Genomic DNA, 230,686 nt, shown 5'->3' with positions numbered 1-230,686 from the left:
ACCCTGCGGCTCGTTGTAAATGCGGCTGTTGTACAAAGCCACGATGTCACCGAACGTATCGAAATGGTTCAGATAATGAAAGCGGGAATCGATGGCGGGAATGCCCGATTGCGCTTTCCCCCGATAACTCCACAACTGAGTCATGTCTATCTCACCCGGCTTGTAGCGCCAACCCGGATTCCACGAGATGACTTTCTTTCCTTTCGAGCGGACGTAGGCCACCATTTCAGGAACAAACTGCGGATTGGTGAACTGCACCTCATCCGTACCGATGTGCAGCCAAGGCACATCGAAGGTCTCGCATACCTCGTCTATCAGAAGCTTCAGTATCCTCATGCCTTCGGGGCTTTGCATGTCGTGACCGAAGGTGCGCACGAAAGCCGCGCTATGCCCCGGCATGTCTATCTCGGGAATGAGCGTCATGTGGTGCGCCTTGCAGAAGCGCACCAGCTCCTTTGCCTCCTCCAGCGTGTAGTAGCGCCCCGGCATGCGGGTGGTATGGGCAGTGTCGTTCAGTGCCGGAAAGAGCTTGCTCTCCAGCCTCCATGCCTGATTCTCGGTGAGATGCCAATGAAACGTGTTGATTTTGAACTTGGAGAGCACGGCGATTTCACGCTTCAGCTCTTCCATCGAGATGTAGCTGCGCCCGGTGTCGTGCATCCAACCGCGTATGCGGAAAGCCGGCCAGTCAAGTATCTCGCAGCAGGGTATTCGCACGCCTTCCGCTATCTTCCCCGCCAACTGACGCAACGTCTGAACGGCCCGATATACGCCGCACTCGGTGACGGCCTCCACCCAGATGCCACGCTCGTCCACCCGCAGGCGATAGGCTTCGTCCTGATTCAAGGGCACTCCCTCCAACTCAGGCACCAACACAACGGAAACGGCAGAAGCGGCATGTTCACTCACCTTACCTCCCAGCTCGACGATCAGTGCCTCCCAATCATTCAAAAGCACATTTGTGGAAAGTTTCACCCTATCCAGTGCCAACGAAGACGAATGCCACTCCACACGCCGGGGGCGAGGCAACAAACGTGCTCCGGCATCATCCGCATTCCGAGCCGGAAAAACAACACTCAAAGCAGGAGAAACCGCCTGCAACATCAGGAAGAGCAGAAGCACACAGCCCCGCACACACATCATATTCATAGGTAAATGAAAGTTTAGATATCGGTCATTCAACAGACGAGGACAGATGAAAATCCTCAAAAACAAGTCTCCGGCGAGGTTATACCCAAGTTCGGGATAAGAAGCGGGTCGACGGTCTCACCCGATGGCTTGTCTTTAAAGCATATAGCGTTGGCTATCAGATATTTACTTCCGCCTTGTCAGACACTTGTCTCTGACGGCTCAAACACTTGTGTCTGTCGGCTTGGACACTTGCCTCTGTCACGACAAAGGTTTGCAGCTGTCAAACTTAGCAAAAGCAACCGTCTATCCCGAACTCAGGCAGGTTATCTCTTCTTGATAATGTCTGTCAGCTTCACGCTTTGGAAAGCCATGTGCGCCACACTGCTCTCGTACAATATGCCCACCGTTTCTTTGTCAATCATCGTCAGGCAGGAGTAACCCCAGCTGTCACCCTCATCGAGCAGCAGCTGATTCTCGGGCAACCACGTAAGTCCACCGTCCAGACTGGCCTTGATGGTGATATGATGACGTCCTTTCGTGGTATTAGGGTTGGAGAAGAGCAGCAGGTCTTTGCCCAGCGCATTGTCCTTGGCCTTCACGCTGATGAGGCTGGCCATACATACCGATTCCTGCAAAGCCTTGCGCGAAGAAAGGTGCTCCGTCCAGGTGCGACCCAAATCCTCGGTCACGGACACGGCACGGCTTCCACCTCTGTTGTCGCGCATGTTCAGCATCAGCACGCCCGGAGCCACTTCGGCCACCTGCGCTTCGGTGGTGTTGGTGCGGGCATGGTTATGGATGGTCCACGTGTTGCCACGGTCTTTGCTGTACATGATTCCGGCATTGGGCACGCGCGTGGAGTCGATATACTGAATGGGGAATACCAGCGTACCGTCTTGCATGGTGATGCCCCGTCCCGGCCCTTGCAGCAGGAAGTACCACGAAGGATCTTTCACCTGCTCCGTGATGTTGATGGGTTCCGACCAAGTTTTACCGTCGTCCGTGCTCTTGGCCATGACGAGCTGCGCCGTACGGCTTCTGTCCATACCCGGATGCGAGCTCCACCACGCGCGTTGGTTGCCCATGCCGTGCGTCCAGGCAGCCACCACCCATACCGTATTTGTGCGGGTATCTACCAAAATGGAAGGATCGCCCACCCCATTCTGAGCGGCGGGCAATCCGCCGGTTTCTCCAAATGCCAACGGCAGACGCATCTTCTCCCATGTGCGGCCGCCATCCGTGCTACGGCTGAGCCCCACATCTACATGTTCCTGCAAGTCGGCACTGTTGTTATAGCGCACATCGTAAACGCCAAGCAGCATTCCGTTGTTCGTGGTGGCCAGTCCCGGAATGCGGAAAGCCGCCGAGCCGTCGTCGCCCGCATGGCGCACGCCTACTCCCATCCTGTGAACGATGCCTTCAGGAGTCGCCATCTGTATCGGAGCTTGTTTTCCGTCCACCTTTACCGAAGCCACAGTCGCCGTCACCTTGCTGAAGAGGGTTGCCTCCGGCTTCATCTGCAAGCTCACCCAGAAGTAATTGATTCCGGGAAAGAGTTCCTGATTGGCCGTCAGCACCACCTTGCCGCGCGGCCCGTCCACCTGCGCCTTGCAAATGGAATAAGACGGGTTAGCCGCCAACGTGCGGCCCACCGTGAAGGCAGAAACATAATCCACCGGTGCGAAAGGCTTCTTGGCATAGTTCTGAAGAGCTTCCGTACCGCTGTAATAGAGTTTCACCGAACGCACCTCGGAGAGTTTCACCTCCTTGCCGAAGTTCAGCACCACCTCGTTCAGCCTCTTGGCGGAAGTTGCCTCCAGCCGCATCCTGAACAGCACATTGTCCTGACGCTCTATCAACACGGGTATTTGGGTTTCATGCACGAAAACAGTGTCCGCAGCCTGCGCATAGGCCGCCTTTCCCGCCAACAGCAGGAATACAAATAACAGGATTTTCTTCATTTCTTTCTTCTTTTTCAGTGTTATAACTTCAAAGATAGGAGTTTATTTCAAAACCCACCCTCTTGGCTTCCTTTAAAATTAAAAGAGTCCGCTCAAGAAGATTCGTATTCTCTCCTCAAGCGAACTCTTCACGTCGTTTTCAAATGAAATTTCTTGTTAATCTAAGAAACTGTTTTGAATTTATTCAAATAGTTATCTATGAGCATTTACTAATACTCTTTTTGGTCTTTTTCTCCTTTCACATCCGTCACATAGCTCGCTATGCTCCTCATGAGAAAGAAGAAAAATCCGCAAAAACAACCCTTAGTAAATAGCGCAAATAAATTCAAAACAGTTTCTTATATCTGGTCGTTTTAATGTTTCAAAAATTACTTCTTTGCTTCAGCTTCTTTATATCCCCATGTCTGTTTCAACTCAGGGTCACCTGTCTGCATCCCTACACTGATGGGCCACAACAGCTTATGCATTTCCGTTGCTCTATCCAGAACCGGAACAGCCGCAGCATCTTTCTTCTTATAAGCAGCCTCAACAGAGAATACTAATGGATTGCCTGAAGCATCGTGCATGCGAACCACGTCGAACCAGCGGCTGCCTTCTGCCACCAACTCCTTGTCACGCTCTTTCAAGATAGCCAATTCGTTTTCGGCGAATGTTCCATCCTTATAAGCTTCGTTTTCGGTATAGTTGGCACCGTATGCACGTTCGCGAACTCGGTTCAGATAGGCAGCACATTTGCCCGTAAGAGCATTTTCTACTTCAGCTCTCATCAGTAACACGTCTGCAAAGCGGAACAGAACAATATCAGAATCGAAGTAGCGTGTTCCTCCATCCATATGACCAATGTATTTTATCATAGATGAACCGAAGTCGGTCAACTCCTTGTTTGAGTAATATTCAAGGAATGTTGCCGCACGGCGTGTATCTGTCTCGTCCATAGACTTCACAAAAGACTCTTTCCACTCATAGCGCACGATACCTACCGTACCGAGCTCAAGTACATCTTTCATCACTTCTCCTTGCTTGTCAAAATAAGAGCCAACCACGATAGAGGGCGTATAGAGAAAGGCACTACCCGAATTCGTGATTTCATTACGTTCAAAAGGGAACGACAGGATAATCTCTTTATTCTTCTTTTTTGTATGGGCAAAAATATCGCTGAAGTTTTTCTCCAATTCAAACTGTCCGCTGCCAATGAGGTCATCCAAAGCTTTCTTTGCAACTTCAATGTCGGCAGAACCCGTTTTCTGATGTGCTTGCTTATAATCGTTAGTAGTAACTTTACCCGACCAAAGATAAACCTGAGCTTTCAAGAACAGCGTAGCATAACGCGACCACTTATACCGATTCAGCGTTGTACTTGCGCCAAATGCTTGTTCTGATGCTGCAATTTCATCTTTAATGAACTTCAACACATCTTCAGCCGATGAACGTGCCATATAGAGGGCAACAAGGTCAATACTGCCTTCCATCAATTTCACGTCTTTCTCCAATGGTACAGCACCATATGTACGATACAGCATAAAATAATAGTAAGCGCGCATGCCATAAGCTTGTGCCAAGAATGAATTACGTTCTTCACTACTCAAAAACTTACACTCATTGGTCACTTTATCAATAAAGTGATTCAATTGCAGTATATTGCTATAATAACCATTCCAGTTATTTACCCCTGTACTGCTTATACGAAGTGCATTATCAATGACGCTTGAATAATTAAGTGAGGTATTGATGGAAGATGTTCCACTCATCATTGTTCCTCCACGTAATTCGCCCAATATGATAGGAGAAAAATAATCATTTCTAAGCTGCGAATGCAAGCCGTTCATGTAAGTTTCTACCTCCGATGCATTCTTCCAATAGTTACCGGTAGCCGCATAATCTATCGGTGACAAATCCAAACTATCACAACTACCCAATCCGAGGAGTAATGATGCTACAATGCTATATATAATTTTTTTCATACTAATGCTCTATTGTAATGTTAGAATGTAATGTTTAAACCAAATATCAGCGTACGAGGCAAAGGATAGCCACCCCATCCATCTGAACCATACTCAGGAGAAGCCACATACTTGGCATCCGTGATATAACCTAAATTCTGGGCAGTAACATTCAGCTCCAGCTTTTCCATCTTCACTTTCTGAATCCAAGCTTTCGGCAAGCTATAGCCCAAACTGATTTCACGAACAGCCAGATAGCTGGCATCATACACAAACATGCTGGTGTTGTGGCGAGCTACGTTACGTTTTCCAAGTTGGTCAGCCCATACATACGTAGGATACTTGGCGTTTGGATTCTTTTCCGTCCAACTGTCAAACACCAAATCGATCGTATTGTAAGTACCTTGCATGTTACCCATGATCCACGGTGTCTTCGTATCTACGATTTTATGACCCAACGCATAGTCGAAACGAGCATTCAATGTCAAGCCTTTCCAAGATACATTAGTTGACAGACCACCTGTCCACTTAGGTACAGCACTACCCAACTTCACCTTATCATAATCATCGATAACACCATCACCGTTCACATCTTTCCATTTCACATCACCCGGCTGAATGGGGAGTGCTTTCGCTTTTTCATCATCACTCATTTTGGCCCATATTTCCGGTCCATACAGGATTTTATTGTTAGCACCGTTATTACCGCTACTTCTGTCTATCAGCTGTCCCGGAATTTCATCATAACTCTTATAAATGCCTTCGGCCTTGAACCCATAGATATCACCGGGTGTTTGTCCTTCCTGGTAACCACCTACCCATATTTTTTGGTCACCTTTCCCAGTATAAACCTGCATAGCTCCCTGCATATTATTTTTCAATCCGTTATTGGGCAATGAAATAACTTTATTCTTATTATAGGCAACATTGAAGTTCACATTCCATTTCCAATCCTTATTGTCAATCAGACGAGCACTTGCCTCTAATTCAAGACCCTGATTCTGGATTTCACCGTTATTAGTGAGGTATTCTTCAACACCCGAGTGAGAGGGCAATTTGATGTAAGCTAATTTATCTTTTGTACGACGGTTGTAAAAGGTCAGATTCAGGTTATACTTATTATTCAAGAAACTGACATCAGCACCGACCTCGAACGTGTATGATTTTTCCCAACGAAGCCCGGGATTGGGCAGTTGAGTCATCAACGTAGCACCGCTACCATCATAGTTGGTGGTCGTTCCATACGAACCCTGCACAGTATAATAACCGATATAGTTTGTATCCAAGTTACCGTTGGCACCGTAGCTTGCACGCAACTTAGCGAATGAAATGACATCCTTCCATGATTCCATGAACTCTTCCTTACCGATAATCCAACCGGCAGAAATGCCCGGGAAGAAGCCCCAGCGGTTATCTTTGGCCAAACGTGAATAGCCGTCCTGACGCACTACGGCCGAGAGCAGATATTTGCCTGCATAATCATAGTCTACCTTACCAAAGAAAGACATGATACGATCTTGTGAGTGCCAAGAGTCCATGTTGCGCTTTTCGGGGTCGGTCAACGAAAGGTCTTGGAACGAATCGGTCGGAGCACCTTCTCCGGAAGCTTCAAAACCCTTTCTTTCCTGATAGTAATATTCAAAGCCACCCATAGCATTCACGCTGTGCTTCTTGAATGTATTGTTGTAAGTGGCCACTGCGTTATAAGTTTGATTTAATGTACGGTTATAGTGGTCGTAAGTCCAACGGTTGCGATACCAACGGTTAACGCCCGTCATATAATCCCGATTAAAGAACTCGTGTTTGGTGTCTTCGTAATACCAGCTACCGCTCAGTTTCAGGTCCAGACCTTTCATCAGAGCAATGGTAAATGCCTGGGTCATGGTGAACTTATCGGTATTATTATCACGCTGCTGAGCATCCATGTAGGTCTGCACGTTCGCATCTCCCGTACCACGTACACCAATCAGCCACTCGCCATCAGGGTTCTTGCCACGGAATGTAGGTGGAACAGAAAATACACGGCTGAAATAATGTTGCACTGCAACATTACCCACCAAACCGAACCATGTGTTGTGAGAATAATTAAAAGAAGAGTTTGAAGTCAGCCACGGCTTGATTTTGTAGTCGCCATTAAAAGTAAAGGTGAAGCGTTTGTACCAGTTCTTCGTGGCATTACCCTCCGAGTCATTGAAACCTAAGCTGGCATAATAAGCGCCTTTGTCATTACCTCCCGTAAAGTCAACGGTATAATCTTGACTGAAAGCTGGTGTATTGATATTCACATCCTGCATCATAAACTCTTTGAAAATCAGTTTATCGCCATACACAGGGTCTTCCATAGTCTGCCATCCTTCTTTAAGCAAAAAAGCCAGATTATCGGAATACTTCATAACGCTCCAGTTGGCGTTATTCACCTTATTTCCATCGGCAGGCGTCCCATCGGCGTTAAAATAAATATTACCGGTTCCGAAAGGTTGTGCTTGTGTCAACGCATTCATGTTTGTCCAACCTTTTGCGGTGCCATTGGAGTCCGTATAAGCATTGGATGCATTTTTATATGCCATACGCATCCAATAAATATAATCTTTTGCACCCAAGAAATTATATGCATTGTGGAAATAATTTAAGCCATACTTGGCACGGACATTAATGTTACCTGTTCCGGCCTTACCGCGTTTAGTAGTCACCAAAATCACACCATTAGCAGCCCGAGCACCATAAATAGCAGTTGCACCGGCATCTTTCATTACCTCCATTGACTCAATATCCGAAGGGTTGATGTCGCTCAAGGAACGTTGTGCACCGTCAATAATCACCAACGGAGAGCCTGAACCGTCCAGGCTTGTACCACCACGCAGAATCAGCGTAGGAGTGGCACCCGGGTCACCACTGGTCTGTCTTACCTGAAGACCAGCCACCGCACCCGACAAGGCTTGCGCCGGATTAGAATGCATACCGGAAGTCAACGTCCCTTTATCTACTTTCGCAATAGAGTTTGTTAATTTTGAACGAATCTGTCTTCCACCATAAGCGGTAACAACTACCTCATCAATAGCTAAAGAGCTGTCTTTCAACACAATACAGAGGGGGGGGGTAGAATTTCCATTCCAAACCACCTCTTGCGTTTCATATCCCACGAAAGAAACCTGAATCACATCTCCTTTCTTTACACCTGTCAACGAGAAGTCACCGTCCAATCCGGTAATTGTACCATTGGTCGTTCCTTTCACCACCACCGACGCTCCAATCACTGTCTCGCCGGTTGCATCAACTACCACACCCTTGCAAGTACCGCTCTGTTGCACCACCTGCACATGGGCATTTTCGCTTTCTGTCGCTGCATAAGCTACGCTCGACGACACCGTCAACGCCAACAACAGCACACAAACTGATTTCACTTGTTTCACCATAGTATTTACATTATTATTAAAAAAGGAATTAATATAAATCGTGATTGTATAATAAAACTATTAACATAAAAAGTTGCATTAACAGCGCAAAGATAATCAAAATATTCAAATAATCAAAGAATAAATAAAAAAATACATAAATCACGCTACTCTTATTAAAAAAATAACGTAAGTCCAGCATATCTTAAAATATAATATAAACTGCTTGCAAAATCATATAAGCAGATACCGACAAACAACGTGCACGCATCTTAATATTCGAACACAAGAGGCTTAACAAGCACAATATGTGTATCTCGCACTGCACAAGATGCAAATCTCATACATGGAACGACACCGTTATAGGTAAGTATATAGACCCAAAGCTTTATTTATTGTCTGCTTTGTTGCTTCTCACGAATTAAAATCATATCTTTGTACATAAACCTTTAATCATCAATTATATGAAAATGAAAAAAATACTCTTTTATCTGCTACTTGCGGCTTTCTGCCTAAGCAATGCAGGATGCTCCAAAGAAGATTTCTACATTGACAACAACGTGAGTAATGAATGGAACGGAGAAGGAACACCGACATGGCTGGAAGATAAGCAAATTGAAATCATAATGCCTTGGGCGCATGAGTCTTTCCACCCCAACATTCTTTGGAAAGTCTACAAATTTACTCACGAAGACAACCTACTGGTGGCCATCAGCTACGAAAAAGTAGCGCTTGATTATATTTCCGGTATCGCATGCTATGCCAGCAACGGGCGGCAAGTGAACTTCGATAAAGTAGAGGGTAGTTTTAAGAAAAATGCCAAACTCATCTGCACCAACTTCATCGGAGAGCAAGGCATCATTCCCCAAGTATGCCAATACGAGTTGAACGATTGCGAAAAACTGCAATGGCTGCAAGAAGACATAAATCTGCTCTGCAAAGAGATAGATGCAACAGACAACCGCTTCACCCTGCGGATTTCATGCGGATATTGCTCCGATGATGTGAATAAGTATATCGTCCTTGAACATTTGTGTTTCGACCGGACTAAAAAGCAAAGTATAAAGACTGCATGGTTTTATACACCGGCAGGGCAGAAGCTTGACACAACTCCAAGCATAAAGAGCAGGAATTTGAAGTTCATAGAGTTGGGATTGGGCTTCTTTCGCTAACGCGAGGCGCACGCCTTTACCCAATCCACATACACACCGGGATTCTCCGGCGCAGGCGAAGCAATGAAATGCACGTAGCTGATGCCGTGGCACGTCTTATTCTTCAAAGGAATGAGACACCTGTTTCTCTTTCCGTCAACAAAGAGCCGCGCATGAGAATCGCCTTGCGACAAATCCCAGCGCAGGGAGAGTTCGTGCCATCCATCGTCACGTATACATAGCTCCTTGCGATTCAACTTGAGTTCATACATGCACTCATACCGTGCCACCGTGTCCGAGGGATTCATCCAGCGATCGTTGAGAAGCAGAGAGACTTGCTCGCTCCTTTCAGGGATGCGGATGCGGGCAGTAAATTCGCCTTGCTTCATTGCAGGGAAGTTCCAGACCGCACCGCGACTGTCGGCCACCAAGGAAGTATCTGCTTCATATTTTATATGCAGCACCTGTCCGGCCTCTTTATCCGAATGGGCTTCAAGTTTGCAACCCGGCATACGGTCGTAGGCGCAATGCCCCTTGATGCCTTTGATATAGTTGAAAACGCACCAATCATCAAGCCCATTTGAGAAGTCGTCCGAGCGTTCCCGCTCATACAGCCAGTTTACGTCGAACAGATACATGGCACGCAGCGAGGGGTGTTGCCCTGTGGCAACCAATATCTTGCCGGGAGCCACTTCTATGAATTGCGATTGATGCACACTGCGGTCTACTCCGGTAGAATGACTGGCATAATAACGGTCGTTACGATACGGATTGAGACGCAATTCGCGAAAGCCTTTCCACGTTTTTCCGTCATCCTCCGAAATGGCCACGTGGGCTGCGTCACGATTGGTGAACACGTCATCCCAAATTCCGGTGGCCGTTGCCAGTTCGGGCAGCGAGGTGGTATTGCACCAAAAGAGGAGCAGACGCCCATCGGCAAGCCGACCGATGGTGGGCATGGTGATAGTACCGTAGAACGCAGAGGGAGAGGATTCTCCCCACGTCAGACCTCCATCTTCAGAAAAAGCCTCGTAGTGACGATCTTGGGCAGTACGCATCAACATCCATAGCCTCCCGTCTTTCAGTTCCACAACCGTAGGCTCCACTGCCCCGTGGTTCCATCGCGTGCCTTTGTGGAATCCGCCGGGACGATGATCGGGGGCTGTCACGATGTTAGAACGCCGCCAAGTGCGTCCGTCATCGTCCGACACGTACGTATAGCACCCTTTGGGCGAGACGTCGCCATGCGCAGCCACCACCACGCGCTTACCCCCGCGTATAAAAACGGGAGGTTTCAGCATGATGGATTGTGTATTCGCCACCTTTGTCAACGTACGGTCTCCTTCTATCCCCCCGTCCGTACGTATGCAATACACACCCATGCTTCCCGCATGAAACAACCGGATGTACTCCTCGCTAAGAGGGCTTCTCACATCACCGAAAAGCATGTCGGGGGTGTATCGAACCTTCTTCCACGTCAAACCCTTATCCATACTTGAGAGATAAAAAGTGCCGGGATCGGCTTGTTCACCATAGTTGTAATGTCTGATTTCTCCGTTTTTGAGCATCGACAAACCGATGTACGCATCCGAGGGAACGGAAGAGACACGCACGGGGGCATATACAGAGTCTATGGAACTCGGACTGTTCTTTTCTTGTCCGCGAGCAGAAAACAAACACACCGCAAGAAAAAGAATGGTGGAAGCGTGAATCTTACCCATCATGAGGAATTCCTCCTTATTATTGCTCCTGCGAGCCTGTTTCGTAAAAATCTTCAGGGAAACGTGTGCGAGACAACTGGGCAAACAGCTCGGCATATTTATCGGCAACGGCTTGTGTAAATCTCCTCCCTTTCTCTGCAGTGGAGAGCGACGGATTGCCGATACCCGTATCTTCGGTTGCCCGGCTCCAGTCGCGCGGCATCCAAGCCACCTTTTCACGCAAGGCAGGCAAAGAAAACGGTTTATAATTGCCGGAACCTGCCGCAGACAAATCCACTGATTCGGGATGATAATGCATCATGGCGGAAGTTTCCATTTCGTCGGCATGGTCGCCGGGATTATCAAAATAGTCTTTGGCAGGAAGCACAGCAAACCAGTCACTCACTGCAATCAGAAAATCGGGATAGTCCACCGCCAAGTCGCGAATCATGTTCTTGAAATTGTTGCCACCGTGCCCGTTGATGATGACAAGCTTGCGGAAGCCCTGTGCATGAAGCGAGGCCACCGTATCGGCGAGCACAGCCTTTTGCGTTCCATAGCGGGCATGGATGCAGAACTTGAGGTTTCGCTGTCCCGGATTCTGAGAGCCCAACGTGACGGGAGGCAACACCATGCAACGCACTCCGTACTGCTGCAAAGCCTTCTCGGCGGCATCCACCGCCACGGCATGCGACAAGATGGCATCGGTCAGATAAGGCAGATGGAGATTGTGAGGCTCGGTGGCTCCCCAAGGCAGCACGACCAAATCGTAAGTCAAGTCCCTGACTTCGCCATAGGAAGCCAGGGACAGGTTCAAGTGATTTTTATTTTTCATGGTAAATATCGTTACAGATGTCATTACACAACGAATAACTGCGAATCATCATGCGGGGAATGTGGAAAGGCCCTTTAAAGATATTGCCTTTGGCAGGTTGTGCCACCGTGCCGTCGCGATGCAGATAGCCGTACCACTCTCCGTGCTCCCGGTCGGGGAAGTGCGCATAGGTCCAGTCGCTGATTTGCTTGTGCATGGCCAGATACTTCTCGTCCTTCGTGGCCTGATAAGCATAGAGCGTGGCTATGATGGCTTCGGTCTGCGGCCACCAGAATTTCATGTCTTGCGAATAGTCCTGCACCGGCAGGTTGCGGCAGTCGCGGAAATTGATGATACCACCGTATTGCTCGTCCCAACCCCACTGCCACGACCAGTCGAGTATTTGCAGGGCCATGTCGGTCAGGCTCTTGTCCCAGTTGCGGTGGCGAGCCTCTTCGAGGATGAACCAAGCGGTCTCGATGCAGTGGCCGGGATTGATAAGGCGGCCGTTGCAGGTGTCGATGAATTCTCCTTCAGGGCCTACCATTTCGAGCAATGCCTTGAATTCGGGATGAATGAAGTAGCGGCGGATGGCGTCGAGCGATTCGTCTATCTGTGTGTTAAGTACAGGGTCGTCAATGGCTGCCCGGATGCGGGAAGCGGTGTTGATGAGAATCATGGTGATGGAGTGTCCGCGTGCTTGCAAAGCAGGCAGATACTTGGGTTCCAGAAAGCCGGGGGTAGCAAGGAACCTCTGAATCCGTTTGAACAGCTCAAGTGCCTTTTCGGCATAGCGTTTGTCGCCCGACGCAATGGCATACTCGGACATGGCTATCGCCGCAAAGCACTCGGAGAACACATAACGACGCTTGCGCAACGGAGTGCCGTCGGCAGCCACTTCGAAATACATGTGTCCGTCGGCATCGGCGCAATAAGCCTCGATGAAGTCGATGCAACTCTTCGACGCTTCCAGCCACTCAGGGTTGCGTTCCACCTGATTATAGGCATAAGCAGCCACAAAACCGAAGCGACCTTGAAACCACACCGACTTGGTGCTGTCCATCAACCGTCCTTCGCGGTCGAGGCAGGTGTACACACCGCCATGCTTGCGGTCGAGACCGTTGGCCAACCAAAAAGGCAGGATATCGGCCGTCAGGTCGTGCTTGTAGGAGTCTGCCCAGACCTTTAAATATTCAGTCACATTCATATCATCCATACTTTAGAATTTATTGCAACGGTCAAAGAAACCGATGGCTTCCAGCTCGGCTTTCATCTGCGTTTCTTCCTCGTCGGTCATGTTCTGGAAAGGCGTGCGGTTTTTACCCAAATCCAAGCCGATGAGTTTCATGATGCGCTTACCGCCGACAATGTTGCCGCGATAACGGCAGATGACGTTAATCACCTCCTGCGAGAAGTTCTGGCGTTCGCGCGCCGTCTCCAAATCACCGGCTTTCCATGCTTCGATGATGCCTACCAGTTCGCGGCCGTTGTAATTGGTGGTACCGCCTATGCCGCCCTGTGCACCGCCCATGGCAAGGCTGGGCAGGATGGTTTCGTCCTGTCCGTGCAACATATCGAACTTACCGCCCTTGTACATGCGGCATTGATTGTATTCGTAGATGCTCTCGAACGTATATTTGATGCCCGCAAAGTTGGGCACGCGGCCGTCTACGGCCTCCAGCAGCTTCACCATCGGCAGGAAAGCACCGTTGAATGCCGGGATATGATAGTAGTAGAACGGCAGTTGGGGAGCGCCCGAAGCAATCTCTTCGATGTACTTCACCAACTCTTCGATGCGGCCTATCTTAGGGAAAGGAGGAGCCATGGCTCCGATGCCCCATGCACCGATTTTAGCGGCATGTTCGGCCAAGGCACGGCTCGACTTCACGCAGCAGCTGCCCACATGCACAATCACTTTGAAGCCTTCGGGGGCTTCGGCCACCCAACGCTCGGCCAAGCGCATGCGCTCTTCGTCGGTCAGCATATAGCCCTCGCCTGAAGAACCGTTGATAAATACACCCTGCAACCCATTCTTGTGCAGCATCTTGGCATAAGCCGCAATGGGTTCGTAGTTCACCTCACCATTCTCGTAAAAAGGAGTAAACGGCGCATCAATCAATCCAATGATTTTTTCCATATTCTTTTATTTATAAAGTTAGCTATTAAAATTCACCTCTCTGTCTTATTCCATATTATCCGTCGTGGGGCGTAAGAAAAGCACCTGAAGCGCCAAGGCCACCAGCACCACGCCACCCAGCATGGCAAAGCCTTGTCCCAAGCTTCCTCCGTCGGTCCACTTGCCCAGCAACTGCGTCACGGCAGCACCGGCAAAGACCCCCGTCATGTTCATGATGCCATAGGCCGTGCCACGAAGCCGGGCAGGCACAAACTGGCAAAGAATGGGCATGTTGTTGGCATCGAAAATGCCATAGCCCACACCGAACAGCAATCCGGCGCCAACCACAGCCACGAAGCTGTGTCCGAATCCCAGCAGAACAAGTGCGGGGATGGTCATTCCCAAACCGATGGCGCCCGTATATACGCGTCCGCGGATATTCTTCTGCACCCAACGGTCGGACAGAATGCCGCCCACGATGACACCGACGAAGGACGACACCGCTATGGTAATGGTGGAAATAGGTCCGGCTTCGGACATCGGAATGCCCAGACTATCGGCAAACAGTGTAGGCAGCCAATTCTTGGTAGCCCAGCCCGGCAGACTGGGAACTGCGAAGTAGAACAAGATAATCCAAAACGCCCACATGGAAAACAGCATGCCCAGTCCGCCCAACAACGAAGGTTTCGCGACTACCGGCGCATCCGTCGGCTTCTTCTCGACGTGCACAGGGTTTTCGCGCAACGCCAGCATCAGCACTAACGAATAGCCCATGCCGATGAAACCGAACCAATGAAACGTGGTATGCCACGAGAACAGCGCCGCAATCGTTGCGCCAAAACCTCCGATGGCCTGCCCTACGTACAATCCCGTCATGTGTATGCCGATGGCCAGCGAACGAGACTTGCCCTGATGCCAATCGGCAATCAACGAAAGTGCCGCAGGTATATAAAGCGCCTCGCTGACGCCCATCAGCGCACGCAGCCAGTAGAGTTCCCCGAAGCTGTCGGCATATCCCATCAGCGAAGTGACAGCCGACCATACGAACAAGCTGCCCACCACCAACCACTTGCGATTTACGCGGTCGGCAATCATACCTGCCACGGGACTTAAAAAGCCATAAATCCAGAGGAAAATCGCCATCAGCGCTCCAAAAGCCTCTGCTTTGTTCAACTCCGCAATATCTGCCTTCATAGCTTCCTGCATGGTGGAAAGCATTTGCCGATCCATGTAGTTGAGCAACGCCACTACCCACAACAAACCGACTACCACCCACGGATATACATTTTTATTCTTCATGTGTAGATGTTTTATATTCGCATAGATTATATCAACGGGACAAATATATAAATATTTTCAATAACAACCGCAGGGTTTGATAAAATATTTAATTAAATAGCTCGACCTTTTCTAAACAACCAAGAGACAGCATTCCAACAGACGCGAAAGTCCATGCCGTTTTTAGCTTCGAGACAGAACGGATGCTTGAAAAATTTATTACAATAAAAACCCTTTCGGACACAGTCCTATACTTAAGGGGCATCAGTCGTATACTGAAGCACCTTAAGTATACGACTGATGGTACTTCAGTATACGACTGATACATCCTCCCGATAACCTTTTGATTACAAGGCTGTTACGAAATCAGAAGATATATTGAAAAATCAGGACAAACCGAATATGAAAAAGACTTTTAAAAAACGTTTCCGCCAAGATCAGAGCTTCACCTTCGCAATGAGCTTGCGAATCTTCCCTGTTCCAATCAGGGGGGCATGCGGGTCTTCGGGATAGACAATAAGAAACTCGCCGGGTTTGAGGTCGACAAAGGCGGAAGGCACGTCGCCATAGAGTGCACAGTCGCCCTCCTCTGCATACGGCTGCTTTTCGTCGGCCACATCCTCCAAAGCCTTCCAACCAATCCGTTCGGCACCTTCCAGCAATATATGCACGTCGATATAAACACGATGGGCCTCAAGCGGTTGTTGCTCCTGAGACACACATGCGGGATTCACATTATTGATAAACAGATTGTCGCCGTCTATCTCAATCCTACCCAAAGGGGCATGAAGCAAGTCGTGTGTTTTCACATACTCGAAAAGTCGGGGGAACAACGGATGAAGTCCTTCTATCCGACTGCTGTTTTGCAAATTAGAAACAATCATTCGTCTTTCTTAATTTAGAGAATTTATAATGTGGCACAAATATATAAAATATTTAATCGCAGACCTCTTCTTTAATAAAACAATACAGAAAGTTTTTAGAATTGACGGAAAAATAGTATTTTTGCAATATTCCAGTAATCAAACAGAAAAAAGAAGAATTATGCATCAACAGCTTTTAAAGGAGATAGAATTGGGCAGTAAAAACGCGCTCATCAAGAAGAAGTTCGTCAAATACTATATTTATAACGGGAGCGCGACGATTACCGACCTTTCAAAAGAGTTGGGACTCAGTGTGCCTACCGTCACGAAGTTCATCAGCGAAATGTGCGAGGAAGGCTACATCAACGATTACGGCAAACTGGAAACAAGCGGCGGACGCCACCCCAGCCTCTACGGACTGAATCCCGCATCGGGCTACTTCATCGGGGTAGACATCAAAAAATTCTCCGTCAACATCGGTATCATCAATTTCAAGGGAGATATGGTGGAACAAAAGATGGGCATCCCCTATCGTTTTGAGAACACGCCCGAAGCATTGGAAGAGTTGTGCCGCCTCATCAGCAAATTCATTTCCAAAACAAGCATCGATACCGGAAAGATTCTGAATATCAACATCAACATATCAGGGCGTGTCAATCCCGAATCGGGCTACAGCTTCAGCCAATTCAACTTCTCCGAACGCCCGTTAGCCGAAATCCTGACCGAGAAGCTCGGCTTCCAAGTATGCATCGACAACGACACGCGCGCCATGACCTACGGCGAATTTCTGCAAGGATGCGTGAAGGGCGAGAAAAACGTCATCTTCGTCAACGTCAGTTGGGGACTGGGCATCGGCATCATCATCGACGGAAAGATTTATAACGGAAAGTCGGGTTTCTCCGGAGAGTTCGGCCACATACACGCCTTCGACAACGAGATTCTGTGTCATTGCGGCAAAAAAGGCTGTCTGGAAACACAAGCCTCCGGGGTGGCCATGCACCGCATACTGCTTGAACGTATCGGGAAAAACGAGAAGTCCATCCTGTCCAGCCGCGTCGCTTCCAAAGAATTGCCATTGACGCTCGACGAGATTATCGAGGCGGTGAACAAGGAAGATATGCTCTGCATCGAAATCATCGAAGAGATAGGGCAAGAGCTTGGCAAACACATCGCCGGACTGATTAATCTGTTCAATCCGGAGATGGTTATCATAGGCGGAACCTTGTCGCTGGCCGACGACTACCTCATACAGCCCATCAAAACCGCCATCAAGAAATACTCGCTGAATCTGGTGAACAAAGACTCCATCGTGACCGCCTCCAAACTGAGAGAACGGGCGGGAGTAGTGGGCGCCTGCCTGTTGGCACGCAGCCGCATGTTCGAGGATTGAACGCAAAGGGGCACCTATTCTTCCCAAACCAAATAGGCCGAAACCAGCCAATGGTTCAATTCATCGCCCTTGGCGGGTTGTGCGTGCGGAATGCTGAAAGTGAAGGTATGGATGCCCGGCTTCAGATGCTTCAGGCATACCGTTGCCGGCCACACGTCCGAACCGGGACACCAGTTGGAACGCGACAGGTCGGACGAGGCAAGCGGTTCTTCTATCTCTTTCATCTCATACCCCTTCTCGCCTATATAGGCCGCCTTGCGCTTCACCAGCCAAACGCCCGACGTGGGATTGAAACGACGGAAGGAAGCGCAATCCGTGCGCCAAGGCACAAAATGGATGACGGTATCCCCGTCTGCCTTCACGATATTGAGTTGCTGCGTAAACTCATCGCCGCCCGAATGTCCGCCATGCCCGGTGGTGATGTATTGCAGACGCAGGTTCTTCGCCTTTGCAGGCACCTCGGCATCTACCGTCACGCCGCGACGGGCAAACAGGTCGGGCAACGACTGCCCCACGTATGGCACGGTATTGATGAGCGGCAACACCCGTGTACGGAGCAAAGCATCCTCCGGAACGGCCGACTCTTTCACTTCCAGCGTCAAAGAAGCCACATACCCCTCGGCAGTCCATGTGTCGATGAGGATTCCCACATATACATCGCCTTCCAAACAGGAGTAACGATCCGTAATATCCTGCGTCCACTCCACCTTGGGTGCCCATCCGTCTATATAGACCGGCCTGCGCAATGATGCCTTTTCATCGTCGCCACCACTGTAAAAGCCTACGCCGAAAGGTGTCATGAAGCGCATCAGTTCTACGGCAGGACGATAACCGTCAGCAGAGACTATGCCTTTGAACGACTCCACACGGGCGGTATCCGTCTCCGGATAACGTTGTTCGTCGCGCGCTATACCCAACATGTTGATGACCGACTCCTTGGGCAATACGAAGCACGAACCGGTCTTGTCCCAACGGTCACCGTTGGACTCCACGCTCACGGTTGCCGTCAGCCTGACGTTGCGCCGATAAGAGGGCAAATGGATTTTCTTCAGGATGATGCGCCCGTTCACCAGACGTATCACTCCGTCGGCATCCGGTTCGTTATAGCCTTTCAAGCTATCGGGACGGAAACAAACGGGTGTCTTATCAAATACACGAAGTGTCAGATCGCCCATAGCCGGATGCTTCTTGGCCGAAACAGACAAGACGGACGACAATAAAAAAAGAGACAGCAGGAAATAGGACGTTTTGTTCATAAATGATAGTTTTATAAGGTAATGCCGCGAAAATAAGGAAAAAAGAGGACAAATAATAATAAGTCCAAGATTTAGGAGCAAAAAACCGTAAAAAACTTTTTCCAGACGTACTACTTGAACCTATTTGCTTTTATATGGAGCATAATCTTCCGGGTAGTTTATTCTATGGATGACCTTACCATCGTGCAGGCGAATCCATGTAGTAAAACTCCGCACGCCTTCCGTCAGTTCGATGACCCGTGCGCCGTTGCCTCCGGGAATGTTGCAATAGACGGTATCGCCTCCCGTGAAACGTCCGTAGCACAGCAGTATGTTTTTCCAGTTCGCCGCATAGTCGTTGATATGGTCGTGTCCTACGAATGTGGCCATCACGTCGCCACACTGAAGCATGGAAGCAAACAAACCGTAGTTCAATGAAGAGGAACAAGCCCGTTCTTTGCGTGTACCCGTCAGGCTTGTATTTTCGTTCTGTGCAGCTTCATTGTATTCCGGAAAGGGAATGTGGAAAAACGCCATAGCCGGATAGGGAGTACCCCCATTGGCTTTTGTATACGCCTTGCTCCTCTCGATATACCACTGCACCTGATCCGGTTGTATACCTGCATAACCTTTGGCATTGGGCAACTGGGTATATGCATTGCTGTCAAAGACATACAAGAGGAAAGAAGTGGTGTTACCGGCTGACGATTTCAACGGTAAAATATAATTGGTTATCCCTGTCAAGCCCTCCGTCCGGGCGGTACAGTTGCCGGGCAGGTCTTTTATTTCATCAAAAAGCGCCTGTCGGTTCAAGTCCTGCTCGTCGTCATGGTTTCCCCAAGTCACGGCAAACGGTATTTTACGGTCTACGGCAGGCTTTAAGCATCTTTGCAGGGCTTCTGCGGCAGGTTTGCCATAGACCAGATCGCCCGTATAAACAACCAAATTGGGTTTCTCGGTATCCAATACGGCATTCATGCACGCATACGCATCTTCCGAAGCAGGATTGCCAGGCACCCAGTGTATATCAGTGAACTGCACAATCTTGAATTTCTTGTCCGAGCGGAAACGCAAATCGGGTTGTTGGGCAAGCATCGTGATGCTATTTGCCATTGCACAACACAAAAAGAAGAGTTCGATAATTTTTTTCATACTGCATATTCTTTAAGATTATTGAATCATAGGCCGTTCATTCAACATTCCGGCTTCATTGTATCGCTGGTTATTGGGCAATCCTTTCCGGTTCACCCCTTTTTGCATGAGCGCTTTCAGCTCTTCGAGATGATGCCAATAAATGCCGCGCGGACCCACATTGTATTTCTTGCATAGCGAAGCCGCCATCCCTACTACTTCGCCCATCATGCCCGTGGTGCGCATCACCCGAACCGAGCCCAAAGCCACATGCGTAACGCTGATATTCCTCCCTGCCATAAACAGATTCGCTACATTGCGCGAGTAGAGACAACGGTATGGCACTTCGTAAGGGTAGATAAGCGTATGCTCGGTGACTGCCTTGAACTCGTTTCCCGGAAAGTTCCTGCCATTCTCCGGATCGGGCGAATGCAGGTCAATGCTCCACGATGCGGTGAACGAAGCGTCTTCATGGACCACATGCTTCGTCATGTCTCCCTCTTTCAGGATGTAGTCGCCCAACAGCCGGCGCGACTCTCTTTTCCCGGCCACATAGGCCACCCACCCCAGACGCCTGTTGCGAAAGGGGGCATTATCCTTCAGCCGGTTTTTCAAATAACTCCAATTGGCATAAATCACCAACATGCCGTAATCGCGGATCTGCTCGAAATCGTAGATCTGATGTTTGTTCATACCGGTCTCCCATGTCCACTCGCCGAGAGTTACCTTTTCGCAAGTCCAGTCGTCGAAGGTTACTCCGTAATTAAAATCCGGAAAAGCAGCAGGTTTATCGGTTTCAGTCGAATACCATTGTACGGATGCCCCCATCGTGAGCAGATCCGATTTATCGGGAGCTCTGCTCTCTCCAAACTCATCTTTTCCTTCGCGCCCCATCCGGTAATGTGCCCCTACCAGATAACCGACCGTACCATCGCCTGTGCAATCGACGAACAGAGGGGCAACGAACTTCATCTCTTTTCCTGTCTCTATGTGCCTGCCGATGACGGAAACAATCCGGTCACCTTCTTTCTCCACAGCAACAACACGGCAGTTGATAAACAAGGCCAGATTGTCCTCTCCCGACAACCACTCCATTTTCTTTGCGTCTTCATAAATTTCGGCAGGTTGGGCATTCCCTCCTCTTGACGGGCCGAATTCTTTTTGTAAACCTCCCAATTCCTTGTATTTGCCTATTTCGATATTCCCTCCTAAATGCACGCGTATCTCGGAGCTATTGTTGCCTCCCACAACAGGACGATCGTTAATCAATGCCACCTTGCATCCCAAACGGGCTGCCGACACAGCAGCCGACATCCCGGCTATTCCGGCTCCTACCACAACAAGGTCATACTGCCCTGCCACAGGCACTTCGGAAGGAAGATGCAGTTTGCTACGCCTGAAGGCAGCCAACTCTTCCGCAGTTTCAGGAAGCACCGGTTCTTTCTCGGTAGTGAGGTAGATAGCATCGCACCGTCCGTCAAACCCGCTCAAATCGTGTATGGCAAGCTTTGTCTTTCCCGCACGGAGTTTGACACTGCCGGCAGATTGCCACATCCACGCCGTTCCTTTCGTGCCCAGCACGGTGTTCAGTTTTTTGTTCCCGATTCTCAGCACGAACTTTCCCGGCCCTTCGCCACGATGCCACGGAGATGTCCAGTTGTAGGTACGCACATAGACATGGTATGTGCCCGCTTCCGGGATTGTTATCTCGGTGACAGCATCTGCAACGGGAGTTCCCATTCCATGAGCTATCAGATAGGGAGACCCCATCAGATCCATAAATTGCTGGTCGACTGCCCATCCTCCTTTCTGCTCGAAGCTTTCCGCTTCAACCAGTATGTCTTTGGCAAGGAGAGGACTGAAGGTGATGATGGCAACCAACAATAAGATATATCTGTGTTTCATTGTCTTTATTATTATTTTATTGTTTTTGAACAGAGGATTCTTTCAATATGATTTCCCGGATAGACAAACGAGCCATATGAGTAGCGGTAAGCACTATTTTCACCGCTTTCACCGGTGAGGGTTCCATCTTCACTTCCGCTTTACCTTCTTTAGTAAAGCTTCCCACTTTCCTGAATTCCTGCCCGTCGGCACTGATGAGTATGTCGGCATTGGTCGGATATTCTTTAGACATGTCGCACAAAATCCGAATATCCTCGATGAGTCGCAGTTGCTCTGTAACGACCATAAAATAATCACCTTTTATCAAGGAATAAGGAGTGGCAAAGAAAGAGAGCGTATCGCCATCGAAAGCATATTCGGGTGGATATTGTTTAATGGAAGCCATGCTCGTCTCGATTTTAGCCGGCACAGCCAATGGCGGAAGCGTGTCTCCCGGAACGAACCATCGTTTCTGCTCCGATTCACCCGCATAGTAATCGATATGAAGTGTCTTGAAAATGTTATCAAAAGACTTGATTCGTTGAATCATGGAAGCCCAATCTTTCTTTTCCTGCCGAACCCACAATACTTCCGCAAGGGCGCAGAGCCTCGGATAGAGCATATGCTCCACCTCGCTTTGAGTAGTGACAAATTCAGTCCACAAGCATGCCTGCCCACCTTTAACAAGATGTGTTCTGTCGGGAGCGATGTCAGGGCTGACAGGTTCCCAAGCATATACCTTGGCTGTGGGATTTCTGGCATATCCATAGTCGAAATAGCACGGATCGTTAGGACAGATGATGACCGACAGGCTATCTTCCACCGCTTTTCGCTGCCGCTTATGGCCATTGCCTTGCCAAACGGTGAGCATATCGCTTTTGTCCGCTGCGCCTCTGTCGTTTATTTCATCCCAGCCTATCATTCTACGTCCTCTTTTCCGCACCATCAGGCTGACCTTCCGCGTAAAGTAATCCTGCAACTCGGAAAGTTCCTTCATACCTTCCTTGCGAAAGAGAGTCTTACATTTAGGGCATTGCGCCCAATTCATTGTGGCCACTTCATCACCTCCCATGTGAATGTAGGGCGAAGCGAATATGTTGCATAATTCGCCAATGATATCATCCGCCACGGCATAGACCTTCTCATTGCCGATGCACAGCATATTCTGCCATGTGCGCTTGCGCTTGTCTTGCTCCCGTTCGTCCGGATAAGGTTCAAAAGGGCCGTCGAGGCACGAAAGTTCGGGCATGGCAGCCAACAACGAAAGGCAATGACCGGGCATATCCACTTCGGGAATAATCTCAACACCGCGAAGTGCCGCATAAGCTACCAGCTCTTTCAGGTCTTTCTTGGAATAATGGTTGCCCGACAAAGATGGGAAATCAGGATAATGAGTTCCTTTAACCACCAAATCAGGATATTTATCGACAGCCAGTCGCCATGCTTGGTTATCGGTAAGATGAAGATGAAGTACATTCAGCTTGAAAAAAGAGAGTTGGTCGATGGTTTCTTTCAATTCAGCCACTGTCCAGAAATGGCGGCTGCAATCCAACATCACCCCTCTGTATTCAAATCTCGGTTTATCTTGTATGGTAAGCAACGGAATGCGCCCGTTATCTGCCTGCATCATCAGCTGCTGCAAAGTAACAAAGGCATGTATCACTCCCCTTTCATTGCTGGCGGAGATGACGATCTTCCCTTTCCGGACTTCCAGCAGATAAGCCTCTTCTGCCATATCCCTCCGGTATGAAATCTGTATATCGGCACCGGAATGAGTAAAGTCCAGCTTCTTCCCAAGCCGGCTGTCCACATCCTTGATGAACAATGAAGACACGGCTTCCCACTGTTCGGGAGCGCTGACTGTGTGCAGCGAATTCAAATCCAGACTACCCCCCGGAACAGAGACGGAGTCCGCAGCCGGTATCAGCCGAACGGTTGCGCAAGTTTCACGTTTCGCACAGGAAGCCAAAAGCAGGGCAGTAAACAGCGTTGCCAATAAGATTTGTTTTTTCATGAGTATTTCTTTTATTCAAGCAAAAAAGGATGGGACTTCTCTGTATATCGGACGAGAGGTCCCATCATATATAAAACTACCTATTGAAGAATCCACATATTCTTGTTACAGTCGTCAGTCCCGTTGAATTGACGCTGCAAAGCCTCTTGCAGGTTTGCTTTGTTATACTGCGATTCGCTTTCGGGATACATCCAGCGCAGCGGAAGTTGGTCCTTGATTTCATTCAAGGAAGTTTCAGGATTAATCGGCAGCTTAGGATAGCCCGTACGACGATATTCGTAGTAGCTATTCCACGGGGCATGCATGAATCCCGTCAAGTAGCGCTGTGTAAGAATCATCTCTATTCCACCTTCCGCTCCTTGGTTCAACTGAATATCCGGATTTTGCAGAAAGTCGGCAATCACCTCATCGGTAATCACACGCCCATGAGCATATTTGGCATCCGTGCAACCGGCAATAAAACGCATACCGGCTTCGATACCTTTCTTATAATAAGCATCGGCACTGCCCGAAATCCAACCACGAACGGCTGCCTCGGCCAAGATGAAACATTGATCGGCATAACCTATCGTGATGAACGGTTCTCCGGCCGGATTGTCCTTGTATCGAAGATTCAAATTACAATATGCTCCGGTGCTGTATGACTTGGTTATCAAGTCGAACGTCAAAGACGGATTAACGCCCAAATACGCCTCCCAATCAGCCGGGGAAAGGCCTTCTTTGATTTTGGCTTCGGCAGGTTCGGCGATATAGAACAAGCGATAATCCCGGTTCTTCTTCATGACATCGACAATCGTTGTGGACAATATGGGATACATATACCAGTTGAAATCGTCTTTAAATATGGGATAACGCTGCCCCTTCTTGTCGGAGAACACCAACTGGTAGTTATCTTCGTTCGAAGCAAGTATCTTCTTTCCCGAAACGACACGCGCAAAACGTTCCTTTACTTTCAGATCGGCATCTCCGGCCACTCTCGAAAGGCTCATCAACACCTTTAACTCGAAAGAGGCTACCACTTTCTGCCATTTCTCCGTATTTCCCTTTAAGATAGGGTCGCCCGTGAAGTTATCGGCTTGGCCGAACAGATCATACGCCTCTTCCAAATCGTCCAAGACCTGCATCATTACTTGCTTCTGGGTGTCGTAGCGCGGCGTAACGTTTCCCGCTTCTCCCTGCAACGCATCGCTATAAGGAACATCACCCATCTCCATGGAGATGTAGTAGATGGTAAAAGCCTTTACGAATTTATTCAGAGCCTGATATGCCTTTACATTCTGTCCCTGCGCCAACTCCACCATCTTAACACCATTGATTAACCTCGTGTAGCCTGAAAAGGAAGAACGCCCCATCTTATTGTAGTGATAGTCGCTGGGACCTTCGCCCCATGCCAGTTCCTTCATCAAGAAACTGCTGTGGAAGAAAGCCTTGCTATAAGAGGGAGTAGCCGTAGCGAGAATCAACTTCGTGGCCAACATCGTAGGCGTTACGGTGGTGGGTGAGTCGGGATTAGTATTCAATTCATCAAAGTTGCTGCAAGAAGAGAGTAGTCCGCTTGCCAGCACAATGCCAATTAATGCTTTATATATCGTTTTCATTGTTATCATTGGTTTAGAAGTTCAACTTGACATTAAATCCTATGTAGCGAATGGAAGGAGAGTTCAGATTCTCGCTTGCCTGATCGGGGTCGGAGAACTTAAAGTCTTTCGTCCAAATCAACAAGTTCTGCCCCACAAGACCCAGCTGCATACCCGTCAGTCTGAATTTGTCGCAAATGCTCTTAGGCATTTCGTACGTAATGGAGAGGTCGCGGAGCTTAATAAAAGTCTGATCCTGAACTGTCTGATAAACCGGATAATACGCATTCGGATAAAAACGTCCTATATAAGTTTCATAAGAAACGGGAACGTCATTGGGAGCAAAAGTCCGGCTATCCTTCACGATATTTCCGTCCACATCATATTCCACCGTTCCGGAAACCACCTTGACACCCTTGCCGATAAAAGTTTTTTTCCCATTCACCACCTCCTCATAACGCCACTGATTGTCGCTGTCGGGATGCGCACCGGTATTCCACAGAGCCTGTTCCATCATATTGTAAGCAACGCCTCCCACACGTCCGTCGATGGAGAAGTTCAAGGTAAACGCTTTATATTTGATTGTGTTGATGATTCCCCATATCCAGTCGGGAGACTTATAGCCGACTACGGATTGGTATTCGCTCTTCTTCGGCAAGCCATTTACGTGAACGATATTTCCCTCCGGGTCACGTTCCCAGTCTTTCAACGTAAAGGCGTCATAACGGTTTCCTGCTGCTACCCACGGTCTTTGTTCGGAATAGGTTTCGTCTACCTTCGCATAGTAATAGCGGTCGCGTGCCCAGTTGAAGGTTGCACTCCATTCCCAGTCGGAGGTTTTGATGATGTCACCGGTGAGAGTGAGTTCCACACCACGGCGTTCTTGCTCTTCACCATAATTAATCATCGTGCCCGAGAAGCCGGAAGCCTCGCTGACAGTAGCACTGCGGGTAAGGTTATACTTCAACGTATTGTAATAGGCAAAATCTACACGCAGCCTGTTATTCAAGAAGTTAAGAGCCGTACCTACTTCCCATGAGCGGGTTGCGGTAGGACGTATCAGAGTGCCACGGATGGAAGTGGGATAAGTTGCTGCGGAGAGATTGTCCCAAGCATCGGTTGTAATGCTATACACATTGTTTATTTCATAGATATCCACATCCTTCTTGGTTTGCGTCCACGAACCACGCACTTTCCAGAAAGACATCCATTGGGGCAGATGGATGAATTCGGACAAGATGGCGCTTCCCGAAAGAGAAGGATAGAAGTAAGAACGTGTCTCGGAAGGCAAGGTAGACGACCAGTCGTTACGAGCCGTTACATCAAGGTACAAGGTACTCTTCCATGAAGCAGAGAAACGTCCGTACAAACTGTTCACCTGCTTGCGCTTATAGTTGCTTGAGGTCGTGGCCTTATTCACGGAAGCCTTCAACGAGTAATAGCCCGGGATGGTCAATCCGCCGGCCGTCTGGCTTTGCAGCATGTCGTCCTGATAATAGTACAATGTTCCGCCGGCAATACCTTCTACGCTGAAATCACCGAATTTATGGTTGGCCGTCAGCATCAGGTCGTGGTTCATACTCAAACCGCCGTCGCACTCTATTTCAAAGTAACCGTTCTTGTCCCAACCCGAATTGGCCGACTTGGGATTGCGCCATGTTTTTCTTTCGCTATACACATCTATACCCGAACGCAAGTTTGCCCGCAACCAAGGGGTGAACTCATATCCTACGTTCATATAGCCGTTTGTGATGGAATAGTCGCTGGAACGAAGCACCTCGTTTGCCACAAAGTAAGGATTGTCATACCAGCCGGAATACATCCAGTTCTGTTGTTCGTCTTTCTTGGCCCAATAATCCTTGAATTCGCGCAAGTCATAGTCGGGTCCGGTCCACACCAGCAGGTTATACAGATATCCTCCCTTACCATATCCCGTACCGTAATTCTGCGGGAAGAAACGCTTGTTGAAGCTGATTCCGCCATCGAGCGAGAACTTGTTCCATTTCATGTCTCCCGATACAGAGTAGGTAATCTTATTCAATTTCGTATTTGGATATTGCCCTTTGTTGTAGACATGGGTCAACGAAGCTCTCACACTGCCATATTTTCCTTTTTGGCTGATGCTTACGTTGTTGTTCGTGATAAATCCGGTCTCCAAAAAGTTCTTGAAGTTATTCTTTCCTCTGGACGTTAGCGGCATCACTTCGAACTGATGGGTCTGCGGATTCCACTGCTCGGCCGTGCGGCCAATGTCGAGCTTATCGCCCCAGACAAAGTCATAGTGATTGTATTTCCCACCTTCTCCGGAGCTATAACCCGATTGCACCTCAGGCAACTTCAAGTATCCTGCCTGAAACATGGTGCTGCTGTTGATGCTTACATGCAGTCCTTCTTCTTTACTTTTCTTGGTCGTGATCATAATTACTCCTACTCCACCACGCTCTCCATACAGTGCGGCGGCCGTTGCTCCTTTCAGCACGTCGACGGTCTCGATGTCATCCGCCGGAACATCGCGCAAGCTCATGTTCTTATAAGGCACTCCGTCAATGACCAGCAACGGGGTCTCGCCACGCAACAGCAAGGTGGGTGCCTGATTGAACTCGGTGCTGTTCTGCACATTCAAACCCGCGATTTTTCCAGTAAGCGATGTGCCTACATCCACCACCTTCACCGTAGCCAGTTTGTCGCCTTGTACTTTCTGAACCGCATATCCGAGGGCTTTTTCCTCACGCTTGATACCCAAAGCGGTCACCACCACTTCATTCAGCAGTTTCGTGTCTTCTTGCATCTGAACCTTCAGTGCGGAACCGTCGTTCACTCTGATTTCCTGATTCCGGAATCCGATGTAGCTGACTTGCAGCACTTCTCCTGTATGCACCACCAATTCAAATTCTCCATTCGCATTGGTTATCGTGCCCTGAGCAGGATTACCTTTCACCGTGACATTGGCACCGATCACAGGTTCTCCGGAAGAGTCCACCACTTTACCGGAGACCTTCACTTGTCTGCCCGATTCTTTGCCGCTCTTGCCGGCAGCTTTCTTATGCAGTGTAATGTAATTATCGGAAAAACTGTAAGAAAGTCCGTGGGCGCTTAGCAGATTCAGCAAGTCTGTGATTTCCTGCTTTTCTTTTTTCACCGTCACGACACCGTCGACGTTCACTTCGGATTCGCTATATACAAACAGATAATCTGTTTGCTTTTCCACCTCGGACATGATTTGCTTTACGGTGGTCTGCCCTACCTTCAAGCGCACTTGGCTGTTCTGTGCTTGCACCGAAACGAACCGGATCTGCATGAACAGGCAAACGATAAATAAAAAGATGATTTTTGTTTTCTGAAAGTTTATGTTTGATTTAGTTTGTTTACACACTAAATCAGAATGAAGTCTATTTTTTTTCATACCTTTGTGTTTAAGGTTCACTACTTTAGTTGATTTCCCAACAGAATAAGGTTTTGAGCCTCTATCCCGAGGGAAGCAATGTTGGCGCATTGTTTCCCTCTCTTTTTTATATTCTTCTTTATTCAATCATAGGCAAATATAGATTTAAGGGTTAACGATAGATTCTTATATGTTTCTCATCAATGATTTCATAGTGGAACCTGACGACGGACTGCAAGGCTCTCAATATACTTTCCAGAGAGTCGCTTTGCCTGATTTTTCCGGTCACCGGATAGTTTACATCCACTTCGCTGTCGATGGTGAGTCCGACACCTTGCCAGAGAGAGACTTTTTTCAAGACCTCGCCCAGCAGGCAACGTTTGAAATGTACCACCCCATTCTTCAGGTACTCTTCATTATCGAAGTTGGATATTTTCTTATATAGACGATTGTTCTTGATGATGGCTTGTTCCAGCGGCTTCAGCACCAACCGGTCTGTGTCATCCGACAGGTTGTCTATTTGAACCGAACCCTCTATCAAATCCACCTCAAAGTGTTCGTTCTCCGGATAGGCCATCGCATTGAAGCGCGTGCCCAGAACGGTAATCATATAGCGACCGGTAGATACTCTGAACGGTTTGTCCGGATTGTGGGCGACATCAAAATAAGTAGAGCCGCTCAACTCCACGTTACGGGTTTCACGGTTGAAGGAGTTGGCATAGCGCAGCGTGCTGCAAGGGCCTATCCAAGCGGTTGTTCCATCGGGCAAGGTCACCTTTACACGCTGTCCGCTCGGTGCGGATATTTCGGTGAATTGCAGGTTTCGCTCTTTGTTCACCCAGTGCAGGGTCAGGAAATAGGCCGAAGCGGCCACCAGGCAGACAACGGCCGCATAACGCCACGCATGCAGGAAAAGCTGTTTCATTCTCCGCTTTTTCAGTCGGGCGGCAAAGCTTCTGTAACTGTCGGCTCCCGCGGATTCATCATTCTCTTCGGGCAGAGCCTCTGCCAAAGCCAATATGTTCTGCATGGCGCAGAAGTCTTTCTTCAGCTCATCGTCACGGCCCAACTCACGGAAAAGTGTTTTTTTTTCTTCTTCGGTGATGTCTCCTGTAAAGTATTTGGTCAGCAAATCTCTCATTTCCATTTTCTGTTCTTTACAGAGAAGACGAAGAAACGGGCAAAAAGTACCAAAAGGAAAAGATTTTTTTTATAGAGGAAAGAGAAACACAAATTGTTACCGGACAACGCAAAGTATAAAAAGAAAAGCTATATATAAGGAAAAAATTTTACCTCCTGAAAGATTCTCCTCTCCTCCCCGACTCACTATACAGATGCTCTTTACTGGAAATATAGATGCAACGCACTCCGCATATACATCCAGCACGGTGGAGATATATCTCCACTAAAGCCCGTCTACAGATATCTCTCGCAAGGGGTACCCTTCAAAAAACATATCGTATTAATTCTTAACAAAACAGGATTATGACGAAACAGGACACCGAAAGATAGATGGCAGCATGTTATTTCTCGGAAAGGAAATCCGCCATTGATGTGAACAGCCCAAACAGCAGGCAGACTATGATAAGCCAACTTTTATAGCAAGCTCACATTATTTCAGGAACACAGGCACTTACCAAAAACGAATGTCAGAAAAGGCAGAAGTTTCCTCAATTCCGTTTGCAGTTTGCCAATCGCTATTGTCATCTGGTTTTTAATGGTCTGTATGGAGAGTCCGGTCTCGTCCGCTATTTCCCGGTACTTCTTATGATTGATTTTGGCTTGGATAAAAATGTAACGGCATTTCTCGGGCAACTGTCCAATGGCTTTATGCAGCATACGTTGCATTTCTTCATCGGTAACATTGTCTTCATCAAGAGTCTCTAAAGAATATAACTTGTACTCCAGCTCGCGATTCTCTATTTCGCCGAGAGAACCGATAGAAGCCAGACTGTTTATTTTTAAACGCAGGAAATCGATGCAACGCCGTTTCACCAGCATGAACAGGAAAGCCTGCAACTGCCTGACTTCTTTAAGCAACGAGCGATTTCCCCATAAATAGGTAAAAATGTCCTGAACGATGTTTTCCGCATCTTCCTTATTAATCAAATACACAGAGGCAAAGCGCAACATACGTGAATAGTAGTTGACGTATATCTCCGAAAAGATTTGTTCATCCATATCTTTTTTCCCCGGTTTCACTTCGCTATATCTTAATGATTAAAGCCCTTCTGATTTTTCTCTTTCAATGCATATTATAGGCTCCTTAACAAGCCACTTTCGATGTCTCTTTCTGCAAATGTAGGAAAACTTCGGTTATCGGCAATATGATGGAAGCAGATAACCACTCTTTTTCATACGTTTGTAATATGGCATTGAATATCAGGGAAAGGCAACCGCATTATCCGGATTTTATGATTACATAAGTAGCTCGGAAGAATAGCTTTTATTACTCGCATCGCTTGCATACGAGGATCCTAAAAAGTGAGAAGTTTTTAAAATATCCAGCCTGTTCTTTGCCAACTGAGAAAAAAAACTTATTTTTCACTCCTGAATTACTAAATCCATACTGATTACATGAAAAAAACAAAGAAATGGGTAGCTGCCCTCCTCCTCTTGTGCATCGGAAGCGGCTTATCGGCACAACCCCTGCCGACGGAAGAGAGAAATGAAACGTATGACCACCGCATGGAATGGTTCGGCAAAGCCAAACTGGGGATATTCATCCATTGGGGCATCTATGCCGTCAGGGGGGTGTCCGAAAGCTGGTCGTTCTACAACGACTACCTGCCATACGAAGAGTACATGAAACAACAGAGCGGCTTCAAAGCCGAAAAATACAAACCCGAAGAGTGGGTGAAACTCATCAAAGAGAGCGGAGCGAAATATACAGTCATCACCACCAAACATCACGACGGCTTCGCCCTGTGGGACACGAAAGCAGGGCAACTGAGTGCCAAGAAGACATCCGCTGCCAAACGCGACCTGCTTACCCCTTTCACCGATGAAGTGCGCCGCCAAGGGCTTCGCCTCGGACTTTACTACTCGCTACTTGACTGGAGCCGCGACGACTACCCCAACAAGACCAAGACCACGAAGCGTTACGACATCAAGGACGACCCGGCACGGTGGCAATCGTTCTGCACATTCAACTTCGCGCAACTGAAAGAATTGAACAGTGCCTATAAGCCCGACCTGTACTGGTTCGACGGCGATTGGGAACAATCTGCCGAAGACTGGAACTCCAAAGGCATCGTAGAGTTGCTGAGAACGCCCAACCCGGATGTCATCATCAATTCGCGCATACAAGGCTACGGCGACTATGCCACCCCCGAACAGGGCGTACCCGTAGTTCGCCCTAAAGAAAAATATTGGGAATTGTGCTATACCATGAACGACTCTTGGGGCTTCCAACCCACCGACACCAACTACAAGACACCGCAAATGCTCCTGCGCTCTTTCGTGGACTGCCTCAGCATGGGAGGCAACATGCTGTTGGATATCGGCCCTAAAGCCGACGGGAGCATTCCGCCCCAACAAGTAGCGATACTGAAAGAATTCGGCCGTTGGACATCCAAGCACAAAGAGGCCATCTACGAAACCCGTGCGGGCATCCCGGCCGAGCATTTCCACGGAGGATATACCACACTGAACCGCGAAGGAAACATCCTTTACCTTTATCTGCCCAATCGTCCCAACGGCCCCATCGAGCTGAAAGGCATCGCCAACACCGTGCACCGTGCATGGGTGGTGGGCAACGGCAGCATGCTGAACCATAAGGTGTACAACAAGCTGTATTGGAGTTCCGTTCCCGGCATCGTCTACATCGACGTGCCCGAAGAGTGCTTGGACGAGCAAATTACCGTCATTGCCGTATTGCTCGACGGCCCTGTCAAACTCTATCGAGGCGAAGGGCAGGTGATTTCGGTGAACTGATTTCTCAGATGCAGATGAAACGGATGACGCGGATTTATCCTTATTCTTAACCAAACTCTTTTTTCATAATGAAAAAACTCTTCTTATCATGCTGCCTTTTATTGACAGCCACAATAATCTCTGTCACGGCACAACCGCTGACCGAGCGATACGGCAGATTCCTGACACAACCCGAAGGCTACGTATGCCTGCGCACCGCCGATACGATCTGCATCGACGGCATCCCCGATGAAGCGGTATGGCAGCATGCCCCTCTCATCACCCGTTTTACGGACATCAGCGGAGAGGGATATCCCACCCCACGGTTCCGCACGCAGGCAAGGATGCTTTGGGACGACCGCTACCTATACATCGCCGCCGAGCTGCAAGAACCCGAAGTATGGGCCAACCTGAGGCAGCGCGACACCATCGTCTACTACAACAACGATTTCGAGGTATTCATCGACCCCGATGGCGACGGACACCACTATTACGAAATCGAGGTGAATGCCCTCTGCACCGTGTTCGACCTCTTTCTGGAGAAACCTTATCGTGCGCCACGCCGTCCCCACGTGCAGTTTCAGTGGAACTGTCCGGGCTTACGGATAGCCACGCACGTGGACGGCACCCTCAACCTTCCGGGCGACACCGACCGGGGCTGGAGCGTGGAGATGGCCATCCCTCGCGAAGCCATCGCCGCAGAGTTCGACAACTACCTGCAAGCAGGCAACTACCTGCGCATCGGCTTCTCGCGCGTGCAGTGGCAGCACAGCACGGACAAGGACGGACGCTATCACCGTAAGCAAAGAGCAGACGGCACATTCCTGCCCGAAGACAACTGGACGTGGGGAGCTACGGGTCAAGTGGCCATGCACATGCCCGAACGATGGGGATACGTGTATCTCTCTGCCCTCACCGCAGGCAGCGCCGCTCCGGAAGCATTCCGCTATCCGGACTCATATCCCGTAGAACGTTTCCTGTGGATGCTCTTTTACGCACAAGAAGCACAATATGCCGCACACGGACGCTATCACGCCACCATCGAAGCTTTCGGTCTGACAAAAGAGGAACTAAACGCACTGCCTTCGGGCAGCCACGTCAGCGTAGAAGCCATCAGCCATAAGTATGAGATCACAGTCACCCTACCCGATGGCAAGCGGATGAGTATTGACGAGATGGGATGCCTCGCCGGTGAAACAAAGTGAGACTACTTGAACCCTATGACACAAAAAGCGGAGGGTGTGGTTCTTTTTCTCGAACCACACCCTCCGCGTTATTTACGCTTGGCATTACGATATACGCCAGCTACTTACCTTCTTATTTGTTCGGCGTTTCCCATTTCTTGGTGTCCGTGCAAACCACATTCAGGATGCGGTCGCCTGCCTGTATGCGAAAATCGCCTTTCTCCAAGATCCACTTGCCGTCATAACCCACAAAGGCAAGGTCGGAGGCTTTCACTTTCAAGGTCACGGTCTTTGTCTCGCCCGGCTTCAGCTCCACCTTCTCGAAAGCGCGCAGACGGCGGATGTCGGGGGTGAGTGAAGCTACAAGGTCGCTGCTGAACAGCAGAACACTTTCCTTGCCAATGCGGTTACCGGTATTCTTCACATCGACGGTGAAGGTCAGTACGTCGTCGGCCGTGAAGTTTGGCTTGTCCACTTTCAAGTTGCTGTATGCAAAAGTGGTGTAGCTCAACCCGTAGCCAAATGCCCATTGTACAGAAACCTGCGCATCGTAGTTATAAGCACCTTCCATCTGCTGACCGATATGTTCGCACGGCTTGTAATCATACGTAATCAGCGAGTTAATCTCCTTGGGATACGTGAAAGGCAGCTTTCCGCTGAAGTTGGAATCGCCTGCCACGAGATTGGCCAACGCATCGCCACCGTAGTTGCCCGGAAGCATGATGTTGACAACTGCTTTAGCCAGAGGCTCGATGTCGGCTATCAGACGGGGACGTCCCTCGTTCAGAATCAGAATGATGGGTTTACCGGTTTTTGCAAGCGCCTTCACCAAATCGAGCTGATTTTGAGAGAGCGTGAGGTTCGTCAGGTTGCCCGGTGTTTCGCAATAAGAGTTCTCGCCGATGCAAGCCACGATGTAGTCGGCATTGGCAGCGGCAGCCACCGCTTTATCAATTTCGGGAGCATTCTCATCCCACCAGTTGCCGCCTTTCTTGTAGGTGACACCGGCTTCGTAGATGATATTATCGGCACCGAATTTATGGGTGAAAGCTTCGAGAATCGTGTTGTAGGCAACGGCATGTTCATCGGCCTTATCGCCCTGCCAAGAGTAAGACCAGCCACCGTTGAGGGTACGCATGGAGTTGGCATTTGGGCCTGTAATCAGCAATTTCTTGCCTTTGGCCAACGGCAGGATGCCGTCCGTATTCTTAAGCAGCACCAACGATTCTTCGGCAGCCTGCAATGCGGCTGCGGCATGTTGTGCGCTACCAAAGAGCGGGAAGTCTTTTGAATCATAGTAGGGTTTCTCGAACAGATTGAGACGATACTTCAGACGCAGCACGCGGCTCACGGCATCATCAATGCGGCTCATGGGCACTTCGCCCTCTTGCACCAGTTCCTTGAGGAGAGTACAGAATTTCCAGTCGTAGGGATCCATGGACATGTCGATGCCGGCGTTGATGGCAAGTTTAATGGCCTCTTTCTTGTCTTTGGCAATGTGGTCGCGTTTCCAGAGATTGTCGATGTCTGCCCAGTCGGTGACGATCATACCGTCCCAGTTGAGGTCTTCCTTCAGCCACTTAGTCAGCAACTCGTAGTTGGCATGGAAGGGCAATCCGTTGTTCATGGCAGAGTTCACCATGACAGAGAGCGCACCGTTTCTTACCATTTCGAGGTAAGGAGCAAAATGTTTCTCGCGCATGTCCTGCACGGTGATGGAAGACGGCGTGCGGTCTTTGCCCGAAACCGGCACACCGTAGCCCATGAAGTGCTTCATGCAGGCTGCCACACGGTCTGCTCCAATCAGATTGGGATTCTCTCCCTGAAATCCGAGAACGGACTCGCGTCCCATTTCGGCATTCAGGTAGGCGTCTTCGCCATAGTTCTCCCACATGCGCGGCCAGCGAGGATCACGTCCGAGGTCGGTCACCGGAGCATACGTCCAAGGAATGCTTCCTGCCTTTGTCTCGTATGCCGAGATGCGCGAGCCTTCGCGCGTCAGCTCGCGGTTGAAGGCAGCTCCCATGTTGACGCCTTGCGGAAAGAGAGTTCCGCCCAGCGTATAGGTGGTTCCGTGTATCTGGTCCACACCGTATATGCAAGGAATGCCCATCACCTGCATGGACTTCTCCTGAATGCGCTTGATGATTTCCTGCCACTTCTCCACACTCTGCGCCACGCCGGCGGGTACATTCAGGATGGAACCGACTTTGTATTTCCCAATCACAGAGTCGAGCTTCGCTTCATCCAACCGGAAGCCTTTGACGCCTTCTATTTCTTGGATACGCATGTAAAGTTTCATCACTACATCCTGCGCAGGCAGTTCCTTACTTATCTTGAACTCCTTTTCCAGCTTATATTGGCGGACAATTTTCTTCAGTAGGTCGGGCGTGATGTCTTTCGGATTGATGCCGGCAAAAGGGTTGGCACGCTTCTGCAGGACGTCGATGGCAAGTTCGCACATCTGGCCCACTTTCTCGTCCAGCGTCATCTTCTTCAGCAGCGTCTCGATCTGCCTTTCTATCTTCTCGTCTCTTGGGATGGCAGGCGCAACGGATGTCTGCGCCGTAGAAGCCAGTACTAACCCGGATAGGGCTAAAGATAAGATTAACTTTTTATTCATGGTCATAATATTGGTTTGATGTTGGCAAATATAGCAACATCCTGCCATACCGAAGGGTATAACAGGATGCTTTTTAGGGTAGGTTTTGTTATCTTTTCAAGGTGGTGATGGATTCTCGCAACTTCAACACATTGTTTGTTTTCTGTGTCAAGGCGGCCACATCGGCACTCAGCTCCGCTTTGATGTCGCGCGAAGAAGCACCTATCAGGAGTTTATAAGTTCCACCGTCTACTACCCACGAAGCAGACGCCTCGTCGTAAGAAGCCAAATCGGCTGCTTTCACCTGCAAAGTGACGACTGCCGTTTCTCCCGGTTTCAGTTCTCTTGTCTTGGCAAAGGCTTTCAGTTCCTTTTCCGGCTTATTCATCTTGGCACTGTTGGGGGCAGCTGCATAAAGCTGAACCACCTCTTTGCCGGCAAACTTGCCCGTGTTCTTCACCTCTACGGTAACAGTGAGCAGTCCGTCGTCCTGTTTCACCGTCGGATTGGCATACTCGAACGTGGTATAAGAAAGGCCATAGCCGAACGGATAGGAAACCTGCTTGCCGAAACTGTCGAAATAGCGATAACCCACGTAGATGTCTTCCTCGTAACGGGTGTAATCCACATCTTTTAAATCGTACTTCTTTTCGCCTTGATTGGCTGTGACAATATCTATATTAGAAGTTAAATTGATGGGAAAATTACTCGTAGAAGCATGGTCTTCAAACCGTATGGGAAATGTCATGGCCAGTTTTCCACAGGGCGAAACCTTACCGCTCAATACATCCATCACACTATTGCCACCTTCTTGTCCACCTTGCCAAGCACAAAGAATAGCATCCGGCCAAGCTTTCCACGAAGCAGTTTCGATGGCACCACCTATATTAAGGATAACAACCACTTTCTTTCCGGCAGCATGGAAAACCCTACAAACATCTTGTATGAGCTGCTGATTCTCTTTACTCAAATAAAAGTTCGATGACTCCCGGTCAAGAAATTCACCGGAACCACGGCCTATGGTAATGAAAGCAATATCCATCTGTGCCGCTAAGTCCTTTAGGCGTGAAGTTTCAAACACTTTTTCGACCGGCAGTATCACCGGCATGAAAGCGGAATATTTCTCTTTTTTCGGTGTCAACCGAATCTTTTCGGCAGCTATATGCATTTCATACTCTTTCTTTAACTGCTCATCAGTTTCATATCCTGCATTCTTCAACCCTTCAAATAAAGATGCCGTATAGGCACGATTCACGTTACCTGAACCGGTACCTCCCGCTATATAATCGTAAGAAGCACAACCGAAGAGAGCAACACGCCTTATTTGAGCAGATAACGGCAGAGTGGCATTCTCGTTTTTCAGCAGAACCATACCTTCCGTAGCACTTTGGCGCGTAATGGCGGCATTTGTTTTCAAATCAGGTTTGTTAGAGAATTTATATCCCTTAAAACGAGGGGTTTGCAGAATCATTTCAAGAATGCGTTTAACATTCCGATCGAGTATAGCTTCATCTAGATTACCGGTCTTGACACCTTCTACAATGGCTTGATACTGTTTATCATAACCCGGTTGCAACATGTCGTTGCCCGCTTTCATCTGCGCCACAGCATCCTTACCGCCAAACCAGTCGGTCATCACCATGCCTGCAAATCCCCATTCATCACGTAGAATTGTGGTCTGCAACTCCGCGTTCTCAGAAGTATAAACACCGTTCAGATAGTTATAAGAAGACATCACCGTCCACGGCTGCGACTCTTTCACGGCTATTTCAAATCCTTTCAGGTAGATTTCGCGCAAAGCACGGGGAGATACTTGCGCATCGTTTCCCATGCGATTTGTTTCTTGATTGTTTACCGCAAAGTGTTTAACAGAAGTTCCCACTCCGTTGCTTTGCACGCCACGCACGTATGCTGCAGCAATCTTTCCAGAAATCAACGGGTCTTCCGAATAATACTCGAAGTTACGCCCGCAAAGCGGGTTGCGCTGAATGTTCAAAGCCGGAGCAAGCAGCACATCCACACCATATTCCAGCACCTCGTTTCCGATAGCTTTGCCCACGTTCTCTACCAAATCCTGATTCCAAGTAGCTGCCAACAACGTTCCGATAGGGAAGTGAGTACAATAGTAAGTAGCCGAATCCCCATCCCGCTTCGGATTGATGCGTAATCCGGCAGGCCCGTCCGCCAACACCACGGCAGGAATACCGAGACGTTCTATCGGATAAGTCGTACCCGCAGCGCCGGGAACCAAACTGTGAGTCTCGCCTACTACAGCACTGTCACCACCATCAAAGCCCGCCATACCAGTTCCTATAACCAGATGCGCCTTTTCTTCCAAGGTCATGGCAGCAATTACATCATCGAGGGATGATTTTCCGAGTTGCGGCACTTTCGGACCGCAAGCCGACAACACAGTGATGGCACACGCCATTGATAATAAATGTTTCTTCATGATATACGTTTATTGAATAAGGTTTATTTGAATAACTGCGGTGCAAACTCCGTCAGGTAGATACGCCAGTTCTTCCAGATATGCCCCTCTCCGGTCTCATAATAGGAATATTTATAGCCTTTCTCATCCAGCATCTTGCGGTAGTCTTCATTGGCCTTGTACAGGAAGTCGGTCTTGCCGATGGCAATCCAGTAGAGAGCCGGTTTCTTGGAGAACTGCACCTTCAGCTTGCCCTCTATGTCTTCGTACACCGGAGACTTAGCATCCTTATTGGGCATGATGGCGGCAGAGAACAGACCTACATAGTCGAACATGTCGGGATATTGCTTGGATATGTGCATGGAATGGAAACCACCCATCGACAATCCGGCAATGGCACGGTTCTTCTTGTTGGCAACAGTACGGAAATTCTTGTCGATGAACTTCACCACATCCGGGAAAGCGGCCTCGAAAGAGCCTTCCATCGTTTTAGGCAACTGCATGTTGGGGGCAGCGAAGCCCAGAGACGATTCGCCCGGTGCAGCTTCCTGTGCGGCATTGCCGTTGGTCATCACAACGATCATCGGCTTGGCCTTGCCCTGAGCAATCAGGTTGTCAAGGATCTGTGAGGTACGTCCAAGAGCAATCCAAGCTTCTTCATCTCCACCCATGCCGTGAAGCAGGTAGAATACAGGATAACGCTTGCCGCTCGTCTCATAGCCGGCAGGAGTGTAGACTGTGAGGCGGCGATTGATGCCCAGCGTAGGACTGTCATACCACATGCGTCTCACTGTTCCGTGGGGCACTTTATTCACCTTATACAGGTCGGCACGGTCGCCACCGATGATGAACACGTTGGTCACGGAAGCAACGTCACGAATCATGTAGACATTACTCGGATCCATTATCTTCAAATCATTCACGATAAAAGAGTAGCTGTAAAGCTCCGGCTTCAAAGGTTCGGGAGTGGTAAACTCCCACACACCGTCCTTGCCTTCCTTCAGGTCGGCCACACCCGGTCCGTCGAACTCACCGAACGGAGTCTTGATCTTCTGCGTAGGCAGGAAATCGCCGGTAACCTGTACTTTCACCGCTTTCGGCGCTTTCAGGCGGAACGTTACGGTGTTGTTATCATGAATCTCCGGCGAAACGACCGGAGCGCCTCCCCAGAGGGCTTGCTGTGCAAAAGTCATTGCACACATCAGCAACAAGGCTGACAAAAGAGAGATTCTTTTCATTGTGTAATATTTAATCTTTAGATTCTTGATATTATGGGTTTATAAAGTGTCATCGTATCAGCCAGTCAGGCAAACAGCCCGTTCCTCCTATCTTCCAAAACTGCGGGAGACAAAAGGCAGGCAAGTGTAGAGCGCCGAATGCCAGTACTCGGATGTATGTCCGCCATCACGCACACGGAATTGGCACGGTATCTGCGCCTTGCGCATGGCTTGGAAGAACTCAATGTTGCGGTCGAGCAGGAAATCATCGTCACCACAATCCACAAACCACTGCACGGAGCGTAATTGCTCTTTATGTGCATCGTCAGCTTCTTCTACATACTTCACGCAACTATGCTCCATCACCGACTTCGTCAACAGGCTCATTTTATCGTCCGGATTCGGTGACGGATTCTCCGAACCTGCCGGGATATTCATCAAGGCACTCATCGCATAAGCGGCGCAATACATATCCGAATAACGTTGTGCATAGCTCGTTGTTCCGCCTCCACCCATGGAAAGCCCAGCAATGGCACGGTGTTGTTTATCGCCAACCACCCGGTAATTCTTTTCAATATACGGAAGGAACTCTTTGTAGAAGAAGTCTTCATACGCCCACCCCGGCATGTTGAAATAGCCGTTCCATACACCTATATAGATATTGCCTCCGGCGTTGGGAGAGACGATGATCATTTCACAAGCTTCACCGGAAGCCACCAACCGGTCCATTACATCTTTCACCCGTTGATCAGTAAACCAGCTGGTATTGACTCCCATCATGCCATGCAACAGATAAAGTATAGGATACTTTCTTGTAGCATCTGTTTCATAACTCTTAGGAAGATAAATGGTGAACTGCCGGTTTGCACCCAATATCTCACTATAGATACTGTCGGTCACGACCTTACTTTGCGCCCCCCAACCGGGGAATTGCGCCTTTGCCCCCCATAACATACAAAGGGCCAAAATGGAAAGGATTAATCTTTTCATGATATAGTTATAAGAAATATACTACAAAGTAGTTAACTTCCTTGCTAAAACCAATTGATTTATATCAATTTCTTGTATAAATTCATATTGTGGCATCACCAGCCTTCGTTCTGTTTCATCTTAGGATTCAAACGCATTTCTGTTGCCGGAATAGGTAACAAGTAGTGCTTGCTCTTAAATCCATAACGATTATGGTCGGTATTGTACTGTTTATATTCTACTACTACGTTGTCCGGACCGTCCCCCATGCCTTTATTTATCAATAGAGGCGTCTTAGAACCTTGATCTCTCAATAAAGCCTCAGCATCTTTCCAACGGATAATATCTTGGTAACGAGTGTACTCACAGCAAAGTTCCAAACGCTTCTCCAACTTGATGGCTGTCATGTCGGCTGTTTTGGCGGGCAGTTTGGCACGGGTGCGCACTTCGTTCAAGCAAGCATCCGCCTCAGCCTGCTTCCCTGCTTTCAGGTTTGCCTCAGCGGCAAGCAACAACACTTCGGCATAACGCATCCAGCGGTAATTGTTGTAGGAGCACCAGAAAGTAATGGGTGCTTCCGATGAAGAGTAACGACGTTTCCACAAGAAATATCCCTCGTTAATAATGCTATTTCCTTTGGGAAGCCTTACTCCTAATTTAGTCATTTGTTCGTATGTCTTCATCGTCTGATTCAGGCGATAACCATCTACCCCCTCTTCAGCCACAAAAGCATCATACAGTGATTTCTGAGGAACCATGAATCCCCAACCGGTATCTTTATAATCAGCAAAAGCCGGTGACGATGCCGCCAATTTGTCCATACGCCAATGATTCATCACTTCATAGAAGCTGAATTCATCCCAAGCATTGCTTGGATCAAAGATACGGTTACTTTCCAGCATGCTCTCGCTATTACCTTCGGCTAGATAGGTCAAAATATTCTGATAATCGCCTTTATAAAGAGCATATTTCCCACTGCTGCGAACCTCATTCAAGACTTTAGCAGCATCTTCATACTTCTCTTGCCACAAGTAAGCCTTTCCTAAAATTGTTTGAGCCACTTGCTTGGTGATACGCCACGTAGTGTTGTCGTTGACTTCTTTCTTTTCTTCCAAATAACCCGAAGAAATTGCTTCTGTCAAATCCGTCTCTACCAAGTTCCACAAATCGGTCTTAGATGATTTGGCAATCTGATATTCGCTGGACGTCAATTCATGATCGACCAATGGCACCTCACCCCACATGGAAATCAAGTCGAAGTAGGCAAAAGCACGGAAGAAATGAGCTTCCGCACACGCTTTCTTCTTAATGTCTGAGTCCGGCTTAACATGACCTAAAATGACATTCGCTTTATAGATCAGTCTATAATAGCTCTCCCACACACCGCGGATAAAGTCTTGATCTGACCCGAACGAATACTCATTACAGCCTTCCAACTGGGCATTATCGTTGCGGCCTCCGCCACCTGCCCATACATCATCGGACAAAGAGGATTTCAACATGGTATAATTATAGTATGTACTCTTCAGCTGGATATAGAGTGCATCGGCAGCCGTCTGTGCCTGCACATCCGTCCGGTAGTAGGAAGAATAGTCCAACACCCCCTTTTGAGGAATATTCAGTTTGTCTTCACACGAAGTTGTGCCCAGCGTAAACAAAGAGGCAAGTATCAATATATAATGTTTTGCTTTCATATTTTAGATTGCTTTTAGGATTAGAAACGATTAGAATGTCACACTCAAGCCAAGTACCACTTTCTTTGAATTGGGATAACTTCCCTTATCCAATCCAAGTGCATTGCCCACTCCCGTTACTTCAGGGTCAAAGCCGGGATAGTTGGTGAAGGTGAAGAAATCTTCCAACGAACCGTAGATGCGGAGATTATCGATCGCCGCCTTTTTGGTCAGAGCCTTCGGGAAAGTATAGCCCAGCTGCATCTGCTTTATTTTGAAGAACGAGCCATCGAATACAGAACCGGAAGAAGTCATGAACTTGGTATAGTCGGTAGCATTAGCTCTCGGCAAAGTACCGCCTTTGTTCTTATCGGACCAGCAATCGTTCGTAAAGTAAGTAAGCTTATTCAGGTTATAATCTACACGGTTCAAACCGCAATAAACGTCGTTCCCTTTCGAGCCTGTACCGAAGAGGATGAAGTCGAAGCCTTTCCATCCGGCTGTCAATGTGATACCGTAAGTGAAATCGGCAATACCTTTACCTATCTCTGTTTTATCATTGTCGGTGATCACTCCGTCACCATCCTGATCTTCGAACATCGGTTCACCCGTAGCTTTATCCACGCCCGTGTACTTGTATCCATAGAAGTACCAAGCCGGCTTGCCTATCTCAAAACGAGTAACGGCACCATAGGTTATCAAGGTCGCTCCATCAATGGCGGCCAACGATTCGTGGATATAAGTCACCTTATTCTTCAAAGTGGCTATATTACCACGAATACCATAATTCAAATTGCCAATCCTGTCTTGCCATCCAAGTTCCAATTCAATACCTTTGTTGGTGATATTACCGGCATTGACCGGAGAGAATGTGTTACCAACCACGGTAGATGCTTTTGTTCCGGACACGATCAAGTCCTTGGTCTCTTTATTGAAATAGTCGGCAGATAATGACAGGCGTCCGTTGAGGAAACGTGCATCAATACCGATATTGGTCTGTTCGGATGTCTCCCATTTAAGCTGGTCGTTACCGGTAGCGGTAGGAGCATAACCGTTGATGTAATGGAAGCTGTTATTGTTGCCAACGGCCAAATGACCGGTGCTGTTCACTGATACATTCCAAAGATAGCCTCCCAAAGAAGCGGTCGAACCGTTCTGTCCCCAGCTTGCACGGAATTTCAATTGTGACAGCCAGTCCTCCGTACCTTTCATGAACTCTTCCTGAGAAACCACCCAGCCCAACGATAAGGCAGGGAAATATCCCCAACGCTTGCCTTTAGGCAGCACGGAAAGGTCGGCAGCATCGGCACGCAGAGAGAACTGAGCCATATACTTGCCTCCATAGTCATAATTGAAACGACCGAAATAGGCCAACTTACGGATATAGGAAGGTTCGCCTCCTTCAATTTCCTTAGATGCGTCCGAAGTGGCATATGCAAAATAGTAGAAGAGAGGATCGTCCTGCAGGAAGCCCAGATTCTTGTCATCGCCTTTCTTGTTACCATTGACACCGAATGCGCGGCTTTGGCTATAAGAAGTACCCAACATCACCGTTCCATGATGCTTGCCAAAAGTACGTGAATAGTTCAGGAAGTTCTCCCACTGCCAATATACGGCATTGTTGTCGGCGGCATTCACCTGAATATAGTCTTGTTTGGCCGTACCGTGGTAATAATAATCCTGTGCCACTCCATAAGAAGAGGTGGAAGCCAGACGATAGCCTAAGCGAGAAGTAACGGTCAGCCCTTCGAAAGGCATAAAGTTCAAGTAAGTAGAACCATTGATGTTGAAACCTCTGTTCTTTGTGTAAGAGCGGTCGCGCATCACAAAAGGATTGATGGCCTCTGCATTGCCAGTAAAGGCTGAAATGCCATACAGATTTCCTTTTCCGTCGCCCATCATATTGCGGTGAAGAGCGTAGACGGTAGCCATGTGCTCCGGCAATTGGTCAATGGCATAAACCGGTTTTGTCAACGGGTCGAGTTGCAATACAGAGAGCAACAGACTGCCATATTCGTTGCCTTCGGCCACAGACTGGCTCTTATAATGCTCAATCTGATTGTTTGTACCTACTTCCAGCCAAGGCTTGATTTTCCAATCGGCATTCACCATACCTGTCAGACGTTCATACATATCGGAATTGCCCACTACCATACCGTCATTGTTCAAATGTGACATGGACAGATAGAACGAACCCTTTTCGCTACCACCTTGGAAAGTGACATTGTGACGCATCATAGAGCTTTTCTCAAAAGCCACGTCCGCCCAGTCCGTATCGGTCTTTCCATCCCAATGCAAGTCGAACGCACTTTCAGCAATCTTGCCCGATGCGAGGAAGTGTTCTTTATATTGTTGCGCATTCATCACCTCGGGCACTTTTCCAAGGCTCTGCGAAGTATATTGGAAATCATACGTGATCTTACCGTTACCTTTTCCTTTTTTGGTAGAGATCAGGATGACACCGTTACCGGCTGCCGCACCGTAAATAGCTGCCGATGCACCGTCCTTCAGTACTTCCATAGACTCGATGTCGTTAGGATCGATACCTCCTATGTCCGAAGCGATACGTCCGTCAACAACATACAATGGGTCACTGGCGCCATTGGAGCTTACACCACGGATACGAACCGAAGGCGAAGCACCGGGTTTGGCCGAAGCACTGAGCACCTGCACACCCGCAGTCTTTCCTTGAAGAGCCTGTTCGGCGCGAGTGATGGTACGCGCTTCCATATCTTCTGCCTTAACGGAAGATACCGCACCTGTCAGCGAGCTTTTCTTCTGCACACCGTAACCTACTACCACCACTTCTTCCAATGTCTTGGAATCTTCTTTCAATGTGATATCCATCACTCCGGCCACCGCTTTTTTCTCTTGCGTGATATAGCCGATGTATGAATAAATAATGATAGCACCCTCGCGCACCGATAACGCATAGTTACCGTCCATATCGGTGATCACACCGTTGGCTGTTCCTTTCTCAAGGACACTCACGCCAATCATTGGTTCGTTCAGCTCATCAGTAATCCTACCAGTCACCTTTATATGCCCCTGAGCCAGCATAAAAGGTATGCACATCAAAAGAAAAGCTACTGATACCACCAGCCTTTTCACTGCATTGTTTTTCATAAATTTTCTCATTGTTTCTAATTAGATTGGTTAATAAAAGATGTTGCCCCTTATCAAAAGCCACGTGTAGGAAATGCCCTTACCACTTCCAGCAATTCCTTGTCGTGGTTGTATTTTATTTCGGAGGTATTATTAAAGAACATGGTAGCACCTTTCTCTGCAGTAAAAGGTTCCCATGCAGGCAGTCCATCGGCATTCGGGTTGCCCGTTTTAGCAAAGTTAATCCATGCGCTACTTATCTTCTCGCCCAAGGCTTGCGCCTCGGCACCGCCACCGGTCATGCCTGCATGGCGCACCACATTGTTGAAGACAAAAGGTATTTCCATGCAGTGGGTACTGCGAAACATGCCATCCAATACGGGCGATTCCCAAGCGAACAGGTACATATAGACAGGTGCACCCTGCTGAGCGGCTTTCAGCTTGGCTTGCTCCACGGCACCCGGACGGAAAACGAAATCCACGTCTATCAGATCTTTGGGCTGATAAGAAGGATAGGCTTTCTCAAAAGCTTTCAGGAAGTCATCGGTGCGGCCGGCGTATTTCTTCTTCAGGTATTCCACAGCTTCTTCCTTGCCGATGGAACGGAAAGAAGGTACATAGGTGCTCATCGTAAACTCGTGCAGCGTAGTACCTATCATCATGGAGATGTTCTGCGACTGCGCCGGTGCCTGCGGGTCGAAAGGCTGTGCGGGAAGCACGCTGCCATCCACCGTCGGTGCCCAACCGAAGATAAAGGAAGATACTCCTTCCTTCTCGGCTTCGGCACGTACTTTGGCAATGGCTTTCTCTCCGGCTGCAAGAAGGGTCTCATAAGGAATCTTCTGTATCTCGTCAATCCGTGAAGCTTCCAATCCCAATGCCTCGACCGTGGCCGTGCCTATGCGACGCGAATATTTGGCCTCCATTGTGCGCAACATGGAACCACTCTGCACAATAGCCTTATGGAACAGGCCGGCAGCCGAGGGAGTGGCCAATAAGGTAGACACCTTTCCTCCACCGCCCGACTGGCCGAAGATGGTCACATTAGAGGCATCTCCACCAAAAGCGGCAATGTTTTTATTGACCCATTGAAGCGCAGCTACCAAATCGAGCAGACCGACATTGCCCGACTTTAAATATTTCTCGCCATAGGCCGACAAGTCCAGAAAGCCCAACGCATTTAAACGATGGTTCAGCGTCACCACCACAACGTCGCCTTTTTTTGCCAGGTTCGTCCCATCGTATGAAGGCAGTTCCTGACCGGAACCGGCCGCATAGCCTCCTCCGTGCAGCCATACCATGACGGGGCGCTTCTTGCCGTCGTTCACGCCCGGCGTCCAGATATTCACACGCAGGCAGTTCTCGTCGGGATAGCCGTCATCCCAGTTGAAGGCAAACGCCTGCTCATCGCTATACCACCCCATACGCTTGCCTTGCGGACAAGTAGGCCCGTAAGCACGGCTGCTGCGGATACCCTCCCACTTGTCGGCTGCCACGGGTGGCATGAAACGTTCGGCCTTGGCATAGGGAACACCTTTATATATATAGATACCGTTTTCCACATATCCGCCCACTTTGCCCGATTCGGTTTCGGCAACAGCTATCGTCGAAGAGGCTGTTATCTCTCCGCCTTGCATGCAAGCGTCTGGTTTCTCTATCTTGGATGTTCCTCCGCACGAGGAAAGAAGAACGGCAGAAAATGCCAATGCTGATAAGAAATGCTTTTTCATATTATGTATTAGTTTGTTGTTGTTTTACGATTGCAATATTAGCGCATTCTTTCCGAGCCGACTTGCTATTGTATTCAAACGGCTTTCCTCGATGTTCAAAACTACTTTCCTTTGTGTTCAAATGTTTACAGATTTGTTCAAAACATGCTGTCCGACAATATCTGTCTCGTTTTTTATGGTTATTTTCGCACTCCACATCAAAGTGCATCACCGAAAAACTACGGGATGCTTTACCTTGATAGCTTTAGATAGATATGAAACACATTCAGTACTTGTTTTTATTGTGTTTGATTGCTGCTTGTCGCCCGTCGAGCACGAAGACCGCTCCTGATAGCGGAATAGAAAGTCCTGTCATTACCAACGACCTCTCCAACCAGAAAGTCACCGCCTTTGCCGAAGATGCGCAAGGACATATATGGATGGGAACGTTCAGGGGACTGAACAAATACAACGTACATGAGTATCACCAATATTACTGTACGGACGACTCGCTGGACCTGCCCGACAATCAAATAAACGACCTCTTCCGCGACTCGAAAGGAAGGTTGTGGGTAGTGACCGTAAACGGTACCAGCCTATATACCGACAAAGACAATTTCCGCCGCATCCCGATCAACATCACCAACAAGAACGGACTGCAAATACTCGAAAATAAGGAAGGACGGATTTTCTTGAACATGATGCACCACCTAGCCGTGTACAACCCCGAAACGGAAGAGTTCGACATACCCATCACAAACTTCGACCACCATCACACCTACAACCAGTTCTGCTTCATAGACCAAAGCAACAAGCTTTGGGCAGTGAACCCGATAGCGATGCGTTGCTACAACTCGTCCACATTGGCTCAGGAAGACTCCATCCCGTTAAACAATACCCCCGCTTATTTCTTCATGAGAGACAATGGAGAACTGTGGTTGGCAGGAAACCATCAACTGACCCTGTTTGATACGCACACGCGCAAATTCATCGAAACCCCTAAAGCCATCCGCGAACACCGGCTGCTGGCACACGCCAACATCAACTACATACATCCTTACGGCAGCAACAGCCTTTTGCTGAATACCGCCAAACAAGGGATGTTTCTCTACAACCATCAGGAGGGCCGAGTGATACATCAGGATGAAAACGGATTTCCTTTCGAGGCACCTCGCTTCAACATAAGCAAGATGTTCACCGACTCGCAGAAGAACCTCTGGATAGGTTCCGTAGATCAGGGTTACACCGTGTGCTACAACTACAAGGAGCGTTTCAACACCAACAACTACCTTAAATCGTGCTTGGAGAACAAGTCGGTGAAATCCGTGGCTGTGGACAAGGAACGGAACCTCTGGATAGCCACCCTGTCGGACGGAATGTATATGTACAACATGGACAGCAAGGAGGTGAAACGGATAGACATGCGGCAGCTCTTCAAACAGGACTATTCGGAGAAAACAGATGTGACGCACATCTTCGTTGACAACGATAACAACATCTGGTTGGGCGCACTCCTTGCAAGCAAGGTGCTGAAGTGCCGCTACCTGAACGGCGTGTTGCAAGCCGAAAGCACCTACGACGTTTTTATGCCGATGTCTTTTGCCCAAGACAGCCGGGGCACGCTCTGGGTGGGGACATTGAGCTATCTGTTCTATGCTATGAGGCAGAATGAGAAAACGTTCACACCGGTGCAGACGTTCCCGCAGATGGGCACGTTCATCCCCGGCATACTGCCACTGAGCAACGGGAAGATATGGGTGGCCTCTTTCATGAATCCTATAAAGCAGATAAACCCGGACACTTGGAGGAATGAAGACAATCCCTTCGGCGAAGAAGAGTGGAAGGCTTGCATACGGCGTTCGGTCTTCATCCCGACGGCTCTCGTCAAAGACAGCCGGGAGGATATTTGGATAGGTACCGTCAGCAACGGATTACTGCATTACTCTCCAGCCACCGGCAAACTGCGGACGGTGGAGGGAACGCCTTGTCTGGACATATCGAGCATTGAGGAAGACGCACAAGGCAATATCTGGGTTGGCACACAATACGGATTGGGCAAGTATGACCGCACGGTAGAGAAATTCACCAATTACTATGCTGCTGACGGCATAGGCGGCAACCAATTCTACGACCGTTGTTCGTGCCGACTGCCCGACGGGACACTGGTATTCGGCGGTACGCACGGCCTGACTTTCTTCAATCCCATCGACGTGAGCAGCAAGCGAAGCATACCGCTGCTCTTCGAGGATCTGAAGATTCACAACCGAACAGCACACCCGCAAGACGGCAAAAACATCGACAAGCACCTTTCGTACAGGCCCGACATACGGCTGAATCACAACGAAAACGGGTTCAGTATCTCCTTTGCGGCATTGGACTACTGCGAGCATGAACGCGTGCACTATTATTACTGTATGGAGGGTTTCGACAAATACTGGATAGACGCCCGCAACAACCGCGAGGCCTATTATGCCAATCTTCCCGCAGGAACTTACACCTTCAAAGTAAAGATTACCAACAACGACAAAAGCATCGTGGAAACGGAAAACTCCATACGCGTCATCGTGAAACCTGCCCCATGGATGACGTGGTGGGCATGGTGCATCTATCTGCTCATGGCAGCCACCATCATCGGCTTCTTCATCCGCTTCGGGTTGCGCATCAAACAAGAAAAAGAAGCTGCCCGGCGCGCCCAATTGGAGAAGGAACAGGAACAACGGGTGAACAAGATGAACATGAGTTTCTTTGCCAACATCTCGCACGAATTCCGCACACCGCTCACCATGATTTCGGGCCCGGTGACGCAATTATGCGAAAATCCCAAGATAGAGGACGAAAACAAGCAGTTGCTCTACATCGTTCAACGCAGCGTGAGGCGCATGCTGAGACTCGTAAACCAACTGATGGACTTCAACAAGTTAGAGAACGATACCCTGAAACTACAAGTGAGGCGGACGGATATAATCTCGCAATTGCAACATTTCGTGGACATTTTCCGCATCAATGCCAACGAGAAGGGTATCACCTTGAATACTTACGGGTTAGAGGACAGCTTCCTAATGTGGTTGGATGTGGATAAGCTGGATAAGATTGTGGGCAATCTCCTTTCCAATGCCTTAAAGTTCACTCCTAACGGAGGAAAGGTGGAGCTTTGCTTCGACGTCGTGACGCGTGAAGAGGCCGGACGCATCTTCTCTCTGACGGAAAAGGACGTCGATACGCAATACGTCAAGATATCCGTGGCAGACAGTGGCAACGGCATTCCTCAAGAGCAGTTGGAGAAGGTATTTGAGCGTTACTACCAACTGAACAACCAAACCGGCGGAACCTACAACTGGGGCACCGGCATAGGCTTGTACTACGCCCGCAGCCTGGCTCTGCTTCACCACGGCTACCTGAAGGCCGGCAACCGCAGTGAAGGAGGTGGAGCCGTCTTCACCCTGCTGCTGCCGGTGAACGACCTTGCATATAGTCCCGAAGAGCGCACCCCCTCCGAAGAAGAGCAGAGCATGGCATTCCCGCTGCAAACCCAAGAGCAATTCCGATTGGAAGATACGGAAGATGGCAAGAAGCAGACCTTGTTAGTGGTGGACGACGACACCGAAGTGGCTCATTACCTGAAAGCCTTGCTGTCGCCCTTCTATAAGATTGTCTGCCGCTTCGATGCCGACAGCGCTTTCAAGGCCATGAGCGAAGAAGCCCCCGACCTTGTGCTGAGCGACGTGGTGATGCCCGGACGAACCGGTTACGACCTCTGCCGCCAGATAAAGGAAGACTTGCAGCTCTGCCATATCCCCGTGATATTGGTGACAGCCAAAGCCACGGTAGAGAACCAAGTGGAAGGGCTGGACACCGGAGCGGACGCATACGTGACGAAACCCTTTGAGCCTAACTACTTGCTGGCACTCATCAAGTCGCAACTAAAGAACCGGGAAAAAGTGCGCAACCTCCTGAGCCGATATACCCAAACGGACAAGATAGAGGAGAACGTGCTGTCGCCCCAAGACAACTCGTTCATGACGGAGCTTTACCACCTGATGGAGAACGAGCTGTCGAACCCGGAACTGGATGTGGCACGTATGACCGAACTGCTGAAAATCTCGCGCACCAAGTTCTACTACAAGGTAAAAGGACTGACGGGCGAGAATCCCAGCGTCTTCTTCAAGACCTACAAGCTGAACCGCGCCGCCGAGCTGATAAAAGAGGGTAGATATACCGTTTCGGAAATAGCCGACATGACGGGATTCAGCACACTGCCGCACTTCTCGACCAGCTTCAAGAGACAGTTCGGGATAGCACCGAGCGAATATGGCAAATAAACAAAAAAAGCGAGAAGCGGGAGGCAACAGGAATCACAAATCATCTTCCAATGCCGTGCTTTTGGCATAGGCCGTGCTTTTAGCTTCAAAGAAGTCGGTCTTCACCATATTGGCATTGGAGTATTGCGACACCCAGCGCATGCTCTCAGGCTCCTTGCGATGGTCTTCGTACAAGAAGCCGAAGCCCAAGCTGTGCCAACGCAAGTTGCCGAGATAAAAGATATATTCCTCCAGCATCTGCTTGTTGAGTCCCTGTATGTCGTCGCCTATGACGTATTGCCCCCACTCTATCTCCTGCCTCACGCCTTCGCGCATCATGCTTTCGTACACGCCTATCTTATCGGGAGTGAAGAGTTCGGGTTCTTCTTTCTTCAGTTCCAAGATGATGTTGCGGAACAGCCACAGATGGGTGTTCTCGTCGCGGTTGATATAGCGTATCTCTTGGGCCGAGCCCGACATCTTGCCGTTGCGGCTCAGGTTATAGAAGAACATGAAGCCGCTATAAAAGTAAATGCCTTCGAGGATGTAGTTGGCAATCAGCGTCTTCATCAGCGTGAAACCGTCCTGACTATTCTGAAAATCATTGTAACAATTGCCGATAAACGTGTTTCGCTTCAGCAGATGTTCATCCGTTTTCCATTGATAGAGGATGTCGTTACGTTCTTCCGGACTGCAAATAGAGTCGAGCATATAGCTGTAGCTCTGGCTGTGTACGCACTCCTGAAAGGCTTGTATGTGCAGACAGAGATTCACTTCGTTTGCCGTGATGTATTCGCTTATGGTAGGCAGGTTGTTGCTTTGAAGCGAGTCGAGGAAAACAAGGAAACTCAGAATCTTGTCGTAGGCCGTGCGTTCGGCTTTCTCCAGATGGGGATAATCCTTTATGTCTTGAGTGAGATTGATTTCTTCGGGTATCCAGAAGTTGTTCATGGCCTGCCGGTACCAGTCGCTCACCCACTTGTAGCGCATGTTGTTGAAGTCGTTCAGATTGGTCGTATTGCCGCCAATCATTTTCCGGAAGCGGAGTTCGATATCGCCTTCGGGATTAAAAAGAGCATTCTTTTTCAGTTTTTTTATTTCCATAATCGTTCGTTTTGGTTAAGATGCACAACTTTCACATTCTTCTACTTCCAAGGACTTGCTGCGGACGTAATATACGGTCTTCACTCCGCACTCCCAAGCCAGCAGATAGAGATTCAAAAGTTGGCGCATGGTGAATTCGTTGGTGATGTAGAGGTTCATGCTTTGCGCCTGGTCTATATGCCGTTGGCGGATGCCCGCAGCACGCACGCTCCACGATTGTTCCAGCAGATAGGCGTCTTTGTAGAGCCAATAGGTTTTGTCGGAGAGGCCGGGCGCCACCCGCGGAAGCATGGCTCCTTTTTTCTCTTCGAGGAAGAAACGTTTCATCACCGGGTCGATGCCCGCCGTGGTTCCGGCAATGATGCCGGTGCTGCTGGTGGGGGCAACGGCCAGAAGATAAGCGTTCCGCATCCCCTCTGTGGCAACGGACGCCGCCAGTTGCCTCCATTGGGGCGAATCGTATCCGCGCTTGACGAAGTAGCTGCCCGTCTGCCAGTCGCTTCCTTCAAAACAGGCGTACTTTCCTTTCTCCTTGGCCAGCTCCATGCTGGCACGGATGGCGGCATAGTTGATGCGCTCGAACACCTTATCCACGAAGCGGAGGTGTTCTTCGCTCTCCCAACGGATGCCGCGCAGGGCGAGCGCATGGTGATAGCCGCTGACGCCCAGACCGATGCTGCGATAGCGATGGTTCGTGATTTGCGCGAAAGGCAACGGGTAGAAGTTCAAGTCGATGACGTTGTCCAATGCCCGGACCACGGTTGCCACCTTTTCCTGCATGCGCTCCTCATCCTCCAAAGGCAAGTGTCCCAACGAGAGGCTGGCAAGGTTGCAGACCACAAAGTCGCCGGGGCGGACCGTCTTCACCACCACCGTATCGCCATCCGTCGTCCGGATATCGGTAGAGACGGATTCGATGGCCGACATGTTCTGCGCTATCTCCGTGCAGAGGTTGGAGCAGTAGATGATGCCTTTATGGGGATTGGGGTTGGCCCGGTTCACCGTATCACGGTTAAAAGTAAAGGGTGTGCCTGTTTCCACGGCGGAACGGAGTATCAGCCTCACGATGTCTTTCAGGCTCATGCTGCGGCGGGATAGGCGCGGGTCGTTCACGCAGTCCCGATACCTCCGCTCCCACTCTTCTCCGTAATAATCTTCGAGGCAATAGCCTTTCACGGTCATGATTTCATTGGGGCAGAACAGGTGCCATTGGTTGTTCAGGTCTTCTTTCGCCATCTGCCAGAAGAGGTCGGGATAGCACACGGCGGGAAAAATGTCGTGCGCCTTCATGCGGTCGTCTCCGTTGTTGGTGCGGAGCTGCAAGAATTCGGGCAGGTCTTTGTGCCAAACATCGAGGTAGACGGCCACGGCACCCTGCCGCATTCCCAATTGGTCGACGGCCACGGCAGTGTCGTTCACCAGCTTCATCCAGCGGATGACACCTCCGGCCACGCCTTTGAAACCCCGGATGTTTCCACCCGTGGCGCGCACCTTGCCGAAGTACATGCCCATGCCGCCGCCGAACTTGCTTACGGTGGCAAAGTTGTCGATGCTGCGGTATATGCCTTCGAGGCTGTCGGGCACGGTATCGATGAAACAACTGGAGAGCTGATGGTAGGGCTTCCGGGCATTGGAAAGGGTGGGCGTTGCCATGGTCACTTCCAGCAGGCTCAGCATATCGTAGAATTTCCTCACCCACTCCAGCCGGTCGTGCTTTTCGGGCAGGGCCAGATGCAAGGCGATGCCCAGAAACATCTCCTGCACCGACTCCATCAGCTCCGCCGAGCGTGTGCGGATGAGGTATCGCTTATAGAGCAAGTCCAGCCCCGAATAGTTGAAGAGCTTGTCGCGTTCGGGACGGATAAACCCGGAAGCCGTTTCTATCTCCTGCCGCGAGTAGGAGGCGAGAATGTAACTGCCGTACAAAGCCGCGTCCGTGAGGAAACTCAGTTTATCGTAATAAGATTGAATGCCGGTTCTCTCCGCCTGCGCTTTCAGCTCTTTCGCCATACGGAAGCCGAGCAGCCGGGCGGCGATAAACTCCCAGTCGGGGGCTTCCTGCGTGGTGAGTTCCACGGCTGCCTTAATGAGCATCGCCAGCCGTTCTTCGGCCGCCATGTCGGGCTTGCAGAAACCTGCGAACTTCTCGGCCAAGACGTTCAGGCTGTATTCACTGCCCGTAAAGTCGTTTTGTATCTCTTTCAGCACATGGGCCACGGTCTCGTCTTTCGCTCCGTCAACAATCTGTGTGAGGGCTTTCCTCCGCTCGGTGCGTTGCCAGCGATAAAGTATGTAGCTTTTGGCCTCGGCATAGAAGCCGTGTTCCATCAAACTGCGCTCTACCTCGTCCTGAATGCACTCCACCGCACGTTTGTCTTCGTTCCGGTTCAGGAACTGCTCCACTTCATCGGTAATGGCGCAGAGGGCTTCGTCAGTAATGTCCTTGCCCGTGCCGACAAAACTTTTGCGTATGGCAATGGCTATTTTTTCTCTGTTATAGGACTCCACAGTCCCATTCCTTTTAACTATCTGCATGTGATGTTTTTGGATTTGAATAAAAAATACTCGTACACTTTTGCCGCCGTTCCCTAATCCCACGAGCGGAAGCGGCTTTTCGAGAATGGCAGGTCTTCTGACTGGCTCCTCGTTTCCGGCGCCTTCCCGCAATCTCAAACGCAGTTTTCAAGAATGCAGTGGCAACAGGTTGTGCCGGAAATTTAGACGGAGTTTCACAGCAGCGGGACTGTTCGGGATTTCCACCCGATTCCCTTTTAATCCGGACGGAGGGAAAATCCGCCCGAAACCATTTCAGGGACAAAGATAGCACAAATTGGAATTATTACATTATTAAAACTGCTTAAAAAAGCATCATCTGCCGGTTACTTGAAAATGAGCGGGAGGCTTCCCGAAGCACATCTTTCTTTTCAAAAAATCATACCAAAACAGATTCCGGTGCAACCATAAAAAATCAAAAAAAGAAGGTTAGGCAAGCTCAGTCCCATATCGAGGCTACATGAGTCGTATACTGATGTATGATCAGTCGTATACTGAAGCCACATCAGTCGTATACTGATCCTACCCCCTCTCAGAAGTACTTCTGGGCGGTCTTTTTCCCACTCTCCCGACTCGTTGCCGGAGACAGAAACCAAACGGTAAACGATTGTTACAGACACAGCGTTCTTGCAATCGCGTCGCCCGTCTTTTTCCATCCGCTATTCTCCGGCAAAAAAGCGGCCGGTACGAATTTATTCGCTACATTTGCAGCATTCTCTAAACACACTCCAACTATGGCACACCGTCTGAACACCAACAAGCAGTTTATGGTAGGTAACGGCATCCTTGCTTTCGCCGTGATTTTTGTAGTCGTCATCTTCGTTTACATGAGCATGAGGTTGCAACAACAGAAAAACGAAGAACGGAACTTCACAGAGACATACACCATCACACTGACCAAAGGATTTGCCGGAGATTCGCTCTCACTGCTCGTCAACGACAGCCTGCTGGCAAGGCTGAAAATCACCGAAGAACCGTTTGAAATGGAAGTGAAACGCTTTGCCGAACAGAGCGCGCTGATGATTGTGGACAACCTCACCGACCGGCTCTCCCTGTTTGAATTGAGCGAGAAGGGAGGCAACTACCGGTTCGAGAAAGAGAACGGAGAGGTGAAACAACTGTCGCAGACGCAGCATTAACAGCCTGAGGCACGCACACGTCAAAACTCCGTGCGGTATTGCTTCAATTCCATGCGCAAGGCTTCCGCTTTGCCCTCCGTCAGCTTGTCCAATAAAGCCCAAAAGCGTTCGCCGTGGTTCATTTCGCGGGTATGCGCCAACTCATGAAGCAATACATAATCTATCAGATGCTTGGGAAGAAGAACCAAATAATAGGAAAGATTGATGTTGCCACGCATGGAACAACTGCCCCAACGCCCGCTGCTGGAGTTAATCTTCACACTCTTATAAGGCAGGTTGTGCTTCACGGAAAGCATATACAGACGTGGAGGAAGAATAATCTTCGCATTACGGCGCAGGGCCTCCTCAATCACCTTGCGCAACCAAGATTGCAGGTTCCTGTCCGAGAAATCCGCATCCGGCGGACAGATAATCTGCATCTCGCCTAACTCCGAACGAGACAGGAAACGCGCCCTCTGCCCTGCCACCAAAGCCAGCTTAAAGAACTCCGTATCGATACGGTAATCCAAATCTATCAACTTGCGGTTCTGTTTCTCTCCGGCGGCAGCCCTCAGGCGCGGACGAAGCTCCTCCAAAGCTCTCTTTACCTCGGCAAGAGACGTTCCGGGAGGCACCGTGACGTGGACACCGTCTTCCCTCGTCCGAAAGATGAGACGACGCGCACGGACATTGACACGAATAAGCATAGGCCCGAACTCCTTGTCTTCCAATATGTGTTCCTTATGTTCCATAATGACAAGGCAAAAGAACGAAGATTTGACCGGAAAAACAAGTATTCGCCCGCTAAAAGCGAACAGAATGTCCGATAACGGACACATCCTCAAAAAAGTATCACACTAATACACAACACTTTAGTATCATGGCATGAAAATTGAATCAAGTATGCCGACGAAGTTCCATTCAAAAAAAACGCATCTGCATGCAACTTTTACGAAACGAGCCGCGTCTAACAAATAAAGACGAATACCAAATCAAAAAAAGAACGAATATGAAGAGCTTAACAACAATCATTACAATCGCTTTCTTGGCTTTCTGCACCACCGCCTGTTCGCAACAGCACAGTTATTATTCGAAAGGTTTCTTCAAAGGGAAAACCGTAAAAGCCAGCAAAAACTACGTGACGAAAGAAATCAAGATGGAAAACTTCACCAAGTTGAGCGTAGCCGGCAGCCCGGATGTCACCTATACGCAAAAAGCCGGCAAACCGGAAGTGAAGATATACACCTCGGACAACATCGTAGACCTGCTGGACATCCATGTGAAGGACAATACGCTTCACATCGGTTTTAAGAAGAATGTAAGCGTAACCTACGACAAGCTGGAGATTAGCGTTTCAGCAGAGAAATTGAACGGAATTGCCGTGGCAGGTTCGGGAGATGTGGAGCTGGCCAACGGACTGAAAACAGATGAACTCAAAATCTCCGTGGCAGGTTCGGGCAACATCAGCGGAGATAACATTTCCTGCACAGACCTCAGCATCTCCATCGCCGGTTCGGGCGACATCAACAGCAGCAACATCACTTGCAATAACCTCAAAACCTCCATTGCCGGCTCAGGCGACATGAAACTGAACAATGTGACGGCTGTATCGGCCGGCGTATCCGTAGCAGGTTCGGGCACCGTCATTCTGAACGGAAGCACCCCGGAGGCCGCATACAGCGTGACTGGTTCGGGTGACTTATTCGCATCCGATTTTGTTGCCAAGAGGGTTTCCGCCAATGTAACCGGTTCGGGCAGCATCAAATGCCATGCCACCGACTTCCTGAAAGTGCGCACCAGTGGCAGTGGAAGCGTAGGCTATAAAGGCAATCCGGAATTGGACTACCCGAAAAAAGGATTGTACAAGCTTTGATTAAGAGGATAACGGTCATGAAATCAGCGCCTGATAATAGCAGTGCAGGTGGCTTTTCTGCGACACATTCTCTTAAAAGGAACAGGCTTCTAAACAAAAATCTCTCTTAAATTACCTATATATTAACCTGAATTCGGTATAAAACAAGATGTTATATGCCTGTTAAATACTTGTATATATCTTGCCGTTTTCCTCGCATATATGAGGTGCTGAACGTCGCATATACGAGACCACACACGTCGCATATACGAGACTACACACGTCGCATATTCGAGACCACACACGTCGCATATACGAGACTTGGCACCACTGATTGACCCCTCCGGGAATGCCTCCGGGAGCGTTTTTTGTATAGGCGGAGTCTCTTTTTACATCGAACTCAGGTATATATTAAGAAACAGCATCTAATATGGAGAATGGCAAAAGGTTTCCGTGAGGAAGCCTTTTGTTTTTTCATCCCAATGGAGAGAAAGTGCATGAAAACATAAAAGGGACACCGCATCTCGCGGTATCCCGTCTATCTTAGTTAGTTACTATAAATGTTTTGAGAGAATTGAAACTTCACAGCCTCAACTTGTTTTAATAAAGCACACTAACTATATTATGTTTAAAGCAAATGAAAATATTATTTTATAATTGCAAAGAAAAATATCTACTCTTTGATTTCCTTCTCCTTATCCACAAGGCGCAGGCTGTCTATCACCTGACTTTCCTTAGCAACGGTCGTCTCTCCGGAAAGAGCCACCGAGGGAGCGGAAATCTGTTTACCTATGGTATCGGCCGAGGCCACTTCCTTCACATCGGAAAAGAATGAATGTTGCATCACATTGCCCAGTGAAAGAATCGCCGCCACTACCGCAGCAGCCTTGAACAAGGGTATGAAGCGTGCCGCCAGCGTCAAACGCTTTGCTTTGACCACCGGGACTTCTATTTCGGCCAATACCCGCGCATCGAAATCTTCGCCCAAGTGCACCTCCTGCTGAAGTTGCTCGTATACGAACAATTCTTTATATCGAAGCAGATGTGCGGGAACATCGCTTCCGCTGAAGAAAGCGCGCAGTTGCGCTTCCTCTTCGAGGGAGGTTTCGCACTGCCAGTAGCGCTTCAAGAGTTGTTCTATATATTTAGAGTCCATAACCTTCTGTATCTATAAACTTTTGTTTTACTTTTTGCCGTGCCCTGAAGAGGTTCACTTTTACCTGCTCCTCGGTCAAGTTCAGGACAACCGCTATTTCTTTATAACTCTTGCCTTCGACATCCCTGAGCTGCATAATCAGCCGTTGTTTTTCGGGAAGCTCGTTCATCAACCGGTGTATCAATGCCATCCGTTCTTTATTCACCAGCTTGTCGTAAGGGTTCGATGCATCGGCGAGCTGCTCCATGTCAGGGGTGAGTTCCACGGTGCGGGCATCCTTTCGCTCGCTCCGGTCTATCGCCAGATTCTTTGCCACTGTCAGGCAGTAAGCCTCGACCGAACCGAACTGCGCCCATTCATCACGCTTGTTCCAAACCCTTATCAGCGTTTCTTGCACAATATCCTCTGCTTCTGCCCTATCGAACGTGATTCGCAGAGCCAGCCGGAAGAGCTTGTCTTTCAGCGGAAGAATATCATTACGAAAGCTGAGTTCTTGCATCTCTAATAAGTTGACGGTTAAGTATCCAGAAAGTTACAGGCAAATACTATTTTTTTTTGCTTCTGATGTACTTTTTCTTTTGCTTGCCCAAAAGAAAGTACATTAACGCACCATCCTCGTCCCTCCCTCTTCTCCGATAGCCGCAACCGAAGTGATGATTACTTCGGAAACCCCGGAGGTAATTGCCTCGAAAGCATTTTCAAGCTTCGGAATCATGCCGCCTTGAATCACTCCCTCGGCCACATATTGTTTGAACTCGTCGGGAGTTATGTGTGGAATCACGCTGTCATCATCGTTCTCATTGCGGAGCACGCCTTTCTTTTCAAAGCAGAACACTAAGGTGACATCGAACAGCGAAGCAAGGGCTTTGGCGATTTCTCCGGCAATGGTGTCGGCATTCGTGTTCAGCATGTTGCCTTCGCCGTCGTGCGTCAGCGGAGCCATCACCGGAATGATGCCTTTGCAAATAAGGTCGGCCAGCAAAACGGCGTTGACTTGCTTCACATCGCCCACAAAGCCGTAGTCCACCTCTTTCACCGGTCGCTTCACGGAACGGATGGCATCCATGTCGGCTCCCGTGAGTCCCAATGCGTTGACGCCGCGTGCCTGCAAACCGGCCACGATATTCTTGTTCACCAATCCGCCATACACCATCGTCACTACTTTCAGGGTTTCGGCATCGGTGATGCGGCGGCCGTTCACCATACGGCTTTCGATACCCAGACTTTCAGCCAGCTTGGTGGCCGAACGTCCGCCTCCGTGCACCAATAGCTTATGCCCCCCGATAGCCGCAAAATCATCCAACAACTTACGGAGGGTGGCTTCCTCCTCCACTATTTTGCCGCCTACCTTGATAACAGTCAGTTTCTCTTTCATTGCTTCCATATAATTCGATTATCCGCAAGATGTCCTTGTGCCGGCTTCCGGCAGACAGTCGCAGACACGATGCGGATAATCAGTTCTCATATATAATAAGGTGTATACGCTCCGGTTTCTTGAAGAAAAAAAACGTATGCATCAGCGATTAACGATTAGGGGTTAGTGACTGGTAAGTGAAGGTATTCTTTGGAAACAGGTTCGCTTTGCAGATGCCCCACTCACCAACCGCTAACCACCATACGCTAACCGTTCTATTCCAAATACGTGTATCCGTATAGTCCGGAGCGGTAGTTGGACAAGAATTCCTTGCCCTCCTCTACCGAGATGCGGCCTTCCTTGACGGACTGCGTAACCCACGTTTCCAGTGTGCGCACCAGTTTCTTGGGGTTATATTGCACGTAGTCCAGCACTTCGGCCACAGTTTCGCCGTCAATCAGCTGGTCGATGGTGTAGCCCTTGGAGTTGACAGACACGTGTACGGCGTTCGTATCGCCGAAGAGGTTGTGCATATCGCCCAGAATCTCCTGATAGGCTCCTACGAGGAACACGGCCAGATAGTAGTTTTCCTTGTCGCGGAGCGAGTGCAAAGGCAGCGTGGTGGTATCGGAACGCGAAGTGACGAAGTTGGCAATCTTACCGTCCGAATCGCAAGTCATGTCCTGCAAGGTGGCTTCGCGGTCGGGACGTTCGTCCAGCCGTTGGATGGGCATGATGGGGAACATCTGGTCGATGGCCCAAGAGTCGGGCAATGATTGGAACAGTGAGAAGTTGCAGAAGTATTTGTCGGCAAGCAGCTTGTTGAGTTTGCGAAACTCTTCGGGCACGTGCTTCATGTTTCCGGCAATGGTGTTGATTTCGCGGCAGATGCTCCAATAGAGCTTTTCTATTTGCGCACGCGTGTTCAGGTCGACAATGCCGTGGCTGAAGAGGTCGAGGGCCTCTTCGCGAATCTGTTGCGCATCGTGCCAAGGTTCGAGCATGCTGCGCTGGCTCAGGTTGTCCCAGATGTGATACAGTTCCTTCACCAGTTCGTGGGCATCTTCACCCGGTTCCCAATCATCGTCCATTTCGGGCAGGGAGGCCGTCTCCAGCACTTCGAAGATAAGCACGGAGTGGTGAGCGGTGAGGCTGCGGCCGGTTTCGGTGATGATGTTGGGATGCGGAAAGCCGTGTTTGTCGGCAGCGTCGACAAAGGTAGACACCACGTCGTTGACGTACTCCTGAATGGAATAGTTGACGGAGCTTTCGCTGTTAGACGAGCGTGTGCCGTCGTAGTCCACCCCCATGCCTCCGCCGGTATCCACAAACTCGATGTTGAAGCCCGATTTGTTGAGCTGCACAAAGAATTGCGAAGCCTCGCGCAAGGCATTCTTGATGCGGCGTATCTTGGTTATCTGACTGCCGATGTGGAAGTGTATCAGCTTCAGGCAGTCTTTCATTTCTTTCTTCTCCAGAAAGTCGAGCGCTTCGAGCAGCTCGCTTGAGGTAAGGCCAAACTTGCTGGCATCGCCTCCGCTTTCTTCCCACTTGCCGCTTCCGCTGGAGGCCAACTTAATGCGAATACCGATGTTAGGTCTCACTTTGAGCTGCTTCGCCATCTTGGCGATAAGATTCAGTTCGTTGAGCTTCTCCACTACAAGAAAGATGCGTTTGCCCATCTTCTGCGCCAGCAGTGCCATTTCGATGAAACTCTCGTCCTTATATCCGTTGCAGACAACCAACGAGCCGGGGTCGGTATTGACACCGATTACGGCATGCAGCTCCGGTTTGGAACCTGCTTCCAACCCCAGATTGAACTTCTTGCCGTGCGTAATCATCTCTTCCACGACGGGACGCATCTGGTTCACCTTAATGGGATAGATAATAAAGTTCTCGCCTTTATACCCATATTCATCGGCGGCCTGCTTGAAACAGCAGGACACCTTCTCAATGCGGTTGTCCAGAATGTCGGGAAAACGAACCAGCACGGGCGCCGCCACGTCGCGTAGCTGCAACTCGTCCACCAGTTCTTTCAAATCGACGGCAACGCCGTCTTTGCGCGGTGTCACCACTACATGACCTTTGTCATTGATACCAAAGTACGAAGTGCCCCAACCTGTTATATTGTACAGCTCTTCTGAATCTTCAATACGCCATTTTCTCATCTACTTCACCAATATGTTTACTATTTGACATTTTACTATTTGCTATTGGGGACAAAAATACACATTAATCCAATATCTTCAGCCTTTTCAGCCGAGAAATGCACATTTACAGGGAATTAAAGTTTCAGGAGGTTGCGCAGCCGTTGCACAGAATCGGATATCTGCCTGCGGCTTTCCAGACGGCCGGCATCGAACAGGTATTGGGCCTGCGAGTAAAAGGGGGCACGCTTCTCCAGTGCCTCCAGAATAAAGGCACGCAGTTCTTCGTCCGTCTTGCCTTGCAGAATGGGGCGTTGCTGCGTGGCCACCCGGAGGCGGCGGAACAGGATGTCGGGATGCACATCGAGAAACACCGTCTGCCCGCAGGCATTCATGTAGTCCATGTTGTCGAAGAAGCAGGGCGTGCCGCCGCCGGTGGAGATGACGACGTCTTCAAACTCTCCCACCTCGTGCAGCATGTTCCGCTCCAGCTGACGGAAAGCATCTTCTCCACGACTGACAAACAGTTCGCGGACGGATTTGTGGAAACGCTCTTCAATGTACCAGTCCAAGTCGATGAACGGCACATGCATTTCGCGGGCAAAAGCCTTTCCTAAAGTAGTTTTTCCGGCCCCCATGTAGCCGGTCAAGAAAATACGTATCATATCTGCTTCCCTTATGCGCACAAAGGTAAACAATTTATTTAATCTCCCAGCCCACGGTGAAGGAAGATTGACGGACACAAGTGTCTGTTTTCACAAGGACTTGTGTTTGTCGTGACAGAGGCTTGTGTCTGTTGCGACAAAGGCTTGCGTCTGTCAGCTCAGAGACTTGTGTCTGTCAAACCCCCGAACAGCCACCGCCCGGACTCGTGCAGCGAGGGGACGCTCCGACCGGCAGAAGCCGTGCCACCTGCATACGGAACACCTCTGCGCAAGCCCTTAGCCATCAACACCCGGATGAAAAAAAGCGCAGGTGGCACGGCTCTCTAAACCAAAGAACCATACCATCTGCGTTGTGCGCGTCCGGAAAAAGCCTCCCGCACACCGTCCTTTCATCTTCCGGACCAATCCGCCGGAAGAGTGCGATCAAGAACGGAACACCTTGAAACGCTTGTCCATGTCTTCAAAGCTCTTCTCGCCCGGCTCGCCCGTAGGTGTGCCGAAAGGCATCTGAGCCACAAGCTGCCACTCTTCGGGCAGATTCCAGGTGCGGCGCACTTCCTCGTCAATCAACGGGTTGTAATGTTGCAGAGAGGCACCCAGACCGAGGTCTTCGAGCATCGTCCAAACGGCAAACTGATGCATGGCAGAAGTATGGTGCGACCAGATGGGGAAGTTATCCTTGTAAGAAGGGAACGCTTCCTGCAATTTCTTTACCACAGAGGTGTCTTCAAAATAGAGCACCGTACCGTGTCCGGCGGCAAAACAGCCGTCTATTTTGGCTTCCGTCCTGTCAAAGTCCTCGGCAGAGACGAGTTCCTTCAACGTGCTCTTCACGATGTTCCACAACTTCTTATGCCCATCGCCCAACAGCAATACCACTCTCGCCGACTGCGAGTTGAAAGCCGACGGCACGTGCTTCAGGGCTTCGCGAACCACGCGTTCTATCTCGCTGTCCGATACCGGCGAACCGCTGCCGATGGAATAATACGTACGGCGGTGCTTCATGGCTTCAGCAAATGTTCTTCCCATTTTTCTTTTCCTTTCTTTGTTTATATTTGAATAATCCTTTCGCAGCGCCTGTTCCGAACTTACCGCCCGCCTGCCAAACTTTCTTCCCTGCATGTTCCATGTTCATCCTTGCAGGCTTTGGTCAGGGTGCAAATTCATCAGTGCGCGAGAAAGAAACAACCTGAAGAGGGATTTTGTTCGGATTTTCTTCTTTACCTTTGTCCTCAGTTATGAAGAAAGAGAAATTTTACGTTGTATGGTCGGGTGTCACGCCGGGCATTTACAGCTCCTGGACCGACTGCCAACTGCAAACCAAAGGCTACGAAGGGGCGAAATTCAAATCGTTCGACACGCGTGAAGAAGCCGAAAAAGCCTTTGCCTCTTCGCCCTACCACTACATCGGGCGAGGAGGTTCGCCCACCCGTGCGGCCGCCCGAAAGCCGCAGGACGCCCCCCTTCCGGCAGCCGTCGTGGCAAACAGCCTTGCCGTAGACGCCGCTTGCAGCGGAAACCCCGGCGCCATGGAGTACAGGGGAGTGCACGTGGGCAGCCGCCGGCAGGTGTTCCACTTCGGACCCATGTATGGCACAAACAACATCGGCGAATTCCTTGCCATCGTACACGGCCTTGCCCTCCTGAAACAGAAAGGAATAGACATGCCCATCTACAGCGACAGTGTGAATGCCATCAGCTGGGTGAAGCAGAAGAAATGCAAGACGAAACTGCCGCGCAACGCCCGGAGCGAAGCCCTCTTCGAGTTGATAGAACGTGCCGAGAAATGGCTGCGCGAAAACACCTACACCACCCCCATCCTGAAATGGGAAACCAAACAATGGGGCGAAGTACCCGCCGACTTCGGAAGGAAATGACGGAACAGGCAACGGCTCTCAAAGATACCCCTTTCCGTTTCTTCCGGCATATACCTCACCTGAGTTCGGAATAAGTGATTACTTTGCTAAAGATGCGGGGCTTCACCCTGTCGGGCGGATATTTCCCGGATGCACCGGTTTACGGTGATTGGGCAGAAGAGAAGAGAGCCTTTCAGGCCGGCCGCCCCCGCCCTGTCTGACAGCTGCAAGCCTTTGTCGTGACAGAGGCAAGTGTCCGAGCCGGCAGACACAAGTCTCTGACGTGACAGACACAGGTGCTTGAGCCGTCAGAGGCAAGTGTCTGACAAATCAATATTAAATATCTGATAAGCAATGGAATTCGACTTTGGAGCACAAGCCTCCGTGTGAGGCTGTCGACCTGCTTCTTATCCCGAACTCAGGCAGAGTTCACACTCAGGTTCTTTATCTTTCTCGCCAACGCATTCGATATTCGATATAAGGCTTTGGATATGGGTTTCGTCCGTGCAAGAAAGAGTTTTCATCAGCGGATAAAACCTCTCTTTGCCTTGTCTGAAACAGGAAGAGATTAGGAGGGGAGTTCTATCTTAGCGCTTGCGATGTATATCGCAGGCGCTAAGATATATATCGCAAGGCGCAAGATATATAACGCAAGCGCTAAGATAGAGTTTTCTCCCGTTGGCGGCGAATGTTTTCAGGCAGGTCTCATCATCTTTCGGACGGCATCCCGTTTACTTCTCATCTTCGCGACAATATTGCATCTGCCGGTGTTACGGACTCTGTTTTTTTCCGACAGGCATAGATGAAGTCCGGTTTTCTTTTCCTATTTTTGCATATCACAACCATCAAGAAACCATGAACAACCGGAAAACCTTTTTATGGGGATGTATGGCGCTTGCGGCAACCGGCGTCAACGCCCGGCAGGCGGAAAAGCCCAATATTCTTTTTATTTTGTGCGACGACATGGGCTACGGCGACTTGGGTTGCTACGGGCAACGCTATATCCGGACTCCGCACATCGACCGGATGGCCTCGGAAGGAATGCGCTTCACACAGGCCTATGCAGGCAGTCCCGTCAGTGCGCCGTCGCGCGCGTCGCTCATGACCGGACAACACACAGGACATACCGAAGTACGGGGCAATAAGGAGTATTGGAAAGATGCGCCTCGCATCATGTATGGCGACAACGAAGATTACAGCATAGCAGGGCAGCATCCCTACGCCCCCGGACACATCATCCTGCCCGAAGTGATGAAGAACAACGGCTATACCACCGGACTTTTCGGAAAATGGGCGGGAGGCTACGAAGGTTCCGCCTCCACACCCGACAAGCGCGGCGTGGACGAGTTCTACGGGTATATCTGCCAGTTCCAAGCCCATCTTTACTACCCCAACTTCCTCAACCGTTACAGCCGTGCGTCGGGCGATACGGGCGTGGTGCGTGTCGTGATGGAAGAAAACATCAAACACCCCATGTATGGCAAAGGTTATGAACAGCGCACACAATATTCTGCCGATTTGATTCACCGCAAGGCATTGGAATGGATCGACAGGCAAGACGGCCGGCAACCTTTCTTCGGACTGCTGACCTATACGCTTCCGCATGCCGAACTGGCACAGCCCGACGATTCACTGTTGCAGGCCTACCGCAAGCAGTTCTTTCACGACCGCACATGGGGCGGAAGCGAAGGCTCGCGCTACAATCCGTCCGTCCATACACATGCACAGTTTGCTGCCATGATTACAAGGTTGGACGCTTATGTGGGCGAGATTCTGCAAAAGCTGAAAGAGAAGGGGCTGGACGAGAACACACTGGTGGTATTCAGCAGCGACAACGGCCCTCACGAAGAGGGAGGAGCCGACCCTGCTTTTTTCGGACGCGACGGGAAATTGCGCGGACTGAAGCGCGAGTGTCACGAAGGGGGCATCCGCGTGCCTTTCATCGTGCGGTGGCCCGGACGTGTTCCGGCGGGGACAACAAGCAGTCATCAACTGGCTTTCTACGATGTGATGCCCACTTTCTGCGAACTGACGGGCGACCGCCGTTTTCCCAAAAAATATCTGAACAAACAACTGGCGGACGACTGCTTCGACGGCATCTCGTTTGCCGCAGCCATGACGGGCGACAGCCTTCGCCAGCAACGTCACGATCATCTGTATTGGGAGTTTCACGAAACCGACCAGATAGCCGTGCGCCGTGAAGACTGGAAGATGGTAGTGAAGAAAGGAGTGCCCCACCTTTACAATCTGACTGAAGACATACACGAAGACCATGACGTCGCCGCCTCGTATCCTGACGTAGTGGAACAGCTGGTAAGCATCATACGGAAGGAGCACCGTCCCAGCAGGTTCTTCAAAGTGACACTGCCCGAAGCGGCGAAACAGCCGTTGCCTTGACATGCGACATTTATGTATAATCCCAAGCTTGGGCGAAGGCTCTTTTGAAACGCCATCGCCCGGCTCTTAAAAACACTATCCCTGATGAAAAAGACACTACTCCTTGCCTGCCTGCACCTATGCCTGTTGCAGGCGGCAGCCCAAGAAAAAGAACATTACCATGTGAAGCAGGTGGAGTTTCCGCAAAATGCCCCGATGGAACAAAAAACGGAAATGGCAGCCCGGCTTGTGCCCACTACGCAACAATACGAGTGGCAGAAGCTGGAACTCACGGCCTTTCTGCATTTCGGCATCAACACCTTTACCAACCGCGAATGGGGCGACGGGAAAGAAGACCCCGCCCTGTTCAATCCCACCGGTTTCGATGCCGAACAATGGGTGAAGAGCCTGAAGGAGGGAGGATTCAAGATGGCCATCATCACCGCCAAGCATCACGACGGCTTCTGCCTGTGGCCCACCGCCACCACTGCCCATTCCGTAGCCTCCTCGCCATGGAAAGAGGGCAAGGGCGACGTGGTGAAGGAACTGCGCGCGGCATGCGACAAGTACGGCATGAAGTTCGGCGTCTACCTTTCGCCGTGGGACAGGAACGCTCCATGCTACGGCGATTCGCCACGCTATAACGAGTTCTTCATCCGCCAACTGACCGAGCTCCTCACCAACTACGGCGAGGTGCACGAGGTGTGGTTCGACGGAGCTTGCGCCGAAGGCCCTAACGGCAAAAAACAAGAGTACGACTGGGAAGCCTACATGAAAGTAATCAACACGCTGCAACCCAAAGCCGTGGCCGCCATCATGGGTGACGACATCCGCTGGGTGGGCAACGAGGCAGGCGTGGGACGCGAAACGGAGTGGAGCTCCACGGTGCTTCCCCCATCTACGGCAACCGACTCGGAGAAGGTACTTGCACAGCTCGGCATAAACAACATGTCGAAAGACTTGGGCAGCCGCGACATGTTGCAAAAGGTGGACAGGCTCTTCTGGTATCCTTCGGAGGTAGACGTGTCCATCCGTCCGGGATGGTTCTACCATACGGCGGAAGACGACAAGGTGAAGCCGCTCGCCCACCTCGTGGATATTTACTTCAAATCGGTGGGCTACAATTCCGTGCTGCTGCTCAACATTCCGCCCGACCGCCGCGGACGGATTCATGAAAACGATGCCGCACGCATCAAGGAACTGGCCGATTACATCGCAGCAACATTCGCCACCGACTACGTGCGCAAAGGCAGCGCACCGTGGCAACCTGCCGAGGGCGAAAGCCGCGTGTACAAACTGAAAACGAAGGCAAGGATAAACGTCGTGATGCTGCAAGAAGACATCCGTCGGGGGCAACGTGTGGAGGCCTTCAAGGTAGAAGCCCTTACATCCGAAGGCTGGACGGAAGTGGCGCAAGGCACAACCGTGGGCTACAAACGCCTGCTCCGTTTCCCCGCCATAGAGGCGAAAGCCTTGCGCGTCACACTGATGGCATCGCGCCTGAAAGCCAACATAGCCAAAGTGGGGGCTTATTTTGCCGGGCCCGTGAAAGAGGCATCTAAGGCGAAAGAGCCTGACGCAATGAAACGCGACGGCTGGAAGCAACTCTCAGAGGCTCCGCTTACGGTCGATTTGGGAAAAAACTGCCTGCTGAAAAGCTTCACCTATGCCCCTGCCAACGGCGAAGCCACCCCCGACATGGCCTATAAGTTCCGCTTCTTGGTGAGCAACGACGGCGAGCACTGGACGGAAGTACGCACGCATGGCGAGTTCAGCAACATCATGCACAACCCGCAACCGCAGACCGTGGTCTTCGGCAAAGCCGTGGAAGCCCGGTACGTCAAGCTCGAAGCCACTTCGCCCAACGGCCGCAAGGCAAAAGTAACGATGGGTGAGATAGCGTTGAGCGATTAGCCATCATCCCAGCGACTGCATGTCGTTCAGCCGCTTGTAGTAGCCGTTCTTTGCCAGCAGCTCTTCGTGCTTGCCGCGCTCCACTATTTCGCCTTCGTAGAGCACGCAGATTTCATCCGCATTCTTGATGGTGGAGAGGCGGTGGGCAATGGCAATGGTGGTGCGTGTCTTCATCAGACGCTCCAAAGCCTCCTGCACAAGGCGTTCGCTCTCGGTATCAAGAGCGGAGGTGGCCTCGTCGAGGATGAGGATGGGCGGGTTCTTAAGGATGGCACGGGCAATGCTGATGCGCTGGCGCTGGCCGCCCGAGAGTTTGCCTCCACGGTCGCCGATATTGGTTTGGTAGCCCAGTTCGGTTTCCATAATGAAGTCGTGGGCATTGGCAATCTTGGCCGCTTCCATCACCTGCTCCGGCGTGGCGTTCTCCACCCCGAAAGCGATGTTGTTGAAGAACGTATCGTTGAAGAGGATGGCCTCCTGGTTCACGTTGCCTATCAAAGCGCGCAGATCGTGGATGCGGAAGTTCTTGATGTTCACGCCGTCTATAAGGATTTCACCCTGATGCACATCGTGGTAGCGCGGCAACAGGTCTACCAGCGTCGACTTTCCCGAACCCGACTGCCCCACCAAGGCGATGGTCTGTCCTTTGGCCACGGTGAGGTCGATGTGCTTCAGCACTTCACGCTTTCCGTCGTAGCTGAACGACAGATCCCTGAACTCGATTTGCCGCTCCATACCGGTCAGGGCAACGGGATGGGCGGGTTCCTTGATGGGATTTTCGGCATTCAATATCTTGTCCACACGCTCCATCGAGGCGAGTCCCTTCGGGATGTTATAGCCCGCCTTTGCAAAGTCCTTCAACGGGTTGATGATGCTGTATAGAATCACCATATAGAAGATGAACGTGGAAGCCTCCATCGAAGTGCCCTCGCCCAGAATGAGCAGGCCGCCGAACCACAGCACCAGCACGATGAGCAGTGTGCCGAGGAACTCGCTCATGGGGTGCGCCAGTGCCTGACGAGTGGCCACCCTGTTGGTTGCGTCTCGCAGTTCGTCACTGCACTGCCTGAAGCGGTCCACCATCTTGTCTTCGGCAATGAATGCCTTGATGATGCGCAGCCCGCCCAGCGTCTCTTCCAGTTGCGACATGGTGTCGCTCCACTTTCCCTGCGCTTCGATCGACTTGCGTTTCAGTTTCTTGCCCACCTTGCCCATGAGCCAGCCCATGCCGGGCAGCACCAAGATGGTGAACAGCGTCAGCTGCCAACTGGTGACAATCAGCGTAGAGAAATAAAGTATTATCAGGATGGGATTCTTGAGCAGCATATCCAGCGAGCTGGTGATGGAATTCTCTATCTCGCCCACGTCGCCGCTCATTCGGGCGATGATGTCGCCCTTTCTCTCTTCGGAAAAAAAGCCCAGCGGCAGGTGCATCACTTTGGAGTAGACCATCACCCGGATGTCGCGCACCACGCCTGTGCGCAACGGAATCATCACGGCCGAAGAGCCGAAGTAGCAGGAGGTCTTCAGCATCGTCATGAAGGCGAGGAAGAGCCCCAGGAAGAGCAACGTGGTAGACGGCCCGTAGACTTCAATGAGACGGGTGACGTAGTAGTAGAAGTTGTTCACCGCCACCTCTTTCAGGCTTCCGGCACCCCACTCCATGAAGCGGTAGGCCTGCGCATTATCTCCCGTCTTGAAGAGGATGTTCAGAATGGGAATCAACAAGGTGAACGAAAAAACGTTGAAAATGGCAGACAATACATTGAGCACGATGGCCCGGCCGATATACTTCTTATAAGGCGTCACGAAACGCCGCATCAGTTGCAGAAATTCCTTCATTGCTAATTGTTAGTGGATTGCAGGGACAAATATACGACAATAAACGGAAATACGGGACAAAGGCAACGCCTTTAGTACGCCAAGTCCACTTTTTCCGGAAAAGCCGCCAAGCTTTCTCTCCTTTTTATTTACCTTTGCGCCGTGACGGGAAAAATGCCTGCACAAACCAACGCTTAAACTCTTATTTCGTATGACAAGACCACGCTTCACGCGTTGCCCCGCCAACATCGACCGGATGGTACTTTGGTTCGGCACCGCCCTGTTCTTCAAGTTCCTGCTGTTCGATTTCATCTGGAGCATACCCACCACGTTCGCTTCGTTCTCCACCGTGGAGTTCTACGCCACGAAAGTCATCGCCACGCTGCTGCTGCTCGTGCCCTACCGTTTCTTCCGGCTGTGGAAGACGCAAATCGCCGTCATGCTGCTGATGGACATGCTGCTGGTGGCCAACCTGATGTATTTCCGCACCTACTACACGGCCATCCCCTTGAGCAGCTATGCCCTGTCGGGCAATCTGGCCGACTTCACCGGAAGCGTGTACGACTCTTTCCGTTGGTACGACGCCTTTTTCCCCCTCTCCACCCTTGCCTGCATTCCGCCCGCACTGCGCCGCAGGCAGATGCGTGAGCGCACGTCGTACCGCCGCTACGCAGTGCTTTCAGGCATCGCCATCGTGCTCTTCGCCACAACCACCTTGCTGAAGGGCGGTTTCGGCGCGGCCTATAAAGCCGTCCGCCAAGACGCCTACATGTGCGCAAGCACCACCTCCATGTACACCGTGTTCGGAGATATGTGCCACGACCTGATGAGCCGCAAGCAGACGCTCACCCCCGAAACACGGCAGCAGATAGAGGCGTGGTTGAGCCGGAAGCCCGTGCACCGTGCCCTGCCCGACTCCATCGGCACACGAAACAACTGCATCGTCATCCTTGCCGAGTCGCTCGAAAGCTGGGTATTGGAGACGGAAGTGGAAGGGCAGGAAATCACGCCCTGCCTCAACAGGCTGATAAAGGACTCCACCACCCTGTACGCTCCCCGTGTGCTGACGCAGGTGAAAGGAGGACGCTCCATCGACGCGCAGCTGATGCTCTGCGCCGGACTGCTGCCGATAGAAAGCGGCACATACAGCAGCCTCTACCCCGACCATACCTACCACACCTTGCAGAAAGCCATGCACCAAAAGAAAGCCTCGCGCAACTACCTCCTCACCATCGACAAGGTGTCCACATGGAATCAGGGCGTCATTGCTTACAGCTTCGGCACGGACACCATCATAGCCTATCACGACTTCAAGCTGGAGGAAGCCTTCGGCACGCACAAGCGCACGGGCGACGGCGCTTTTCTGGCACAGTGCCGCCGCAAGATAGAGAACGGCGAGATATGGAAGCAGGGCGAAAACGTGTACATGCAGCTTGTCACCTATTCGGGACACGCCCCCTTCAAACTGCCCGAAGAGCTGAAAGAGGTGCGTTTCTCCCCGGCCATCCCGCAGAAGATGAACGACTACATGACCACCGCACGCTACACGGACAAGGCCATAGGACGGTTTGTGGAATACCTGAAGACGCTGCCGCAATACGCCGAAACCCTCATCGTCATCACCGGCGACCACGAGGGGCTGGCCTCGCACCGCGAGGAGTTGTGCAACGCCCCCGGCGGCAAGGGTGTCGTGTCCGACAAGACGTTTACGCCCTTCATCGTGGTGAACTCGCCCATAGGCATGCGCTACGACAAGGTGATGGGGCAGATAGACATGTATCCCACGCTGCTGAACCTGCTCCGCCTCGACGATTACTGCTGGAGCGGACTGGGGCAAAGCATCTTCGACCCCTCGAAGAAAGGGTTCGCCGTCAGTCCCCAACTGAAGGTGGAAGGAGAAAGCGTCACGCCGCAGGAAGCAGCCTATGCGCAAGAGGCATACGAAATCTCCGACCGCATGATACAATTCGACTATCTGGGGCGATATGCCGGGGAATAGCCTTTTTCGGTAGACGATCATCCTTACCGCCTCATAATCAGCAGCTTTCCCAGCATCCGTCAGAGGCTTGTGTGTGACGCGACAAAGGCTTGCGCCTGACGCTCTGCCTCGGTTGCAGCAAAGAAGAACCCACCACAAGACGGATTTATCCGGAGAAACCGCAAAAGCCCATCGAACTGAGCGCGTTCAAAGGAAGCATGGAGTATGACAACGAATTAGAAAAGTGGGTTATCTATGCGGAAATTGAGCAAGGAGATGAGGTAACAGATGTACTCATGATAGAGAACATGAAGGACGAGTACAAGGTGTACAAAAATCGGCGGATTGTCTTTAGCGGCACAGCCCAGCACCTGTACACGGATGTTATTTGGCCTATTAATGGAGCAATCACAATTTATTACTCTCTAAAGCTAAAGGATATAAAGCTGAATAAGGATGCGTCTAATATAAGTCATTAGAAAAGTTACGGGTTGTAACAGATAAATAATAAAGAGCCCTATCACACTCTATTTCTTGAGTAATGATATGGCTCTTTTTTTCTGAAATTGAGTTTTCCCATATAGGCATCTTCCGCCGGAACGCTCATTTGTAAAATATTATACATAGATACGACAGATGCAAATCGTATCTCGGTGCCGAAAGCCTCGTTCCTCGGTGAGGAAGAGGGTGTTCCTCGGTGTGGAACGACGTGTTCCTCGGTGCCGAACATACGCCATCTCGAAGAAAAGAGAAAAGAAGAGTATTATCCACTGAAAATCAAGCCAATACACACTCTTCTTCTAAAAGAGACACACAAACTGTCTATTGTCATGTTTTTTCCACGTCAATCGAGCAAAAATGCACGAAACAAAACACTGCTAAAAGCTGTATTTTGCCTTGACCCACACTTCCGAGTTGCGTTCATACAGACCAAACATACCCTCATCGCCGCCAAACCAAGCAAAACCGGCAGAAAGACGGACGAGGTCGTTAAGGGCATAATCGGCGGAAAAGCGGCTGAACCGTCCCTGATGATTCAAGTCGAAACAGGTAAGGGTAAAATTAATCGGGCCGCGAATTGGATATGCAAGAAAGTTTGCTTAGCTTTGTTCTTCTTAACAACAACGCTTTCTTTCTCATTCGAGAGGCGTAACAACAGATGCTTATGAATTACTTTATAGCCATACAGTCGGCCAACAAGGCCAAAAACGACATTGACGACATCGTAGAAGGAATGGGATTCCGAAACCTGACGCCGACAAGGAAGCAGAACGGCATGATGGCCCGTTTCACGGCCAAAGTGTGCGGGGTGGCACGCATCCTCACGAAGATGAAACGCGGAGACATCCTGTTCCTGCAATACCCCATGAAGAAATTCTACAAAACGGCTTGCGTCTTCGCACACCTGAAAGGAGCGAAAGTGGTAACCGTCATCCACGATTTAGGGGCTTTCCGCCGCCATAAGCTGACGCCGGAGCAAGAGAACGCCCTCCTGTCGCGCACGGATTTTCTCATCGTGCACAACGAAGAGATGAAAAAGTACCTGCTCCGCCACGGTTGCCGGTTGCCGCTGCATTGTCTCGGCATCTTCGATTACCTGTCGCAGACCGAACCCGCCCGATACGCCACGCCCCACCATCCCCGGTCGGTGGTCTATGCCGGCGGACTGGGGAGATGGAGAAACGAATTTCTGTACAAACTCGACCCTCACATCCGCAACTGGACTCTGGACATCTACGGCAAAGGATTTGAAGAAGCTTACGCCAAAGACTGGCGGCACATCGCCTATCACGGCTTCCTGAACTCCGAAGAGTTTGTAAACCGTGTGGAAGCCGACTTCGGACTGGTATGGGACGGCGACTCCATAGACGAATGTTCGGGCAACTGGGGGGAATACCTGCGGATAAACAACCCGCACAAAACATCGTTCTACCTGCGAAGCGGACTTCCCGTCATCGTATGGAGCCAAGCCGCCATGGCGCCGTTCGTGTCGGAACACCGCATAGGCATAGCCATAGACTCGCTGGCCGACATCGACAATGCTCTGGAAGCACTGACCGAGGAAGAATATGGCATAATGAAAGAGAACGCCCTGAAGATGGGCAGACAGCTGGGCGAAGGCTGCTTCATAAAGCAGGCACTCGACGAGGCTTTCAACGCATTGAACTAAAGGGAATGGAAACAAAGAAACAATACGATTACCTCATCGTGGGGGCAGGCCTGTTCGGCAGTGTCTTTGCCCACGAGGCCAAAGCGGCCGGGAAACGCTGTCTGGTGATAGACAAGCGTCCGCACACCGGCGGAAACATCTACTGCGAAGATATCGACGGCATTCATGTGCATACATACGGCGCCCACATCTTCCATACCGACCGGGCCGAAGTGTGGGAGTACGTCAACCGGCTGGTAAAGTTCAACCGCTACACCAACTCTCCCCTCGCTCTTTTCGACGGCAAGCTGTACAACCTGCCTTTCAACATGAACACGTTCTACCGGCTGTGGGGCGTGCGCACTCCCCAAGAGGCCAAAGCCAAGCTCGAAGAGCAACGTGCGGCGTATGCCCACATCGAAACGCCCCGCAACCTCGAAGAGCAAGCCTTGAAACTTTGCGGAAAAGACATATACCTCCGCCTCATCAAAGGATACACGGAAAAACAGTGGGGACGCTCCGCCACCGAACTTCCGGCATTCATCATCAAGCGCATCCCGTTCCGTTTCACGTTCGACAATAATTACTTCGACGACCCTTATCAGGGCATTCCCATAGGAGGATACAACAAACTGACGGATGCGTTGCTGGAAGGGATAGAAGTGCGCACAGGCACCAACTACTTTGAACAGCGTCAGGAACTGGACCGGATGGCCGGCAAGATTCTCTACACGGGGTGCATCGACGAGTATTTCGATTATTGCTTCGGACGCTTGGAATACCGCAGCCTGCGCTTCGAGCACAAGCGGCTGGACGATACGGACAACCATCAGGGCAACGCCGTGGTGAACTACTGCGAGCGCGAAGTGCCATACACGCGTCTCATCGAGCATAAGCACTTTGAGTACGGCACGCAACCGTTCACCGCCATCACCTACGAGTTCCCCGACTCCTTTGAACCGGGCAAGGAACCTTACTACCCCATAAACGACGAACGGAACATGCGCATCTTCGGGCAATATCAGGCATTGGCACGGCAGCAAAGCCGCGTGCTGTTCGGCGGCCGGCTGGCGCAATACACCTATGCCGACATGGACGACACCGTTGCCGCCGCCCTTGCGCTTTGGCGGACTACCGCTTCAAAAGATAAAAACGGATAGTCAGCCAGACGTGCTTGACGAAGAGTTCCAGTTTACGTCCGAACTTCCGCTTCCTCCAACTCCCGTAGATGCGATGCTCTGCAAACGTATCGGGTGTGGAGGGGTATTTATGACGGGGAATCACGTAATGCGAGGGGTATATGGTGATGTCATCAGTCGGATGCTGCTCCCTGTCTTCGGGCAGGCAGCCTTTCCTGCTGGCTATATTGAACATCACCACCGGTGATATAATGGTGTTGTAGCTGCCGTCGGCATTCAGGAAAGGAGTTGCCTGATAGTGCTCGAACATCTCCTTGCAGAACAGGTTTCCTTTCTCTCCCATGAAGAAAGCCGCCTGCAACTGCGTGTTCTCATTCTCGAAAGTGGTGACAAATCCGCGTTCGGGTATAAGGTGGTCGAAACGCTTCTTGATAAAGATGTCGCTATCCATATAGATACCGCCTTCGCTATACACGGCATAAAAACGTACGGCATCGGCAGCAAAAGCCCACTTCCCGGCCTCCAATGCCTCGTCTATGAATCGGCAACCGATGGCTTTGGCGTCCTGATACGTCCAACGCCTCACCCGGAAATCGGGCAACAGTCGTTTCCATGTCTCGAGACAGAGTTTTATTTCCACCGGAAACGGGTCGTCACTGAACCAACATAAATGAATTACTTTAGGTATCATAAGCTGTTAGAGTTTGCTTTCAGGTTACAAAAATACTATTATGCTACATTATATTCAAAAAAGAAAGAAATAAAAGTCCGTACATACTCAAAGAACACTATCTTTGCAACATTTTCAGAATATATGTTCTGATTGTATCAGAAAACCCAACAGGCTTACACTATGATTATCTTTGATTGTGAACGAATGAGGCATGCCAATTGCGGATTCTTCTCTTTCTGCAATTATCTGGCACAGGCATTGCACGAAGAGGCTCGCCAGAATCCGGAATATCCTTTGAGTTTTTACATGCCCAGAAAGCTTATCGGTTTGTGGGGAGACGACTACCGGTATATGAAAACAAATCATTTTCTTCATAAGCATTTCCTCTACAACCCGAACATCACCCTGTGGCACTCGTGCTGCCAGCTGACGCGCTACATGCCGCTCCGCACCAGAATCGTACAAACCATCCATGACTTGAACTATCTGTACGAGCCTGTCCCGCAGGAGGAAAAACAGTGCATCATCAAACGAATAGGGAAACATATAAAGAAGGTTTCGCAAATCGTTGCCATATCGGAATGGACCAAGAAAGACATCCTGAACAATTTCGACGTGAAAGATAGGCCGGTCAGGGTAATATACAACGGATGCAACGTGTGGAACGGTCCTGTCGAAGAGCCCAAACGAAAACCCGCCCGTCCTTTCCTCTTCTCCATCAGCTCCATGTATCCCAAAAAGAACTTCCACGTACTGGCATGCCTGCTGAAAGACAATGATTATGAACTGATACTTGCCGGCGCTCACAACTCTCCGGAGTATGTACGGCAGATTTACGAAGAGGCTGCACGATGGCAGGTGACGGACAGAATCCATCTGCCGGGTGCCATTCCCGAAAGCGAAAAGCATTGGTATCTGCGCCACTGCACCGCTTTCCTGTTCCCCTCCATAGCCGAAGGGTTCGGGCTTCCCATTATCGAAGCCATGCAATACGGCAAGCCGGTGTTCCTCTCCACACACACCTGCCTGCCGGAAATAGGAAAGGAGTATGCCTACTATTTCAATTACGACTTCGACAGGGAGGTGATGAGAAGCGAGTTCCGGAAAGGACTCGACGACTTCTACAACGGCCATAAAGATCCGGAGAGAATCAAAGCCCATGCACTGAGTTTCTCATGGGAGAATACGGCGAAGCAATATTGGGAAGTCTATAAAGAGGTGATTAACCGGTAAGAAACGCTTCTTCCCCCCCGATAAAACAGACCCCGAAAATCGGATATAACTCTTTTCAGAGTGTACCTCAAAAACGGACATCGAAAAAGTAAGAAAGTACGGAGACCTCGGGTAACCTCCCTCGCCCGAAATCACCGGAGAAGAAACCATCGCTTTTCAAAAGTATGCCGAAGGAAGCCGGAGAGCCTGTTTTACTTTTGCCCGATATTCTTTTGAAGAGAGTTCGGACAAACTCTTAAGCAGGCTCTGAGTTTTGGATATGTAAGAAACTTTGCTTAGTTTTGTCCATCAATAAACTGTTTATCATTTAATCCCTGAAGTTATGAGCTTTACAACACTCGGCAACCGCATCTTTACAGAGTCCATTCTTGAGTATCACAAGAACGACCATGTGGACACCCCTATCCGGAACCCTTACCCACTGAAAAGCATCGAGTACTACCTGTACCTGAAGAACTGGATCGACACCGTGCAGTGGCACTTGGAAGATATCATACGCGACCCCGCCATCGACCCGGCGGAGGCTTTGAAGATTAAAAGAAGAATAGACAAGTCCAACCAAGACCGCACGGACTTGGTGGAACTGATAGACAGCTACTTCCTCGACAAATACAAGGACGTGCGGGTAAGCCCCGAGGCCATCATCAACACCGAAAGTCCGGCATGGGCCATCGACCGCCTCTCCATCCTCGCGCTCAAAATCTATCACATGCGTCAGGAAGCGGAGCGCACCGATACCACTCCCGAACACCACGCCCGGTGCGAAGCCAAACTGAACGTGCTGCTGGAACAACAAAAAGACCTCTCCTCCGCCATCGACCAACTGATTGCCGACATCGAAGCGGGAAAGAAGTATATGAAGGTGTACAAGCAGATGAAGATGTATAACGACCCCAGCCTGAATCCGGTTCTTTACGGCAAGAAATGAGAATACTCGTCATCCGTCTTTCAGCATTGGGCGACGTGGCGATGACCGTGCCGGTCATCGACGCCGTGGCCCGTCGATACCCGCAGTTGGAAATCACCGTACTGAGCAAGCCTTTCGTGTCTCCCCTGTTCGGGCAGATGCCTGCCAACGTACGGTTTCAGGGTGTCGACGTAGGCCGGTACAAGGGAGCGGGCGGATTGTTCCGCCTGTTCCGTAAGCTCAGGAAAGAGAGATACGATGCCGTGGCCGACCTGCACGACGTGCTCCGTTCCAAACTCTTGCGCACCCTGTTCGCCTTGTGCGGCACGAAGACGGCACATATAGACAAAGGAAGGAAAGAGAAAAAAGAGCTTACAAGAGCGCGAAACAAGAAGCTGGTTCCGCTGACGTCCTCCTTCAAGCGTTATGCCGATGTGTTCGGGCAGTTGGGTTTCCCCGCAGAAGCGTCCTTCCGCTCCATCTATGGCGAAGGCAAAGGAGAGGCGGACCTTTTCCGGGCCGTCGCAGGTCTGCCCGACGGCAGGCATTGGATAGGCATTGCCCCTTTTGCCGCACACGCAGGAAAGATATTGCCCGAAAGCACCCTCACAAAACTCATCGAAGAAGTCGCATCGCACAAAGACCGGAAGATATTCCTGTTTGGAGGCGGAAAGGCCGAGGCGGAGAAGCTGGAACGCTGGAGCAAGCCCTACGACAACGTGGTGCCGCTGGCCGGAAAGCTGAAACTGAGCGGCGAGCTGGCCCTGATGAGCCACCTGGAAGTGATGGTGTGCATGGACTCGGCCAACATGCATCTGGCTTCGCTCACCGCCACGCCGGTTGTCTCCGTCTGGGGCGCGACGCATCCCTTTGCCGGATTCATGGGATGGGGACAAAGCCTTGACAATGCGGTGCAGACCGACTTGCCTTGCCGCCCGTGTTCCATCTTCGGCAACAAGCCCTGCCTCAGAGGTGATTATGCCTGCCTGACGGAGATATCCGCCCAAGATATCGCAAAGAAGATAGAATCAAGCCTGTGAACGCATGAAAATAATCGTCCTGCCCAAATACCGGTCGGCTTCCGACTTCGTTGCCCGCCTGCCCGAAGCGTTCGAGAAGGAGGGAGAAGTGATATATGCAGGCCGCAATGTGGTCAAGAGATTCGATACCGCCTACGGCGAGTGGATTGTGAAGCGATACAAAACACCGAACCTCATCCAGCGACTGGCCTATACGTTCTGGCGCAAAAGCAAGGCGGAAAGAGCTTTTCTATATGCCGGGAAACTGAACTCCATCGGGATAGACACCCCCGAAGGCATCGGGTATGTGGAATGCAGGAAAAACGGACTGTTCCACACCGGCTATTTCATATCCACGGCATGCGATTACCCGCCACTCCACCCGGTATTGGTGACAAGCACCGAGTTCGACAAACGGCTGGCTTCGGCCTTGGCCTCTTTCCTTGTATCCATGCACCGCAAGGGGGTGATGCATGGCGACCCCAATCCGGCCAACATCCTCTATCACACCGATGAGGAGGGGCGATTCCGCTTTTCCGTCATCGACACCAACCGCTCCGTATTCAAGGCTTCGCTTTCACGCAAGGAGTGTCTGGACAACCTGAAGCGGGTGACCCACCGGCGCGACTTGCTGCAATACATCGTAGAGGAATATGCCACGCTGCGCCAATGGGATGTAGGGCAGAGCGTGGAGCAGGTGATGCACGCACTGGGCAGGTTTGAGAAAAGAAGACAATTCAAACGCTTCCTCAAGCCCAAGCGTCCGTCCTGAAAGTTCGGCACAGACAGACTCTTTACCGGCTCTCTTTACCGTTCTCCCCAACGCATTCGATATTCGACGTAAGAAAAGAAGTCCGCGGGATACTTTCCGAAAGTCGACGACTCCTGCCCGGAAACATTCGCCGCCAAAGGGAGGAAACTCCATCTTAGCACCTGCGTTGTACATCGCAAGCCCTAAGATGTACATCGCAAGGCGCAAGATATACATCGCAAGCCCTGCGATAGAGATTTCCTCCTAATCTCTTCCTACTTTAGACAAGGCAGCGACGGACTTTACTCGCAGACGACGAGATTTTCCTGTTGCGCATAGTTCGCGCGGCACATCTCGTACACCAGCTTCAGCCATATCACGAAACAGGGCAATGCCTTCAAGGCATAGGGACGCACGATTTCTTTACGGATAAAGGCCGGGAAGAGGTCGGACGACGACATGCTCGTCAGCACGAAGGCAAAAACCATCAACGCCACGTCCCACTTCGACCGCTTCCAAGGGGCCGACCAATACCAGTAGCCCACTCCGGCAAAGGCGATGATATAAGTACTCGACTCGCTGCCCGTGCTGAAGAGCACCACGAACAGCAGCACCGAAGCCAACAGCGCATAGCGGAAAGAGGCATGCCTGTATTGCTCGCGGCGCAGATAGGGAAGACCGAAAAGAAGCAGGGCGGGGACTATGAGCCAGAGGTCGGAATAGGCGGCGCAGCCCGAAATCTTGCGTACCATGCCCAGCAGCGAGATGTTCTGGTAGCCCGAAAACATGTTCTCCACGTTCTTTGCCGAAAGGCTCTCCCACCAGCCGGCATACTGCGACACGATATAGTCGGGGCTGCTGATGAGCATGGGAGCCGCAAACATCACCGCCGCCCAAAGCAGCAGCCACAGCACGAACCTGGTCTTATGCCGTGAGAAAAAGAAAAACGCCAGCCCCACGATGCCGTAGAGCTTCACGAACGTTCCCGCCATGATGAGGCACGCCGCCCAGAACTCCTTTTCCTTCTCTATGCAATAGAAAGCGGCAATGATGATGGCCGCGACGGCAATGTTGAACTGCGACATGAAGAGTGCCGACAACAGCTCGTGAGCGCAAAACCAGTAGAGAAAGATGCGCTTGCGGTCGGGGAAAGGAAGCAGCCGCATGGCGTAATAGAGGCAGAGCGACAAGGCAATGTGCCAGAACAGCATCCCCACCCACTCGGGCAGCAGGGCGAAGGGGGCTATCACCAGACTGAAGAAAGGCCCGTAGTGGTTCGTGTCCCAATACTCGTCATAGGCCGCATAAAGCGGTTTCTGCTCTGTCGTATGCCAAAAGACATATCTGAAGATGAGGTAATTGTTGTGTTTCGAGATTTTCAGCAAAGATGCAACCACCGGCAGCAGGAGCCACAGACCGAAGAGGGTGCGGCCGTCGCTGAAAAAGGGTTTCTGCAAGAAAGCGCGAAAACGCCGCAACCGTGTCATAACGTCATTTTTCATACCATCGTTCATACCATTCATGCCGCAAAGATAGATAATTTAAAGAAGCCGGACGCTCCACATCCAAATATTACCTATATTTGTGCCTAAAAAAAAGTTCCTATGTTTAAAATCGGATTCGACGCCAAACGAGCGGCACAAAACAAAACCGGACTGGGCAACTACAGCCGGTTCGTCATCGAGAGCCTTGCCGAGACCATCCCTGTGGGGCGGTATCTGCTGTACGTTCCCCATCCCGGAAAGACAGCGTGCATGGACAACCTCCTTCAACGATACAACGTGGACATGCGTTGCCCCCGCACAGGCTTCTGGAAAAGGCTGCGTTCGCTGTGGCGCGTATGGGGCGTCACCGCCGACTTTGAACAGGACCGCATACGGCTGTTTCACGGCCTGAGCAACGAGTTGCCCCTGAACATACGCAAAGCCCGCCGTGTGCGCAGCATCGTCACCATCCACGATCTCATCTTCCTGCGCCATCCGGAGTATTACCCGTACATCGACCGCAAAATCTACGCCTACAAGTTCCGCAAGGCCTGCCAGAATGCCGACCGCATCATCGCCGTGAGCCAATGCACCAAGCAAGACATCATAGACTTCTTCCACATCCCCGAGGAGAAGATAGACGTGGTGTATCAGGGTTGCGACGCCAGCTTCAAACGCCCCGTCGACGCCGAAAAGAAAGAGAGCATACGCCGGAAGTACCGCCTGCCCGAACAATACATCCTCTATGTGGGAAGCATCGAAGAGCGGAAAAACCTGATGCTGCTGGCGCAAGCCCTGCCTTTCCTGCCCGATGAAACAAAGGTGATAGCCGTGGGCAAGCGCACCCGCTATGCCAATAAGGTAGAAACCTTCCTCAGGCGGAACGGGCTGGAACACCGCATGAGGCTCATCAGCGACGTGCCCTTCGACGACCTGCCGGCCTTCTATCAGATGGCCTCCGTGTTTGTATATCCCTCCAAGTTCGAAGGTTTCGGCATTCCGCTGCTGGAAGCGCTGAACAGCGGCACGCCTGCCATAGGCGCCACAGGCTCGTGCCTGGAAGAAGCCGGCGGGCCGCATTCGCTGTACGTGAGTCCCACCGATGCCCGCGCACTGGCCCAAGCCATCAACCGCACGCTCACCGAACCCGGACTCAGGGAAAAGATGATTACCGAAGGGAAGGAATATGCCACCAACTTCGAGCCGGAGAGAATAGCCTTGGATCTGATGGATGTGTACGAGAAAGTAGTATATGGCATATAAGAAGATATGAAAGTCATCGTAGACAACAAAATCCCCTTTATCAGCGAAGCCATCGGGAAGATTGCCGACAGTGTGGTATATGTCCCCGGCGCAGGCTTCACGCCGGAGTTGGTAAGAGATGCGGACGCACTCATCATCCGCACCCGTACCCTGTGCGACCGCCGTCTGCTGGAGGGTAGCCGGGTGCGCTTCATCGCCACCGCCACCATCGGGTTCGACCATATCGACACCGACTATTGCCGACAGGCAGGCATCACGTGGAGCAACGCTCCCGGCTGCAACTCCTCTTCCGTGGCCCAATACCTGCAATCGTCGCTCCTGCTGTTGCAAGAGTTGCGGGGCATGCGTCTGCCGGAACTGACGCTTGGCATTGTGGGCGTGGGCAACGTGGGCAGCAAAGTGGCGCAAGTGGCTCAGAGGCTCGGCATGCGCGTACTGCTGAACGACCTTCCGCGCGAAGAGCGTGAGGGAACGGCCGCTTTCCGGTCGTTGCAAACCTTGGCCGAAGAGTGCGACATCATCAGCTTTCACGTACCATTATATAAGGAGGGAAGATACAAGACGTTCCACTTGGCCCACGAGGACTTCTTCCGCTCGCTGAAGCGCCGACCCGTCATCATCAACACCTCGCGAGGCGAAGTGGTCGACACCCGTGCGCTCATCGCCGCTCTGGAGGACGGGCTGGTTTCGGATGCCGTCATCGACGTCTGGGAGCACGAGCCCGACATCGACCTTACCTTATTAAATAAGGTGTTCCTCGGCACACCCCACATTGCCGGCTACTCGGCCGACGGCAAGGCAAACGCCACACGCATGGCGCTGGATGCCCTCTGCCGCTTCTTCCACATAGAGGCCGATTATCTGATTTCGCCTCCCCCGCCGCCGAACCCCGTCGTCACCGCCGCCTCGCTTGCCGAGGCCTGCCTGCAGATGTACGACCCACGGCGCGACAGCGACGCACTGAAAGCCCGCCCCGGACAGTTCGAGGCGCTGCGGGGCGACTATCCGTTGCGAAGAGAAGAAGAAGCGTATAGGGTAGTGGTGAACGGATAGCGGTAACGTTAGCGGCAGCACAGGTTCGTCTCGCAGATACACCTGTCTACTCATCGCCAATCCCTCATCGCTAAGCACTATATACACCTCGTTTGCTGGATATATAGATGCCGCTCGGTGGACATATATCTCCACTGTGCTGGAAGTATATATCCACCAAAGGCTGAAAAACAGTATGTTAGGAAAAGGCTTTTGAATGGAAGTACGAGATGCGGAAAGATGCTCGCATAAGGTCACCGCAACAGTTGCTCTATCACCCTCGGATAGTGCTCGTACTCCAGTTGGTGGACGCGCTGCGCCAGACTTTGGGGCGTATCTTCGGGCAGCACGGGGCACTTCAGTTGGCAAATCACGGCGCCCTCGTCGTAACGCTCGTTGGTATAGTGAATCGTGATGCCGCTCTCCCGCTCGCCGGCGGCAATCACAGCCTCATGCACGCGGTCGCCATACATGCCCTTCCCTCCGAACTTGGGCAGCAGCGACGGATGTATATTTATCATTTTATCGGGATAGGCATGCAAAACATTGTCGGGCACGCGCGCCAAGAAGCCCGCCAGCACCACAAAATCTATATCATACCGGCGAAGCATGGCCAAAACAGCCTCCCCACTCTCCCACTCCTCTTTCGAGAGAGAGGCACAGGGCACTCCCAAGCCCTTTGCACGCTCCAGAACAAAGGCTTTCTGCCGATTTGTCAAAACCAGAGCCACACGGGCCGAACCCTTTTCGCGGAAATAGCGGATGATATTCTCGGCATTCGTACCGCTTCCCGATGCCAAAACCGCAATCTTTTTCCCCATAAACCCTCCTTTTGCTGCACAAAAGCGTGAAAAATGTGCAAAACTTTGCATTTAATTCATCAAATATTTGCGAGGAAAGATAAATATTCATTCCTTTGCACCGCAAAATTAAAGAAATAAAACCAATTATTAATTAAAAACTTAAAGTTATGTCTGAAATTGCATCAAGAGTGAAAGCGATTATCGTCGACAAATTGGGCGTAGAAGAATCAGAAGTTACTAACGAAGCTAGCTTCACTAACGATTTAGGAGCTGATTCTCTTGACACCGTGGAACTGATCATGGAATTCGAAAAAGAATTCGGTATCTCCATTCCCGATGACCAAGCCGAAAAGATTGGTACTGTGGGTGATGCCGTATCTTACATCGAAGAACACTCTAAGTAACTTTATCCATCGGTTTATAAACATGGAATTAAAAAGAGTTGTAGTAACAGGTCTCGGTGCCGTTACCCCCATTGGCAACAGCGTTCCCGAATTTTGGGAAAATCTGGTGAACGGGGTCAGCGGAGCGGGACCTATTACTTATTTCGACGCATCGCTTTTCAAAACCCGGTTTGCCTGCGAAGTGAAAGGCTTCGATGTAACAAAATACATAGACCGCAAAGAGGCCCGCAAGATGGACTTGTACACGCAATACGCCATTGCCGTGGCCAAAGAAGCGGTAAGTGATTCCGGGCTCGACGTCGAAAACGAAGATTTAAACAGAATCGGTGTCATCTTCGGCGCCGGCATCGGCGGCATCCGCACTTTCGAGGAAGAGGCGGGAAACTATGCCCTCACAGGCAAGGAAAGCGGTCCGAAGTTCAATCCGTTCTTCATCCCCAAGATGATTTCGGACATCGCTGCCGGACAGATTTCCATCATGTACGGTTTCCACGGACCCAACTATGCCACATGCTCCGCATGCGCCACTTCCACCAACGCCATAGCCGATGCCTTCAACCTCATCCGTCTGGGTAAGGCCAACGCCATCGTATCCGGCGGTTCGGAAGCAGCCATATTCGCCTGCGGCGTGGGCGGTTTCAACGCCATGCACGCATTGTCCACCCGCAACGAGGAACCCGAAAAGGCATCACGCCCGTTCAGCGCAAGCCGCGACGGATTCGTCATGGGCGAGGGCGGCGGTTGCATCGTCCTTGAAGAACTGGAGCACGCCAAAGCCCGCGGAGCAAAAATCTATGCGGAAGTGGCCGGCGTAGGCATGTCTGCCGACGCCCATCACCTGACAGCCTCCCACCCCGAAGGCCTGGGAGCCAAACTCGTGATGCTGAACGCGCTGGAAGATGCAGAGATGAAACCCGAAGAAGTAGACTATATCAATGTTCACGGTACATCTACTCCCGTAGGTGATGTTTCGGAAGCCAAAGCCATCAAAGAGGTATTCGGCCGGCATGCTTACGAACTGAACATCAGTTCGACCAAGTCCATGACAGGCCACTTGCTGGGTGCCGCCGGTGCGGTAGAAGCCATTGCAAGCATCCTCGCCATCAAGAACGGCATCGTGCCTCCCACCATCAACCACGAAGAGGGTGATAACGACGAAAACATCGACTATGACCTCAACTTCACGTTCAACAAGGCGCAGAAGCGCGAAGTGAACGTGGCCCTTTCCAATACTTTCGGATTCGGTGGTCATAACGCGTGTGCTATTTTCAAGAAATACGAAGAATAACATACGGTCGTGTTACGTAACCAAATAGATAAAATAAGGCTCTTGTTCCGCAAGGACAGAGAGTCTTATTTTTGTTTTTACAGAATCCTCGGATTCTTTCCCCGCAACATCAAAGTCTACCAGCAAGCCCTGCTGCACAAGTCCACCTCCCTGCGCTCGGAGAAAGGACGCCCCATCAACAACGAACGGCTGGAGTTTCTGGGCGACGCCATCCTCGACGCCATCGTGGGCGACATCGTCTACAAGCATTTCGAAGGTCGTCGCGAAGGCTTCCTCACCAACACCCGCTCCAAAATCGTGCAGCGCGAAACGCTGAACAAGCTCGCCGTGGAAATCGGTCTGGACAAGCTGGTGAAGTATTCCACCCGCTCCTCCTCGCACAACAGCTACATGTATGGAAACGCCTTCGAGGCGTTCATCGGCGCCATCTATTTAGACCGGGGCTACGACCGTTGCAGGCAGTTCATGGAGAAGAAGATTTTCAAAAACCACATCGACCTCGACAAAATGTCGCGCAAAGAGGTGAACTTCAAGTCGAGGCTCATCGAATGGAGCCAGAAGAACAAGATGGAGGTATCCTTCGAGCTTATCGAACAGTTGCTCGACAAGGACTACAACCCGATGTTCCACACCGAAGTGCGCATCGAAGGCCTGTCGGCCGGCACCGGCACGGGATACTCCAAGAAAGAGTCGCAACAGAACGCCGCGCAAATGGCACTGAAGAAAATCAAGAACGACAACGACTTCATGGAAGAAATCCTCGCAGCCAAAGAGCAGAACAGCCCGGCAGAGGTGGAGGAGGTTAAAGAAGAGATGGCGGAGACGGAAGGCGCCGAAAACACCGAATACGACTTCTCCAACCCCGATGAAGAGACGGAGAAAGCACTTATGGCAGAACCGGAAGAAGAATCATCCGAAGCAAATCCCCATTCTGCGCCCCTGAACCACTAAGTCACACTCTTCGGTCACCAACTTCAGCTTGCCGGCAACCTCTTCAAGCGGCATAGAGTCTATATCATTTCCTTTCAAAGTAATCATGCGGCCGAATTGTCCGTTGGCTATCAGCTCCGTGGCATGCCCGCCCATACGGGTGGAGAGGTTACGGTCGAACGGTGTGGGCGAACCTCCGCGCTGAATGTAGCCCAACACAGTCTCGCGGGTTTCGATGCCCGTTTCATACTCTATCTCTTGTGCAATATACTCTGCCGCACGCTTCTTGCCATCGGTTTGGATGCCCTCGGCCACCACCACGATGGAATAAGGCTTTCCCTTCTTCAGCCGGTTCAGGATGGTGTGGCCAATGTTATGGATGTCATAGGGAATTTCGGGAATCAGAATCACATCGCCCCCACCTGCCATGCCTGAGTAAAGAGCTATCCAGCCTGCCTTGTGACCCATCACCTCGATGACCATCACCCGCTTGTGCGAACTGGCCGTGGAGTGCAGGCGGTCAATGGCATCGGTGGCAATGCTGACGGCCGTGTCAAAGCCGAAAGAGAAATCGGTTCCCCAGATGTCGTTGTCGATGGTCTTGGGCACGCCAACGATGTTCATCCCTCTGGCGGCAAACTTGGCAGCCGTCTTCTGCGTGCCATTTCCACCGATGCAGACGATGCAGTCCAATCCAAGCTCCTTGGCATTCTTCTCTATCAATGCGGGCTTATCCACGTCGGACATCACCCCGTTCTTCTTGAACGGCTTCTCGCGCGAAGTGCCCAGCATCGTGCCTCCCAAGTTGAGCAAGCCCGACAAGGAACTTTCCGTAAAGAGTTCCACGTCTTTCGTCAGCAGTCCCTGAAAACCACTGTGAATACCCATTACTTCCATTCCATAATGATTGATGGCTGTTTTGCACACGCCGCGAATAGTGGCATTGATGCCGGGGCAGTCGCCTCCTGCGGTTAGAATTCCGATTCTCATAAGATGCGTCAGTTTTATCTCTCCGTAAAGATATAAAAAAAAGAGAAAAAAGATAGAGAAGAAGATAAATAAGATTACTTTTGCACTTTAAAACAAGATTTCACCAAGAACGATGAATGTTACAAGAATCCTGAATAAAGTCTATTTTTCTCCCCGTCTGAAAGAAATCGAGCAATATGCCGACCATGCCGGCAAACTGCAGCAAGACGTGTTGCAACGCCTCGTGGGCATGGCCACGGATACGGAATGGGGAAAGAAATACGGCTATGCTTCCATCCTCACTTACGAAGACTTCAAGAATCGCCTCCCCATACAGACTTACGAAGAGATAAAGCCCTACGTGACCCGCCTGCGTGCCGGCGAGCAGAATCTGCTATGGCCTTCGGAGATACGCTGGTTTGCCAAATCGTCGGGCACAACGAACGACAAGAGCAAGTTCCTGCCCGTCAGCCGGGAATCTTTGCAGGACACGCATTACAAAGGAGGCAGAGACGCCGTAGCCATCTATTTGGGGCAGAACCCCGAAAGCCGCTTCTTCTCCGGCAAGGGACTCATACTGGGAGGCAGCCACGCCCCCAACCTGAATACCAACCACAGCCTTGTGGGCGACCTCTCGGCCATACTGATAGAGAACATCAATCCGCTGGTGAACTTCGTGCGGGTGCCAAGCAAGCATACTGCCCTGATGGAACACTTCGAGCCAAAGATGGAGGCAATTGCCAACGAAACCATCAGCGCCAACGTGAGCAACCTCTCGGGCGTGCCGTCGTGGATGTTGGTGCTCATCAAGCACGTGCTCGAAAAGACGGGCAAGCAGAGCCTCGATGAGGTATGGCCCAACCTGGAAGTGTTCTTCCACGGAGGCGTGGCCTTTACGCCCTACCGCGAACAATACAAAGAGGTGATACGCAGCAGCAAGATGCACTACATAGAGACCTACAACGCCTCGGAAGGCTACTTCGGCACGCAGAACGACCCGAACGACCCTTCTATGCTGCTGATGATAGATTACGGCGTCTTCTACGAGTTCATCCCGTTGGAAGACGTGGGCACGGAAAACCCGCGCGCCTGCTGTCTGGAAGAGGTGGAACTGAACAAGAACTACGCGATGGTGATCTCCACTTCCGCCGGTTTGTGGCGCTACATGATTGGCGACACGGTGAAGTTCACGTCAAAGAATCCCTATAAGTTTGTCATCACCGGACGCACCAAGCACTTCATCAACGCCTTTGGCGAGGAGCTGATAGTGGATAACGCGGAAAGAGGGCTTGCCAAGGCATGTGCCGCCACGGGCGCACTGATTTCAGACTATTCCGCCGCCCCTGTCTTCATGGATAAAGACGCCAAGTGCCGCCACCAATGGCTGATAGAGTTCGCCCAAATGCCGAACAGCATGGAAGAGTTCGTGAAGACGCTGGACGCCACGCTGAAAGAAGTCAACTCCGACTACGAAGCCAAGCGGCAGAATGACCTGGCCCTGCAACTGCCTGAAGTGGTCGTTGCCCGCAAGCACCTGTTCCACGACTGGCTGGACAGCAAGGGAAAGCTGGGCGGGCAGCATAAAGTGCCGCGACTGAGCAACACAAGGGAGTACATGGAGGAGATGTTGCGACTGAACAGGTAGAAACAGCACGATTGCGCCGCCGACCGAGTATCCAGAATCTGTTATTCTAAAATGAAACATACATTGCTTTACATACTATTGCTCGTTGCCATCTGTCCGCTTTGGGCGCAAGACTCCTCCAAAGCAGCAGATGCTTACATCCGGTTCTATCAAAAATATATCAGCGAACAGAAGAACAGCCATTGCGCCATGTATCCTTCTTGTTCGGCATTCGGCCGCATGGTTTTCAAGGAGCGCCCGTTTGCGGAGGCCATCACGTTGGTTGCCGACCGAATGATGAGGTGCAGCCACGACGCGAAGTTCTACGACATCGCCTCTCCGCATGGCTACAGAAGCCTCATAGACTACCCATACTACCATACCCCCCACCGAACAGACTACCCCCTTCCGGGCACCGACATACTGAAACGCTCAACAGGAAGAGAAGACACACGGCTATTCATCAATCACCTCATCAACAGAAAAGAATATCAGACTGCCTTGCTCGAAATAGAAAGAGTACTCTTCTTCAATCCGCAGGCAAGCGATACGCTTTTTGCGCAAAAGTTGCTGTGCCGCCGAGCCACGCAAGGCATGGAAAAAGGAATATTCGAATACGAGACTGAATTTCCTGAACACATCCGGCAGTCGGACTACGTGGGGATGCAGGCCGCCATGCTCTACTACATCATCGACAATCGCCCCTCTGCCGCCGACATCCTCGACCGCATCATAGAGAGAAAAGGGCATACGGAGACCACCGAAAAGGCATATGCGCTAAGGGGTATCATAGAGGCCGATGCCCAAAGGTTTGCAGAGGCACGACAGTACTTCGCAAAGGCTTCGGCCACACAACCGGAAACACTATCCGCCAAGAACCTCGAGGTACTGAGCCGCATGGAACGGCAAAAAAAGAAGAGCCCCGCGCTGGCACGGATTCTCTCCATCATTCCCGGCGGAGGGTATCTCTACACCGGGCACAAAGGAAGCGCACTGACGGCTTTCGTCATCAATTCTTTATTGGGATATGCCACTTACACCAGCATCAAACAGCAGAACTACGGTGTAGCCGGCTTATGCGGTTTCATGTCCTTGTCGTTCTATATAGGCAACATCAACGGTGCGGGGCGCAGCGCTTCAAGGCACAATCGGAAAAAGCACAATACGTTAATCAAGCAACTTGAGAACTCTAACAATATTTTTATTAACTAAAAGACTTAATTTCATTATGTTTATCAAATTCATGAAATCGGTATTCTTCAAGCCGGTAACTCTGTTGATGGCCATCGCCATGCTGACAATGTCATTCACCCTGCCTAACGGTACGGTAGTGCTGAAAGCGGGAACCATCGTTCCCATGGAACTCATGAGCACAATCACCAGTGCCGGTGCACGCAGCGGCCAGATCGTAGACTTCAGAGTGCCGAACGACATCAAAGTGGATGGAAAGACCGTGATCGAGGCAGGTTCCATCGCACAGGGACAGGTGGTAAGAGCCAAGAAGAACAATCTGCTGGGTATGCAAGGTGAATTGGAAATCGCCGTAAGAAGCGTGAAAGCCGTCGACGGCACCACTATCTATCTGACTGCCGGCAATCTGAACGACGAAGGCAACAATCAGATGGCATTATCTATCATCCTGACCTTCTGCTGCCTCTTCGGATTCCTGATAAAGGGCGGCAACGCCGAAATTCCTGCCGGTACACAAGTCAATGCCATGGTGGGTTCCAACGTGGAAATCGACGCATAGAGACGTTGTTTCTATTATTTGCGCTTTCCATGCACACAAACCGAAAAGGCTATCGAAAAGTCTTTCAGGAGGATTCCTTCTTACTTTGGCCGATGAGCATAGCTGCTCCATGCCGATGTGTCAATTAATAATACCGTATAGCTTTTGAGAGGAATCCCCTGCGAGAGATACCTGTAAGGCGGTTTTGGTGGAGATATATCTCCACCAAACTGCATGTATATTCCGAGCGTGCTGCATCTATACTTCCAGTCGGGGACATCTATATAGCGAGCCGGAGCGAGGGAAAACACCCTCTAATAAGTAAATATTTTTCCTCCATCCCATCGCTGTTTTTCCAATAATCAGAAAAAGCGTTTGCGGATTATCCGGATTCGCGTTAAATATCAAAAGCGCCGTAGCGATAAAGAGACATAAATCGGAATTTGGTTATGCAGAATAGGCAGAATAGGCAGACAAACATGCAAGAATCTCAATAAATCATTCCGAAAAGTCTACGTATTCAATTATATATCTCTATTTTTGCAACCGAATACGATTTACAAAACAAGAAAGCGTTATGGAACATCAACTGACCGTCTACAACACCCTGAATAGAAGAAAAGAACTGTTCGTGCCCCTGCACGCCCCCCACGTGGGGATGTACGTTTGCGGCCCCACCGTCTATGGCGACCCGCACTTGGGGCACGCGCGTCCCTCCATCACTTTCGACCTCCTTTTCCGTTACCTCAAACATTTGGGCTACAAGGTGCGCTACGTGCGCAACATCACCGACGTGGGCCATCTGGAGCACGATGCCGACGAGGGCGAAGACAAGATTGCCAAGAAAGCCCGCTTGGAACAACTCGAGCCGATGGAAGTGGCGCAATACTACATCAACCGATACCACCGTGCGATGGACGCGCTCAACGTTCTGCCCCCAAGCATCGAGCCGCATGCCAGCGGACACATCATCGAGCAGGAGGAATTGGTTAAGAAGATAATCGACAACGGATATGCCTATCTGAGCGAAGGTTCTGTCTACTTCGACGTGGTCAAGTACAACAAAGACCATCACTACGGCAAACTCTCCGGCCGAAACCTCGACGATGTGCTCAACACCACCCGTGAGCTGGACGGGCAGGAAGAGAAGCGCAACCCCGCCGACTTCGCCCTCTGGAAGAAAGCGCAACCCGAGCACATCATGCGCTGGCCCTCGCCGTGGAGCGACGGTTTTCCCGGCTGGCACTGCGAGTGTACCGCCATGGGCAAGAAATACCTCGGAGCGCACTTCGACATTCACGGCGGCGGCATGGACCTCGTCTTCCCCCACCACGAATGCGAGATAGCCCAAGCCGTGGCCAGTCAGGGCGACGACATGGTGCGCTACTGGATGCACAACAACATGATTACCATCAACGGGCAGAAGATGGGTAAGAGCCTCGGCAACTTCATCACCCTCGAAGAGTTCTTCACCGGTTCCAACAAGCTGCTGGCACAGGCCTATACGCCGATGACCATCCGCTTCTTCATCCTCCAAGCCCACTACCGCAGCACAGTGGACTTCAGCAACGAGGCCCTGCAAGCCGCCGAGAAGGGACTGGCACGGCTGATGGATGCCATCCGCGGACTGGAGAAGATTGTGCCCTCCGCCACGTCTACGGTGGACGCGAAATCGCTGCGTGCCAAGTGTCTCGAAGCCATGAACGACGACCTCAACTCTCCGATTGTCATCGCCCACCTCTTCGACGGTGCCAAGATGGTGAACAACATTCTGGCCGGAAAAGACACCATCACCGCCGACGACCTGAAGGAGCTGAAAGAAACCTTCCACCTCTTCAGCTTCGACATCCTCGGACTGAAAGAAGAAAACGCCTCCAACGAAGCCCGCGAAGCCGCCTTCGGCAAGGTGGTGGACATGCTGCTCGACGAGCGTGCCAAGGCCAAAGCCAACAAGGACTGGGCCACCAGCGACAAAATCCGCAACGAGCTCACCGCCCTCGGCTTCGAGATTAAGGACGGCAAGGAAGGCAGCGAGTGGAAGCTGAACAAGTAATGAATTCTGCGTCATCCTCACATAAAACAGGGGCATTATGGAAGAAATTCTTTTAAAAGACAAAGTGGTATATATAACCCCACACACATACGAGATAAAAAGGCTGAACGGGAAATGGTTCAAATCTTTTTTTCAAACCGATGTCATAAACCATGTATATATCATCGACTTCATTCTGGCATGGATGATTGTGCTGTTTTCCTTACTGCAAATAAAAACAGCCTCTTTACATCTGTCGAGTCTCTTTGGCGGATTTCTCTTCTCTTTAGTGCTTTCTTTTTTAAGGTATTATCAACCTGTCTCTATTCCTGTGGGCGGAGTACGGAAAACATACGTCAACAACAACAATCAGTTGGTGATAGATTATATCCGCAAGAAAAGAAAGCTGAGTAAAGCCGTAAATCTGCCGGCAGAAGCATCCGAAAGAGAAAAGACAATCCATGAGCTGCAAGAAGCGGGAGTAGTAACGCAGAGCGGAGTCCCCTATCCCCTTCGTGATGAGACAACACGCGTACGCAAAACAGGTACATATACGACTGTCGTAAATACTTTTGTCAACATTGCATTCTACATCGTATTGTTTCATGTCGTTGCCGATGGACAGGTGCTTGGTGTCAGTTCGTTCAGTTTCCTCTTTTGTGTTTTTATCGGCATATTCAGTGTTTATAATCTGTATAAAAGGGTGAAAGCCGTTTGATGAAAAGCGGCCCGTATTAAAAGAGAGAATATCTTAGGCGCAACATGCCGTACCTAAGATATTCTCTCTTTTTTATCAACCTGTCAGTCAAGGCTTTTTTCTACCCTGCATACAAGCATTGTCAATACGGAATCATATCCGGCAAGATTCTCTCTTCATACCACGGGTCGCCAATCTCTTTCAGCACCTTGCCCATCTCTGCGCAAAGCTCTTTCACGATTTCGGCGTTCTGTTCGAGCGGGAGGTTGTGCATCTGGTAAGGGTCGTTCTCGTCGTCGAACAGCAGGCTTTTCACCAAGCGGCGGCTTTTGCGGTCGATGTAGAGCGCCAGCGTGTAGCGGGCCGACTTGAAGCCGCGCGACGAGGGGAAGTAAGAACGAACCAGCCCCTCGGCATCCTTTTCTCCATCCATGTTCTGAATGTAAAGCGCACCGGAAGGACGCACAATTTCGGCCTTTTCATCGAAGAAAAGCGGTGCATAGTTGCGTCCCTGCACCTCTGCGGGAATGGAGTCGGAAAGGCCGGATAACCCCAGCAGCGTGGGCATGATGTCGGGCGAAGAGAGTATCAGGTTGTCTACGCGCGGTTTCACCTTCTGCGGATAGCGAACCAGAAAAGGTATGTTCATGGATTCGGAGTAGGGCGAGTTCTTCGGGTCGTCCGTGCGCTGGCTGCACATGGTTTCGCCGTGGTCGGAGGCAAACACAACGATGGTGTTCTCTTCCATCCCAAGCTCTTTCAATGCGTCGAGAATCTGCCCGAAGGCACGGTCTACGCCGGTGACGGAGGCGAAGTAATAAGGCGCGCTTCCGGCTTTGTGCATCGTGGGGTCGGCATTCGGACGAACGAGGAGACTGTCAAGCGAGCGGTTCTTGTAGAGGTCGAAGTCCTGCTCCATGCAGTCGTCCAACGAGCGATACGGGCTGTGCGGCGGATTCATGCCCACCATGATGAAGAAAGGCTTCTTGGGATTGCGCACGCCGCCCTCGTTCTTCAGATAAGAGACCACTTTGCCCGCCTCGTGCAACGGCGACCACTCGTGCGGGTCGTGACGCCGGCCTTCGGTGTCCCAATAGTGCGGGTTCTTATGTTCGTCGAAAGTTCCGTAAGCATACCAATGGTTGAAGCCGTGGCGGCGCGACGGGGGCGTGTAGGCATCCCATGCGGGTACGCGGTCTTCCACATAGCGGCCGGGACGTTCGGGGTCGTTGGGCGTGGGGAAGTCGGCATGCAGCTTGCCGAAATAGGCACAATCATATCCGGCACGGGCGAACACGTCGCTCACGCACACGGCATCCTCGCGCAGCGAACTGATGGGGCGGCTTGCATTACAGTTCAGGGGCACACCGCTTTTGTTGGGATACATGCCCGTGAGCAACGAGCCGCGATGCGGACTGCTCAACGGGCAGTTGCTCATGGCCGAAGTCAGCACCATCGACTGCCGTGCGAAGTCGTTCAGCCGGGGAGTGTGCACCGGGTCGTTACGGAAGTTCACCTTATCCCGAAACCCTTCCTGCCCCCAGAACTCCATTGCCTGATTGCGCATCTGGTCGGGGAACACGTAGATGACGTTGGGGCGGACGGCTTCTGCCGCCTGCCGGGCTTTGCAGCCTTGCAGGGCAAGCAGTGCCACACTGCCTGCCAATATGCCGTATCCTGTTTTCATTTCTCCAAGTCTCTTTTACGTTTCAATCCTTCGAGGAAGTAGTAGTCGGCGTAGTTCAGGGGCACGTCGATTTCGGCACCGTGGGGAATGCTGCCTACGGAGTGCATCAGGATGAAGTTCCCGTTGGTTCCCACTGCGGCACGGTAGGCAGGCGAAGCAAGGCTTTCCATCACCTTGTCTGCCGTCTCCTTGTAGCCCTTGCCGGGCAGGTAGGTACTCAATTCATACAGGGCGGAAGCCGTACAGGCAGCTGCCGAAGCATCGCGAGGCTCATTGGGGATGCCGGGAGCGTCGAAGTCCCAATACGGAACCAAGTCTTCCGGAAGATTCTTGTGGTTGAAGATGAAGCCGTAAATCTTTTCAGCCTGCTCCAGATAGCGTGCGTCGCGCGTGTAGCGGTAGCACATGGTGTAGCCGTACAATGCCCAAGCCTGACCGCGTGCCCAAGCCGATTCGTCGGCATATCCCTGCGCCGTTTGCCGGTTGCGCACTTCGCCGGTTTCGGGGTCGTAGTCCACCACGTGATAGCAACTGTTATCGGCACGGAAATGGTGGGCCAGCGTGGTGTCGGCATGTTTCTTGGCTATATGATAATAGGTAGAATCGCCCGACAGTAAAGACGCCTCGAACAGCAGTTCCAGATTCATCATGTTGTCGATGATGACGGGACACTTCCAGCCGCGTTCTGCCTGCCAGCCCTTGTCCGCATCCCACGACTGGAGCACGCCGGCTGCCGGACGGAAACGGGTGGAGAGCGATTTCGCCGCCTGCACAACGACCGGCTTGTAGACTTCTTTCCGTGCAAAACGGTATCCGTTCAGATAGCTGGAGCCTATCATGAAGCCCACGTCGTGATGCCACGTCAGGTATTGCACGGAGTCGAGCGCTTCGGTATACTTCTCGGCAAGCGGCAGCCATTTCTTGTCGCCCGTCAGCTCGTAGGTGTACCACATGTTGCCGGGGAAGAAGCCCGAACACCAGTCGTCTATGGGCACGTAAACGATGTTGCCGTCCTTGTCCACTGTACGTGGATTGAGGACTTTGCCCGATTGCTCGATAATGTCCGTCTGGAGCGTTTCCTGCTTCACGGCGTTGTCTATGTTCTCCCGGATGAAGTCGTTTCCGGTCTGCTTCCGGCTTGCGCAGCCGGTCAATACGAAAAGGGAAATACCCAATGTAGCGAGTACTGTTTTCATGATAAAATGGGTTATTATGGTTTATGACATTTTTTCTACTTGCAAAGGTAGAAGAAAGACACCGGCCGCACCCTCCTAAATAATCCAATAAATGGATAAAATCGTTATTTTGCACCCCGTGGATATGCCACACGGCTCTTTTAGGGGCTGAAATTCCTAATAAATGAGGATTACCCGTTTCTTTGCGGCTGTGTACTTTTGCAGCCTAAATAAAAACCAACGAAAATTGAAAAACGATATGAAAGACGGAATGAGACACTGCATCGCGGCAACGGTCGCGCTGTTGTTTCTCGTTGCTTCTGCGGCCACGGCCACGGAATTGGAGAACGACAGCAGCATCCATGTGAAGAAAGACCTGCAGGAAGTGGTGATAGTGGGCACAAAGGCGAACCGGCACAATCTGTCGCCCGCCGCCGTATCGGTGATGGATGCACACCAGTTGCAGACCCGGCAGGTGGTGAACCTGAACGATCTGTCGGGCTTGCTCCCCAACTTCTACATGCCCGAATACGGGTCGAGGCAGACCACACCCATCTCCATAAGAGGCGTGATGTCGAAAGTGAAGGGCACGGCCGTGGGCTTCTACGTAGACGGCATTCCCCATTTCGAGACATCGGCCTTCGATGCCAATATGCTCGACCTCAGGGCTGTCGAGGTGTTTCGAGGTCCGCAAGGCACACTGTACGGGCGCAACACCATCGGCGGGGTAATCAACCTATTATACTCCCACGCCTTTCGAATATCAGGGCACGAAGGTCAGGTTGGGCTACGGCAACTACAACCACACGTTGGCGCAGTTCTCCAACTACACCCGCATGGGGAACAGCTTCGGGACACACGTAAGCGGCTATTACCAGCACAACGGCGGATACTTCGAGAACACCTTCCTCGGCAGGAAAGCCGACAAGATGAACCTCGGCGGCGGAAAACTGGGCTTTTACTGGAACCCTGCCGCACGGTGGAACCTGCGTCTGATTTCCTCGCTCGACTATACCAATCAGGGCGGCTACCCGTATGCCGTGTATGATGCCGCAAAGCAGGAGGCGGGCAACGTGGACTACAACCGCGAGTGCGGCTATAAGCGCATCATCTCCACCAACGGACTGACGGCACACTATCAGGGCGACGGCTTCACGCTGAACAGCCAGACATCCTTTCAGCACATCCACGACAACCAGCAGTTGGATCAAGACTTCACCCGGCAGGACAACTTCTTCGTGACCAACGGCGTGACGCAGAACGTATGGAGCGAGGAACTGACGCTGAAGTCGGACAACGACAGCCGGCTGCAATGGATAGCCGGGGTGTTCGGCTTTGCACAGCGGGCCGTTCAAGACCAGAGCACCGACTATACAATGAAAAAATACCTCGAAGCCGCCCGTTACGACATCTCCACACAGGGGCTGGCCGTCTTTGCCCAAGGGTCGTACAACCTGTGGCGGGGACTGTCGGCCACATTGGGGCTGCGGCTGGACTACGAGCACAGCACGATAGACTACAACCGCGAAAAGACCGACCACACGGACGGCAGGCAAACCCATCTGAAAGACTTCACATCGAGCCTTAACCATACCCGGCTGATTCCGAAAATAGGCGTACAATATAAGTTCGACAACCGCAACACGGCTTTCGCCAACATCACGCAGGGCTATAAAACAGGCGCTTTCAACCAGACGTTCCAGAAGGACGAGGAGCGCAGCTATGCCCCCGAATATAACTGGAACTACGAGGTGGGCGTCAAAACAGGCACCCGCAACGGCAAAGTCTCCGGCGAACTGACCCTGTTCTACATCGACTGGCGCCATCAGCAGATAAGCAGAACCGTGCCCGGAGTGGGAAATATCATCAGCAATGCCGGACACTCCGAGAGCAAGGGGGTGGAGGCGTCGCTGCAACTGCGCCCCGCCGGAGGATGGCTCGTACAGGCCAATTACGGATACACTTACGCGCGCTTCCTCGACTACAAGAAGAACGAGAAGACCGATTATTCGCACAACATGATTCCGATGGTTCCGCGCCATACGGTGGCGTTGAACGCAGAATACAGCATCTGCCCCCGCCGCATACTCGACCGCCTGACTTTCAGCGCCAACCTCACCGGAACGGGCAAACTCTACTGGATAGAGGACAACGAGCAGGTGCAGGATTTCTACATGCTGCTGGGCGGAAAGATCATTGCACGCAAGGGCATCTTCAGCCTTGAACTGTGGGGCAAGAACCTGACGAACACCGACTATCTGAGCTATTACTTCCGTTCCTCGGCCAAGTATGCGCAAAAGGGAGTGCCCCTGACGTTCGGCATCAACGCCGCAATCGAATTGTAAAGGCAGACGATTGGTGCCGAAACAATCGGCAAGACATATCCCTGCCTGTATTACCGAACCTGTTTATATGAATAACCGCCAATAAGAGCGAACAAATGATTCCGATAGAGAAATACAACGTCTCCGTGCCGCGCTACACCAGCTATCCGCCTGCCAACTTCTTCGGGCCTACGGACGGAGCATCTTATATAGAGGCGGTGAAACGGAGCAACTCGGAGGGTAGCGCAAACATCTCCTTCTATCTGCACATGCCTTTCTGCCATCGGCTTTGCCACTACTGCGGCTGCAACTCGTACGTGATGCCCCGCCGGGGCGACACCGTGAGGCGGTATGCCGGGGCGTTGCACAAGGAGATAGACATGGTGGCCGCACACCTCGACAAGAGCCGCCCCATCAGCCAGATTCACTACGGCGGAGGCAGTCCCACGGCCATGCCTGCCGCCTTGCTCCGCGAGCTGAACGAACACATGCTGTCGCTCTTCCCCGTGATAGAGGGATGCGAGATTGCCATAGAGTGCCATCCCGGCTACTTGTCTCACGACGACTGGGCGGCACTTGCCGGATGCGGTTTCAACCGCTTCAGCATCGGCGTGCAGGACTTGAACCCCGAAGTGCTGAAAGCCGTGGGGCGCACCCCCTCGCTGTTGCCGCTGAAAGAGATTACGGAGATGCTGCACGGTGCCGGAGCTGCCGTGAACATGGACTTCCTCTTCGGCCTGCCCCATCAGACGCCGGAATCGTTTGCCGACAGCATCCGCCGGGCTATCGACACCCGTCCCGAACGCCTCGTCACCTTCAGCTACGGACACATGCCGCAGGTGTTCAAGCGTCAGCAGGTGCTGGAGAAGCATGGCTTGCCCGCCGCCAATGCCAAACGGCGCATGCACGACCTCGCCGCCGAACTGCTGCAGCAAGCCTATCCCAACCTGGTCATCGCAGGCAACCTGCGCGACGGCATCGGCATGGGCGACCGCATCAGGCAGGCATGCGACATAGCAGAGAGATACGGCGTATGATGAACAGATTCCGACAACTCATTGCCCTGACAGGCGAAAGGCGCTACGACCTCTTCACTTTCTTCTGCCTCTACATAGCCCAGTCGCTGTCCATGACGTTCTTCTCCACGGCGTTGCAGGTCAGCATGCGGCAGGCCTCTTACAGCCTGTCGGCCATCGCGCTGATGCAGCTCATCAAGCTGTCGTGGATTCTGAAGTTCCTTTGGGCGCCGTGGGTGGACAGGGGATGCCGCACGCTGAGGGGTTTCCGCAAGTGCATCTTCGTGAGCGAGGGCTTCTATGCGTTGCTCATCCTCCTCATCGGCCACCTCGATTTGCAGGCCGACTTCCGGCTCATCGTCTTCCTCATCCTGCTCTCTTTCATCGCCTCGGCCACGCAAGACATCGCCACCGATGCGCTGGCCGTGCTCTCGTTCAGGCACGAGGAGAAGAGCCTGATAAACAGCATGCAGTCGCTGGGCAGCTTTTGCGCCACGCTGGTGGGCGGCGGACTGCTGCTGATGCTCCTGCAACACTGCGGCTGGCACGTGGTGCTGCCCTTTCTGGCTCTTTTCGTGGGGTTGGCGCTGTGGCCGCTCTACCGCAACCGGGGCCTGAAGATAAGCAAGCGCGAGGAGAAGAGGCGCATCCGTGCGGCAGACTTCTACGGTTTCTTCACCGTGCGCGGGAATCTTTCTCAAATCGGCTTCCTGATGCTCTATTACGCCTCCACCGTCGGCATCCTCTCCATGACCCGCCCGTGGCTGGTGGATTTGGGTTATTCCATGAAGGAGATAGGATTCATGAGCGGCATCCTCGTGTCGGTGCTGAGCGGACACGTGGCCGAGCAACTGGGCTACCGGTGGTTCTTCGCTTTCGCCACGGTCGTGGCATGCCTCGGTGCGGGGTATGTGTTCCTCGTGTTCAGGCGGAAATAGCGGTGAGTGGCGAACGGTTAGTAAGAATATGCAGTTATAAGGTAGTAACTGCCGCCATCTCTTCTTGGTTCCAAAATAACTACATAAGATTCGTCTCTGTATTTTTTTCAACCAGTTTCATTTTAGGAATAGACTTTTTCTCTTTATCGTTTGCATTTTCATAATCAACGCCTTGAACTCTTCCTTGAAAATTTATATTTGAAAAGTATTGTTTCTTAAATAAAACCTTTCTTATATTTGCAAAGACAAAAACACATATTGTGACCATTCAGTGCAAAATAAAAAGAAAAGATTATATGAAAGATACACCCCGCATTTCCAATCCCGAAATCTCGCCAAGAAAGAAAAATAATTACTCGTCAGAGAAACCTCCGCCTCATTCCGGCTCGCCATACAGATGTCCCGACCGGGAAGTATAGATGCAGCACGCTCCGCATATATATGTAGCACGGTGGAGATATATCTCCACCGAAACCCACCTACAGGTGTCTCTCACAAGGGATACCACAAGAAAACCTTATCGTATTAATTCTTAACAAAACAAAATCATGATGAAACAAAACACTGAAAAACGAACCCGCACCTGCGGATGTTGCCACCAAGAGCAACCCCTCGAAAACTTCTACGTGGACAAACGCACCCTCGCTGCCGACAGCTACTGCAAGGCCTGCCGACGGGAGTTGAGCAAAGCTCGGCACCGCCTCCGGGCACTGGCCCAAGAAGCTGACCGGCACTATCCCGTCATCACCGAAACGGCCGACCCCGAAGAACGCATGTCGCTCATCCTGAAAGCCTTGTCCATGGTCCGAGAAAGCATGATGCGCAAGCGCACACGGCAAGAAGCGTTGATGACGATGAGTGATTAACGTTTAAATCCTCATCCTAATCAACAAACGCTCATCATTAATCACTAATCGTTAATTCATTAATCACTTTTTTAAAACCCATGTCCAGAATCAAGAAACGGGGACTCGACTACTTCCCCATGAACACCGACTTTATGCACGACCGCCTCGTGCGCCGCATCATGAAACGCGAGGGCGACGGCGCCTTTGCCATCCTGCTGGGAGCCCTCTCCTGCATCTACGCCGACGAGGGCTACTACGTATGCGCCGACGAACTCTTCTACGAAGACCTCTCCGCCTGCCTCTACGAGAAGACGGCCGACGACGTGAAGCGCATCCTTGCCCTTGCTGTGGAATACGGCATCTTCAGTGCCCAACTCTTCGAGCAGTACGCCATACTTACCTCTGCCGAGATACAACGTCAGTATCTCTTCAGCACCAAACGGCGCAAATCGTCCGCCATCGCCCCCCTCTACAGCTTGGTGGACGACACGCAAGCCGAAGAAGAGATGCCACAACCGGAAAGAAACGCCGAAAAGCCCCGTCAGGAAGCTGTTTCGCAACCTGCGGAGGATGCCGTGACGCAACCGGTCTGCGCCCCTATCGAACCCCAAAATGTAACATTTAAGGGTCAAAATGCAACATTTGGTACACATAGCATAGCACAGCATAGCATAGCACAGAATAGCACAGCACACCCCCTCCTCAAGAGTTCCCCCGAAACCGGGGACACTGAAGGCGCGGCCGTTCCGTCCGCGGAGGAGGAATATCGCCGGAAGATAGAGAAGCTGCAACCACCTGCCGACGGTATCAGCCGCAACCTCGACGGGCTTATCTTCAACCTGCGGCAGCTGCGCATCTCTCCGCAAGAACAGTACGCCATCATTCTGAAGAGCAACTTCGGCATCATCGGTCATCCGCTGTGGAAAGGATTCTACACCCTGCGAGAGAGTCGCGGCAAGATACGCCAGCCGGGCCGCTATCTGTTGAGCCTATGCGCCAAGTAGAGTTTACGCTGCGTAAACAAAGCCGTGACAGCGTCTGCATCGGAAACGTGATGAGACCGTGACAAGACCCTGTGGCGAGAGGGAACGGTAGGATTGTGATGAGGATATGGCAAGATTGTGATTATGCTGTGATGCGATTGTGATAAAACCACAGATAATTCCGCAGACAAAACCATCGGTGAAAACAGGATAAACCATCGGTGAAATCGTAGAAAAACATCGGGAGACACATGGAAATACGGCAACGGAAACATAAACGGATATGTGATGCAAGTGTGATTGATGTGTGATGCGGAGGCAAGCCGTATGTGATGAAAGCGTGATGAAAAACTTGAAGAAATTCTTGAAGAAAAACGGTGTTTATAATTTGCCCTCCTCTTCGGATGTCGTTATCTTTGCAATGTGATTAAGCTTGATACACATAAATAAAACAACATTCTATTCATTAAAAAAAGAGAACTATTATGCCAGTAATTTACAAATCATTCCAATCGGTTCTTGCCACCAAAAAGGGCAAGAAACTCTTCTACCCCCGTGTGGTGGTGACGGGAAACATAAGCACAACCCAAGTGGCGAAAGAGATAGCCGAACTCTCTTCACTCTCCACCGGCGACACGAAAAACGTCATCGACAACCTCGTCACCGTGATGACCCGCCACCTGCAAGCCTCCGAAAGCGTCACGCTGGATGGTCTGGGCACGTTCCGCCTTGCGATGAAGTCCACCATGAACGGTGTGGAAGAAGCCGCAAAGGTCTCCGCCGCACAATCCACGCTACGAGTGCGCTTCATGCCCGCCTCCAAACGCAAGCCCGACGGCACCGTCGCCACCCGTTCGCTGCTGAATGGTGTGAAGTGCGTACGCTTCGACTTCAAAGATGCGCCTCCCAAACCGGACGGCAGCTCCCCGGCCGAAGATAACGGTTCATCGGAAAACCCTTCGGGCGGCTCTTCGGGCGGTGAAAATCAAAACGTAAACCCATTGGGCTGACGCTGAACACTCATCACTAAACACTATCTACGTATGAGAACAATCACACACATCGTGGTACATTGCAGCGCCACGCGGGAGGGGCATGCCCTCACCCCCGAAGCCCTCGAAGCAGAGCACCGCCGCCGCGGCTTCCGTACGACGGGCTATCACTACTACATCCGCCGCGACGGGTCGGTGCTATCCACCCGCCCGTTGGAGCAGCCCGGCGCACACGTGCGAGGCTGCAACCGCCACTCCGTGGGCATCTGCTACGAAGGCGGACTGGATGCCGAAGGCCGTGCCAAGGATACCCGTACGCCCGAACAGCGTTCGGCCCTGCGCCTGCTCGTCTGCCAACTGCTGAAGCAGTTCCGCAATGCCCGTGTCTGCGGCCACCGCGACCTCAGCCCCGACCTCGACGGCAACGGCACGGTGGAGCCTGCCGAGTGGACAAAGCAATGTCCCTGCTTCGACGTGGCCCGCGAGTTGTAAGCCGGCGGCACACACAAACACAAAACACACACGTATTTTTTTATTAACCATCTTTCCGTCCCTCGTCCCGGCCGCAGCAAGCGACCGGCAAGCCTGCCCGAAAGCGCGCAGGTCCGGAACTGCAACTCCGGCAGGCCTGCCCCTCTGCTGCACGGTCGGGAACGGACGGAAAGAACTAAAAACACAAACATCATGAAAATAAGTAAAGACACCCTGAAAACCATTCTGAAAGTAATCGTCACCGTAGCCACCGCCATTGCCGGCGTGCTCGGCGTGAAGGCGATGACGCCGTAACGGCGGACTGACACCCTGCGGGCTGCCTGCCACGACGTGCGGACTGTTTGCCCAAAAGCATGCAGACTACTGCCTGAAACAGGCAGCCTCTTTTTCTTCAAAAACATCTCATTTTATAATTTACCGAACATGAAAAAGATAATCACTTTCTTATGCCTACTGTTCCTGTCTGTAACGACTTGGGGACAGACCTACGACCTCAGCATACCGGTAATGTCGCCCGAAGCAGCCTCTCTGGGTAGATTCGGAGCCTATCCGATATCTTATTATACGGGAACTCCCGATATCAGCATCCCGCTCTATCAGTTGAATGTACACAATCTGGAAATTCCCATTACTCTGCAATACGACGCTTCCGGCTTTATCCCCAACAAAGACTCGGGGAAGGTGGGACATGACTGGGTTCTGATGGCAGGTGGGGTCATCACCCGCAGCGTGAACATGGTGCCCGACGAGCTATGGACAAACTTCGGCGAATATCCTAACTACGGAGCACACGGACATTGGTATGCAATCAAAGAATTGAACCGAAAACTGAATGAAGACTCGGTACGTACACTGAAATACATAACTACCTCGGCCGCTAAGGGCATCGATTTTGAGACTACACCCGATATGTTCTCTTTCAACTTCGGCAAACACCGGGGGCAGTTCTTCATAGCGCATGACGGCACACCCAAAGTAATAAGCGACGGAAACTACCGGATTGACCTGACAAACTTTGCCATTCAGCACATGGGGCAATTCACTGTGGACAGCAGTATTTCCATCACTACGGATGATGGAACCAAATATACCTTCGGCGGCAGTCCGGAATCTCTGGAGATTGCCTTACGTCTGCGTCTGGTAGAAGGAGAAGTTGACGACCTCATGGAAGATACTTACAACGGAGTCATCAATGCTTTTTATCTGACCTCCATCGAAACGCTGGACGGTGAAAAAGTGGAATTCATCTATAAAACCTATGAAAAACAAACCTCTCAATATGTGGATGATGACAATATTGTGAAGAATTGCTATTATGCCGATGGCGCTAATACAATCATGAACTACCCCGATAATTTTTGGTCGGGTAGCGGCATGACTCTCAAACGCCGTTACACATTCACCAAAGTAGCCTATTTGTCAGAGATCTGTTCGTCGGCAGGTACTGTGACATTCAATTATATGACTAAAGAGTACCCCTTCTGTGATACCCGAAAACATTTCTGGAATCAGAAAACTTTGCGCCTCGACAATATTCTCGCAACAAATAACGACGGCACCATAGTGAAAGGTATCAAACTATATCATTCTTACTTTGTTGCCAATGACAATACATCGTATCGAATGTTCCTGACAGACATCCTCTGCGGGAAAGAGAAATACTCTTTTACCTATACCGAGCAGAAAAATCTCCCCAGACCTGAAACACGAGGAATCGATCTGCGCGGTTATTACAACGGATACGACAATAATCGCTCACTACTAACTTCAAAATACGTATACAATCCTGATCAAGTTGACTTTTCTCACCGTCAACCGGATTTTAATTGTGCTTCTAAAGCCATGCTGAAAAGAATTACTTATCCCACAGGAGGATATACGGAGTTTACGTTTGAGAACCACCAATATGGAACCCGCATGCACCGAGTGTTTACTTCTCCTGACATCGTAAACGACAGAGTATCGGGGATGGTGGGCGGACTACGCATCAAGGAAATCAGGAATGTGCCGGGAGAGGTACGTACCTTTACTTATGAAACCGAATCTCCGGAAACGAAAAAAACTATTTCCAGCGGTGTATTCAGCGACTTAAAGACGTATGCCATCCTTGCGCATTTCGAACACATCGGTCTCGGCATCAATGCATGGTTCATTTCAGAGGCCAGCAACGTGGTACATGCCAACTCTTTCTCCGAGTCGGAAATCGTTTATTCGCGCGTGACAGAGACACACGGAACCGGCAATGGAAAGACGGTATATGATTATTCCACATACCTCGACCATCCCGACTCGCCTACTTTAGGCAGCGGTACCTATGCTTACTATAAACAAACGGCATTGACAAACGACCAGAAGAACTTGCTACGATACATGCTTGCCTATACCAGCCAACGCATCAAACGCGGAAAGCTGCAAAGCTTGACGGAATATGCCGAGGGAAACACACTGCCGAAGCGCAAGACCACTTACACTTACACTGTGAAGGGGAATATGGATGCGCAAGCTGTCTATGCCGCCGAAGTGCGAATGCTGATAGTTTCCCAATACGGCATCTGCAATTCACAGGCTTTTTATTATTATCCCTATCAACTGACCCGCGAAGTGGTCGAAGAATATTCCGGTTCTCAATGCCTCACCCGGCAAACGGACTATGTATATAACGACCACAACAAGCAACTGAAGGAGGTACGAACCATCGGCTGTGACGGAGTGGTGCATCGTACGGAATACAGCTATCCTGCGGATAATATGGGAGAAACGGCATGTGCTGCAATGGTAGGACGCTTTATGGTCGCTCCCGTTATTTACGAGAAGCAGTATGCAGGGAACGCACTCCTCAAGACCCGCCATAACAAGTATGCTTTGTTCCAAAATACATTTTATGCCCTTAGCAGTGTAGAAGAAGCTTACGGCAACGGACCTTACCATACACTTGTCACTTTTCACGACTATGACAAGCGACGCAATCTGCTTTCGTTTACTGAACGGGGTAAACCGACAGAAGTTTTTCTGTGGGGATATGGCTACCAGTATCCGGTAATCCGTATGGTCAACGCTTCGCTCGACGCTGTTCGCCATCATGCAGGTGCTGCCACACTGGACGTACTGGCCGATGAACCGATGCCGATGGGAAAAGACACTCTCCTTGCCGACCGGTTGGCGGCAGCCTTCCCCTCGGCGCAGATAACGACTTACGAATACAATCCGTTGGTAGGGATGACAGCGATGAAAAACCTACGCGGATTGCGGCACACCTATAACTACGATGTATGGGGCAGACTTCAAGAGCTCTATGTTGACGGCAAGAGAGTACAGGAACTGATATATAACCACACCCATACGGCTTCTGCTTTGTCGGCATCGTTCAGCAACAGTGCTTCCTCTTACGAGCAAGGAACGCGAACGTTCTTGATGAATGTATCGGGCGGCAGTGATGTTTACGATTACAAATGGGAACTGAAAGACAGTAACGGCAAACGGTTGACCTCCTCTACCGGCAACACATTGACCTATACTTTCAAAGAAGCGGGTTCGTATACATTGACGTGCACGGTAAAGGATTGGATTACGCAGGAAGAGATAAGGAAAAGCCGTAGCTTTACGATTAACAAATTCCAGGTAAAGTTCAGTAACATATCCGATTCTTCGTTTCCGTCTACCGGCGATGCATCGACCCGAGCTACCATCAATTGCCAGAAGCCTACTACGATAGAATTCAGGATGGAATATCGAGTGAAAGCGGCGTCTCCCACCACTCATTTTGAATGTCGTATAGGTAATTACTTCCATAGCGGCAGCGGAAGGGGCAAAAAAGATTTCACACTGACATTACCTCAAGGGAAGACGAATGTTTCACTAGACTTATTCAATATTTATGCGGAGAGTATGGTAGAACTCTATATAGTCAAAGTCACCGCCGAAGGCAGTCAAGTAGGTTCACCGAATTTTTTGGAAGTAGCTTTCTAACTTAAAAATGATGGATTATGAAAAAACTTATTCTTTTCTTATTATTGGCTTGCGGATGCTCAGCCTTGTGCGCGCAAGAGCCCACGCAGAATTATATCAATACGCGCACCATGCTGAACGAAGCGGGTACATCTCATTGGAACGACATTTCATATTATGACGGCATAGGACGCCCGTTTCAAACAGTGCAAAAAGCGGTAAAAAACGGGGTACAAACCGGAGCGATGCTTGCCACCCTCCAAGAGTACGATGCCCTCGGCCGTAAAAGCAACAGTTGGCTACCTGTCCCGGTGACGGCAAATTATGTCGATCCTGCTGCTTTGAAATCCATTGCCGTCGGCCATAACGGATATGCCGACAGCCGCCCCTACAACGAGCCTGTTTACGAAGCCTCTCCGCTGGGACGCGTCGTGCAGCAGTACGGCCCCGGCGCGGCTTGGCACGATGCGGGTCGTCCGGTAAAGACGGAATATCTTGTGAACGGCAGCTCCGCCCCGTTGAACTGCATCCACTACTCCGTAAACTCGTCTTATGCGTTATCCGCTGCCGGAGTCTACGTCCCCGGTCAACTCTCCGTGGTGAAAACCACGGATGAGGACGGGAATACGGGCTACGCCTTTACCGACAAGCTGGGACGTCTGCTGCTGGAACGACGCCTGAACGGCAAAGAGACACACGACACCTATTATGTGTACAACGACCTCGGCAACCTCTGCTTTGTGCTCCAGCCCAAGTATCAGGACGAGGCCGCCTTGGAAAAGTTTGCCTTTCAATACCGGTACGACGACCGTAACCGATGCACCTGGAAAAAGATGCCGGGAGTGGAGCACGTCGTATCTGTCTATGACGACGCCGACCGTTTGACTTTCTCGCAAGACGGGGTTCAACGCGCTGCCGGCCGCTGGACGTACTACAAGTACGACGCCTTCAGCCGCCTGACGGAACAGGGCGAATGCAAGAACCAACACTCCGCGTCCGGCACCGTCGTACACCTCAGAAACTATTACGACGATTACAGCTTCGTGGGCAGCGCGGGGTTCCGGAGGTTTCCGAAAGACGCTTCCGGGCACGGAAAGGGGTTACTGACGGGCAGCGTGATTACGGTACTCGGCAGCAACGAGAAAATATACGTCGCACAGTATTACGACCTCAAAGGGCGTGAGACGCAAAGGGTGCAGAGCAATCTGCTTGGTGGACATGACGTGACGAACACGGTCTATACCTTTACCGGAAATCCCGCCACCGTGACCCATACGCATACCGCCATAAAGAAGCCTACACGCACGGAGGTATATACCTACACCTACGACCACGCCGACCGTTTAAGCAAAGTGCAGCACCGTCTTGGCAACGCTACGATTACCCTGTATGAAGCCTTTTATGACAACTTCGGCAGAGTGTCGGCCAAGCAGCATCATGGGGCAGCCGCCAACAAGCTGACCTATGCCTACAATGTGCGCGGATGGCTGACGGCCATCACGGGTGCCAAGTTCAACCAGAGTCTGCATTACAACACAGGAAGCGGCACGCCAAGCTATAACGGAAACATCAGCAGCCTGATGTGGAAGTCGGGCAGTGAGAGCACCGTCCGCGGCTATAAGTTCACCTACGACGGACTGAACCGCCTGCTGAATGCCGTGTACGGCGAAACGGCAGCCCTCAATGCGAATGCGAACCGCTTCTCGGAGAGCGTGACGGGGTATGACAAGAACGGAAACATCAGGAGTCTGCAACGCTTCGGGCAGACGGGTGCAAACAGTTACGGACTGATAGACAACCTGACCTTCCATCTGGATGGCAACCGCTTGAACCGTGTGGACGATGCGGTCACTACTTCCGCTTACAACGGTGGCTTTGACTTTAAGGACGGTGCAAAGCAGGCAGGCGAGTACGCCTACGACGCTAACGGCAACTTAACCAAAGATTTGAATAAAAAAATCACTGCCATTCAATATAATTGTCTAAATTTGCCAAGCACGGTAACCTTCGGCGACGGAAGCGCCATCGCCTACACCTATGCTGCGGACGGCACGAAGCTCCGCACCGTTCATAAGGCAGGCGGCGCCAGCGTAACGACGGACTACTGCGGCAATGTGATCTATGAAAACGGCACTCAAAAGCTGCTACTCACCGAAGAGGGTTACATCACCCTTGCCGATGGCAAGTATCACTACTACTTGAAAGACCATCAGGGAAACAACCGTGTGGTCATCAACCATTCTGGAACGGCAGAGGAAGTGAACCATTACTATCCCTTCGGCGGCACGTTTGCAGGAACAAGCAGCATCCAGCCTTACAAGTACAACGCCAAGGAGCTCGACGCAAGCAAAGGCCTGAACCTGTACGACTACGGCGCACGGCATTACGATGCCGCACTGGGACGGTTCACTACGGTTGATAGATTTGCGGAAAAATATTATTCACTTTCCCCCTTTCAATATGGGGCAAACAATCCGGCGAATAATATTGATATAAATGGAGACAGTATTATTATCAAACCTAATGAAAATGGAGTGGTTGATAAAGTAAAACAATTATTGGGATATGACACCAAATATCAGAAAGATGTAAAAGCGGATCTTTGGCAGCTTAAGCAAGATGATAGTGAAGTGGCCAAAATTATTTCCCAATTAGAAGAAAGCAAAAATATTCATTACATTACGATGCCTAAAAAAGGAGCATACAACTCAACAAGAATTGATGCAGAAAAAGTGAGAAGACAAATTTCACAAGGCAGTGAAATTTATTATAATCCTTACAGTCAACGAAAAAATGAGATTAACAAGGAAGTGAGATTACCCAGAATAGGCCTTGCTCATGAACTTCAACACTCATTCGATGTAGATAAGAAGATAGCTACTTATGAAAGTACTAAAAATGGAATCTTACTAATGGAGGTGCGTGCCATTAACACTGAAAATCGAATAAGAAGAGTTGTCGGTGCACCCAAAAGAATAACATATGGAAGTCAAAAAGTACCTGAAGAATTATTGGAGTAATTTGTTGATTCTGATAATGACTATTGTTGGAGCGATGTTCATATTCCGGAGTATAAAGTCTTATTCAGTGGAGAAAGAGGATTGTGATTCTTGCATGATGGTTACAACCTCGCCTCGAGTGGTGTCAGGAAGTGTAGAATGGCAAGACTCCATTTGTACGATTATATTAGATGAACTGAAGCTAATGTCTGCTTTGTATGAAAACGAAGACACCACGATACAACATCGTAAGGACTTGGCCGAACAGTTTGAAAAGGATACCTTAATTGTAGATAGTCTTTTGTATATGCAGTTGAGCAAGTACCGTGTTATTCCGCAATATCGTATTGATTCCATTTATAAGAGCAAGGGTATAGACGGTCTGCTGTTTTCTTTCTTTGACGGTGTATGGTTTATACCCCAATGCAGTACTGATAGTATGTTGACGCCACCGGAACAAAGATATGTGATTTACCTACTTCAACAGCACGGCTTTTCTGTAAAAATAGATTGTGAGTCGGGTTGCCTGTATATAATAAAAGCTACGACTTCTGAAAGATAAAATATTTAACAATCTAATCTGTTGATACCTTTCTCTCCCGATGGCAGTGGAAATTTTTACTGCTTTGACACGAAGGTAAAAACGAAGAATGGAGATTCTAATCAGATTGTATTCTGGTATTCGAATTATATATACTGAATCGGATTCTCCCGAGATAGCGCACGAGTGCTTGGCAGATTTTATCAACGAGTGTATAATCGGTTGGACATTGAGCGATTATAACTACGACGGAAGCGATAGGGAAGTTACTTCGGAAGAATAGACGTTCCCCGACGGACATCGGATAGTGAGAGTAAATAATCTGAGGCTGTGTCATAATGCCAAAAAATAAGAATTTACCCCTGCTACAGCTATCTGTGGCAGGGGTCGTTTCTTCAAAAAGGGCATTTTTACCCCTCATTTTCTTTTTCTGGTAATTGAAAAGGGGGTATATCGAAAGATGTAAACCTAAAAATCACCGGTTTATCATAGATTTGTCTAAATTTGCCAAGCACAGGAAATGTGTAGCCCTACAAGTACAACGCCAAGGAGCTTGACGCAAGGAAAGGCCTGAACCTGTACGACTATGGCGCAAGGCATTACGATGCCGCACTGGGACGGTTCACTACGGTAGACCCGCTGGCGGAGAAGTATTACGGGATTAGTCCGTATGCGTATTGCGGAAACGAGCCGGTGAGAAGGATAGACCCGGATGGAAAGGATTGGCGCGTGCAGATTTACTATGATGAAGAGACCCGGAGAATGCAATATCTCCTGACAGTGAACGCAGCTCTTTATAATACTTCCAACGATCAGAGCCTTGATATGAAAGCTTTGTCCGACGCAATCACCAAGCAAGTTGCTGACGCTTATAATTTCTCAGGTAAAGATTTTGATGTGAAGATGAATTTTAATTTGAGAGTCATTGATTCGGCAGACAAGTTAAAGGAAAGGGAACATTTGATTCAAGTGGTGAATCAGAATGAAATTGGCAGTAGTAGTCCTAAGACTATGGGACGTGCTTATACATTTCTGCATGGCTTGGATATCAAAGTTGGCACAGTGGCCGTTTCCGATATGTTGAAAGGAAGCGATAATCGGACGATAGGGCATGAACTGGGACATACGGGAGGATTATTCCACAAAGATGAAAAAGAAAGTGACGACAATTTAATGTTACAGAAATCATCCCTCCAAAAAAATCAGATAGACCCTCTGACTGCTAACAAGCTGGAACGGAAACAAATAGAAATCATCCAGCAAAACTATATTCATGGCAAGTTAAATAGACGTATTCCACACAGTAAAACGAGGAAATAAGATGAAGAAAACATTTTTTATTATCATGTGCCTCTGCGTTTTAATAGGCAGTTGCGGCAAGAAAAATACGCAAGAGTCTTGTCTTGTAACCGTAGAGAGCTATGCTGAACGCTACAATCTCTCAAAACGTGACAGTAAGGACTACATTAAGTTCTGGATAAACGACAGCCTGTATTTCAGCGGACTCTACCGTACCTCTTATGATTCCGTATGGGATACTTATTTCGGGACAGACGTTGCGGACTTTGTTCCTCAGACGGACAGTGTAAAGATGCGGATCAGAATCATCTCTTTGGACTCTGTGCTGTTCGGCAACAAGAGGATTATCGACACGGTGTTTCATTACAAGGTAAAAGACATTCCGGCCATGATAATTGTTACCGTAAGACCTTATGAGAATTTCAGTGTATTTGATTTTGTTAATCATCCCGGATGTTTTGAATTAGGAGGATAATCGACACTATAAAACTATATTCATGGTAAATTGAATAGACGTATTTCACATAATAAAACGAGGAAATAAGATGAAGAAAACATTTTTTATTATCATGTGCCTCTGCGTTTTAATAGGCAGTTGCGGCAAGAAAAATACGCAAAAGTCTTGTCTTGTAACCGTAGAGAACTATGCTGAACACGCCAATCTCGATGAGCGCGACAGTAAGGACTATATTAAGTTCTGGATAAACGACAGCTTGTATTTCAGCGGATTGTATCGTACCCCTTACGATTCCGTATGGATTACTAACTTTGGAACAGACGTTGCGAACTTTGTTCCTCAGACGGACAGTGTAAAGATGCGGATCAGAATCATCTCTTTGGACTCTGTGCTGTTCGGCAACAAGAGGATTATCGACACGGTGTTTCATTACAAGGTAAAAGACATTCCGGCCATGAAAATTATTACCGTTAGGCCTTATGATAATTTCAGGGTATATGATTTTGTTAATCATACCGGATGTTTTGACTTAGGAGGATAATGGGCACTGTAAAAACTATATTCATGGCAAATTGAATAGACGTATTTCACATAAATAAAACGAGGAAATAAGATGAAGAAAACATTTTTTATTATCATGTTCTTCTGCTTTTTAATAGGCAGTTGCGGCAAGAAAAATACGCAAAAGTCTTGTATTGTAACCGTAAACAACTATGCTGAACACGCCGATCTCGATGAACGTGACAGTAAGGACTACATTAAGTTCTGGATAAACGACAGTTTGTTTTTCAGCGGACTCTACCGTACCTCTTATGATTCCGTATGGGATACTTATTTCGGAACAGACGTTGCAAACTTTGTTCCGCAGACGGACAGTGTAAAGATGCGGATCAGAATCATCTCTTTGGACTCTGTTCTGTTCGGCAGCAAGAGGATAATCGACACGGTATTTCATTACAAGGTAAAAGACATTCCGGCCATGAACATTGTTACCGTGAGGCCTTATGAGGATTTCAAGGTACATGATATTGTTAATCATCCCGGATGTTTTGAATTAGGAGGATAATGGACACTGTTTTCCCAATAAACAAACAGACTTCATTTATAATCGCATCCTACGATTTGGAAGTGCTTTCATTCGATAAGCCGATTCTCAAATGCTCTTGATTTGGAAACCGAACAGATTCCCTGCTTATGTCTCTGACATGGGCAGGGAATTTTATTTCATCCAAAGCGCAAGAAGCGTGCAAACATCGGTTTACTCGCCTTCGGAGGACGGCATCCGAAAACGAATAGCAATCGGATTGTTTCTTTTTTTGCTCCCGGCTTTCCGAATAGTGTTAAAAAACGGCTTCCTTTTGATTTTTCAGACATCTTTTTTTATGTTTGTAAACAAATAAACCTGAAAAAAACAATGTTATGATGACTTTTATTATTGTAGCAGTGGTTGTTGTGCTGCTTGTTATGTGGCTTGTAGGCATATACAACAATCTTGTCAAATTGAAGAACAATCGTGAAAACGCTTTCGCCAATATCGACGTGCAGCTTAAGCAGCGCTACGACCTCATCCCCCAGCTGGTGGCATCGGTCAAAGGGTATGCCGACCACGAGAAGGAAGTGCTTCAGAAAGTGACCGAAGCACGCGCCGCCGCGATGGGAGCAACGTCCATCAACGATAAGATACAGGCAGACAATGCCCTATCGGGCGCATTGGCCGGACTGAAAGCAGTATTGGAAAACTACCCGGAACTGAAGGCAAACCAGAACTTCCTGCAACTGCAATTCGAGATTTCGGATGTGGAAAACAAACTGGCGGCCGTGCGCCGTTTTTTCAATTCGGCCACCAAGGAGCTGAACACGGCGGTAGAGACTTTCCCTTCCAACATCTTCGCCAAGATGTTCGGTTTCTCAAAACAGCCGATGTTTGAAGTTTCCGTACAAGACCGTGTAGTGCTTGACAAAGCGCCCGAAATCAAGTTCTAATCCCCCCTCTCTCTCCTTATTCCATCAGCAGTGGTGATTTACGCATGAAATACGTAGGATTGCAGACCCAGATCGATCGCAACAACCGCCTGAGCGTCTTGTTGTTGCTGTTGTTCCCGTCCATCATTTTGGGGATGGTGTGGGTGTTTCTGGCCTTAGCCGATTACTTCGGGACAGATTACCGGGACGAGTATGGCGAACCGGTGCGGCAGTTGGATGTGGCAACGGTCAACTATTATTTCATGACCTCCATACCGTGGGTGGTGGCGGGTGTGGCAATATGGTTTGCCATTGCCTACTTCTTCAATGCCTCGATGGTGAAGCGTGCCACAGGCGCACGGCCGTTGACCCGGAACGAGAACCCGCGCATTTACAATATCGTAGAGAATCTTTGCATGGCTTGCGGCATGGACATGCCTCAAATAAACGTCGTGAACGACCCGATGCTGAACGCCTTCGCAAGCGGCATCGACAAGCGGAGCTACACGGTGACCGTAACCACAGGGCTGGCCGACAGGCTGGACGATGACGAGCTGGCCGGAGTGATAGCGCACGAGCTGACCCACATACGCAACAAAGACACCCGCCTGCTCATCACAAGCATCATCTTCGTGGGCATCGTCTCCACCGTCATGAACCTCACTACGCAAATGATTTACCGCACGCTCCTTTCAGGCGGAAGCAGCCGGCGCAACGGTAAGAACAACGGCCTTTCCATCATCGTCGTGATGGCTGTCGCATTGATATGCATCGCCATAGCCTACTTCTTCACTTTGCTGACGCGTTTTGCCATTTCGCGTAAGCGTGAGTATATGGCCGATGCCGGCGGTGCGGAACTTTGCGGAAACCCGCTTGCTCTGGCATCGGCCTTGCGGAAGATTTCCGAGAAGCCCGGCTTGAAGAACGTGAAGAGAGACGATGTGGCGCAATTGTTCATCGTGCATCCGAAGTCCGTAGGGCAAGGCATCGTGAGCTTCCTGAATTCGCTTTTCGCCACACACCCCGACACCGCCAGACGAATAGAAATCTTGGAGCAGTTCTGACGCCCTTTCTTGCTGTAAAAGAGACCTCTTAGGTGAAAATACGCTAAACCATAGAGGAATATTGCAGGATAAACTTTATTTTTGCGGCATGATAAAGATTAAAAACATTTCATGCCGATGAAAAGAATCTTCCGTAAGCTCTACGTGCCGATGGCCGTGCTGGCAGTGCTCTACTCTTGTGCAAGCGTAGGCCGGATAGAGGGCGGGCCGATAGACGAGACGCCTCCCCGATTCGTTGGCGGAACCCCGTCGCAGGGTGCGCTCCATGCCCGAAAGAACAAGATTGTGCTTGAGTTCGACGAGTTCATCAAGCTGGACAAACCGAACGAGAAGATTGTGATTTCTCCTCCGCAGGTGCAGCAGCCGGAAATAAGGTCTAACGGCAAGAAGGTGGTCATCACACTGCAAGACACACTGAAGGACAATGTCACTTACACGTTCGACTTCGGCGATGCCATTCAGGACAACAACGAGAGCAATCCGCTGGAAAACTTCTCTTACTCTTTCTCCACCGGCGACCGTCTGGACTCTATGGCCGTAGCGGGAACGTTGCTGAATGCTTTCAACCTCGAACCGGTGAAGGGCCTGCTCGTGGGATTGCATTCCAACCTCTCCGACTCGGCTTTCACCAAGTTGCCCTTCGAGCGTGTGGGACGTACGGACAGTCGCGGGCATTTCTCCATCCGCGGAGTGGCTCCCGGCACTTACCGCATCTATGCCTTGCAGGATGCCGACCAGAACTTCGCCTACTCGCAACCTACCGAAATCATCGCTTTCAACGATTCGCTCGTAATTCCCTCCATGGAACGACGCATGCGCCAAGACACCACGTGGGTGGACTCGCTGACCGTGGATACAATCGTGGAGAAGGAATATACCCACTACCTGCCGGACAACCTCTTGCTGCGCAGCTTCAAAGAGCCCAACTTCTCGCAACGCTTCCTGAAGTACGAACGGCTGACGCCCGAAAAATTCTCCCTCTTCTTCACTGCCCCTGCCGCCGAACCGCCCCTGCTGAAAGGGCTGAACTTCGACGAGCGCGATGCGTTCATTGTGGAGAACGTCACCGGGCGCAACGACACCCTCTGCTATTGGATAAAGGACTCGCTGCTATACAGACAAGACTCGCTGAGGATGAGCATCACCTACCTCCACACGGACAGTCTGAAGCAGCTGGTTCCGCGCACCGACACGCTGAACGTGCTGGCCAAACTGACCTACGCCAAGCAGCTGAAGCAGAAGCAGGAGGCCAAAGAAAAGGAGCGGAAAGAGCGCGAAAAGAGAAAGAAGAAGAACGACAAGGAAGAGGCTGAGCCGGTATCTGCGGAATTCCTGCAGGCCGACGTATATGCGCCATCGTCGATGGACGTATACGATTACATCACGCTCTCTTTCAACGAACCGGTGACGAGGGTAGATACCGCCGCTTTCCACTTGAAAGAGAAGGTCGATTCGCTGTGGAAGGACATCCCGTTCGACTTGGCACGCGATTCGGCCGACCTGAAACGGTATAACCTCTATGCGGAGTGGGAGCCGGACAAGTCGTACAGCTTTGAGGTGGATTCTGCCGCCATAGGAGGATTGTACGGCCTGCACACGGACAAGATAAAAAAAGAGTTCAAAGCCAAGAAGCTGGAAGAATACGGACAGATTTTCTTCAACGTGCACGGTGTCGGTTCGCCGGCTTTCGTTGAGTTGCTCAACGGGCAAGACAACGTGGTGCGCACAGTGCAGGTGACGGACGGAAAGGCCGACTTCTACTTCCTCAACCCCGACAAGTATGGGGCGAGACTGATATACGATGCCAACGGAAACGGCGTGTGGGACACGGGAAATTATGCCGAGAAACGCCAGCCGGAAATGGTCTATTATTACCCGATGCTGCTGGAGCTGAAGGCCAACTTCGACCTGACACAGGAATGGGACGTCGAAGCCAAGCCTCTGGACAAGCAGAAACCGGAAGAACTAAAAAAGCAAAAACCGGATGAAGACAAGAACAAGAAGAGAAACAGGAGCGGCAATCGTGCCAACGACAACCGCAGCAACAACATTCGCGGCAACAGTGGCAGGGGTTACAGCTATTAAACGGAGTTCCTTGCACCTGCTACTGATGGCGGGGCTGCTCTGCCTGACGGCTTTCTCATCGGTACGCGCCCAATGCACGGCCAAGAACGAGGCCTTCCAGTCGGGCGAGCACGTGATGTACGACCTATACTTCAACTGGAAATTCATCTGGAAGAAGGTGGGCACGGCCAGCCTCACCACGAACGCCACCACTTACCAATCCAAACCGGCATATCGTTTCAACCTGCTTTCCGTGGGAAGCAAGCAGACCGATTTCTTCTTCAAGATGCGCGACACGCTGACCTGCTACGTCAGCGACCGCTTGGAGCCGCTCTACTTCCGCAAGGCAGCCGAAGAGGGAAGCCGCCACACGGTGGACGAGGCTTGGTTTTCTTACGAGGGCGGTCTGTCGAAGGTGAAGCAACGCCGCATCTGGCGCAATCCCGCACGCGAGACTCAGGAGATGGAGTACAGCGACAGCCGTTGCATATTCGACATGCTGAGCATTCTGGCACAGGCACGCTCCTACGACCCGAAGGACTACAAGGTGGGCGAAAAGATACGTTTCCCTATGGCCACGGGGCGCGAAGTAGAAGAACAGACCCTGATCTATCGCGGCAAGGAAAACGTGGAAGCCAATAACGACACCATCTACCGTTGCCTTGTATTCTCCTTCGTAGAGTACAAAAAGGGCAAGGAGAAGGAGGTTATCACCTTTTTTGTGTCCGATGATAAGAACCATCTCCCCATCCGCCTCGACATGTATCTGAACTTCGGCTCGGCCAAGGCATTCCTCAAGAGGGTACGGGGCAACCGCTCGCCCATGACGTCGGTGGTGGGACATGAGTAAATAAGCGGCACTTCACTTTTATTTCCGGACTTTTTTCGCACTGCGCGGATATTTGTCCGCACAGTGCGAACATCTGTCCGCAGGTTGCGTTTTTGTATCCGCACGGTGCGAACAGAGATTTATTCAAACAGTGAACAAGTTTACTGTTTACCGCAAACAATTTTATTCTATGAACACAAGACGTTTTTTCTATAAGTGCAACAATCCTCTTAAACATTCCAACGATCGACTCGGAATTACCTCTGTTGCCAAAGATTCCATCCGGTACATGCTGCCGATATAGCCCGGATCGGGAAAGGGCATAGGGCTTTTTCCGTCCGTCGCCCGATTCCCTGTCCGGCAAGAACTTTAAAAAAAAGGCTTAAAAGCAACGGCTTATGCAAAGAATGGATTATCTTTGTCTTTTGATACCACCGATAAACATTGTTCAGATATGCTGGAAGATTACAGAAGATTCCCGATAGGGATACAGAATTTTGAGCAGTTGCGCAACAACAATTGCGTGTATGTGGACAAGACGGAACTTATCTACCGACTGACGCATACCGACCAAGTGTATTTCCTCAGCCGTCCGCGCCGCTTCGGCAAGAGCCTGCTTGTGTCCACGCTCGAAGCCTACTTCCGGGGGAAGAGGGAGCTTTTCGAGGGACTGGCCATGGAGCGGCTGGAGCAGGAGTGGGACGCCTACCCTGTGCTGCACATCGATTTCAGCCTGACGAAGTACACCGAAGTCTCCGAACTGACGGGACAACTGAACCTGTTCCTCTCCCGATGGGAAGAAGAATATGGGAAGAATGAGGCCGAAAAAACAGCCGCCGAGCGTCTGCAAGGCATCCTGATGCGTGCGTACAAACAGACGGGAAAGCCTGTCGTGGTGCTGATTGACGAGTACGACGCCCCACTGCTGGACAGTAATTCGGACGTCGCCCTGCAGCAACAGCTCCGCACCGAGATGCGCAAGTTCTTCAGCCCCCTGAAAGGGTTGGGCCAATATCTCCGCTTCCTCTTCATCACGGGCATCAGCAAGTTCAGCCAGATGAGCATCTTCAGCGAGCTGAACAACCTGAAGAACATCAGTATGCGCGATGACTTCAGTGCACTGTGCGGCATCACCGAGAACGAGCTGCTGACCGTATTGAAGCCGGACATCGAACGGATGGCCCAAGCCAACGGCGAGACCTACGAAGAGGCCCGTGCGCACCTGAAACACCAGTACGACGGCTACCACTTCAGCAAGCAGTGCGAAGACATCTACAACCCCTTCAGCCTTTTCAATGCTTTCGATGCCAAGGAATACAAGAACTTCTGGTTCTCCACCGGCACGCCTACCTTCCTGATAGACCTGCTTCGGGAGGCGGACTTCGACATACGCTGCCTCGAAGGCATAGAAGCCACCGACGAGCAGTTCGATGCACCCACCGAGCGCATCACCAGTCCCGTGCCCGTGCTCTACCAGAGCGGCTACCTCACCATCAAGGGCTACGACCCCGACTTCCGCATTTACCGGCTCGCCTATCCCAACGGCGAAGTCCGCAAGGGCTTCATCGAGTCGCTGCTGCCCGCCTACGTCCACCTGCCGGGCGAGAACAACACCTTCTACGTGGTGTCGTTCATCCGCGATTTGCGCAAGGGTGACATCGAGAGCTGTCTGGAGCGCACACGCTCTTTCTTCGCCTCCATTCCCCACGATTTGGAGAACAAGACGGAGAAGCACTATCAGACGGTCTTCTACCTGCTGTTCCGCCTCATGGGGCAGTACGTGGATGCCGAGGTGAAGAGCGCCGTGGGCCGTGCCGATGTAGTGGTAAGGATGAAAGATGCCGTCTACGTCTTCGAGTTCAAGTTCGACGGTACGCCCGAAGAAGCGCTGGCACAGATTGAGAGCAAGCAATATGCCATCCCCTATGGGGCGGAGGGACGCCGGATAGTCAAAGTCGGAGTGAACTTCGACAGCGCCACCCGCACCATAGGAGCGTGGAAAATAGAATCATAGAGCGTAGGTCAGAACTTCACTTCCGTCTTACTTCCGTCGTAGGCCACGGCCATCACCTTGATGCCGGAGCCTGCCTCCGTATCCAGACTGAAAGAAGGCCTGTTGGATACGAATACCGGCGTATCGCCATCATACACTTCGTAGGCCGCCACGTTTTGCCAGCCCGTCATGGTAATGGTTTTACCGCTCTTCACGGCAGTTCCTTGACGTACGGGCAAACGGTCCTTGAATACCTTCCAGTTGGAATCACAGATATACTCTATCTTTTCGCCGGCCGACGGATAGTTTTTAGCTTTTATCTCGGCCACGGCTTTGTCTATCCGGTTCTGCTCAAGCAGGAAGCGTCTTTTCCCGTAGTCGTCTATCTCGCCGTCGAAGGGCGACAGGTAGCCCCACTTCCGGAAGAAATCGGTCAAGTCGGCCTGCGCAATGTCGCACACCATCTTCACGAATTCCAGTTGCTGGGCACCGGGATCCGGTTGGTCGGGCGAGGTGCGTATCTTTTCATACAAATCCTTGTAGAAATCCGTCTTGCCGCGCACATTGGAGAAGTAGAGCTGCAACTGCCACAACGAAACCAGCTTGCAGAAGACATCTTCCTCGCCGGGATGGGGCACATGCTTCACGAACGAGTTGTAGTAAGCCTTCTCGTAGCGGTTGTTGAAACGCCCCATCGCTTCCGTCTCGATGCGCGAGGCGTTGCCCCATTCGGTTTGCACGTAGAGAGAGTGGACGTTGTTCGTCACCTCGGTCATGCCGTGCCATTTAAATCCGGGACGGGTTTGAAACGAGTGCCCTTGCTCGTGTGCCGGACCCCACGGCGATTTCTTCAGTTCGTTCACGTCCAGCAGCGTCCGGCGTTCGTTTTCGCCCGTCACATTATAGGCCGTGCGATAGGAGGTGGAGTAGAAATAGGCATGATACATGGCATGGAAATAGGCACGGTTCACGGTGGGACGATTGTACTTCATCAGTCCCATGAACTCTTTCTCCATACGCACCAGCTCATCGTAAGCATCAATCAGTTGCTTGCCGTTGTTGGCCGCATAGGTCTTGAAGTGTGCGGTGGAGAATGTGAGGTGAGCGTGCTTGCCCAACACGTCGAAATACTCGTCGACGGCTGCATGGAGGTACTTCTGCCAATCGGACGCCTGATGCTTCTGCGAGTCGAAATATCCGTTCACCTTTCCGGTGGCAAAGTGAATCTTGACCTGAGGCGCCGACTGATAATCGGGAGTATGATAGAATACATAGACCAACCCTCTGTTCCTCATCTTCAGTTTGTTCACTCCCTCCGAAAGCGAATAGTGCGACGCGTTCCCATAACCGTCGCCTCCGGGTTTGTTCAGGTTCTGTACCTTCAAGCCGAGTTTATATCCTCCGGTGGGGCCTACGAAGACAATAAGCTCGTCGCTTTCGTCGACACTGATACCCGTGGGATTGTCGAGCAGGCTCAACGTGGAGGTCTTGTTCACACGTGCCCAGTCGTCGGGATGCGGCCAAGCACGGTAGTTCTGGATGCGGAACTCGTGCGGATAACTTCCTTTGTGCAGATAGTAGGCTATGTTGCGGTAGAGGCTGTTCGGCACTTTCTCAATCTCTTCGAGAGAGATGCCGGGCTTCAGTTCCGAGCAGGTGAGGTCGGTAAAGAGCGTAAGCGGGTCGGGATTGCGGCGATAAAACTCCATCTCGGCGCAAGAGGCAAAGCCTTGCCCGTCGCCGTGACCCGACTTCACCACAAACTTCACGGACAAGGGTTTTATCAGAGGCTTGTCCAGCATGACTTTTACCGCCAGCGAAGAGCCTTTGAAGTCATAGTCCGTCACTTTCGCATAATCGGGGGCGGCCTGTGTGGACGCCCAAATCTCCACTTCCTTGAAATGCCCGTTGTAGCCCTCGGTGCGGGGATAGTAAATCAGGTAGTCGATGCTTTCCTGATTCTCGAAGAAATACTCCAGTGTGATGGGAAAATAATGCTCTCCCTTATTGTTCCACGACGAGTGGTAAATGCTTTTGTAATCGCCGTCGAACGATTTCTCTATTTCTCCGCCCTGCTGTGAAGAGCTTGCCGCGGCACGGCTTACGGGCACTTTTACGTCGTCCTTGATGTCGCCGGAAGTTTCTCCCGTATAGCCTGTTTGTGCTTTCTGCGTCACCGGAACTTTCTTTTCAAGTGTTCCGCCTTTCTGCTTTACAACCAGCTCGGTGGTGCGCGCCGCATCTGCGGCGTTGAACGACACGCTGAAGCGATGCGCCTTCTTCACCATCTCCACGGCGCGCGTATCGGCCATGGGCTTAATCCAAGCGGCATCTGCCGGAATGCTGATGTCGTACTCTACGTTGGCCGTAACTTCCAGATTTATCTCTCCGCCGCTTGCGGCAACGGTGAACATCTCGGAAGAAAGCAGCAGGGCCGGAGCCATGCCCAGTTGTTCCACAACGATGATTTCGGACAGTCTCCCGGCTGTTACCTTAATCTCTCCGCGGCGTTTTTCCATCTCCTCGTTGGCAGACACACTGATTTGCAGTATAGAGCCGCGGCCCTGCGTCTTGAGCCATGTTGCGGCATCGCCTTGCACGGTTGCCGTCCAATGGCTGTCGTTCGTCTTTATCTGAATGTCGGATGAGGAAGCCGTCTCGACGAAGTTCACCGTTTTCTGCCCGATGATGAGGGACAAAGCTTCGTCTTCAGGTTTGTCACTGCACGCAGGCGTCAGGAAAACGGATATGGTTAAAAGAAAAAACAAGTGCAATCTCATGGTAAGTGTTTTTATAGGTTTTCTTAGAAAAGTCTGTTTGGATTTACCACGCCGGTTCAGGACAGAGGTCCTAAATCCTGCCGGCATCTTGTGCCCTTATTACGGTTGAATCCGCAATGGTTTCAGACACTTGCCCCTATCGTGGCAAAGGCTTGTGTCTGTCACGACAGGGGCTTTTGCCTGTCGGCCTGAACACTTGCATCTGTCACGACAGGGACATGTGTCTGTCAAAAAGAAAATCAAAACAATATCTTGCTTCTAACCGGCTGCTACAATACGGTTGTTTCTCCGGTCTCCGGGTCGAACATCTCCAGCTTGTATTTGTAAAGCTTGATTTCGGCCAGGGCGAAGTACAGTCCGCTGCCGTGAGGCTCGAGAACTTCGAACCATACATACTGCATCGGAGACGGAAGAACGTAACCCGGAGATTCCACCTCGCTGCCGCTCCCTTCGGGCATGCCTCTGAACTCGGCAACCTTGTGCGCCGAGAACCGGGCGGGGTCGAAGGTTGCTCCGTCGAAGCTGTCGCTCACCCAAAGATTCATATTCTTGGGGCGGTTGTTATTATTGGCATGCGTACGGTTCTTGAGGAAGAAGCCCAACGCGCCGACTGCTTCGGGAGCCTTCATCACAATGTAGTGCGGAAAAGGCTTGGGACTGCTCCAGCTCATGTGCAGGTAGGTGTTGTAGTTGTTGTCTACGAGGCTTTCGAGTTTCCCTTCGCCGTAGAGAGGTTCCGGGTTGCTGGCCCAGACTTGGTCGGCTGTTATCTTCATCTGTTCCTTGGAGTCGGAAATCACTTTGATTTTCTTGGGCAGCGCAAGCGACTCGGATGTTATGGTGCGCACCTCTCCTTCGCGTCCCTTGGCGGTTACGGGCATCAGCTTGAACTCGATGGCCCCGTATCGCTTCAGCAAACCGTCGATGACGATGTGGTCGGCATATACGCTGGCCAGACGGATGTGCTCCTTGCCCGTACCCGGATGCATATAAGTGACCCGGATGTATTCGTAGTTGGCCGCTTCCGGAATCTTCCAGCTTATTTTGACGGCTCCTTCCTGCGGCTCGGCAGTGAGGGAAGAAGCTTCGATTGCCACGGGCTGCGGGCCCATATCTTCTTTCTGGCAACCCGTAAGTGCAAGCAGCGCGACGGCTCCTGCAAAGGCATACAAAAATAAAGGTTTCATATCTTGTATAAAATGGATTTAAGCGTTAATAACCGGGATTGTTCACAAGTTTGGGATTTCTGTTGACGTCATCGCTCGGTATGGGCAACAGATAGTTCTTCGGCGCCTCGAATTTGCGCTCGAAAGAGATTTCCCTGAGTTGTGCGAATTCGTCGATGGTGTTTCCCTCGATGTTGAGTCCCTGAGCTTTCTTGCTGAAGGTTTCTTGGGCAGTCATCCAGCGGCGCATGTCCCAGAAGTTCTGGTTTTCGAGATAAAGCTCTATCTGGCGTTCCTGACGTACGATTTGGCGCAGTTTGTCCTTATTGAGTTCGGCCACGCCCGCCCACGATTTCTCTACGGTGGGAATACCCGCACGCGTGCGCACCTTGTTCAGGTAAGTCTTGGCGGCATCCAGTTCGCCCGTCTCCACGCATGCCTCGGCATAGCCCAGATAGAGGTCGGCCAAACGGATGACAGGCCACGGATATACTGTGCGGTTGGGACCTCCTTTTCCCATAACCATGTTGGGGTCTGTACCTTTTTTATTGAGGTATCCGCCGGGCGAATAGTTGTTGGTGCGGTTCTTGCGTCCCTGATTGCCATCCTTCAGGAAGCTCAGGAGCACGCGTCCCCGTTCGCTCATGTAGGAAGGAATGGGGTATGCGTTGTCGGTTCCGTTCAGCACTTCGAAATATCCGCCATGAAAACCCACCCAGGCATAAAAGCGAGGTTCGCGGTTGAGGTTGAAGGCGATGGTCTTCTCTCCCTCCTTGCCGTAGGCGGCATGGCCGGCGTCTATGCTGACAACCGCCAGCTTGTTGTCCGACTTGAATTCAGGGTCTTCATCCCACGGCAGTCCGTTCTTCGTATAGAAACGGTTCAACATGGTCCAAGTGAGCGACACGCCGTTGGCGCCTTGGTCTACGGATGTTTTAGGCGAACATTTCAGTTGTATGTCATAGTAACCTTCTCCCCGCGTGTCGGCAAACAGCACTTCGGGATTGGCCGAACCTTTCCAGTCGAGGGTCAGGGTACGCATGCGGCGTACGATGCCTTTTTCCGGAAACTTGTTTGCCGAACCGTCTTCGCCCCGATAGGCGTCGTTGACGTAGAGGGCATGTCCGTTGCTCTCGGCCAGTTTGATGGCTTCCATCAGAGCCTCGCTTGCTTTCGTCCACTTCCGGGCATCGTATGTGGCGGGCATCAAAGCCACACCTTCTTTATCCTTGAAATCGGCAATGCCTCCGTTGAACAGGGGCGAAGCGGCATAGAGCAGCATTTTGGCCTTTACCGATTTGGCCATGATGCTGGTGGCCAATCCGTACTGGCTCTTTATGTCCCGCTTGGCAGGCAGGTCTTTGGCGGCTTCGTCAAGCAGGTCGCAAATCCAGTCCACACACTCGTCGTAAGGCACACGGGTGGGATATTCGGAGGCAAGAATATCTGTCGACGGCGTTTCCTTAATCAGCAGAATGGGGCCGTAGGCGCGCGAAAGCAGGAAGTGATAATAGGCGACGAGGAATTTGGCCTGTGCCCGATAATCGTTCTTCTCGGCATCCGTGGTGTCGGGAAACTTGTCTATCCTTTCCATGAACATGTAGCACTGGCGTATTCCTTGAAAGAAAGTGTTCCAGTATGAAATAACCGGCGAGGAGGCCGAGTAATTCCCTTTGGGGAAGGAGGCGAACGTTTCGTGCTCGAAAGCGGTTATCACCTCGTCGCCCGTGAGCAGGTCGAGCCCTCCGGGCGTGTTGGACGGGTTGGGCAGATAGGCATAGCAGGAATACAGATAGTCGATACCGTTGTTGCGCCCCGCATACGTGTCGGTGTCCGTAGTCCGCTCATCGGGCACTACGTCCAGAAAATCGCAAGATACACTGCATATCATGGCCAGTGTCAGGGCAAATATTTTGGATAATAATTTCATATATGTCTATATTTAAGGATGCAAAACTTATTTATCATTGAAGCGGACTTGCACACCAACGTTGAACGTGCGTTGCAACGGATACTTCATTCCGCTTCCTCCTCCCAGTTCAGGGTCCCAGAGCTTGAAGCCGGAGAGCGTGAACAGATTGGTTACGCTTGCGTAAACGCGCATGCCCTTATAAGTATAACCCACTTCGAGGTTTTTCAGCTTCAGGAATGCGGCGTTGCGTAGCCAATACGTGGATCCTTGCCGGTTGTTATTGTTGTAATGATGCGTCAGGCGCGGATAGCGGGCACGGTTGTTCTGGTTGTCCTTGCTCCAGTAGTCGTCGGCTATCCATTGCAGCACGTTGCGCCTTTCCTGTGTGCCGAAGGGGTGGAAACCGCTCATCATAAGCGACACGTTGGCCTGGCCTTGGAAGAAGAACGACAGGTCTATGTTTTTATACTTCATGGAGGGGCCGAAGCCATATACGATTTCCGGAACATGGGGATGTCCTATTTCAACCCGGTCGTCGGATGTGATCTGTCCGTCATACTTGCCATCGGCATCGGGTTGGTCCACATACTTTATATCGCCCGGGGCAATGGTGATGTTGCCCAGCGTGGAAGTGGGGTTGTTGGCTATATCCGCCTCGTCGATGTAAAGTCCGTCGGCCACGTATCCCATGTAGGTGTTCAGCCGTCGTCCCACTTGGCGCAGGGCGGGACGCAAGCCGGGAGCCTCGTCGTATTCGAGCACCCGGTTGCGGGCAAAGGTAAACGTGCCTCTGAACTGTAAGGAGAAGTCCTTGGTGACTTGCTTCCCGTAGTCTACGGAAGCGTCTATGCCCCAGTTTTTCACTTTGGCGTAGTTGCCGAAGATTTTCGTGTCGGCCGTGCCGAACGAGTTCGGGATGGATTGCTTTTGCTGGAAGATGTCGCTGCGTATTTCCTTGAAGGCGTCGATGGTGAGGTTCAGCGAGTTGAAGAACTGCAAGTCCACCCCGACGTTGTATTTCCGTCCTATCTCCCAAGTGATGTTATCGTTTTGCAGGCGCGAGTAGGTGGGGCCTTTGCGTTCGCCTGTCCGGGCGTCGTCGTAGCCGGTGATGTAGCCCGGTGTATTGTTCAATGAAACGATGCCCATGTAGATGAAGCGCTCACCGCCGATCTGGTCGTTTCCTACCAGTCCGTAGGAAGCGCGGATCTTGAAATTGGACACGATGGATTTGAGCGGAGTCCAGAATTTCTCTTCACTGACGTTCCATCCCGCCGACACGGAAGGGAAGAATCCGAAGCGGTGTCCCTTTGCGAAGTTTTCCGAACCGTTGTATCCGGCATTTACCTCGAACAGGTATCTGTTGGCATAATCGTAGGTGATGCGTCCCGCAAAGCCGAGCTTGCGTTTGGGGAGCGAGCCTATCAGGTTGTTGTTGCCTATCACGTTGTTGTTGTACTCGCTCATGTTGTAGAGCAGCATGGCCGACACGTTGTGATTGCCGAACGAGCGGTTGTAGTCGAAGTAGCTCTGGAAATAGTAGCTACGGTCTCCGACCACACCCGAACCGGCATTCAGGCTTGGTTTGGAGGGGTTTCCGTCCAAGGGGGTCTGTATATATACGGTGTTTCCTTCGGCATCGGTCTCCGTTCCTTCAAGAACGTATCTGTTGCCGCCCTGAAAGCGGAAATTCGTTGTCCGGTTCCAGTTCTTGAACGAGAAGAGGGCTTTGAATCCCAACCCCTTGGTGATGAAGTCGAGCTTCTGTTCGTAGTTGAGGATGGAAACGACGGTGCTCTCGAACATGTCCTTATAGCCCGCAGTGGCCACCACCATGGGGTTTTCTATCGGGGTGGAGCCTATCCGTGTGCCTCCCCAATGATACCACGGGTCGCCGCCTTGCGGATAGAGGATGGGGAAATCGACGGCGTTGTTCTGCATGATGGCGTTGAAGATATTACCCACTCCACCGCCGCCGTCGCTGGCCGTAATGGGGCCGTGCAGGCTGTTGAGCTGCACATTGAGGTTAAGCCCTATCTTGGCGGTCTTGGAGAGGTTGAAGTCGATGTTGTTCTGGAAGGCGTACTTCATGTAGTTGATGTTGTTGTCGAACGAGAAGAAGTCTTTGCTGCGTCCTTTCAGCATACCGGTTTCGTGCACGGCGTTGACGTTCATGAAGTAGGTGATTTTGCTTGTACCGCCACGGACGTTGAAGTTGGCCTTCTGGTTGAACGTGGAGCGGTTGAACAGCTCCTCGTACCAGTCTACGTTGGGATAAAGATAGGGGTCGAGCCCTTTCAGGGTTCCGTTGATTTTGTCCTCGGAATAGAGCAGGGCGTCGGTTCCTTGGTTGGTGACCGCCTCGTTGAACATGCGCATGAACGTGACGGGGCTGACCACTTGCGGCACGTTGATGGGCTTGTTCACATAGCTTTCCACACGCACGCTTATCACCGGCTTGTCGAGGTTGGCGCCGCTTTTGGTCTTGATGATGAGCACTCCGTTGGCACCGCGCGTACCATACATGGCCGAGGCCGTGGCGTCTTTCAGCACCGAAAAGCCTTCGATTACTTCCGGGTCCAATGCGTCGAGGTCTGCTTTACTCACTTCCACGCCGTCGAGGATGATGAGCGGATTGGTTGCTCCGCTCATGGTGGAGACGCCGCGCACAAAGAAATCGGCTCCGTTGCTTCCCGGCTCGCCGCTTCGCTGATAGGCGATGACTCCCGAAAGGCGTCCGGCAAAGGCGGTGGAGAGGTTCGTTGCCGGCACTTTCAGGTCGCCGGGGCGCAGTGTCTGTATCGAGCCCGTCATGGTGGCTTTTTTCTGCCCCATATTGAAGGCCGTCACCACCACCTCGCCCAGCGTGGCTGCATCTTCCGAAAGGGAGACGCTGAGTATCTTCTGATTGCCTACCTTGACTTCCTTGGACAGGTATCCGATGAAGCTGACCGCCAGCACATCGTCGGGCGATACCGAAAGCTCGAATTTTCCATCCAAATCGGCCGTGGCTCCATAGGGTGGATTGGCATTCTTCACGAGCACGGAGGCACCGGTCAGCGGGTCGCCCGTCACGGCATCCACCACTGCGCCTACCACCTTGCTGCGGCGCGAAGATTGCTGTTTGGCATTTGTTCCGGCTTTCTTCGGAGAGGTAATGATTACGTTTTTCCCTTTTATGGTTACGTTGTAGCCCGCAAAGATGGTTTTGGCTGCCGTTTCAACGGTTGCCTTCTCTATGTTTACGCTGATTTTGAGCGAAACGTCTACATCGGCATTGTTATACACAAATTTGTAGGCGGATTGTTTTTCGACTGCTCTTACGGCTTCTACTACCGTTACGTTATTCAGCTTTAAAGTTATCGGCTTGTTTTGGGCCACGGCCTCCATACTGAACGCGGAGACAAAAAAGCCTATAATCAGGACGCACAATTGTGTGCAAAACGTTATTTTTCTGCAACAGAATGAAAAGTCGTTCTGTTTTCCTGTGTAATTCATACTATTTATTTATTTTTGTTGAGTAATTAGCTTCCTCCTCTTGCGCTCTCTCGGTTTTGGGCAAGAGTGGAAGAAATAGTTAGAACGAGGGGCGGATAGGTGAAGGCATCCGCTCCTTATTTTTTTATGTATGCTTCGTTTTTATGTTTTCATAGGCATTCAGGTTTTAAGGGGGTTATTATTCGATTGTTATTTCGTTGGTTCCGGTTTTTTTCCATGTCAGAGGCGTGATGCTCTGCAAGATGCTCAGGATGTCGTCCACGGTTTCATTGTCGAGCGTGAAAGATACCGGGGTATTCAGCAGTTTCGGGCTGCACGTCTTGCACGAGATGCTTATGTTGTACCACTTGCCCAACTGGATAAACACGTCTCTGAGCGGCGTATTCTCGAACAGGAGATATTCTTTTCGCCAGTTGGTGTAGGCCGAGGCGTTTACCACTCTCATCTCCGTGGATTTATCTTTTTTATTGTAGATAAGCTGGCGGTCGGGCTGCATTTCCAGTTTCCGGCCCGTCTCTTTCACCGTCACGTCGATCTTGCCCGTCTCCAATACGGCCTCGGCATGCGGCAGTTCTTTCCTGTCGGTGACTACGAAAGTGGTTCCGGACACCCTTACGGTCATCGTCGGCGTATTCACCGAGAAAGGTCTCTTCTTGTCTTTCCTCACGTCGAAGAAAGCTTCGCCCTTCAAAGCCACGTTGCGGCGCTTGCGGCCGAACTTCTTCGGATACGTCAGCTCGCTTCGGGCATTGAGCCAGACGATGGAGCTGTCCGGGAGGATGACCTCTTTCTTGCTGTCGCAAGTGGCAACGGTCAGCATCCGCTCGCCGAACGGGAGTCCGGCGTCCCACATCTGCAATCCCAGCAGCAGAAGAAGCACTGCCGCCGCCGAACTTGCCACCCACCGATACAGCTTGCGGCGTTTCTTTGCCTGCATTCGTGCAAAGAACATATTCGCCGCTTTCCGGGCCGATTCTTTGTCTTGAAGTTCGATGGTCGATTCTTCCCACACTTTCGCCATCTGCACAAAGTAGTCTTCGTTCTCTTTCGATGCCCTTACCCATTGCATAAGCGCGTCTTTCCCTTCCGGCGTGATATGGCCTTCCAGATAATTGGCGATGAGTACATTATAATCTGTCATATTCTGTTTCATAATACCTATTCTTTTACTGACTTTATCTATCACGACTCACAAAGAAAATACCCTACCTCATGATTGCAAATTATTTTATTAACACACCTATCCGCATAACGGTTACGCACCACGCACTCCCGTTCGCGAGAGCTTTCAGGAAAAGAAAAAAACGTTACTTATCAGAGAATTTCCCTCCTCGCCCCGGCTTGCTATATAGATGTCACCGGCTGGAAATATAAATGCAGCACGCTCCATATATACATGCAGCACGGTGGAGATATATCTCCACCAAAACCCTCCTGCAAGTATCTCTCGCAAGGGATAAGCCCTCAAAAGGCATACAGTATAAATTATTAACAAAGAAAGGTTCTGATGAAGCAGAAAGCACGCATGCTTCGCCCGCCGGGAAGGAACATCGCCGGAAAGCTAAATGGCGGCATGCCGCTTCCTTGCGCAAGGCGTGTTAAATACAGTTAAAAATGGGGGGGGGTAAAAGATAGTGAGAGTATCAAAGCCACAACAGGCATATATCCATTCTGCAACAGATGGGTACGAATATCTTTGAGCGCTTTCGAAATGTGCTTTTCCACCGCCTTTACCGTGATGTTGAGTTTCTCGGCTATTTCTCGGTTCTTAAGATCATGATAACGGCTCATCATAAAAACCTCTTTACACTTATCAGGCAGAAGGGACACACAATGCGCTATTTCCTTTTTTATCTCATCCGTACTCAATTGCTCGTCCACGGTGAACGAAGTGAAAAGCAGGTTATCCAGATAAGAAACGTCGTCAGACAATTCTTTTCGGGCGTATTGGGATGATTTCAGCAGGTCGAGACAACGATGATAGGTCAATGTATAGAGATAAGATTTTATAGGGATAGAGACGTCTATCCGTTTTCTATTCTCCCAGCAGTGGGTAAAAACCTCTTGAACAATATCTTCGGCATGCGACATATCGCCGACGATACGCATGGCAAAGAGGCGCAGTACTTTATAGTAATCGGCGTATATACGTTCGAAACATGCTCTATCCATTGTAGAATTAAAAAGATTTACTCAATAATATAAGTAACAAATAGCAAAATTAGCAAAAAATCTTCTGTTGCACACGAATCTGTTTGAAAAAACAAAAAGAGAACAACGGCCGGCCCTTCCGGTTTTGTTTACGGTTTGCTATTTTAAGGGGATAAATGTAGTGATTTAATTCGCCCTTTTACTACTTTTGCACCCATGAACGCAGAAAAACGTGTATTGCTGGGCATGAGCGGCGGGACGGACAGCTCCGTGGCAGCCATGAAATTGCAGGAGGCGGGGTATGAAGTCACCGGCGTGACGTTCCGTTTCTACGAGCAGAACGGGGCCACGGAGTATCTGGACGATGCACGCGCACTGGCGGCAAGGCTGGGAATAGAGCACATAGCCTACGACGCACGCGAGGTGTTCCGTTCGCGCGTCATCCGCTACTTCATCGACGAATACCTGTCGGGGCGCACACCCGTTCCCTGCATCGTATGCAACAACGAGCTGAAGTGGGCGCTACTGGCAAAAACGGCCGATGAAAAGGGAATTTATTGGATTTCTACCGGACACTACGTGCGCAAAGTGCAGCAAGGCGGAAAGTGGTACATAGCCCCTGCCGCCGACCGCGACAAAGACCAAACGTTTTTCCTTTGGGGCTTGAAGCAGGACATCCTGCGGCGCATGCTGCTGCCGATGGGCGACATTACCAAAAGCGAAGCGAGAAGATACGCCGCCGACCGGGGATTCCGGCACGTGGCAACGAAGAAAGACAGTATCGGCGTATGCTTCTGCCCGCTCGACTACCGCTCTTTCCTGCGCCGTGAGGTTGAAGAGTGCCCAAAAACTGCCCAACCGACAACAGGCCACTGTCCAAATAGTGCCCAAAAACTGCCCAAAAACTGCCTAAGCAGTGCCCAAAAACTGCCCGGAAAGGGGAAATTCATTGATGAGAAGGGCGATTTCTTGGGATGGCACGCAGGTTACCCCTTCTATACCGTAGGCCAACGGCGCGGATTGGGCATACACCTGAACCGTGCCGTCTACGTCAAAGAAACAATACCGGCAACCAACGAAGTGGTGCTTGCCCCGCTCTCCTCCCTCTATAAGCAAGAGATGCTGCTGAAAGAATGGAACCTGACGGAGAACAGCCGCGTGCCGGATGCCGCCGAGGTGATTGTAAAGATACGCTACCGCAAACAAGCCAACCGCTGCAAGGTGAGCCTCACGCCGGAGGGACTGCTGCACGTCGGCCTCACCGAGCCTCTGGAAGCCATTGCTCCGGGACAAGCGGCCGCTTTTTACGATGAGAACGGCTTGCTGCTGGGCGGAGGAATCATTGTTTGAGGAGTAACGAAACAAGCCGACAGTGCAAAACGCTTGACGGCATCCCGACCAAGCACATAGATCGCCTTTTATTTGCGTTTATAAAACACATCTCCTATATTTGTCGTCGGAATATATCTTTTGAAACCCTACGCACCAGTCCAACGAAAAGACTCAGAGCAAGCAAAGGATCGAATCTTACGCATAGAAAGCATAAATAAAGGACAAAAAAGATGAGCAAAGACAAAGACCTGATGTTCTGCGCCGCAGACATCGTGAAGCGCGCCAAGATGGTGATGGACTTCCGCACCGACGCGCAACTGGCCGCCTGGCTGGGCATTTCGCGCTCCACCCTGAGCAACTGGGTGGCACGAAACAGTATCGACTTCCCGCTGGTGCTGGGCAAGCTGAAGCATGTGGATTACAACTGGCTGCTGACCGGTAAGGGAAAACCTTCCAATCGTACAAAGCGCATAGAGAGCGAACTGGTGCAGGGCGAACTGGAAATCCTTCACAATCCGAAAACAACCGAAGCCATGGACGACCGCAGCGTAACGCTCTACGACATCTCTGCCGCCGCCAACCTCAAGACCATGCTGGCCGACCGCCCACAGTATGCGCTGGGCAAGATAGTGATTCCCAATGTGCCCGTATGCGACGGTGCCCTCTACATCTCAGGCGACTCGATGTATCCCATCCTGAAGTCGGGCGATATCGTAGGCTTCAAGTCCATCCAGAGCTTCACCGACGTCATTTACGGAGAGATGTATCTCGTCTCCTTCAGTCTTGGAGGAGACGAATACCTGGCCGTGAAATACGTCAACCACTCAGAGCAGCCCGACTGCATCCGCCTTGTCAGCTACAACACGCACCACGACCCCATGGATTTGCCGCTGGCATCCATCAGCGCCATGGCCATCGTGAAATTCTCCATAAGGAAGAACATGATTATGTGATGCCTCACTCCATCTTCAGGACTCCGAAGAACTCCGGACAGTGGAAGTTGGGTTTCTCCAATCCGATGGGACTCCAAGAAAGGAAGTGCGGAGTGCGGAGCTTATCGCCGCATTTATAGAAGTTGGCACGGATGGCCTTTCCCTCCAGCGAGGTGATGTGATGCAGGAAGAAAGTGGTGTAGGGAATCACCAGCGCCACCTCCCAACTGCAATCTCCTACCCGCTCTTCAAAGTCCTCGCGACCCAGAGACGACCAACGTTGCACCTTGTCCATCACCTCCTGCGGAGCATGGCGGCGATTCTCGCGACCGACACCGGCACCCACAAGCAACGTGCCCACGCAGTTGCATTCTACGTTGTAATACACCCCGTCATCGGCAGGTATGGAAAAGAACTCCACACAAGCATCTTCCCAAACGGGACCGTTGTCGTGTCCTGCCACCGCACGCACGCTCTCTTCTCTCACCTTGAAGTGGAGCAAGATTGCATCCTGCGTATAGGCTATGCGGAATTCTACATCGGGACGGTAAGGGAATGCCGACCAATTCACCGTGTTGACAGGCTGAAAAGCCACCTTTTCTTTATCCAGAAGGGCGGGCACCGATTCCACCGGTATGTTTGCCGCGCTCACCTTCTTCACGCTTAATTCTTTCATTCTATTCTTTTCGGGGGTTATGGCAGACAGCGACAGCACGCAAAGCGCCGCCGCCGTCAAGGTAAGATACTTTTTTCAGATACATGAGGCAATGAAGCTTTTCATTTCCGGCGTATGTTCTTCCGCACTTTGCAGCAGTTTGAACTGCGCCTTGGCACGCACGAGGTTGTGCTCCGGATAGCGAATTTTATAATAGGTGTCGCCGTTGATGTAGTCGGCCAAAAAGCGCACGCACTGCATGTAGGGGAACAGGGCGGCAGCATATGGCAGGTTCTCTATCTCAATAGGTAGCAAGAAGCTGCGGGCAGACTCCAGATAACCCTTGGTGAAAGCACGGAAGATATCCATGTTGAAATTCACATTCGTGAGGTTTGGGTCGTCTTCCAGACCGGTATTGGCGGCCGAACGGAGAAAGTCGCCGTAGTCGGAGAAAATGAAGCTGGGCATCACGGTGTCGAGGTCGATGACGCAAAGCACCGTGCCGTCCTCATCGAACATCATGTTGTTCACCTTCGTGTCGCAGTGGCACACGCGCTTGGGCAGACGTCCCTCACGGTGCAGACGCTCGGCCTTGCACATCTCGTCGGCACGCTTCTCCAGTTCGTCAAGCAACGGACGTACCTCCTTCACCCGTCCGGCGGCATCGGCAGCCACGGCCTCTCGAAGCTGCTTCAGGCGGAATTCCATGTTGTGGAAGTCGGGGATGGTTTCGCCCAACGTGTCGGGGATATCGGCCAGCATCGCCTGAAAGTGGCCAAAGGCACTACCTGCATAATAGGAATACTCAGGATTGACGGTCTCGTAGGTTTTGGCACGGGGAATGAACACCATCATGCGCCAGTAGTTCTCGCCGTCGTGCCAATAGGTCTTGCCCGTATCAGTGGGGAGAAAATGCAGCACTTTGCGCTCGATGTCCGCTTCGCCTTGCTGCTCCAGCTTCTTGCGGATGTGACGGGTGACAGCCTCGATGTTGCCCTGCAACATATCCACATCGCGGAAGATGGCATGATTGACACGTTGCAGCACATAGTCCGGGGCATCCGCCTCGACGGTAGTCACTTTATACGTGTCGTTAATCAATCCCGAACCCAAAGGGTTGACAGTTCCGGTCGTTCCCTTCAATTGAAAATGAGATACAATAGATAAAAGGTCTTTCATAATGATTTATTTATTAATAAACTGTTTACTAAAATGTGCTTTCCGATTCATATCAGAGGCAAAAAAGTACGGCAAGCATACAAAATTATATATTTAAGCAGACATAGACGCTAAAACCGGACGACAAATAAGCCTTTATGCACAAAATATAACTATATTTGTGACAGAAACCTTAAAAAACATCCGAAAAGTGCGAAAGTTTACTACCCGGCTGCTGATTGTCCTATTGAGCATGGTTGCCATAACCCTGCAAGGGCAGAACATCACCTTCAACCATCTGACTACCGACGACGGACTGTCTCAATTCTCCGTAAACAGCCTTTACATCGACGAGAACGGTGTGCTGTGGATAGGAACCCGCGAAGGACTGAACCGCTACGACGGCAGGGAGATACAGACCTACAAACTGCGGAAGAACGACCCGCACAGCCTCTTCTGCAACACCGTGCTGCGTCTGGCCGGAAACCGCAACGGGAAAATCTACCTGCTCTGCACCGAAGGCGTCGCCGAGTTCAACCTCGCCACCCGGCGATTCACCACTCTGCTACAAGGAAACATCAACAGTATCTACTACAAAAATGCCCTTTTCATCGGTAAAAAGAACGAAATATACCGCTACAACGAGCAGACCGGGAATTTCGATCTGTACTATCAACTGGCCGGCAACAACCTCGAAATCTTCTGCATGCATCTGGACAAGGACTACCTGTGGATGGGAACTACCGACAGAGGTGTGTACCGCCTGAGACTGGCCGACAAGGAACTTACCCACCCCATACCGGAAGGAAACATCACCAGTATCTACTGCGACAGCCGGAACGAGTTGTGGATAGGAAGCTGGGAAGAGGGACTGCACCATGTGAAAACCGACGGAACAATCGAGACCTTTACTTACGATGACAAGAATCCGCACAGCCTCTCGTCCAACTTCGTCAGGGCATGTTGCGAAGACAATCTGGGCAACATCTGGATAGGAACTTTCAACGGGCTAAACCGATACGACAGGAGCACGGGACTGTTTCAGAACCACACCGCCGACGACGTCCGTAACGACGGGCTGACGCACTCCTCCATCTGGTGCATCGTGAAGGACAATCAGGGCACACTGTGGCTGGGCACTTACTTCGGAGGCGTCAACTACTTCAATCCGGAATACGAGATATACACCCGTTACACCTACTCGCCCACAGAGAAGAAAGGACTGAGCTATCCCGTGGTGGGACGCATGGTGGAAGATAAGCACGGTGACCTCTGGATAGGCACCGAAGGGGGCGGACTGAACCACTACAACCGACGTACGCACGAATTCAAATGGTTTCGCCCCGGAAACGGACCCAACAGCATTTCGCAAAACAACGTCAAGGCGCTCTATTACGACCCTTCCAAGGAGATTATCTGGATAGGGACGCATCTGGGCGGACTAAACAGACTGGACATCCGTTCGGGACGTTTCACCCACTACCGGGCCAAACCCGGCAATCCGGAGACGTTGCCCTCCGACATCATACGCGACATCGCTCCCTACCGGGACTCGCTGATTGTGGCTACCCAAAACGGCATCTGCCTCTTCAACCCCGCCGACGGGAAGTGCCGGCAACTCTTCACCGACAGCAAGGAGGGGAATAGAATCAAGATGGTGGCCGACATCACTTTCGACAAGAAAGGAACGCTTTGGATTGCGGCCACCGGCGAGGGTGTGTTCAGCTACCGCTTCGACAACGGACAACTGACGAACTACCGTCACGACCCCGCCACTCCGCACAGCCTCAGCAACAACAACGTGAACAACATCATGCAGGACGGCAAAGGACATCTGTGGTTCGCCACATCGGGCAGCGGACTGGACTTGTTCAGCCCCTCGACCGGCAACTTCGAGAACTTCGACCGGGCAAAGAACGGGCTTTCCAGCGACTGCATATACGAGGTGCGCGAGTCTCCCGTAAGCGGGCAACTGCTGCTCATCACCAACGAGGGCTTTTCCATCTTCGACCGGAGAAGCAAACGGTTCAGGAATTACAGTGCCGAGAACGGTTTCCCACTGACGGCCGTCAACGAAAACGCCCTCTGTGTGACCCGCGACGGCGAGATATTCCTCGGAGGAACGCAGGGCATGATTTCCTTCCACGAAATGGAGCTGAACTTCACGCCGAAACCCTACAACATCATCCTCTCGCGCCTCATCGTGAACGGTACGGAGATAGAGGTGGGAGACGAAACAGGCATCTTGCAGAAAGCCCTCCGCTTCACACGGGAGATTACACTGAACGCCGACCAATCGATGTTCAGCATCGAATTTGCCACCTCCAACTACGTGGCGGCCAACAAGGACGACATCATCTACAAATTAGAGGGATTCTCCGACGACTGGAACAGCACGCGCGGCCTTCACAACATCACCTACACCAACCTGAATGCCGGAACCTACACACTGCTTATCAAGCCCAACGGAAAGGACGAAAGCCTCTGCCCGCAAGTGGGCCTGACCATCCGCGTGCTGCCTCCCTACTACAAGACACCTCTTGCCTACTTACTCTACCTGTTGGTGACGGGAGGCCTGCTCTGGTATCTGGTGCGCACGTACAAGACGAGAATCAAACTGCGCGAATCACTGAAGTACGAGCAGAAACACATACGTGATGTGGAGGCGCTGAACCAGTCGAAACTGCGCTTCTTCACCAACATATCGCACGAGTTCCGCACCCCGCTGACGCTCATCGTGGCGCAGGTGGAGGCACTGATGCAACTGCAGAACTTCACGCCCGGCATATATAATAAGGTATTAAGCATCTACAAAAACAGCATACAACTGCGCGAGCTTATCACCGAACTGCTGGACTTCCGCAAGCAGGAGCAGGGGCACATGAAGATAAAGGTCAGCCCGCACAACATCGTGGACTTCCTTTACGAGAACTACCTCCTCTTCCTCGAATACGCCTCGGCCAAGCAGATAGACTTCCGGTTTGAGAAAGAGACGGACGAGCTGGAGGTGTGGTACGACCAGAAGCAGATGCAGAAGGTGATAAACAACCTGCTGTCCAACGCCATCAAACACACCAAGGCCGAAGGCAGCATCACCCTTAGTATCAAGAGCGAGGAGAATCGCGCCATTATCCGTGTGACGGACACCGGAAGCGGCATCGACGCCGGCGAGGTCGACAAAATCTTCGACCGCTTCTACCAGATAGACCCCACGGACAGCACCGATGCCGACAAAACAGGCACGGGCATAGGGTTGGCACTGACCAAGGGCATCGTGGAGCTGCATCACGGAACCATCCGCGTGGAAAGCGAACCGGGCAAGGGAGCCAGCTTCATAGTGAGCCTGCAACGGGGCAACGCGCAGTTCGACGAGGAGCAAATCAGCAGGAACCCCGACAACGTGCAACAGATAGAAGCGCCCGTGGCGGAGAACGACGCCCTGCTGAAAGCCGAATTGGAGGAGAACGCCCCCAACAAGCGTCTGCCCGACGCCACGATACTGATAGTGGAGGACAACGACTCAATCCGCCGGATGCTGGCAGCCCTCTTCAAGCCTTTTTACGAAGTGCTGACGGCTGCCGACGGCGAAGAGGGGCTGGAGCAGGTGCAAAGCCGTATGCCCCACATTGTGGTGAGCGACGTGGTGATGCCCCGCATGTCGGGCACGGAACTGTGCAAACGGATAAAGAGCGACTTCAACACCTGCCACATCCCCGTAGTGCTGCTCACGGCCCGCACTGCCGTAGAGCAGAACATCGAGGGGTTGCGCATCGGTGCGGACGACTACATCACCAAGCCTTTCAACACCGGCCTGCTGATTTCGCGCTGCAACAACCTTGTGAACTCGCGCATCCTCCTGCAAGAGAAGTTCAGCAAGCAACCGCAAGCCACAGCCCGGATGCTGGCCACCAACCCCATCGACAAGGAGATTCTGGACCGTGCCACCGCCATCATCGAGCAGCATCTGGACGACACGGGCTTCAACGTCAATGTCTTTGCCCGCGAAATGATGATGGCGCGCACCAACCTCTTCACCAAGCTGAAAGCCATCACCGGCCAGACGCCGAACGACTTCATCCTCACCATCCGCCTGAAGAAGGGCGCACTGATGCTCCGCAACAACCCGGAGCTGAACGTCACCGAGATTTCGGATAAGATAGGGTTCAGCTCTCCGCGCTACTTCTCGAAATGTTTCAAGGACGTGTATCAGGTGAGTCCGTTGGCATACCGCAAAGGAGAGTGAAGTAATTTCTTCTGTTTTTTGAGTAAAATTACAGAGCCTTGCGTCTGACGTGTCAGAGGTAAGACTTTGTCATGTCAAACACAGGACTCTGTCGCGTCAGACACAAGACTTTGTCGGGACAGACACAGGCCTTTGTAACAAAGGGGAGTATGTACTTTTTCTTTTGCTTGCCCAAAAGAAAAAGATACCAAAAAGAAAAGGCCCGGGCTAAGCCTCCGGCGCTACTCCGACACTGCCATTCGCAGACGGGGTTATAACTCGCTTCGCTCAAACAATCGCCCCTTACCTGCGCCTGACAGCGCCTCCGCTTTACGCGCCTGCGACTATGCCCTAGGTTGCGCGGTGAGGGCGTTTATACCTTTTTCTCACTAACATTATTTATAAGGAAGAATAGAACAAAACCATCACGCCGCATGGTTTCGGCCTCATCGCAGGGACGTTAAGCGGAGGAAGCCTTTTACGCGTTAAAAAGGGCAGACCTGTTTGAGCGAAGCGAGTTTTCTGTCCTTTAGTGTAAAAGGTTTTCGGAGTAGCCCCGGAGGTGCAGCCTTGAAAAGCCCGTTTTAGTGAGAGCAGCCGCAAGCTTGCTTGAGGATGCCGAACGTAAGGGCTTTCGCCGAAGGCAGTTTTTCTTTGGTCTTTTGTATCAAGACAAAAGAAAGTACATCCGCTTTTTGTACGTTTTTACCTCTTCCCCGTACTTCCTTGTACGTCCAGGATCCACAAATCCCTTACCTTTGCCTGCCGAATCAGAATCTTAACACAAAGAACTATGAAGCAATTCTCCCCCTTATGGTCTTTAATACCCGGTGCCGTCTTGGCAACGGGATGCGGAAGCCGCCCGAAAGGCGAAGCCACCGACCACTCCCGGCAAAAGCCGAACGTGGTCTACCTGATTGCCGATGACCTCGGCATCGGCGACCTGAGCTGCTATGGCGCTACCAAAGTCAGCACGCCCAACATCGACCGTCTGGCCGGACAAGGCATGCAGTTCACCAACGCATACGCCACCTCCTCCACCAGCACGCCCTCGCGCTTCGGACTGCTGACGGGCATGTATCCGTGGCGGCAGCAGAACACCGGCATTGCTCCGGGTAATTCGGAACTCATCATCGACACCGCCTGCGTCACCATGGCCGACCTCTTCAAGGAAGAAGGCTATGCCACAGCCGCCGTGGGCAAGTGGCACCTTGGGCTGGGGCCGAAGGGCGGAACCGACTTCAACCGCCTCATCAAGCCGAACACGCACGATATCGGTTTCGATTACGAATACATCATCCCCGCCACGGTAGACCGCGTGCCCTGCGTGTTCGTGGAGAACGGACGCGTCGTGGGCCTCGACCCCGACGACCCCATCACCGTGAGCTACGAGCATAAAGTGGGCAACCGCCCCACCGGACTGGAAAACCCCGAACTGGTGAAGATGAAACCCAGCCAAGGACACAACAATACCATCATCAACGGCATCCCGCGCATCGGCTGGATGGCAGGCGGAGAATCAGCCCTCTGGACGGACGAGGACATTGCCGATGTGATTACCGCCAAAGCCAAAGACTTCATCAGCACCCACAAGAACGAGCCTTTCTTCCTCTATATGGGCACGCAGGACGTGCACGTGCCCCGCGTGCCTCACCCCCGTTTTGCAGGGAAGAGCGGCCTGGGCCCTCGCGGAGACGTCATCCTACAACTGGACTGGACGGTGGGAGAAATCATGCGCACGCTGGACAGCCTGAACATTGCCGACAACACCATCTTTGTGCTTTGCAGCGACAACGGACCCGTGATTGACGACGGCTATCAGGACCAAGCCCTCGAACTGCTGAACGGGCACACCCCGATGAAGCACTACCGTGGCGGAAAGTACAGCGCTTTCGACGCCGGCACACGCATCCCCTTCATCGTGCGCTGGCCCTGCGGCATCAAGCCGGGAAAACAACAGGCACTCTTCTCGATGATAGACGTGTATGCCTCGTTCGCCGCCCTGCTGAACCATCCGTTGCCTCCGGGCATCGCCCCCGACAGCCGCGACCGGCTGGGCACTTTTCTGGGTACGGACACTGCCGGATGTCCCTACATCGTGCAGCAAAACCTGAACAGCACCCTCTCCATCGTTCAGGGAGACTGGAAGTACATAGAACCCAGCGACAAACCTGCATTGGAATACTGGACGCGGATGGAGATGGGCAACGCCCCCACTCCCCAACTGTACTGCCTTTCGGCCGACCCGTCGGAGAAAGAGAATGCCGCGGCAACCCATCCCGAAAAGGTGAAAACCCTCTCCACTCTGCTGGAGGAAGTGAAACAGGGAAAGAATCAAGCCGAAAGAAGATGACGAAGCACGGAACGCCGCACCCGTTATGTACGAATTCGTACTATTTGCGAACGATTGACTAACGCCCCTGCATCGCCTTTCTTTTACCTTTGCAATCCCATCCGGCAGGAAGAGCGGATGGGAAAACAAAGAACAACCTTTATTAATAACTAACAAATTAATATGTATGAAACAAAGAGTAACCTTATTCTTATTGCTGACCCTATTCTGCTCCGTATTGTCCATACAGGCACAGACGGGTGGTCAAGTTACGGGTAAAACGGTAGACACGATGGGAGAACTTCCCGGTGTAAGTGTCGCCGTCAAAGGAACCGCCAACGGAACCGTGACCGGGCTCGACGGCTCTTTCAAGCTCAACAACGTGAAGCCCACCGATGTCTTGCAATTCTCCTTTGTAGGCTATAAGACTCAGGAAATCAAAGTAGGAAACCGGAAAGTATTCAACATCACCATGCAGGAAGACGCGCAAGCCCTCGAAGAGGTGGTGGTAGTGGCCGTGGGCTACGGCGACGTGAAACGCCGCGACCTGACCGGCTCCATCGGCAAGGCCAACATGAGCGACCTGACGAAGACACCCGTAAACAACGTGACCGAAACGCTGGGCGGACGCATTGCCGGTGTACAAGTATCGTCCACGGACGGTGGTCTGGGCGACAATTACAGCATCGTGATTCGCGGCGCAGGCTCTCTGACCCAAAGCACCGCCCCGCTCTACGTCATCGACGGTTTCCCCAGCGAAACATCGGGCATGAGCGCCCTCAACCCCAACGACATCGAATCCATCGACGTGCTGAAAGACGCTTCGGCCACCGCCATCTACGGTTCGCGCGGAGCAAACGGCGTTGTCATCATCACCACCAAGAAAGGCAAGGCAGGAAAAGCCACGCTTACATACAACGGCAGTGTCACCATGAGCAACGTGAAGAACCCCATGAACCTGATGAACGGTTACGACTTCGTCAACCTGCAAAAAGAAATCATGGAAGGCAATACAAAGGAGGTAGACGGACAGACTGTTGACGAGTTTACCTACTTTTATCTGAAAGACGGCATCACGCTCGACGATTACAAAAAATTCAAAAGCTACGACTGGCAAGACGAAATCTACCGCACTGCCGTCAGCCACAACCACCACATGGCTCTGAGCGGAGGAAGCGACAAGATGAACTACTCCGCATCGCTCTCTTACAGCAACCAACAGGGTGTCATCATCAATTCAGACCTCTCCCGTTATCAGGGTCGCTTCAACTTCAGTCAACGAATCAACAAGCGGATAAAAATAGACGCTAATGCCAACTTTGCAAGCAACGTGCAGAGAGGTTCCAATCCTTCGTCTGCCACTTCAGGCCTCACCAACTCGCTGATGTATAGCGTATGGGGATACCGGCCGGTTTCTCCCTCCGGCTCCGACCTCCTTGCCGAACTGTATGACGACGACATCGACATGAGCAACGACTACCGCTTCAACCCCGTATTGTCTGCCCGCAACGAATACCGGCGCAACACCACCGACCACCTGCAAGCCAACTTGGGCGTGGAATGGGAAATCATCAAGAACCTGAAGTTCAAGACCACCGCCGGATACACCGGACGCGACATAAAAAGAGAAGAGTTCAACGGAAGCCAAACCCGCACCGGAAACACACATCCGAAGAACACGCAAAGCAAGGGCATCAACGCCTTCCTTGAACAGGCTCAGATGCGTAACTACCTGAACGAAAATACGCTGACTTACGTTTACAAGAAGAAGAAGCATAACCTGAATGCTTTGGCGGGTGTCACATTCCAAAAATACACCAGCTATAAGAGTTCCATCACCCAAGAGGAAATCACCAACGAGAGCTTCGGCATGTCCGGCATCGGGAAGAGTTCGGCAACGCCCGTCGTAAAAGCCTCGCAGGGAGAAAACGCCATGGTATCCTACTTAGGACGCGTTCACTACAACTACGCTTCCAAGTATTACCTCACAGCTTCCATGCGTACCGATGGCTCATCCAAGTTTGCTCGCCAGAATCGTTGGGGATACTTCCCCTCGGGTTCGCTTGCATGGGCATTCGGACGCGAAAAGTTCATCACGCAGGCACTGCCTTGGCTGTCCAACGGTAAACTGCGAACCAGTTGGGGACTCACGGGAAACAACCGTATCGGCGACTTCGACTATATGGCGCAGCTCGTCACCAGCTCCGACGTTTACAAATATCCTTGGAACAGCACCTTCCACCCCGGCTATGTGCTCGGCTCCATGGCCAATGAAAAACTGAAATGGGAAACCACCGAACAATACGACTTCGGCCTGGACCTCGGATTCTTCGACGGACGCATCAACCTGACGCTCGACTACTACATCAAAACCACCAAAGACCTGCTGCTGAAAGCCGACGTTCCGGCAAGTTCGGGTTATTCGAGCGCAACCTTGAATGTGGGCAAACTACGCAACCAAGGTTTAGAGGTGACGCTGGAAACCACCAACGCCAAGACAAAGAACTTCACGTGGACATCATCTTTCAATATCGCCTTCAACAACAACAAGATTCTGGAACTCAACGACGGACAGGAAAGCATGATAAGCTACATCAACTGGGATAATAAATACCGCACGATGCCCGCCTACATCAGCAAGAAAGGAGAGGCGGCCGGAAAGATGTACGGCTTCGTCTACGATGGAACGTACAAGTACGATGACTTCAACACCTCAACAGATGCCAACGGCAACACAACCTACAAGTTAAAAGACAACGTGCCCCGCATAGCCAACAATGTGCAACCGGGTGACCCCAAATACAAGAAACTGACCAACGACGGCACCAATAAGATTACCGATGCCGACCGTACCGCCATCGGCAACGGGCATCCCAAGCACACCGGAGGTTTCAATAACAACTTCACCTATAAGAACTGGGACCTGAACATCTTCATGCAGTGGAGCTATGGCAATGATATACTGAACGCCAACCGCATGATATTCGAGAACCCGCAAAGCAGGAAGAATGCCAACATGTTTGCTTCCTACAAGAACCGTTGGACGGCCGAAAATCCCAACAGCAACATGCCGCGCGCCAAAGCCATCGGCTCTGAATATTACAGCTCGCTGTACATAGAAGACGGTTCATACCTGAAGCTGAAGACCATCTCGTTAGGATATAACTTTACCCGCAGAACATTACGCCCATTGGGCATCAGTGCCGCCAGAATCTTCGCTTCGGCCGAGAACATCGCAACCATCACCGGTTACTCCGGTTCCGACCCCGAAGTATCCACACGCAACAGCGTGCTGACTCCCGGTTTCGACTGGTCGGCCTATCCGCGTTCGTTCAACGCTTCGCTGGGCGTCAACATCACTTTCTAACCACCTATAATCAAGACAATGAAATATGAAAAGTATCAATAGCATCTTCAAAAAGATTTGTGTCCTCACCATTGCCGCATCCATGGCCGGTTGCGACATGCTCGACACCAAACCTTACGATTTTGTAGCCCCCGAAACATTCTACAAAAACGAAACGGACTGCACCATGGCCCTTGCCGGCATATACTGGACAATGGCCACCGAGAACGTGTACGGCAACCGCTATTCGTGCATGTTGTCCAACGTCGACGACCTGAGCTACTACTACCGACAGAACCAGACGGGAGCCGTATTTGCCAATGCGCACAACACCGGCAACACCGACTTGTGGTACACGTGGACATCGCTCTACTCTGGCATCAACAATGCCAACGTGCTGCTCGACCATATCGACAATGCCGACATCTCCGACGGAAAGACAAAACAACGCATCAAAGGAGAGGCCAAGTTTCTGCGTGCCTATTATCACTTCCTGCTGGTACAAGGATGGTACGAAGTGCCCATCCGCAAAACAGCCGTGACCGACATTGCAACCGGCAGCCTGGAGGGAACTCCTCATGCCGAAGCGCTGGACTGGATTATCCAAGAAATGGAAGATTGTATTGACATGGTGGATAACAGCAGTTACGACTTGTCTCCGTCGCACGTGAAAAAGACTGTGGTGGAAGGAATCCTTGCACGCGTATGCTTGTGGCGCGCAGGCGAACCGTCAAATGGCGGAAAGCCCTTTTATGAAAAGGCCGCACGGCATGCCAAGAACGTCTGCGACTCTCAAAAGCACAAACTGAACCCCGACGTATCCGAATTGTGGAAATCCTTGAATTCCGACCGTTATGACAAAGTATACAACGAAAGCATGTGGGAAGTGGAATTCATCGGCACTCGCAATGACGGAAACTACACCGAAAGCCGCATCGGAAACGTCATCGGCAACCTGCAAGAAAACTCCTCTCCCACAGGTGCGGGATATACGTATGCTTTCTATGCGGGCAGCCTCATCCTTTGGGACCTGTTCGACGAGAAAGATACTCGCCGCGACTTGTCCATGGCTCCTTACAAGCTGAACAACAAAGACGTGCAAGTGGCATGGAAAAAAGGCCAAATCACCGACCGCCGTTGTGGCAAGTATCGCCGCGAATGGGAAACCAGCAATCCCAAGCACAAGAACTATACGCAAGAGAACTACTGCCTCCTGCGCTATGCCGACGTGCTGCTTATGTTGGCCGAAGCCGAGAACGAAGCACACCAAGGTCCTACGGAGTTGGCTTACAACTGCATCAACGAAGTACGCAAGCGTGCCGGTATCAGCGAAGTGAAAGGCCTTTCGTTCGCCGATTTCCGCAAGCTCGTTCAAGACGAACGCGGCAGGGAACTTTGTTTCGAGTCGCTGCGTAAGTACGACCTCGTGCGTTGGGGTATCTACTACAAGAGCATCAAGGAAAAGCTCGGAACTGCCGTGAAAGACCCACGCTGGTCTACCGCCAACAACGCCAAGGGAGCTGCACAATACGTAGGCAACACGGAAGAGAAGCACCAGTTCCTCCCTATTCCCACCAAAGAATTGGGTGTAAACACCAAATTAGAGCAGAACAAGTATTGGAAATAAAGAACCGACGACACAACGATTCTAACCTTATACAAAAAGACCTTAATCATTTTGTGAAAGAAGATGCGTAAGAACATCTTCGTACTCCCCCAAGGCACGGACTACACAGCTCTCATAAATTTAGACCATACTAACCGAGTGAAGCTGTGAAATCCGTGCCTTTTTATTCGTATCTTTGTCCTCCGATAAAGACATATCCGCAATGAATCCACTTCCCATCCATTTCGCACCGTTGCAAGGTCATACCGAAGCGGTCTACCGGCAGGCACACGCCCGTGTCTTCGGGGGCGTAGACACCTACTATTCCCCTTTTGTACGCATAGAACACGGCGAGATACGTCGCAGAGATGTGCGCGACATAAGTCCGGAACACAACCAAGCCCTGCACCTCATCCCCCAACTCATGGCTCCGGATGCCGACAAGTTGGAACAGATAATGCCCCTTTTCATCGAGAAAGGCCATCGCGAAGCAAATATCAACTTGGGCTGTCCCTTTCCTCTGCTGGCCAAACGGCACAACGGCGCAGGCATGCTTCCCTATCCCGAGGAGGTGAAGGCGTTGCTGGAGGCGGCCATACAGAAGTACCCCGACGTGCATTTCTCCGTGAAACTGCGACTGGGATGGGAGAATGCCGAAGAATGCCTCGCCTTGCTGCCTTTGTTCAACGAACTGCCTTTTTCGCACCTCATCCTGCACCCCCGCCTCGGCAAGCAGCAGTATAAGGGCGAAGTGGATTTGGATGCTTTCGAGGCATTCTACAACGGATGCTCCAAGCCCCTGTACTACAACGGAGACCTGCACACCACGGCAGACATCCATACCATTGCCGGCCGATTCCCCCGACTGGCAGGCATCGTCATCGGGCGCGGGCTGCTGGCCAACCCCGCCTTGGCGCAGGAATATCGGGAAGGGAAGTCACTTTCCACCGATGAAATGGCTAAAAAAGTGGGGCAACTGCATGCGATGGTCTTTGCCGGCTATCAAGAGCAACTGCAAGGCGAAGAGGCCCAACTGTTGATGAAGATGAAGAGCTTCTGGGAGTATCTTTTGCCCGATGCAGACCGCAAAGCCAGAAAGATTATTCACAAAACCTCCAAGCTGTCCAACTACCGGGCGGCGGTGAGCAATCTGCTCGGTTCTTACCGATAGAGGGCTTCCGCCTGCTTGTCATACGCTTTGGGCAGGCTTTCTCTCCACGAAGCAACGTTTTTATACTTCTTATGTACGATTTGCGCTCTTCTCTTTCAAAAAACAAAGATTTCTTTGTACAATACCTATAAAATAACCAGACATGACGCAACTCAATAAATGGAAGACGGGAGCGGCAATGCTCCTTTGGATGTTATGCCCCGCCAACGGGCAAGCGCAAACAGTGAAGAACGAACGCCTGCTCTCTTTCGAAGAAACGCAAGTTCCGCCCTTTATAACGGGCACAGACTCTCAACTATCCGTCAGCGACGAACATTACAGAGACGGCGGGCACAGCCTGAGCTGGAATTACGCCCCTCATGCCGTGCTCTCCATCAAGAAAGACCTGAAGTTTGAGCCGAAAGACCCGACGGGACGCGATACCTATCTCTCTGCCTTCATCGTATGGATATATAACGAGCAGGCACAGGACAAAACCATCCGGTTCGAGTTCTTGAAAGACGGCAGATTGTGCACCTCCTTTCCCTTCGGCATCAACTTCACCGGCTGGCGCGGAGCGTGGGTGTGCTACGAGCGCGACATGCAAGGCACACCCGAAGAGGGGATGGACGAAGTGCGCATCGTGGCTCCGGATGTAAAAGGCAAGCTCTTCTTCGACCATGTGCTGACTGCCTCGAAAGTGGATGCCCGCCAACAGACGCCCGACTTGCAAGTGCCCTTCGTCAATAAAGGCACCACCAACCACTGGCTGGTGGTCTACGAGCATTCGCTGTTGAAGCCGGACATTCCTCTGACACCCGTAACGGATGCGCAAAGGCAAGACATGCGGAAGATGGAAAGGCGCTTCCGGGATATGCTCTACACACCTGCCGCCCTTTCGGACAAGGAGATGGAAGCCATCCGCCGGAAGTACGACTTTTACAACATTGCCACCGTGGAAGGCAAGGTGACGGGACGCCCCATCTGGTTCGTCCGCCAGTCCGAGGCCTACGAACGGCTTCTGCCCGACTGGGACAAGGACATGTTCACCAAGCTGGGAGTGGAAATCAGCGATTACTTCAATCTGATGAAGCGCATCTCCGTGGCCTACCACAACGCCGGCAATGCCACCCTGAAGGACGAGCTGAAGCAGAAATTCCTTGCCATGTACGCCAACGCCACCGACCAAGGAATCGTCTACGGCAGCTGCTGGGGAAACATCCACCACTACGGATACAGCATGCGCGGCCTGTTCGTCTCCTACTTCCTGATGAAAGACGTGCTGCGCGATGCAGGCAGGCTGGAAGAGGCCGAACGCACCCTGAACTGGTATGCCATCACCAACGAAGTATTTCCCAAACCCCTCGTCGACGGCATCGACATCGACACTTTCAACACCAAGATGCAGGGACGCATGGCCAGCATCCTCATCATGGAAGATTCGCCGGAGAAACTGCAATACCTGCGTTCTTTTTCACGCTGGCTGGACCACGGTTGCCGGCCTGCCGAAGGGCTGGCGGGTTCTTTCAAGAAAGACGGCGCCTGCTTCCACCACTGCAACAACTATCCGGCATACGCCGTGGGCGGGCTGGACGGCGCAACGAGCATGGTGTATCTGCTGAGCGGAACGGAGTTCAAGCTCTCGGAATTGGCGCACCGCACCGTGAAGAATGTATTGCTTGCCATGCGCTTCTATTGCAACCTGAAGCAGTGGCCGCTCTCCATGTCAGGCCGGCATCCCAACGGGAAAGGCGAGCTGATACCTGTTCAATATGCCACGATGGCACTTGCAGGCACACCGGACGGCAAGCAAGCATACGACCCCGAAATGGCCGCCGCCTATCTGCGCCTTGTCTCTGATAGCGGAACAGCCGGAGAGGATGCCCCCGATTATCTGCCCAAAGTCTCCGCACGGCAGGAGCGTGAATTGAAGGAACTGCTCGAAGCGCAAGGCTTCCGTCCCGAACCCGAACCGCAAGGCAACTTGGCGCTGGGCTACGGCTGTGTGTCCGTACAACGGTGCGACAACCGGGCGGCAGTGGTGCGCGGACACTCCCGCTACCTATGGGCCGCCGAGCATTATCTCCCGGCCAACTTCTACGGCCGCTATCTGGCACACGGCAGCATGCAGATACTGACCGGAAAGCCCGATGAAAAGGTCACTTTTGCCACCGGTGGCTGGCAGGAAGCAGGCTTCGACTGGAACCGCATACCCGGAACAACGACCATACACCTGCCCTTCGACCGGTTGCGCGCCCGCGTGCTCAACGTAGACGCCTTCTCCGGCATGGAGGAGATGCTCTACTCCGACGAGGCTTTTGCCGGAGGATTGTCGCACTTCCGAACCAACGGCAACTTCGGCATGAAGCTGCACGAACACGACAAGTATAACGGCTCGCACCGGGCACGCAAGTCGTTCCACTTCTTCAACGGTGTCATCGTTTGTCTGGGCACGGACATAGAGAACAGCAATGCCGACTTCCCCACAGAAACCACCGTGTTCCAGCTGGCCGCCCTCACCCCCGAAACCCGCAGCTATTGGAATGGTTTTCATGATAACGGACAGACTTACATCGACCCCAACGACGTGGGATATTATATAGGAAAACCTTCGATGAAACGGGGCAAATTCGAGCGAAACTTCCCGCAAGTCACCGTGGGCGAGCGCAGCACCAAGCCCACCACGGGCAACTGGGTTTCGCTGGTGTTGCAACACGGCAAAGCCCCACGGGGCGCATCGTACGAGTATGCCGTACTACCTCGCACGGACGCCGCTTCGCTGAAGGCTTTTGCCAAGCGACCCTCCTACCGGATTCTACGGCAAGACCGCACCGCCCACATCGTTCGCTTGCAGGCCGACGGGCTGACGTCTTATGTTCTCTTCGAGACCCCGCAGCAACTTCCTTCGGAAGGCGTGTTGCAGAAAGCCGACACTTGCTGCCTTGTGATGACGCGCGAAAAAAGCGAGGACAAATTACTGCTGACCGTTGCCCAGCCCGACCTTGCCTTGTATCGCGGTCCTGCCGACGAAGTTTTCGACCAAGACGGAAAACGTATCGAGCGCAGCATCTACTCACGCCCGTGGAAAGACAACGCAAGCGGCGAGATACCCGTCACCCTCACCTTAAAAGGCCGATGGACGGTTGCCGAGACACCATACTGCAAGGTGCTGTCTGCCGACAAGAGGCAGACCGTACTACGCTTTACGTGCAAGGATGCGGCAAGCTTCGATGTGGAACTGACGGCGCAGAAGGAACGCTGAAAACAGGCTATATACATCCGGCAGGCTGCATCTATAGTTCCAGTCCGCTGCATCTATAGTTCCCGCTCACTGCATCTATAGATGCAGTGAACCGCCGACGGAAGCAGCTTGGGCAGGGGTATCGATTGCACGAAAATGACACAGGTTAGCATATAAGTGGCATCGTTTCTACTACGAAAACCTTATTTTTGTCCTGACATACGAACTCACTTCATTCTCTAAACAATATTCTATACTATGGTTCCATTGAGAAAACTTTTGTATTGCACCACGTTGGCACTTCCCTCCCTCTCGGCGGCAGAAGAACGTCCCAACATCATTTACATCATGACCGACCAGCAGACGGCTTCCGCCATGAGCTGCATGGGAAACCGCGACCTGCACACTCCCCACATCGACCGGCTGGCAAAGGCGGGAGTATTGTTCGAAAACGCCTATTGTTCCGCTCCGCTCAGCGGGCCGTCGCGTGCCTCCATGTTCACGGGACACACCTCGCACGAGGTGGGACTGGCCGTGAACGGCACCCCGCTACCCGACTCGCTACGCGTACGCACACTGGGCACACTGATGCAAAATGCCGGATACGAATGCGCCTATGCCGGCAAGTGGCATCTTCACACCTCCTCCATTCCCGATGGCGAATTCGGCTTCACCAACATCCATCCCCACGATGACAACGGTCTGGCAGAAGCGTGCGCAGGCTTTCTGGAACAGGAACACCGCAGCCCCTTCTTCCTCGTTGCTTCGTTTGACAATCCGCACAACATCTGCGAACATGCACGCAGCCAGAACCTGCCTTTCGCCCATCTGGAGGAGCTGCCGCAGGACGAATGGCCGGGACTGCCCACGAACTTTGCACGCAATCCCTACGACGCCGACGTCATCGCCTACGAGCAACGCTCAAACTATTCCGCCTATCCCACCCGAGACTACACTCCCGACGACTGGCGGCGTTATCGCAGTTTCTACTTCAGACTGGTAGAGAAGGTAGATGCCGAAATAGGAAAGATTGTCGACGTCCTCGACCGAAAGAAGCTCTGGAAGAATACGGTCGTTATCTTTACAAGCGATCATGGCGACGGTGTGGGCGCTCATCGCTGGAATCAGAAGTCGGCACTCTATGAAGAGGTGGTGAATGTACCTCTGATAGTGGTCTCGCCCGAAAAGAAGAATGCGGGCGTAAAACTGCCGCAACCGGTGAACAACGGAGTGGATTTCTTTGCTTCTGTATGCCATTGGGCCGGCATACCTCTGCCGCAGGGAGTACACGGAGTTTCGTTCAGAGAGCTTGCCGAAAAAGGCAACCCCGACACACAGCATCAGCCATACGTAGTAAGCGAAACCACTTTCGATAAAGGAGTGAGCCGGGGCTGGGCCTTGCGCACTGCGCGCTACAAATACGTGCTCTACGATAAGGGCCGGTATCGCGAACAACTGTTCGATATGGAAAATGACCGAGGCGAGATGAGGAACCTGGCCATAGAAAAGAAGTATGCCGATGTACTGCTGTCGCACCGTGCTCTTTTGAACGAATGGATGAAGCTGCACCGCGTTACACAGATACGCAAAGGCCTTCACCTCATACCCGGCATGTAATTTCCTACCTGAATCCGGGATAAGAAGCAGGCCGATAACCTTACACGGGGACTTGTGTTTCAGAGTAAAATCCCATTGGTTATCAGAGGTTTAATCCAACCCTTTCAGACACTTGTGTCTGACGGCTCAAACACCTGTGTCTGTCACGTCAAACACAAGTGTCTGTCGGCTTGAACATTTGCGTCTGTCACGACAAAGGCTTGCAGCTGTCAAACAGGAGGGGGGGGAGGGCGCTTGACGTAAAAGGCTCTCTTCTCTTCTGCCTGACCGCTGTAAACCGCTGCATTCAGGAAATATCCGCCCGACAGGATGCAGTCCCTCATCTTTAGAAGAAGGAACCGCCTATCGCGGATTCAGGTAATTTCTTTCCCTTTTCGGGAGAACTCGTATCATACAAACCAATACGCTTATACACTCGACCGCCTCTGCCAAGAATCTTCTCGACAGAGGCGGTCTTTTTTCGATGCATCTAAGTTCTTAGAGCATCTCTTGTTTCTTTCAAAAAAGAAGAATGCTCAAGAAAATAACACAGAGCAGCCTTTCAACAGGCCCTTAATAGCCCGCGTTGTTGCTCCATCCCGTCAACTGAATCTGCTGATAAGGTATGGGCAGGTAGTAATGGTTTTGCGCCTTGAACAAGGAGTTATCCCATTGCGCGGCTTTCACTTCCTTTACCTTCTCCAAGCGTACCAGTTCGAACCAGCGTTTCATCTCTGCGAAGAATTCCCATCCCCGTTCGTCGGACACGGCTTTCAGGAAAGCGGCAGGCTCCGTGGTGTCCGTCAGCTTATCGGAGGCATATCCGGCACGCTTCTGTACGGCCTGAATGGCGGCCAATGCCTGGGCGTTGACATTGCCGGTGGCTCTTGTCGAGGCCTCGGCATAAGTGAGCAGCGCCTCCGCATACCGGTAAATGCAGGTCATGCCGTTTGAAAGCTGGCTCTTGCCCGGAGCTCCGTCATTGTAATCATAATACTTGGAGATGGCCGGGAGCTTATCGGCCGAGGCTTTATACTGCACGAGGCCTTTTTTTGTATTCCATCGAGTCATGTAATTCCATGCCTTGCGCTCATCGTCCGGATAGTTCAGATAGAAAGCCTCGTTGCCGTAGTAGTCGGCCCATCCTGCATTGGGACTGAAGTCCGACGGATAGTAGGACTTTCCGTATTGGCTTGCGCTTTTGTTGGCCACGCTGTGCAGTAGTGCGAACATCACCTCGTCCGTGCTGTTCTTATTGCTCTCTTTCCAGATTTCGGCATACTTCCCCGTCAGTTTCAGGCCGGAATTGTCGATGATGTCTTTCGTCAGTTCGGCAGCCTTTGCATAGCATTCCGTTCTCTTCAGGGGCCATCCGGCCATGCTCATATAAGCATCGGCCAAGCAGAGCTTGGCAGCCCATCGGGTGGGTGTGGCAGGGTTGCCTTTCCGGGCGGTGGCAGGCAGCCATTCCACAGCCCTTTGCAGACTGGGAACAACGGCTTTGTCATACACCTCGGCAACGCTTGTACGCGGCATGCGGGCATCTGATTCGTCTTCGTTCAGAACCAAAGGCACATCTCCGAAAAGACGGACTAAATAAAGGAAAGAGAAACCACGCACGAAATAAGCCTCGCCTACTATCTCGCGGAACTTGCGGAGCTGCTTCTCGTCATTGGGGAATACCGTTTTGTTGATAACGGCATTGGCATCGTTTATGGCCTTGAAGAATAAGTCCCACGTCGTACTTACGTCCGCATTGTTCTGCATGATGTCCGGAGAAAGATTATTGAAGTTTCCGAGACGGTTGTCGGGTTTTGCGGCCCGGAAGGTCACATCGTCGGCACATACGTTGATGGACTGCATGCGGCAGTTGAAGCCGTAATTACCGCCCCAAAGGTCGTTGTAGAGGGCAGTGGTGAACTTCTCTAAAGAAGACTGGTCTAAAAGCTTAAAGTAGCTGTCCACGGTGGAAAAGGACTGGGGCTCTTGAGTGAGATCTACGCAAGAGGCAGTAAAGGCAAGACAGCCGGCAAGTGTTATGGAATAGAGTATCTTTTTCATATTATTCTTCTAAATGGGTTAATTGTTAGAAAGCAAAGTTCAAACCGACCAGATAGTTCCGGCTGTTGGGATAGTTGCCCCAATCCACGCCCTGTATCAGCGGATTTCCCAAAGTAGCTTCGGGGTCCAGTCCGGAGTATCGGGTGATGTGGAACGGGTTCTGCACGGAAGCATAAACGCGAAGATTGTTGATGCCCAACGACTTGCAGCATTTCTCGGGCAACGTATAGCCAAGTGTGACGCTCTTCATCTTGATGAAGCTGCCGTCTTCCACGTAGCGGCTCATGTATCTGTTGACATACGTGTTGCCGCCCTTGACGAAGCCCGGAATGTCGGTATCGGTATTCGTGGGTGTCCAGCGGTTCTGCAGCTTACGCAGAGGAACCACAGGGGCTTTGCTCTGCGCCCTGATGCCACTGATGGCCATGTGTTCGTTGGCATTGTAGATGTCGAATCCATGAAATCCCACCACGAAGAAAGAGAAGTCGAAGTTTTTATAGTTGAAGGTGTTGCTCCATCCCCAGTTGAAAGTGGGTTGGCCGCATCCTATCACGCTCTGGTCTGCCTCGTTGATTACACCGTCTTTGTTCAGGTCGGCCAGCTTCATGTTGCCCGCAACCACCTTATAAGTCTGTCCGTTGGTTTTGCCATTCTTCACTCCCTTGGCATCGACAAAAGGAGCGTTTACCTCATCTTCCTGCCAGATGCCGGCGGATTTATATCCGTAGAAAGTACCCAGCTTCTGCCCTTCTATCATTTGGAAGATTTGATTCTGGTATTCGCCGGCTTGTTGCTGACGGCGGTTTTCAGTCGGGATGTTCTCGAAAGTACCTTTATTGTGAGACAACGTGAGGTCTGAATGCCATCTGAATGTCTTCCCGGCAATCGGGTCTGCGCCGATGGTAAATTCCACACCGGTGTTCTTTATCTTGCCCGAGTTCCTCAATGCCGAGCCGTGACCCAAATGTGTGGGTTGGGCCAATTCCAGCAGAATATCCTTCGAAATCTTGTTATACCAGTCGGCACTGATGCGCAGGCGGCCGTTGAAAATGCCGAAGTCCAAACCGATGTTTGTTTGGTCGTTGCGTTCCCACTTCAGGTAGGGAGCGGCAGGGCGGTCTATCTTGTAAGATGTACTTCCGTCGGAATTGCGCACGTTGACAAGCTTCGAATAGATGCGATAGGCCTCTACCGACTGGTTCCCTACCGAGCCGTAGCCCACGCGGAACTTCAACTGGTCGATGAAGTTGTTATCTTTCAGGAAAGCCTCTTGTTTCAAATCCCAAGCCAGTGCGGCTGACGGGAAATAGCTCCACTTATCCGCCAGACGGGAAGAGCCGTCGGCACGGATGGAAGCCGTGAGCATATAACGGTTCATGAATACATAGTTCAACCGGAACATGCCGGACATCAGCGTGGTGATGATTCGATTTGAGCCGATGTTAGCCAAGTCGCCGGCAGACCATCCCAAGGCGTCCCATCCCAGTTCGGGCCGGTCCAAGCCATTGGCCACAGTCTGGTGGTTGTAGTCATTGTCATACGACTGCTCGAAAACGGCAGTGGCATTGACACGATGGTTCTTATTAAACTCCTTCACATAGCTCAGCGTATTGGTGTTGAGCCAAGACATGTTCCAATAGCTTTGAGAACGGGCCGTCGTGCGGTTGTTCTTGAATTTCTCGTAACTGTTCTCGCCGGCTGCGGATGAATTCATCCTGTTTTCAAAGGTCACTCCCAGTTGCGAGCGGAAATTCAGCCCGTCCATGAGTTTGAAGTCCACATAGCCCTGCAGGTTGTTGACCAACGTCTGGTTGGAATTGTTCGCTTCCCAGATGTGCCCCATGGGATTGTAGTTAGGCGAGCCGTCGAAGAAAGCGTTGTTGTACTCTCCCCGCTCGTTCCTGGGGTTGACGGTATTGGGGAAGAGTGCGGCTTGCTGTATCAGGCCGTCATATTCGGAAACGCGCGGATTGGCGCTTTTTCTGTAATGACCGTAGAGGTTCAGTCCGGCCTTCAGCCACTTGCGGATGTCGGTATCTACCTTCAAGCGCCAGTTGTAGACGCTGCTTTCAGAAGCCTTGATGATGCCTTCGTCGTTTTGGTAGCGGACAGATGCCAGAAAAGTGCTCTTTTCTCCGCCGCCGGCCACAGACAATTCGTAGTTCTGCGTCAAGGCAGGTTTCCTGAAAATCTCTTTCGCATATTCAAATCCCGCCTTTCCCGTGCGGAAAGCTTCCAGTTCATCGGCATTGTAGTAATGGTAATCTCCGCCTTTGAAGTATTCTTTGCCATAGTCGTTGACAAGTTGCGCATACTCGTAGGGAGAGAGTGTATCTATATACTTGGCCACCGTCTTGAAGTTGGCGAATGCGTTGAACGAGACAGTCAGTTTGTCTTTGGCCGGATTCTTGGTAGTGACGAGGATGACGCCATTGGCTCCGCGCGAGCCGTAAACGGCTGTTGCCGACGCGTCCTTCAACACTTCGATGGAGCGGATGTCCGCCGGATTGAGAGACTGAAGCGAGCCGCCGATAAATCCGTCGATGACAACCAACGGACCGGTTTCGGCCGTGATGGAGTTGATGCCGCGCACACGGATGGTGTTCTCTTTTCCCGGGTCGCCCGAACCGGACAGTACCGATACGCCTGCCATGCGTCCCTGCAAAGCGTCGGAGACATTGCCGGTAGGAGTGCTTTTCAAGGCATCGGCGGCTTTTACCGAGGCTACCGCGCCTGTCAGGTCGCTCTTGCGCTGAACGCCGTAACCCACTACGACGACTTCCTCCAGCAGTTGGCTGTCTTCCGTTAGTTTCACATCGATTTTAGATTTTCCGCCTACGGCAACCTTCCGTGTCTGATAGCCGATGTAGGAGAATACGAGGGTGGCGTTCGCGGGAACATTGTGCAAGGTGTAGTTTCCGTCGATGTCCGTGATACATCCGTTGCCGGTGCCGTCCACTTGGATGGAAGCACCGATCACCGGACCTTGGTTGTCGGTCACCGTACCTGTCACTGTGAGGTTCTGTGCCTTTGCCTGTATGGCAAAAAGTGCAGAAAGCAGCAACACGATACCCAATACTTTTAAAAAGCCGGTTGTTTGTTTCATAAGTATGAATTTTGTAGATTATTAATAAAGATTGTTTCACTACATTCGCCACTTTGAGCGAATAGCATTGCAAATGTAGGGATGAATGAGGGGGATGGGTTGGAGAATCGTTCGTGTTTTGTACGAATTCGTACAAAACACGGGCAAAAGATGGAACAAAACGTCTTCTGATACTCCGAAAGCCACAAACAAGAAGTACGTAAAAGTAAACGAAGAAAAACGGAACCGCCCGGAATCCAAAGGAGAGCGCACTGTTCTATAATCAAAAGATATTCAACTTCTTAACAGGAGAAAAGTGGAAACTCATCTTGAAAGAAACGTAAGCCCACATTTAATCAATCCTAAGCCCACACTTGAGCAGACACAAGCCCACACTTGGGCGAATGCAAGCCCACACTTCGGAGCACGTATGCCCACACTTCGGAAAGCATCAGCCCACACTTCAGGGAAGGTAAGATTTGCAGAAAGAAGATTCATGCAAAGGGGAACGAAGCAGAGCCGACAGAGGCTTGCAGCCGTGCCGTCAGACACAAATGTTTGTCACGACAGACAGAAGTGTCTGTCAGCACAAGGACTTGTGTTTGTGGGCGTGCGTTTTTCCGCTTGTTTGTTCCGAAGAAGAGGGGGAAAACACCCCGAAAGGCAGCAAGGCAAAGAAAGCTTACACACAGCAGGGATGATGAAGCGGGGAAAGCACACATTTAAGGATGCAGTTTCTCGAATGCCTTGTTCTCTTCCTGCACCATACGGATGGTTTCTTTGAGTTCGCTGATGGGGAGGTCGGAGTTATACCAGTCGGTATAGCAGTCGGTGACGTACCATTTGCCGCCTATCCGCTCGAAGACTACACGCAGCGAGGCTTCGGACTCATCGTACCCGGCTTCGAACTCCTTATGGGCAGGCTCGTCCACCGTGAAGCGGGAGATGTAGACACCACCCTCCTCTTCCGTAATCTTTCCCTCTTTCAAGGTCTCCTCGTCCAGCAAGGCCCACTTCTCGCGGGTGAAGGGGAAAGTCTGCTCCGTCTCTCCGTCGTCCTTCAGCAAGACAATGGGCGACTTCAACGGAAACTTGATGCGGGAATACTGGAAGGAAGCACCGGATGTGAAATTCCTGAGGAATGTATTGAAATCTTCCTCATCGGCTGCTGCCCGCCCACTCGAAACCGACAGCAAAAGCACTGCGAACAGGCACAGCGCATAGCGAATTGCCTTCATCATAAAACAGGTTGTTTTTATGGGCGCAAATATAAGATATCTTACCGAATTCCTAACAAAGAAAGCACATAAATCAACGCTTCATGAATTCCCTCCGCTCCTCTTCCGGAAACTTCTCGATGGCATAGCGCAGCATGGTGCGGGGCATCGTCTTGCAATGCTTCTCCAGAAATTGCACCAACAAGTCCTTGTCGCGCTTGCCCATCTCGCGAAGCATCCAGCCCACGGCTTTCTGCATCAGGTCGTGCTTATGGTGGAGCAAGCGCTCGGAAAGAGCCAGAATATCGATGAAATCGTGGTTTTTGATAAGCGTATAGGTAGCCACCACCGCTATGCGCCGCTCCCAAAGCAACGGGCTGTCCGCCAAGCGATACAATTCATCGCGCGATTTGTCTTTCAAGTACTCGCCCACGATGCCGGGAGCGGACAAGTCCACCAAATCCCAGTTATTGATGCGAGAGGTTTGCGAAAGGTAGAACTCGTAGATTGATTTTCTTCCCTTTTCATCGCTCTTTTTAAAGCGTTCCAGCAACATCAGCAAAGCACAGAGCCTGCATTCGTGCCATGGGCTTTGCAGCAATGCCGCCATCACCCCGAAAGGCTCGTCCTTGTGCATCTTGGCCACCAAACGCGTATTAGGCACAATCACACCCAGAAACTTGTCGCCTTCGCCATACTGCCCCTTCCCGGTCTTGAAGAAACGGGGCAGAACCTCTTTCTTTACAGGGTCGATATATGCTTCCAACTCTTGCTGTATGCAGGCTACTCTTTCGGCCACTTCCTCCGCCGAAAGGAGACACTTCAAATCAACGCCTTCCGGTGTGTCACTCTTCTTTTTCATCATTCGCTATTTCATTTACACTTATTCCGAATACATTCGTCAGCAGACAAAAATACTATATTTATATAGAACTATCGAAAGTTATCCGTAATTTTGCAACTGATTATGTGTACCATCCATAAAACCGTACAACGATGTATAAAGTCTTTTTAGGAATAATCTGTTGCCTTTCCTTCACGTTGTCCTTGCATGCGCAATCACCGCAAGAAAAAGGACTGCAAAGCATCAACCGCGCTTCGGCCGAAGCCATTGTACGCTTTTTGGCCGACGACGAGCTGCAAGGACGCGAAGCCGGCACGCACGGTGCACGCATAGCGGCACGCTACTTGGCCTCCTGCCTGAAAGAAGCCGGTATTGAGCCGTTAGATAGCACGTATTACCAACCTTTCGAGGCATGCGGCAAAGAACGCCGGCAACGGGACAGATGGGAAGTACACCCCGACTCCGTCGCCCGTTTGAAACAAGGCGTGTACCGTTCGTTGCACATGAGCAACGTGTTAGGAGTCATTCCGGGGCGGCGTAGCGATGAGTATGTAGTGGTAGGTGCGCACTTCGACCATCTGGGCATGGACTGCACCCTTGCCGATGATGCCATATACAACGGCGCCGACGACAATGCTTCGGGCGTTTCGGCCGTGTTGCAGATAGCACGCGCATTCCGGGCTTCGGGGCACCGACCGTTGCGAACGGTTGTCTTCGCTTTCTGGGACGGCGAAGAGAAAGGATTGCTCGGCTCCCGGTATTTCGTACAGACATCCCCCTTCATCAGCCAAGTGAAAGGCTACCTCAACTTCGACATGATAGGCCGGAACAACAAGCCCGAACAACCGCAACACGTAGTCTACTTCTATACCGCCGGCCACCCCGCTTTCGGCGACTGGCTGAAGCAGGACGTTGCACGCCACGGACTGAAGCTGCAACCCGACTACCGTGCCTGGGACAATCCCGTAGGCGGAAGCGACAACGCCTCCTTTGCCCTGCAAGGCATCCCCGTCATCTGGTATCACACGGACGGACATCCCGACTACCACCGCCCTTCGGACCATGCCGACCGCCTGAACTGGGAAAAAGTGGTCGAAATAACCAAAGCGGCGTTTCTCAACGCATGGAACCTCGCCAACGAGAACAACTATTAATCCATATACAAAACAACGTAACGATACATGGTTTTAAATTATATCTGGGTAGCATTTTTCGTCATCGCATTCATCGTGGCCCTTTGCCGGCTCATCTTCACGGGCGACACGGAGATATTCACGGAACTTGTCAACTCCACGTTCTCCTCTTCCAAAACAGCGTTCGAGATATCTTTGGGATTGACGGGAATACTCGCCCTCTGGCTGGGCGTGATGAAGATAGGCGAAAACAGCGGCATGATCAATGCGCTTTCGCGCTGGCTGAGCCCGGTGTTCTGCCGCCTCTTCCCCGAAATACCGAAAGGACATCCCGCCATGGGTTCCATTTTCATGAACCTCTCCGCCAATATGTTGGGATTGGATAATGCCGCCACGCCCATGGGGCTGAAAGCCATGAAAGAGCTTCAGGAGCTCAACCCCAAGAAAGACATCGCCACCAACCCGATGGTAATGTTCCTCGTGCTCAACACTTCGGGGCTGATACTTATCCCTGTCAGCATCATGATGTATCGCGCGCAGATGGGTGCGGCACAGCCCACGGATATCTTCATCCCCACACTGATAACGACCGCCGTCTCTACCCTTGTCGGTGTAATCGCCGTCAGCATAGCCCAGCGCATCAACCTGCTGAACAAGCCCATACTAATCCTGATAGGCTGCATCAGCCTCTTTTTCGCCGCACTGATTTATCTGTTTACACACATCGAGCGTACCGAAATGGGCACATACTCCACCCTGATAGCCAACATCCTGCTGTTCTCCATCATCCTGCTGTTCATCCTTTGGGGACTGTGGAAGAAAATCAATGTGTACGACGCCTTCATCGAAGGAGCGAAAGAGGGTTTCACCACCGCCGTGCGCATCATACCTTATTTAGTGGCTTTCCTCGTTGGAATCGCCGTTTTTCGCACTTCCGGAGCAATGGATTTATTGATAGACGGTATCGGCCGTGCCGTAGGGCTGCTCGGAGTGGACACGAGTTTCGTAGGAGCTTTGCCCACCGCCCTGATGAAGTCACTGAGCGGCAGCGGAGCCAACGGGTTGATGATTGACACCATGAAGCAGTATGGAGCCGACTCGTTCGTGGGCCGCATGAGTTGCGTGGCCCGTGGGGCTTCGGACACCACGTTCTACATCCTTGCCGTATATTTCGGCAGCGTGGGCATCACCAAAACACGCAATGCCGTGACCTGCGGTCTGATTGCCGACTTCTCAGGCATCATCGCCGCCATCATCATCAGTTATATTTTCTTCTTCGGGGAGGTTTGACAGATGGTAGAGGGAAGAGGCGTAAGATGTTAGACGTTAGAGAAACAAGACATAAGAACATAAGAGACGTAAGAGATGTCAGATGTCAGGCTGTATGTGGGCGATGAGGGATTATTAGAAACCGGAAAGGAAACGAAATATTAAAAAACGATATACAGACATGATTAGCTACCACGCTGAAGGCATCGAAATGCCCGCCCTCAAGAAACGCGAGACAACGGAATGGATCAAGTCCGTGGCTGCCTCATACGGCAAAAGAATCGGTGAAATCACCTATATCTTCTGTTCGGACGAGAAAATCCTTGAAGTGAACCGCCACTATCTGCAACACGACTATTACACGGACATCATCACCTTCGACTACTGCGAGGGAAACCGCCTCAACGGCGACCTCTTCATCAGCCTCGACACCGTGCGCACCAATGCGGAACAGTTTGCCGGCAATGATTATGAAAGAGAATTGCACCGCGTCGTCATCCACGGCATCCTCCACCTTTGCGGTATCAACGACAAAGGGCCGGGCGAACGGGAACAGATGGAGGCGGCGGAGAACAAGGCGCTGGAGATGAGAGCACCGAAATGATATGCTCGCACTTGCATCACAGGTAAATATTAATAACCTGAGGTCTTAGAATTCAGGTTAACAGATATCTTTGCCAATGATTACCCAACCGAAATTCTTTTATCACCATAATGAATAGAAGCATAGAATATGAATCGTTGTTCAACACCGTTTACCGCACATACAAAACGGCCTTTTTGCGGTTTGCATTCACTTATGTACACGATTACACAGTAGCAGCCGACCTTACGGCAGACGCTTTTTCCGATTTCTGGGAAAAGAATCTGCTCTGCTCAGAAAAAGAGGCTGCTTCTTACATACTGACTTCCATCAAGAACAAATGTCTCAACCATTTGAAACACCAACGTGTGGTAGATACCGCTTCTATCAGTCTGACAGAATATCAGAAGTGGGAACTGCATGCACGTATCAATCAATTGGAAAGTTGTGACCCCACAGATTTCTTCTCAAATGAAATAAGACAAATAATTAACGAGACACTACAATCACTTCCGGCACGCACCCGCCAAATTTTCATAATGAGCAGATTCGATGGAAAGAGCTACTCCGAAATAGCCACGGCTACAAACATTTCCGTAAAAGGAGTAGAGTTCCATATAAGTAAAGCATTGAAAGCTTTTCGAATATCGCTAAAAGACTATTTTCCTTTCCTTTTCTTGTTTTTTCCTTTTTCTCACTAGGGGGACGATGGGGGTAGTTGTATTATAATAAACCCCCAAAATCTGCTTATAATGAAAAAACAATATGCAGACAGCACACAATATGTACAGAAAGAGGCTCTTTTTCGTTTTTTTAGCGGCGAAGCAAGTCTTGACGAAAGAATGGAAATAAAAGAATGGGTGGAGCGTTCGGAAGAGAATCTACGGGAATTCAATGCACAACGCAAACTCTTCGATATGATCAATTTCATACAGGAAGAAGGAAATGCCAAGCATATAAAAGCAACCCCAGCAAAGCGCATACAAATCCGTAATCTGATAAAAATAGCAGCAGCAGTAATATTGACGTTTCTCGTCACACAGATATATCACCAATATACCGCACACGATGAAATGATTCCGGCTTTATGCTCGGTATATGCACCGGCAGGACAACGCACGCAGGTAACCCTGCCCGACGGCACAACCGTATGGCTCAATGCCTGCACTACCTTAAAATACCCGACATCTTTTGCTTCCTCCGGTCTCAGACGTGTAACCCTGCACGGAGAGGCCTATTTCGAAGTGACCCATCAGGCGAAAAATCCGTTCATCGTAGAAACCGACAAATGCGATATCGAAGTGTTGGGCACTCATTTCAATGTAGAAGCCTATCCACATACAACGAAATTTGAAACCTGCTTGATGGAAGGTAGCGTAAAAGTAACTTCTAAAGGAAAAGAACCCGATTCTGTTATACTAAAACCGCACGAAAAGGTCTCATTAGAAAAAGGACGTCTGAAAGTAAGCACCGTGACCGACTATAATGCTTATCTCTGGAAAGAAGGAATAATCAGTATAAGGAACCAACCGTTCAGCGACATCATGCAAACTTTTGAGAAATACTTTGCCACCAGAATACTTGTCAAGAATAAAAAGGTTTTAAAGTACTCTTATACCGGCAAGTTCCGTCAAACAGACGGTATCGACTATGCACTGCGCATCCTGCAAAACGACCTTCACTTTACTTTCCACTACGACATGGAACAGCAAACAATCACCATTGAATAAACACATCATTGTAGAACTCTTAAAAACGATATGCCTATGAATAAACCATAAACTATTATTAAAAAGGGCAAGTGCTGCAACACTTGCCCCGACTAAGAAAGAACACTTAAAAACTTAAATGTTTAACCATAATCGAAGCTAATTTATGAAAAAATATCAGATTCAGCACTTTCTATTGATGAAAGGATGCCGATTTAAACAATCTTTTAGAGTTATGCGTATTTCCACACTACTTATCATGTTTTGCGTACTGTGCTCTTATGCCGGAAATATAAATTCGCAAAACGCCAAAGTTTCGTTGAATATGAACAACGTCTTATTAGAAAAAGTACTGAATGAAATCGAACTCCAGACAGAATATTTATTTATCTACAACCACCAAGTCAATATCAATAAAACAGTATCAGTGAATGTGGATAAACAAACCGTCAGTAAAGTACTCGATAAGATTTTCGCAGATACAAACATTCATTACAGACTTAAAGGCAAACATATCATTCTGTCTCCGGCAACAGATGCGGTAAACAAAGCACAGCAACAAAACCTGACTATAAAAGGGTTCGTAAAAGATACCAAAGGATTGCCCGTTATCGGAGCCACAGTGATTGAAAAAGGGACGACCAACGGAACGGCCACCGATATAAACGGAAATTTCACCCTTACAGTATCATCGGCCAAATCGTTGTTGGAAGTCTCCTATATAGGATATAAAAAAGAGGAGGTTGAAGCCATGAGCGGCAAACCCGTCTCCATCGTTTTGCACGAAGACAATGAATTGCTTGATGAAATAGTGGTAGTAGGATACGGTTCGCAAGTCAAAGTCAACCTTACCGGCTCGGTAGCATCCATTGACAGCAAAGAACTGGCTGACAGGCCGGTTACTTCCGTTTCATCCGGCCTCCAAGGGCTTGTTCCGGGTATGACAGTTACTTCAGGCGAAGGGCGTCCGGGACAAGACGGCGCTTCTATCCTTATCAGAGGATTGGGTACGTGGAATTCCGCATCGCCCTATATTCTCATTGACGGTATCCAATCCGGCTCAATGAATCAAATCGACCCTAATGACATCGCCTCCATCTCTGTACTGAAAGATGCCGCTTCGGCCGCTATCTATGGCTCTAAAGCCGCCAATGGAGTGATTCTTATCACCACCAAACGCGGAAAGACCGGACGCGCAACAGTGAACTACTCCGGTAAAATCGGGTGGCAAAAAGCTACAGGATTTGTTGAGCGCATGCACTCCGGCGATGCTGCCGAATACTATAATAAGGCTTTGGAAAACAGCGGAGCCGCTCCCCGGTTCACCGAAGAAGAGATTAAGAAATTCAAAGACGGCTCCGATCCTTTTGCTTATCCCGATACCGATTGGAATAAATTGGGATTTGACGGCAGCGGCTTTATGAACCAACATAACGTAAGCGTATCAGGCGGTAACGAACATGTAAAATACATGACTTCTGCCGGTTTTCTCGACCAAAACGGCATCATGCGCAATTGCAACCGCCGACAATTCAATATGCGCTCCAATATAGACATTGTTCTATCCGATAAGTTTACACTACGCTCCGGTATGTCATATATCAACAATTATTATAAGGACGCCGACAATTCGTATGTCGGTGGGGGATCCGATCAAATCATACGCCAAATCAACCGCATAGCGCCATGGATTCCTTATAAGAACGAGGACGGCACATACGGGGCCATCGGTGACGGAAATCCCATAGCATGGCTCGACCTGAACCAAACCATCAACCGGAAGAACCAAAACTTTGCAGGAAACATCGAGCTGGAATACAATATAACAGACGGGCTTCAAATTTCTGCAAAAGGGGCATATACAGGGAACAACCAAGAGTACGATGCTTTCCGTAAAGATATTCAATACAACAAGAACAAGTATCATGGCCCCAATAAGCTGAGTTCGAGGGCATACTTTTGGGATCGCGAATCGATCGACTTGCTGCTGAATTATCAGAAGACTTTAGGCAGACACCATCATCTGAAAGCTTTGGCAGGGTATCGCATGGAAGACTACCACTACAAAGAGTTGAGAGGAGAACGCGAGAATTTCCCCAACAACACACTAACAGACCTAAATGCCGGAACAGAATCCACACAAACCAATTCAGGATATACCCGAGCACTGAGCATGATGTCGTACTTCGGACGCATCAATTACGACTACAGGGGACGTTACCTGCTTGAAGCCAACCTCCGTGCCGATGCCTCTTCCCGTTTCAGTCCCGACCATCGGTGGGGATATTTCCCTTCTGTATCGGTGGGGTGGAGAATATCTGAAGAAACGTTTATGAATTGGTCGAAGAAATGGATGGATTCGATGAAGATACGCGCCTCTTGGGGTCAGCTGGGCAATCAAAGTGCACTGAACAGTGATAATAGCAATGATTATTACCCGTGGATGGTGACTTACAGCATCGGGCACAATTATCCGTTCGACGATACGGTAGAAACCGGTATCGCACAAACGTCACATCGCATATCATCCATTTCGTGGGAGAAATCCATCACGTGGGGAGTGGGAATCGACATGGTTTTGCTGAATGCCGTCGACCTGAGTATCGATTTTTACAATCGTAAGACCACGGATATAATAATGAGCGTTCCCGTACCGGGTACTTTCGGTTTGAAAGCCTATAAGGATAATGTCGGAGCCATGTCCAACCGAGGTCTGGAAATCAGTGTCGGCTATCATAAGGAATGGAAAGACTGGAAGTTCAGAGTAAACGGCAATTGGAGCACCAACCATAACAAGGTTCTCGATTTGGGTGGGGTAGATAAAATGTACGACGGCAATAAGATACACCAAGTAGGGAAACCTTACGCTTCATTCTATACTTACCAAGCCGACGGTTTATTCAAAAGTCAGGAAGAAGCCGATGAATATACCAAAACCTACGGCAATCCTTTCGGGCCGAAATTCATGGCCGGAGATATCCGCTACAAAGACACGTCGGGCGACGGTAAGCTGACTTCTGCCGACCGTGTCATCGGAAACAGCGAGAAACCGAAGTTTACCTTCGGGCTGAATTTATCGGCAGCATGGAAGAGTCTGGATCTTTCTCTTCTGATGCAAGGAGCTTCGGGTGTTCAGCGCTACTTTACCGAAGAAGTTTTCGGGACTTTCGAAGGAGACACCTCACATCCGTCCACGGCTTGGTTTGATGCATGGTCGCCCGAAAATCCCAATGGTTCATTCCCACGACTGTATTCTGATAAAAATTCATCCAGTCGTCCGGGCAACTACTCCACTTTCTGGTTGTTCTCTACCAATTATCTGCGAATAAAGAATATACAGCTGGGATGGACACTTCCCAAAGCATATACGGCCCATTTGGGCATAAGCAAAGCCCGTATCTTCTATTCGGGAGAGAATCTGCTGAAGTTCGACAACCTTCCGGTCAATATAGATCCGGAAGCACCTTCCGGCCGCGGTTCACACTATCCGCAGGTAATGACAAACTCGTTTGGTATAAACATAACCTTTTAATTGAACTACCTATGAAATCATATAAACTGATAGTTTGGGCATCCATAGCCCTGTTATCCACCTCTTCGTGCGACAGCTTCTTGGATAAAGTTCCTCACGATTCCTTATCGCCTTCCACTTTCTGGCAGACAGAGAAAGATGTATACAGTGCCGTTACAGCCTGCTATGAAAAATGGTCGAACCCCGTCGGCTCCGATGACATTCTATTTGCCGATTGCATGTCTGACATTGCCTATAAGGCTTCATCATCGGGCAACTATAAGTTCGTGGCCAACGGCACCATGTCGCAAACCCGTACCATGGCATATTACGACTATTCTCTCATCCGTCGTTGCAACACTTTCTTTGCCAAGGCCGATAAAGTGGACTTCGACGAAAAAGTAAAGAACGATTTGTTTGCTCAGGTACGCACCATTCGTGCTTATCGCTATTTCCAGATGAATTTCTGGTATGGTGGAGTACCATTGATTACCGATTTGCCTGAAACGGCGGCAGAAGCTCAGGTGGAAAGAAGTTCCGAAGAGAAAATAAAAGAGTTTGTCTACAATGAACTGGATCAAGCCATCCCGATGCTGAACATAAAACCTGCACAAAAAGGGCGTATCGCTCGAGGTACAGCTTTGGCCGTCAAAATGAGGGCTGCCTTGTATTGGGGAGATTATCAGAAAGCGCGCGAAGCGGCTAATGCCATCAGGCAACTGGATATGTACGAATTAGACCCTGATTTTCTCGAAATGTTCAGCCTGCAAGGACAAACTTCAAAAGAAATAATCTACGCCATGCAGCACGTGCCTACCACGTTTCCGTTCGAGAACTGCATCCGACTTTTCAACAACGCCGACGGAGGATGGGCTTCGATGGTGCCTACAAGCAACCTCGTAGACATGTTCGAAATGAAGAATGGCCTGATGCCTGACGAGCCGGGTTCGGGATATGACCCCGAACATCCGTTTGCCAATCGTGACCCGCGTCTTGCTCAAACCGTCATATATCCGGGTATGGACTGGTTAGGTAAAAATGGAAAAATCAGAGTTTTCAATACGTTGGACAAGAAAATCAATGGAGCATCGAATCCCGACTTTTACAATGCCTCGAACAATGCTTCAAAAACGGGAATGATATGGGCCAAATACACCGTGCCAATTTCTCAATATTCAGCGTCGCTGAGCAACGAAGCCTTATGCCCCATCCTGTTTAGATATGCAGAGGTACTGCTCACCATTGCCGAAGCCAATGTGGAACTGAACGAAAACCTTGACGAAGCCCTCGATATAATCGATCAATTACGTGTACGTGGCGGTATGAGTAAGGTGAATCGTTCGAAATATGTGGATCAGAAGAGCATCCGTGCTTTGGTGCGCCGCGAACGTACCATCGAACTGGCCGGCGAAGGTATGCGCCGTGCCGACATTGTCCGTTGGAAAGACGATAATGGCAAAATGGTAGCTCATACAGTACTGAACGGAACGCTTTATAGAATAATAGGTACAGTGAATGGGAAAGAAAGCAACCCTGAGATGCGTGCCCGTATAGAACCGCGCACATCGGCCAATGAGAAGCAGTGCCGCATCGAAGACCGTGTATTCAACGACCACAACCGCTATCTGCCTTTCTCGCTAAGCGAGCTTGAAAAGAATCCGAAGTTAAAACAGAATGACGGCTATGCAAACTAGTAATTAACAACATGAGGTGGCAGATGACTTACTCGTTTTTGGGATAATCTGCCACCTCTTCTAATTTTTATTTTATGAAAAAGATCTTTTTTCTCTGGATATACACACTGGTAACAGGCTTTGTATATTCGCAAACAATCGAACAAGTAATCACCGAAAACCGTTCGTTGGCAGCCAACAACTATCAGGCATATCCCGAGCCTACGTGGCAACAGTCGCCTGCACCCCAAGGGTATGTGCCTTTCTACATCAGCACGTACAACCGGCACGGTTCAAGGTTTCTAATCAATCCTAAAGACTACACCTACCCGCAGCAAGTGCTGGGAAAGGCCGATTCGGCAAACGTCCTGACCTCTGCCGGTAAGCGGACGCTGGACGTCGTGAACAGAATGAACGCCATGGCCGAAAAACGTCTGGGCGAATTGACCCCTGCCGGTGCCCGCCAGCACAGAGGCATAGCCCGAAGAATGTATCACAACTTCCCCGAAGTCTTTGCCGACAGCGCAGGAATAGACGCGCGCTCCACCATCGTCATCCGCTGCATCTTGTCCATGATGAACGAATGTATGGAGTTGCAGGGACTGAATCCCGCTTTGCGTATATCGACCGATGCCAGCCTGCATGACATGCCTTACCTGAACAGGGATAACGCCAAACTGAACGAGCTCTCGCGCCTGCCCGAGGCCGAAGCCACCCGCCGCCATATCGCCCAAAAGTATGTACACCCGCAAAGGCTGATGGCTGCGTTGTTCAGCGACTCACTCTTCGTGAAACAGCACGTAGAGCCCGCACGGCTGATGAACAACCTCTTCGACATAGCCTGCAACATGCAAAGCCACGACACCGATATGGAGCTGTATTCGCTCTTCACCAACCGTGAGTGCATTGACCTGTGGAGTAAGAACAACATATCGTGGTACCTCTATGGCGGCGCGGCTCCTCAAACCAAAGGATGGATGCCCTATAAGGAGGCGGAACTCCTGCGCAACATCCTCTGTACTGCCGACGAATTCCTCTCCACAGGCCGGCACGGCGCCACGCTGCGCTTTGGGCATGAATCCTGCCTGCTGCCTCTGGTCGCCTTGCTTGAACTGGAACACTACGGTAGGACGTACACCGACATGGACAGCTTGGCGGAGCATTGGCGCTCGTTTGAAATCTTCCCCATGGCTTCTAACATCCAGTTCGTTTTTTATCGGAAACCCGATAGCGAAGATATCTTGGTCAAAGTCTTGCTCAACGAGAAAGAAAGACATATGCCCATCTCCACCGACATGTATCCCTACTATCATTGGAAAGACGTCAAGCAATACTATGACGTCAAGTTGCGCAAATACGACGAAAGCGAATATAAGAACTGAATGAAACCGCACTTCCTCGATGACCGAGAAGTGTTGGACAAAGTTTCATTTCTTCAGCAAGAACCGCTCGGCACGTCCCGGAGTGAAAAGTTCCCACAGGGAAGCAACCGTCCAGCCCGGCGCGAAGATATTGTTGTAATATCCCTTTCCGTTGCGTCCGTAATCCCAATTGGTGTGTTGCACTACTTCAGGGTAGTAGCCGGCCTTCGCAATGCCGCACATGTGCCCTTCATAGGGGAGCAACTGCCGCATGGAGGTGGAAATCACCCCGGCAAAGTCGGAAAAACGAGGTTCGTCGTACTGTTTGGAAAGCCAGTTCAACACATCGGCAAACTCGAAAACAAATACATCGATGTGGTTGTTCTCCACCGACACATTTCCCCATCCACGGGTTTTCAAACCGATATCGCCCAGCATCTGACCTTGGGCAAAGGGGACATCCCAAGTGTAATACCAAGACAAGGCGAAATAAGCGGCTTTCTTGGCCAAGCCGGCATAGTGTACACGTTCTTCTCCTTTGGTAACCAAAGCCAGGTAGTAGGAGGCCGTGGCAGCATACAGAGAAGCCTCCTTGTCCTCGCAATTGGCATCCAACGTGGAGGAGAAATAATCGGCTTTGGATATCAGTTCTTTCTCTAAGTATTGCACCGTGCGCTTGGCGGCGGCCAGATAGCGTTTGTCCTTGAAATACTTGGAAGCCATCACCAAGGGCAATGTGGCCGAGGGGGTACTGCCGCCGCTGCCATCTACAATGGAAAAATCGTCCTTGAACTTGCGCGGGAAACTGCCGTCCTCGTTCTGCAACGTGAGGAAATTGTCCAACATGCTTTTGATACGCTTCTCCCATTCGGGATGACTTCGTTTTTGCTGTTTCTCGTAATTCAGATAGTTCAGAATGGCATACACGCCTTCGGATTGACGGCGGATGCTGTGGTGAGGTTCTTTGAAGCCACGGTTGTAGTGTACCACCTCGTTAAAGAAGCCAGCCGGCGAAAATCCGTTTTGAAGAAATGTATCGAAGATGTTGTTGGCTTTCTTTGCCAATTCGGGGCGATTCTTCAACATACCGTATTCCAATGCATTGAAAGCATTGAGCAAAGTGCGTCCCACAAAACCGACTTCTGCCACATCCGTATTGGCACAAGTGGCTGTCTCCAGTTCAACACCCGAATAATAATAGGTGGGCGTATTGTCGACATAACTCTCCACAAAGAAGTTGCTCATCACCTCCTTCATCCGGTCTACGGTGTAAGGGGTTTCCACCGGTTTCGGACGATTGGTGTCATAACTGTACTCCCACGTGCGCTGCACGCATTCCGAGAAATCGGCGGTATCCCGTTCGGAAAGCTCCCAAGTCAGCGAAATGCTTTCGCCCTTACGAAGTAGTTGGAAAGCCTCAACGGCAGGAGCCAACGTCAATTTGCGGATATAGGTCTTTGGTGCCTCTTTATAAGGAAAGTCATAAGCAAGTACCGTCATTCCGTCCACATTCAGGAATCCGGTGTAGCCGATGGAGGTTTCTCCGGATAATATCACTTCGCCCTCTTTATGGGTGGACAAGGCTTCTTTGTCGAACTTATCAATGCGGATGACTGACATGGATTTCCCGTCGACGGGATTGAAAGCTGCCGTCAGCGGGCTGCTCAGACGGTCTTCACGCACCAGCCAACTGTCCGAAGTATGGAACGAAGGCGCTTCTTTCGGCGAACGCAGATTGCGGCGATACCAGAATCCGGGCATATAGAACCGGCTATCGGCATGCTTATAGCCCGTTTTCACCTGTTCCCCATAATTGAAATAAACATCCTCCACGGCTTTGATAACTATCGTGAAGCGCTGTTTGCCATCCATATCCTCTACAGTCCGGGTAATGGTCAACGGCAATTCTTCCAAAGTCCGACAGCTATACACACCGCCTTGCTGTTTTTGAAGAACCAATGAATATCGCTTGGCTGCATTTCCCGGAACTTTCAAGGAAACAGAGGCCGACACGTCTCCGGCTCCAACATTCATGGCCTCCACACTTGTAATACTAATCAAAAGCACTATCCCTGCAACTAATTTTTTAAATCTCATCATAAGTATGTCTTTTTATTCATAATTATCGGCTGATATCTCTTATTCAGCGTTGTGTAAATACCGGTTTATGTGATTCTGTCGAAGGGCTGTTTCCCTCCACTGACGGCCACCCGTCTTTCCATTCTATTCGGTCCATCATCAATACACGCCCTTCGGGCTTCTTTGTACTCACGGCATGGTAGAAAATCCAATCGCTACCGGCATCGTCGGTCACAATCTCCGAGTTGTGCCCTGTTCCCACAAAGGAGTTATTCTTCCCTATGAGGACTTCGTGCTTATTGTCGAGCATGCGCCCGCCGTTCTTGTCCACATAAGGTCCGAAAAGGCTTTCGGAACGTCCTACAACCGTGGTATAAGTACTCTTCAACCCCTCGCAGCAACTGCCTATGGAGGCAAAGAGATAATAATAACCGTCTTTCTTATGGATATAAGTACCCTCGTAGGCCGTGCCCGCCACTTGACGCGGCACAGCACCCTCTTTCAGAAAAAGTCCGTCATCCGAAAGTTCGATGGCATAAATTCCCCGGAAACTACCCCAAAACAGATATTTTTTCCCGGCCTCTTCTATATAGAAAGGGTCAATGGAGTTTTGCACATTGATTTCATTGCTACGAAACATCTTGCCATGATCCGTGAAAGGGCCTTCGGGCTTATCGGCTGTGGCGCAACCTATGCCGCACGTCCACTCGCCTCCCCATACCGACATGGAGTAGTACAACACATATTTATTGCCTATCTTATTGATGTCCGGCGCCCACAAACCGCCTTTCTCCTCGAAGGTGGGGCGGGTATGATTGGTAAAGGCAGTGCCCACATAATCCCAGTCGACCAGATTCTTGGAACGGTGAATGGGCAGGTTGCGGATATCTTCGGTGGCATAGAGGTAGAAATAGCCGTCATCGGCCCTTATGACCGAGGGGTCGGGCAGGCTGTAATCTATCACCGGATTGCGGTACACATTCTTCGGCTGTTCGGCCGGTGTTTCTTCCTTAGCCGATGTTGACGAAGAACAAGCCGTCAGGCTGCATAGCAGCCATAATTCAAAGAAAATCTTCATACGCATGTTTCCTGTTTTTATACGATTTCATTTCACGACCTTGGGGGTCATATATTCCTTACTGATTCTCATACGCTCCACCCCATCCACTTTCTCAAAACAGACATCGCTGATATACATGGCACGCGGATGGATGTTGTTTTTATCCTTGTGCGCATGGAAAACGATGCGGAGCTTTCCGGCCTTGTCCGTAAACATAGCGCTATGCCCCACTCCTACCAGCTCGCCGGGTTTCTGCAAAAGCGGATTTTCATCGTACTTGGTCCATGTCCCCATCACGTCGGTGGCCGTGGCGCAACCTATGCCATAGAAAGGGCTCTCGTAGCTGTTGGCTGAATAGGTCATATAATAGAGCCCGTTGCGCTTCATTACAAATGGCCCTTCGTTGACACGCGGCCAGACCTCCTCCCATGCCTGCGAAACATGAATGCAAGGGTGCATGGTCTCTGTTTTAATCGTAACGAGGTCTTTTTCAAGCTCGGCCACCCAAATGTTAAGCCCGTCGTTGAAACGGTCGAAAAACAAGTAAGGCGTGCCGTCATCGTCGACGAACAGAGAGTTGTCGATGCATTTCTCGCCGGCAATCATAGGCTGCTTCTCGCTCTGTACAAAAGGCCCTTCAGGCTTATCGGCCGTGGCCACGCAGATGTGTTCGTCGGCGGAATAGTACATGTAGAACTTCCCATCGACCTCGTAGACCTCCGGAGCCCAGAACCAACGATCGGCCCATACATCTTTCTTGTTCAGTGCCATACCTTTGTATTTCCAAGTCTGCAAGTCATCCGAGGTATATACTTCAATGCCATCTGCGGCATTCGTGCCATAGGCATAATAAGTGTCGCCATGCAACATGATAAACGGGTCGCCGAAAAGCACCGGTGTTTCAACTCCATTGACAACTATATCGTCCACGTTCTTGTATTCCGAAGAACACGACTGGCAGGAAGTCAGTACAGCCAGCAGAAACAGATACATACTTATAAAATTCTTCTTCATGAGCATTTTCTTTTGATTCTTATTTTAAGATAAATCTTTACTAAAAAAACATTTTTTCTCTCCCTCGCATACTGAGGGGGGATCAGTAGTATACTTAGATACCCTAAGTCCTATACTTAGGCACCCTAAGTCCTATACTTAGATAGGCTCTATTTAGATGTACTGATAATCAACCTGTTACAAGAGCGTCTCACGGCGTATATTTTTTCGGACAAAACGCCGTCCCGACGCCCGGTTAAGGTTGCACCTGACGAAAAGGCTGCCCGATGTGGTAATACAATACTCCCTTATAGGTCGGAGCACCGCTTTCCGCACAGAATCCGATGCGGGATGCAGGATACCGGATACCAATGGCACTCATTTCCTTGCCGTCGACCAAGAGATACAGTTTCCCGCCCCGGCGCACCACACGGAAATTGTAGGATGCCTTCAGCATCTCGTGTATACCGATTTTATAGATATGGCGTTTCAAATCTTCCGCATCCTTATTGATGAACCGGATTCTTTCAGCTTTCACCGGGGAAAAAGACAAACGGTTATAAGCCGGATGCCGTGGGTCGACCCCCGCACCCTGCACATCTATCGGATGCCACTCACCGTTACTCAAATAATCCACCGTGAACTTACTGAACATGTCTTCCACAAACCGGGACTTGTCATCGGCTTCGTGGCGATTCAAGTAGAGGGCATCCACCCATGCAGGTGTAGCAAAACAGTAAGATTTCTCGATGAAATCGGTATATTTCACATCCGGATAGACCGTTTGCAGGCATTCCAACGGGAAGTCTTCGCGCCAAGTGGTTTTTCCTTTTTTCACGGCAATCACCTCAAGCATACGGGTCGTGCCGTTGAACCGGGCCTTCACATAATTATCCTTGTCTACATAAACCGGATAGCAGCCTGCCACGTCTTGTTCGGAAAAGCCGGACAACTGAAAGCTGAACTCATAATCGTTCAGGAAATCCCCCTTCAACATCTCCGCCTCCTCCGCAAGCTGCCATTCCATATCGTCGAAACCGATAGTATAGACAGCGCCCTCGAACAAGGCGTCTCTCTTCTCGTCAAACACGCCGGGAACTCCCTCCTCCTGGGCGGGAATAATTTCCGTAAAGATATGTTTTCCCGGTGCAGGAATCTCGTCCAACCAGACTTTTATGCATCCTCCGTTACGCTCGATGCGCCAATGATGGTAAACACCCCAGCGAAAATCAGTAGGCAAGGTAAAAAAATCTTTCTTCTCTTCGCCATTGATACGGGTGCGCATATACCAGCATCGATGGCCGGCATCCAAGCCAACATAAGCGCAATTGTCGGCATCTTTCCACCATGCAACGACACCGGCTTCGGCTTTTGTCTTAATCCCCGTCTCGAACAGATAGGCAACAGACGCTTGCACCCCCTGCAACACACCGAACGAAGATGTTTCGGCCATTCGGGCAAAAGTAGGTAAAGCAGGCTTCGGATGATAGCCCTTTGTACGAGGCCCGGTTATGCCGTCCACATACATCGTTTTATCAAAAAACTGTATGCGGTCGATATACTGCCCGCGATGTTCGTTGTTTTTGTTTGCCATATAAATCAACCACCACTCAAACCCATTCGGCCCTCTCAGAATATTGGGCTGTCCGGGTGTCATCAGTATATCATCGGACACATCGTTCTTCATGTCGAACAAAGCGACATCAAAGAACTGCGAACTTTTTCCTCTCCTTGTCTCCACGGCAAGAAGGTTCGCTCCTTCTTTCAGGGCAGCACGCAATTTCCCATCAAGATTGACGATGCAATAATCACGCCCCTGCTTCTCATAAACCGGCGTACCGTTCAGATAAATCTTAGTATCTCCGTCGTGAGCCACCCGCAAAGCCAGATTGCCAACCTGCTTACCGGCGGAAAAGGCTTTACGCAACCACAGAGCAGGCGATTTCCACCAAGTACCCATGCGCCGAACCGTAGAACCTTTCACCTCGTCGGACGAAAAACCTGTTTCTCCTTTCTTCCAGCCCGAAGCCTCATAGGTTTCCTTTGTCCAGTCTCCTTCCGGCATGTTTTCCGTATAAGCAAACAGCGGCTCATACGCATCGCCATACCGCAATAAGTCTACATACTTCTCTTCGAGTTCTGCCTGATTGCATCCCACAACCGGATGACTATATTTACTACCATTTTGAAAACCTAAAGGAGAGTCGGCCTCGGCCACTCCCAACTGATAATTGCCCCATTCCGTAGAGGTGTAGTTGGCATTGTACATCATGTAATAACGTCCTCTGTATTTCATTACCCAAGGGCCTTCCGCCACCCTGTTATCCATCGTCTCCCATGTATCGGGCAACGAAGCGAACTGGCATACGGGCTCGCCGTCAAGCTCTGCCGGGTTCTTCATCTTGCGCCCCCATATCGTATTCCCATCCGTGAAGCGCACCATATACATGTATAATTGTCCGTCGTCATCCTTAAAAACCATCGGGTCGATACGGTTATCCATCCAAGTTTTCTTATTCGGCTCGACATAAGGCCCCAAGGGCTCTTTGCTTTGCGCATGTGAGATATGAACGACATGCTTATCCTTCCCCCAGTAATTGACAGACCAATACAGATGAAAATCGCCGTTCAGGTAGCGGATGTCATTGGCATGAATCTGGTCATTCCCGGCTCTACTACCTTTTGTCCATTCATTATCCATCGAAAGGACATGGACAGGTCTCCCCCAATGAACCAAATCATCCGAAACATAAAAGTCTCCATTCGTATGCACGCCGCCGATATAATATTTGCCGTTGTACTTCATCACACCGGCATCCGCCACTCCGGGAAGTACCGGATTTAGGACGTTCTGTGCAAACAGTGTGCTGCAACAAGCAAAAGCCAGTAATAATATAGTTTTTCTACAAATAAGCATGTGCCACATAAAAATTAAGGGAAAAGGCTATGCCGGAAATCTCTGAATGAGCAGAAACTTCCAGACACAGCCTTCCTTGAATTATCAATAACCCGGATTCTGATTCAGGTGCACCACACCATCCACCGTACTGTTCATCACCTCGTCTCTCGGAATGGGCAAACGTCTGTGCTTGCCAATGATAAAGTTGTTGAAATCCTTGTCACGAGCTTTCAGCTCATCGATACCTGCCTGAGAATCGAGCAATCCCCAACGCTTCAAGTCGGCCCACCGCCATCCCTCGAAACAGAGTTCCAACGTACGCTCCGTCTGAAGACGTTTGATAAAGGCATCTTTTGATTTCAAGCAATCTTTCCATTGGCTGTTTTGCAGTTTAACCAACCCGGCACGCTCTCTGACCTTATCCACGTAAGCGGCGGCATCTGCCGTGCTTCCTCCCGTCTCTACCAAGCATTCGGCATAGTTCATCAGGATGTCGGCGTAGCGCATGATGCGATAGTTGTTGCGTGCAAAATAGTCTTCCGCAGTGCGATAGTATGAGGTGTTGTATTTACGAATGTAGCAGTCCTCCGGGTCGGTTCCCCATCCGTCGTTCCAATCGGCATTCTCAAACCGATAATAGTTCTTCGGAAGGTTGGGAAAATCTTGCGAGAAACCACGATAAAGGATACTGCTATACAAGCGTAAGTCGTTCTGCCCATCAGCCCGCTTCTCTTTCAAGAATTCATCGACCAGCCAACGACGAGCCTTTCCGTCGCCCCAACCGATACCGCCGGGAGCATAGAATTGGGTACGCTGAAAGCCGAACGCCATGCTGGCGTCATTGCCCGTACCACCTTTGTTCTTGTCATCGAACTGAATTTCAAAGATGCCTTCCTTGTTGTTCTCGTCCAAATCGGTAAAGTTATCTTCGCGATTATCGATAAGACCATACAAAGAACCTTCCTTGTCAATCAGCCATTGCAACTGTTCTTTTGCCTTGTCATATTTGTGTTGCTGCATATAGGCTTTGCCCAGCAGGGCTTTCGCAGCCCCCTTGGTGGCACGCCCCAGATTGGCCGCATCCCAAGATTCGGGCAAATATTGCATGGCAAAAGTCAAATCTTTTTCTATCTGGTCCCATATTTCCTGTTCGGAAGCGTCTTCCGGGATGTAGGTGGCATCCTTTGGCTCAAGAGGCATGGTGCCTTTGTCCCACAACAGATTGACTTGGAAATACCACAAAGCCCTCAGGAACGAGGCTTGTGCCAATACCCGGTTTTTCGTCGTCTCGTCCATCTCTATTTTAGGAACATAGGTCAACACTTGATTGCAACGGAAAATGCCCACATAGAAATGTTCCCAATGGATGGTATTCCCTTCATAAAAATTATAGTTGTTATAGAGGAAGCGAGTCCAGTCGCCCAACTCAATCCACGGAGAAGAGCTCCACCCTTCATCAGAAGTCAAATCGTAACGGAAGGAGAGCCAACGCATCCATGTCCCTTCCTTATAAAGAAAGCTGTAACAAGCATTTACACCGGCTGTAGCATCCTCCGGCTTATTCCAATAAGTGACGTTAGTGACTTCGTTCGGATTGTCGATATCCAGTAAATCAGAGTTGCATCCGGTGCAGAACGTCATTGCACCGGCCAGCATCAATCCGTAATATATCTTTTTCATAATTTCTAAAATGATTTAAAAGTTAAAAGGTTAAGTCTAATCCAAACATTACCGAACGAGTGTTGGGGTAAGCAAAGCCATCCGTTCCACTGTTCCAAACAGGATTCGCCCCCTTAAAGTCCGGATCCAAGCCTGAATAACCGGTGATTGTAATCAGGTTGCTTCCGGTGGCAAACAGGCGAAGTTTCTCAACGCCCAGATTCGTCAGCCACTTCTGCTTGAAGTTATATCCCACAGAAATATTCTTCATACGGAAGTAAGAACCGTTCTCCAAGAAGCGGTCGGCATCACGGGAATTGCGGAAGTCACCGTATATGATACGTGGCGTATCGGAGTTCGGGTTCACCTGATAGGGTTCTTCGCCTTTCTTGAAACGGATGTAATTGGAGTTGTCCGCAAACAGACGTCCTTGCCAACGGGGAACATTATATATCTTATTACCGAACTGTCCGTTCCACATCATGCTGAAGTCAAAATTCTTCCACTCGGCATTGAACACCAACGACATTTGCATCTTGGCCCACGGGCTGCCGCAATAATCGCGGTCGGCATCGGTGATTTCGCCATCATCGTTCAAGTCGAGGTATCTCACATCACCCAACTTCGGACGCTTTCCTTCGATGATAATAGGAGTCCCTTTCGAGGTTACATAACGATCGATTTCTTCTTGTGTCTTGAAAATTCCGTCCGTTTTTCTCAGATAGAACTCGGCCAACGACCTGCCCGGTTTCGTTCTTGCCTGACCAGAGTCGATAAAGTCCCTTTCAGTATCGTCACGTCCGAGGCTCAACACCTCGTTGCTCATCGTTGTTACATTCAGCAAAGCACTGTATTTGAGGTCCGACACCTGATCTTTCCAGCCCAACGTTATTTCAAAACCTTTGTTGCGCAAGCTGGCTGCATTCTTCCACGGTGAGCCACCTTGATTACCGGTAGAAATGGCTATCGGAGTCTCGGCCAATACGTCGCTGGTCTTGGAGTTATAATATTCCGCGCTGACAGTCAGCCGCTGGTTCAGGAAGCCGGCGTCGAAACCAACGTTTACCGTTTCCTTTGTCTCCCATATAAGGCCGGTATTCACCAGTTTCACTTGAGTGGAACCGGGAACAATGGCTCCGCCAAACACGGTCACGATACTTTGATTGATGGTTCCGATATAGTCCCAATCGCCGATGGAGGCATTACCCAGCCGTCCCCAGTTTCCTCTAATCTTCAAGTCATTAATCCATGATACGTCAAAGAAGTCTTCTTTCGAGATTCTCCACGCACCGGAGAATGAGGGGAAGTTGCCCCAACGGTTTTCCTTCGCCAAACGGGAAGTGCCGTCGCGACGGAAAGTGGCAGTCAAATAGTATCTGTCGTCGTAGATATAGTTCGCACGTCCCAGATAAGAAATCATCGCATTCTTGCTGATGGCATTAGAATTCTGTTGGTTGCTTTGTCCGGCATTCAATACGGTGAGATAACCATTGTTGCCAAGCATCGGGAAGTTCAGACGCGAAGCCCAAAGGCCTTCCCATTCATGATGCTGATAGGTTGTACCCACCACAGCGTCCACATGATGTTTCCCAAAATCTTTGTTGAAGTTCAACGTGTGCTCTATCAGCATGTTGTAAGTATTATCACGGGCTTTCTGACTTTCCGGGTCGCGATGTTCTTGGTTCTGAGTCCAGTTACCCTCACCGCGGAACCATGAATTCTCATAGAAATAGAGGTCGACACCGCCGTTGAATTTATAAGAAAGGAATTCGAAAGGTTTGAACTCCAACCATACAGAACCATTCAAGCGATTCTGACGATAATGGCGGTATTCCAAATCCTCACGCGCAATCGGGTTCACGCCGAACGTATTGTATTTGGAAGCGTCGCCGTAACCATACCCTCCCGGATTATTCTCATCATAGATAGGAATGGTAGGCATCATACGCAAAAAGTCATTGTATGTATTTGTCTGGTTCGGGTCTGTGTTTGTCAGTGAATAAGCCATGTTTTCACCAAAAGAGAACCAACCCTTTTTGCCTTGCGTGTTTACGCGGAAGCTGTAACGGTCGAACGTATTTCCATAAGACACACCATTGTTTTTGTAATATCCGGCGGAGAGGAAATAGTTGCCGGAATCGCCTCCACCGGAGAGAGATACGTTGTAGTCCTGCACCAAAGCCGTCTTCAGTACTTCGTCCTGCCAGTTGGTATCATACGGCGAGTGCTTCTGGGTGCTGTTTACGGTGGCAATGCCATCCTTAATGGCTTCATTGTAGGCAATATCATTATATTTGATGTATTCCGCCGCATTCATCAGGTCGTACTTCGGACTCCATTCCAACGTTTCCTTTACACTGACATTCACCTTCATGGGGCCTTTTGCACCTTTCTTGGTAGTAACGATGATTACACCGTTGGCTGCACGAGAACCATAGATGGCCGCCGCAGAAGCATCTTTCAATATCTGGATGGATTCTGCATCTGCCGGGTTGAAATCAACACCCGGATCGGTAATCATTCCGTCGACAACCCACAGCGGGGAGTTATTGCTTAAAGACCCTACACCGCGAATCTGAATGGAAGCATCCTCTCCTGCCCGTCCGCTGCTACGCACGTTCACACCGGTGGCCAAGCCTTGCATCTGGCTGACAAGTGTTCCGGCAGCACTTTTCTTCATTTCTTTGGTATCTACCACAGCCACGGCTCCGGTCAGGTCGGACTTCTTAACTGTCTGATAACCGATGACAACCACTTCATCCAAAGCCTTTGCATCATCTTGCATCACCACATGCAGGGCAGTTCCTTTGTAGACCACCTCCTGACTAATCATACCGATGTATGAGAAAACAAGCGTACTCCCTTTTTTTCCGCTTAGAGAGAAGTTACCGTCGATGTCGGTAATAGTACCCGTAGTAGCTCCTTTCACCACTACATTTACACCCGTCAAGGGTTCTTTATTTGCATCCGTCACCGTTCCCGTTATGGTCACATCTTGTGAATAAGCGGTAGCTGCAAACAAAACGAAGAATAAGAATAAGATTTTCTTGCTCATTTTTTATAGAATTAGATTTTCAAACTATACGGAAATAGAAGTCCGTTTTCTTAATTATTGCAAATATATCCGCATCAGGATAAACCGAATACAAATATCGCTTCAAACAATACAATTATAAAACCAAAAAGCCTTCGGGAAAGTACGCTGAAGGCTTTTGGTCGGATTGTTCTATTTTAGTGATTTCATTTTATCATTTACCTGAGTTCGGGATAAGAAACAGGGTCGATAACCTCACCCGGAGATTCTTGTGTTTTCAAGTTAAATCTCATTGGTTATCAGGTGTTTGTGTCCGTCTTGTCAGAGGCTTGTGTCTGACGGCTCAAACACAGGTGTCTGACGGCTCAAACACTGGTGTCTGTCGGCTTAAACACAAGTGTCTGTCACGGCAAAGGATTGTAGCTGTCAAAACAGGAGGAGGGCGGTTGGTCTGAAAGGCTCTTTTCTCTTTTGCCTAATCTCGTTGTAAACCGGTGCATTCAAGAAATATCTTTCCCACACAGGATGCAGCCCCTCGTCTTTAGCAAAAGCAACTGCCTATACCGAACTCGCTGTTCATTTCACAAAATCTTTAGGCAAAATTCCGAATTGTTTCTGAAAACATTTGGTAAAATAAGAAGGTGTATTGAAACCGGTCATATAGCAGACTTCATTGATTCGGCATTCTTCTTCTTTCAAGAGCTGTGCGGCCTTCTTCAGCCGTTCCAAGCGTATATAGTCGTTCGGGGTCATATCCAAGATGCCTTTTATCTTGCGGTTCAGGCTCGAACGGCTCATGTTCAGCAGCCCGGCCATGTCGTCCAGACAGAAATCCGGATTTTGCATATTGGCCACAACTACTTCTTTCAATGTCTTGAGGAAGGCCTCATCCGCCTTTGTCATTGCCATACTGCCGGTCTGCACAAAAGGAGAGTTGACAAACGAAGCTCGCAACTTTTCGCGATTATTCAGCAGATTGGCCACGCAGACCTTCAGGTATTCCACAGAGAAGGGCTTCTCTATATATACATCCGCGCCGAGTTTCATTCCCTCTATCTTGGCTTGCAGGGTGGTCTTGGCCGTCAGGAGGATGATAGGGATATGACTATAATCCAGTTCGGACTTCAAACGGTCGCACAACTCCAACCCGTCCATTTCAGGCATCATAATATCCGTGACAACCAGATGTACGGTGTGCTCTTGCAACACTTTCAAGGCCTCCACTCCATTCATGGCCGTCAATACGCGGTAGTCCGACGACAATTGTTTGGCGACAAATGCCTGCATCTCCGGACTGTCTTCCACTATCAAAAGGGTGTAGCGATGCTGATTGGCGACGAATCTCGTGTCGTTGTCTTCCGGAAGCTCTTCGGCTTTTACTCCTTCTTTGTGTTCCATAACCACCGTTTGTTCATGCCGAAGCGGAAGTGACAATAAGAAAGAGTTGTTTTCCGTTGTTTGCTCCATCCACAAACTGCCCTCATGAAGTTCGGCCAATGAACGGGCCAATGCCAGCCCTATGCCTGTGCCGGTTACGGTACGCAACGCCCCTGTCTTGTATTGGATAAACGGTTTGAAGATTTCCTCACGCATCTCGGCGGGAACGATAGGGCCATCGTTGCATACCGTAAGCAACAGCCTTTCGTCTTCCGCACGCAAACTGATACGTATATAGGTCTCTGAATACTTTATCGCGTTGGTAAGCAGATTACTGATAATTTTGATAAGTCCTTCGCGGTCTATTGAGGCATACAAGCTTTCAGGGGCCTCTATGTTCAGTTCCAGTCCTTTTGCACGTGCCAAAGGAATAAAGCGTTTGTAGGTTTTTTGCAAAAGCTCCGATACATCACATTCTACAAAATTCAATTGGAAGCCTTGTGTTTCCGTTTTCCGAAAGTCGAGTAACTGATTTACTAAATCGAGCAAACGGTTGGTGTTTAGCTCCATCGTTTCCAAATCATCCCTGATGTCTTCCGAAACGGCGTGCGAGGCAAGTACGTTTTCCAACGGGCTCTTTATCAGCGTAAGCGGTGTGCGTATTTCGTGAGCCACATTGGTGAAGAAGTCTATTTTGGCTGCATAGAGTTCTCGCTCTTTCTCTCTTTCAAATTTATCCATGGCTCGACGGTGCTTCTGCATGGTTCGCCTTCTGAAATAAAAAACGATACCAATCAAGGAAGATAAAATCAACACGGTATAGATGGCATACGCCCAGACTGATAAATAGAAAGGAGGACGGATATGAATGGCAAGCCTGCGCTCGGCCTCGTTCCATTTGCCGTCGCTGTTGGAACCTCTTATACGCAGGATATAACTCCCGTAGGGGAGGTTCGAGTAGTTGATGACGGAGTTACGCCCTACGGTGTACCATTCACGGTCGAAGCCTTCCAGCTTATATTCCAAACGATTCATTTCGGGAGCCTGATAGCTCAGGGCGGCCACTTGAAGGGAGAAGGAGTTCTGGTCGGCATCCAGCTGCATCTCATCCGCACAGGTGATACTTTTCTTCAAAGGAGAGTCCGGACTGCCTACCGACAGCCGCTTGTTGAACAAGAAGAAGTCCGTAATGACCACTGGGGGCAGAAACGTGTTCTCGACGAAGGTTTCCGGGTCGAACACGATAAATCCGTTGATGCTTCCCAGATAAATGCGCCCTTTCTTATCACAGTATCCGGATTGGAAGTTAAACTGGTTGCTCAACAGCCCGTTGGCCGTGGTATAAATGCGCTTGCTGTCCGTGTCGGGGTTAAAGCAGACCAGCCCGTTATTGCCGGTTATCCATAGGTTCCCGCGCTTGTCTTCAATCATCTTGTAAATGGTATTGCTCGGAAAGCCTTTCGACATGTCATAACGTGTAAAGTCGTCTGTTTTCGGGTTATAACGGCAAAAGCCCTCGCCCAATGTCATGAACCATAGCCGCTTCTTGCTGTCTTCATAAATGCTGATGACTTTATTGTAGGGCAGAGAAGATGGTTTTTTCGCATCGGGCAGATAGTTTTTCCACTGCCGGCTGCTGACATTGTAACAGAACACCCCGTTGGAGAAAGTGGCAAACCACAGATTGCCGTTGAAGTCTTCCAGAATATGGTAGGTGAACATATTCCTTAGCTGGGGAATGCGCGTAAAGTCGTCGGTGGAACGGTTATACTTCAACAGCCCGGATGTGGTGCCAATCCATACATCGCCCGTGGTGGTTTTACAAATGGTGAAGGCATCGTTGGCAGGCATCGAGTTCTCGCTCTCTCCTTTGGCATAATGCCTCACTTGCCGGGTATGCAGATTTACCCGGTTCAAACCGCCAGAGAAAGTGCCTACCCACAACTCATCTCCATCCGGACAAAGACCATGTATGTTTTGATAGATGGCAGGATGCTCAAAGCGTTCTATCTTTCCGGTCTCCGGATTGAAATTAAACAAGCCTTTGTCTTCAGTACCTATCCACAAACGGCCGTCGTTGCCCTCGCATATTTCGCGCACACGGCGTCCGAAATGTCTGAGGTCGTCTCGCGGATAGAACTTCTCGAAATAGGTCCATTGATAGGGGCAATAATTCACACCTCCAAAATAAGAGCCTATCCACATGCCGTTTTCTCTGTCGCAACAGAGTGAATAAATAGCATTGTCCGATAGGGCATACGAGTCATCTTGGTCGGGGACAGTCAGATGGGTCAGCTTATTATTTGCCAGATTGTATATGTATAATCCGGTTTCCGCGCCTACCCACAGCTCATTGTCTGACCGAAACTGCAAGGCTCGTACATAGGTATTGAGCAACCTGCGCGTCTTGCCGGTAGTGAGGTTTACCTCAGTCAGTCCATTGAGCGAAGCGACATAGATGCAGTTGTGCGGGCCGTTGACCTGCCAGTTTATAATGTCATTTTTGAAGATTTCGTTTCCATTTGCATCTTTGAACGGTTGCATGGGTGTTTTGAAGTTGTCTTTCGTATGATAGAGATTGTCTGCATACAAAGCCACCCAGCAGGTATTTCCGTTGAGCCAGAAACGTGTGACGTTGGCCAAGCCCGAATCGTACAGATAGTTCAGCAGTTTCTTTTCGTGCTGCCGGTAGCAGAAAAGCCCTTGATTTTCTACCGATATCCAGATGTTGTCGTGGTCGTCACTTCCAATCATGGTGACAAAATCGTCGATAACACTTCTCTTGTCGCTCATCTCTTTGAAGGCTGCAAACGAGTCGAGCACAGGGTCGTAGATGAATACTCCTCCGTCGGTTCCAATCCAGATATTGCCTTGTCGGTCTTCATAAAGCGCAGTTATGAAATTCTTGCCCAAACCGGAGTTCTCTTTCTTGTATACCCGGAAAGAAAGGCCGTCATAACGGTTCAGCCCGTCCTTGGTTCCGAACCACATAAAGCCCCTTTTATCCTGAAGAATTTGGTAGACCGTGTTCTGCGAAAGACCGTTGCGGATATCCATCGTCCTGAAATAGTAGTGAACGGCCTTTTCTGCGTGAACAGACAGTGCGACCAGTGAACAGAACCCCAGAAGAATTTTTATAATCATTCGTTTCATAACGCTGCGCTTTATAAATGACAATGATGAGTGACCGGCAATTTACCCCATCACTCATCATCAGAAAATAATTGCCCGATTATTTTTTCAATGTGCCGCAAATGCGTGCGTTTATCTCTTTCAACCGTTTCTCGTCCAGCTTGATTACTTTACGGTCGTAGGTCATCAGGCCGTTCACTTCTATTTCCACATCGGTGGTCTGTGTATACACCGCCGCCGAAAAGCCCCTGTCGATGAGTTGGTACAGCATGTCGGCATACTTTGCGTATTCATCCGTCACTTCTTTGGAAGAGTTGAACTGAATATAACCCCAATTACGGTTTGGTTCCCAAAGATGGTCTTTCAGCACGAGGCCGATGCCCCCGTATTCGCCCAATACCGTGGCACGGCCGGCGTCATACAGATACATTTCGGGATGCGGATAATTGTGGAGGTCGAGCATATCGCCACAGGCATAATAGTTGCCTCCGCTCGCTGGATTGACAAGACGGGTGGGGTCATATTGTTTGGTCCATTCGGCTATTTCGGCTGTTTTGAACTGTCCCCAAGCCTCGTTGAAAGGCACCCATGTGCCTATGCACGGATAGGAATAGAGATAATCCATTATTTCTTTCCATTCCTTGCGATAGCAAGCCTCGGACTGGGCGGTGCGTTTCAGTTCCGTCCCGTCGAAATACTTGCGGTTCTGCCACTCCGGATTACGGTCGCCGCTCGGCATATCCTGCCACACAATGATGCCAAGCCGGTCGCAATGCGTATACCAACGTGCCGGCTCCACTTTGATGTGTTTGCGAATCATGTTGAAACCGAAATCTTTCGTCTTACGTATGTCATACAACAGGGCTTCATCCGTGGGAGCTGTATAGAGTCCGTCGGGCCACCATCCCTGATCCAAAGGGCCGAACTGAAACAAGGGTTCGTTGTTCAGCTCCAGACGCACGATTCCGTCGGCGTCGCGGCGGGTGGAGTATTTGCGCATGGCGGCATAGCTGCTCACCTCGTCCACCATCTTGCCGCCGTTTTTCAGCGTCACCTTCAGCGTGTAAAGGAATGGAGCGTCGGGGTTCCACAGCTTGACGTCATCGGGCATAGCCACTTCCACCGCCTCGGTATGGATGCTTTTGCCGGCAGCCACCAGTCGGTTGCCGTCATAAACACTCACTTCCACCATGTCTGAAGAGGTATTCATGCTTAATTCAGCCTTTACCGTCAACAGACCACGGTCTATGTCGGGTGTAATGCGGAGGTTCGCGATGTGCTTCTCGGCAACCGGCTCCATCCATACCGTCTGCCAGATACCGCTTACGGGAGTGTACCAGATGCCATGCGGATTGTTCACCTGCTTACCGCGCGGCTGGGGGCCGTTATCGGTCGGGTCCCACACCTTCACCAGCAGACGGTTATCGCCTTTGGCAGACAAGGCGGCAGTGATGTCGAAAGAGAAAGGAGTGAACCCTCCCGTATGGCTGCCTACCTTGATATCGTTCACCCATACATCGGCTTTCCAGTCCACTGCTCCGAAATGCAGCAGCACCCGCCTGCCTTTCCAGCCGGAAGGGATGGAAAAACTCCGTTGGTAAACCAGCTCCCGGTTTTCGTCTATCCTTTTCCCCACACCGGACAAGGACGACTCTACGGCAAACGGCACAAGTATCTCTCCGTCGAATGCCGCCGGCATACGTCCGCCCTTATCAATGATGGCATAGCTCCATAACCCGTTCAGGTTTTTCCAGTCTTTTCGTTCCATAATGGGGCGCGGATATTCCGGCAATACATTGGCAGGGTTTACCTGCAATGCCCATTCGGTTTTGATTTTATCGCCCGCCGGTTTCCATTGTGCTCGGCTTCCGGTTGCAAACATTGCCAGAAAGGACGATAAGAGGAGTATTTTTCTCATGGTATGATTGTTTTATGGTTTTTCGCATTGACAAAGATAGGCAGGTGCAGAAGAAAAGAATGGAAATTCCGAACCAATAAATAGCATTATCGAGGATTTTCGCACACAACCCGGCATATCTTTGTTCGGGTATAAGAAGACATTATAGAAACAATCAATAACGGGAACAAAGAATGAGGGTGTGTCAAAATAGACACATCCTCTTTTTTTGCACAAAGCCCCGACTTTCTCAAGCCAGGGCTTTGCTATTTCCTAAAGTTTTTGTAACTTTAGGCATACAAAATTACGTTATGTCAAAGTTACACTTTCGCCCTTACACTTGCAACCAAACGGTGCTTTTTCCACAACGGCTTGATGAAAATATTGCGGAGAACGACCCTGTCCGCATGGTCAACGCCATTGTTGACGGTCTTAATTTGGATAATTTCCGCAAGCTCTACAAGGAAAGCGGTCGTAGTCCATACCACCCGAAGATGATGCTCAAGGTTATCCTCTATGCCTATATGAATAATATCTATTCTTGCCGCAAGATAGAGCAATTGCTCCTGCGTGACATACACTTCATTTGGCTTGCAGGATATGAGAAACCTGATTTTATTACTATCAACCGATTCCGTAATCGTGTCAAGGACGAACTCAACAATGTATTTACCCGGTTGGTTCTTCTGCTCGCGGAGCGTGGCTTTGTAACGCTCGATGTGGAATATATCGATGGTACGAAGATAGAGTCAAAAGCCAACAAATACACTTTTGTATGGCGCAGGACAATAGAAAAGAATCGCACTAAACTGATAGAGAAGATACGCATCCTCCTGCAGCAGGTCGATGATACCATTGCGCAAGAGAAATCCTCGGAGAAAGAGCATGTGGAGTTCACGCCCGCAACATTGAGCGAACTGTCTGCCGAACTTAGAGAAGCCCTTGCCACGCCCCCTGCCGCTACCACCAAAGAAGAGAAAGCACAGTGCAAGAAAAAGGAGAAACAGATAAAGGAACTGGATAAGTACCGTGAGAAACTGCAGGAGTATGACAGCCGTCTTGAACAGATTGGCAGTCGCAATTCCATGTCCAAGACAGACCCTGACGCCACGTTCATGCACATGAAAGAGGATGCCATGAACAACGGGCAGACCAAGCCCGGCTATAATCTCCAGATAGCGACGGAGAACCAGTTCATCACCGACTTTGCCCTGTTTCCCAATCCCACCGACACGCTCACGTTTATCCCCTTTATGGATTCTTTCTTCCGGCGCTATCACCGTCATCCTTCCACCGCCGTTGCCGACTCGGGGTACGGCTCGGAGGAGAACTACCGTTTCATGGAGGATGCCGGCGTGGAGGCATACGTCAAGTACAACCGTTTCCACATGGAACAGCGTCCACATTATACACCGGCCCCGTTCCATCAGGACAGCCTGTACTATAATAAGGAGGAGGATTATTACGTCTGTCCCATGGGGCAGCACATGGAGCGCGTCGGGACAACCCGTGGAAAGACCGCAGGCGGATACCTCACCGAAAGCGCACGCTACCGGGCGCAGAACTGCAAAGGATGCCCGCTCAGATGCAGATGCTACGGGGCAAGGACGGACAGACGCATCATGGAGGTCAACCACAGGCTGAACGAATACAAGGGAAAGGCACGGGAAAGGCTCACTTCCCGGGAAGGCATCAGGCACAGGGGACGGCGGTGCATTGAACCTGAAGCCGTCTTCGGACAGATGAAGTTCGATATGGCATACCGACGCTTCCGGCACTTTGGAAAAGACAAGGTTTTGATGGACTTTGCCTTCTTCGCCATGGCCTTCAACATCAAGAAAATGTGCGCAAAGATGCTCAAGGGGGGGATATCGGGGCTGTCAGACGCATTTACAGCCTTGATTTGTGTCCTGATACGCCTTTTCCGGCCCAATGGAGGCCGTCATGGAAGAAAAACAGAGTTGATTGCGGCATAAGGGAAATCGAGCAGGGAAGACGCGAAAAAACAAAAAAAGAGGATGTGTCTATTTTGACACACCCTCATGAAAATGATACTTACGTCTGATTATAGCCAAACCATTGGCAACCTGTTCCTCATATCAAGGAGCCGGAGGCAATATGATATCTGACGACGAATCACCCCATTCTTCAACCGTAGGCTCGAACTTCATCGGAGTCAACATCACGGTACCATCTGCTTTATAGCCGCCACCGAAGTTGAGCGTATAGATATATTTCTTACCCGCTTCCCAAGCCGTACCTCCAAACGGGACATACACCTTGTCATAACCAGTTCCGCCTATCAAAAAAACACCGTTTACAATCAGCTTCAATTCTATCTCAAGATAGCATTGGTTGTTTGTATCTGCCGTAGTAATGGGAACAGCAGCTCCCTCAGTAGTTGTCCATTTCGTTGCTGTTTGAGGTAAAACCAGTAAAACCCCGTCAGATTTGGTAAGGTCAGTCAGTGTAGCGCCATTAATAGTGGCCTCATTCAGAGGAGGATTACTAACCGTGCCGACAACGTAGTCTGCATCAGCAGTTCCGGTAAGTGCCCAACTTCCCTGAGCGGAACCATCGGCTGTTTCGGTTGCAGGAAAAGTAAATGTACCGCTCTTCTTGAGATTATGCACTTTAATGCTCTTTATTCTTACAGTCATGGCAGAAGCCGCTTTTCCTTTAAAAATAATTTGAGACAACGCATGCTTGAACTTCAGAGGCACCGTAGCATCACCAGGCTTAGAAAAATTCAGTTTGGAGGCATACATCACGTCTGCCTGCTCCGTATTAGTCTCCGACGCCGTATAAGTAAAATTTAAAGCAGAACTGGTTCCAAACCCCGGAGTGAGATTGGTATGCGCAGCCGGACTGACGGCATAAATATTCAGAGCCGACGAAGGCCAATAATAAACATCCGACGAACTTGCATAATCCCACTTAGTACCGTTATGCTTAATCTGAACCCCCCTCATATACTTTGTAGTACCGGTAAAAGCCCATACCTTGAAATCCGCAGAAGTCAAATTAGCCGAAGTAATCGGTGTGGCACGAGTTACAGCATTGTCCGATAGCACATTAAACGCTATCTTCGCTTCTTTACTTTGCTCCAGAATTTCCTCTTTGGAGCAGCTCGCCATCAGCAATAGCGCCGCAGCGGCAAAATAATACATTTTTTTCATACTTTCCTTCTTTTAAGTTTGTAAAACATTTTTATAAAAAAACAATATCATATATTAATATCAATGTACACGGCATCCCATTCTTCGGCATCCACCACCAGTCCGTCTTCATCGGACACGATAGGCGACGGCAACTCTATATCGCCCTCGATGACGACGTTTGCCTTGATGACATAGTGCCCGTCGTCTTCTTCTATCTCAATGCGATCGCCCACGTTGAATGAAAAGGCACTTATGCCTGCATCGGTGCGGAAGTAGAGCGTCAGCACCTTATCTTCGGGTTTTACGGCTTGGGGATGAAGCCCGAAGACGAGGAAATTCCCTCTGACCACTCCACCTTCCATCTCGCCATCGAAGTAGACGGTGGAGGGAGCGGCGGGAAACGTCCCCGTGCCCATGAAAAGCGAGCCTGCCACGCCGGAAAGCGTGCCTATGACACCCTTCACACGACCCGGATTCTTTATGCCGCGCACCTCGCAGGTGAACTTCGACACGGCAGAACGGGGAGTGAGCACTATCTGCTTCGGACTTTCGCCCTGTACACTGCCTATATGCACCTCATCAAGCGATGCACGGCACATCCAGTCGGGCGTACCCACCAACGGCAGCGTTTTGGTCGACGTCTTTCCCCCTTGCGAGGAGTTGAGGGTAAGCGTGCGCCCTTGGGTATAAGCTTCAAATTCCGAATGAGAATTTTCTTTTCTATAGAGAATGTATTCGGTATCTATGTTGAAACTCACCACTTGGTAGGTTCCTTCTTCGAGAAAGATTTCGGAACCTTCGGCACGGGTCAGGGCAGAGACATCGAACACATAGGGTTCAGTGCGGCGGCTGTTGTTCACGGGATAGAAGAATACGCGCATGGCGCCGGGCACGTCGTTGATGTACCGCCAGTCGAAGACAAGGCGCACGGTCTGCCCATGGGGATGCCCGTAGCAAAGTTCTTTGTGCCGGCAGGAGGCAAAGAAAAGGAGTGTCAGCGTGACGATGCAGGCCAAGGCGGTATACGACGTCGCTGTTTTCATCGGGCACCTCCTTTCGCCTTGCGATGACGCAAATCCTGCATGATGAGCCACACAATTGTAACTTCTGCCTTGGTAGGCCCCACCCAATGGCGGTTCTTGGTGGCTTGCCACACGTAGCATCCGTCCACGGGAAGGTATTCTTTATAGCGGCCGGTAAGATAGCCGATGCCGATGGAACAATCCAGATTGAGGTAAGGGGCAATGCGCCACGAGTAGCCGTAGGACAGTCCGTAGTGGCGCGTCCAGCGATCGGACAGGTTTCCGCGACGCCCCAGCTCGAAATCGTAAGTGAGGCTTCCGGCATAAATGCCGGCATGATGCCCAGTGAGTCGTTGCGCAGCTTTTGTTCCGAACCATTTACGCACTTCCAACTCGCCCCCGTAGGTGCGCCAGTAGTAATGCCGGCGGTCGGTCTTCCACCATGCGTGCATCCACGTAAAAGATATGGAGATGTTCTTGCCCACATAAAGTTCTGCCCCCAGATTGGGCACAAGCAGAGCGTCGTAAAGCAGGTTCGATTTCAGCGCAAGATTGAAAGGGGAGAAAATCCGGGTAGTAAATCGCTGGTTATCAGCGATATAATCGTATGGGGGGGGGGGGTAATTTTCTTCTGTGGATGATTCCTTTCCTACTTGTCGCAGTAGAAAATCATCTTCCACTTTTTGCCCGGCATAAAGGCAATTACAGATTCCAAATGTCAATAATAGTACAGAATGGAACAATTTCATTAAGTTAACCTGCTTTGTCTGTGTGGCACGAAATAGTTGTGATTAATTATGCGGCAAATATACAATTAAGTCCGACATCCTACAACTTTCCATTAGATATTTTCAAAAAATCAGCTTTTTAGAGCCGTCCATCTATCGGTCAGATAGGTATTAGGGATGTAAGTGGTTGATTTTCAGCGGCTCACCGTCTTTCGGCAAAGCTGTGGCCGGTTCCGCTTCTTCTTTCCGAAATATGATTACAAAAAAGTATTGAATGAAAAGTCATGATTTTTCCGGCACCGAGGAAAGGCTCGTTCCTCGGTGAGGAAGAGGGTGTTCCTCGGTGAGGAACGATGCCTTCCTCGGTGAGGAACGCATACCCCTGCCAGAACGTGTTCTGAGAGGGGTACGGAAAAAGGAAAGGAGATTTAAATAAATATCAACAAATAAGGGGCATACCGATTGCCGATAACATAGGGAGCTTTAAACAAGACAGGCAGCCTCATTTTGCCATCAGGGCATCCAGCGAAGAAGTCAGCGCCACCAAAGCGGCACTCCAGTTGATGGCTATCTCATTGGAAGCATACGAACCCTCTACATCCGCATAAGACTCATCCGGCAGATTTGAAGGATAGGATACGCCGTCTTGCCTGCCGGGATTGGGCCCTCTCACCAAGAAGCCGGGCACGGGCATTCTGCACACCGCAAATTTACGAAAAAGCTGTTTGCCCCTCTTACCCTCCATCTCCTTTCAAGAGGCTAAATTGATTCCTATTGCGGCTCCTTTTGAATCTGCGCCTTTGAAAAAATACATTTCATGACGTTATCGGCTACAAATCGCCACCCTCTCTTTCCGTCTAATTTCGTATTTTAGCGAAGTATTACATAACTTTAAAAAACAAATGCTGTGAAAAAGAGAGATTTACTATTCGCATCGGTCTTTGCATTGTTCTGCGGTCAAAGCGAGCTGCATGCGCAAGATTTTGAACTGACATCCTCGGGCTATTTCAGAAACCGGGGAGTAGACGTGATGGCTTTCGATGACATCTATCCCGAAGGGCATCAGGGCGGTGTATGTATCATCATGCACGGACACCGCATAGCCACCAACGGAGATATCCGGCTGGAAGCCACTCCCGGACAATGGCAGCCCGTACCGAAACAGCTCGACCGCCGGCTCGACGGCAACAGCATCATCACTACCTTATGCTACCCCGATTCCTCACGCCACCTCACGGGATTCAACCCCATGATTTATCCCGCCCTCAACCTGAAATACACCGTAAAGGTGGAAACGAAAGGAAAGCATCTGGAAGTAACCGTAGATTTGGATCGTCCCATTCCCGAAGAGTTTATCGGGAAAGCAGGCTTCAACCTTGAGTTCTTTCCGGGTTCATTATTCGGCAAACCGTGGCTCATGGACAAGCAAAGCGGCATCTTTCCGCAACAGCCCAACTCACCCCTGATGACAACCCGCCCCAACCATCTGCATACGGGAAATTACCACGACGGCAAACAGTCGCTGGCCGACATAAACAATCTGATAGGGAAAGGATACAGCCCGATAGTGGCGGACGACATCATCGCCCGGCCTTATGCCACGGGAAGCAAATTCACCGTCCGCCCCGATGATTCCTACAACAAAGTCACCATCGAGTCATTGAACGGCGACCTGCAACTGTTTGACGGCCGAATGAACCACAACAACGGGTGGTTCGTACTGCGCAGCCACATAAAGCCGGGCGTCACCAAAGGCGCCGTCAGATGGATCATCACCCCGAACGTGGTGGACGACTGGATGTATCGGCCGGTTATACAGACCTCACAGATAGGCTATCATCCCGCTCAAGAGAAGGAAGCCGTCATCGAAACGGATATCCGCGACCAAAAAAGACAAACGGCACAAATCATCCGCATTGACGCAGACGGCGAGAGCGTCGTCAAAACGGTAAACCCTGCCGAATGGGGTAAATTCTTGAGATATAACTATCTTAAGGTAGATTTCACCGACGTGAAGGAACCGGGGCTTTATAAGATAAAGTACGATACTTCCGTATCTCCCATCTTCCGCATCGACAATGACGTTTATGCCCGTGGCGTGTGGCAACCCGTCCTCGAATATTTCCTGCCCGTACAGATGTGCCACATGCGAGTCAACGAGAAATACCGCGTGTGGCACGACTGCTGCCACATGGACGACGCCCAAATGGCGCAGTCCCACAACCATATCGACGGATACGACCAGAAAGAGGGGTTGTCCGAATTCGCGCCGGGACAAGTGGTTCCCGGAGTGAACATAGGCGGCTGGCACGATGCCGGCGACTTTGACCTACGCATCGAGTCTCAAGCCGGAGAATCTTACATCCTCGCATTGACCTACGAAACTTTCCGCCCGGACATTGACGTGACTTCCATCGACCAGATAAACCGTGTGACGGAGATTCACCAGCCCGACGGAAAGAATGACCTGTTGCAACAAGTGGAGAACGGCGCACTCAGTGTGGTCAACGGCTATCTGGCGCTGGGACGCCTGTACAGAGGCATCATCTGCAACGACCTGCGCCAATATGTGCTTTTGGGCGACGCCGCCGCCATGACGGACGGGAAGACAGGCAACGAGGACGACCGCCGGATATTTACGGAGGATAATCCGGGGCGGGAACTGTCGACAGCCGCCCAGCTGGCTGCCGTGTCGCGCGTATTGAAAGGCTTCAACGATACGTTGAGCGTGCATTGCCTTGGCATTGCACGCAACATATACGCCTCCACCGCAAGCGGAAACGACAGGGTATTGTCCTCCAAAGTGCAGGCGGCCGTGGAATTATATCTGACCACCGGTGAACAAACTTATATGGATTTCATCTTGGATAACCGGGAATTCATCGTCAAGCAGATAGAACACACCGGTTGGTACACGGCACGTGTGGAGAAACAGTTTGCGCAAATGAAAGACAAAAGAGCCAAAACCTTCTCTGCCGCATTTCGCAAAGCCTTGGCCGGATACGAACAAAAATTGGCCGTACTGGTACGGGAGACGCCTTACGGAGTTCCTTATCGTCCCAACATCTGGGGAGCAGGTTGGGATATACAACACTTCGGTTTCCGGCACTATTTCCTGACGACAGCCTACCCGGAACTGTTTTCGCAAGCACCGGTGTTCAATGCCCTTAACTTTATTCTCGGATGCCATCCGGGCTCCAATCAGGCCTCTTTCGCATCGGGTGTCGGCGCGCAATCGGCCACGGTGGGCTACGGCCTCAACCGTGCCGACTGGTCCTACATTCCGGGCGGTGTCATTTCCGGCACGGCGCTTATCCGTCCCGATTTCCCGGAGTTGCTCACGTTCCCGTTCCTTTGGCAGCAGACAGAGTATGTGCTGGGAGGAGGGTCATCCCACTATATGTTTCTGGTGCTCGCGGCACAACAACTATTGAAATAAGAAGGCGTGGCGTAAAATGGTGTGCCCCCCTGTCTCGTGCAGAGGCAAGGAGGGTACACCATCTTCACTGCAAACTGCCATGCAGACCGTATAAACGTTCATTTGCAGACTATACTTCCATAAGAACCCAACCTGAAAAAGGTCTTGAAAAAAACGGGGGAAAAATATTTTCCGGGTTTTAGACTTGTGTTTATCTTTGCAATGTGATTAAGCTTAATACACGAATACAAAACAAAACTTTTTATTAATTATTTAAAAACAGAAACATTATGGCTATTTTATTTCGCAAACACGAACGTTTAAGCAAACCGACAGACAAAAACTCTGCCAAAAGGGTATATCCCATCATCACCTACAAGTATAGCAGCGCGGCAAAGCTGAAAGAAGTGGCAAAGGAAATCAGCGCCATGTCCGGCGTAAGCGAGGGTAACTCTTACAGCGTGCTGAAAGACTTCCGCACCTATCTGAAGAAGACTTTACTGGCCGGACGAATCGTAAATATCGACGGACTGGGAAACTTCTACCTTGCCGCCCAAAGCAAAGGAACGGACAAGGCCGAAGACTTCAGCAGCAATGACATCACCGCGCTAAGAATCTGCTTTCGTGCCAATAGCGACATACGCATCACCACATCGGGCACCACACGCTCAGAGGGTCTCGTCCTGAAAGACGTGGACCGCATCAACAAGGATGAAACAGGCAGCGATGCTCCCAAACCGAAAACCGAGAACGGGAATACAAGCGGCGGCGAAAGCGGCGACCAAAACGAAAACCCTTTGGGATAACGGCCGACGGCATAGATGCAAAACCACTGCAAAATAGCACATGGAGGCGCCACAGAAACGCCTCCATGTTTTTCTATCGGGCACGGATTGCATGGATTAACATGGATTTTGTTTATAAAAATCACGTTAGTCCGTGAAATCCGTGCCTTTTTAGTAACTTTGTGCGGTTTTTAACTTCATTGAATGAATGGAATTTAAGTACGACGTTATTGTAATAGGTGCCGGGCATGCAGGTTGCGAGGCCGCAGCCGCAGCCGCCAACTTAGGCTCGAAGACATGCCTCATCACGATGGATATGAACAAAATCGCACAGATGAGTTGCAATCCGGCCGTGGGGGGTATTGCCAAAGGGCAGATAGTACGCGAGGTGGATGCATTGGGCGGATACATGGGACTGGTGACAGACCGAACCGCCATCCAGTTCCGCATACTGAACCGCTCGAAAGGACCGGCCATGTGGAGCCCGCGCGCGCAATGCGACCGCAACAAGTTCATCTGGGCGTGGCGGGAAATATTGGAGAACATTCCGAACCTGCACATCTGGCAGGACACCGTGCGCGAAATCCTCGTTGAAAACGGAGAAGTTACGGGATTGGTCACTCTGTGGGGAGTAACCTTCCGAGCCAAATGCATCGTACTTACGGCAGGCACTTTCCTCAACGGACTGATGCACGTAGGCCGAACCATATTGCCGGGCGGACGCATGGCAGAACCCGCATCGTACGAATTGACCGAATCCATCGCAAAACATGGCATCGCCTACGGACGGATGAAGACGGGCACACCGGTGCGTATAGACGGGCGAAGCGTGCACTACGAGGAGATGGAGATACAGGAGGGCGAAGCCGACTTCCACAAGTTCTCGTTCATGAACACCGGCGTGCGACACCTGAAACAACTCTCCTGCTGGACTTGCTTCACCAATGAGGAAGCACACGGGGTATTGTGCAAAGGTCTGTCCGATTCTCCGCTTTTCAACGGACAAATACAGAGTATAGGGCCACGCTATTGCCCCAGCATAGAAACAAAGATTGTAACCTTCCCCGACAAACCGCAGCATCAACTGTTCCTCGAACCGGAAGGCGAAACCACGCAGGAACTCTACCTCAACGGGTTCTCTTCATCGCTGCCGATGGACATACAGATTGCCGCACTGAAAAAGATTCCGGCATTCAGAGACTTGGTCATCTATCGCCCAGGCTATGCCATCGAATATGACTTCTTCGACCCTACCCAACTGAAACACTCGTTGGAAACGAAGAAAATAAAGAACCTGTTCTTTGCCGGACAGGTGAACGGAACTACCGGATATGAAGAAGCTGCCGGACAAGGAATCATTGCCGGCATCAATGCACACATCAATTGCCACGGTGGAGAACCATTCACCTTGGCACGAGACGAAGCATATATCGGTGTATTAATCGACGATTTGGTGACAAAAGGAGTAGACGAGCCTTACCGTATGTTTACCTCGCGAGCCGAATATCGCATCCTGCTCCGCATGGACGATGCCGACATGCGCCTCACGGAGAAATCATGGAAACTGGGACTTGCCAAGGAAGACCGCTATAAGTTGCTGACGGAAAAGCGTGAAGCCGTGAACCATATCATAAACTTTACCCGCGAATATTCGATTAAACCGGCATTAATCAACCCGGTGCTGGAACAGCTCGGCACTACCTCGCTCCGCCATGGATGCAAACTGATCGATTTGATAAACCGCCCGCAAGTGACGATTGAAAACATTGCCGAACACGTCAACTCCTTTAAACGTGAACTGGATAAACTATCGGACAGGAAAGAGGAAATAATAGAAGCGGCCGAAATACTTATCAAATACGAAGGCTACATCGGACGCGAACGAATCATTGCGGACAAATTGGGGAGACTGGAAAGCATCAAGATAAAAGGAAAGTTCGACTATGCTTCCATCCAATCTCTCTCTACCGAAGCCAGACAGAAACTGGAAAAGATTGATCCGGAGACGATAGCGCAGGCAAGCAGGATTCCCGGCGTATCTCCCAGCGACATTAATGTGCTGTTGGTACTTTGCGGGCGATAAGGAACAAAGTTCCACGTGAAACAAGTAATTAAATAAATATATAAAACAGACTGATTATGAGCAAAGAAACACTTGCCAAGAGCATTCGGGAGATTCCCGACTTCCCCATACCGGGAATTCTGTTCTACGACGTGACCACACTATTCAAAGACCCGGCCACCTTGCAGGAACTTTCGGACATCCTGTATGAGATGTATAAGGACAGAGGTATAACGAAAGTAGTAGGCATCGAGTCGCGAGGATTCATCATGGGTCCTATACTTGCCACCAGATTGGGCGCCGGATTCGTGCCCATCCGTAAACCGGGAAAGCTGCCGGCAGAAACCATCGAAGAAAGCTACGACAAGGAGTATGGCAAGGACACCGTGCAGATGCACAAAGACGCCATCGGCGAAGACGACGTGGTATTGCTGCACGACGACCTGCTGGCAACCGGAGGAACCATGGAGGCTGCCTGCAAGTTAGTGAAGCAGATGCATCCGCAGAAGGTGTATGTGAACTTTATCATCGAACTGAAAGAGCTGCACGGGAAAGAGGTCTTTGGAAACGATGTTGACGTGGAAGCCGTGCTGACACTATAAACCAATGATTGACCCAAGGGCATCCTTACAACAAGATCGGGAGGCAAGAGGAGAAGCCCTGCGGCTGATTGTATCCAACCTGCCCGAAAGCCCCGGCATTTACCAATATTTAGATGCCGGAGGAACCGTTATATACGTAGGCAAAGCCAAGAACCTGAAACGAAGGGTTTCCTCGTACTTCAACCGCGAGCACGAGCCGGGGAAAACACGGGTGCTGGTAAGCAAGATTGCCGACATCCGATACATCGTGGTGAACACGGAAGAGGATGCCCTGCTTCTGGAGAACAACCTGATAAAGAAATACAAGCCACGCTACAACGTGCTGCTGAAGGATGACAAGACCTACCCCAGCATCTGCATGCAGAACGAATATTTCCCGCGCGTATTCAAGACCCGGAAGATAATCCGCAACGGCTCGTCCTACTACGGGCCGTACAGTCATGTTCCATCCATGTATGCGGTGCTCGACCTCATCAAACACCTGTACCCTCTGCGCACATGCAATCTGAATCTCTCGCCGGAGAACATCCGTGCCGGAAAATTCAACGTCTGCCTGGAGTATCACATCAAGAATTGCGCAGGCCCTTGCATCGGCAGGCAGAGCCACGAGGAATACATGAAAAATATCGATGAGATAAAGGAAATCTTGAAAGGAAACACGCAGGAAGTGGAACGGATGATGCTGCGACAGATGCAGGAACTGGCCGCCGAGATGAGGTTTGAGGAGGCGCAAAAAGTAAAGGAGAAGTACCTGCTGATAGAGAGCTACCGAGCGAAGTCGGAGGTGGTGAGCAACGTGCTTCACAACATCGACGTATTCTCCATCGAGGAAGACGGCGACGGCAAATCGGCTTACATCAACTACCTGCACATCACGAACGGAGCCATCAATCAGGCCTTTACGTTTGAATACAAGAAACGGCTGAACGAGACGAAAGAGGAGCTGCTGTGCTTGGGCATCATCGAGATGAGAGAACGGTACAAGAGCCTTTCGCACGAAATCATCGTACCTTTCGAGCCGGACATGGAGCTGAAAGACGTGACGTTCACCGTTCCGCAACGGGGCGACAAGAAGAAACTGCTGGAACTCTCCACCCTGAACGTGAAGCAATACAAGGCCGACCGGCTGAAACAATCGGAAAAGCTGAATCCGGAGCAACGAACCGTGCGCCTGCTCAAGGAAATTCAGCAAGAACTGCACCTCGAACGCCTTCCGATGCGGATAGAATGCTTCGACAACTCGAACATCCAAGGCTCCGACCCCGTGGCCGGATGCGTGGTGTTCGTGAAAGGAAAACCCTCGAAGAAGGATTACCGGAAATACAACATCAAGACCGTGGAAGGGCCGGACGATTACGCCTCGATGAAAGAGGTCGTCAGAAGGCGTTACCGGCGCGCCATAGAAGAGAACACTCCCCTGCCCGACCTCCTCATCACCGACGGCGGAAAAGGGCAAATGAGCGCCGTAAAAGAGGTGACGGACGAGTTGCGGCTGAACATTCCCATTGCCGGGCTTGCCAAAGATGGCAAACACCGCACTTCGGAACTGCTCTACGGCTTCCCTCCCCAAACCATCGGCCTGAAACAGAACTCTCCGCTCTTCCGCCTCCTGACGCAGATTCAAGACGAAGTGCACCGCTTCGCCATCACTTTCCACCGCGATAAACGAAGCAAGCGCCAGATAGCTTCGGCGCTGGACGAGATAAAAGGCATAGGGGAGAAAACCAAATCGGCGCTGCTCAAACACTTCAAGAGCGTGAAGCGCATACGGGAAGCCTCGCACGAGGAGCTGGCAGCCGTGGCGGGCAAGGCGAAAGCCGACATCATAAGGAAACATTTCGAAGACACAATTGATTGATTATCAGCAGGATAATCTTTTGATTTGCAGGCTGAGGAAAGTAAATTCTTCAGACGCAGATGGCACGGATGACGCAGATTTTTTATTTCGCCTCGCTGTGGTTCCCACATGGAAGCCCCGGTTTCTTTCTTCCGGTTTTCCGGTTTTCTCTTATATCCCCCTTGTATGTTTTTACTTTAAATCTGCGTCATCCGTGCCATCTGCGTCTGAAAATCCCCTTTCCTCCTCCTCACCTACCCCCTCCACAAGCCCCCTGCAGGCCGTTCCCGACAGATACAAGCCCCTGCCGTGACAAACACAAGCATCCAAGCCGACAGACACAAGCATCCGACAGAACAGACACAAGTGTTTGCCACGACAGGCACTTGCCCCTGTCAAAGCAGAAAACAGAGATGATAAAATCGTAGGGCAAAAGCCACGCAACACAACGAATTTATTTGTAACTTTGCCTGTTCAAAAAAGGAAAACAAACAGCATGAGAGTAGTGATACAACGCACCGGACACGCCTCCGTCAGCATAGACGGGGCTTGCAATTCGGCCATCGGAAAGGGACTTCTGGTACTGCTGGGCATCGAGGAAGCCGACGGAAAGGACGACATCGACTGGCTCTGCAAGAAAATCGTGAACCTGCGCATATTCGACGACGAACAAGGGGTGATGAACAAGTCCGTCATCGAAACCGGCGGCGACATACTGGTAATCAGCCAGTTCACGCTGCACGCCTCGACCAAGAAAGGCAACCGCCCCTCGTACATACGGGCAGCCCGGCCGGAAACAGCCATCCCCCTCTACGAGCTGTTCTGCCGGGAACTGAGCACGGCGCTGGGCAAAGAGGTGGGCACAGGCCGCTTCGGAGCGGACATGAAAGTGGAACTGCTGAACGATGGTCCGGTAACCATCTGCATGGATACAAAAAACAAGGAATGATGACACTGGAAGAAGCACAGCAACAAGTGGATGCTTGGATAAAGGAATACGGAGTGCGCTACTTCAGCGAACTCACCAATATGGCCGTACTGACCGAGGAAGTGGGCGAAATGGCCCGCGTCATGGCACGCAGATACGGCGACCAATCCTTCAAGGAAGGCGAAAAAAACAACCTCGGCGACGAAATGGCCGATGTGCTCTGGGTGCTGCTCTGCATTGCCAACCAGACGGGCGTGAACCTGACCGAAGCCTTTGCCCGCAACCTTGAAAAGAAAACCAAACGTGACCAAACGAGACATATCAATAACCCAAAACTGAAAGACCATGGAAAAAACTGAGTCTACGCAAAACAAGTACGAAGCCACTCTGGCCAAGTACAACACCCGGATGAACGATGCAGAAGTAGCTGCACAAGTAGCCAAAATCGTTGCAGAGAAAGTGCCTGCAAACAATACGCCCGACGTGAAGAAATTCCTCTTCAACTGCATCGACCTGACTACGCTCCGAACCGAGGACAGCGATGAAAGCGTCATGAAGTTCACCCGGAAAGTGAACCAATTCGACAACGAATTTCCCGACCTGAAGAACGTGGCCGCCATCTGCGTATATCCCAACTTCGCCGAAATCGTAAGGGACACGCTGGAAGTGGAGGACGTAAACATCGCCTGCGTATCGGGCGGTTTCCCCTCCTCGCAGACTTTCATCGAAGTAAAGGTGGCCGAAACGGCAATGGCCGTGATGGAAGGCGCCGACGAGATAGACATCGTGATTTCGGTGGGCAAGTTCCTTGCCGGAGACTACGAAACCATGTGCGACGAGATACAGGAACTGAAAGCCGCCTGCAAAGAAAAGCACCTGAAAGTGATTCTCGAAACCGGAGCCTTGCAGACAGCCTCCAACATAAAGAAAGCCTCCATCCTGTCCATGTATGCCGGCGCCGACTTCATCAAGACCTCCACCGGCAAACAGCAACCTGCCGCCACGCCCGAAGCCGCCTACGTGATGTGCCAAGCCATCAAGGAATATCATGCGCTGACCGGAAACAAGATCGGATTCAAGCCTGCAGGAGGCATCAACACCGTGAACGACGCACTGATTTACTACAGCATTGTCAAGGAAGTACTTGGCGAAGAGTGGCTGAACAACAGCCTGTTCCGTTTAGGCACAAGCCGTCTCGCCAATCTGCTGCTGTCCGAAATCAAAGGCGAGGAGATAAAATTCTTTTAACAGCACAAAACAGGTAAACGGTTTCAAAAGTTTGTTGAACAAAAATTTAAACAGCCGTTAAATAGGAATAATCAAAAAAAAAACCTTACCTTTGTGACATAAGGGCCAATGGCGTTTTGGCTAATATAGTGTATCAGAGAACGTTTCATTTATTATCTTTTTCTCGGAATTCAGCAAAATTTCATTTACGAAAGGTAATAAGCAAACGGGTCTCACGTACTTTCACGTATATACTCTTGTTATATATCGAATAGCGCGTGAGACTGTTGCTTATATTTCGTAAAGGGTTTTTGCTGAAACCTCGAGAAAAATATAGGGCAACAGTTCTCACGCCTTTTGATAATAGGCTAAATATCAAGAGTATGGAAACAATAAATTCATTACCTTTCAATGCCAACCCGCAACCCGGAATTGCAGGCTCTGACAAGTTGCACGCCTTATTCACCGGACTGATGGCCGGAGAACAGTATGGATTTTATACAAACAGCCTGACTACCGGAGCCAATCGGCAATCGCTTGGAAAAATCCTGTCGGCCAACAACATCGAAAGCTCAATCCAACTGCCGCCCCTAATGCACTTCCTGAAAGAAGAAGGCGAACGAAGCGCATACGACATCATGCTCCCCTTATACTTGTCGCACTGCGACGAAACCCAACGGGAAGCGGCCATCAGGAAGAAGTTCATAGGCATTGAACGATTGGTACACTATTGCAGGAATCTGGACATCTCCTTCCGGCACATCCGGCTACACGGCAAAATCAGCATAACAAACGAGGACTTGCAGCGCGGCATATTGGCTTGGGACTTGGGCAAAATAATAAAGCTATCGCGCACGGCCTACGATTGCCGCCTGATTAGCGAGCAAGAAGCATGGGAATACATCGAATTTTCCGACAAGAAGTGCCGCGAATACTTCGCATCTTGGGAAGAGATAGGCAAAAGCTACCTATTGGGACAAGCGGTAAACTATCCCGGTGAGAAAAAATTCAGAAACGTTATTGAATGTTACTGCACTGCGACGAGAAATACAGAAAGTCCGTGGATGTGCACACCGTTCCGACGAGCCTATTTCTCCCGCTCCACCACATAATCCAGATAGGCGGCAAGTGCGGCTTTGACATCCGTATCGGGCATGGAAGCCAGCAGCGAAAGCGCCTTTTCTTTATAAGCATACATGGTCTGCAAGGCATATTCAATTCCGCCGTGCTGCTTGGTGAACTCAATCAAACGGACTATCTCATCCGAAGTGGCCTGTCCGTTTTTAACCCTTACGGCAAGTTCGCGCATCGCTTCATCCTTCACGGTATTCAGCACATGGAGCGCCGGCAACGTCAGCTTTCCCTCCGACATATCGTTTCCGGTAGGCTTACCTATCTCCTTGCTATCGAAATAATCGAAAATATCATCCTTGATCTGAAAACAGAGACCGACATACTCGCCGAACAGACGCGCCAACTCAACCTTTTCGGCATCGGCACCTACCGAAAGCGCGCCTGCCTTTGTACAAGCGGCAAAGAGCACGGCCGTCTTCTTACGTATCACGTCGAAATAAACAGTTTCGGAAAATTGCGGATTGCTGACGTTGGAAAGTTGCAGAAGTTCGCCATCGGCCAAGTCGCGCCCCAAAGCGGAGACGATACCTATAATATCGTGGTTACGAGTCATGGCCACCTGCACCAATGCCGTTGCCAGCAGGAAATCGCCCGACAACACGGCCACCTTATTATTAAAAACGGCATTGACGGAAAGCTGCCCGCGACGTTCGGTACTCTCGTCCACCACATCGTCGTGCACCAGACTGGCATTGTGAAGCAGCTCCAGAGAAACTGCGGCATGGAGGGTTGCAGGGCAGACATTGCCATATAGCTTTGCAGACAAAAGCACCAGAATGGGGCGCATCATCTTCCCGTTCTTCTGCCGGATATGCGCGATGACGCTGTTCAGCAAAAGATTGGAACTGGAGAGCGAACTTTCAAAAAGCTCCTTGAAGTCTTCCAATTCCTGGGATATCGGAGATTTTATAAGTGAAGAATGGTCCATGCGTCGCTATTTGCCCACAAAAATAACAATAAAACGGTTAATACCGTATTTTTTTGTACTTTTACCATGAAAAAAGAGGAATAAATGTATGAAAACTACCGATAAACTGTTTCTGCTTGATGCCTATGCGCTGATATACCGGGCCTACTACGCGTTCATAAAGAATCCGAGAATCAATTCAAAGGGATTCAACACATCGGCCATTCTGGGCTTCGTCAACACCTTGGAAGAGGTACTGAAGAAAGAAAATCCCACCCACATAGGAGTGGCCTTCGACCCCGCGGGTCCCACCTTCCGCCACGAAGCCTACGAACAGTACAAGGCACAACGGGAAGAGACGCCCGAAGCCATCCGCCTGTCAGTACCTATTATAAAGGACATCATCCGCGCCTACCGCATCCCCATTCTGGAAGTGCCCGGCTACGAAGCCGACGATGTGATAGGCACGCTTGCCACCGAAGCAGGCAGGCAAGGCATCGCCACCTACATGATGACCCCCGACAAGGACTACGGCCAACTGGTATCGGACAACGTATTCATGTACCGCCCCAAGCATAGCGGCGGCTTCGAAGTGATGGGCGTGGAAGAGGTGAAGGCAAAATTCGACATACGGTCTACCCTTCAAGTCATCGACATGCTGGGACTGATGGGCGACGCTTCCGACAACATCCCCGGCTGTCCGGGCGTAGGAGAAAAAACCGCACAAAAGCTCATCGCCGAATTCGACAGCATTGAAAACCTGCTGGAACACACCGACCAACTAAAAGGCGCACTGAAAACCAAAGTGGAAACAAACCGGGAGCAGATCCTTTTCTCCAAATTCCTCGCCACCATCAAGACCGATGTGCCCGTAGCACTCGACATGCACTCGCTCGTGCGCGAAGAACCGGACGAAGAAGAACTGCGCAAGATTTTCGAGGAGTTGGAATTCCGCACCCTCATCGACCGGGTGTTGAAAAAAGGAAACGCAGCTTCTGCTTCTTCCCCATCCCCGGCCTCTGTCTCCGCACCCGACCTTTTTGCCGGAACGCTGTTTGCCCGACCGCAAACCGACACCGGTTCCGAAAACAACGCTCCCGTTCAAGGCGATTTGTTTGCAAATTCTGCGGGCGAGTGGACGGGTGAATCTGAAAATTCAAATCTCGCACGGTTAGAAACGCTCGACACGGACTATCAACTTATTGATACAGAAGAGAAAAGAAGAGAAATTATTCAAAAGTTACTTACAACGGAAATTCTCGCGATAGACACGGAAACCACCGGAACCGAGCCGATGGAAGCCGAGTTGGTAGGAATGAGCTTCAGCGATGCCGAAAACCGCGCCTACTACATCCCCGTTCCTGCCAATCGTGAAGAAGCCTTAAAAATAATGAACGAGCTTCGTCCTGTCTACGAAAACGAGAAATCCATGAAGGTGGGACAAAATATCAAGTATGACATGATTGTCCTTTGGAATTACGGAGTCTGCGTCAAAGGTCCGTTGTTCGACACCATGCTCGCCCACTATGTGCTCCAACCGGAGTTGCGCCACAACATGGACTATCTGGCGGAAATCTACCTGCACTACCGCACCATCCATATCGACGAACTGATTGGGCCGAAAGGCAAAAACCAGAAAAGCATGCGCGACCTCCCACCCTGCGATGTCTACCGCTATGCCTGCGAAGACGCCGACATCACCCTGAAACTGAAAAACGTGCTGGAGAAAGAATTGAAAGAGCAAGGTGCCGAACACCTGTTCCACGAGATAGAGATGCCGCTTGTGCCTGTACTCGTACACATGGAGACCAATGGCGTGCGGATTGACACCGAAGCCCTGAAGCAATCGTCCGAACACTTCACCGTGCGCCTGCAAGAGATTGAAAAGGACATCTACGAAATGGCCAAAGAAACGTTCAACATCAGTTCGGCCAAGCAGGTGGGCGAAATCCTGTTTGACAAGCTGCGAATCGTGGAGAAAGCCAAGAAGACCAAAACCGGGCAATACGTCACTTCCGAAGAGGTGCTGCAAAGCCATCGCGGCAAACACGCAATCATCGACAAGATATTGGAATACCGCGGACTGAAGAAATTGCTGAGCACCTACATCGACAGTCTTCCCCAACTCATCAACCCGCGCACGGGGCGCATACACACCTCGTTCAACCAAGCCGTAACAGCCACCGGACGACTCAGTTCCAGCAATCCCAACTTGCAGAACATCCCCATCCGCGACGAAGACGGGAAGGAGATTCGCAAGGCTTTCATCCCCGACGACGGCTGCGAATTTTTCTCTGCCGACTACTCGCAGATAGAACTGCGCATCATGGCCCATCTGAGCGGAGACAAAAACATGACAGACGCTTTTTGCAGCGGGCACGACATCCATGCCGCCACCGCCGCCAAGATATATAAGCAAGACATAAACCGGGTGACCGCCGACATGCGCCGAAAAGCCAAAACCGCCAACTTCGGCATCATCTACGGCATCTCCGTCTTCGGACTGGCCGAACGTATGGACGTCTCCCGGCAGGAAGCCAAAGAACTGATTGACGGATATTTCGAAACCTATCCGCAGGTTAAGGAATACATGGACAAAAGTATCCAAGTGGCACGCGAAAACGGATACGTGGAAACCATCTTCCGCCGCAAGCGCTTCCTGCCCGACATCAACTCAAGAAATGCCGTTGTGAGGGGCTATGCCGAACGGAATGCCATCAACGCTCCCATACAAGGAAGCGCAGCCGATATTATCAAAGTGGCCATGTCGCACATCTACGGGCGTTTTCAAAGTAACAATCTGAAAGCAAAGATGATTCTGCAAGTGCACGACGAATTGAATTTCAGCGTTCCGGAAGCCGAAAAAGAGCTCGTACAGAAAATTGTAATCGAGGAGATGGAACAGGCATATCGCATGCTCGTACCCCTGAGGGCCGATTGCGGATGGGGAAAAAACTGGCTTCAGGCACACTGAGCCACCCAATAACTTTATTTAACTTACAATCAGAAAGCAACGGAAGCAATCTTTTCAAAATACAGTTTGCTCATCAGAATATCCGGCAACCTCACTGCCGGATATTTTTTGTTCATCAATCTTGCCAAAAAGAAAGAAAAGGAAAAACAGAAATCTGACATATTGATAAAAATAACGCCTAATATTATATTTGTGTCAATTTATTCCATACCTTTGCGGCGAAATTAATGACATATTGATAGACAATAGAAAGTTAAACTCAAAAAACAAATAACCATGAAAGCAAAAGTTTCTTTAAAAACAGTGTTTCTCTCAGCATTTATTTTGGTTTGCGGATTAAGCGCATCGGCCGACAATAAAAGCAACCTCATTTACAATTCGGAAGAAGTAAACGGCGTGAAAGTGGCCGAAACCATTTACAAGATGGAAAACGGAGCATTGACCAACTACATGAAGTACAACTATAAGTACGACGGGCAGAACCGCATGACGGAAAGCCAAGCCCTGAAGTGGGACAGCATCAAAGAAGAGTGGGCCAACGACATGTGCATCCGCTACGCCTATCAGGGAAAGAGCATCACTACCACCTACTATAAATGGAACAAAAACAAAAAAGAGTATATCCTGATTCCCGCAATGACGGTAACGATGGACAATCCTAACATGTAATTGAAGAAATTTATTCTCTCTTAGAAATAAAATTGTTTTTCACTCCTAACAATTAACTAAACCTTTTCATAACACTGAGAGCCGGAATGCGCGACGCACTCCGGCTCTCTCATTTTGAGAAAAAGAGCGCCTTTTAAGGCAATAAGCGGAAGAATGCCTATCTTTGCAACCGGAAAAGCGGCAGTAACCGAATCTTTCGGCCGTCATAACCAAGAAGATAACTCTAAAATAACGAAATAGACAATGGCTTTACAATGTGGTATTGTCGGACTGCCGAACGTAGGCAAATCGACACTTTTCAACTGTTTGTCCAACGCAAAAGCGCAGGCTGCAAACTTCCCTTTCTGTACGATAGAACCGAATGTAGGCGTCATCACCGTGCCCGACGAACGACTCACCAAGCTGGCCGAACTGGTGCACCCCGGACGCATCGTGCCCACCACCGTAGAGATTGTAGACATTGCCGGACTGGTGAAAGGAGCCAGCAAAGGCGAAGGGCTGGGCAATAAATTCCTTGCCAACATACGCGAGACGGACGCCATCATCCACGTGCTGCGCTGCTTCGACGACGACAACGTGACGCACGTGGACGGCAGCGTAGACCCCGTGCGCGACAAGGAAATCATCGACTACGAACTCCAGCTGAAAGACCTCGAAACCGTGGAAAGCCGCATACAGAAAGTACAGAAACAGGCACAGACCGGCGGAGACAAAGCCGCCAAACTGGCTTATGACGTATTGGTGCGATATAAAGAGGCGCTGGAACAAGGCAAATCGGCCCGCACCGTGCAGTTCGACACCAAAGACGAACAGAAAGTGGCAAAGGAACTCTTCCTGCTCACCGGCAAACCCGTGATGTACGTCTGCAACGTGGACGAAGCCGCTGCCGTAAGCGGAAACCGATACGTCGACATGGTGCGCCAAGCCGTAAAGGACGAGAACGCCGAGATACTCATCGTAGCCGCTAAGACCGAAGCCGACATCGCCGAACTCGAGACTTACGAAGACCGCCAAATGTTCCTCGAAGAAGTGGGTCTGGAAGAATCGGGCGTCAGCCGCCTGATAAAATCGGCCTACAAACTGCTGAACCTCGAAACCTTCATCACCGCCGGCGAAATGGAAGTAAAGGCATGGACGTATCAAAAAGGCTGGAAAGCTCCGCAATGTGCAGGCGTCATCCACACCGACTTCGAGAAAGGCTTCATCCGTGCCGAAGTCATCAAATACGACGACTACGTGAAGTACGGAAGCGAAGCCGCCGTGCGCGAAGCCGGAAAGCTGGGCGTGGAAGGCAAGGACTACGTGGTGCAGGATGGAGACATCATGCACTTCAGGTTCAACGTGTAAGCGTGTGAGGATAAAGACATACGATAATCGACATGAAACAGTTCCTATTTTTATTTATTCTGTTATTATCCGCAGCCACCTATGCGCAGCAAAAAGACTCTGTAATCATTAGAGGACGAGTGACAGATTTTAACGGGCAACCGATAGACAGTGCTTCTATTTGGTGGAAAACTCCCCGATTCAGTAACATCATAGAAGCTGTTACCGATAAAAATGGAGATTACATGATCTGTATTCCTAAAGGAAAGTATCAAAGTATAGCCTCCATCTACCTCCCTTCCTATGCACAAATTGCCATGAAAAACAACCTGCCCGAAGCCGACCACAGACTGGAGTTTTGGGCTTGGAATTTCATTGCCGACCGCGACACCACACTCAACATACGCTATCACCGCATGGAAGCATACGGTCTGCATGTCTTCCGCATTCCCGGAGCCACCCCCGCTTATCAGATATACGTGCGTCCCATAGGCCTGACACGTACCTATCAATGGATGAAAGGGATGAACCCGGAATCATCGGTACATAGTGAAATTTCCGGCATAGAGCAGCCCGAACAAGGCCAAAAGGCAAAAGAATGTCGTATGGCTCCTCCTTCCGGACAGCTAAAAGCCATTGTATGGATAGACGGTGAAGAAGTGCCCATACTGATGAAACAAGAAATAAAAGAATATTTTGCTGCCAATCAGTATGGGAATACTTATCTGTTGACCGTGGCACTTCCAAAACATCCGAAAACAAATCTTCCTTACCGCATTTTCAGAATAGAATTGACAGACTTGGAAAATGGCGATCAAGGAGAAGGGCTTTATTATATGGAGAAAGAGAATTACATCAAATAACCATTCCCTACAATATTCTCTGCAAATGACAAACAATAAATTAAGATACCTCATTGCAGGCACAGGCGGCGTAGGAGGCTCCATCGCCGCTTTTTTGTCTCTGGCAGGAAAAGACGTCACCTGCATTGCACGAGACGGACATCTGGCAGCCATACGCACCCGCGGACTGCAACTGCATTCCGACCTGAAAGGCGAGCATACGCTGAACATACCCACCTGCACGACGGAAGAGTTTCAAGGCAAGGCAGACGTCATCTTTGTCTGCGTCAAAGGGTATTCGGTCGATTCCATCACCGATTTAATCAAACGTGCCTCACACCGGCATACGGTGGTAATCCCCATCCTCAACGTCTACGGCACAGGGCCGCGCATCCGGCGGCTTGTCCCCGATGTCACCGTGCTCGACGGCTGCATTTATATCGTGGCATTCGTCTCTGCTCCGGGAGAGATCACGCAAATGGGAAAGATTTTCCGTGTGGTATACGGGGCACATCAAGGCACCGATGTTTCCCGCGAAACACTGGAGGCCGTGCAACAAGATTTGCAGGAAAGCGGAATCAAGGCCGACATTTCGACGGACATACGGCGAGATACGTTCGTCAAATGGTCGTTCATTTCGGCCATGGCTGTCACAGGTGCCTACTATGATGTTCCTATGGGCGAAGTGCAGAAACCGGGCAAGGCACGCGACACTTTCATCGGACTGTCGCAAGAAAGTGCCTTGCTGGGCAAAAAAATGGGCATAGAGTTCACGGAAGACTTGGTGGCGTACAATCTGAAAGTAATGGATAAACTGGCCCCCGAAAGCACCGCCTCCATGCAGAAAGACATGGCCAAAGGGCATGAAAGCGAAGTGCAAGGACTGCTGTTTGATGTAATTGCCGCAGCCGAAGAGCAAGGCATCGAAGTGCCGACATACAGAATGGTGGCGGAAAAGTTCGGAAATCCGACTTGATATTCCAAAATGGGATATCACAGACAGACCACCCAACCGGATTTTTTCATACCTTTGTCAAAACAAACTTTTGATATATATCATTAATATGCTATCACCACTGTTGCTCTCCATCAACTGGAACCCCGATCCCGAACTCTTCAGGCTCTTCGGAAGCATCCCCATCCACTATTACGGCCTGTTGTGGGTTGTGGGCATTATACTTGCTGGTTTCATTGTTCAACGCGAATACCGAAACCGGAGAATCAGTGACGAGAAATTTGCTCCACTCTTTTTCTATTGTATTGTAGGTATCACACTCGGAGCACGGCTGGGGCACTGTTTTTTCTATGGATGGGAATATTTTCAGAACCATCCTTGGGAAATAATATTTCCCATACATTTCCTGCCCGACGGCAGTTGGAAATGGATTGGCTATAGAGGTCTTGCCAGTCATGGCGGTACGCTGGGGCTGATTATCGCTCTTTGGCTCTATTGCCGCAAAACAAAAATACACTACATGGATGTGATGGATATGATAGCCGTAGCCGCTCCCATCGCCGCTTGTTTCATCCGCCTTGCCAATCTGATGAATTCCGAAATAATCGGCAAACCGACCGATGTGCCTTGGGCATTCGTCTTCGAGCGGGTGGATATGTTGCCCCGCCATCCGGCACAGCTATACGAAGCAATCGCCTATTTCATCTTCTTCATAGGAATGATTTATCTTTATAGGAAAGGACAGAAACAACAACAACGCTATCACCGTGGATTCTTCTTCGGGCTATGCCTGACCGAAATATTTATCTTCCGATTTTTTATAGAGTTCTTGAAAGAAAATCAAGCCGATTTTGAAAATACAATGGACTTCAATATGGGACAATGGCTCAGTATCCCATTCATCATTGCCGGAATATATTTCATGTTCTTTTACAGGAGAAAACAAACCATAAAGAAGTAGTCAACCATATCAAGAAATAAAAATATGCTATCACCACTGTTACTCTCCATCAACTGGAACCCCGATCCCGAACTCTTCAAGCTCTTCGGAAGCATTCCCATCCGCTATTACGGCCTGTTGTGGGTTGTGGGCATCGGACTGGCTTACCTCGTGGTACGCCAACAATACCGCGACAAGAAAATAGGCGACGACAAGTTCGAGCCGCTCTTCTTCTACTGCTTCTTCGGCATACTCATCGGGGCGCGGTTGGGGCACTGCCTGTTCTACCAACCCGACTATTACCTCAATCATTTCTGGGAGATGATACTCCCCGTACACTTCCTGCCCGGCGGAGGCTGGAAATGGACGGGATACGAGGGACTTGCCAGCCACGGTGGAACGCTGGGCTTGATTATCGCCCTCTGGCTCTACTGCCGCAAAACGAAGATGCACTACGTGGATGTGGTGGATATGATAGCCGTGGCCACTCCCATCACCGCCTGCTGCATCCGCCTTGCCAACCTGATGAACTCCGAAATAATCGGCAAACCGACCGATGTGCCTTGGGCATTCGTCTTCGAGCGGGTGGACATGCTGCCCCGCCATCCGGCACAGCTATACGAAGCAATCGCCTATTTCATCTTTTTCTTGGGAATGATTTACCTCTACAAGCAAGGCCGGATAAAGCAGAACGAGAAACCTCAAACAGACTTCAGCAAAGCAGCCGCCGGCAAAGCCACCGCCGGCATTGCAGCCACATCGCGCCATCACCGCGGATTCTTCTTCGGCCTCTGCCTGACGGAAATCTTCGTCTTCCGCTTCTTCATCGAGTTCCTGAAGGAGAACCAAGTGGACTTTGAAAATACAATGGACCTGAATATGGGTCAATGGCTCAGCATCCCCTTCATCGTCATCGGCGTGTACTTCATGTTCTTCTACAGAAAGAAGAAGGGCTGAACACAATAAAAACGAACGATATAATGTTTCAGGCTCGTATTGCGCGGATTTCGCAGGATAAATGTGGTCTCTATTGACCCAATCCGTGAAATCCGCGCAATACGAGCCTGATTCTTTTATTATGACAAGGTGGGTTCGGAGTAATAATATCAGACAAGGTATGCTTTTAAACCCATCTGAAAATCAGTACAACAGAATCTTAAAACAACTCCGGCAAATTTTTACTAAGAACTCTACGCCAGTCTGCATAATCCGCGTTTATGGCATATCGTAATGTAGTCATATTTTATATTTACACGCCCTCACCTCTATCATCCAAAATTAGAAAAACATTCAGATTTCCAGATACATCTCCTCCCTTAATAAAGTCTAAATATTACTACCAGATATTCGCTTTTCCATTTTTTTCCATACATTTGTTGTTAGTGATTATAATCACCAACAACATTATTAAAATAAAAAAACATTGCAAATGCCTGCCTATAACTTCCTGCCGGCTATGAGAAAAAAGAATTTACCCCCCCCCCGTCAATGTAAAGATTATTCATCAAAACATAACCCTAAGGAATCATTCTGTTGATGTGGATCACATGCTTGATGTGTATATAAACAAACATTTTGGAATCCACACCTATTACCCTTTATTTTATAAATCATATTTTTTTACCACCTTTTCAACATGAATGATGAACCCAGATATCAGAAGAATGACCGCGTGTGGATAGAATGTTCCACAGAGGATGGATGCCTTCGGAAACGTCCCGCCATAGTGATAGCCTACCTGAAACGACTGTATAAATTCTATGCGAACGAAAACTTTGTAGCCATTCGATATGAAGATGTCAAGGAGGATGAGAATCCCGAAAATTGCTTCGAATGCGTACTCGAAAGCCGGGTCAGCCATCGGAAAGAAAAGGAGTGAACCGCTTTCTTCTTATTTCCCCTTCACTATCCTCTTGATGTCATTCAGCTTGTTCAGCGCCTCCAGCGGAGTGAGGTTGTTCACGTCCAGATTCAGTATTTCATCGCGTATCTGACAAAGCACCGGGTCATCGAGCTGGAAGAAGCTGAGCTGCATACCCCCTGCCGAAGAGGCTCCCTCGGTAATGGTCTTTCCGCTCACCGTTCCGGTCTGGCGATTCTCCATTTCAAGCTGACGCAGAATTTCGTCGGCACGCCTCACAATGCTTTTAGGCATGCCCGCCAACTTCGCCACATGGATACCGAAAGAGTGTTCGCTGCCTCCGCGCTCCAACTTGCGCAGGAAAATAACTTTATTATCCACCTCCTTCACCGAAACATTGTAGTTTTTGATGCGCTTGAAGCTTTTCTCCATCTCGTTCAGCTCATGGTAGTGCGTGGCAAACAGCGTGCGTGCTTTGGCTCTGGGATGTTCGTGAATGTGCTCCACGATGGCCCAAGCAATGGAGATGCCGTCGTATGTGGAAGTGCCCCGTCCCAATTCGTCGAAAAGCACAAGGCTGCGCGGAGAGAGGTTGTTCAGGATATCGGCGGCCTCGTTCATCTCCACCATAAAAGTAGACTCGCCTACGGAGATATTGTCGCTGGCGCCTACACGGGTGAATATCTTATCCACCAGACCGATGTGGGCACTCTCGGCCGGAACAAAACTGCCGATTTGGGCAAGCAAGGTAATGAGCGCCGTCTGCCGGAGCAAAGCGGACTTACCTGCCATGTTCGGACCGGTGATGATGATGATTTGCTGCGTATTGCTGTCGAGCATCACGTCGTTGGCTATGTACTTCTCTCCTATCGGGAGCTGCTTCTCGATGACCGGATGACGGCCTTGCCGGATTTCCAGCACGTCATCGTCGGCAACGACGGGACGGATGTAATTGTTTTCGCGCGCTGCCGTGGCAAACGAGAGCAAGCAGTCCAACCGGGCTATCTGGTTGGCGTCTATCTGGATGGCGGGGATAAACTCGGCCAAAGACTGCACAAGTTCATTGTACAACTGCGTCTCCAACGCCAGTATCTTGTCTTCCGCGCCCAGAATTTTCTCTTCATACTCTTTCAGTTCCTGCGTGATGTAACGTTCGGCATTGACCAGCGTCTGTTTGCGAATCCACTCCTGCGGCACTTTGTCTTTATGCACGTTGCGCACCTCGATATAATAGCCGAAAACGTTGTTGTAGCCAATCTTCAGACTGGGAATGCCCGTCTGTTCGCTTTCGCGCTGCTGCACCTGCAAGAGGTAGTCCTTGCCCGTGTAGGCTATCCGGCGCAATTCGTCCAGTTCGGCATTGACACCTTGTTTGATGATGCCTCCCTTGTTGACCAGCAGTGGCGGGTCGTTGTTGATTTCCCTATCGATGCGGTCGCGAATGGAGCGGCAGATGTTCAGCTGTTCGCCGATGCGGTTCAGACTGGCATTATCGGCCTGCATACATGCTTCCTTGATGGGTTCGATGGCTTGTAAAGCCACCTTCAAAGCCACCACTTCGCGAGGAGAAACACGCCCCACCGCCACTTTGGAAATGATGCGTTCCAAGTCGCCTATCAGGTGCAGTTGCTCTTCTATCAAATCCTTGAAATCGGGCTGGCGAAAGAAATACTCCACCACATCGAGGCGTTCGTCGATAGGGCTCACATCTTTCAACGGAAATACCAGCCAACGCCTCAGCAGACGCGCGCCCATCGGACTGATGGTCTTGTCTATCACGCTGAGCAGGCTGCTTCCGCCGTCGTTCATCGACCCCATCAACTCCAGACTGCGCACCGTGAACTTGTCCAGACGGACGTATTTGTCTTCTTCTATGCGGGCCAGCGAGGTGACATGTCCTATCTGCGTATGTTGCGTCATGATGAGGTATTGCAGGATAGCCCCCGAAGCGATGACACCGTTTCTGAGATGCTCCACGCCGAACCCTTTCAGGTTTTTCACTTCGAAATGCTTCAGCAGTTTTTCGCGGGCGGTGGTTTCGGTAAACACCCAGTCGTCCAGCTCGAAAGTAAAGAACTTGCTTCCGAAGTTACCTTCGAACATACCCCTCCGGCCTCGTTCGAAAAGCACTTCTTTGGGCGAGAAGTTGTTCAGCAGCTTGTCCACATAGTCGAAAGGACCTTCGGCTGTGAGAAACTCACCGGTGGATATATCCAGAAAAGCCACTCCGCAAGCGCCTTTGCCGAAATGCACGGCGGCCAGAAAGTTGTTCTCCCGATGGTTCAATATGTTGTCGTTGATGGATACACCCGGTGTCACCAGCTCCGTGATGCCCCGCTTCACGAGTTTCTTTGTCAGCTTCGGGTCTTCCAGCTGGTCGCAGATGGCTACGCGCTTCCCGGCGCGTATCAGTTTGGGCAGATAGGTGTCTAACGCATGGTGGGGAAAACCTGCCATTTCAACCGTCTTTTCTTTGCCGTTGGCACGCTTGGTCAGCGTGATGCCCAAGATTTCGGCAGCCACCACGGCATCGGTAGAATAGGTTTCATAGAAGTCGCCGCAACGAAACAGCATGACGGCATCGGGATGTTTCGCCTTCAAGTCAAGAAACTGTTTCATCATCGGGGTGAGGACAATATCTTCGTGGCTCATGTGAGTTTTTTATGTTTATAGGATATTATAAGTCTGAAAGTTCATAAAGCACCGCAAAGAGGTCGGGGAAAACCGTAAAGATACGGGCCTTTATCAACTCAAAGGCTTGTCATGCAAAGATAATTCTTTTTTAGAAACAGATGCGGCGGGGCTTCAAAACCTTAGCAAGCCTTAACAAAGAGGATGATTTTGCTAAAACATGTTATTAAACACACTTTTTTATTTGTTTTATTTGGAGGTAAGCAGAAAAGCCGTACCTTTGCAATGTGTTTTTCATAGTATTAGATTTAAGGTTAACAAAGGTTGGAGTACAGCGGTACTCCTTTTTTTATGCCTGTACGTTTCGGTTCATGGGAGGGCGATACAAGGGATTTAATATCCCCAAATCGGAATAATTTCCGATTTTATCATTTTGATTTCACACATCTGAAAAGACAAATGGAGCGATTATTAGATAGTTGCACATTCTCGCCGAACAACGAACGGAGTTTCTTCTCTACTTCAGAAAGAGTATAGTGCGGTGGCACAAAGTATCCCCTTCTGTTCAACACATTTCTCACAAACCAATCGCCCACTCTTCGCTCACCCTCCACATAGAAGCAACCGCACAACATTCCTGAAGGTTTTAACACTCGAAAAATCTCGGCAAAAGCCTTCTCTTTATCCGGGAAAGCATGAATACCATTCATCGTAAGTACACAATCGAAACATCCATCCTCAAAAGGCATATCACCAACGTCACCACGAACAAGTGTCAGATTGTGCAGCTCATCACTTTTTTTCCGCAGCGATGCAAAGCGTATCATTTCTTCAGAATAATCCAAGCCAACAATCTCCGCATTTGTCATACGCTGATATTTGGCATGCGTAAACACCATTGTCCCCACCGGAACATCCAATATCTTTCCCTCAAAATCATCAGGAATAAAACTCAATACTTTGCGAGCTATTTCATTATCATCAACCCCCCACAGCCAATGCATGTAAAGCCACGACCACCATTTACGTCCCGTCAGCACATCATCGTAACGAGACATCATACGAGCATACGCATTTTTTTGTGCCATTTTCGCAACTGTTGAATTTAACATGAAACACAATATCAGTAGATAAATTTTATTGCAGTTTCAAGAACGGCAATGTATTTCCGCTTGTCGAGAGCGGCAATTTGCCATCCCATTTTTCCACGGCTTTGAGCTGAATCAGTTCCGGAGTGATGCTTTGCTGAAGGATGCGGTTAGCATCGGCCTTACCTTTGGCGGCAGCCACCACTTTCTCGGCTTCGGCAATGGCGGCTTTCTTCTCGTTCTCCACTTTCAAGGCGTTTTGCACGGCTGTGTTTTTCTCGTCGATAGCGGCTTGCAGCACGTCGTTAGGCTTCACGCTGGACTGTATGTTGGTGAACGTAAATCCGCGTGTGCTCAAGCGTTCTTTCAGCAACGCTTCCACCTCTTTCTCGAAGGCGGGGCGATTGTTGATGAGCGAATCCGTCTCATACAATCCGGCCACATCCTTATAGGCATTCTTCACTTCGGTCAGGATGACGGACTGTTCCAGTTCTTCGGTTGTTTTTCGATAGCGCAGAAAGACGATTTTCGCATTCTCGCGCTCGATGTAATACTCAATGGTAGGGTCGGTTTTGAAGATAGTTCCTTTCTTGTCTTGTATGTCGAAGGGTTCGTAATCGACAATCTGTGCAAAAGCAGGATATTCGAATAATTGTTTGGAGAACCGGTTGTACATCACCCATCCGGTTTCTACCTTTGCATCGTCCACGCCACGCTCGCTGCCGGCTAAATTAACGATGATTCCCGTCTGACCGGAGTCGATGCGCTCCACGGCAAATATTATCATCATCAACAATGCGATTCCGATGATTGCGACGCCTGCCGCTCCGAATTTTACGGTTGTTTTCTTTGTTACTCCCATGATGATATACTGATTTTTAATGAAACAATGCCCAAAGATATTTATTTTTGATAGAAAAACGACCGGCAGTATTGTTTTTTATTCTTCTGCCCGATGCGGACTGCATAAAACACGGCATAACTCCATTCGTTCACTCTTCGGATTGATGAGGGCATAAACAACAAATGGAGAGCGAAGCATCTCCATTGAACTTCGCCCTCCACTTCACAGTAGTTTTTACGATTTAGCAAGATTATCCCAACGGATTTCCCGTCTGACCGCTTTCACCGCTTTCCGAAGGCTTCGGGCCGGTGTTTTCGCTCTTCTTTCCGCCATCGGTATAATCGGTGTCGGGCATTGCCATCCGGGTGATGCTCATACTGTTCAGCATCTTGCTGAAGGCTTTTCCAGGAAGAAAGAGAATGCGCTTACGCACGATATTGCCCACCGAAACGTCTTTTTCCTTATCCGCGCTCTTCGCCTTAAAGGAAGGACGGAAACGCCCGAAGTCGCCCAAAGCGATGGTCTTCCCATCGTCAATCTCTTCCGTCATGATATCTACCAAGCCTACGGCCACCAAATCGACCACCTTACGGTGTACACCTATGATTCGGCTTACCTTGGCACACAACTTGTCAAAATCCACCTCACCGCTTCCCACGGATTTGGCTACATACTTTTCGGTTTTTGTCTTGTCAAAACCAAACACACGTTTTGCTACTACATACTGAAGTCCCATAGTTTTTCTGTTTTTAAATGATTAATAATATAAGATATCAAGGCTGATGCCCTTTCTCCTTCGAGGGAGCAGAAACGCAGCGTGAGGCCTCAACGATGCAGCATCTGTTTCTCAAATTCGATGTTGCAAAGTTAGCGCGGGAAAAAGGAGAAAGCAAGAAAACGACATCTACAACAGAAAATGTTAAAACGCTGTTTATCAGGGATTTTAAAAAACAGTGTCTCTACAACGCATAAAAGGAAAATTGATGGAAAAGAAAACCGAAAGAGCATCATCTCTACAACATGAGAAGCTAAATATCTGATAATCAAATATGCGGTTTACGGTCGTCTCTACAATTTCACTTCAGGCCGTTTTTTCCTCGTATCTCCCCAAAGAACCATTCCTTTCCCGAATTTCCACATCGACGGTATGCTTCGCCAAGCAACGGAGCACATGGGGGCATGTAGGATATTAAGGGATAAAAAGCATGCAGTATTTTTAAAAAAATCAAGACAAAAAATCCGCCATCAAAAAGCCCTTTCTAACGTTTACTAAAAGTTGGCCGGATTTTTACTAAATTTCCACCCAAGATTTACTAAAAATCCGGTGAGTTTTTACTAAAAATTTTCAGCCCCCTCCAAAGCGCCTTGAAAGCGGGATTGAGAAGAGATTTTCGATTAAATAAAAAAAGCGGACATAACAGCCTGCAGAAAGAAAAGTGAATACAAAAAGCGTTGCGGAAAGTACATTCCTATTTTCGTATATCCACTTAAACCCACAAAAAGCACATTTTCATAAAAGAGTGTTTTGTTTGTAACTCTACAAAGCGGTTATAAGGCAAGATTTCAGGCAGCGATAACCGCCAAGACGGAAAAGAACAAGAGTGAAGAGATAGAGGTAGTCGAGAAGAATTAGAGGAAGCTAAGGGAAATTAGAGGGAAATTTCCTCTAATTTTTTCTATTGTCAACTAAACGATTATTTTTGCAGGCGAAACAAAACAGATATGCCAACAACGACTTATTTAGCATCCAAGCCTCGTTATGAGATATTGGACGGGCTTCGCGGCGTTGCCGCAATGATTGTGGTGGCCTTCCACCTTTTCGAGACTTACTCCGCCGGCCCCATGTCGCAAATATTGAATCACGGCTATCTGGCCGTAGACTTCTTCTTCGTGCTTTCCGGCTTCGTCGTCGGGTATGCCTACGACGACCGTTGGGACAGGATGGGCACGTGGGACTTCTTCAAACGGCGCTTGGTGCGCCTGCACCCCATGGTGATTATGGGAACACTGCTGGGCGCATTGCTCTTTTATTTCAGCGCATGCACGGCCTTTCCTTTAGTCGCCGACACCACATGGTGGATGGTGATACTGATGGCGCTGCTCGGCTGCCTGATGATTCCCACACCGACAACGTGGGACATTCGCGGATGGGGAGAGACAAATGCACTGAACGGCCCTACATGGTCGCTGATGTGGGAGTACGTGGCCAACATTCTTTATGCCTTATTCATCCGGCATTTTTCCAAACCGGCATTGACCCTCTTCGTGGTTCTTTCGGCCTGTCTTACGCTGGACGTCACACTGAACACCGACGTATTCCATCTGCTGGCAGGAAGAGGAGAAGCCACCCATACCCTGATAGGTGGTTGGAGCCTTACTCCCGACCAACTCTACATCGGCATTTCCCGCCTGCTCTATCCGTTCTTTATGGGACTGCTGCTATCGCGCATGGGCAGGCTGATAAAAGTGAAGCGCGGTTTTTACGTATGCGCCCTGCTGATTACGGTGATTCTCGTGATGCCACGCATAGGAGACGAAGCGCATCAATGGATGAACGGCACTTACGAAGCCATAAGCGTGCTTGTATTTTTTCCTCTGATTGTGCTCATGGGAGCAGGCAGCAACGTCACGGGAAAACGTTCCGTGGCTGTATGCAGATTTTTCGGAGAGATATCCTATCCTCTTTACATTACTCACTTTCCATTGATATATATGCAGATAGCGTGGGCAAACAAACATCCTGACGCACCGTTGGGAACACATGTGTTCATTGCAGTGGCTCTCTTCATCCTATCCATCGCCATTGCCTATGCCTGCTTGAAGCTGTACGACGAACCGGCAAGAGAATGGCTGAAACAACGGTTCCTGATGAAAAGAAGGTAGCCGTTTTCTGCCTTCCCTACTCTATTTCACAGGTACTTGAAACCGTGGCGGGCCGATGGTAGGTCCGCCTCCACCGGATCTACCACTGTAAATTTTACTGCGAAGAATTTCATAGATAATTCCCCCTACATCCAATCCTAACTTGAACTTGTCGAAATTATAAGTAGGAATCACCATCGGAACCGTTTCCCAACGTCCACGCATGGCATTGTAGTAGCGCTGCACACCCACTTCCATGCTGAAACGTTCGGAAACGTCGAACAGCACACTGCCTCCATATCTGTGAGTTGTCATTCCGTATGTATTGCCGATGGCATACGAACCGAACACTTTGAAAGCAAGACGGTCGGCAGCCTGATACATCAATGCTCCCGAAGCGGTAAATGCCTGTCCGCTGATGTGCGACATGTTCAGCTTCAGGGCATCCATGCCGAGTTGAAAACTCAGATTCCTGTCAATCACCTGCCGATAGAGCAGTGAAGCTTCATTGAAACGCCCTATGCCGGGCAAGGTCGTTTGTCCGCCTGCTCCCGATAAAGCTCCTCCATGAAACTGCATGATGATTCCGTTCGTGCGATAGTCACCTCTGAAGAGCGGCGAAGGATTGGTGTAATAAGGTATGCGGAACGTTTCTTTCAACGAAAAGCGGGGCAGGCTGTCAGCACCTTCGGAATGGAGAGAGGAAGAAGACAAAACGGTTTCAGGAGAAACGTCGGACGAAGAATAGACGGGTCGGCTCATTTCAGGCGTTTCCGGTATTGCGACACGCACACTGTCGCGGACAAGACGTGTACTGTCTTCTTGAGCAGAAAGTCGTTGCGAAATGAAAACCGGCAGCAAGAAGCATCCTAAGCAGATTACTGTTTTCCGTATCATCATATTTTCCTTGTATTTAATCTCCGGCCGATGAAAACAGGAAGAATGCACCTGATTCATCCATACTTACGGCCACTAAGTTATTGAAATTATTTTGTTTGACGGAAAATAACCGGAAAAAACTTCTATACATCGCATAAGAAAGCGGAAAACAATTAAACGACAGCGGAGGCTATCCGCGTGTCGGCATCTCGATAGGAAGAAGGTTTTAGCAGGACATTGTCTGCAAAGAACAAGACAGAGGCTGTTTAGATTTTGCTCAGTTCCATTTTCGAGCAAAGTCTAAACAGCCTCTTGCCCTATACATAGGGCGCCACTTCCCGAACCGTTCCGTTTTTCCGCGCACTTTCACTTCTTCCCCGCTACATATACACCGCCCAATATCAGTACAGACCCCGCCAAGGCCACAGTGGTAAGGTGTTCGCCAAGCAGCAGTATGGAGCCCGTCAGCGTGAAAACCGGGTTAAGGTAAAGATAGTTGGAAGCCGTAATCATGCCGATGCGCTTCAATATGACGTTCCAAACCACGAAGCATATCAACGAAGCCAACACGCCCAGATACAGAAGGTTGAACAAGATGGCAGGATCAAGCAGCTTCGACACATCAAACTGCCACGGATAGACGGCAAAGAAAGGAAGAATAGTGATTACGCCATAAAAAAATACTTTACGAGTGATGAACAACGCAGAATAACGACCTGAAAGTTTTCTGATTATCAGACTGTAAAAAGCCCAAAGCAAAGCCGAAAACAAAGACAAAAAATCACCGAGAGGAGAAATCTTCAAAACAAAATTTCCATTATACACCACCAAAGCCACTCCCAACAAAGCCATCAGCGAACCACCCACCAACCAGCGTGTGGCTTTTTCTTTTTTGTAAATGAGCAAGGCAAGAATCGTGGTAAGCAACGGAGCCGTACAGACAATGAACGACACATTGCTGACTAAGGTTATCTTTATCGCTATGTTTTGTGCAAGGAAAAAACCCGAACCGCCCGTGACACCACTTGCCAACAACAAAAGTTCATCCTTCCAGTCATAGGCGAACAGTTTGCGCGGAGAAATAAACCAGATACCCACATAGGCTATCAGGAAACGGGCAAAAAAGATTTCTTGCGGAGACATACCGCTTTCTATCAATACTTTCGTTGAAATAAACGTCAATCCCCATACCCCCACTATGAGGGCGGCGACAATGTGCCAAATATGATTCTTCACTTCGTTTTTGTTTTAAACATGCAAATGTATACAAAAACTCTGTTTCTTTATCAGAATATGAAGAAATTCAAAAATACCCTCCGCGTTTTTACGTTGGGATATAAAAGTCTATGTTTAAATTTTCCTCCATATCATGTCGGGTGTTCTTTTTGAGCAAAATTAAAACAGACTCTGAGGTAAAAGCATGTTTTTTAGTCACTAACGATACAAATCTGAAAATAAACAATTACCTTTGCACCGCTTATAAACCGTATTTTAACCGATTTCAATAATATAACAAACAAGGTTTTCAACAATATACTAACAACTATCATCATGGAATACAATTTCAGGGAGATTGAAAAGAAATGGCAGGAAAAGTGGGTGCACGACGAAACCTACCGAGTGACGGAAGATGAAACGAAACAAAAATTCTATGTACTGAA

At 50.5% G+C, this 230,686-nt stretch carries 158 protein-coding genes, 3 pseudogenes and 1 riboswitch (2 of these 162 cut by a window edge); of the genes and pseudogenes, 88 read left to right on the top strand and 73 right to left on the bottom strand.

Going from position 1 to position 230,686, the window contains the following annotated elements:
• From C3V43_RS10355 to C3V43_RS10340, 4 genes are all read right to left on the bottom strand, one after another.
• Positions 1-1,149: the 5' portion of a family 20 glycosylhydrolase gene (locus C3V43_RS10355; RefSeq protein ID WP_235655838.1), read on the bottom strand. Its footprint begins 912 nt before the window's first position; only the first 1,149 of its 2,061 coding nucleotides appear in the window; it begins with the start codon at positions 1,147-1,149; its stop codon lies off the left edge, out of view.
• A 305-nt stretch (positions 1,150-1,454) separates the two neighbouring features.
• Complete coding sequence (locus C3V43_RS10350) at positions 1,455-3,092, bottom strand: sialidase family protein (RefSeq protein WP_106069741.1); 1,638 nt, start codon at positions 3,090-3,092, stop codon at positions 1,455-1,457.
• Positions 3,093-3,460: 368 nt separating this feature from the next.
• Positions 3,461-5,053 carry a RagB/SusD family nutrient uptake outer membrane protein gene (locus tag C3V43_RS10345; protein ID WP_106069740.1) on the bottom strand — a complete coding sequence of 531 codons (1,593 nt, stop codon included), beginning with the start codon at positions 5,051-5,053 and terminating at the stop codon, positions 3,461-3,463.
• A 20-nt stretch (positions 5,054-5,073) separates the two neighbouring features.
• Positions 5,074-8,445 carry a SusC/RagA family TonB-linked outer membrane protein gene (locus C3V43_RS10340; RefSeq protein ID WP_106069739.1) on the bottom strand — a complete coding sequence of 1,124 codons (3,372 nt, stop codon included), beginning with the start codon at positions 8,443-8,445 and terminating at the stop codon, positions 5,074-5,076.
• Positions 8,446-8,888: 443 nt separating this feature from the next.
• Between C3V43_RS10340 and C3V43_RS10335 the strand changes: the two genes are divergently transcribed.
• Positions 8,889-9,596: a hypothetical protein gene (locus C3V43_RS10335; protein WP_106069738.1), complete on the top strand. Its 708-nt coding sequence runs from the start codon at positions 8,889-8,891 to the stop codon at positions 9,594-9,596.
• Here the strand turns inward: C3V43_RS10335 and C3V43_RS10330 are convergent.
• The 6 genes from C3V43_RS10330 to C3V43_RS10305 all read right to left on the bottom strand — a co-directional run bounded on the left by C3V43_RS10330 (position 9,593) and on the right by C3V43_RS10305 (position 16,367).
• Positions 9,593-11,299: a sialidase family protein gene (locus tag C3V43_RS10330; RefSeq protein WP_106069737.1), complete on the bottom strand. Its 1,707-nt coding sequence runs from the start codon at positions 11,297-11,299 to the stop codon at positions 9,593-9,595. The genes C3V43_RS10335 and C3V43_RS10330 overlap by 4 nt on opposite strands.
• A gap of 16 nt (positions 11,300-11,315) precedes the next feature.
• Positions 11,316-12,110 carry a creatininase family protein gene (locus C3V43_RS10325; protein WP_106069736.1) on the bottom strand — a complete coding sequence of 265 codons (795 nt, stop codon included), beginning with the start codon at positions 12,108-12,110 and terminating at the stop codon, positions 11,316-11,318.
• Positions 12,100-13,296: an AGE family epimerase/isomerase gene (locus C3V43_RS10320; protein ID WP_106070557.1), complete on the bottom strand. Its 1,197-nt coding sequence runs from the start codon at positions 13,294-13,296 to the stop codon at positions 12,100-12,102. The genes C3V43_RS10325 and C3V43_RS10320 overlap by 11 nt, the downstream gene beginning before the upstream one ends.
• A gap of 12 nt (positions 13,297-13,308) precedes the next feature.
• Positions 13,309-14,226, bottom strand: coding sequence for a dihydrodipicolinate synthase family protein (locus C3V43_RS10315; RefSeq protein WP_106069735.1), 918 nt, complete (start codon positions 14,224-14,226; stop codon positions 13,309-13,311).
• Between the two features lie 45 nt (positions 14,227-14,271).
• Complete coding sequence (locus tag C3V43_RS10310; protein ID WP_106069734.1) at positions 14,272-15,504, bottom strand: MFS transporter; 1,233 nt, start codon at positions 15,502-15,504, stop codon at positions 14,272-14,274.
• A gap of 416 nt (positions 15,505-15,920) precedes the next feature.
• The gene (locus C3V43_RS10305; RefSeq protein ID WP_106069733.1) at positions 15,921-16,367 is read right to left on the bottom strand and encodes a NanQ anomerase/TabA/YiaL family protein; all 447 of its coding nucleotides are present in this window, start codon (positions 16,365-16,367) and stop codon (positions 15,921-15,923) included.
• 160 nt (positions 16,368-16,527) lie between these two features.
• Between C3V43_RS10305 and C3V43_RS10300 the strand changes: the two genes are divergently transcribed.
• Entirely contained in the window at positions 16,528-17,736 is a 1,209-nt protein-coding gene (locus C3V43_RS10300) for an ROK family transcriptional regulator (RefSeq protein WP_106070556.1), read from the top strand.
• Between the two features lie 14 nt (positions 17,737-17,750).
• On the opposite strand, the gene C3V43_RS10295 is transcribed toward C3V43_RS10300, so the two are convergent.
• From C3V43_RS10295 to C3V43_RS10260, 8 genes are all read right to left on the bottom strand, one after another.
• Positions 17,751-18,992 (bottom strand): PNGase F N-terminal domain-containing protein, encoded by a 1,242-nt coding sequence (locus C3V43_RS10295; RefSeq protein ID WP_106069732.1) that lies wholly within the window; start codon positions 18,990-18,992, stop codon positions 17,751-17,753.
• Positions 18,993-19,112: 120 nt separating this feature from the next.
• Complete coding sequence (locus C3V43_RS10290) at positions 19,113-20,123, bottom strand: metallophosphoesterase family protein (protein ID WP_106069731.1); 1,011 nt, start codon at positions 20,121-20,123, stop codon at positions 19,113-19,115.
• Positions 20,124-20,141: 18 nt separating this feature from the next.
• Positions 20,142-22,007 carry an FAD-dependent oxidoreductase gene (locus C3V43_RS10285; protein ID WP_106069730.1) on the bottom strand — a complete coding sequence of 622 codons (1,866 nt, stop codon included), beginning with the start codon at positions 22,005-22,007 and terminating at the stop codon, positions 20,142-20,144.
• 16 nt (positions 22,008-22,023) lie between these two features.
• Positions 22,024-24,000, bottom strand: a complete 1,977-nt coding sequence (locus tag C3V43_RS10280; RefSeq protein ID WP_106069729.1) for a glycoside hydrolase family 20 protein — start codon at positions 23,998-24,000, stop codon at positions 22,024-22,026.
• Between the two features lie 80 nt (positions 24,001-24,080).
• On the bottom strand, positions 24,081-25,598 hold the full coding sequence (locus C3V43_RS10275) for a SusD/RagB family nutrient-binding outer membrane lipoprotein (protein ID WP_106069728.1): 1,518 nt from the start codon (positions 25,596-25,598) through the stop codon (positions 24,081-24,083).
• Between the two features lie 13 nt (positions 25,599-25,611).
• A complete protein-coding gene (locus C3V43_RS10270; RefSeq protein WP_106070555.1) occupies positions 25,612-28,980 on the bottom strand; it encodes a SusC/RagA family TonB-linked outer membrane protein in 3,369 nt (1,122 codons plus the stop codon).
• A 151-nt stretch (positions 28,981-29,131) separates the two neighbouring features.
• Positions 29,132-30,106, bottom strand: coding sequence for a FecR family protein (locus tag C3V43_RS10265; RefSeq protein WP_106069727.1), 975 nt, complete (start codon positions 30,104-30,106; stop codon positions 29,132-29,134).
• A gap of 470 nt (positions 30,107-30,576) precedes the next feature.
• The gene (locus C3V43_RS10260; protein WP_129588750.1) at positions 30,577-31,140 is read right to left on the bottom strand and encodes an RNA polymerase sigma-70 factor; all 564 of its coding nucleotides are present in this window, start codon (positions 31,138-31,140) and stop codon (positions 30,577-30,579) included.
• Positions 31,141-31,536: 396 nt separating this feature from the next.
• On the opposite strand from C3V43_RS10260, the gene C3V43_RS10255 reads away from it, so the two are divergent.
• Both C3V43_RS10255 and C3V43_RS10250 read left to right on the top strand, forming a co-directional pair.
• The gene (locus C3V43_RS10255; protein ID WP_106069725.1) at positions 31,537-32,895 is read left to right on the top strand and encodes an alpha-L-fucosidase; all 1,359 of its coding nucleotides are present in this window, start codon (positions 31,537-31,539) and stop codon (positions 32,893-32,895) included.
• Between the two features lie 68 nt (positions 32,896-32,963).
• Positions 32,964-34,079: a carbohydrate-binding family 9-like protein gene (locus C3V43_RS10250; RefSeq protein WP_106069724.1), complete on the top strand. Its 1,116-nt coding sequence runs from the start codon at positions 32,964-32,966 to the stop codon at positions 34,077-34,079.
• Between the two features lie 112 nt (positions 34,080-34,191).
• On the opposite strand, the gene C3V43_RS10245 is transcribed toward C3V43_RS10250, so the two are convergent.
• The 7 genes from C3V43_RS10245 to C3V43_RS10215 all read right to left on the bottom strand — a co-directional run bounded on the left by C3V43_RS10245 (position 34,192) and on the right by C3V43_RS10215 (position 47,785).
• Positions 34,192-36,681 (bottom strand): glycoside hydrolase family 3 N-terminal domain-containing protein, encoded by a 2,490-nt coding sequence (locus C3V43_RS10245; protein WP_106070554.1) that lies wholly within the window; start codon positions 36,679-36,681, stop codon positions 34,192-34,194.
• An 88-nt stretch (positions 36,682-36,769) separates the two neighbouring features.
• Positions 36,770-39,112 (bottom strand): glycoside hydrolase family 3 C-terminal domain-containing protein, encoded by a 2,343-nt coding sequence (locus C3V43_RS10240; RefSeq protein ID WP_106069723.1) that lies wholly within the window; start codon positions 39,110-39,112, stop codon positions 36,770-36,772.
• A 23-nt stretch (positions 39,113-39,135) separates the two neighbouring features.
• Positions 39,136-40,329 carry an esterase gene (locus C3V43_RS10235; RefSeq protein WP_106069722.1) on the bottom strand — a complete coding sequence of 398 codons (1,194 nt, stop codon included), beginning with the start codon at positions 40,327-40,329 and terminating at the stop codon, positions 39,136-39,138.
• 87 nt (positions 40,330-40,416) lie between these two features.
• Positions 40,417-41,298: an alpha/beta hydrolase gene (locus tag C3V43_RS10230; protein ID WP_106069721.1), complete on the bottom strand. Its 882-nt coding sequence runs from the start codon at positions 41,296-41,298 to the stop codon at positions 40,417-40,419.
• Between the two features lie 95 nt (positions 41,299-41,393).
• Positions 41,394-42,971, bottom strand: a complete 1,578-nt coding sequence (locus C3V43_RS10225) for a RagB/SusD family nutrient uptake outer membrane protein (protein WP_106069720.1) — start codon at positions 42,969-42,971, stop codon at positions 41,394-41,396.
• A gap of 30 nt (positions 42,972-43,001) precedes the next feature.
• The gene (locus tag C3V43_RS10220; RefSeq protein ID WP_394336138.1) at positions 43,002-46,076 is read right to left on the bottom strand and encodes a SusC/RagA family TonB-linked outer membrane protein; all 3,075 of its coding nucleotides are present in this window, start codon (positions 46,074-46,076) and stop codon (positions 43,002-43,004) included.
• Between the two features lie 53 nt (positions 46,077-46,129).
• Positions 46,130-47,785, bottom strand: a complete 1,656-nt coding sequence (locus tag C3V43_RS10215; RefSeq protein WP_106069718.1) for a carboxylesterase/lipase family protein — start codon at positions 47,783-47,785, stop codon at positions 46,130-46,132.
• A gap of 254 nt (positions 47,786-48,039) precedes the next feature.
• On the opposite strand from C3V43_RS10215, the gene C3V43_RS10210 reads away from it, so the two are divergent.
• The gene (locus C3V43_RS10210; RefSeq protein ID WP_106069717.1) at positions 48,040-52,083 is read left to right on the top strand and encodes a hybrid sensor histidine kinase/response regulator transcription factor; all 4,044 of its coding nucleotides are present in this window, start codon (positions 48,040-48,042) and stop codon (positions 52,081-52,083) included.
• Positions 52,084-52,116: 33 nt separating this feature from the next.
• On the opposite strand, the gene C3V43_RS10205 is transcribed toward C3V43_RS10210, so the two are convergent.
• Together C3V43_RS10205 and C3V43_RS10200 are read right to left on the bottom strand one after the other, a co-directional pair.
• Positions 52,117-53,166, bottom strand: coding sequence for a ribonucleotide-diphosphate reductase subunit beta (locus C3V43_RS10205; RefSeq protein ID WP_106069716.1), 1,050 nt, complete (start codon positions 53,164-53,166; stop codon positions 52,117-52,119).
• Between the two features lie 15 nt (positions 53,167-53,181).
• Positions 53,182-55,701 (bottom strand): ribonucleoside-diphosphate reductase subunit alpha, encoded by a 2,520-nt coding sequence (locus tag C3V43_RS10200; RefSeq protein WP_106070553.1) that lies wholly within the window; start codon positions 55,699-55,701, stop codon positions 53,182-53,184.
• Positions 55,702-55,771: 70 nt separating this feature from the next.
• A riboswitch (cobalamin riboswitch) is annotated at positions 55,772-55,989 on the bottom strand.
• A gap of 464 nt (positions 55,990-56,453) precedes the next feature.
• Here C3V43_RS10200 and C3V43_RS10190 point away from each other — a divergent pair.
• Positions 56,454-56,858, top strand: coding sequence for a hypothetical protein (locus tag C3V43_RS10190; protein WP_106069714.1), 405 nt, complete (start codon positions 56,454-56,456; stop codon positions 56,856-56,858).
• Between the two features lie 20 nt (positions 56,859-56,878).
• On the opposite strand, the gene C3V43_RS10185 is transcribed toward C3V43_RS10190, so the two are convergent.
• Entirely contained in the window at positions 56,879-57,589 is a 711-nt protein-coding gene (locus C3V43_RS10185; RefSeq protein WP_315085178.1) for a YgjP family zinc-dependent metalloprotease, read from the bottom strand.
• Between the two features lie 257 nt (positions 57,590-57,846).
• Here C3V43_RS10185 and C3V43_RS10180 point away from each other — a divergent pair, with 257 nt between their 5' ends.
• Positions 57,847-58,710, top strand: a complete 864-nt coding sequence (locus C3V43_RS10180) for a head GIN domain-containing protein (protein WP_106070551.1) — start codon at positions 57,847-57,849, stop codon at positions 58,708-58,710.
• Positions 58,711-59,362: 652 nt separating this feature from the next.
• On the opposite strand, the gene C3V43_RS10175 is transcribed toward C3V43_RS10180, so the two are convergent.
• From C3V43_RS10175 to C3V43_RS10150, 6 genes are all read right to left on the bottom strand, one after another.
• Positions 59,363-59,845, bottom strand: coding sequence for a PG0215 family putative anti-sigma factor (locus tag C3V43_RS10175; protein WP_106041320.1), 483 nt, complete (start codon positions 59,843-59,845; stop codon positions 59,363-59,365).
• Complete coding sequence (locus tag C3V43_RS10170) at positions 59,835-60,344, bottom strand: GFO_1088 family ECF-type sigma factor (RefSeq protein ID WP_106069713.1); 510 nt, start codon at positions 60,342-60,344, stop codon at positions 59,835-59,837. Before C3V43_RS10170 ends, C3V43_RS10175 begins: the two co-directional genes overlap by 11 nt.
• Positions 60,345-60,446: 102 nt before the next feature.
• On the bottom strand, positions 60,447-61,220 hold the full coding sequence (gene argB / locus C3V43_RS10165) for an acetylglutamate kinase (protein ID WP_106041318.1): 774 nt from the start codon (positions 61,218-61,220) through the stop codon (positions 60,447-60,449).
• 254 nt (positions 61,221-61,474) lie between these two features.
• The gene (speA, locus tag C3V43_RS10160) at positions 61,475-63,367 is read right to left on the bottom strand and encodes a biosynthetic arginine decarboxylase (protein ID WP_106041317.1); all 1,893 of its coding nucleotides are present in this window, start codon (positions 63,365-63,367) and stop codon (positions 61,475-61,477) included.
• 116 nt (positions 63,368-63,483) lie between these two features.
• A complete protein-coding gene (locus tag C3V43_RS10155; protein WP_106069712.1) occupies positions 63,484-64,011 on the bottom strand; it encodes a shikimate kinase in 528 nt (175 codons plus the stop codon).
• Between the two features lie 423 nt (positions 64,012-64,434).
• Positions 64,435-65,040: a nitroreductase family protein gene (locus C3V43_RS10150; RefSeq protein WP_106069711.1), complete on the bottom strand. Its 606-nt coding sequence runs from the start codon at positions 65,038-65,040 to the stop codon at positions 64,435-64,437.
• Between the two features lie 209 nt (positions 65,041-65,249).
• On the opposite strand from C3V43_RS10150, the gene C3V43_RS10145 reads away from it, so the two are divergent.
• The 3 genes from C3V43_RS10145 to C3V43_RS10135 all read left to right on the top strand — a co-directional run bounded on the left by C3V43_RS10145 (position 65,250) and on the right by C3V43_RS10135 (position 70,157).
• Positions 65,250-65,888, top strand: coding sequence for a ribonuclease H1 domain-containing protein (locus C3V43_RS10145; protein WP_106069710.1), 639 nt, complete (start codon positions 65,250-65,252; stop codon positions 65,886-65,888).
• Between the two features lie 834 nt (positions 65,889-66,722).
• Complete coding sequence (locus C3V43_RS10140; RefSeq protein WP_106069709.1) at positions 66,723-68,264, top strand: arylsulfatase; 1,542 nt, start codon at positions 66,723-66,725, stop codon at positions 68,262-68,264.
• An 84-nt stretch (positions 68,265-68,348) separates the two neighbouring features.
• Entirely contained in the window at positions 68,349-70,157 is a 1,809-nt protein-coding gene (locus C3V43_RS10135; protein ID WP_106069708.1) for an alpha-L-fucosidase, read from the top strand.
• A 3-nt stretch (positions 70,158-70,160) separates the two neighbouring features.
• On the opposite strand, the gene C3V43_RS10130 is transcribed toward C3V43_RS10135, so the two are convergent.
• Positions 70,161-71,999: an ABC transporter ATP-binding protein gene (locus tag C3V43_RS10130; RefSeq protein WP_106069707.1), complete on the bottom strand. Its 1,839-nt coding sequence runs from the start codon at positions 71,997-71,999 to the stop codon at positions 70,161-70,163.
• A gap of 190 nt (positions 72,000-72,189) precedes the next feature.
• Here C3V43_RS10130 and C3V43_RS10125 point away from each other — a divergent pair, with 190 nt between their 5' ends.
• Together C3V43_RS10125 and C3V43_RS10120 are read left to right on the top strand one after the other, a co-directional pair.
• Positions 72,190-73,977, top strand: coding sequence for an LTA synthase family protein (locus tag C3V43_RS10125; protein WP_106069706.1), 1,788 nt, complete (start codon positions 72,190-72,192; stop codon positions 73,975-73,977).
• Between the two features lie 89 nt (positions 73,978-74,066).
• Entirely contained in the window at positions 74,067-74,435 is a 369-nt protein-coding gene (locus tag C3V43_RS10120; RefSeq protein WP_106069705.1) for a hypothetical protein, read from the top strand.
• A 399-nt stretch (positions 74,436-74,834) separates the two neighbouring features.
• Here C3V43_RS10120 and C3V43_RS14820 read toward each other — a convergent pair.
• Positions 74,835-75,008: pseudogene (locus C3V43_RS14820) on the bottom strand (DUF1302 family protein); the annotation flags it as partial.
• A gap of 113 nt (positions 75,009-75,121) precedes the next feature.
• On the opposite strand from C3V43_RS14820, the gene C3V43_RS10115 reads away from it, so the two are divergent.
• A complete protein-coding gene (locus tag C3V43_RS10115) occupies positions 75,122-76,126 on the top strand; it encodes a glycosyltransferase (protein WP_106069704.1) in 1,005 nt (334 codons plus the stop codon).
• A gap of 5 nt (positions 76,127-76,131) precedes the next feature.
• Positions 76,132-77,265, top strand: coding sequence for a UDP-galactopyranose mutase (gene glf / locus C3V43_RS10110; RefSeq protein WP_106069703.1), 1,134 nt, complete (start codon positions 76,132-76,134; stop codon positions 77,263-77,265).
• Here glf and C3V43_RS10105 read toward each other — a convergent pair.
• Positions 77,237-77,935, bottom strand: coding sequence for a glycosyltransferase family 32 protein (locus C3V43_RS10105; RefSeq protein WP_106069702.1), 699 nt, complete (start codon positions 77,933-77,935; stop codon positions 77,237-77,239). The genes glf and C3V43_RS10105 overlap by 29 nt on opposite strands.
• Before the next feature lie 162 nt (positions 77,936-78,097).
• On the opposite strand from C3V43_RS10105, the gene C3V43_RS10100 reads away from it, so the two are divergent.
• The 4 genes from C3V43_RS10100 to C3V43_RS10085 all read left to right on the top strand — a co-directional run bounded on the left by C3V43_RS10100 (position 78,098) and on the right by C3V43_RS10085 (position 81,848).
• Positions 78,098-79,150 carry a glycosyltransferase family 4 protein gene (locus C3V43_RS10100; RefSeq protein WP_129588749.1) on the top strand — a complete coding sequence of 351 codons (1,053 nt, stop codon included), beginning with the start codon at positions 78,098-78,100 and terminating at the stop codon, positions 79,148-79,150.
• Between the two features lie 322 nt (positions 79,151-79,472).
• Positions 79,473-80,078, top strand: a complete 606-nt coding sequence (locus C3V43_RS10095; protein WP_106069700.1) for a DUF4254 domain-containing protein — start codon at positions 79,473-79,475, stop codon at positions 80,076-80,078.
• Positions 80,075-81,097, top strand: coding sequence for a glycosyltransferase family 9 protein (locus C3V43_RS10090; RefSeq protein ID WP_106069699.1), 1,023 nt, complete (start codon positions 80,075-80,077; stop codon positions 81,095-81,097). Before C3V43_RS10095 ends, C3V43_RS10090 begins: the two co-directional genes overlap by 4 nt.
• Before the next feature lie 4 nt (positions 81,098-81,101).
• Positions 81,102-81,848 carry a lipopolysaccharide kinase InaA family protein gene (locus tag C3V43_RS10085; RefSeq protein ID WP_106069698.1) on the top strand — a complete coding sequence of 249 codons (747 nt, stop codon included), beginning with the start codon at positions 81,102-81,104 and terminating at the stop codon, positions 81,846-81,848.
• A 281-nt stretch (positions 81,849-82,129) separates the two neighbouring features.
• Here the strand turns inward: C3V43_RS10085 and C3V43_RS10080 are convergent, their stop codons facing one another.
• Positions 82,130-83,329 (bottom strand): glycosyltransferase family 87 protein, encoded by a 1,200-nt coding sequence (locus tag C3V43_RS10080; RefSeq protein WP_394336137.1) that lies wholly within the window; start codon positions 83,327-83,329, stop codon positions 82,130-82,132.
• A 102-nt stretch (positions 83,330-83,431) separates the two neighbouring features.
• Between C3V43_RS10080 and C3V43_RS10075 the strand changes: the two genes are divergently transcribed.
• Positions 83,432-84,574 (top strand): glycosyltransferase family 4 protein, encoded by a 1,143-nt coding sequence (locus tag C3V43_RS10075; RefSeq protein ID WP_106069697.1) that lies wholly within the window; start codon positions 83,432-83,434, stop codon positions 84,572-84,574.
• Positions 84,575-84,580: 6 nt separating this feature from the next.
• A complete protein-coding gene (gene pdxB, locus C3V43_RS10070; RefSeq protein ID WP_106069696.1) occupies positions 84,581-85,627 on the top strand; it encodes a 4-phosphoerythronate dehydrogenase PdxB in 1,047 nt (348 codons plus the stop codon).
• Between the two features lie 233 nt (positions 85,628-85,860).
• Here the strand turns inward: pdxB and purN are convergent, their stop codons facing one another.
• Positions 85,861-86,427, bottom strand: a complete 567-nt coding sequence (purN, locus tag C3V43_RS10065) for a phosphoribosylglycinamide formyltransferase (protein WP_106069695.1) — start codon at positions 86,425-86,427, stop codon at positions 85,861-85,863.
• A gap of 149 nt (positions 86,428-86,576) precedes the next feature.
• On the opposite strand from purN, the gene C3V43_RS10060 reads away from it, so the two are divergent.
• From C3V43_RS10060 to rnc, 3 genes are read left to right on the top strand one after another with little or no spacing between them, the layout of a single operon-like run.
• A complete protein-coding gene (locus C3V43_RS10060) occupies positions 86,577-86,813 on the top strand; it encodes an acyl carrier protein (protein ID WP_106069694.1) in 237 nt (78 codons plus the stop codon).
• Positions 86,814-86,835: 22 nt separating this feature from the next.
• A complete protein-coding gene (gene fabF / locus C3V43_RS10055) occupies positions 86,836-88,101 on the top strand; it encodes a beta-ketoacyl-ACP synthase II (RefSeq protein WP_106069693.1) in 1,266 nt (421 codons plus the stop codon).
• 9 nt (positions 88,102-88,110) lie between these two features.
• Positions 88,111-89,052 carry a ribonuclease III gene (rnc, locus tag C3V43_RS10050; protein WP_106069692.1) on the top strand — a complete coding sequence of 314 codons (942 nt, stop codon included), beginning with the start codon at positions 88,111-88,113 and terminating at the stop codon, positions 89,050-89,052.
• Here the strand turns inward: rnc and C3V43_RS10045 are convergent.
• A complete protein-coding gene (locus C3V43_RS10045; protein ID WP_106069691.1) occupies positions 89,011-90,021 on the bottom strand; it encodes an ATP-dependent 6-phosphofructokinase in 1,011 nt (336 codons plus the stop codon). The two genes, rnc and C3V43_RS10045, sit on opposite strands and share 42 nt — an antisense overlap.
• A gap of 112 nt (positions 90,022-90,133) precedes the next feature.
• On the opposite strand from C3V43_RS10045, the gene C3V43_RS10040 reads away from it, so the two are divergent.
• From C3V43_RS10040 to C3V43_RS10020, 5 genes are all read left to right on the top strand, one after another.
• Positions 90,134-91,645, top strand: coding sequence for a GH3 auxin-responsive promoter family protein (locus C3V43_RS10040; protein WP_106069690.1), 1,512 nt, complete (start codon positions 90,134-90,136; stop codon positions 91,643-91,645).
• A 51-nt stretch (positions 91,646-91,696) separates the two neighbouring features.
• On the top strand, positions 91,697-92,836 hold the full coding sequence (gene yidD, locus C3V43_RS10035; RefSeq protein ID WP_106069689.1) for a membrane protein insertion efficiency factor YidD: 1,140 nt from the start codon (positions 91,697-91,699) through the stop codon (positions 92,834-92,836).
• Positions 92,837-92,852: 16 nt separating this feature from the next.
• The gene (locus C3V43_RS10030; RefSeq protein WP_106069688.1) at positions 92,853-93,374 is read left to right on the top strand and encodes a hypothetical protein; all 522 of its coding nucleotides are present in this window, start codon (positions 92,853-92,855) and stop codon (positions 93,372-93,374) included.
• A gap of 556 nt (positions 93,375-93,930) precedes the next feature.
• A complete protein-coding gene (gene cysS, locus C3V43_RS10025; protein WP_106069687.1) occupies positions 93,931-95,406 on the top strand; it encodes a cysteine--tRNA ligase in 1,476 nt (491 codons plus the stop codon).
• 37 nt (positions 95,407-95,443) lie between these two features.
• Positions 95,444-96,103, top strand: a complete 660-nt coding sequence (locus C3V43_RS10020; protein WP_106069686.1) for a hypothetical protein — start codon at positions 95,444-95,446, stop codon at positions 96,101-96,103.
• Between the two features lie 121 nt (positions 96,104-96,224).
• Here the strand turns inward: C3V43_RS10020 and C3V43_RS10015 are convergent, their stop codons facing one another.
• On the bottom strand, positions 96,225-97,769 hold the full coding sequence (locus C3V43_RS10015; RefSeq protein ID WP_106069685.1) for a sulfatase family protein: 1,545 nt from the start codon (positions 97,767-97,769) through the stop codon (positions 96,225-96,227).
• A complete protein-coding gene (locus tag C3V43_RS10010; RefSeq protein WP_106069684.1) occupies positions 97,766-98,965 on the bottom strand; it encodes a glycoside hydrolase family 88 protein in 1,200 nt (399 codons plus the stop codon). Before C3V43_RS10010 ends, C3V43_RS10015 begins: the two co-directional genes overlap by 4 nt.
• Before the next feature lie 163 nt (positions 98,966-99,128).
• On the opposite strand from C3V43_RS10010, the pseudogene C3V43_RS15065 reads away from it, so the two are divergent.
• From C3V43_RS15065 to C3V43_RS09900, 23 genes and pseudogenes are all read left to right on the top strand, one after another.
• Positions 99,129-99,614: pseudogene (locus C3V43_RS15065) on the top strand (TonB-dependent receptor plug domain-containing protein); the annotation flags it as partial.
• A 112-nt stretch (positions 99,615-99,726) separates the two neighbouring features.
• Positions 99,727-101,289, top strand: coding sequence for a TonB-dependent receptor (locus C3V43_RS10005; protein ID WP_235655836.1), 1,563 nt, complete (start codon positions 99,727-99,729; stop codon positions 101,287-101,289).
• Between the two features lie 95 nt (positions 101,290-101,384).
• Positions 101,385-102,305, top strand: a complete 921-nt coding sequence (locus C3V43_RS10000; protein ID WP_106069683.1) for a radical SAM protein — start codon at positions 101,385-101,387, stop codon at positions 102,303-102,305.
• Entirely contained in the window at positions 102,302-103,222 is a 921-nt protein-coding gene (locus tag C3V43_RS09995) for an MFS transporter (RefSeq protein WP_106069682.1), read from the top strand. The genes C3V43_RS10000 and C3V43_RS09995 overlap by 4 nt, the downstream gene beginning before the upstream one ends.
• Positions 103,223-103,770: 548 nt before the next feature.
• Positions 103,771-104,088 carry a hypothetical protein gene (locus C3V43_RS09985; RefSeq protein ID WP_235655835.1) on the top strand — a complete coding sequence of 106 codons (318 nt, stop codon included), beginning with the start codon at positions 103,771-103,773 and terminating at the stop codon, positions 104,086-104,088.
• An 80-nt stretch (positions 104,089-104,168) separates the two neighbouring features.
• Positions 104,169-105,074: a DUF4373 domain-containing protein gene (locus C3V43_RS09980; RefSeq protein ID WP_106069679.1), complete on the top strand. Its 906-nt coding sequence runs from the start codon at positions 104,169-104,171 to the stop codon at positions 105,072-105,074.
• Positions 105,075-105,538: 464 nt separating this feature from the next.
• Positions 105,539-106,063 carry an HU family DNA-binding protein gene (locus tag C3V43_RS09975; RefSeq protein ID WP_106069678.1) on the top strand — a complete coding sequence of 175 codons (525 nt, stop codon included), beginning with the start codon at positions 105,539-105,541 and terminating at the stop codon, positions 106,061-106,063.
• A gap of 33 nt (positions 106,064-106,096) precedes the next feature.
• Positions 106,097-106,537 (top strand): N-acetylmuramoyl-L-alanine amidase, encoded by a 441-nt coding sequence (locus C3V43_RS09970; RefSeq protein WP_106069677.1) that lies wholly within the window; start codon positions 106,097-106,099, stop codon positions 106,535-106,537.
• A 192-nt stretch (positions 106,538-106,729) separates the two neighbouring features.
• Positions 106,730-106,831 carry a smalltalk protein gene (locus C3V43_RS14815; protein ID WP_164996240.1) on the top strand — a complete coding sequence of 34 codons (102 nt, stop codon included), beginning with the start codon at positions 106,730-106,732 and terminating at the stop codon, positions 106,829-106,831.
• A gap of 129 nt (positions 106,832-106,960) precedes the next feature.
• Positions 106,961-110,503, top strand: a complete 3,543-nt coding sequence (locus C3V43_RS09965; RefSeq protein ID WP_106069676.1) for a PKD domain-containing protein — start codon at positions 106,961-106,963, stop codon at positions 110,501-110,503.
• A gap of 17 nt (positions 110,504-110,520) precedes the next feature.
• Positions 110,521-113,502: an RHS repeat domain-containing protein gene (locus C3V43_RS09960; protein ID WP_106069675.1), complete on the top strand. Its 2,982-nt coding sequence runs from the start codon at positions 110,521-110,523 to the stop codon at positions 113,500-113,502.
• Positions 113,465-114,043 carry a hypothetical protein gene (locus C3V43_RS09955; RefSeq protein ID WP_106069674.1) on the top strand — a complete coding sequence of 193 codons (579 nt, stop codon included), beginning with the start codon at positions 113,465-113,467 and terminating at the stop codon, positions 114,041-114,043. The genes C3V43_RS09960 and C3V43_RS09955 overlap by 38 nt, the downstream gene beginning before the upstream one ends.
• A gap of 21 nt (positions 114,044-114,064) precedes the next feature.
• Positions 114,065-114,181: an SMI1/KNR4 family protein gene (locus tag C3V43_RS15105; RefSeq protein ID WP_394336136.1), complete on the top strand. Its 117-nt coding sequence runs from the start codon at positions 114,065-114,067 to the stop codon at positions 114,179-114,181.
• A gap of 411 nt (positions 114,182-114,592) precedes the next feature.
• Positions 114,593-114,679 (top strand): annotated as a pseudogene (locus C3V43_RS14945) (RHS repeat-associated core domain-containing protein); the annotation flags it as partial.
• A gap of 36 nt (positions 114,680-114,715) precedes the next feature.
• Positions 114,716-115,342, top strand: coding sequence for a hypothetical protein (locus tag C3V43_RS09945; RefSeq protein WP_234878217.1), 627 nt, complete (start codon positions 114,716-114,718; stop codon positions 115,340-115,342).
• Position 115,343: 1 nt separating this feature from the next.
• Positions 115,344-115,796 (top strand): hypothetical protein, encoded by a 453-nt coding sequence (locus tag C3V43_RS09940; RefSeq protein WP_106069672.1) that lies wholly within the window; start codon positions 115,344-115,346, stop codon positions 115,794-115,796.
• Positions 115,797-115,866: 70 nt separating this feature from the next.
• Positions 115,867-116,319 (top strand): hypothetical protein, encoded by a 453-nt coding sequence (locus C3V43_RS09935; RefSeq protein ID WP_106069671.1) that lies wholly within the window; start codon positions 115,867-115,869, stop codon positions 116,317-116,319.
• A gap of 72 nt (positions 116,320-116,391) precedes the next feature.
• Complete coding sequence (locus C3V43_RS09930; protein WP_106069670.1) at positions 116,392-116,844, top strand: hypothetical protein; 453 nt, start codon at positions 116,392-116,394, stop codon at positions 116,842-116,844.
• A 356-nt stretch (positions 116,845-117,200) separates the two neighbouring features.
• Positions 117,201-117,761: a LemA family protein gene (locus C3V43_RS09920; protein ID WP_106070549.1), complete on the top strand. Its 561-nt coding sequence runs from the start codon at positions 117,201-117,203 to the stop codon at positions 117,759-117,761.
• Between the two features lie 44 nt (positions 117,762-117,805).
• Positions 117,806-118,804 carry a M48 family metallopeptidase gene (locus C3V43_RS09915; RefSeq protein WP_106069668.1) on the top strand — a complete coding sequence of 333 codons (999 nt, stop codon included), beginning with the start codon at positions 117,806-117,808 and terminating at the stop codon, positions 118,802-118,804.
• A 117-nt stretch (positions 118,805-118,921) separates the two neighbouring features.
• Positions 118,922-120,889 (top strand): Ig-like domain-containing domain, encoded by a 1,968-nt coding sequence (locus C3V43_RS09910; RefSeq protein ID WP_106070548.1) that lies wholly within the window; start codon positions 118,922-118,924, stop codon positions 120,887-120,889.
• Positions 120,789-121,718 (top strand): DUF3108 domain-containing protein, encoded by a 930-nt coding sequence (locus tag C3V43_RS09905; protein WP_106069667.1) that lies wholly within the window; start codon positions 120,789-120,791, stop codon positions 121,716-121,718. Before C3V43_RS09910 ends, C3V43_RS09905 begins: the two co-directional genes overlap by 101 nt.
• A gap of 433 nt (positions 121,719-122,151) precedes the next feature.
• Positions 122,152-123,711, top strand: a complete 1,560-nt coding sequence (locus C3V43_RS09900; protein ID WP_106069666.1) for an ATP-binding protein — start codon at positions 122,152-122,154, stop codon at positions 123,709-123,711.
• An 8-nt stretch (positions 123,712-123,719) separates the two neighbouring features.
• Here C3V43_RS09900 and C3V43_RS09895 read toward each other — a convergent pair whose 3' ends face one another.
• The 6 genes from C3V43_RS09895 to C3V43_RS09865 form a co-directional block, all read right to left on the bottom strand.
• Positions 123,720-126,470, bottom strand: a complete 2,751-nt coding sequence (locus C3V43_RS09895; RefSeq protein ID WP_106069665.1) for a M60 family metallopeptidase — start codon at positions 126,468-126,470, stop codon at positions 123,720-123,722.
• A gap of 269 nt (positions 126,471-126,739) precedes the next feature.
• Positions 126,740-127,657, bottom strand: a complete 918-nt coding sequence (locus C3V43_RS09890) for a DUF4959 domain-containing protein (RefSeq protein WP_106069664.1) — start codon at positions 127,655-127,657, stop codon at positions 126,740-126,742.
• 25 nt (positions 127,658-127,682) lie between these two features.
• Positions 127,683-129,566, bottom strand: a complete 1,884-nt coding sequence (locus C3V43_RS09885; protein ID WP_106069663.1) for a RagB/SusD family nutrient uptake outer membrane protein — start codon at positions 129,564-129,566, stop codon at positions 127,683-127,685.
• 27 nt (positions 129,567-129,593) lie between these two features.
• Positions 129,594-133,046: a TonB-dependent receptor gene (locus tag C3V43_RS09880; protein ID WP_106069662.1), complete on the bottom strand. Its 3,453-nt coding sequence runs from the start codon at positions 133,044-133,046 to the stop codon at positions 129,594-129,596.
• Positions 133,047-133,224: 178 nt separating this feature from the next.
• Positions 133,225-134,199, bottom strand: a complete 975-nt coding sequence (locus tag C3V43_RS09875) for a FecR family protein (protein WP_129588747.1) — start codon at positions 134,197-134,199, stop codon at positions 133,225-133,227.
• Positions 134,200-134,654: 455 nt separating this feature from the next.
• Entirely contained in the window at positions 134,655-135,218 is a 564-nt protein-coding gene (locus tag C3V43_RS09865) for an RNA polymerase sigma-70 factor (protein ID WP_106069659.1), read from the bottom strand.
• A gap of 195 nt (positions 135,219-135,413) precedes the next feature.
• Here C3V43_RS09865 and mnmA point away from each other — a divergent pair, with 195 nt between their 5' ends.
• Both mnmA and C3V43_RS09855 read left to right on the top strand, forming a co-directional pair.
• Positions 135,414-136,547: a tRNA 2-thiouridine(34) synthase MnmA gene (gene mnmA, locus C3V43_RS09860; protein WP_106069658.1), complete on the top strand. Its 1,134-nt coding sequence runs from the start codon at positions 135,414-135,416 to the stop codon at positions 136,545-136,547.
• 212 nt (positions 136,548-136,759) lie between these two features.
• Positions 136,760-137,482: a LexA family transcriptional regulator gene (locus tag C3V43_RS09855; RefSeq protein WP_106069657.1), complete on the top strand. Its 723-nt coding sequence runs from the start codon at positions 136,760-136,762 to the stop codon at positions 137,480-137,482.
• Positions 137,483-137,486: 4 nt separating this feature from the next.
• Here C3V43_RS09855 and C3V43_RS09850 read toward each other — a convergent pair whose 3' ends face one another.
• Together C3V43_RS09850 and C3V43_RS09845 are read right to left on the bottom strand one after the other, a co-directional pair.
• Positions 137,487-138,137, bottom strand: a complete 651-nt coding sequence (locus tag C3V43_RS09850; protein WP_106070547.1) for a carbohydrate-binding family 9-like protein — start codon at positions 138,135-138,137, stop codon at positions 137,487-137,489.
• Positions 138,138-138,212: 75 nt separating this feature from the next.
• Positions 138,213-139,295, bottom strand: a complete 1,083-nt coding sequence (locus C3V43_RS09845) for a phosphotransferase enzyme family protein (RefSeq protein WP_106069656.1) — start codon at positions 139,293-139,295, stop codon at positions 138,213-138,215.
• A 232-nt stretch (positions 139,296-139,527) separates the two neighbouring features.
• On the opposite strand from C3V43_RS09845, the gene C3V43_RS09840 reads away from it, so the two are divergent.
• The 7 genes from C3V43_RS09840 to C3V43_RS09810 all read left to right on the top strand — a co-directional run bounded on the left by C3V43_RS09840 (position 139,528) and on the right by C3V43_RS09810 (position 156,788).
• The gene (locus C3V43_RS09840; protein ID WP_174704397.1) at positions 139,528-143,517 is read left to right on the top strand and encodes a hybrid sensor histidine kinase/response regulator transcription factor; all 3,990 of its coding nucleotides are present in this window, start codon (positions 139,528-139,530) and stop codon (positions 143,515-143,517) included.
• A gap of 772 nt (positions 143,518-144,289) precedes the next feature.
• Positions 144,290-145,849: a sulfatase family protein gene (locus C3V43_RS09835; protein ID WP_106069655.1), complete on the top strand. Its 1,560-nt coding sequence runs from the start codon at positions 144,290-144,292 to the stop codon at positions 145,847-145,849.
• Positions 145,850-146,015: 166 nt separating this feature from the next.
• Positions 146,016-149,195 (top strand): SusC/RagA family TonB-linked outer membrane protein, encoded by a 3,180-nt coding sequence (locus C3V43_RS09830; RefSeq protein WP_106069654.1) that lies wholly within the window; start codon positions 146,016-146,018, stop codon positions 149,193-149,195.
• Between the two features lie 25 nt (positions 149,196-149,220).
• Positions 149,221-150,801 (top strand): RagB/SusD family nutrient uptake outer membrane protein, encoded by a 1,581-nt coding sequence (locus C3V43_RS09825; protein ID WP_106069653.1) that lies wholly within the window; start codon positions 149,221-149,223, stop codon positions 150,799-150,801.
• A gap of 202 nt (positions 150,802-151,003) precedes the next feature.
• Entirely contained in the window at positions 151,004-151,951 is a 948-nt protein-coding gene (locus C3V43_RS09820) for a tRNA-dihydrouridine synthase family protein (protein ID WP_106069652.1), read from the top strand.
• 142 nt (positions 151,952-152,093) lie between these two features.
• Entirely contained in the window at positions 152,094-155,192 is a 3,099-nt protein-coding gene (locus C3V43_RS09815; protein ID WP_106069651.1) for a chondroitinase family polysaccharide lyase, read from the top strand.
• A 237-nt stretch (positions 155,193-155,429) separates the two neighbouring features.
• A complete protein-coding gene (locus tag C3V43_RS09810; protein ID WP_106069650.1) occupies positions 155,430-156,788 on the top strand; it encodes a sulfatase family protein in 1,359 nt (452 codons plus the stop codon).
• A 552-nt stretch (positions 156,789-157,340) separates the two neighbouring features.
• Here the strand turns inward: C3V43_RS09810 and C3V43_RS09805 are convergent.
• From C3V43_RS09805 to C3V43_RS09790, 4 genes are all read right to left on the bottom strand, one after another.
• Positions 157,341-158,828, bottom strand: coding sequence for a RagB/SusD family nutrient uptake outer membrane protein (locus C3V43_RS09805; protein WP_106069649.1), 1,488 nt, complete (start codon positions 158,826-158,828; stop codon positions 157,341-157,343).
• Positions 158,829-158,853: 25 nt separating this feature from the next.
• Positions 158,854-161,934 (bottom strand): SusC/RagA family TonB-linked outer membrane protein, encoded by a 3,081-nt coding sequence (locus C3V43_RS09800; protein ID WP_106069648.1) that lies wholly within the window; start codon positions 161,932-161,934, stop codon positions 158,854-158,856.
• Positions 161,935-162,635: 701 nt separating this feature from the next.
• On the bottom strand, positions 162,636-163,151 hold the full coding sequence (locus C3V43_RS09795; RefSeq protein ID WP_106070545.1) for a DUF4348 domain-containing protein: 516 nt from the start codon (positions 163,149-163,151) through the stop codon (positions 162,636-162,638).
• 73 nt (positions 163,152-163,224) lie between these two features.
• Positions 163,225-163,992, bottom strand: coding sequence for a DNA alkylation repair protein (locus C3V43_RS09790; RefSeq protein WP_106070544.1), 768 nt, complete (start codon positions 163,990-163,992; stop codon positions 163,225-163,227).
• Positions 163,993-164,126: 134 nt separating this feature from the next.
• Here C3V43_RS09790 and C3V43_RS09785 point away from each other — a divergent pair, with 134 nt between their 5' ends.
• The 8 genes from C3V43_RS09785 (at position 164,127) to C3V43_RS09750 (ending at position 175,234) form a co-directional block, all read left to right on the top strand.
• The gene (locus C3V43_RS09785) at positions 164,127-165,128 is read left to right on the top strand and encodes a M28 family metallopeptidase (protein WP_106069647.1); all 1,002 of its coding nucleotides are present in this window, start codon (positions 164,127-164,129) and stop codon (positions 165,126-165,128) included.
• Between the two features lie 27 nt (positions 165,129-165,155).
• Positions 165,156-166,397 (top strand): nucleoside recognition domain-containing protein, encoded by a 1,242-nt coding sequence (locus tag C3V43_RS09780; protein WP_106069646.1) that lies wholly within the window; start codon positions 165,156-165,158, stop codon positions 166,395-166,397.
• Positions 166,398-166,557: 160 nt separating this feature from the next.
• A complete protein-coding gene (gene ybeY, locus C3V43_RS09775) occupies positions 166,558-166,980 on the top strand; it encodes an rRNA maturation RNase YbeY (protein ID WP_106069645.1) in 423 nt (140 codons plus the stop codon).
• Positions 166,981-167,090: 110 nt separating this feature from the next.
• Positions 167,091-167,660 carry an RNA polymerase sigma-70 factor gene (locus C3V43_RS09770; protein ID WP_106069644.1) on the top strand — a complete coding sequence of 190 codons (570 nt, stop codon included), beginning with the start codon at positions 167,091-167,093 and terminating at the stop codon, positions 167,658-167,660.
• 51 nt (positions 167,661-167,711) lie between these two features.
• Positions 167,712-168,689 (top strand): FecR family protein, encoded by a 978-nt coding sequence (locus tag C3V43_RS09765; RefSeq protein ID WP_106069643.1) that lies wholly within the window; start codon positions 167,712-167,714, stop codon positions 168,687-168,689.
• A gap of 304 nt (positions 168,690-168,993) precedes the next feature.
• Positions 168,994-172,200 (top strand): TonB-dependent receptor, encoded by a 3,207-nt coding sequence (locus C3V43_RS09760; protein WP_235655834.1) that lies wholly within the window; start codon positions 168,994-168,996, stop codon positions 172,198-172,200.
• A gap of 11 nt (positions 172,201-172,211) precedes the next feature.
• Positions 172,212-173,873: a RagB/SusD family nutrient uptake outer membrane protein gene (locus C3V43_RS09755; RefSeq protein WP_106069641.1), complete on the top strand. Its 1,662-nt coding sequence runs from the start codon at positions 172,212-172,214 to the stop codon at positions 173,871-173,873.
• Between the two features lie 74 nt (positions 173,874-173,947).
• On the top strand, positions 173,948-175,234 hold the full coding sequence (locus C3V43_RS09750; protein ID WP_106069640.1) for a histidine acid phosphatase: 1,287 nt from the start codon (positions 173,948-173,950) through the stop codon (positions 175,232-175,234).
• Between the two features lie 45 nt (positions 175,235-175,279).
• On the opposite strand, the gene C3V43_RS09745 is transcribed toward C3V43_RS09750, so the two are convergent.
• The 8 genes from C3V43_RS09745 to C3V43_RS09710 all read right to left on the bottom strand — a co-directional run bounded on the left by C3V43_RS09745 (position 175,280) and on the right by C3V43_RS09710 (position 193,364).
• A complete protein-coding gene (locus C3V43_RS09745; protein ID WP_106070543.1) occupies positions 175,280-177,310 on the bottom strand; it encodes a hypothetical protein in 2,031 nt (676 codons plus the stop codon).
• A gap of 46 nt (positions 177,311-177,356) precedes the next feature.
• Positions 177,357-178,370, bottom strand: coding sequence for a family 43 glycosylhydrolase (locus C3V43_RS09740; protein ID WP_106070542.1), 1,014 nt, complete (start codon positions 178,368-178,370; stop codon positions 177,357-177,359).
• Positions 178,371-178,397: 27 nt separating this feature from the next.
• Positions 178,398-179,366 (bottom strand): glycoside hydrolase family 43 protein, encoded by a 969-nt coding sequence (locus C3V43_RS09735; protein WP_106070541.1) that lies wholly within the window; start codon positions 179,364-179,366, stop codon positions 178,398-178,400.
• Positions 179,367-179,601: 235 nt separating this feature from the next.
• Complete coding sequence (locus tag C3V43_RS09730; RefSeq protein ID WP_235655833.1) at positions 179,602-182,271, bottom strand: family 43 glycosylhydrolase; 2,670 nt, start codon at positions 182,269-182,271, stop codon at positions 179,602-179,604.
• 75 nt (positions 182,272-182,346) lie between these two features.
• Entirely contained in the window at positions 182,347-183,924 is a 1,578-nt protein-coding gene (locus C3V43_RS09725) for a RagB/SusD family nutrient uptake outer membrane protein (protein WP_106069639.1), read from the bottom strand.
• A 22-nt stretch (positions 183,925-183,946) separates the two neighbouring features.
• A complete protein-coding gene (locus C3V43_RS09720) occupies positions 183,947-186,958 on the bottom strand; it encodes a SusC/RagA family TonB-linked outer membrane protein (RefSeq protein ID WP_106069638.1) in 3,012 nt (1,003 codons plus the stop codon).
• Positions 186,959-187,513: 555 nt separating this feature from the next.
• Positions 187,514-191,467, bottom strand: a complete 3,954-nt coding sequence (locus C3V43_RS09715; RefSeq protein WP_106069637.1) for a two-component regulator propeller domain-containing protein — start codon at positions 191,465-191,467, stop codon at positions 187,514-187,516.
• A 79-nt stretch (positions 191,468-191,546) separates the two neighbouring features.
• On the bottom strand, positions 191,547-193,364 hold the full coding sequence (locus tag C3V43_RS09710; protein ID WP_106069636.1) for a glycoside hydrolase family 2 protein: 1,818 nt from the start codon (positions 193,362-193,364) through the stop codon (positions 191,547-191,549).
• A gap of 290 nt (positions 193,365-193,654) precedes the next feature.
• Between C3V43_RS09710 and C3V43_RS09705 the strand changes: the two genes are divergently transcribed.
• Positions 193,655-195,319 carry an IS1182 family transposase gene (locus C3V43_RS09705; protein WP_106068183.1) on the top strand — a complete coding sequence of 555 codons (1,665 nt, stop codon included), beginning with the start codon at positions 193,655-193,657 and terminating at the stop codon, positions 195,317-195,319.
• 123 nt (positions 195,320-195,442) lie between these two features.
• Here the strand turns inward: C3V43_RS09705 and C3V43_RS09700 are convergent, their stop codons facing one another.
• The 4 genes from C3V43_RS09700 to C3V43_RS09685 all read right to left on the bottom strand — a co-directional run bounded on the left by C3V43_RS09700 (position 195,443) and on the right by C3V43_RS09685 (position 198,999).
• The gene (locus C3V43_RS09700; RefSeq protein WP_106069635.1) at positions 195,443-196,522 is read right to left on the bottom strand and encodes a fimbrillin family protein; all 1,080 of its coding nucleotides are present in this window, start codon (positions 196,520-196,522) and stop codon (positions 195,443-195,445) included.
• 47 nt (positions 196,523-196,569) lie between these two features.
• A complete protein-coding gene (locus C3V43_RS09695; RefSeq protein ID WP_106069634.1) occupies positions 196,570-197,547 on the bottom strand; it encodes a DUF5119 domain-containing protein in 978 nt (325 codons plus the stop codon).
• Positions 197,544-198,275 (bottom strand): DUF3575 domain-containing protein, encoded by a 732-nt coding sequence (locus C3V43_RS09690; protein WP_106069633.1) that lies wholly within the window; start codon positions 198,273-198,275, stop codon positions 197,544-197,546. The genes C3V43_RS09695 and C3V43_RS09690 overlap by 4 nt, the downstream gene beginning before the upstream one ends.
• A gap of 481 nt (positions 198,276-198,756) precedes the next feature.
• Positions 198,757-198,999 (bottom strand): glycoside hydrolase family 9 protein, encoded by a 243-nt coding sequence (locus C3V43_RS09685; protein ID WP_234819805.1) that lies wholly within the window; start codon positions 198,997-198,999, stop codon positions 198,757-198,759.
• A gap of 162 nt (positions 199,000-199,161) precedes the next feature.
• Here C3V43_RS09685 and C3V43_RS09680 point away from each other — a divergent pair, with 162 nt between their 5' ends.
• From C3V43_RS09680 to C3V43_RS09640, 9 genes are all read left to right on the top strand, one after another.
• Positions 199,162-201,693, top strand: a complete 2,532-nt coding sequence (locus C3V43_RS09680) for a glycoside hydrolase family 9 protein (RefSeq protein ID WP_106069632.1) — start codon at positions 199,162-199,164, stop codon at positions 201,691-201,693.
• Between the two features lie 269 nt (positions 201,694-201,962).
• The gene (locus C3V43_RS09675; RefSeq protein ID WP_106069631.1) at positions 201,963-202,478 is read left to right on the top strand and encodes an HU family DNA-binding protein; all 516 of its coding nucleotides are present in this window, start codon (positions 201,963-201,965) and stop codon (positions 202,476-202,478) included.
• A 187-nt stretch (positions 202,479-202,665) separates the two neighbouring features.
• Positions 202,666-204,540: a tRNA uridine-5-carboxymethylaminomethyl(34) synthesis enzyme MnmG gene (gene mnmG / locus C3V43_RS09670; RefSeq protein WP_106069630.1), complete on the top strand. Its 1,875-nt coding sequence runs from the start codon at positions 202,666-202,668 to the stop codon at positions 204,538-204,540.
• Positions 204,541-204,596: 56 nt separating this feature from the next.
• The gene (locus C3V43_RS09665) at positions 204,597-205,121 is read left to right on the top strand and encodes an adenine phosphoribosyltransferase (RefSeq protein WP_164996239.1); all 525 of its coding nucleotides are present in this window, start codon (positions 204,597-204,599) and stop codon (positions 205,119-205,121) included.
• A gap of 4 nt (positions 205,122-205,125) precedes the next feature.
• Positions 205,126-206,979: an excinuclease ABC subunit UvrC gene (uvrC, locus tag C3V43_RS09660; RefSeq protein ID WP_106069628.1), complete on the top strand. Its 1,854-nt coding sequence runs from the start codon at positions 205,126-205,128 to the stop codon at positions 206,977-206,979.
• 475 nt (positions 206,980-207,454) lie between these two features.
• Complete coding sequence (gene dtd / locus C3V43_RS09655; RefSeq protein WP_106069627.1) at positions 207,455-207,907, top strand: D-aminoacyl-tRNA deacylase; 453 nt, start codon at positions 207,455-207,457, stop codon at positions 207,905-207,907.
• A complete protein-coding gene (locus C3V43_RS09650) occupies positions 207,907-208,245 on the top strand; it encodes a nucleotide pyrophosphohydrolase (RefSeq protein ID WP_106043254.1) in 339 nt (112 codons plus the stop codon). Before dtd ends, C3V43_RS09650 begins: the two co-directional genes overlap by 1 nt.
• A complete protein-coding gene (deoC, locus tag C3V43_RS09645; protein ID WP_106041254.1) occupies positions 208,232-209,134 on the top strand; it encodes a deoxyribose-phosphate aldolase in 903 nt (300 codons plus the stop codon). Before C3V43_RS09650 ends, deoC begins: the two co-directional genes overlap by 14 nt.
• A gap of 362 nt (positions 209,135-209,496) precedes the next feature.
• The gene (locus C3V43_RS09640) at positions 209,497-210,225 is read left to right on the top strand and encodes a DUF1266 domain-containing protein (protein ID WP_234819804.1); all 729 of its coding nucleotides are present in this window, start codon (positions 209,497-209,499) and stop codon (positions 210,223-210,225) included.
• Here C3V43_RS09640 and C3V43_RS09635 read toward each other — a convergent pair.
• Positions 210,201-211,175, bottom strand: coding sequence for a polyprenyl synthetase family protein (locus C3V43_RS09635; RefSeq protein ID WP_106069626.1), 975 nt, complete (start codon positions 211,173-211,175; stop codon positions 210,201-210,203). The genes C3V43_RS09640 and C3V43_RS09635 overlap by 25 nt on opposite strands.
• Positions 211,176-211,263: 88 nt before the next feature.
• On the opposite strand from C3V43_RS09635, the gene polA reads away from it, so the two are divergent.
• From polA to C3V43_RS09595, 8 genes are all read left to right on the top strand, one after another.
• Positions 211,264-214,128: a DNA polymerase I gene (polA, locus tag C3V43_RS09630; RefSeq protein WP_106069625.1), complete on the top strand. Its 2,865-nt coding sequence runs from the start codon at positions 211,264-211,266 to the stop codon at positions 214,126-214,128.
• 276 nt (positions 214,129-214,404) lie between these two features.
• Complete coding sequence (locus C3V43_RS09625) at positions 214,405-214,797, top strand: DUF3836 domain-containing protein (protein WP_106069624.1); 393 nt, start codon at positions 214,405-214,407, stop codon at positions 214,795-214,797.
• A gap of 243 nt (positions 214,798-215,040) precedes the next feature.
• Positions 215,041-216,144: a redox-regulated ATPase YchF gene (gene ychF / locus C3V43_RS09620; protein WP_106069623.1), complete on the top strand. Its 1,104-nt coding sequence runs from the start codon at positions 215,041-215,043 to the stop codon at positions 216,142-216,144.
• A gap of 32 nt (positions 216,145-216,176) precedes the next feature.
• Complete coding sequence (locus tag C3V43_RS09615) at positions 216,177-216,986, top strand: carboxypeptidase-like regulatory domain-containing protein (protein WP_106069622.1); 810 nt, start codon at positions 216,177-216,179, stop codon at positions 216,984-216,986.
• 25 nt (positions 216,987-217,011) lie between these two features.
• Positions 217,012-217,941, top strand: a complete 930-nt coding sequence (locus C3V43_RS09610; protein WP_106069621.1) for a ketopantoate reductase family protein — start codon at positions 217,012-217,014, stop codon at positions 217,939-217,941.
• Positions 217,942-218,029: 88 nt separating this feature from the next.
• Positions 218,030-218,881, top strand: a complete 852-nt coding sequence (lgt, locus tag C3V43_RS09605; RefSeq protein ID WP_106069620.1) for a prolipoprotein diacylglyceryl transferase — start codon at positions 218,030-218,032, stop codon at positions 218,879-218,881.
• 24 nt (positions 218,882-218,905) lie between these two features.
• Complete coding sequence (lgt, locus tag C3V43_RS09600) at positions 218,906-219,817, top strand: prolipoprotein diacylglyceryl transferase (RefSeq protein ID WP_106069619.1); 912 nt, start codon at positions 218,906-218,908, stop codon at positions 219,815-219,817.
• 679 nt (positions 219,818-220,496) lie between these two features.
• Positions 220,497-220,739 carry a hypothetical protein gene (locus C3V43_RS09595; protein ID WP_106041245.1) on the top strand — a complete coding sequence of 81 codons (243 nt, stop codon included), beginning with the start codon at positions 220,497-220,499 and terminating at the stop codon, positions 220,737-220,739.
• Positions 220,740-220,751: 12 nt separating this feature from the next.
• On the opposite strand, the gene mutS is transcribed toward C3V43_RS09595, so the two are convergent.
• The 4 genes from mutS to C3V43_RS09575 form a co-directional block, all read right to left on the bottom strand.
• On the bottom strand, positions 220,752-223,373 hold the full coding sequence (gene mutS / locus C3V43_RS09590) for a DNA mismatch repair protein MutS (protein ID WP_106041244.1): 2,622 nt from the start codon (positions 223,371-223,373) through the stop codon (positions 220,752-220,754).
• A gap of 407 nt (positions 223,374-223,780) precedes the next feature.
• The gene (locus tag C3V43_RS09585; protein ID WP_106069618.1) at positions 223,781-224,440 is read right to left on the bottom strand and encodes a class I SAM-dependent methyltransferase; all 660 of its coding nucleotides are present in this window, start codon (positions 224,438-224,440) and stop codon (positions 223,781-223,783) included.
• Positions 224,441-224,489: 49 nt separating this feature from the next.
• Positions 224,490-225,302: an SPFH domain-containing protein gene (locus C3V43_RS09580; RefSeq protein ID WP_106041243.1), complete on the bottom strand. Its 813-nt coding sequence runs from the start codon at positions 225,300-225,302 to the stop codon at positions 224,490-224,492.
• A 232-nt stretch (positions 225,303-225,534) separates the two neighbouring features.
• Positions 225,535-226,020 carry an HU family DNA-binding protein gene (locus C3V43_RS09575; RefSeq protein ID WP_106041242.1) on the bottom strand — a complete coding sequence of 162 codons (486 nt, stop codon included), beginning with the start codon at positions 226,018-226,020 and terminating at the stop codon, positions 225,535-225,537.
• 986 nt (positions 226,021-227,006) lie between these two features.
• Here C3V43_RS09575 and C3V43_RS09570 point away from each other — a divergent pair.
• On the top strand, positions 227,007-228,167 hold the full coding sequence (locus C3V43_RS09570) for an acyltransferase family protein (protein ID WP_106069617.1): 1,161 nt from the start codon (positions 227,007-227,009) through the stop codon (positions 228,165-228,167).
• Positions 228,168-228,188: 21 nt separating this feature from the next.
• Here C3V43_RS09570 and C3V43_RS09565 read toward each other — a convergent pair whose 3' ends face one another.
• Both C3V43_RS09565 and C3V43_RS09560 read right to left on the bottom strand, forming a co-directional pair.
• Positions 228,189-229,046, bottom strand: coding sequence for a hypothetical protein (locus C3V43_RS09565; RefSeq protein ID WP_106043250.1), 858 nt, complete (start codon positions 229,044-229,046; stop codon positions 228,189-228,191).
• 345 nt (positions 229,047-229,391) lie between these two features.
• Positions 229,392-230,261: a DMT family transporter gene (locus C3V43_RS09560; protein ID WP_106069616.1), complete on the bottom strand. Its 870-nt coding sequence runs from the start codon at positions 230,259-230,261 to the stop codon at positions 229,392-229,394.
• 315 nt (positions 230,262-230,576) lie between these two features.
• Here C3V43_RS09560 and leuS point away from each other — a divergent pair, with 315 nt between their 5' ends.
• Positions 230,577-230,686, top strand: partial view of a leucine--tRNA ligase gene (gene leuS, locus C3V43_RS09555; RefSeq protein ID WP_106069615.1) — the 5' portion only. 2,731 nt of this gene lie beyond the right edge of the window; only the first 110 of its 2,841 coding nucleotides appear in the window; its start codon is at positions 230,577-230,579; its stop codon lies beyond the right edge, outside the window.

It is taken from the genome of Prevotella heparinolytica (genome assembly GCF_002998535.1).
GTDB classification, from domain to species: Bacteria; Bacteroidota; Bacteroidia; order Bacteroidales; family Bacteroidaceae; genus Bacteroides; species Bacteroides heparinolyticus.
Note: the sequence above shows the minus strand (reverse complement) of the source record. Positions and strands in the feature narration are given on the sequence as shown.

What these genes read in the sequence shown, in the direction of transcription:
- C3V43_RS10220 (WP_394336138.1), bottom strand. Translation starts at nt 46,076, where the DNA reads ATGAAAAACAATGCAGTGAAAAGGCTGGTGGTATCAGTAGCTTTTCTT.
- C3V43_RS10290 (WP_106069731.1), bottom strand. Translation starts at nt 20,123, where the DNA reads ATGAAAAAAATTATCGAACTCTTCTTTTTGTGTTGTGCAATGGCAAAT.
- C3V43_RS10265 (WP_106069727.1), bottom strand. Translation starts at nt 30,106, where the DNA reads ATGGAAATGAGAGATTTGCTGACCAAATACTTTACAGGAGACATCACC.
- C3V43_RS10250 (WP_106069724.1), top strand. Translation starts at nt 32,964, where the DNA reads ATGAAAAAACTCTTCTTATCATGCTGCCTTTTATTGACAGCCACAATA.
- C3V43_RS10275 (WP_106069728.1), bottom strand. Translation starts at nt 25,598, where the DNA reads ATGAAAACGATATATAAAGCATTAATTGGCATTGTGCTGGCAAGCGGA.
- C3V43_RS09720 (WP_106069638.1), bottom strand. Translation starts at nt 186,958, where the DNA reads ATGAGCAAGAAAATCTTATTCTTATTCTTCGTTTTGTTTGCAGCTACC.
- C3V43_RS09825 (WP_106069653.1), top strand. Translation starts at nt 149,221, where the DNA reads ATGAAAAGTATCAATAGCATCTTCAAAAAGATTTGTGTCCTCACCATT.
- C3V43_RS10310 (WP_106069734.1), bottom strand. Translation starts at nt 15,504, where the DNA reads ATGAAGAATAAAAATGTATATCCGTGGGTGGTAGTCGGTTTGTTGTGG.
- C3V43_RS09810 (WP_106069650.1), top strand. Translation starts at nt 155,430, where the DNA reads ATGGTTCCATTGAGAAAACTTTTGTATTGCACCACGTTGGCACTTCCC.
- C3V43_RS10060 (WP_106069694.1), top strand. Translation starts at nt 86,577, where the DNA reads ATGTCTGAAATTGCATCAAGAGTGAAAGCGATTATCGTCGACAAATTG.
- C3V43_RS09930 (WP_106069670.1), top strand. Translation starts at nt 116,392, where the DNA reads ATGAAGAAAACATTTTTTATTATCATGTTCTTCTGCTTTTTAATAGGC.
- C3V43_RS09980 (WP_106069679.1), top strand. Translation starts at nt 104,169, where the DNA reads ATGTCCAGAATCAAGAAACGGGGACTCGACTACTTCCCCATGAACACC.
- C3V43_RS09675 (WP_106069631.1), top strand. Translation starts at nt 201,963, where the DNA reads ATGGCTATTTTATTTCGCAAACACGAACGTTTAAGCAAACCGACAGAC.
- C3V43_RS09935 (WP_106069671.1), top strand. Translation starts at nt 115,867, where the DNA reads ATGAAGAAAACATTTTTTATTATCATGTGCCTCTGCGTTTTAATAGGC.
- C3V43_RS09570 (WP_106069617.1), top strand. Translation starts at nt 227,007, where the DNA reads ATGCCAACAACGACTTATTTAGCATCCAAGCCTCGTTATGAGATATTG.
- C3V43_RS09895 (WP_106069665.1), bottom strand. Translation starts at nt 126,470, where the DNA reads ATGAGATTGCACTTGTTTTTTCTTTTAACCATATCCGTTTTCCTGACG.
- C3V43_RS09640 (WP_234819804.1), top strand. Translation starts at nt 209,497, where the DNA reads ATGGAAACAATAAATTCATTACCTTTCAATGCCAACCCGCAACCCGGA.
- C3V43_RS10230 (WP_106069721.1), bottom strand. Translation starts at nt 41,298, where the DNA reads ATGAAAAGATTAATCCTTTCCATTTTGGCCCTTTGTATGTTATGGGGG.
- C3V43_RS10225 (WP_106069720.1), bottom strand. Translation starts at nt 42,971, where the DNA reads ATGAAAGCAAAACATTATATATTGATACTTGCCTCTTTGTTTACGCTG.
- C3V43_RS09840 (WP_174704397.1), top strand. Translation starts at nt 139,528, where the DNA reads ATGGTTGCCATAACCCTGCAAGGGCAGAACATCACCTTCAACCATCTG.
- C3V43_RS14815 (WP_164996240.1), top strand. Translation starts at nt 106,730, where the DNA reads ATGAAAATAAGTAAAGACACCCTGAAAACCATTCTGAAAGTAATCGTC.
- argB (WP_106041318.1), bottom strand. Translation starts at nt 61,220, where the DNA reads ATGAAAGAGAAACTGACTGTTATCAAGGTAGGCGGCAAAATAGTGGAG.
- C3V43_RS10115 (WP_106069704.1), top strand. Translation starts at nt 75,122, where the DNA reads ATGAATTACTTTATAGCCATACAGTCGGCCAACAAGGCCAAAAACGAC.
- C3V43_RS09970 (WP_106069677.1), top strand. Translation starts at nt 106,097, where the DNA reads ATGAGAACAATCACACACATCGTGGTACATTGCAGCGCCACGCGGGAG.
- C3V43_RS09880 (WP_106069662.1), bottom strand. Translation starts at nt 133,046, where the DNA reads ATGAATTACACAGGAAAACAGAACGACTTTTCATTCTGTTGCAGAAAA.
- C3V43_RS10260 (WP_129588750.1), bottom strand. Translation starts at nt 31,140, where the DNA reads ATGGATGAACAAATCTTTTCGGAGATATACGTCAACTACTATTCACGT.
- C3V43_RS10350 (WP_106069741.1), bottom strand. Translation starts at nt 3,092, where the DNA reads ATGAAGAAAATCCTGTTATTTGTATTCCTGCTGTTGGCGGGAAAGGCG.
- C3V43_RS09905 (WP_106069667.1), top strand. Translation starts at nt 120,789, where the DNA reads ATGAAGACAAGAACAAGAAGAGAAACAGGAGCGGCAATCGTGCCAACG.
- dtd (WP_106069627.1), top strand. Translation starts at nt 207,455, where the DNA reads ATGAGAGTAGTGATACAACGCACCGGACACGCCTCCGTCAGCATAGAC.
- C3V43_RS09865 (WP_106069659.1), bottom strand. Translation starts at nt 135,218, where the DNA reads ATGGATAGAGCATGTTTCGAACGTATATACGCCGATTACTATAAAGTA.
- C3V43_RS10200 (WP_106070553.1), bottom strand. Translation starts at nt 55,701, where the DNA reads ATGCAGATAGTTAAAAGGAATGGGACTGTGGAGTCCTATAACAGAGAA.
- C3V43_RS09955 (WP_106069674.1), top strand. Translation starts at nt 113,465, where the DNA reads ATGGAAGTCAAAAAGTACCTGAAGAATTATTGGAGTAATTTGTTGATT.
- C3V43_RS09690 (WP_106069633.1), bottom strand. Translation starts at nt 198,275, where the DNA reads ATGAAATTGTTCCATTCTGTACTATTATTGACATTTGGAATCTGTAAT.
- C3V43_RS09830 (WP_106069654.1), top strand. Translation starts at nt 146,016, where the DNA reads ATGAAACAAAGAGTAACCTTATTCTTATTGCTGACCCTATTCTGCTCC.
- C3V43_RS10210 (WP_106069717.1), top strand. Translation starts at nt 48,040, where the DNA reads ATGAAACACATTCAGTACTTGTTTTTATTGTGTTTGATTGCTGCTTGT.
- C3V43_RS10295 (WP_106069732.1), bottom strand. Translation starts at nt 18,992, where the DNA reads ATGAACAAAACGTCCTATTTCCTGCTGTCTCTTTTTTTATTGTCGTCC.
- C3V43_RS10280 (WP_106069729.1), bottom strand. Translation starts at nt 24,000, where the DNA reads ATGAAAAAACAAATCTTATTGGCAACGCTGTTTACTGCCCTGCTTTTG.
- C3V43_RS09765 (WP_106069643.1), top strand. Translation starts at nt 167,712, where the DNA reads ATGAAAAAACAATATGCAGACAGCACACAATATGTACAGAAAGAGGCT.
- C3V43_RS10000 (WP_106069683.1), top strand. Translation starts at nt 101,385, where the DNA reads ATGATTCCGATAGAGAAATACAACGTCTCCGTGCCGCGCTACACCAGC.
- pdxB (WP_106069696.1), top strand. Translation starts at nt 84,581, where the DNA reads ATGAAAGTCATCGTAGACAACAAAATCCCCTTTATCAGCGAAGCCATC.
- C3V43_RS09715 (WP_106069637.1), bottom strand. Translation starts at nt 191,467, where the DNA reads ATGAAACGAATGATTATAAAAATTCTTCTGGGGTTCTGTTCACTGGTC.
- C3V43_RS10315 (WP_106069735.1), bottom strand. Translation starts at nt 14,226, where the DNA reads ATGGAAAAAATCATTGGATTGATTGATGCGCCGTTTACTCCTTTTTAC.
- C3V43_RS10080 (WP_394336137.1), bottom strand. Translation starts at nt 83,329, where the DNA reads ATGAAAAATGACGTTATGACACGGTTGCGGCGTTTTCGCGCTTTCTTG.
- lgt (WP_106069620.1), top strand. Translation starts at nt 218,030, where the DNA reads ATGCTATCACCACTGTTGCTCTCCATCAACTGGAACCCCGATCCCGAA.
- C3V43_RS10320 (WP_106070557.1), bottom strand. Translation starts at nt 13,296, where the DNA reads ATGAATGTGACTGAATATTTAAAGGTCTGGGCAGACTCCTACAAGCAC.
- C3V43_RS10085 (WP_106069698.1), top strand. Translation starts at nt 81,102, where the DNA reads ATGAAAATAATCGTCCTGCCCAAATACCGGTCGGCTTCCGACTTCGTT.
- C3V43_RS09915 (WP_106069668.1), top strand. Translation starts at nt 117,806, where the DNA reads ATGAAATACGTAGGATTGCAGACCCAGATCGATCGCAACAACCGCCTG.
- C3V43_RS09890 (WP_106069664.1), bottom strand. Translation starts at nt 127,657, where the DNA reads ATGAAACCTTTATTTTTGTATGCCTTTGCAGGAGCCGTCGCGCTGCTT.
- C3V43_RS10100 (WP_129588749.1), top strand. Translation starts at nt 78,098, where the DNA reads ATGATTATCTTTGATTGTGAACGAATGAGGCATGCCAATTGCGGATTC.
- C3V43_RS09960 (WP_106069675.1), top strand. Translation starts at nt 110,521, where the DNA reads ATGAAAAAACTTATTCTTTTCTTATTATTGGCTTGCGGATGCTCAGCC.
- ychF (WP_106069623.1), top strand. Translation starts at nt 215,041, where the DNA reads ATGGCTTTACAATGTGGTATTGTCGGACTGCCGAACGTAGGCAAATCG.
- C3V43_RS10090 (WP_106069699.1), top strand. Translation starts at nt 80,075, where the DNA reads ATGAGAATACTCGTCATCCGTCTTTCAGCATTGGGCGACGTGGCGATG.
- fabF (WP_106069693.1), top strand. Translation starts at nt 86,836, where the DNA reads ATGGAATTAAAAAGAGTTGTAGTAACAGGTCTCGGTGCCGTTACCCCC.
- C3V43_RS09730 (WP_235655833.1), bottom strand. Translation starts at nt 182,271, where the DNA reads ATGTGGCACATGCTTATTTGTAGAAAAACTATATTATTACTGGCTTTT.
- C3V43_RS10285 (WP_106069730.1), bottom strand. Translation starts at nt 22,007, where the DNA reads ATGAAACACAGATATATCTTATTGTTGGTTGCCATCATCACCTTCAGT.
- C3V43_RS10045 (WP_106069691.1), bottom strand. Translation starts at nt 90,021, where the DNA reads ATGAGAATCGGAATTCTAACCGCAGGAGGCGACTGCCCCGGCATCAAT.
- C3V43_RS10015 (WP_106069685.1), bottom strand. Translation starts at nt 97,769, where the DNA reads ATGAAAACAGGATACGGCATATTGGCAGGCAGTGTGGCACTGCTTGCC.
- C3V43_RS09780 (WP_106069646.1), top strand. Translation starts at nt 165,156, where the DNA reads ATGGTTTTAAATTATATCTGGGTAGCATTTTTCGTCATCGCATTCATC.
- C3V43_RS10190 (WP_106069714.1), top strand. Translation starts at nt 56,454, where the DNA reads ATGGCACACCGTCTGAACACCAACAAGCAGTTTATGGTAGGTAACGGC.
- C3V43_RS10130 (WP_106069707.1), bottom strand. Translation starts at nt 71,999, where the DNA reads ATGAAGGAATTTCTGCAACTGATGCGGCGTTTCGTGACGCCTTATAAG.
- C3V43_RS10170 (WP_106069713.1), bottom strand. Translation starts at nt 60,344, where the DNA reads ATGCAAGAACTCAGCTTTCGTAATGATATTCTTCCGCTGAAAGACAAG.
- C3V43_RS09835 (WP_106069655.1), top strand. Translation starts at nt 144,290, where the DNA reads ATGAAGCAATTCTCCCCCTTATGGTCTTTAATACCCGGTGCCGTCTTG.
- C3V43_RS09760 (WP_235655834.1), top strand. Translation starts at nt 168,994, where the DNA reads ATGAACAACGTCTTATTAGAAAAAGTACTGAATGAAATCGAACTCCAG.
- C3V43_RS10125 (WP_106069706.1), top strand. Translation starts at nt 72,190, where the DNA reads ATGACAAGACCACGCTTCACGCGTTGCCCCGCCAACATCGACCGGATG.
- C3V43_RS10020 (WP_106069686.1), top strand. Translation starts at nt 95,444, where the DNA reads ATGGAAGAAATTCTTTTAAAAGACAAAGTGGTATATATAACCCCACAC.
- C3V43_RS09850 (WP_106070547.1), bottom strand. Translation starts at nt 138,137, where the DNA reads ATGAAAGAATTAAGCGTGAAGAAGGTGAGCGCGGCAAACATACCGGTG.
- C3V43_RS09735 (WP_106070541.1), bottom strand. Translation starts at nt 179,366, where the DNA reads ATGAAGAAGAATTTTATAAGTATGTATCTGTTTCTGCTGGCTGTACTG.
- C3V43_RS10305 (WP_106069733.1), bottom strand. Translation starts at nt 16,367, where the DNA reads ATGATTGTTTCTAATTTGCAAAACAGCAGTCGGATAGAAGGACTTCAT.
- C3V43_RS09750 (WP_106069640.1), top strand. Translation starts at nt 173,948, where the DNA reads ATGAAAAAGATCTTTTTTCTCTGGATATACACACTGGTAACAGGCTTT.
- C3V43_RS10155 (WP_106069712.1), bottom strand. Translation starts at nt 64,011, where the DNA reads ATGATACGTATTTTCTTGACCGGCTACATGGGGGCCGGAAAAACTACT.
- lgt (WP_106069619.1), top strand. Translation starts at nt 218,906, where the DNA reads ATGCTATCACCACTGTTACTCTCCATCAACTGGAACCCCGATCCCGAA.
- C3V43_RS10300 (WP_106070556.1), top strand. Translation starts at nt 16,528, where the DNA reads ATGCATCAACAGCTTTTAAAGGAGATAGAATTGGGCAGTAAAAACGCG.
- C3V43_RS09820 (WP_106069652.1), top strand. Translation starts at nt 151,004, where the DNA reads ATGAATCCACTTCCCATCCATTTCGCACCGTTGCAAGGTCATACCGAA.
- ybeY (WP_106069645.1), top strand. Translation starts at nt 166,558, where the DNA reads ATGATTAGCTACCACGCTGAAGGCATCGAAATGCCCGCCCTCAAGAAA.
- C3V43_RS09610 (WP_106069621.1), top strand. Translation starts at nt 217,012, where the DNA reads ATGACAAACAATAAATTAAGATACCTCATTGCAGGCACAGGCGGCGTA.
- purN (WP_106069695.1), bottom strand. Translation starts at nt 86,427, where the DNA reads ATGGGGAAAAAGATTGCGGTTTTGGCATCGGGAAGCGGTACGAATGCC.
- C3V43_RS10105 (WP_106069702.1), bottom strand. Translation starts at nt 77,935, where the DNA reads ATGATACCTAAAGTAATTCATTTATGTTGGTTCAGTGACGACCCGTTT.
- C3V43_RS09650 (WP_106043254.1), top strand. Translation starts at nt 207,907, where the DNA reads ATGACACTGGAAGAAGCACAGCAACAAGTGGATGCTTGGATAAAGGAA.
- polA (WP_106069625.1), top strand. Translation starts at nt 211,264, where the DNA reads ATGAAAACTACCGATAAACTGTTTCTGCTTGATGCCTATGCGCTGATA.
- C3V43_RS09940 (WP_106069672.1), top strand. Translation starts at nt 115,344, where the DNA reads ATGAAGAAAACATTTTTTATTATCATGTGCCTCTGCGTTTTAATAGGC.
- C3V43_RS09790 (WP_106070544.1), bottom strand. Translation starts at nt 163,992, where the DNA reads ATGAAAAAGAAGAGTGACACACCGGAAGGCGTTGATTTGAAGTGTCTC.
- cysS (WP_106069687.1), top strand. Translation starts at nt 93,931, where the DNA reads ATGGAACATCAACTGACCGTCTACAACACCCTGAATAGAAGAAAAGAA.
- C3V43_RS09785 (WP_106069647.1), top strand. Translation starts at nt 164,127, where the DNA reads ATGTATAAAGTCTTTTTAGGAATAATCTGTTGCCTTTCCTTCACGTTG.
- C3V43_RS09815 (WP_106069651.1), top strand. Translation starts at nt 152,094, where the DNA reads ATGACGCAACTCAATAAATGGAAGACGGGAGCGGCAATGCTCCTTTGG.
- deoC (WP_106041254.1), top strand. Translation starts at nt 208,232, where the DNA reads ATGGAAAAAACTGAGTCTACGCAAAACAAGTACGAAGCCACTCTGGCC.
- C3V43_RS10185 (WP_315085178.1), bottom strand. Translation starts at nt 57,589, where the DNA reads ATGGAACATAAGGAACACATATTGGAAGACAAGGAGTTCGGGCCTATG.
- C3V43_RS10150 (WP_106069711.1), bottom strand. Translation starts at nt 65,040, where the DNA reads ATGGGAAGAACATTTGCTGAAGCCATGAAGCACCGCCGTACGTATTAT.
- C3V43_RS09725 (WP_106069639.1), bottom strand. Translation starts at nt 183,924, where the DNA reads ATGAAAAAGATATATTACGGATTGATGCTGGCCGGTGCAATGACGTTC.
- C3V43_RS10255 (WP_106069725.1), top strand. Translation starts at nt 31,537, where the DNA reads ATGAAAAAAACAAAGAAATGGGTAGCTGCCCTCCTCCTCTTGTGCATC.
- C3V43_RS09875 (WP_129588747.1), bottom strand. Translation starts at nt 134,199, where the DNA reads ATGAAACAGAATATGACAGATTATAATGTACTCATCGCCAATTATCTG.
- C3V43_RS09575 (WP_106041242.1), bottom strand. Translation starts at nt 226,020, where the DNA reads ATGGGACTTCAGTATGTAGTAGCAAAACGTGTGTTTGGTTTTGACAAG.
- mnmA (WP_106069658.1), top strand. Translation starts at nt 135,414, where the DNA reads ATGAACGCAGAAAAACGTGTATTGCTGGGCATGAGCGGCGGGACGGAC.
- C3V43_RS09985 (WP_235655835.1), top strand. Translation starts at nt 103,771, where the DNA reads ATGATGAAACAAAACACTGAAAAACGAACCCGCACCTGCGGATGTTGC.
- C3V43_RS09855 (WP_106069657.1), top strand. Translation starts at nt 136,760, where the DNA reads ATGAGCAAAGACAAAGACCTGATGTTCTGCGCCGCAGACATCGTGAAG.
- C3V43_RS10240 (WP_106069723.1), bottom strand. Translation starts at nt 39,112, where the DNA reads ATGAAGAAACATTTATTATCAATGGCGTGTGCCATCACTGTGTTGTCG.
- C3V43_RS10270 (WP_106070555.1), bottom strand. Translation starts at nt 28,980, where the DNA reads ATGAAAAAAAATAGACTTCATTCTGATTTAGTGTGTAAACAAACTAAA.
- C3V43_RS09710 (WP_106069636.1), bottom strand. Translation starts at nt 193,364, where the DNA reads ATGAGAAAAATACTCCTCTTATCGTCCTTTCTGGCAATGTTTGCAACC.
- uvrC (WP_106069628.1), top strand. Translation starts at nt 205,126, where the DNA reads ATGATTGACCCAAGGGCATCCTTACAACAAGATCGGGAGGCAAGAGGA.
- C3V43_RS09595 (WP_106041245.1), top strand. Translation starts at nt 220,497, where the DNA reads ATGAATGATGAACCCAGATATCAGAAGAATGACCGCGTGTGGATAGAA.
- C3V43_RS10335 (WP_106069738.1), top strand. Translation starts at nt 8,889, where the DNA reads ATGAAAATGAAAAAAATACTCTTTTATCTGCTACTTGCGGCTTTCTGC.
- C3V43_RS09625 (WP_106069624.1), top strand. Translation starts at nt 214,405, where the DNA reads ATGAAAGCAAAAGTTTCTTTAAAAACAGTGTTTCTCTCAGCATTTATT.
- C3V43_RS10215 (WP_106069718.1), bottom strand. Translation starts at nt 47,785, where the DNA reads ATGAAAAAGCATTTCTTATCAGCATTGGCATTTTCTGCCGTTCTTCTT.
- C3V43_RS09845 (WP_106069656.1), bottom strand. Translation starts at nt 139,295, where the DNA reads ATGAAAGACCTTTTATCTATTGTATCTCATTTTCAATTGAAGGGAACG.
- C3V43_RS09805 (WP_106069649.1), bottom strand. Translation starts at nt 158,828, where the DNA reads ATGAAAAAGATACTCTATTCCATAACACTTGCCGGCTGTCTTGCCTTT.
- C3V43_RS09975 (WP_106069678.1), top strand. Translation starts at nt 105,539, where the DNA reads ATGCCAGTAATTTACAAATCATTCCAATCGGTTCTTGCCACCAAAAAG.
- C3V43_RS09910 (WP_106070548.1), top strand. Translation starts at nt 118,922, where the DNA reads ATGAAAAGAATCTTCCGTAAGCTCTACGTGCCGATGGCCGTGCTGGCA.
- C3V43_RS09885 (WP_106069663.1), bottom strand. Translation starts at nt 129,566, where the DNA reads ATGAAATTATTATCCAAAATATTTGCCCTGACACTGGCCATGATATGC.
- C3V43_RS09995 (WP_106069682.1), top strand. Translation starts at nt 102,302, where the DNA reads ATGATGAACAGATTCCGACAACTCATTGCCCTGACAGGCGAAAGGCGC.
- C3V43_RS09770 (WP_106069644.1), top strand. Translation starts at nt 167,091, where the DNA reads ATGAATAGAAGCATAGAATATGAATCGTTGTTCAACACCGTTTACCGC.
- C3V43_RS09965 (WP_106069676.1), top strand. Translation starts at nt 106,961, where the DNA reads ATGAAAAAGATAATCACTTTCTTATGCCTACTGTTCCTGTCTGTAACG.
- C3V43_RS10340 (WP_106069739.1), bottom strand. Translation starts at nt 8,445, where the DNA reads ATGGTGAAACAAGTGAAATCAGTTTGTGTGCTGTTGTTGGCGTTGACG.
- C3V43_RS10245 (WP_106070554.1), bottom strand. Translation starts at nt 36,681, where the DNA reads ATGAATAAAAAGTTAATCTTATCTTTAGCCCTATCCGGGTTAGTACTG.
- mnmG (WP_106069630.1), top strand. Translation starts at nt 202,666, where the DNA reads ATGGAATTTAAGTACGACGTTATTGTAATAGGTGCCGGGCATGCAGGT.
- C3V43_RS10040 (WP_106069690.1), top strand. Translation starts at nt 90,134, where the DNA reads ATGAATGTTACAAGAATCCTGAATAAAGTCTATTTTTCTCCCCGTCTG.
- C3V43_RS09755 (WP_106069641.1), top strand. Translation starts at nt 172,212, where the DNA reads ATGAAATCATATAAACTGATAGTTTGGGCATCCATAGCCCTGTTATCC.
- glf (WP_106069703.1), top strand. Translation starts at nt 76,132, where the DNA reads ATGGAAACAAAGAAACAATACGATTACCTCATCGTGGGGGCAGGCCTG.
- C3V43_RS09615 (WP_106069622.1), top strand. Translation starts at nt 216,177, where the DNA reads ATGAAACAGTTCCTATTTTTATTTATTCTGTTATTATCCGCAGCCACC.
- C3V43_RS10205 (WP_106069716.1), bottom strand. Translation starts at nt 53,166, where the DNA reads ATGGAAATAAAAAAACTGAAAAAGAATGCTCTTTTTAATCCCGAAGGC.
- C3V43_RS09685 (WP_234819805.1), bottom strand. Translation starts at nt 198,999, where the DNA reads ATGGAGGGTAAGAGGGGCAAACAGCTTTTTCGTAAATTTGCGGTGTGC.
- C3V43_RS09705 (WP_106068183.1), top strand. Translation starts at nt 193,655, where the DNA reads ATGTCAAAGTTACACTTTCGCCCTTACACTTGCAACCAAACGGTGCTT.
- C3V43_RS09580 (WP_106041243.1), bottom strand. Translation starts at nt 225,302, where the DNA reads ATGGGAGTAACAAAGAAAACAACCGTAAAATTCGGAGCGGCAGGCGTC.
- C3V43_RS10345 (WP_106069740.1), bottom strand. Translation starts at nt 5,053, where the DNA reads ATGAAAAAAATTATATATAGCATTGTAGCATCATTACTCCTCGGATTG.
- speA (WP_106041317.1), bottom strand. Translation starts at nt 63,367, where the DNA reads ATGAGAAAATGGCGTATTGAAGATTCAGAAGAGCTGTACAATATAACA.
- C3V43_RS10145 (WP_106069710.1), top strand. Translation starts at nt 65,250, where the DNA reads ATGAAGAAAGAGAAATTTTACGTTGTATGGTCGGGTGTCACGCCGGGC.
- yidD (WP_106069689.1), top strand. Translation starts at nt 91,697, where the DNA reads ATGAAACATACATTGCTTTACATACTATTGCTCGTTGCCATCTGTCCG.
- C3V43_RS10095 (WP_106069700.1), top strand. Translation starts at nt 79,473, where the DNA reads ATGAGCTTTACAACACTCGGCAACCGCATCTTTACAGAGTCCATTCTT.
- C3V43_RS09800 (WP_106069648.1), bottom strand. Translation starts at nt 161,934, where the DNA reads ATGAAACAAACAACCGGCTTTTTAAAAGTATTGGGTATCGTGTTGCTG.
- C3V43_RS09740 (WP_106070542.1), bottom strand. Translation starts at nt 178,370, where the DNA reads ATGAAGATTTTCTTTGAATTATGGCTGCTATGCAGCCTGACGGCTTGT.
- C3V43_RS10325 (WP_106069736.1), bottom strand. Translation starts at nt 12,110, where the DNA reads ATGAAAAATAAAAATCACTTGAACCTGTCCCTGGCTTCCTATGGCGAA.
- C3V43_RS09585 (WP_106069618.1), bottom strand. Translation starts at nt 224,440, where the DNA reads ATGGCACAAAAAAATGCGTATGCTCGTATGATGTCTCGTTACGATGAT.
- C3V43_RS09700 (WP_106069635.1), bottom strand. Translation starts at nt 196,522, where the DNA reads ATGAAAAAAATGTATTATTTTGCCGCTGCGGCGCTATTGCTGATGGCG.
- C3V43_RS10175 (WP_106041320.1), bottom strand. Translation starts at nt 59,845, where the DNA reads ATGGACTCTAAATATATAGAACAACTCTTGAAGCGCTACTGGCAGTGC.
- mutS (WP_106041244.1), bottom strand. Translation starts at nt 223,373, where the DNA reads ATGAGCCACGAAGATATTGTCCTCACCCCGATGATGAAACAGTTTCTT.
- C3V43_RS10010 (WP_106069684.1), bottom strand. Translation starts at nt 98,965, where the DNA reads ATGAAAACAGTACTCGCTACATTGGGTATTTCCCTTTTCGTATTGACC.
- C3V43_RS09745 (WP_106070543.1), bottom strand. Translation starts at nt 177,310, where the DNA reads ATGAGATTTAAAAAATTAGTTGCAGGGATAGTGCTTTTGATTAGTATT.
- C3V43_RS10330 (WP_106069737.1), bottom strand. Translation starts at nt 11,299, where the DNA reads ATGATGGGTAAGATTCACGCTTCCACCATTCTTTTTCTTGCGGTGTGT.
- C3V43_RS09635 (WP_106069626.1), bottom strand. Translation starts at nt 211,175, where the DNA reads ATGGACCATTCTTCACTTATAAAATCTCCGATATCCCAGGAATTGGAA.
- C3V43_RS09665 (WP_164996239.1), top strand. Translation starts at nt 204,597, where the DNA reads ATGAGCAAAGAAACACTTGCCAAGAGCATTCGGGAGATTCCCGACTTC.
- C3V43_RS09795 (WP_106070545.1), bottom strand. Translation starts at nt 163,151, where the DNA reads ATGAAGGCAATTCGCTATGCGCTGTGCCTGTTCGCAGTGCTTTTGCTG.
- C3V43_RS10235 (WP_106069722.1), bottom strand. Translation starts at nt 40,329, where the DNA reads ATGAAAAGAATCTCTCTTTTGTCAGCCTTGTTGCTGATGTGTGCAATG.
- C3V43_RS09920 (WP_106070549.1), top strand. Translation starts at nt 117,201, where the DNA reads ATGACTTTTATTATTGTAGCAGTGGTTGTTGTGCTGCTTGTTATGTGG.
- C3V43_RS09565 (WP_106043250.1), bottom strand. Translation starts at nt 229,046, where the DNA reads ATGATGATACGGAAAACAGTAATCTGCTTAGGATGCTTCTTGCTGCCG.
- C3V43_RS09900 (WP_106069666.1), top strand. Translation starts at nt 122,152, where the DNA reads ATGCTGGAAGATTACAGAAGATTCCCGATAGGGATACAGAATTTTGAG.
- C3V43_RS10030 (WP_106069688.1), top strand. Translation starts at nt 92,853, where the DNA reads ATGTTTATCAAATTCATGAAATCGGTATTCTTCAAGCCGGTAACTCTG.
- C3V43_RS09695 (WP_106069634.1), bottom strand. Translation starts at nt 197,547, where the DNA reads ATGAAAACAGCGACGTCGTATACCGCCTTGGCCTGCATCGTCACGCTG.
- C3V43_RS10075 (WP_106069697.1), top strand. Translation starts at nt 83,432, where the DNA reads ATGTTTAAAATCGGATTCGACGCCAAACGAGCGGCACAAAACAAAACC.
- C3V43_RS10140 (WP_106069709.1), top strand. Translation starts at nt 66,723, where the DNA reads ATGAACAACCGGAAAACCTTTTTATGGGGATGTATGGCGCTTGCGGCA.
- C3V43_RS10180 (WP_106070551.1), top strand. Translation starts at nt 57,847, where the DNA reads ATGAAGAGCTTAACAACAATCATTACAATCGCTTTCTTGGCTTTCTGC.
- C3V43_RS10135 (WP_106069708.1), top strand. Translation starts at nt 68,349, where the DNA reads ATGAAAAAGACACTACTCCTTGCCTGCCTGCACCTATGCCTGTTGCAG.